219 protein-coding genes, 6 tRNA genes and 4 pseudogenes (2 of these 229 running past the window's edge) are annotated in these 221928 nt (G+C 69.9%); 132 read left to right on the forward strand and 97 right to left on the reverse strand.

The window, feature by feature from the left end:
- The 7 genes from AC0L6Y_RS00300 to AC0L6Y_RS00330 form a co-directional block, all read left to right on the forward strand.
- Window positions 1-512, forward strand: partial view of an ABC transporter permease gene (locus tag AC0L6Y_RS00300; protein WP_473553498.1) — the 3' portion only. 499 nt of this gene lie to the left of the window's left edge; 512 of the gene's 1011 nt are visible here — the last part of the coding sequence; its start codon lies off the left edge, out of view; it ends in the stop codon at window positions 510-512.
- 11 nt (window positions 513-523) lie between these two features.
- Window positions 524-1558 carry an ABC transporter permease gene (locus tag AC0L6Y_RS00305; protein WP_473553499.1) on the forward strand — a complete coding sequence of 345 codons (1035 nt, stop codon included), beginning with the start codon at window positions 524-526 and terminating at the stop codon, window positions 1556-1558.
- Window positions 1559-1563: 5 nt separating this feature from the next.
- Entirely contained in the window at window positions 1564-2127 is a 564-nt protein-coding gene (locus AC0L6Y_RS00310) for an RpiB/LacA/LacB family sugar-phosphate isomerase (RefSeq protein ID WP_473553501.1), read from the forward strand.
- A gap of 54 nt (window positions 2128-2181) precedes the next feature.
- On the forward strand, window positions 2182-3651 hold the full coding sequence (locus tag AC0L6Y_RS00315) for a rhamnulokinase (protein WP_473553504.1): 1470 nt from the start codon (window positions 2182-2184) through the stop codon (window positions 3649-3651).
- Window positions 3652-3673: 22 nt separating this feature from the next.
- Complete coding sequence (locus AC0L6Y_RS00320; RefSeq protein ID WP_473553508.1) at window positions 3674-4435, forward strand: class II aldolase/adducin family protein; 762 nt, start codon at window positions 3674-3676, stop codon at window positions 4433-4435.
- A gap of 112 nt (window positions 4436-4547) precedes the next feature.
- Window positions 4548-5276 carry a M23 family metallopeptidase gene (locus tag AC0L6Y_RS00325; protein ID WP_473553510.1) on the forward strand — a complete coding sequence of 243 codons (729 nt, stop codon included), beginning with the start codon at window positions 4548-4550 and terminating at the stop codon, window positions 5274-5276.
- 68 nt (window positions 5277-5344) lie between these two features.
- Window positions 5345-6289 carry a quinone oxidoreductase family protein gene (locus AC0L6Y_RS00330; RefSeq protein WP_473553512.1) on the forward strand — a complete coding sequence of 315 codons (945 nt, stop codon included), beginning with the start codon at window positions 5345-5347 and terminating at the stop codon, window positions 6287-6289.
- A 30-nt stretch (window positions 6290-6319) separates the two neighbouring features.
- Here the strand turns inward: AC0L6Y_RS00330 and AC0L6Y_RS00335 are convergent, their stop codons facing one another.
- The 3 genes from AC0L6Y_RS00335 to AC0L6Y_RS00345 are packed head-to-tail and all read right to left on the reverse strand — an operon-like array spanning window position 6320 to window position 10270.
- Window positions 6320-7147, reverse strand: coding sequence for a ferritin-like domain-containing protein (locus AC0L6Y_RS00335; RefSeq protein WP_473553514.1), 828 nt, complete (start codon window positions 7145-7147; stop codon window positions 6320-6322).
- Window position 7148: 1 nt separating this feature from the next.
- Window positions 7149-9434, reverse strand: a complete 2286-nt coding sequence (locus tag AC0L6Y_RS00340) for an SDR family oxidoreductase (protein ID WP_473553516.1) — start codon at window positions 9432-9434, stop codon at window positions 7149-7151.
- A complete protein-coding gene (locus tag AC0L6Y_RS00345; protein ID WP_473553518.1) occupies window positions 9431-10270 on the reverse strand; it encodes a hypothetical protein in 840 nt (279 codons plus the stop codon). The genes AC0L6Y_RS00340 and AC0L6Y_RS00345 overlap by 4 nt, the downstream gene beginning before the upstream one ends.
- A gap of 77 nt (window positions 10271-10347) precedes the next feature.
- Between AC0L6Y_RS00345 and AC0L6Y_RS00350 the strand changes: the two genes are divergently transcribed.
- The 5 genes from AC0L6Y_RS00350 to AC0L6Y_RS00370 are packed head-to-tail and all read left to right on the forward strand — an operon-like array spanning window position 10348 to window position 15394.
- Complete coding sequence (locus AC0L6Y_RS00350; protein WP_473553520.1) at window positions 10348-11127, forward strand: SDR family NAD(P)-dependent oxidoreductase; 780 nt, start codon at window positions 10348-10350, stop codon at window positions 11125-11127.
- Window positions 11128-11165: 38 nt separating this feature from the next.
- The gene (locus AC0L6Y_RS00355) at window positions 11166-11873 is read left to right on the forward strand and encodes a lysophospholipid acyltransferase family protein (RefSeq protein WP_473553522.1); all 708 of its coding nucleotides are present in this window, start codon (window positions 11166-11168) and stop codon (window positions 11871-11873) included.
- A 17-nt stretch (window positions 11874-11890) separates the two neighbouring features.
- The gene (locus AC0L6Y_RS00360; protein ID WP_473558552.1) at window positions 11891-13546 is read left to right on the forward strand and encodes an FAD-binding oxidoreductase; all 1656 of its coding nucleotides are present in this window, start codon (window positions 11891-11893) and stop codon (window positions 13544-13546) included.
- Window positions 13547-13592: 46 nt separating this feature from the next.
- Entirely contained in the window at window positions 13593-14510 is a 918-nt protein-coding gene (locus AC0L6Y_RS00365; RefSeq protein ID WP_473553524.1) for a pseudouridine-5'-phosphate glycosidase, read from the forward strand.
- Entirely contained in the window at window positions 14507-15394 is an 888-nt protein-coding gene (locus AC0L6Y_RS00370) for a carbohydrate kinase family protein (RefSeq protein ID WP_473553526.1), read from the forward strand. The genes AC0L6Y_RS00365 and AC0L6Y_RS00370 overlap by 4 nt, the downstream gene beginning before the upstream one ends.
- Here the strand turns inward: AC0L6Y_RS00370 and AC0L6Y_RS00375 are convergent.
- The 4 genes from AC0L6Y_RS00375 to AC0L6Y_RS00390 all read right to left on the reverse strand — a co-directional run bounded on the left by AC0L6Y_RS00375 (window position 15391) and on the right by AC0L6Y_RS00390 (window position 19051).
- Entirely contained in the window at window positions 15391-16764 is a 1374-nt protein-coding gene (locus AC0L6Y_RS00375) for a cryptochrome/photolyase family protein (protein WP_473553529.1), read from the reverse strand. The two genes, AC0L6Y_RS00370 and AC0L6Y_RS00375, sit on opposite strands and share 4 nt — an antisense overlap.
- Complete coding sequence (locus AC0L6Y_RS00380; RefSeq protein ID WP_473553531.1) at window positions 16761-17207, reverse strand: MarR family winged helix-turn-helix transcriptional regulator; 447 nt, start codon at window positions 17205-17207, stop codon at window positions 16761-16763. The genes AC0L6Y_RS00375 and AC0L6Y_RS00380 overlap by 4 nt, the downstream gene beginning before the upstream one ends.
- A gap of 192 nt (window positions 17208-17399) precedes the next feature.
- A complete protein-coding gene (locus tag AC0L6Y_RS00385) occupies window positions 17400-18422 on the reverse strand; it encodes a hypothetical protein (protein ID WP_473553533.1) in 1023 nt (340 codons plus the stop codon).
- Window positions 18419-19051, reverse strand: a complete 633-nt coding sequence (locus AC0L6Y_RS00390; protein WP_473553535.1) for a MerR family transcriptional regulator — start codon at window positions 19049-19051, stop codon at window positions 18419-18421. Before AC0L6Y_RS00390 ends, AC0L6Y_RS00385 begins: the two co-directional genes overlap by 4 nt.
- 51 nt (window positions 19052-19102) lie before the next feature.
- Here AC0L6Y_RS00390 and AC0L6Y_RS00395 point away from each other — a divergent pair, with 51 nt between their 5' ends.
- Entirely contained in the window at window positions 19103-19456 is a 354-nt protein-coding gene (locus AC0L6Y_RS00395) for a DUF2834 domain-containing protein (protein WP_473553537.1), read from the forward strand.
- On the opposite strand, the gene AC0L6Y_RS00400 is transcribed toward AC0L6Y_RS00395, so the two are convergent.
- The 6 genes from AC0L6Y_RS00400 to AC0L6Y_RS00425 form a co-directional block, all read right to left on the reverse strand.
- Complete coding sequence (locus AC0L6Y_RS00400) at window positions 19453-20115, reverse strand: metal-dependent transcriptional regulator (protein ID WP_473553539.1); 663 nt, start codon at window positions 20113-20115, stop codon at window positions 19453-19455. The two genes, AC0L6Y_RS00395 and AC0L6Y_RS00400, sit on opposite strands and share 4 nt — an antisense overlap.
- Window positions 20112-21008 carry a metal ABC transporter permease gene (locus AC0L6Y_RS00405; protein ID WP_473553541.1) on the reverse strand — a complete coding sequence of 299 codons (897 nt, stop codon included), beginning with the start codon at window positions 21006-21008 and terminating at the stop codon, window positions 20112-20114. The genes AC0L6Y_RS00400 and AC0L6Y_RS00405 overlap by 4 nt, the downstream gene beginning before the upstream one ends.
- Entirely contained in the window at window positions 21005-21760 is a 756-nt protein-coding gene (locus tag AC0L6Y_RS00410; protein WP_473553543.1) for a metal ABC transporter ATP-binding protein, read from the reverse strand. Before AC0L6Y_RS00410 ends, AC0L6Y_RS00405 begins: the two co-directional genes overlap by 4 nt.
- A complete protein-coding gene (locus tag AC0L6Y_RS00415; RefSeq protein ID WP_473553545.1) occupies window positions 21757-22695 on the reverse strand; it encodes a metal ABC transporter substrate-binding protein in 939 nt (312 codons plus the stop codon). The genes AC0L6Y_RS00410 and AC0L6Y_RS00415 overlap by 4 nt, the downstream gene beginning before the upstream one ends.
- Before the next feature lie 42 nt (window positions 22696-22737).
- Window positions 22738-23748, reverse strand: a complete 1011-nt coding sequence (locus tag AC0L6Y_RS00420) for a LacI family DNA-binding transcriptional regulator (protein ID WP_473553547.1) — start codon at window positions 23746-23748, stop codon at window positions 22738-22740.
- Window positions 23749-23813: 65 nt separating this feature from the next.
- Window positions 23814-25511: a glycoside hydrolase family 13 protein gene (locus AC0L6Y_RS00425; RefSeq protein ID WP_473553549.1), complete on the reverse strand. Its 1698-nt coding sequence runs from the start codon at window positions 25509-25511 to the stop codon at window positions 23814-23816.
- Window positions 25512-25751: 240 nt separating this feature from the next.
- Between AC0L6Y_RS00425 and AC0L6Y_RS00430 the strand changes: the two genes are divergently transcribed.
- The 5 genes from AC0L6Y_RS00430 to AC0L6Y_RS00450 all read left to right on the forward strand — a co-directional run bounded on the left by AC0L6Y_RS00430 (window position 25752) and on the right by AC0L6Y_RS00450 (window position 32179).
- The gene (locus tag AC0L6Y_RS00430; protein WP_473553551.1) at window positions 25752-26993 is read left to right on the forward strand and encodes a sugar ABC transporter substrate-binding protein; all 1242 of its coding nucleotides are present in this window, start codon (window positions 25752-25754) and stop codon (window positions 26991-26993) included.
- Window positions 26994-27061: 68 nt separating this feature from the next.
- A complete protein-coding gene (locus AC0L6Y_RS00435) occupies window positions 27062-28678 on the forward strand; it encodes an ABC transporter permease subunit (protein ID WP_473553553.1) in 1617 nt (538 codons plus the stop codon).
- Window positions 28678-29571, forward strand: coding sequence for a sugar ABC transporter permease (locus tag AC0L6Y_RS00440; RefSeq protein ID WP_473553555.1), 894 nt, complete (start codon window positions 28678-28680; stop codon window positions 29569-29571). The genes AC0L6Y_RS00435 and AC0L6Y_RS00440 overlap by 1 nt, the downstream gene beginning before the upstream one ends.
- Entirely contained in the window at window positions 29568-31409 is a 1842-nt protein-coding gene (locus AC0L6Y_RS00445) for a glycoside hydrolase family 13 protein (RefSeq protein ID WP_473553557.1), read from the forward strand. Before AC0L6Y_RS00440 ends, AC0L6Y_RS00445 begins: the two co-directional genes overlap by 4 nt.
- Window positions 31406-32179, forward strand: a complete 774-nt coding sequence (locus AC0L6Y_RS00450; RefSeq protein ID WP_473553559.1) for a hypothetical protein — start codon at window positions 31406-31408, stop codon at window positions 32177-32179. Before AC0L6Y_RS00445 ends, AC0L6Y_RS00450 begins: the two co-directional genes overlap by 4 nt.
- Here the strand turns inward: AC0L6Y_RS00450 and AC0L6Y_RS00455 are convergent.
- The 3 genes from AC0L6Y_RS00455 to upp form a co-directional block, all read right to left on the reverse strand.
- Complete coding sequence (locus AC0L6Y_RS00455; RefSeq protein WP_473553561.1) at window positions 32176-32760, reverse strand: hypothetical protein; 585 nt, start codon at window positions 32758-32760, stop codon at window positions 32176-32178. The genes AC0L6Y_RS00450 and AC0L6Y_RS00455 overlap by 4 nt on opposite strands.
- A gap of 9 nt (window positions 32761-32769) precedes the next feature.
- On the reverse strand, window positions 32770-33522 hold the full coding sequence (locus AC0L6Y_RS00460) for a winged helix-turn-helix domain-containing protein (protein ID WP_473553564.1): 753 nt from the start codon (window positions 33520-33522) through the stop codon (window positions 32770-32772).
- Window positions 33523-33840: 318 nt separating this feature from the next.
- On the reverse strand, window positions 33841-34473 hold the full coding sequence (upp, locus tag AC0L6Y_RS00465) for a uracil phosphoribosyltransferase (protein ID WP_473553566.1): 633 nt from the start codon (window positions 34471-34473) through the stop codon (window positions 33841-33843).
- A 109-nt stretch (window positions 34474-34582) separates the two neighbouring features.
- Between upp and AC0L6Y_RS00470 the strand changes: the two genes are divergently transcribed.
- Window positions 34583-35032 (forward strand): nucleoside deaminase, encoded by a 450-nt coding sequence (locus AC0L6Y_RS00470; RefSeq protein ID WP_473553568.1) that lies wholly within the window; start codon window positions 34583-34585, stop codon window positions 35030-35032.
- Between the two features lie 12 nt (window positions 35033-35044).
- On the opposite strand, the gene AC0L6Y_RS00475 is transcribed toward AC0L6Y_RS00470, so the two are convergent.
- Window positions 35045-35398 (reverse strand): hypothetical protein, encoded by a 354-nt coding sequence (locus AC0L6Y_RS00475; RefSeq protein WP_473553570.1) that lies wholly within the window; start codon window positions 35396-35398, stop codon window positions 35045-35047.
- 18 nt (window positions 35399-35416) lie between these two features.
- The gene (locus tag AC0L6Y_RS00480) at window positions 35417-36379 is read right to left on the reverse strand and encodes a cation diffusion facilitator family transporter (protein ID WP_473553572.1); all 963 of its coding nucleotides are present in this window, start codon (window positions 36377-36379) and stop codon (window positions 35417-35419) included.
- Window positions 36380-36500: 121 nt separating this feature from the next.
- Here AC0L6Y_RS00480 and proC point away from each other — a divergent pair, with 121 nt between their 5' ends.
- Window positions 36501-37283, forward strand: coding sequence for a pyrroline-5-carboxylate reductase (gene proC, locus AC0L6Y_RS00485; protein ID WP_473558554.1), 783 nt, complete (start codon window positions 36501-36503; stop codon window positions 37281-37283).
- A gap of 21 nt (window positions 37284-37304) precedes the next feature.
- Here the strand turns inward: proC and AC0L6Y_RS00490 are convergent, their stop codons facing one another.
- Together AC0L6Y_RS00490 and AC0L6Y_RS00495 are read right to left on the reverse strand one after the other, a co-directional pair.
- Window positions 37305-37973, reverse strand: coding sequence for a potassium channel family protein (locus tag AC0L6Y_RS00490; RefSeq protein ID WP_473553574.1), 669 nt, complete (start codon window positions 37971-37973; stop codon window positions 37305-37307).
- The gene (locus AC0L6Y_RS00495) at window positions 37966-39348 is read right to left on the reverse strand and encodes a TrkH family potassium uptake protein (protein WP_473558557.1); all 1383 of its coding nucleotides are present in this window, start codon (window positions 39346-39348) and stop codon (window positions 37966-37968) included. The genes AC0L6Y_RS00490 and AC0L6Y_RS00495 overlap by 8 nt, the downstream gene beginning before the upstream one ends.
- Before the next feature lie 116 nt (window positions 39349-39464).
- On the opposite strand from AC0L6Y_RS00495, the gene AC0L6Y_RS00500 reads away from it, so the two are divergent.
- The 3 genes from AC0L6Y_RS00500 (at window position 39465) to AC0L6Y_RS00510 (ending at window position 40485) form a co-directional block, all read left to right on the forward strand.
- On the forward strand, window positions 39465-39977 hold the full coding sequence (locus AC0L6Y_RS00500; protein WP_294179674.1) for an ArsR/SmtB family transcription factor: 513 nt from the start codon (window positions 39465-39467) through the stop codon (window positions 39975-39977).
- Between the two features lie 108 nt (window positions 39978-40085).
- A complete protein-coding gene (locus tag AC0L6Y_RS00505; protein ID WP_473553576.1) occupies window positions 40086-40280 on the forward strand; it encodes a helix-turn-helix domain-containing protein in 195 nt (64 codons plus the stop codon).
- A gap of 106 nt (window positions 40281-40386) precedes the next feature.
- On the forward strand, window positions 40387-40485 hold the full coding sequence (locus AC0L6Y_RS00510; RefSeq protein WP_003792170.1) for a 30S ribosomal protein bS22: 99 nt from the start codon (window positions 40387-40389) through the stop codon (window positions 40483-40485).
- Window positions 40486-40626: 141 nt separating this feature from the next.
- Here the strand turns inward: AC0L6Y_RS00510 and AC0L6Y_RS00515 are convergent, their stop codons facing one another.
- Window positions 40627-41403 carry an HAD family hydrolase gene (locus AC0L6Y_RS00515; protein ID WP_473553578.1) on the reverse strand — a complete coding sequence of 259 codons (777 nt, stop codon included), beginning with the start codon at window positions 41401-41403 and terminating at the stop codon, window positions 40627-40629.
- A 33-nt stretch (window positions 41404-41436) separates the two neighbouring features.
- On the opposite strand from AC0L6Y_RS00515, the gene AC0L6Y_RS00520 reads away from it, so the two are divergent.
- From AC0L6Y_RS00520 to AC0L6Y_RS00535, 4 genes are all read left to right on the forward strand, one after another.
- Window positions 41437-41691 (forward strand): glutaredoxin family protein, encoded by a 255-nt coding sequence (locus AC0L6Y_RS00520; RefSeq protein WP_473553581.1) that lies wholly within the window; start codon window positions 41437-41439, stop codon window positions 41689-41691.
- Entirely contained in the window at window positions 41688-41987 is a 300-nt protein-coding gene (locus AC0L6Y_RS00525; RefSeq protein WP_473553583.1) for a Dabb family protein, read from the forward strand. Before AC0L6Y_RS00520 ends, AC0L6Y_RS00525 begins: the two co-directional genes overlap by 4 nt.
- 81 nt (window positions 41988-42068) lie before the next feature.
- A complete protein-coding gene (locus AC0L6Y_RS00530; RefSeq protein WP_473553585.1) occupies window positions 42069-42248 on the forward strand; it encodes a YegP family protein in 180 nt (59 codons plus the stop codon).
- A gap of 152 nt (window positions 42249-42400) precedes the next feature.
- Window positions 42401-43777: a sulfatase-like hydrolase/transferase gene (locus AC0L6Y_RS00535; protein WP_473553589.1), complete on the forward strand. Its 1377-nt coding sequence runs from the start codon at window positions 42401-42403 to the stop codon at window positions 43775-43777.
- Between the two features lie 180 nt (window positions 43778-43957).
- On the opposite strand, the gene AC0L6Y_RS00540 is transcribed toward AC0L6Y_RS00535, so the two are convergent.
- From AC0L6Y_RS00540 to AC0L6Y_RS00595, 12 genes are all read right to left on the reverse strand, one after another.
- On the reverse strand, window positions 43958-44791 hold the full coding sequence (locus AC0L6Y_RS00540) for a carbohydrate ABC transporter permease (RefSeq protein WP_473553592.1): 834 nt from the start codon (window positions 44789-44791) through the stop codon (window positions 43958-43960).
- A 2-nt stretch (window positions 44792-44793) separates the two neighbouring features.
- Entirely contained in the window at window positions 44794-45708 is a 915-nt protein-coding gene (locus AC0L6Y_RS00545; protein ID WP_473553594.1) for a carbohydrate ABC transporter permease, read from the reverse strand.
- A 70-nt stretch (window positions 45709-45778) separates the two neighbouring features.
- On the reverse strand, window positions 45779-47101 hold the full coding sequence (locus AC0L6Y_RS00550) for an ABC transporter substrate-binding protein (RefSeq protein WP_473553596.1): 1323 nt from the start codon (window positions 47099-47101) through the stop codon (window positions 45779-45781).
- Window positions 47102-47549: 448 nt separating this feature from the next.
- Window positions 47550-49049: a sulfatase family protein gene (locus tag AC0L6Y_RS00555; protein ID WP_473553599.1), complete on the reverse strand. Its 1500-nt coding sequence runs from the start codon at window positions 49047-49049 to the stop codon at window positions 47550-47552.
- A 160-nt stretch (window positions 49050-49209) separates the two neighbouring features.
- A complete protein-coding gene (locus tag AC0L6Y_RS00560) occupies window positions 49210-50202 on the reverse strand; it encodes a hydroxyacid dehydrogenase (RefSeq protein ID WP_473553602.1) in 993 nt (330 codons plus the stop codon).
- Window positions 50199-50885, reverse strand: a complete 687-nt coding sequence (locus AC0L6Y_RS00565; RefSeq protein ID WP_473553605.1) for a ThuA domain-containing protein — start codon at window positions 50883-50885, stop codon at window positions 50199-50201. The genes AC0L6Y_RS00560 and AC0L6Y_RS00565 overlap by 4 nt, the downstream gene beginning before the upstream one ends.
- Entirely contained in the window at window positions 50882-51787 is a 906-nt protein-coding gene (locus AC0L6Y_RS00570; protein ID WP_473553607.1) for a carbohydrate ABC transporter permease, read from the reverse strand. Before AC0L6Y_RS00570 ends, AC0L6Y_RS00565 begins: the two co-directional genes overlap by 4 nt.
- Window positions 51777-52730, reverse strand: coding sequence for a carbohydrate ABC transporter permease (locus AC0L6Y_RS00575; RefSeq protein ID WP_473553609.1), 954 nt, complete (start codon window positions 52728-52730; stop codon window positions 51777-51779). The genes AC0L6Y_RS00570 and AC0L6Y_RS00575 overlap by 11 nt, the downstream gene beginning before the upstream one ends.
- A gap of 23 nt (window positions 52731-52753) precedes the next feature.
- Window positions 52754-54088 (reverse strand): ABC transporter substrate-binding protein, encoded by a 1335-nt coding sequence (locus tag AC0L6Y_RS00580; protein WP_473553611.1) that lies wholly within the window; start codon window positions 54086-54088, stop codon window positions 52754-52756.
- 169 nt (window positions 54089-54257) lie between these two features.
- Window positions 54258-55589, reverse strand: coding sequence for an aspartate--tRNA(Asn) ligase (aspS, locus tag AC0L6Y_RS00585; protein ID WP_473553614.1), 1332 nt, complete (start codon window positions 55587-55589; stop codon window positions 54258-54260).
- Between the two features lie 61 nt (window positions 55590-55650).
- The gene (locus AC0L6Y_RS00590; RefSeq protein WP_473553617.1) at window positions 55651-56007 is read right to left on the reverse strand and encodes an HNH endonuclease; all 357 of its coding nucleotides are present in this window, start codon (window positions 56005-56007) and stop codon (window positions 55651-55653) included.
- Between the two features lie 11 nt (window positions 56008-56018).
- Window positions 56019-56399, reverse strand: a complete 381-nt coding sequence (locus tag AC0L6Y_RS00595; RefSeq protein WP_473553621.1) for a MerR family transcriptional regulator — start codon at window positions 56397-56399, stop codon at window positions 56019-56021.
- Between the two features lie 166 nt (window positions 56400-56565).
- Between AC0L6Y_RS00595 and AC0L6Y_RS00600 the strand changes: the two genes are divergently transcribed.
- The 6 genes and pseudogenes from AC0L6Y_RS00600 to ccsB all read left to right on the forward strand — a co-directional run bounded on the left by AC0L6Y_RS00600 (window position 56566) and on the right by ccsB (window position 62697).
- A complete protein-coding gene (locus AC0L6Y_RS00600; RefSeq protein ID WP_473553625.1) occupies window positions 56566-58089 on the forward strand; it encodes a SulP family inorganic anion transporter in 1524 nt (507 codons plus the stop codon).
- Window positions 58090-58131: 42 nt separating this feature from the next.
- Entirely contained in the window at window positions 58132-58764 is a 633-nt protein-coding gene (locus tag AC0L6Y_RS00605) for a histidine phosphatase family protein (RefSeq protein WP_473553627.1), read from the forward strand.
- On the forward strand, window positions 58764-59360 hold the full coding sequence (locus AC0L6Y_RS00610; RefSeq protein WP_473553630.1) for a TlpA family protein disulfide reductase: 597 nt from the start codon (window positions 58764-58766) through the stop codon (window positions 59358-59360). Before AC0L6Y_RS00605 ends, AC0L6Y_RS00610 begins: the two co-directional genes overlap by 1 nt.
- On the forward strand, window positions 59357-60088 hold the full coding sequence (locus AC0L6Y_RS00615) for a cytochrome c biogenesis CcdA family protein (protein ID WP_473553632.1): 732 nt from the start codon (window positions 59357-59359) through the stop codon (window positions 60086-60088). The genes AC0L6Y_RS00610 and AC0L6Y_RS00615 overlap by 4 nt, the downstream gene beginning before the upstream one ends.
- Window positions 60069-61724 (forward strand): cytochrome c biogenesis protein ResB, encoded by a 1656-nt coding sequence (gene resB / locus AC0L6Y_RS00620; RefSeq protein WP_473553634.1) that lies wholly within the window; start codon window positions 60069-60071, stop codon window positions 61722-61724. Before AC0L6Y_RS00615 ends, resB begins: the two co-directional genes overlap by 20 nt.
- Window positions 61724-62697, forward strand: a pseudogene (gene ccsB, locus AC0L6Y_RS00625) (c-type cytochrome biogenesis protein CcsB). The gene resB and the pseudogene ccsB overlap by 1 nt, the downstream one beginning before the upstream one ends.
- 9 nt (window positions 62698-62706) lie before the next feature.
- Here the strand turns inward: ccsB and AC0L6Y_RS00630 are convergent.
- On the reverse strand, window positions 62707-63330 hold the full coding sequence (locus AC0L6Y_RS00630) for a hypothetical protein (protein ID WP_473553636.1): 624 nt from the start codon (window positions 63328-63330) through the stop codon (window positions 62707-62709).
- Window positions 63331-63394: 64 nt separating this feature from the next.
- Entirely contained in the window at window positions 63395-64390 is a 996-nt protein-coding gene (locus AC0L6Y_RS00635) for an o-succinylbenzoate synthase (RefSeq protein WP_473553638.1), read from the reverse strand.
- 45 nt (window positions 64391-64435) lie between these two features.
- Between AC0L6Y_RS00635 and AC0L6Y_RS00640 the strand changes: the two genes are divergently transcribed.
- From AC0L6Y_RS00640 to AC0L6Y_RS00650, 3 genes are read left to right on the forward strand one after another with little or no spacing between them, the layout of a single operon-like run.
- Window positions 64436-65596, forward strand: coding sequence for a 1,4-dihydroxy-2-naphthoyl-CoA synthase (locus tag AC0L6Y_RS00640; RefSeq protein WP_473553640.1), 1161 nt, complete (start codon window positions 64436-64438; stop codon window positions 65594-65596).
- A gap of 16 nt (window positions 65597-65612) precedes the next feature.
- Window positions 65613-66737 (forward strand): AMP-binding protein, encoded by a 1125-nt coding sequence (locus tag AC0L6Y_RS00645; protein WP_473553642.1) that lies wholly within the window; start codon window positions 65613-65615, stop codon window positions 66735-66737.
- Window positions 66738-66746: 9 nt separating this feature from the next.
- Window positions 66747-67760, forward strand: coding sequence for a 1,4-dihydroxy-2-naphthoate polyprenyltransferase (locus tag AC0L6Y_RS00650; RefSeq protein ID WP_473553644.1), 1014 nt, complete (start codon window positions 66747-66749; stop codon window positions 67758-67760).
- On the opposite strand, the gene AC0L6Y_RS00655 is transcribed toward AC0L6Y_RS00650, so the two are convergent.
- On the reverse strand, window positions 67757-68008 hold the full coding sequence (locus tag AC0L6Y_RS00655; RefSeq protein WP_473553646.1) for a DUF4229 domain-containing protein: 252 nt from the start codon (window positions 68006-68008) through the stop codon (window positions 67757-67759). The genes AC0L6Y_RS00650 and AC0L6Y_RS00655 overlap by 4 nt on opposite strands.
- Window positions 68009-68047: 39 nt before the next feature.
- Between AC0L6Y_RS00655 and AC0L6Y_RS00660 the strand changes: the two genes are divergently transcribed.
- The 4 genes from AC0L6Y_RS00660 to AC0L6Y_RS00675 are packed head-to-tail and all read left to right on the forward strand — an operon-like array spanning window position 68048 to window position 71503.
- The gene (locus AC0L6Y_RS00660) at window positions 68048-68392 is read left to right on the forward strand and encodes a PLD nuclease N-terminal domain-containing protein (RefSeq protein WP_473553649.1); all 345 of its coding nucleotides are present in this window, start codon (window positions 68048-68050) and stop codon (window positions 68390-68392) included.
- On the forward strand, window positions 68373-70040 hold the full coding sequence (gene menD / locus AC0L6Y_RS00665) for a 2-succinyl-5-enolpyruvyl-6-hydroxy-3-cyclohexene-1-carboxylic-acid synthase (protein ID WP_473553651.1): 1668 nt from the start codon (window positions 68373-68375) through the stop codon (window positions 70038-70040). Before AC0L6Y_RS00660 ends, menD begins: the two co-directional genes overlap by 20 nt.
- Window positions 70041-70049: 9 nt before the next feature.
- Window positions 70050-70874 (forward strand): PPK2 family polyphosphate kinase, encoded by an 825-nt coding sequence (locus tag AC0L6Y_RS00670; protein WP_473553653.1) that lies wholly within the window; start codon window positions 70050-70052, stop codon window positions 70872-70874.
- Entirely contained in the window at window positions 70874-71503 is a 630-nt protein-coding gene (locus AC0L6Y_RS00675; RefSeq protein ID WP_473553655.1) for a class I SAM-dependent methyltransferase, read from the forward strand. Before AC0L6Y_RS00670 ends, AC0L6Y_RS00675 begins: the two co-directional genes overlap by 1 nt.
- A gap of 4 nt (window positions 71504-71507) precedes the next feature.
- Here AC0L6Y_RS00675 and AC0L6Y_RS00680 read toward each other — a convergent pair whose 3' ends face one another.
- Both AC0L6Y_RS00680 and AC0L6Y_RS00685 read right to left on the reverse strand, forming a co-directional pair.
- Window positions 71508-72134 (reverse strand): GyrI-like domain-containing protein, encoded by a 627-nt coding sequence (locus AC0L6Y_RS00680; RefSeq protein WP_473553658.1) that lies wholly within the window; start codon window positions 72132-72134, stop codon window positions 71508-71510.
- 7 nt (window positions 72135-72141) lie between these two features.
- A complete protein-coding gene (locus AC0L6Y_RS00685) occupies window positions 72142-73374 on the reverse strand; it encodes an isochorismate synthase (protein WP_473553660.1) in 1233 nt (410 codons plus the stop codon).
- A gap of 74 nt (window positions 73375-73448) precedes the next feature.
- Between AC0L6Y_RS00685 and ubiE the strand changes: the two genes are divergently transcribed.
- The 12 genes from ubiE to AC0L6Y_RS00745 all read left to right on the forward strand — a co-directional run bounded on the left by ubiE (window position 73449) and on the right by AC0L6Y_RS00745 (window position 84576).
- Window positions 73449-74204, forward strand: coding sequence for a bifunctional demethylmenaquinone methyltransferase/2-methoxy-6-polyprenyl-1,4-benzoquinol methylase UbiE (ubiE, locus tag AC0L6Y_RS00690; protein ID WP_473558559.1), 756 nt, complete (start codon window positions 73449-73451; stop codon window positions 74202-74204).
- Window positions 74205-74230: 26 nt separating this feature from the next.
- Complete coding sequence (locus tag AC0L6Y_RS00695; RefSeq protein ID WP_473553663.1) at window positions 74231-75268, forward strand: polyprenyl synthetase family protein; 1038 nt, start codon at window positions 74231-74233, stop codon at window positions 75266-75268.
- Between the two features lie 35 nt (window positions 75269-75303).
- Window positions 75304-76680: an FAD-dependent oxidoreductase gene (locus tag AC0L6Y_RS00700; RefSeq protein WP_473553667.1), complete on the forward strand. Its 1377-nt coding sequence runs from the start codon at window positions 75304-75306 to the stop codon at window positions 76678-76680.
- Window positions 76681-76689: 9 nt separating this feature from the next.
- Entirely contained in the window at window positions 76690-77343 is a 654-nt protein-coding gene (locus AC0L6Y_RS00705) for a prepilin peptidase (RefSeq protein ID WP_473553669.1), read from the forward strand.
- Between the two features lie 155 nt (window positions 77344-77498).
- A complete protein-coding gene (locus tag AC0L6Y_RS00710) occupies window positions 77499-77678 on the forward strand; it encodes a Flp family type IVb pilin (protein ID WP_473553672.1) in 180 nt (59 codons plus the stop codon).
- A gap of 192 nt (window positions 77679-77870) precedes the next feature.
- Window positions 77871-78134 carry a hypothetical protein gene (locus tag AC0L6Y_RS00715; RefSeq protein ID WP_473558644.1) on the forward strand — a complete coding sequence of 88 codons (264 nt, stop codon included), beginning with the start codon at window positions 77871-77873 and terminating at the stop codon, window positions 78132-78134.
- Window positions 78122-79117, forward strand: coding sequence for a TadE/TadG family type IV pilus assembly protein (locus AC0L6Y_RS00720; protein WP_473553676.1), 996 nt, complete (start codon window positions 78122-78124; stop codon window positions 79115-79117). The genes AC0L6Y_RS00715 and AC0L6Y_RS00720 overlap by 13 nt, the downstream gene beginning before the upstream one ends.
- Before the next feature lie 21 nt (window positions 79118-79138).
- A complete protein-coding gene (locus AC0L6Y_RS00725; RefSeq protein ID WP_473553679.1) occupies window positions 79139-79870 on the forward strand; it encodes an RcpC/CpaB family pilus assembly protein in 732 nt (243 codons plus the stop codon).
- On the forward strand, window positions 79867-81153 hold the full coding sequence (locus AC0L6Y_RS00730) for a CpaE/TadZ family protein (RefSeq protein WP_473553682.1): 1287 nt from the start codon (window positions 79867-79869) through the stop codon (window positions 81151-81153). The genes AC0L6Y_RS00725 and AC0L6Y_RS00730 overlap by 4 nt, the downstream gene beginning before the upstream one ends.
- Entirely contained in the window at window positions 81150-82739 is a 1590-nt protein-coding gene (locus AC0L6Y_RS00735; RefSeq protein ID WP_473553683.1) for a CpaF family protein, read from the forward strand. The genes AC0L6Y_RS00730 and AC0L6Y_RS00735 overlap by 4 nt, the downstream gene beginning before the upstream one ends.
- Window positions 82736-83689 carry a type II secretion system F family protein gene (locus AC0L6Y_RS00740; protein WP_473553685.1) on the forward strand — a complete coding sequence of 318 codons (954 nt, stop codon included), beginning with the start codon at window positions 82736-82738 and terminating at the stop codon, window positions 83687-83689. Before AC0L6Y_RS00735 ends, AC0L6Y_RS00740 begins: the two co-directional genes overlap by 4 nt.
- Before the next feature lie 8 nt (window positions 83690-83697).
- Window positions 83698-84576, forward strand: coding sequence for a type II secretion system F family protein (locus AC0L6Y_RS00745; protein WP_473553687.1), 879 nt, complete (start codon window positions 83698-83700; stop codon window positions 84574-84576).
- An 8-nt stretch (window positions 84577-84584) separates the two neighbouring features.
- Here the strand turns inward: AC0L6Y_RS00745 and cls are convergent, their stop codons facing one another.
- Window positions 84585-86066, reverse strand: coding sequence for a cardiolipin synthase (gene cls / locus AC0L6Y_RS00750; RefSeq protein WP_473553690.1), 1482 nt, complete (start codon window positions 86064-86066; stop codon window positions 84585-84587).
- A 29-nt stretch (window positions 86067-86095) separates the two neighbouring features.
- On the reverse strand, window positions 86096-86584 hold the full coding sequence (locus tag AC0L6Y_RS00755) for a YajQ family cyclic di-GMP-binding protein (RefSeq protein WP_473553693.1): 489 nt from the start codon (window positions 86582-86584) through the stop codon (window positions 86096-86098).
- 22 nt (window positions 86585-86606) lie between these two features.
- On the opposite strand from AC0L6Y_RS00755, the gene AC0L6Y_RS00760 reads away from it, so the two are divergent.
- Both AC0L6Y_RS00760 and AC0L6Y_RS00765 read left to right on the forward strand, forming a co-directional pair.
- Window positions 86607-87347 (forward strand): lytic transglycosylase domain-containing protein, encoded by a 741-nt coding sequence (locus AC0L6Y_RS00760; RefSeq protein ID WP_473553696.1) that lies wholly within the window; start codon window positions 86607-86609, stop codon window positions 87345-87347.
- An 85-nt stretch (window positions 87348-87432) separates the two neighbouring features.
- Window positions 87433-87517 (forward strand) — tRNA-Tyr (locus AC0L6Y_RS00765).
- A gap of 80 nt (window positions 87518-87597) precedes the next feature.
- Here the strand turns inward: AC0L6Y_RS00765 and tatC are convergent.
- Genes tatC through AC0L6Y_RS00785 form a run of 4 tightly spaced genes read right to left on the reverse strand, consistent with a single transcriptional unit; the run spans window position 87598 to window position 89981 of the window.
- Entirely contained in the window at window positions 87598-88401 is an 804-nt protein-coding gene (gene tatC, locus AC0L6Y_RS00770; RefSeq protein WP_473553699.1) for a twin-arginine translocase subunit TatC, read from the reverse strand.
- Window positions 88398-88715: a twin-arginine translocase TatA/TatE family subunit gene (locus AC0L6Y_RS00775; protein ID WP_473553702.1), complete on the reverse strand. Its 318-nt coding sequence runs from the start codon at window positions 88713-88715 to the stop codon at window positions 88398-88400. The genes tatC and AC0L6Y_RS00775 overlap by 4 nt, the downstream gene beginning before the upstream one ends.
- A 7-nt stretch (window positions 88716-88722) precedes the next feature.
- A complete protein-coding gene (tatA, locus tag AC0L6Y_RS00780; RefSeq protein WP_473553704.1) occupies window positions 88723-88926 on the reverse strand; it encodes a twin-arginine translocase TatA/TatE family subunit in 204 nt (67 codons plus the stop codon).
- Between the two features lie 8 nt (window positions 88927-88934).
- Complete coding sequence (locus tag AC0L6Y_RS00785; protein ID WP_473553705.1) at window positions 88935-89981, reverse strand: LacI family DNA-binding transcriptional regulator; 1047 nt, start codon at window positions 89979-89981, stop codon at window positions 88935-88937.
- A gap of 190 nt (window positions 89982-90171) precedes the next feature.
- On the opposite strand from AC0L6Y_RS00785, the gene AC0L6Y_RS00790 reads away from it, so the two are divergent.
- From AC0L6Y_RS00790 to AC0L6Y_RS00825, 8 genes are all read left to right on the forward strand, one after another.
- Window positions 90172-91491, forward strand: a complete 1320-nt coding sequence (locus AC0L6Y_RS00790; protein ID WP_473553706.1) for an ABC transporter substrate-binding protein — start codon at window positions 90172-90174, stop codon at window positions 91489-91491.
- Between the two features lie 3 nt (window positions 91492-91494).
- The gene (locus AC0L6Y_RS00795) at window positions 91495-92463 is read left to right on the forward strand and encodes a carbohydrate ABC transporter permease (protein WP_473553709.1); all 969 of its coding nucleotides are present in this window, start codon (window positions 91495-91497) and stop codon (window positions 92461-92463) included.
- A gap of 17 nt (window positions 92464-92480) precedes the next feature.
- Window positions 92481-93314, forward strand: coding sequence for a carbohydrate ABC transporter permease (locus tag AC0L6Y_RS00800; protein ID WP_473553712.1), 834 nt, complete (start codon window positions 92481-92483; stop codon window positions 93312-93314).
- 14 nt (window positions 93315-93328) lie between these two features.
- Entirely contained in the window at window positions 93329-95209 is a 1881-nt protein-coding gene (locus AC0L6Y_RS00805) for a hypothetical protein (RefSeq protein ID WP_473553715.1), read from the forward strand.
- Window positions 95116-96213 (forward strand): hydroxyacid dehydrogenase, encoded by a 1098-nt coding sequence (locus AC0L6Y_RS00810; protein ID WP_473553719.1) that lies wholly within the window; start codon window positions 95116-95118, stop codon window positions 96211-96213. Before AC0L6Y_RS00805 ends, AC0L6Y_RS00810 begins: the two co-directional genes overlap by 94 nt.
- Before the next feature lie 29 nt (window positions 96214-96242).
- Entirely contained in the window at window positions 96243-96995 is a 753-nt protein-coding gene (locus tag AC0L6Y_RS00815) for a sugar phosphate isomerase/epimerase family protein (RefSeq protein WP_473553722.1), read from the forward strand.
- A 179-nt stretch (window positions 96996-97174) separates the two neighbouring features.
- Window positions 97175-97999, forward strand: coding sequence for an inositol monophosphatase family protein (locus tag AC0L6Y_RS00820; RefSeq protein WP_473553725.1), 825 nt, complete (start codon window positions 97175-97177; stop codon window positions 97997-97999).
- 167 nt (window positions 98000-98166) lie between these two features.
- A complete protein-coding gene (locus tag AC0L6Y_RS00825) occupies window positions 98167-99522 on the forward strand; it encodes a M23 family metallopeptidase (protein WP_473553727.1) in 1356 nt (451 codons plus the stop codon).
- 14 nt (window positions 99523-99536) lie between these two features.
- Here AC0L6Y_RS00825 and AC0L6Y_RS00830 read toward each other — a convergent pair whose 3' ends face one another.
- Window positions 99537-101171: a glycoside hydrolase family 13 protein gene (locus tag AC0L6Y_RS00830; RefSeq protein WP_473553730.1), complete on the reverse strand. Its 1635-nt coding sequence runs from the start codon at window positions 101169-101171 to the stop codon at window positions 99537-99539.
- Window positions 101172-101269: 98 nt separating this feature from the next.
- Between AC0L6Y_RS00830 and AC0L6Y_RS00835 the strand changes: the two genes are divergently transcribed.
- The 4 genes from AC0L6Y_RS00835 (at window position 101270) to AC0L6Y_RS00850 (ending at window position 103463) form a co-directional block, all read left to right on the forward strand.
- Window positions 101270-102196, forward strand: coding sequence for an alpha-amylase family glycosyl hydrolase (locus AC0L6Y_RS00835; protein ID WP_473553732.1), 927 nt, complete (start codon window positions 101270-101272; stop codon window positions 102194-102196).
- A gap of 25 nt (window positions 102197-102221) precedes the next feature.
- Window positions 102222-103133 (forward strand): alpha-amylase family glycosyl hydrolase, encoded by a 912-nt coding sequence (locus AC0L6Y_RS00840; protein WP_473553733.1) that lies wholly within the window; start codon window positions 102222-102224, stop codon window positions 103131-103133.
- 126 nt (window positions 103134-103259) lie between these two features.
- Window positions 103260-103331, forward strand: a tRNA-Thr gene (locus tag AC0L6Y_RS00845).
- A gap of 58 nt (window positions 103332-103389) precedes the next feature.
- Window positions 103390-103463, forward strand: a tRNA-Met gene (locus AC0L6Y_RS00850).
- Here the strand turns inward: AC0L6Y_RS00850 and AC0L6Y_RS00855 are convergent.
- Together AC0L6Y_RS00855 and AC0L6Y_RS00860 are read right to left on the reverse strand one after the other, a co-directional pair.
- Window positions 103461-104897, reverse strand: coding sequence for a sensor histidine kinase (locus AC0L6Y_RS00855; protein WP_473558566.1), 1437 nt, complete (start codon window positions 104895-104897; stop codon window positions 103461-103463). The two genes, AC0L6Y_RS00850 and AC0L6Y_RS00855, sit on opposite strands and share 3 nt — an antisense overlap.
- A 5-nt stretch (window positions 104898-104902) precedes the next feature.
- Complete coding sequence (locus AC0L6Y_RS00860) at window positions 104903-105610, reverse strand: response regulator transcription factor (protein WP_473553735.1); 708 nt, start codon at window positions 105608-105610, stop codon at window positions 104903-104905.
- An 83-nt stretch (window positions 105611-105693) separates the two neighbouring features.
- Here AC0L6Y_RS00860 and AC0L6Y_RS00865 point away from each other — a divergent pair, with 83 nt between their 5' ends.
- The 4 genes from AC0L6Y_RS00865 to AC0L6Y_RS00880 all read left to right on the forward strand — a co-directional run bounded on the left by AC0L6Y_RS00865 (window position 105694) and on the right by AC0L6Y_RS00880 (window position 109990).
- Window positions 105694-106734, forward strand: coding sequence for a YHYH protein (locus tag AC0L6Y_RS00865; protein ID WP_473553739.1), 1041 nt, complete (start codon window positions 105694-105696; stop codon window positions 106732-106734).
- Window positions 106735-106742: 8 nt separating this feature from the next.
- Window positions 106743-107792, forward strand: coding sequence for a hypothetical protein (locus tag AC0L6Y_RS00870; protein WP_473553741.1), 1050 nt, complete (start codon window positions 106743-106745; stop codon window positions 107790-107792).
- A gap of 2 nt (window positions 107793-107794) precedes the next feature.
- The gene (locus AC0L6Y_RS00875; RefSeq protein WP_473553743.1) at window positions 107795-108901 is read left to right on the forward strand and encodes a HupE/UreJ family protein; all 1107 of its coding nucleotides are present in this window, start codon (window positions 107795-107797) and stop codon (window positions 108899-108901) included.
- Between the two features lie 186 nt (window positions 108902-109087).
- Window positions 109088-109990: a methyltransferase family protein gene (locus tag AC0L6Y_RS00880; RefSeq protein ID WP_473553745.1), complete on the forward strand. Its 903-nt coding sequence runs from the start codon at window positions 109088-109090 to the stop codon at window positions 109988-109990.
- Here AC0L6Y_RS00880 and AC0L6Y_RS00885 read toward each other — a convergent pair.
- Entirely contained in the window at window positions 109987-111183 is a 1197-nt protein-coding gene (locus AC0L6Y_RS00885; protein WP_473553747.1) for a RimK family alpha-L-glutamate ligase, read from the reverse strand. The genes AC0L6Y_RS00880 and AC0L6Y_RS00885 overlap by 4 nt on opposite strands.
- Before the next feature lie 79 nt (window positions 111184-111262).
- On the opposite strand from AC0L6Y_RS00885, the gene AC0L6Y_RS00890 reads away from it, so the two are divergent.
- Window positions 111263-111691, forward strand: a complete 429-nt coding sequence (locus tag AC0L6Y_RS00890; RefSeq protein WP_473553749.1) for an ATP-dependent zinc protease family protein — start codon at window positions 111263-111265, stop codon at window positions 111689-111691.
- 14 nt (window positions 111692-111705) lie between these two features.
- Here AC0L6Y_RS00890 and AC0L6Y_RS00895 read toward each other — a convergent pair whose 3' ends face one another.
- From AC0L6Y_RS00895 to galT, 4 genes are all read right to left on the reverse strand, one after another.
- Complete coding sequence (locus AC0L6Y_RS00895) at window positions 111706-113931, reverse strand: heavy metal translocating P-type ATPase (protein ID WP_473553751.1); 2226 nt, start codon at window positions 113929-113931, stop codon at window positions 111706-111708.
- Window positions 113928-114260, reverse strand: coding sequence for a heavy-metal-associated domain-containing protein (locus tag AC0L6Y_RS00900; RefSeq protein ID WP_473553754.1), 333 nt, complete (start codon window positions 114258-114260; stop codon window positions 113928-113930). The genes AC0L6Y_RS00895 and AC0L6Y_RS00900 overlap by 4 nt, the downstream gene beginning before the upstream one ends.
- 111 nt (window positions 114261-114371) lie before the next feature.
- Window positions 114372-115544, reverse strand: a complete 1173-nt coding sequence (gene galK / locus AC0L6Y_RS00905) for a galactokinase (RefSeq protein ID WP_473553756.1) — start codon at window positions 115542-115544, stop codon at window positions 114372-114374.
- Window positions 115541-116638, reverse strand: coding sequence for a galactose-1-phosphate uridylyltransferase (gene galT / locus AC0L6Y_RS00910; protein WP_473558572.1), 1098 nt, complete (start codon window positions 116636-116638; stop codon window positions 115541-115543). The genes galK and galT overlap by 4 nt, the downstream gene beginning before the upstream one ends.
- A gap of 79 nt (window positions 116639-116717) precedes the next feature.
- On the opposite strand from galT, the gene AC0L6Y_RS00915 reads away from it, so the two are divergent.
- The 4 genes from AC0L6Y_RS00915 to AC0L6Y_RS00930 are packed head-to-tail and all read left to right on the forward strand — an operon-like array spanning window position 116718 to window position 120459.
- A complete protein-coding gene (locus tag AC0L6Y_RS00915) occupies window positions 116718-117527 on the forward strand; it encodes a DeoR/GlpR family DNA-binding transcription regulator (protein ID WP_473553758.1) in 810 nt (269 codons plus the stop codon).
- Between the two features lie 5 nt (window positions 117528-117532).
- Complete coding sequence (locus AC0L6Y_RS00920) at window positions 117533-118459, forward strand: aldose 1-epimerase family protein (RefSeq protein WP_473553760.1); 927 nt, start codon at window positions 117533-117535, stop codon at window positions 118457-118459.
- Between the two features lie 9 nt (window positions 118460-118468).
- Entirely contained in the window at window positions 118469-119407 is a 939-nt protein-coding gene (locus AC0L6Y_RS00925) for an aldose 1-epimerase family protein (RefSeq protein WP_473553762.1), read from the forward strand.
- Window positions 119404-120459 (forward strand): VIT1/CCC1 transporter family protein, encoded by a 1056-nt coding sequence (locus tag AC0L6Y_RS00930; RefSeq protein ID WP_473553763.1) that lies wholly within the window; start codon window positions 119404-119406, stop codon window positions 120457-120459. The genes AC0L6Y_RS00925 and AC0L6Y_RS00930 overlap by 4 nt, the downstream gene beginning before the upstream one ends.
- Before the next feature lie 7 nt (window positions 120460-120466).
- Here the strand turns inward: AC0L6Y_RS00930 and AC0L6Y_RS00935 are convergent, their stop codons facing one another.
- Window positions 120467-120817, reverse strand: coding sequence for an ArsR/SmtB family transcription factor (locus AC0L6Y_RS00935; protein ID WP_473553766.1), 351 nt, complete (start codon window positions 120815-120817; stop codon window positions 120467-120469).
- A gap of 87 nt (window positions 120818-120904) precedes the next feature.
- Between AC0L6Y_RS00935 and AC0L6Y_RS00940 the strand changes: the two genes are divergently transcribed.
- The 8 genes from AC0L6Y_RS00940 to AC0L6Y_RS00975 all read left to right on the forward strand — a co-directional run bounded on the left by AC0L6Y_RS00940 (window position 120905) and on the right by AC0L6Y_RS00975 (window position 131579).
- Window positions 120905-122221, forward strand: a complete 1317-nt coding sequence (locus AC0L6Y_RS00940; protein ID WP_473553770.1) for an FAD-dependent oxidoreductase — start codon at window positions 120905-120907, stop codon at window positions 122219-122221.
- A 73-nt stretch (window positions 122222-122294) separates the two neighbouring features.
- Window positions 122295-123287, forward strand: coding sequence for an NAD(P)-dependent alcohol dehydrogenase (locus tag AC0L6Y_RS00945; protein WP_473553773.1), 993 nt, complete (start codon window positions 122295-122297; stop codon window positions 123285-123287).
- Between the two features lie 444 nt (window positions 123288-123731).
- Window positions 123732-126260, forward strand: a complete 2529-nt coding sequence (locus AC0L6Y_RS00950) for a right-handed parallel beta-helix repeat-containing protein (protein WP_473553775.1) — start codon at window positions 123732-123734, stop codon at window positions 126258-126260.
- Window positions 126261-126422: 162 nt separating this feature from the next.
- Complete coding sequence (locus AC0L6Y_RS00955; RefSeq protein ID WP_473553777.1) at window positions 126423-127847, forward strand: ABC transporter substrate-binding protein; 1425 nt, start codon at window positions 126423-126425, stop codon at window positions 127845-127847.
- A gap of 68 nt (window positions 127848-127915) precedes the next feature.
- Complete coding sequence (locus AC0L6Y_RS00960) at window positions 127916-128854, forward strand: carbohydrate ABC transporter permease (protein WP_473553779.1); 939 nt, start codon at window positions 127916-127918, stop codon at window positions 128852-128854.
- 64 nt (window positions 128855-128918) lie between these two features.
- Window positions 128919-129683: a carbohydrate ABC transporter permease gene (locus AC0L6Y_RS00965; RefSeq protein ID WP_473553782.1), complete on the forward strand. Its 765-nt coding sequence runs from the start codon at window positions 128919-128921 to the stop codon at window positions 129681-129683.
- Window positions 129655-130752 (forward strand): Gfo/Idh/MocA family oxidoreductase, encoded by a 1098-nt coding sequence (locus AC0L6Y_RS00970; RefSeq protein ID WP_473553784.1) that lies wholly within the window; start codon window positions 129655-129657, stop codon window positions 130750-130752. The genes AC0L6Y_RS00965 and AC0L6Y_RS00970 overlap by 29 nt, the downstream gene beginning before the upstream one ends.
- Entirely contained in the window at window positions 130749-131579 is an 831-nt protein-coding gene (locus AC0L6Y_RS00975) for a sugar phosphate isomerase/epimerase family protein (protein ID WP_473553786.1), read from the forward strand. The genes AC0L6Y_RS00970 and AC0L6Y_RS00975 overlap by 4 nt, the downstream gene beginning before the upstream one ends.
- Here AC0L6Y_RS00975 and AC0L6Y_RS00980 read toward each other — a convergent pair.
- Entirely contained in the window at window positions 131560-132567 is a 1008-nt protein-coding gene (locus AC0L6Y_RS00980) for a LacI family DNA-binding transcriptional regulator (protein WP_473553788.1), read from the reverse strand. The two genes, AC0L6Y_RS00975 and AC0L6Y_RS00980, sit on opposite strands and share 20 nt — an antisense overlap.
- A 110-nt stretch (window positions 132568-132677) precedes the next feature.
- Between AC0L6Y_RS00980 and AC0L6Y_RS00985 the strand changes: the two genes are divergently transcribed.
- The 4 genes and pseudogenes from AC0L6Y_RS00985 to AC0L6Y_RS01000 all read left to right on the forward strand — a co-directional run bounded on the left by AC0L6Y_RS00985 (window position 132678) and on the right by AC0L6Y_RS01000 (window position 137351).
- The gene (locus AC0L6Y_RS00985; RefSeq protein WP_473553790.1) at window positions 132678-133616 is read left to right on the forward strand and encodes a dihydrodipicolinate synthase family protein; all 939 of its coding nucleotides are present in this window, start codon (window positions 132678-132680) and stop codon (window positions 133614-133616) included.
- Between the two features lies 1 nt (window position 133617).
- A pseudogene (locus AC0L6Y_RS00990) lies at window positions 133618-134133 on the forward strand (glycoside hydrolase family 78 protein); the annotation flags it as partial.
- 64 nt (window positions 134134-134197) lie between these two features.
- A complete protein-coding gene (locus AC0L6Y_RS00995; RefSeq protein ID WP_473553792.1) occupies window positions 134198-136420 on the forward strand; it encodes an alpha-L-rhamnosidase in 2223 nt (740 codons plus the stop codon).
- Window positions 136404-137351 (forward strand): alpha/beta hydrolase, encoded by a 948-nt coding sequence (locus AC0L6Y_RS01000; RefSeq protein ID WP_473553795.1) that lies wholly within the window; start codon window positions 136404-136406, stop codon window positions 137349-137351. The genes AC0L6Y_RS00995 and AC0L6Y_RS01000 overlap by 17 nt, the downstream gene beginning before the upstream one ends.
- Window positions 137352-137417: 66 nt before the next feature.
- Here the strand turns inward: AC0L6Y_RS01000 and AC0L6Y_RS01005 are convergent.
- A tRNA-Lys gene (locus tag AC0L6Y_RS01005) sits at window positions 137418-137490 on the reverse strand.
- An 80-nt stretch (window positions 137491-137570) separates the two neighbouring features.
- On the opposite strand from AC0L6Y_RS01005, the gene AC0L6Y_RS01010 reads away from it, so the two are divergent.
- Window positions 137571-138545, forward strand: a complete 975-nt coding sequence (locus AC0L6Y_RS01010) for a YHYH protein (RefSeq protein ID WP_473553797.1) — start codon at window positions 137571-137573, stop codon at window positions 138543-138545.
- Window positions 138542-139138, forward strand: a complete 597-nt coding sequence (locus AC0L6Y_RS01015) for a DUF305 domain-containing protein (RefSeq protein ID WP_473553799.1) — start codon at window positions 138542-138544, stop codon at window positions 139136-139138. The genes AC0L6Y_RS01010 and AC0L6Y_RS01015 overlap by 4 nt, the downstream gene beginning before the upstream one ends.
- A 67-nt stretch (window positions 139139-139205) precedes the next feature.
- Here the strand turns inward: AC0L6Y_RS01015 and AC0L6Y_RS01020 are convergent, their stop codons facing one another.
- Window positions 139206-139859: a fasciclin domain-containing protein gene (locus tag AC0L6Y_RS01020; RefSeq protein ID WP_473553801.1), complete on the reverse strand. Its 654-nt coding sequence runs from the start codon at window positions 139857-139859 to the stop codon at window positions 139206-139208.
- Window positions 139860-140097: 238 nt separating this feature from the next.
- Here AC0L6Y_RS01020 and AC0L6Y_RS01025 point away from each other — a divergent pair, with 238 nt between their 5' ends.
- From AC0L6Y_RS01025 to AC0L6Y_RS01040, 4 genes are all read left to right on the forward strand, one after another.
- Window positions 140098-141819, forward strand: coding sequence for a cytochrome c biogenesis protein CcdA (locus AC0L6Y_RS01025; RefSeq protein ID WP_473553803.1), 1722 nt, complete (start codon window positions 140098-140100; stop codon window positions 141817-141819).
- Window positions 141820-141848: 29 nt separating this feature from the next.
- Window positions 141849-142478, forward strand: a complete 630-nt coding sequence (locus AC0L6Y_RS01030) for a DNA-directed RNA polymerase subunit beta (protein WP_473553805.1) — start codon at window positions 141849-141851, stop codon at window positions 142476-142478.
- A gap of 176 nt (window positions 142479-142654) precedes the next feature.
- Window positions 142655-143251 carry an ECF RNA polymerase sigma factor SigK gene (sigK, locus tag AC0L6Y_RS01035; RefSeq protein WP_473553807.1) on the forward strand — a complete coding sequence of 199 codons (597 nt, stop codon included), beginning with the start codon at window positions 142655-142657 and terminating at the stop codon, window positions 143249-143251.
- Window positions 143248-144054: an anti-sigma factor gene (locus AC0L6Y_RS01040; RefSeq protein WP_473553809.1), complete on the forward strand. Its 807-nt coding sequence runs from the start codon at window positions 143248-143250 to the stop codon at window positions 144052-144054. Before sigK ends, AC0L6Y_RS01040 begins: the two co-directional genes overlap by 4 nt.
- Here AC0L6Y_RS01040 and AC0L6Y_RS01045 read toward each other — a convergent pair.
- From AC0L6Y_RS01045 to AC0L6Y_RS01100, 12 genes are all read right to left on the reverse strand, one after another.
- On the reverse strand, window positions 144051-144722 hold the full coding sequence (locus AC0L6Y_RS01045; RefSeq protein ID WP_473553811.1) for a winged helix-turn-helix transcriptional regulator: 672 nt from the start codon (window positions 144720-144722) through the stop codon (window positions 144051-144053). The two genes, AC0L6Y_RS01040 and AC0L6Y_RS01045, sit on opposite strands and share 4 nt — an antisense overlap.
- A 27-nt stretch (window positions 144723-144749) precedes the next feature.
- Window positions 144750-145574 (reverse strand): phosphate ABC transporter ATP-binding protein PstB, encoded by an 825-nt coding sequence (gene pstB / locus AC0L6Y_RS01050; protein WP_473553814.1) that lies wholly within the window; start codon window positions 145572-145574, stop codon window positions 144750-144752.
- Window positions 145575-145603: 29 nt separating this feature from the next.
- Window positions 145604-146527, reverse strand: coding sequence for a phosphate ABC transporter permease PstA (gene pstA / locus AC0L6Y_RS01055; protein WP_473553816.1), 924 nt, complete (start codon window positions 146525-146527; stop codon window positions 145604-145606).
- Window positions 146524-147486, reverse strand: coding sequence for a phosphate ABC transporter permease subunit PstC (gene pstC / locus AC0L6Y_RS01060; RefSeq protein ID WP_473553818.1), 963 nt, complete (start codon window positions 147484-147486; stop codon window positions 146524-146526). The genes pstA (AC0L6Y_RS01055) and pstC (AC0L6Y_RS01060) overlap by 4 nt, the downstream gene beginning before the upstream one ends.
- A 38-nt stretch (window positions 147487-147524) precedes the next feature.
- Window positions 147525-148478 (reverse strand): PstS family phosphate ABC transporter substrate-binding protein, encoded by a 954-nt coding sequence (locus AC0L6Y_RS01065; protein WP_473553820.1) that lies wholly within the window; start codon window positions 148476-148478, stop codon window positions 147525-147527.
- Between the two features lie 326 nt (window positions 148479-148804).
- Window positions 148805-149584: a phosphate ABC transporter ATP-binding protein PstB gene (gene pstB, locus AC0L6Y_RS01070; RefSeq protein WP_473553822.1), complete on the reverse strand. Its 780-nt coding sequence runs from the start codon at window positions 149582-149584 to the stop codon at window positions 148805-148807.
- Between the two features lie 22 nt (window positions 149585-149606).
- Window positions 149607-150689: a phosphate ABC transporter permease PstA gene (gene pstA, locus AC0L6Y_RS01075; protein WP_473553824.1), complete on the reverse strand. Its 1083-nt coding sequence runs from the start codon at window positions 150687-150689 to the stop codon at window positions 149607-149609.
- On the reverse strand, window positions 150689-151639 hold the full coding sequence (gene pstC / locus AC0L6Y_RS01080) for a phosphate ABC transporter permease subunit PstC (RefSeq protein ID WP_473553826.1): 951 nt from the start codon (window positions 151637-151639) through the stop codon (window positions 150689-150691). Before pstC (AC0L6Y_RS01080) ends, pstA (AC0L6Y_RS01075) begins: the two co-directional genes overlap by 1 nt.
- Before the next feature lie 29 nt (window positions 151640-151668).
- Window positions 151669-152745 (reverse strand): phosphate ABC transporter substrate-binding protein PstS, encoded by a 1077-nt coding sequence (locus tag AC0L6Y_RS01085; RefSeq protein ID WP_473553828.1) that lies wholly within the window; start codon window positions 152743-152745, stop codon window positions 151669-151671.
- 132 nt (window positions 152746-152877) lie between these two features.
- Entirely contained in the window at window positions 152878-153822 is a 945-nt protein-coding gene (locus AC0L6Y_RS01090; RefSeq protein ID WP_473553830.1) for an NUDIX hydrolase, read from the reverse strand.
- Entirely contained in the window at window positions 153819-155993 is a 2175-nt protein-coding gene (locus AC0L6Y_RS01095) for an RNA degradosome polyphosphate kinase (protein ID WP_473553831.1), read from the reverse strand. Before AC0L6Y_RS01095 ends, AC0L6Y_RS01090 begins: the two co-directional genes overlap by 4 nt.
- A 41-nt stretch (window positions 155994-156034) precedes the next feature.
- Window positions 156035-156718: a winged helix-turn-helix domain-containing protein gene (locus tag AC0L6Y_RS01100; RefSeq protein WP_473553833.1), complete on the reverse strand. Its 684-nt coding sequence runs from the start codon at window positions 156716-156718 to the stop codon at window positions 156035-156037.
- A 52-nt stretch (window positions 156719-156770) separates the two neighbouring features.
- Between AC0L6Y_RS01100 and AC0L6Y_RS01105 the strand changes: the two genes are divergently transcribed.
- From AC0L6Y_RS01105 to AC0L6Y_RS01120, 4 genes are all read left to right on the forward strand, one after another.
- A complete protein-coding gene (locus AC0L6Y_RS01105) occupies window positions 156771-157055 on the forward strand; it encodes a hypothetical protein (RefSeq protein WP_473553835.1) in 285 nt (94 codons plus the stop codon).
- A 115-nt stretch (window positions 157056-157170) separates the two neighbouring features.
- Window positions 157171-157782: a nitrobindin family protein gene (locus tag AC0L6Y_RS01110; protein WP_473553837.1), complete on the forward strand. Its 612-nt coding sequence runs from the start codon at window positions 157171-157173 to the stop codon at window positions 157780-157782.
- Window positions 157772-158983: a CAF17-like 4Fe-4S cluster assembly/insertion protein YgfZ gene (ygfZ, locus tag AC0L6Y_RS01115; RefSeq protein WP_473553839.1), complete on the forward strand. Its 1212-nt coding sequence runs from the start codon at window positions 157772-157774 to the stop codon at window positions 158981-158983. Before AC0L6Y_RS01110 ends, ygfZ begins: the two co-directional genes overlap by 11 nt.
- Window positions 158980-160113, forward strand: coding sequence for an FUSC family protein (locus tag AC0L6Y_RS01120; protein WP_473553841.1), 1134 nt, complete (start codon window positions 158980-158982; stop codon window positions 160111-160113). Before ygfZ ends, AC0L6Y_RS01120 begins: the two co-directional genes overlap by 4 nt.
- 1 nt (window position 160114) lies before the next feature.
- Here AC0L6Y_RS01120 and AC0L6Y_RS01125 read toward each other — a convergent pair whose 3' ends face one another.
- Window positions 160115-160900 carry a class I SAM-dependent methyltransferase gene (locus tag AC0L6Y_RS01125; protein ID WP_473553843.1) on the reverse strand — a complete coding sequence of 262 codons (786 nt, stop codon included), beginning with the start codon at window positions 160898-160900 and terminating at the stop codon, window positions 160115-160117.
- Between the two features lie 31 nt (window positions 160901-160931).
- Here AC0L6Y_RS01125 and AC0L6Y_RS01130 point away from each other — a divergent pair, with 31 nt between their 5' ends.
- On the forward strand, window positions 160932-161675 hold the full coding sequence (locus AC0L6Y_RS01130) for a phosphoglyceromutase (RefSeq protein ID WP_473553845.1): 744 nt from the start codon (window positions 160932-160934) through the stop codon (window positions 161673-161675).
- Window positions 161676-161748: 73 nt separating this feature from the next.
- Here the strand turns inward: AC0L6Y_RS01130 and phoU are convergent, their stop codons facing one another.
- The gene (gene phoU / locus AC0L6Y_RS01135; RefSeq protein ID WP_473553847.1) at window positions 161749-162402 is read right to left on the reverse strand and encodes a phosphate signaling complex protein PhoU; all 654 of its coding nucleotides are present in this window, start codon (window positions 162400-162402) and stop codon (window positions 161749-161751) included.
- Window positions 162403-162582: 180 nt separating this feature from the next.
- Here phoU and AC0L6Y_RS01140 point away from each other — a divergent pair, with 180 nt between their 5' ends.
- Complete coding sequence (locus AC0L6Y_RS01140) at window positions 162583-163773, forward strand: sensor histidine kinase (RefSeq protein WP_473553849.1); 1191 nt, start codon at window positions 162583-162585, stop codon at window positions 163771-163773.
- On the forward strand, window positions 163770-164450 hold the full coding sequence (locus AC0L6Y_RS01145) for a winged helix-turn-helix domain-containing protein (protein WP_473553851.1): 681 nt from the start codon (window positions 163770-163772) through the stop codon (window positions 164448-164450). Before AC0L6Y_RS01140 ends, AC0L6Y_RS01145 begins: the two co-directional genes overlap by 4 nt.
- A gap of 34 nt (window positions 164451-164484) precedes the next feature.
- On the opposite strand, the gene AC0L6Y_RS01150 is transcribed toward AC0L6Y_RS01145, so the two are convergent.
- The gene (locus AC0L6Y_RS01150; protein WP_473553853.1) at window positions 164485-165024 is read right to left on the reverse strand and encodes a hypothetical protein; all 540 of its coding nucleotides are present in this window, start codon (window positions 165022-165024) and stop codon (window positions 164485-164487) included.
- 131 nt (window positions 165025-165155) lie between these two features.
- On the opposite strand from AC0L6Y_RS01150, the gene AC0L6Y_RS01155 reads away from it, so the two are divergent.
- From AC0L6Y_RS01155 to rlmB, 4 genes are read left to right on the forward strand one after another with little or no spacing between them, the layout of a single operon-like run.
- Window positions 165156-165638, forward strand: a complete 483-nt coding sequence (locus AC0L6Y_RS01155; protein WP_294180050.1) for a CarD family transcriptional regulator — start codon at window positions 165156-165158, stop codon at window positions 165636-165638.
- A gap of 31 nt (window positions 165639-165669) precedes the next feature.
- Entirely contained in the window at window positions 165670-166848 is a 1179-nt protein-coding gene (gene ispD, locus AC0L6Y_RS01160) for a 2-C-methyl-D-erythritol 4-phosphate cytidylyltransferase (RefSeq protein ID WP_473553855.1), read from the forward strand.
- A 29-nt stretch (window positions 166849-166877) separates the two neighbouring features.
- Window positions 166878-168293 (forward strand): cysteine--tRNA ligase, encoded by a 1416-nt coding sequence (gene cysS, locus AC0L6Y_RS01165; RefSeq protein WP_473553857.1) that lies wholly within the window; start codon window positions 166878-166880, stop codon window positions 168291-168293.
- Window positions 168290-169282 (forward strand): 23S rRNA (guanosine(2251)-2'-O)-methyltransferase RlmB, encoded by a 993-nt coding sequence (gene rlmB / locus AC0L6Y_RS01170; protein ID WP_473553859.1) that lies wholly within the window; start codon window positions 168290-168292, stop codon window positions 169280-169282. Before cysS ends, rlmB begins: the two co-directional genes overlap by 4 nt.
- Here the strand turns inward: rlmB and AC0L6Y_RS01175 are convergent.
- The gene (locus AC0L6Y_RS01175; protein WP_473558577.1) at window positions 169279-170586 is read right to left on the reverse strand and encodes a DUF4032 domain-containing protein; all 1308 of its coding nucleotides are present in this window, start codon (window positions 170584-170586) and stop codon (window positions 169279-169281) included. The two genes, rlmB and AC0L6Y_RS01175, sit on opposite strands and share 4 nt — an antisense overlap.
- Window positions 170587-170721: 135 nt before the next feature.
- Window positions 170722-171801, reverse strand: a pseudogene (locus AC0L6Y_RS01180) (ABC transporter ATP-binding protein); the annotation flags it as partial.
- A gap of 261 nt (window positions 171802-172062) precedes the next feature.
- Between AC0L6Y_RS01180 and AC0L6Y_RS01185 the strand changes: the two are divergent.
- The gene (locus tag AC0L6Y_RS01185) at window positions 172063-172974 is read left to right on the forward strand and encodes a DsbA family protein (RefSeq protein ID WP_473553861.1); all 912 of its coding nucleotides are present in this window, start codon (window positions 172063-172065) and stop codon (window positions 172972-172974) included.
- A gap of 30 nt (window positions 172975-173004) precedes the next feature.
- Window positions 173005-173081: transfer RNA gene (locus AC0L6Y_RS01190), tRNA-Thr, on the forward strand.
- Window positions 173082-173099: 18 nt separating this feature from the next.
- On the opposite strand, the gene AC0L6Y_RS01195 is transcribed toward AC0L6Y_RS01190, so the two are convergent.
- Together AC0L6Y_RS01195 and msrB are read right to left on the reverse strand one after the other, a co-directional pair.
- Window positions 173100-173660: a nitroreductase family protein gene (locus tag AC0L6Y_RS01195; protein ID WP_473553864.1), complete on the reverse strand. Its 561-nt coding sequence runs from the start codon at window positions 173658-173660 to the stop codon at window positions 173100-173102.
- Window positions 173660-174064 (reverse strand): peptide-methionine (R)-S-oxide reductase MsrB, encoded by a 405-nt coding sequence (gene msrB, locus AC0L6Y_RS01200; RefSeq protein WP_473553866.1) that lies wholly within the window; start codon window positions 174062-174064, stop codon window positions 173660-173662. Before msrB ends, AC0L6Y_RS01195 begins: the two co-directional genes overlap by 1 nt.
- A gap of 158 nt (window positions 174065-174222) precedes the next feature.
- Between msrB and AC0L6Y_RS01205 the strand changes: the two genes are divergently transcribed.
- The 5 genes from AC0L6Y_RS01205 (at window position 174223) to groL (ending at window position 178430) form a co-directional block, all read left to right on the forward strand.
- A complete protein-coding gene (locus AC0L6Y_RS01205; RefSeq protein ID WP_473553867.1) occupies window positions 174223-174543 on the forward strand; it encodes a DUF3263 domain-containing protein in 321 nt (106 codons plus the stop codon).
- The gene (locus AC0L6Y_RS01210) at window positions 174544-175113 is read left to right on the forward strand and encodes a LytR C-terminal domain-containing protein (protein WP_473553868.1); all 570 of its coding nucleotides are present in this window, start codon (window positions 174544-174546) and stop codon (window positions 175111-175113) included.
- A 194-nt stretch (window positions 175114-175307) separates the two neighbouring features.
- Window positions 175308-175511, forward strand: coding sequence for a cold-shock protein (locus AC0L6Y_RS01215; RefSeq protein WP_294180029.1), 204 nt, complete (start codon window positions 175308-175310; stop codon window positions 175509-175511).
- An 89-nt stretch (window positions 175512-175600) separates the two neighbouring features.
- Window positions 175601-176653: a DUF3048 domain-containing protein gene (locus tag AC0L6Y_RS01220; RefSeq protein ID WP_473553870.1), complete on the forward strand. Its 1053-nt coding sequence runs from the start codon at window positions 175601-175603 to the stop codon at window positions 176651-176653.
- Window positions 176654-176801: 148 nt separating this feature from the next.
- Window positions 176802-178430, forward strand: coding sequence for a chaperonin GroEL (gene groL / locus AC0L6Y_RS01225; RefSeq protein ID WP_473553871.1), 1629 nt, complete (start codon window positions 176802-176804; stop codon window positions 178428-178430).
- Window positions 178431-178615: 185 nt separating this feature from the next.
- Here the strand turns inward: groL and AC0L6Y_RS01230 are convergent, their stop codons facing one another.
- Genes AC0L6Y_RS01230 through AC0L6Y_RS01245 form a run of 4 tightly spaced genes read right to left on the reverse strand, consistent with a single transcriptional unit; the run spans window position 178616 to window position 182321 of the window.
- On the reverse strand, window positions 178616-179491 hold the full coding sequence (locus AC0L6Y_RS01230; RefSeq protein ID WP_473553873.1) for a phosphotransferase: 876 nt from the start codon (window positions 179489-179491) through the stop codon (window positions 178616-178618).
- Window positions 179492-179530: 39 nt separating this feature from the next.
- Entirely contained in the window at window positions 179531-179821 is a 291-nt protein-coding gene (locus AC0L6Y_RS01235) for a WXG100 family type VII secretion target (RefSeq protein WP_473553875.1), read from the reverse strand.
- Window positions 179822-179830: 9 nt separating this feature from the next.
- Window positions 179831-181597 (reverse strand): sensor histidine kinase, encoded by a 1767-nt coding sequence (locus AC0L6Y_RS01240; protein WP_473553877.1) that lies wholly within the window; start codon window positions 181595-181597, stop codon window positions 179831-179833.
- A 28-nt stretch (window positions 181598-181625) separates the two neighbouring features.
- Window positions 181626-182321, reverse strand: coding sequence for a response regulator transcription factor (locus tag AC0L6Y_RS01245; RefSeq protein ID WP_473553879.1), 696 nt, complete (start codon window positions 182319-182321; stop codon window positions 181626-181628).
- Window positions 182322-182481: 160 nt separating this feature from the next.
- Between AC0L6Y_RS01245 and AC0L6Y_RS01250 the strand changes: the two genes are divergently transcribed.
- The 3 genes from AC0L6Y_RS01250 to AC0L6Y_RS01260 all read left to right on the forward strand — a co-directional run bounded on the left by AC0L6Y_RS01250 (window position 182482) and on the right by AC0L6Y_RS01260 (window position 187322).
- Entirely contained in the window at window positions 182482-185133 is a 2652-nt protein-coding gene (locus AC0L6Y_RS01250) for a beta strand repeat-containing protein (RefSeq protein WP_473553881.1), read from the forward strand.
- Window positions 185134-185265: 132 nt separating this feature from the next.
- On the forward strand, window positions 185266-185679 hold the full coding sequence (locus tag AC0L6Y_RS01255; RefSeq protein WP_473553884.1) for an ArsR/SmtB family transcription factor: 414 nt from the start codon (window positions 185266-185268) through the stop codon (window positions 185677-185679).
- Window positions 185676-187322 (forward strand): SulP family inorganic anion transporter, encoded by a 1647-nt coding sequence (locus AC0L6Y_RS01260; protein WP_473553886.1) that lies wholly within the window; start codon window positions 185676-185678, stop codon window positions 187320-187322. Before AC0L6Y_RS01255 ends, AC0L6Y_RS01260 begins: the two co-directional genes overlap by 4 nt.
- Window positions 187323-187339: 17 nt before the next feature.
- On the opposite strand, the gene AC0L6Y_RS01265 is transcribed toward AC0L6Y_RS01260, so the two are convergent.
- Genes AC0L6Y_RS01265 through AC0L6Y_RS01280 form a run of 4 tightly spaced genes read right to left on the reverse strand, consistent with a single transcriptional unit; the run spans window position 187340 to window position 192208 of the window.
- Window positions 187340-188440, reverse strand: a complete 1101-nt coding sequence (locus AC0L6Y_RS01265; protein WP_473553888.1) for a response regulator transcription factor — start codon at window positions 188438-188440, stop codon at window positions 187340-187342.
- A 43-nt stretch (window positions 188441-188483) separates the two neighbouring features.
- Window positions 188484-190139, reverse strand: coding sequence for a DNA repair helicase XPB (locus AC0L6Y_RS01270; RefSeq protein ID WP_473553890.1), 1656 nt, complete (start codon window positions 190137-190139; stop codon window positions 188484-188486).
- Between the two features lie 10 nt (window positions 190140-190149).
- The gene (locus AC0L6Y_RS01275) at window positions 190150-192012 is read right to left on the reverse strand and encodes a helicase-associated domain-containing protein (protein ID WP_473553892.1); all 1863 of its coding nucleotides are present in this window, start codon (window positions 192010-192012) and stop codon (window positions 190150-190152) included.
- Entirely contained in the window at window positions 191999-192208 is a 210-nt protein-coding gene (locus tag AC0L6Y_RS01280) for a hypothetical protein (RefSeq protein WP_473553893.1), read from the reverse strand. The genes AC0L6Y_RS01275 and AC0L6Y_RS01280 overlap by 14 nt, the downstream gene beginning before the upstream one ends.
- A gap of 116 nt (window positions 192209-192324) precedes the next feature.
- Between AC0L6Y_RS01280 and AC0L6Y_RS01285 the strand changes: the two genes are divergently transcribed.
- Both AC0L6Y_RS01285 and AC0L6Y_RS01290 read left to right on the forward strand, forming a co-directional pair.
- Window positions 192325-192705: a cold-shock protein gene (locus AC0L6Y_RS01285; RefSeq protein WP_294180010.1), complete on the forward strand. Its 381-nt coding sequence runs from the start codon at window positions 192325-192327 to the stop codon at window positions 192703-192705.
- Window positions 192698-192925: pseudogene (locus AC0L6Y_RS01290) on the forward strand (DUF3027 domain-containing protein); the annotation flags it as partial. The gene AC0L6Y_RS01285 and the pseudogene AC0L6Y_RS01290, both read left to right, overlap by 8 nt.
- Before the next feature lie 219 nt (window positions 192926-193144).
- Here the strand turns inward: AC0L6Y_RS01290 and AC0L6Y_RS01295 are convergent.
- On the reverse strand, window positions 193145-193378 hold the full coding sequence (locus AC0L6Y_RS01295) for a DUF2530 domain-containing protein (RefSeq protein ID WP_473553895.1): 234 nt from the start codon (window positions 193376-193378) through the stop codon (window positions 193145-193147).
- Between the two features lie 9 nt (window positions 193379-193387).
- A complete protein-coding gene (serC, locus tag AC0L6Y_RS01300; RefSeq protein WP_473553897.1) occupies window positions 193388-194515 on the reverse strand; it encodes a phosphoserine transaminase in 1128 nt (375 codons plus the stop codon).
- A gap of 120 nt (window positions 194516-194635) precedes the next feature.
- On the opposite strand from serC, the gene AC0L6Y_RS01305 reads away from it, so the two are divergent.
- The 5 genes from AC0L6Y_RS01305 (at window position 194636) to AC0L6Y_RS01325 (ending at window position 198507) form a co-directional block, all read left to right on the forward strand.
- On the forward strand, window positions 194636-195328 hold the full coding sequence (locus AC0L6Y_RS01305) for an iron-dependent transcriptional repressor DtxR (RefSeq protein ID WP_473553899.1): 693 nt from the start codon (window positions 194636-194638) through the stop codon (window positions 195326-195328).
- A gap of 259 nt (window positions 195329-195587) precedes the next feature.
- Window positions 195588-196196 (forward strand): C40 family peptidase, encoded by a 609-nt coding sequence (locus AC0L6Y_RS01310; protein ID WP_473553901.1) that lies wholly within the window; start codon window positions 195588-195590, stop codon window positions 196194-196196.
- 310 nt (window positions 196197-196506) lie between these two features.
- Complete coding sequence (locus AC0L6Y_RS01315; protein WP_473553903.1) at window positions 196507-197004, forward strand: HNH endonuclease; 498 nt, start codon at window positions 196507-196509, stop codon at window positions 197002-197004.
- A 95-nt stretch (window positions 197005-197099) separates the two neighbouring features.
- Window positions 197100-198044 carry a CHAP domain-containing protein gene (locus AC0L6Y_RS01320; protein WP_473553905.1) on the forward strand — a complete coding sequence of 315 codons (945 nt, stop codon included), beginning with the start codon at window positions 197100-197102 and terminating at the stop codon, window positions 198042-198044.
- A 28-nt stretch (window positions 198045-198072) separates the two neighbouring features.
- Window positions 198073-198507 (forward strand): iron chaperone, encoded by a 435-nt coding sequence (locus AC0L6Y_RS01325; protein ID WP_473553907.1) that lies wholly within the window; start codon window positions 198073-198075, stop codon window positions 198505-198507.
- Between the two features lie 121 nt (window positions 198508-198628).
- Here AC0L6Y_RS01325 and AC0L6Y_RS01330 read toward each other — a convergent pair whose 3' ends face one another.
- Genes AC0L6Y_RS01330 through AC0L6Y_RS01340 form a run of 3 tightly spaced genes read right to left on the reverse strand, consistent with a single transcriptional unit; the run spans window position 198629 to window position 201529 of the window.
- On the reverse strand, window positions 198629-199429 hold the full coding sequence (locus tag AC0L6Y_RS01330; protein WP_473553909.1) for an ABC transporter ATP-binding protein: 801 nt from the start codon (window positions 199427-199429) through the stop codon (window positions 198629-198631).
- Entirely contained in the window at window positions 199422-200414 is a 993-nt protein-coding gene (locus tag AC0L6Y_RS01335) for an ABC transporter substrate-binding protein (protein WP_473553910.1), read from the reverse strand. Before AC0L6Y_RS01335 ends, AC0L6Y_RS01330 begins: the two co-directional genes overlap by 8 nt.
- A 41-nt stretch (window positions 200415-200455) precedes the next feature.
- A complete protein-coding gene (locus tag AC0L6Y_RS01340) occupies window positions 200456-201529 on the reverse strand; it encodes a FecCD family ABC transporter permease (RefSeq protein WP_473553912.1) in 1074 nt (357 codons plus the stop codon).
- A 38-nt stretch (window positions 201530-201567) separates the two neighbouring features.
- Between AC0L6Y_RS01340 and AC0L6Y_RS01345 the strand changes: the two genes are divergently transcribed.
- The 4 genes from AC0L6Y_RS01345 to AC0L6Y_RS01360 all read left to right on the forward strand — a co-directional run bounded on the left by AC0L6Y_RS01345 (window position 201568) and on the right by AC0L6Y_RS01360 (window position 205709).
- The gene (locus AC0L6Y_RS01345; RefSeq protein ID WP_473553914.1) at window positions 201568-203316 is read left to right on the forward strand and encodes an ABC transporter ATP-binding protein/permease; all 1749 of its coding nucleotides are present in this window, start codon (window positions 201568-201570) and stop codon (window positions 203314-203316) included.
- Window positions 203313-205061, forward strand: coding sequence for an amino acid ABC transporter ATP-binding/permease protein (locus tag AC0L6Y_RS01350; RefSeq protein ID WP_473553917.1), 1749 nt, complete (start codon window positions 203313-203315; stop codon window positions 205059-205061). Before AC0L6Y_RS01345 ends, AC0L6Y_RS01350 begins: the two co-directional genes overlap by 4 nt.
- Before the next feature lie 117 nt (window positions 205062-205178).
- On the forward strand, window positions 205179-205529 hold the full coding sequence (locus AC0L6Y_RS01355; RefSeq protein WP_473553920.1) for a hypothetical protein: 351 nt from the start codon (window positions 205179-205181) through the stop codon (window positions 205527-205529).
- Between the two features lie 108 nt (window positions 205530-205637).
- A tRNA-Arg gene (locus AC0L6Y_RS01360) sits at window positions 205638-205709 on the forward strand.
- Window positions 205710-205850: 141 nt separating this feature from the next.
- Here AC0L6Y_RS01360 and AC0L6Y_RS01365 read toward each other — a convergent pair.
- The 3 genes from AC0L6Y_RS01365 to AC0L6Y_RS01375 all read right to left on the reverse strand — a co-directional run bounded on the left by AC0L6Y_RS01365 (window position 205851) and on the right by AC0L6Y_RS01375 (window position 209362).
- Window positions 205851-206417, reverse strand: a complete 567-nt coding sequence (locus AC0L6Y_RS01365; RefSeq protein ID WP_473558582.1) for an NAD(P)-dependent oxidoreductase — start codon at window positions 206415-206417, stop codon at window positions 205851-205853.
- Window positions 206418-206917: 500 nt separating this feature from the next.
- Window positions 206918-208201, reverse strand: coding sequence for a PIN-like domain-containing protein (locus AC0L6Y_RS01370; RefSeq protein ID WP_473553922.1), 1284 nt, complete (start codon window positions 208199-208201; stop codon window positions 206918-206920).
- Between the two features lie 213 nt (window positions 208202-208414).
- Complete coding sequence (locus AC0L6Y_RS01375) at window positions 208415-209362, reverse strand: alpha/beta hydrolase (RefSeq protein ID WP_473553925.1); 948 nt, start codon at window positions 209360-209362, stop codon at window positions 208415-208417.
- A 121-nt stretch (window positions 209363-209483) separates the two neighbouring features.
- Here AC0L6Y_RS01375 and AC0L6Y_RS01380 point away from each other — a divergent pair, with 121 nt between their 5' ends.
- From AC0L6Y_RS01380 to AC0L6Y_RS01400, 5 genes are read left to right on the forward strand one after another with little or no spacing between them, the layout of a single operon-like run.
- Complete coding sequence (locus AC0L6Y_RS01380) at window positions 209484-209924, forward strand: thioredoxin domain-containing protein (protein ID WP_473553927.1); 441 nt, start codon at window positions 209484-209486, stop codon at window positions 209922-209924.
- A 9-nt stretch (window positions 209925-209933) separates the two neighbouring features.
- The gene (locus AC0L6Y_RS01385) at window positions 209934-210869 is read left to right on the forward strand and encodes a cytochrome c biogenesis CcdA family protein (protein ID WP_473553929.1); all 936 of its coding nucleotides are present in this window, start codon (window positions 209934-209936) and stop codon (window positions 210867-210869) included.
- Window positions 210838-211599, forward strand: coding sequence for a DUF3179 domain-containing protein (locus AC0L6Y_RS01390; RefSeq protein ID WP_473553931.1), 762 nt, complete (start codon window positions 210838-210840; stop codon window positions 211597-211599). Before AC0L6Y_RS01385 ends, AC0L6Y_RS01390 begins: the two co-directional genes overlap by 32 nt.
- Before the next feature lie 52 nt (window positions 211600-211651).
- Window positions 211652-212551: an ABC transporter ATP-binding protein gene (locus AC0L6Y_RS01395; RefSeq protein WP_473553933.1), complete on the forward strand. Its 900-nt coding sequence runs from the start codon at window positions 211652-211654 to the stop codon at window positions 212549-212551.
- Window positions 212548-214140: an ABC transporter permease gene (locus tag AC0L6Y_RS01400; RefSeq protein ID WP_473553935.1), complete on the forward strand. Its 1593-nt coding sequence runs from the start codon at window positions 212548-212550 to the stop codon at window positions 214138-214140. Before AC0L6Y_RS01395 ends, AC0L6Y_RS01400 begins: the two co-directional genes overlap by 4 nt.
- Window positions 214141-214391: 251 nt before the next feature.
- Here the strand turns inward: AC0L6Y_RS01400 and AC0L6Y_RS01405 are convergent, their stop codons facing one another.
- From AC0L6Y_RS01405 to AC0L6Y_RS01415, 3 genes are all read right to left on the reverse strand, one after another.
- Window positions 214392-216254 (reverse strand): GmrSD restriction endonuclease domain-containing protein, encoded by a 1863-nt coding sequence (locus AC0L6Y_RS01405; protein WP_473553937.1) that lies wholly within the window; start codon window positions 216252-216254, stop codon window positions 214392-214394.
- Window positions 216208-216630 carry a DUF262 domain-containing protein gene (locus tag AC0L6Y_RS01410; RefSeq protein ID WP_473553939.1) on the reverse strand — a complete coding sequence of 141 codons (423 nt, stop codon included), beginning with the start codon at window positions 216628-216630 and terminating at the stop codon, window positions 216208-216210. The genes AC0L6Y_RS01405 and AC0L6Y_RS01410 overlap by 47 nt, the downstream gene beginning before the upstream one ends.
- 474 nt (window positions 216631-217104) lie before the next feature.
- Window positions 217105-217446 (reverse strand): DUF2200 domain-containing protein, encoded by a 342-nt coding sequence (locus AC0L6Y_RS01415; RefSeq protein ID WP_473553941.1) that lies wholly within the window; start codon window positions 217444-217446, stop codon window positions 217105-217107.
- Window positions 217447-217573: 127 nt separating this feature from the next.
- Between AC0L6Y_RS01415 and AC0L6Y_RS01420 the strand changes: the two genes are divergently transcribed.
- Together AC0L6Y_RS01420 and AC0L6Y_RS01425 are read left to right on the forward strand one after the other, a co-directional pair.
- On the forward strand, window positions 217574-218170 hold the full coding sequence (locus AC0L6Y_RS01420; RefSeq protein ID WP_473553943.1) for a DUF4956 domain-containing protein: 597 nt from the start codon (window positions 217574-217576) through the stop codon (window positions 218168-218170).
- Window positions 218171-218173: 3 nt separating this feature from the next.
- Entirely contained in the window at window positions 218174-219736 is a 1563-nt protein-coding gene (locus tag AC0L6Y_RS01425; RefSeq protein ID WP_473553945.1) for a carbohydrate-binding domain-containing protein, read from the forward strand.
- Between the two features lie 50 nt (window positions 219737-219786).
- On the opposite strand, the gene AC0L6Y_RS01430 is transcribed toward AC0L6Y_RS01425, so the two are convergent.
- The 3 genes in view from AC0L6Y_RS01430 to AC0L6Y_RS01440 are tightly spaced (each overlapping or abutting the next) and all read right to left on the reverse strand, a layout consistent with a single transcriptional unit that may run on beyond the window.
- Complete coding sequence (locus AC0L6Y_RS01430) at window positions 219787-220734, reverse strand: sugar kinase (RefSeq protein WP_473553947.1); 948 nt, start codon at window positions 220732-220734, stop codon at window positions 219787-219789.
- Entirely contained in the window at window positions 220731-221396 is a 666-nt protein-coding gene (locus AC0L6Y_RS01435; protein ID WP_473553949.1) for a bifunctional 4-hydroxy-2-oxoglutarate aldolase/2-dehydro-3-deoxy-phosphogluconate aldolase, read from the reverse strand. Before AC0L6Y_RS01435 ends, AC0L6Y_RS01430 begins: the two co-directional genes overlap by 4 nt.
- Window positions 221393-221928 carry the end of an MFS transporter gene (locus AC0L6Y_RS01440; protein ID WP_473553951.1) on the reverse strand. It continues 685 nt past the right edge of the window, so 536 of the gene's 1221 nt are visible here — the last part of the coding sequence; its start codon lies beyond the right edge, outside the window; it ends in the stop codon at window positions 221393-221395. Before AC0L6Y_RS01440 ends, AC0L6Y_RS01435 begins: the two co-directional genes overlap by 4 nt.

A 221928-nucleotide genomic window follows, 5' to 3' on the forward strand; every position in this document is an offset into this window, starting at 1 on the left:
ACCCGGACTCCGGTCTCACCTCGACGATGCCGGTCTCGTTCCTGCTGCTGGTCGGCGTGCTCGCGGTGGTGTTCTTCCTCATGAAGTTCACGACCTTCGGCCGCGCGATCTACGCGATCGGAGGCGACGAGAGCGCCGCCGAGCGCGCCGGCTTCAAGGTCAAGCGCGTCAAGTTCTGGCTCTACGTCCTCGTCGGAGTGATCGCGGCCCTCGCCGGCCTGGTCCGCACCAGCATGATGGGCCAGATGCACCCGACGAACCTGCTCGGGATCGAGCTGCTGGTGATCGCCGCCGTCGTCCTCGGAGGCACCGCCATCACCGGTGGAACCGGAACCCTGACGGGTGTCGTGCTCGGCACGCTCCTGATCGTGATCGTGCAGAACAGCATGATCCTGGTCGGCATCCCCACCTTCTGGCAGCGCTTCTCGCTCGGCGTTCTCATCATCGTCGGCACGGGAATCTCGGCCATCCAACTCAGCCGTTCGCGCAAGCGTTCGATCGTCACGGTCTAAGGAATAACGACATGTCCGTATTCAGTACCGCATCGGTCCGGATGCGCGCGCTCGCCAAGGATCCGCAGGTCACGCGCCTCGCGGTGATCCTCGCCCTGCTGCTCATCTTCTTCGCCGCCGTGCGCACGCCCAGCTTCGTCCGCCTCTCCACGTGGCAGTCGATGGCGGTCCAGTTCCCCGAGTTCGGCCTGATGGCGCTCGGCGTCATGCTCACCATGATCATCGGCGGCATCGACCTCTCGGTCGTCGCGATCGCCAACATGACGGGAATCGGCGCCGCGGTGATCATGCTGTCGATCGCCCCTCCCGGATCCGACCCGAGCCAGGCTTTCCCGGCGATCCTCGCGGCGGTGGCGTTCTCGCTCGTGGCGGGAGCCTTGGCCGGCATGTTTAACGGGTTCCTGGTCGCCAAGATCAAGATCCCGGCGATCCTCGTCACCCTGGGAACGTTCGAGCTGTTCACCGGCATCGCCGTCATCATCACGCAGGGCAAGCCCATCAGCGGCCTGCCGTCGCAGTACAGCGAGGTGTTCGCGGCCAAGGTCGGCGGCGTCGTGCCCATGCAGCTGCTGATCTTCGCGCTCGTCGTGGTCGTGATCTGGTTCCTGATGAGCCGCACGGCGCTCGGCACGAAGCTCTACATGCTGGGAACCAACCCGACCGCCGCCGAGTTCAGCGGGCTCAACACGGTCAGCCTGACCGTGCGCACCTACATGCTCTCGGGCATCTTCTCGGCCGTGGCCGGTCTCGTGATGCTCGCGAACTACAACTCGGCGAAGGCCGACTACGGCTCGACCTACACGCTGCTCGCGGTGCTCATCGTCGTGCTCGGCGGGGTGAACCCGAACGGCGGATCCGGGCGTCTGGCCGGAACGGTGCTCGCCGTGGTCGTGCTCCAGGTGCTGTCGTCGCTGCTCAACACCTTCCCCGACATCAGCAACTTCTACCGTCCGCTGATCTACGGCGGTGTGCTGCTGCTGGTGATCGCCATGAACCAGTGGTACAAGCCCGGCAATTTCGCCCGGTTCTTCACGAGAAAGGGATAGGGGTCATGAAGACCGTTCAGGACAAGCAGGTCGTCGTCGGCGCCGACTTCGCAGGCTTCCCGCTGAAGGAAGCCGTCAAGAGCCACCTCGAAGAGCGCGGCTGGACCGTCACCGACCTCACCCCGTCGATCGATGACGTGCCGATGTACCACCGGGTCGGGTTCCGCATCGGAGCTGAGATCGCCGAAGGCAACTTCGAGAAGGCGCTCGCCTTCTGCGGAAGCGGCATGGGCATCCACGTCGCCGCCAGCAAGGTGCCGCACGTGCACGCCGCGGTCGCCGAGAGCGTCCAGGCGGCGGAGCGCGCGAGCACCGCGAACAACTGCAACGTGCTGGCGATGGGCGCGTTCTACACGGCGCCGCGTCTCGGCATGGCGATGGCGGATGCGTTCCTCGAGCACTCCTTCGGCGAGGGCTACGAGAACTGGGACGACTTCGACACCTACCACCGCGTCGGCTACGAGGAGTGCGAGAGCTTCGACTACGAGCGCTACAAGGCCAACGGCTTCCAGGTCGATGACCCGTCGACGGCGCCGCTCGGCCCGGAGCCGCGCGGGCTCGCCTACTGAGTCGCGTCGGCTGACGCGGACACCCGGCGCACCGAGCGAAAGCCACAACCGATCATGACGAGTTCCTTCCCGCCTGCCTCCGAGGGGCCGCGCGCGTTCGCCGCGGTCGACCTCGGCGCCAGCAGCGGTCGCGTGGTGCTGGGCACCTATCGCGACGGCGCGCTCGACATGACCGAGGTGCACCGGTTCCGCAACGGACCGGTCGAGGGCGACGGCGGTCTCGAATGGGACGTCGCCACCCTGTTCGACGAGACGATCGCCGGCCTGCGGCGCGCGGTCGCACTGCTGGCCGAGCGCGGTGAGCGCCTGCACGGCATCGGCATCGACAGCTGGGGCGTCGACTACGGTCTCATCGATCCGGAGCGCGGGTTCACCGGCCGGGTGAAGAACTACCTGGGCGCGGATCCGGCCGAGCCGGAGCGGGCGGCGGAGCACGTCTCCCCGTCGCGCGCGTACGAGATCACCGGCGTGCTCACCCAGCACATCAACACCGCGTACCAGCTGCGCACGGATGCCCGGAACGCGGCGGCCCCGGCCGGATCGACGGTGCTGCTGACCTCCGATCTGTGGGTGTATCTGCTGACCGGCGTGCAGGAGGCCGAGTACACGATCGCGTCGACGACGCAGCTGCTCGATCCCGAGTCGCGCACCTGGTCGGAGGAGCTGCGCCGCGCCTGGGGGCTCGAGGGCTTCCGCTTCCCGGAGCTCGCCGCCACGGGAGCGCGCGCCGGGGAGACCACGGCCGAGATCACCGAGCGGATCGGCGCGGCCGAGCCCGTGCCGGTGTTCCACGTAGCCCAGCACGACACGGCGTCGGCCCTCGCCTTCGCCGCCCCCGGCTCGGGTGAGCTGCTCGTCTCCAGCGGCAGCTGGTCGCTCGTCGGCGTCACGCTCGAGACGCCGCTGCGCTCCGCCGAGGCCCGCGAGGCCGGGTTCACGAACGAGCTCGGCGTCGGCGGCTCGACCCTGCTGGTGCGCAACCTGCCGGGGATGCTCATCCTCACCGGGTGCGCGCGAGTCTGGTCGGAGCACGACGGCGCCCCCCTCGACGTCATCGACCTCGTGACGCGGGCCGCGGCCGAACAGGCTCCCGCTTCGCGCTTCGATGTCGCCGACCCGCGACTGCTGTCGACCGATGACCCGGTCGGCGTCATCACCGAGCTCTGCCGCGAGGCCGGCTCACCGGAGCCGACGACCCGCCTCGCGGTCGTCGCCTCGATCGTCGAGAGCCTCGCCGCCGCCTACGCCGACTCGGTGGCGGCGTGCGCTGCGCTCAGCGGAGGACCGATCACCTCGATCCGGATCGTCGGCGGCGGGTCGCGCAACGCGGCGCTCTGCCGTCGCACCGCCGAGCTCGCCGGACTGCCGGTGACGGCCGGACCGGCGGAGGCCTCGGCGCTCGGAAACCTCGCCGTGCAGCTGGTCGCCGACGGCGCCGTGGCCGATATCGCCGCCGCCTACGCGGCATCGGAGCGCTCGCTCGCCGAGGTCCAGCACTACGCCCCCACCCGGCTTCCCGCCTGACCGAACCAAGGAGACCCCTGTCGTGACCGCACCCGCCACGCCCGATGCCCTTCGAGCTGAGCTCGTCGACCTCTCGCACGAGCTCGGCCGTCCGGATCGCGACTGGACGATCCTGGCCGAAGGCAACTCCTCGCTGCGCAGCGGCCCCGACAGCTTCCTCGTGAAGGCGAGCGGCGCCTGGATGAGCCGCGCGGTCGCCGACGACTTCGTCGAGGTCTCGTTGCCGACGATGCTCGAGCTGATCGACTCGCCGACGGCGGGCGACGCCGAGGTGAGCTCCTACTTCTCCTCGGTCGCCGAGACGGCCCCGGGCGGCCGGCGGCCCTCCGTCGAGTCGCTCCTGCACGCGGTGTGCCTGGACCTGCCCGGGGTGACCGCGGTCGGCCACACGCACCCGACGGCGGTCAACTCGCTGCTGTGCTCGCCGCACGCCGCGAGCCTGGTCGACGGCTCGCTGTTCCCCGACCAGATCGTGGTGCTCGGCACCGATCCGCTGCTGATCCCGTACGTCGACCCGGGCCTCAAGCTCGCGCAGGTCGCCCGGCAGCTGCTGGCCGAGCGCTCCGTGCCGCGTGCGATCTACCTGCAGAACCACGGCATGTTCGCCCTCGGATCCTCGGCGGCCGAGGTGGTGCAGATCACGCAGATGGCGGTCAAGGTCGCCAAGGTGATCCTGGGCTCGCTGCCCGCGTCCGGCCCCACCTACATGGACCCCGTCGAGGTCGCGCGCATCGACACCCGCCCCGACGAGCTGCTGCGTCGGCAGGCGCTCGCCGAGAGCTAGCCTCGCGCGAGCCGCGGACGAAAGCCGCCCTCCGGGCGAATCCCCAGGATTCGCAGGTTCGGGGTGGATAATCATCCGCGGACCTCGCTCGTGGTGAGGTCTACTACTCACCATGACGAAACGTTCCGCTCCGACTCATCGCGCCCGCGTCCGCCGGGTGCTGTCGTCGACCGGAATTCTGGGTGTGCTCGGGCTCTTCACCCTGACGTTCGCCCTCCCCGGAATCGCCCCGGTCTCGGCCACGCAGTCCTTCGAGGCCATCCCCGTGGCGGATGCCGCCGAGGTGCAGAAGCTCGAGGTCTCGGAGGCGGCCGAGGTCGCCGCGATCGAGCGCAGCGACTACGACGTGACCACCTACGCGGAGCTTCTGCAGGCGCGCTACGGCAACGCCTACGGCGGCTCGGTCGGCGGCACCGGCAGCGGAGCGGTCCGCTGGCCCTTCCCCTACGCCGTCCGGATGACCGACGGCTTCGGCCCGCGGGCGGCGCCGTGCAGCGGCTGCTCGACGATGCACCGCGGCATCGACCTGCTGCCGGGGGCCGGCACGCCGATCTACGCGATCGCCGACGGCGTCGTCTCGGGCTATCAGGAGGGCTGGGGCTACGGCACCCACATGTTCATCGATCACACGATCGACGGCCAGTCGGTGACGAGCCTGTACGCGCACATGCAGACCGGATCCTCGCCGCTCTCGCCCGGTGACACGGTCGCCGTCGGCGACTTCATCGGTCTGGTCGGCGCGACGGGAGCCGTCACCGCGCCGCACCTGCATCTGGAGATCCGCGTCGACGGGGTCGCGATCAATCCCCTGCCCTGGCTGGCCGAGAAGACCGGGCGCTGAGACCGAACGCGCAAACCGGGCAGACAGGTCTGTTCGGCGCGGGCGGCCGAAACGCGAGAGAATGGGGCATGCCCCACATGCTGATCGGTCGCGACTACGGCGACCTCGACCAACTCGACGTCATCGATGCCGACCTCGCTGGCCCCGGTCCGGGCGAGGTGCTCGTGTCGGTGCGGGCCGCGGGCGTCAACCCCGCCGACCTGAAGAAGCTCGCGGGGGAGTTCGGTCGCGGCGAGACGCGGCCGATTCCGCTCGGCATGGAGATGGCCGGCGTGGTCACCGCCGCCACCCCCGGCGCGACCGGCCCGGCCGGTCCGATCCAGGTCGGGGATGAGGTGCTCGCCACCGGCGTCAACGGGGCCTTCGCGAGCGACATCGTCGTGCCCGCCTCCAAGCTGCTTCCCAAGCCCGCCTCGCTCGACTGGGAGCAGGCGGCCGGACTGCTGCTCACCGGCACCACCGCGTGGCATCTGCTCGAGGCCACGAAGGTGGCGGCGGGGGATCGCGTGCTGGTGCACGGCGCCTCGGGCGCGGTCGGCGTCGCCGTCCTGCAGCTGGCGCGGGAGCGCGGCGCCGAGGTCGTCGGCACGGCGAGCCCGCGCAACCACGCGCTGCTCGAGCGCTTCGGGGCGACACCGGTCGCCTACGGGGAGGGGCTCGCCGACCGGGTGCGCGCGATCTGGCCCGAGGGCCCCACTGTCGCACTCGATACGGTCGGCACCGACGAGGCGATCAACGTCTCGGTGGAGCTCGTCGCCGACCGGCAGCGCATCGCCACCATCAACGGCTGGGCGAAGGGCGCCGAGGCCGGCATCCTGATGCTCGGCGGCGGACCGGGCGCCGACCCGGGAACTCAGCTGCGCAACGACGCCCGCCTGCCGCTTGTCGAGCTGGCGGGCGCGGGAAAGCTCGAGGTGGTCGTGGGGGCGACGTTCCCGCTCGGCCAGGGGCGCGAGGCGCTCGAACTGATTGCGACCCGCCACGCCGACGGCAAGATCATCATCCTGCCGTAGCCGTCGTTCGGCCGCGTGCGAGCGCGGGGTCTAGGCGGCGACGGCGACCGGCGTCGACGGTCCGTCGGCGGCGATGCCGCGCGCATCCAGCGCCGTCTCGACGATCGTCAGCCCCTCCATACCGGGGAGCTTGGCGATGTGCGAGTCGACGTCGCGCACGAGCTTGCGGCCCTCGGTGCCGCGGAAGAGGTGCCCCATCACGTGGGTGACCTCCTCGTCGGTCGAGATGCCCGAGCCGACCGGGGCCCAGAACCGGCTGAGCGCGAAGCGCGTGATGACCTGCGCCTTCTTGCTCTTCGCCAGGCGATCACGGGCCTGCGAGGCGTAGAAGGCGACATGCTTGGTCTCCTGCGCCGCGATCCGCTTGAGCAGCTCCGCCAGCACCGGATGCTTCTCCAGCTTGGCCATCCGCAGGTAGGCCGAGTTGGCGCTCCACTCGTTCGCGGCACCCCACGACATGTGCACGGCGACGAAGTCGTTGCCGACGAGCCCCCCGAGCAGCGACTGCTTGATCGGGTCGAGGCGGTCCTTCCAGCCCAGCTTGATGCGAGTGGCGGCCAGCTCGTCGAAGTCGACGACGATGCCGTGCTTGGCGAGCACCGCGGCGAGAGCCTCGCCGTGCCAGAACTCCTCGCGGTTCCACATCGTCATGAACGCGCCCACCTCGGGCTCGTTGTGCGAGGGGGTGGTGAGCAGATCGCGCAGGTAGCAGACCGTGTGATATTCCACGTCGCACATGTAGCGCAGCGTGCGCAGGCTCTCCGGCGGCAGCGGGTTGTCGTCGAAGGAGTCCAGGTCGAGGTCGCCCCAGGCGACCGGCTTCGAGTTGGCGGTGTAGCGGTCGATGTCGAAGGCCATGTCAGCTCTCCTCGCTGGGTCGGTAGTCCAGGACAGCACGCTTGGGTGAACGCGCGCTGCGCTTCCAGTGCTCGATGCCCCAGCGGCGACGCTGCGCCTCGCGCGCGAGGGGGGTGTCGGGGTTGACCGCGACCGGGTGCCCGAGCAGGTCGAGCCAGACCAGGTCGGCGTGGCTGTCGCCGTAGCCGTAGGAGGCAGCCAGGTCGAGGCCGTGCTGCTTGGCGTACTGCTTGAGCCACGCGGCGCGCGCCTCGTCGACGAGCGGCGGGGCCGCCAGGTAGCCGGTGAGCACGCCGTCGCGCACGTGCATCGTGCCCGCGACGACCTCGTCGAACAGGCCCGCGAGCGGGGCGACGAGGGTGCCGATCGACCCGGTGACGAGCACCGTGCGGTGACCCGCCTCGCGGTGCTCCTTGATGCGCTCGATCGCGGCCGGGCTGGTGTGGCGCAGCAGGGTGTCGCTGTAGCCGCCCGCGACGACCCGCTCCAGGCGTGCAGCGGGCATCCCCTCGTAGCGGCGCAGGAAGGTGCGGATGAACTCGCCCCGGTCCCGGCGCTCGGCACGCAGGTAGCGCGGCAGGTTCGCCAGGATGTTGGCGACCTCACCCGGCCAGGCGGCCTTGCGCATTCCGGCGCTGCGCACCCACAGGTACTGCTGCACGATGTTGCTGTCGACGATGGTGCCCTCGAGGTCGAACACGGCGACGACGTCGCTGCGTTCGGGCAGCACCTTCTTCTTGGTCGACGGCGCGCGGCCCTCCGGCCGCGAGGCGAACGCGCGGGTCAGGGTCGTGATGGCGGGGATGTGGACCGTCTGGAGGTAGTCCTCCCAGTTGATCGCCGTGATGTCGAAGCCGGCGCTCTTCTTCGCCTTCGCCGGCAGCGCCGCGTGCAGGGCGCGGGTGTTGGCGTCATCGAAGATGATCTCCGACTGCACGTAGGCGCGGTAGAGCTGCGAGAAGTAGCGCAGGGTCTCCAGCTCGCTCTTGCGCGACTGCAGCTCGGCGAACTGTTCGCGGGTGCGCGGGCTCGGGCGACGGCGCTTCAGCCAGCGCTCGGCGCGCGCCGCCTGGCGCTCCTTCGCGTGCAGGGCGCGCTCGACGGCACGGCTGCCGGGGAAGCCCCAGTTGGGCACCTCGATCTTGCCGCCGCCGGGGGCCGGCATCGGGTTGGCGGTGAAGTACTCGCGCACGTTCTCGAACATGCGGTGGAAGGGCAGCGGATTGCTGTTGCCGGAGGCCACCTGGTAGTACTCGGGCTCGGCCTTCGGCGGGTTCGCGGCGACGGCGAGGATCGCGTTGACGACGTGGTCGACCGGGATCAGGTCGAGCACGGTGTCGGGCAGGCCCGGGAACTCGGGGAGCATGCCGCGGCCGTAGGCCATGATGAGCGGGTCGGCCACCTTGAAGCCGTCGATCCAGCCGGGGAACGGGTGCTGCGCGGCGCTCTCGATGATCGCCGGGCGCACCACCGAGAGGCGGTGGCCGGCGGCGGCCCACATCTCCTCGGCGGCGCGTTCGGCGAAGGCCTTCGTGAAGGTGTAGACGTCCGTCCAGCCGAGGCTCTCGGCGCGGGTGCGGCCGGCGTCGACGAGCTGCTCGGTGACCCACGCGATGCGGGCCTCCTCGCTCGCCGCGGCGACGGCCTGCGGCCCCTCCTTGCCGTGCTCGGCGCGCGCGGTCGCCATGAACCCGCGCAGGGCCTCCGGCTGGCGCGAGAGCAGTTCGACGCGCTCACGGGCACTGCGGGCGGCATCGAACTCGGCTCGCCAGTCGACCTCGTGCTCGAGGCGCGCCTCCGGCACGATGCCCTTGCGGATCCCGCCGACGTAGCAGGTGGAGACGTGCACGACGTGCGGGTTCGAGCCGCTGTCGAGCAGCGCCTGGTACAGGTTGATCGCCCCGCCGACGTTGGTCGCGAAGGCCTGATCGATCGGCGGGTCGAAGCTGACCGTCGAGGCCGAGTGGATGACGACATCCAGGTCCGCGGGAAGCTCCGGCACCGAGCCGAGCCCGCCCTCGATGACGCGCACGCGCTCGGCGACGATCCGGTCGGCCTCCTCGGCGCCGACCTTCTTGCGCCAGGCGGCGAACACGGGCTTCCGCATGAGGGTGCGCAGCCGGTCGGCTCCGGTGGCCGAGCCCTTGGTGCGCACGAGGATCGAGATCGTCGTCTCGGGGTGGCTGGAGAGCAGCCGCTCGACGACCGCCTGGCCGACGAAGCCGGTCGCCCCGGTGACGAAGACGTGAGCCGAGCCGAGATCGGTCTTGGCGCGCGCGGGGCTCACGGGGCGAGCCTTGCCGCGACGGTCGGGGCGACGGCGGCCAGCCCCGGCAGGTCGCCGAGCGCGGCCGAGATGGCGGCGGCCTCGCGGCGGCCGAGGTCGTCGCCGAACACGGTGCGCTCGAAGAAGGTGCGATCGCTCGCCGGTCGGGTGACCGAGCCGATCGGCCAGGCCGATTGGCGGATGACCTTCTGGGTCAGGCGGCGGGCACGGTCGGTGGCGGCGAGGCGGCGGTGGGCCTCTTCGGCGAGGAAGCGGATGTGACGGTCCTTGATCTCGAGGATGAGGCGGGAGAACGGTCCGAGCGCGTCGGCGAGCGAGGCCAGGCGACGGTAGGCGGTCTGCGCGATCCACTCGTCGACGAGCCCGGTGGTGACGTGGGCGGCGACGATCTGCGGGCCGTGGAAGTTGGCGACGATGGCGCGCACGACCGGCCCGCGGCGCTCGGCCCGCTCGGCGAAGCGGCGCCGGGGCCGCGCGGACGTCTCGGTGCTCGGCTCGGCGCCCGCGGCGTCGAGTGCCGCATCGAGCGCGTCCGCGATCCAGAACTTCTCGAAGGCCCAGGTGGTGAGGAACGCGGTGACCCGCGCGTCCTTGTGCGTCGCGGTGACGAGGAGGTTGCGCATCCGGTCGAGGGTGGTGCGCTCGAGGTCGCGGAGCACGCGCATCAGTCGGAGGGCCTCGGGCGGGAGCGCGGCGCCGTCCAGTGCGCTCAGCGCGGGATCCCCGCGGTGGCTTCCCTGGGCGGTGCGCGCGAACTCGCGGACGTCGAACGACCCCGTTCCGTCGACGTCGGACGAGAGGGCAGAGCCCTCGGGCCGGGCGGGAGGCGGAGTCATCGTGAGGAACCCTTCCTGGCGGGGGCGGAGCTGCCCGTGCAGGGTACGGCGCTCCCTAGCACCGTATCGTAAGGGGCATGACGATTGCGTTGGTCACCGGCGGAACCTCGGGCATCGGAGCGGAGTTCGCGCGCCAGCTCGCCCAGCGGGGCGACGATCTCGTGCTCGTCGCGCGCGACGTCGAGCGTCTCGAGGAGATGGCGACCGAGCTGCGTGCACTGGGTCGCGAGGTCGAGGTCCTGCCCGCCGATCTGGGCGATCGCGCCGACCTCGCGAAGGTGGTTGCCCGGCTCGAGGACGCGTCGCGGCCGATCGGCACGCTCGTCAACAACGCCGGATTCAGCGTGCACGCGAGCCTGGTCGACGGCGACCCGGCGCGGCACGACCTCGCCTTCGAGGTGATGGGGCGCGCCGTGCTCGTGCTCTCGGCGGCGGCCGCTCGCGGCATGCGCGCGCGCGGACGCGGGGCGATCGTGAACGTGTCGAGCACGGCCGGCTTCGTCACGATGGGCAGCTACTCGGCGATCAAGGCGTGGGTGACGAGCTTCACCGAGGGGCTGGCCAACGAGCTTCACGGCAGCGGCGTCACGGTCACGGCGCTCTGCCCCGGTTGGGTGCACACCGAGTTCCATGACCGCGGAGGCATCAACAAGAGCAGCATCCCGGATGCGCTGTGGCTCGACGCCACGCCCCTGGTGCGGTCGGCGCTGCGTGACGTGGTGCGCGGGCGCGTGATCTCCATACCGAGCATTCGGTACAAGGCCCTCATCTGGTTTGCCCGGCACCTTCCCAAGTCGGCTGTTCGCGCGATTTCGCGCCGGATTTCGTCGAGCCGTCGCGATACTGTGAGCGTGTGATTCCGAGCGAGATGCGCGCTCGTGAGGGAGGTTCGACGATGATCGCCACGCGCGACCGTTTCACCTCGCGCTTCCAGGCCGCTGCTCGCTTCGTCGCCCAGCGCGGCATTCTGAAGCCCGTCGCCTGGTCGGTGGTCTCGGTGAGCGTCGTCGGCACGGAGAAGCTGAAGGGGCTCGGAAAGTCGTTCGTCGTCGTCGCGAACCATTCCAGCCACCTGGATGCGCCGCTCATCATGGGCGCCCTCCCGCGGAAGCTGGCGCGCTACCTCGCCGCCGGCGCGGCGGCCGACTACTTCTTCGACGTCTGGTGGCGCCGCGGGCTCACCGCGCTGTTTTTCAACGCCTTCCCCGTCGACCGCACCGGCGCGAACTCGCGCACCGTGAGCGCGCGCACCCTGCTGGAGCGCGGGGTTCCGCTGCTCGTCTTCCCCGAGGGCACCCGCTCGCGCGACGGCCGCATCGGCAGCTTCAAGCCCGGGGCCGCCTCCCTCGCCTCCGCCACCGGCTCGCCGTGCGTGCCCGTGGCGATCGTCGGCGCGAGCGTCGCGCATCCGCGCGGTTCCAGCTGGCCCAAGCCCGGACGCCTTCCCGTCGTCGTCGCCTTCGGCGCGCCGATGACGGTCGGCGACGACGAGACCCCCGCCGCGTTCATGACACGGGTGCGTGACGAGATCGTCCGCCTGCACGATGAGCACGCCCCCCGCATCCTCCCCGCATCGTCCCGCCCTGAAGGAGAAACCGAGTGACCGACGTCGTCAAGCACATGAAGTGGTGGGGCTGGGGGCGCGAGGGCGTCGGATTCCACCATGAGGACAAGCCCAAGTTCGCTCCCTTCGTGCTGAACGCGGTCGGCCTCGACCTGCACGCCGCCACGCCCGCCGTCGAGCCGAACTTCGACGAGCTCAAGGTGCCGCGCTCGAAGGCCACCGCGGCGTTCGTGAAGGAGCTGGCCGCGATCGTCGGCGCCGAGCATGTCACTAAGGACGACATGATGCGCGTCGTGCACACCTACGGCAAGAGCCTGCGCGACCTGGTGCGCATCCGCGGCAACATGATCCTGCGCGCCCCCGACGTCGTGGTCTACCCGGCCGACGAGGCCGAGGTGCAGCGCATCGTGGATGCGGCGGTGGCGGCCGACGCCGTCATCATCCCGTTCGGCGGCGGCAGCAACATCGCCGGCAGCCTGGAGCCGTACCCGAAGGAGAAGCGCGTCATCATCTCGCTCGACCTCGGGCGACTGAACCAGGTGCTCGACGTGGACGCCGACTCGGGGCTGGCCCGCATCCAGGCGGGGGCGCAGGGTCCGGATCTGGAGGCCCAGCTCGCGGAGCGCGGCTGGACCATCGGGCACTTCCCCGACTCGTTCACCCACTCCACGCTCGGCGGCTGGGTGGCGACGCGATCGAGCGGCATGCAGTCCGACAAGTACGGCGACATCGCCGACATCGCGCGCGGCATGCGCGTCGTGCGGCCGGGCGGCGTGCTCGTGCTGCGCCCGCTGCCGTTGACCTCGAGCGGCCCGAGCGTGCGCGAGATGATCCTCGGCTCGGAGGGCCGTCTCGGCGTCATCACCGAGGTGACCGTGCAGGTGCACCGCATCCCCGAGAAGCGCGACGTCTTCGCCTACTTCTTCCCGAACTGGAACGCCGGTATCGCCGCGATGCAGGAGATCAGCGAATCGGATGCGACGCCGTCGATCACGCGCGTCTCCGACTCCAACGAGACCGGCTTCTCGCTCGCGACCAGCAAGGAGAGCACCGGCGTCAGCAAGTTCCTCTCCGGCACGGTGCTGCCGACGCTCATGAAGAGCAAGGGATGGAACCTCGACGACATCTGCCTGAGCTTCATCGGCTACGAGGGCGGCACCGCGCACGCCAAGCGCCAGAAGAAGCTCGTCGACGCGATCGTCAAGAAGCACGGCGGCATGGGCGTCGGCTCGGGGCCGGGCGTGCTCTACGACCAGAAGAAGTTCGACACCCCGTACCTGCGCGACTTCCTGCTCGACCGGGGCGCCGCCGGCGACGTCTCCGAGACGGCCGCGCCGTGGTCGCGGCTCAACGAGGTGCACGACGCCGCGTACGCCGCCGCCCACGCCGCCTACGCCGAGATCGGCGTCAAGGGCTGGATCATGTCGCACCTCTCGCACTCGTACCACTCGGGCGCCTGCCTCTACTTCACGTTCGCGTTCGTCTTCCAGGACGACCCGATCGCCGAGTACAACATCGTCAAGAACGCGATCCAGCAGTCCTTCGTCGACCACGGGGCGACGATCTCGCACCACCACGGCGTCGGCGTCGAGCATGCCCCGTGGCTGGAGCAGGACATCTCGGCGGAGGGCGTCAAGGTGATGAGCGGACTGTTCGCCGCCAACGACCCCGGATCGAACTTCAACCCGCGCAAGGTCGTCACCAGCAGCTGATCTTTGCTCGACGGGTGTCGCGAGAGCCCGGGATACGGTAGAACGAATGGCTTCCTACGAACTCTCCCCTGAAGTAGCGAGCGCGCTCGCCGATGGTCAGCCGGTCGTCGCGCTCGAGTCGACGATCATCTCGCACGGCCTGCCGCGTCCCCGCAACCACGCGGCGGCGGTGGAGTTCGAGGAGATGCTCCGGGATCGCGGGGTGACCCCCGCCACGATCGCGGTGATCGACGGCGTTCCGCGCGTCGGGCTCGACGCCGACGGCGTCCGCCGGATCGCGGAGGACGACCTCGCGAAGGCGAGCGTGCGCGACCTGCCGATCCTGGCGGCGCGCGGGGCGTCGGGCGCGACCACGGTCGCGGCGACCGCGTGGCTTGCCTCACAGGCGGGCATCCGGGTGTTCGCGACCGGCGGGCTCGGCGGCGTGCACCGCGGCGCGGCCGAGACCTTCGACGAGTCGGCCGATCTCGCCACGCTCGCCGAGGTGCCGATCTCGGTCGTCAGCGCGGGAGTGAAGAGCGTGCTCGACATCGCCGCCACGCTGGAGCGGCTCGAGACGCTGAGCGTGCCGGTGATCGGCTTCGGCACGCGCGCGTTCCCGGCGTTCTGGCTGCGCGAGTCGGGCATCGACCTGGACTGGAGCGTCGACAGCGCCGAGGAGGTCGCGCGCGTGATGCGCGCTCGCGACGAGCTCGGACAGCGCCAGGGCATCGTCGTGGCGAACCCCATTCCCGCCGAGCAGCAGTGGGATCCGGCGGAGCACGACCGGGTGCTCGCCGAGGCGTTCGCCGCCGCCGAGCTGGCGGGGGTGCGCGGCAAGGCTGTCACGCCGTTCCTGCTCGGGTTCATCGTCGACGCCTCCGAGGGACGCAGCCTGGAGGTCAACCTCGACCTGGCGCGCAACAACGTGCGCGTCGCCGCGGACATCGCACGCGCGTGGAGCGTGCTCGGCGGCTCCGCGTGAGCGGCCCGCGCTTCGTCGTCATCGGCGATGTCATCAACGACATCGTCGTGGTTCCGCGGGGGACCATCCAGGTCGACGCCGACACCACCGCCTCGGTGCGGACTCGGCCCGGCGGCTCGGCCGCCAACTCGGCGGCGTGGCTCGGCGTGCTCGGCGCCGACGTCGACTTCGTCGGCTCCGTCGGCGGCGAGTCCTTCGAGTGGCACCGGAACGCGCTCCGCGACCAGGGCGTGACGCCGCACCTGAACGTGGAGCCCGGATTCTCCACCGGCACGATCGTGATCGTCGTCGAGGGCGAGCATCGCACCATGCTCACCGAGCGCGGCGCGAACTCGGCGATCAGCTCCAGCCTGGTGACCGACGAGATCCTCGACGGCGCGGCCATGCTGCACATCAGCGGCTACAGCATCGTCGACGGCTACGGCGACGCGGGCGCGCGTGACCTGATCGACCGGGCGACCGCGCTCGGGGTGCCCGTGTCCGTCAACCCGGGGGCGGCCGGCTACATCCTCGAATTCGGCGTCGAGCGCTTCCTCGCCGCGATCGCCGGCGCGACGGTGTTCTTCCCGAACCTCGCCGAGGGCAAGCTGCTCACCGGCCGCGACGACCCCGAGGGCATCGCGAAGAAGCTGCTGACGCACTTCCCCGTCGTCGTCGTGACGCTCGGTGCGGACGGCGCGCTCATCGCCGCGCGCGGCGAGAAGCCGATCCTCGTTCCGGCGCCCGCCGTCCGGCTGGTCGATCCGACCGGAGCGGGCGATGCCTACGCGGCGGGCTTCCTGGAGACCTGGGTCGCGACGGGATCGCTCGACCTCGCGGGGCAGGCGGGCGCGCAGGCCGCCGCACGCGTGATCATGATCGTCGGCGGGCGCCCCGCGATCTAGTCGGCGTCGCCCGGCCCCGCCGTGGCGCGCATGTGCTGGTAGGCGTCGAGCGCGCGAGCGCGCGACTCCGCCAGGTCGACGATCGGCTCCGGATAGTCGGGGGTGCCGAGCTCGGGCACCCAGCGCCGCAGGTAGCGCTCGTCGGGGTCGAAGCGCGTCGCCTGGGTGACGGGGTTGAAGACGCGGAAGTACGGCGCCGCATCCGACCCGCTGCCGGCCACCCACTGCCAGTTGCCGGGGTTGCTCGCCTCGTCGGCGTCGACGAGGGTGTCCCAGAACCACGCCTCGCCGATGCGCCAGTCGATGAGCAGGTTCTTGATGAGAAAGCTCGCGACGATCATCCGGACGCGGTTGTGCATGACGCCGGTGTGCCAGAGCTCCCGCATCCCCGCGTTGACGATCGGGATGCCGGTGCGGCCGTGCTGCCATGCGGCGAGCTCGGCCGGGTCGGCGGCGCTCCACGGGAAGGCGTCGAACTCGCCTCGGTAGTTCTCGGTGGCGAGTTCGGGGTGGTGGAAGAGCAGCTGCGCGTTGAACTCGCGCCAGCCGAGCTCGCTGCCGAACTTCGCGACGTTGCGGCGCGCGGCGGGAGGCAGGTCGGCGGCGTGGATGCGGGTCCAGACCTGGGCGGGGCTGAGCTCGCCGAAGCGGAGGCGGGGGCTCAGCCTCGAGGTGGCGTCGACGGCGGGCTCGTCGCGCCGGTGGTAGTCGGCGAGCGCGCCGGTGGCGAACTCGTCGAGCCGGTCGAGCGCCGCGGCCTCGCCGGGCGTCCAGGTGGCGCGGAGCCCCGCGGCCCAGTCGGGGCGGGTGGGCAGCAGGTCCCAGTCCGCCAGCGCATCCCCGTCGACGGCGAGTCCGGCGATGCGCTCAGGCGCGGGCACCGGCATGCGGAAGTCGAGGGCGTTGGCGGCGCGCCAGAACGGCGTGAAGACGCGATACGGCTGGCCGGCCCCGGTGAGCACGCGGCCGGGCTCGACCAGCAGGGCCGCCGCGAAGCTGTGCACCTCGACGCCGTCGGCGGTGAGCCGGGAGCGCAGTCGGGCGTTGATCGCGCGTGCGGGCGTGTAGCGGCGGTTCCACACCACGGCGCTGGCGCCGATCTCGGCGACGAGGTCGGGGATCACCGTCTCGGCGGCGCCGCGCCGCAGGACGAGCGTCGCGCCGAGTTCGCCGAGCCGCTCGCCGAGCGCGGTCAGGCTGCCGTGCCACCACCAGCGCGCGGCACCGCCGAGCGGCCGGATTTCGGGGCTGACCTCGTCGTGGACCACGGCGACGACGACGGGGCCGCCGCGCTCGACCGCCGCGGTCAGGGCGGGGTTGTCGGTCACGCGCAGGTCGTCGCGCAGCCAGACGAGAACGGGGGCGGTCATTCGACGCGCGCCGTCGGGTCGGCCCCGCGCAGCTTGCGCGTCAGCCGCAGCAGCTCCTCGACCTCCGCCGCCGTGAGCACCGACATCTCGCGGGCGATCGCGGTGGCGTGCTGCGCCCCCACACGCCGGAACAGCTCGAGGCCGTGCTCGCTCAGCGTGATCACCGTGCCGCGGGCGTCGTGCGGGTCGCGCGAGCGGGTGACGAGACCCCGCGCCTCGATCCGGTCGATCAGGCGACTCACGCTCGGCTGGGTGAGCAGCAGGTGCTTGGTCAGATCGCGGATGCGGGCGGCGTGATCGGACTGCCGATAGAGGTTGAAGAGCACGTCGTACTCATTGAACGACAGGTCGTCGGGGAAGACGGCGAGCAGGCGACGCAGGATGGTGACCTGCGCGCGGTAGAGCGACTCCCAGGCATCCACGGCCCGTGTGCGGTCGGTCATGGACCTACTCTAGGCATCCGGTGAGACGGTCGATGCCGGGTGCCGCGTTAACAGATTGAGGGTCGGTCGCAGAGGCACGCGACCGACCCTCTCCCTTGCACCAAGAGTGTCCTGCAATCACATTCCGCGGTAGCTGCCACAGCAAACAACTAACGCTCTTGAAAGATATAACGGAAAGATAACGCTGTCTAGTTACCTGTTCGTTATTTTTGCTTCGGGTTTTCTGTGAGCGCGTTCGCGGCGCACGTCGGACCCGCGTCGTGCGCCCCGCCGGCCCCCGAAAAGCACGGCGGCGACCGCCAGAACGGCGGCGACCGCGAGCACGATGGCGGCGACGAGGATCGGCCCCGAGGGCGCGATGATCGACTGCCCGGCGAGCGCCTGCCAGGTGAGCAGCACGGTGGCGCCCGCGTAGCTTGCGGTCGCGACGGCCACCAGCCCGAGCCGGGTGCGCCCGTCGCGCAGCGTCGCGATCCGGGCGGAAAGCAGTTCGAGCCCGAGCAGGAAGAGCGGGATCGCCTGCATCGCGTGCATGCCGATGAAGTGCGGCACGCGCAGGTCGCCGCCCTCGGTGCTCCAGCCGAGGAAGGGCAGCCCCGGACCGCCGTCGGCGACGCCGACCGCGTGCGCGCCGGCGATCCCCTGGAAGTCGTTCAGCTGCTCGGCGTTCGGGCCCGTCATGAAGAAGGCGAGGCCCATCCCGACGATGCCCAGCGCGACGCCCGCGCGCACGGCGAGGTTACGCGCGCGGTCCGGTCCGGGGCTCGCGACGAGGCCGATCCCGACCAGCAGGGTCATGATCCAGACCACGACGATCGAGGCGGCCATGATCGACCACAGGGTCGTGTTGAGCGGGGTCGTCACGTTGAAGTGGCTGGTCGAGCCGACCGCCGCGGCGCCCACGATGATGACGATCTCGGCGAGGAGGCCGACGACGGCGAGCGTGCCCGCCGTCTCGGCCAGGCGGCGCCGACGCTGCACGAGGCCGATGAGCCAGGCGAGCGTGACCGAGAAGATCGCGATCGAGATCGCGAACTTGAGCGGCTTGAACCAGGCGTTCTGCCCGAGGATCTCGCGGGGGTCGACGATCGCCAGGACGCCGGATGCGACCGCGAGCGCCGCCATCAGCGCGGCGAGCGCGAGCAGGGGGCGATGCCAGCGCACGGGACGCGGCAGGCGGAGTCGGGGTTGCTGATGTGCGGGGGCGGCGTTCATGGGCAGGCGTCTCCGTCCGGGTCGAGTGCGGTGGAGGAGAGGTGCTGCTGGGCCATGCGGCGCAGCCCCGCCACGAGGGTGTCGCCGAGCACAGTGCCGACGACGACGGTCTCGGCGGCCCTGGCGCGGTCGCCCGCCATCGGCGTCACGCCGAGGTCGGCCGCGGCGATCGTCTCGGCCGCGTCGAGGTAGCCGGGCAGTGCGTCTGCGAGATCGTCGCGCCCCAGTTCGGAGTAGCGGTCGAGGATGCCGGCGGCAAGGTCGACTCCGGGGTTGTCCGGGTGAACGCGCCAGCCGCGGGCCGCGGCGAGTTCGAGCAGCCGGGCGCGGGACTCGGGGGAGGCGGGGCTGTCGGCCCCGGCGATGGCGCCCTGCGCGATGCCGAGAGTGTCGTAGACCGGCAGGCTGTCGTCGTCGATGGCGGTGAGCACGGTGCGGGCGTGGGCGATCGTGAGCCCGCCGGCCTCGATCAGGGCGCGCAGCAGACGCAGGCGCGCGAGGTGCTGTTCGCCGTAGTCGGTCTGGTTGTAGCCGGTGCGCTCGCCCGCGGGCAGCAGTCCTTCGCGCGTGTAGTACTTGATCGACGCCATGGTGACGCCGCTGCGCTGACTGAGCTCGGAGATCCGCATGTCGATAGCATAACTATCGACAGTGGGACTATCAACCCCTAGAGTGGCGACATGACTCGCAGCTCTCGCGCCCGACTCGGTCTCGCGCTCGTCTGGTTCGCCCTCGCCGCACTCGGCCTCGTCGGAACCTGGTACTTCAACCTCAGCTTCTTCGCAACCGGGGAGAGCGCCGACTACCTCGGCTCCTGGTTCGCCAACGACGCGAGCGCCTCGGCCGCCGTCGATCTGATCGTGGTGGCCTCAGCGGCCAGCATCTTCATGGTCGTCGACGGAATCCGACTCGGCTGGGCGCGCTGGATCTGGGTGCTCGTGGTGCTGAGCTTCGCGATCGCGATCGCCTTCACCTTCCCGCTCTACCTCGGGCTGCGGGAGCTCGCGCTGCGACGGCGCGCGTCCGGCGACTAGGCGGCGGTCACGAGGATCGCCTCGGCCGCACGCTCCCCGAGCGACAGCTCGAGCTCGCCGAGGTGCACCGTGATCGTGCCCGCGGCCGGTTCGCGACGGGCGACGCGCAGGTGCGCATCCAGGACGATGCCCGCCGTCTCGAGGTAGCGCAGCAGCTCCGGGTCGGCATCCGAGACCCGGGCGATGCGCACCGCGGCGCCCTCCTCGGCGGCGAGCAGCGGGATGCCCGCGAAGCCCGGCAGGGTGCCGTCGCGTCGTGGGATCGGGTCGCCGTGCGGGTCGCGCTCCGGGTCTCCGAGCTGCGCCGCCACGGCGTCGACGAAGCGATCCGAGACGGCGTGCTCGAGCACCTCGGCCTCGTCGTGCACCTCGTCCCAGGCGTAGCCGAGCTCCTCGACCAGGAAGGTCTCGATCACGCGATGCTTGCGCACCATGGCGACGGCGATCCGCTCGCCCTCGGCGCTCAGCGCGATCGCGCCGTAGGGGGCGTGCGTCACGAGCCCTCGGGCGGTGAGCTTGCGCACCGCCTCGGAGACCGAGGAGGCGGCGAGACCGAGCCGCGCCGCGAGCACGCTCACGGTGACCGGCTCGGTGCTCCACTCGGCGGCGTTCCAGATCGCCTTGAGGTAGTTCTCGGTCTGGGTCGAGTTCTCCGTCATCGTGCCTCCGAGGCGTCGGCGGTGGGGGGCGGGGCGAGTCGCGCGCGCCGGGCCGCGGCGAGGCGGGCCGCGAAGACCCCGTGTCGTGGGCTGGCCAGGAACACGATCGTGAACAGCGCCCCCTGCGTCAGCACGACGAGCGCGCCGGGGGAGGCGTCCCACCAGTAGCTCAGGTAGATGCCGACGACGCTCGCGGTGACCGCGAGCGCGGGGGCGATCAGCAGCATCCGTCCGAAGCGGTCGGTCAGCAGCGACGCTGTCGCCCCCGGGATGATCAGCAGCGCCACCACCAGCACGACGCCGACGACCTGCAGGGCGACGACGGCGGTGAGCGCGAGCATGCCGAGCAGCAACGCTCCGAGGAGGCGCGGCGAGAGTCCGATCGAGAAGGCGTGGGTGGGGTCGAAGGCGAACAGGGTGAGGTCACGGCGCTTGAGCAGCACGACGATCAGCACGATCGCGGCGAGCACGGCGATCTGGGCGAGCTCGGCCTGGCTCACCCCGAGCACGTTGCCGAACACGATGTGCGCCAGATCGGTCTGGCTCGGCGTGACGGAGATGAGGGCGAGACCCAGCGCGAACAGGGTGGTGAAGACGATGCCGATCGCGGCGTCCTCCTTGATGCGGCTGCGGTCGCGCACGATGCCGATCAGCCCCACCGCGAGGACGCCGAACACGACCGCGCCGAGCGCGAACGGCGCGCTCACGATGTAGGCCAGCACCACGCCCGGGAGCACGGCGTGCGAGACGGCGTCGCCCATGAGCGACCAGCCGATCAGCACGAGCCAGCAGCTCAGCAGCGCGCAGACGAGCGCGGCGATCGAGGTGGTGACGAGCGCCCGCACCATGAACTCGTAGCCGAGCGGCTCGAGGATGAAGTCGAGGGGGTTCACGCGAGGTCTCCCTCGCGCTCGGTGCCAAGCCCGAAGGCGCGCGCCAGGTTCTCGGGCTTCAGCACCTCGGCGGTCGGCGCGTGCAGCAGCACTCGGCCGAGCAGCAGGATCGCCTCATCCGCGAGATCGGGGAGTGCGTGCAGGTCGTGCGTCGCCACGATGACCGAGCGGCCGTCCTCCGCCAGTTCGCGCAGCAGCCGCACGATGAGGCGCTCGCTGCGGCGGTCGACGCCGGCGAAGGGCTCGTCGAGCAGCAGGATCTGGGCGTCCTGCGCGATCGCCCGCGCGACAAAGGTGCGCTTGCGCTGCCCGCCGGAGAGGGTGCCGATCGGGCGGTCGGCGAGGTCGCCGAGCTCGACGCGGGCCAGGGCGCTCGCGACCGCGTCCCGGTCGAGCGGGCGGGGGCGGCGGGTGAGTCCGAGGCGGCCGTAGCGGCCCATCATCACGACGTCGCCGACGGTGACCGGGAAGCGGGGATCGATGTCGTCGGACTGCGGCACCGAGGCGACCAGCCCGCGTCGGCGCGCCTGCTCGGGCGGCAGTCCGCCCAGCCGGACCGCGCCGCGGTCGGCGCGCACCGCTCCGAGAGCCACCTTGAACAGGGTCGACTTGCCGGCGCCGTTCATGCCGATCAGGCCGCACACGCGCCCCGGATCGACGCGCAGCTCGGCGACGTCGAGGGCGAGCAGGTCGCCGTAGTGCACCGCGATATCGCGGAGCTCGAGCGCCGGGGCAAGGGCGGGCTGGCTCACGCTTCCGCTCCGCTCAGCCCGGCGATGATGAGGTCGACGTCGTGGCGCAGCAGCTCCAGGTAGGTGGGCACCGGGCCGTCCGCCTCGGAGAGCGAGTCGACGTAGAGCGTGCCGCCGAAGGTCGCGCCGGTCGCCTCGACCACCTGCTGCATGGCGCGGTCCGAGACGGTCGACTCGCAGAACACCGCGGGCACGTCGTTCTCGGTGACGAAGTCGATGACGGCGGCGATCTGCTGCGGCGTCGCCTCCTGCTCGGCGTTGACCGGCCACAGATACTGCTCGGTGAGTCCGGCGTCCCGAGCCAGGTAGCTGAACGCGCCCTCGCACGTCACGAGGGCGCGGTGGTTCTCGGGCAGCCCGTCCAGTGCCGTGAGCAGCTCGTCGTGGAGGGCGCGCAGCTCGGCGGCGTAGTTCTCGGCGTTGCGCGCGAAGTCGTCGGCGTGGCTCGGGTCGAGCTCGGCGAACGCGGTCGCGATCGTCGCGACGTAGCCTTCGGCCTCGGTGGTCGACATCCAGGCGTGCGGGTTGGGGGCGCCGGTGCCGCCGATCGGGATGGGGGCGACGGTGTCGCCGAGCACGACGTGCGGCACCTCGAGCTGGTCGATGAACTGGGCGAACCAGGCCTCGAGCCCCAGGCCGTTGTCGAGGATGAGGTCGGCGCTCGCCGCGGTGCGCAGGTCACCGGGCGTCGGCTCGTAGCCGTGGATCTCGGAGCCGACCTTCGTGATCGATTCGACGCGGAGATGCTCGCCCGCGACGTTCTGCGCCAGATCGGCGAGCACGGTGAAGGTGGTGAGCACGACCGGGCGGTCATCCGCGGGGTCAGGCGTCGAGCTGTCGGCGGCGCAGCCGCTCAGGCCGAGCGCGAGGGCGATCCCGGTCGCGGCGACGACGGAGCTCGTGCGGCGTCGCCCCTGACGCCAGAATTTCGGCATACCGAAACTCTAGATGAGGTCGTGCGAAATCGCAGGCCGGCGTCAGGCCAGCCGCGCCGTCGTCGAGCGCACCATGAGCTCGAACGGCAGCGGGGTGTTGAGGGTGTCGATCGTCTTCGTGTGCGGCTGCAGCTCGTCCATGAGCACCTCGACGGCACTGCGACCCTGGAGCTCGGGGAACTGCGCGATGGTGGTGAGGCCGAAGAAATCCGCGTAGGCGTGGTTGTCGACGCCGACCACCGAGAGGTCATCCGGCACGCGCATGCCGAGATCGCGGGCCGCGAGGATCGTGCCGAAGGCCATCTCGTCCGAGGCGGCGAACACCGCCGTGGGCCGCGTGCGCGGGTCCCCGAGCAGCTGCTTCGCAGCGTGGTAGCCGCCCTCGAGGCTGAAGTTGCTCGGCGCGTAGAGCGCCGGGTCGAGGGGGATGCCGGCGGCGGTGAGCGCCTGCTCGTAGCCGACCCGTCGGTTGGTGGGGACGTGGAAGTCCATCTCGAACTCGGCGTCGCCCCCGATGTGCGCGATCGCCCGGTGGCCGAGCGAGACCAGGTGCTCGGTGGCGAGGCGCGAGATGGCGACATCGTCGACGCTGAGTGTGCGGATGCCGGGCAGCGGTCCGCCGACCCCGACGATCGGCTTCTTCAGGTCGAGCAGTCGCGTGACCTCCTCCGAGGTCAGCTCCAGGCTCACCGCGATCACCGCGTCGACGCGCTTGCGCAGCAGGAAGTGCTCGAACACGCTGCGACGCTCGGCATCGCCGCGCAGGTTGTAGAGCGTGAGGTCGTAGCCGTGGGAGAGCAGGGCGGACTGCGCCCCTTCCAGCACCGCGGTGTAGAACCAGCGGTTCAAGAACGGGACCACGATGCCGACGTTGCGGGTGCGGCCGCTCGCGAGGCTCGACGCGTTCGACGACACGACGTAGCCGAGCTCGTTCGCCGCCTCCGACACGCGCTGGCGCGTCGCGGGCGACACGGAGCCGCGCCCGCTCAGAGCGCGCGAGACGGTCGCGGCCGAGACGCCGGCGAGGCGGGCGACTTCATCGATGCCGGGCATTCGCGCTCCTCCCGGTGCTGGCTGCCGTGCGTGTTGATCCTACTGAGGCGCTGAGGTGCTCGCGGTCAGGCCTCGAGCCACACGGTGGCGTCCGGCGGCACGGCGCCGTCGACCAGCGGCGCGCTCGAGAGCAGCACGCGTCCGGCGGGCAGCGGAACCGGGTGCGCGCTGAGGTTCGCGACCACGGTCACGACGCCGACCTGGAAGGCGAGCACGTGGTCCGGCAGCGCGGGGATCCAGGTCAGCGCCTCGCGACCGAGGTCGTGGCGGCGTCGTTCGGCGAGAGCCGAGCGGTACAGCTCGAACGTGCTCCCGGCGATCCCGCGCTGCCGGTCGCGGGCGAGCGCGCTCCACTCGGCCGGCTGGGGCAGCCAGCTCTCCCCCGAGGGGCTGAATCCGAACGCGGGGGAGTCGGCCTCCCAGGGCAGCGGCACGCGGCATCCGTCACGGCCGTAGCGCTCGCCGGCGGTGCGGAACCAAGTCGGGTCCTGTCGCGCGTGGTCGGGCAGGTCGATCGCCTCCGGCAGGCCGAGCTCCTCGCCCTGGAACACGTAGGCGCTCCCCGGGAGGGCGAGCATGAGCAGGCTCGCGGCCCGCGCGCGCCGCAGCCCGAGCGCCGCGTCGGGCTGGTGCGGCGAGTTCGGGCCGAGTCCGTGGCCCTGCGGGTTCTCGCCGGTGATCGCGAGGCGGCTCGCGTGACGCACGACATCGTGATTGCTGAGCACCCAGGTGCTCGGCGCCCCGACGGCGCCGAATGCCGCGAGGGAGGCGTCGATCACGCGCCGCAGCGCCGGCGCGCTCCACGCCGTCTCGAGGTACGCGAAGTTGAACGCCTGGTGCATCTCGTCGGGGCGCACCCACTGCGACATCAGGCTGAGCGGGTCGACCCAGGCCTCCGCGGCGAGGATCCGCTCGCCCGGGTAGGAGTCGAGAAGTCGACGCCACTCGCGCCAGATCTCGTGCACGCCCTCCTGGCCCCAGTACGGCGGCAGCGGGGCGGGCTCGGCGTCGATGCCGCCCGCGCCGCCCATGCTGCCGGCGCCCTCCGGAGGCGTGTAGTCGGGCAGCCCGTCGGCCTTGATCATGCCGTGCGCGACGTCGACACGGAAGCCGTCGACGTCGCGATCGAGCCAGAACCGCAGGATGTCGAGGAAGTCGGCGCGCACCTCCGGGTTGGTCCAGTCGAGGTCGGGCTGCGAGGAGTCGAAGATGTGCAGGTACCACGAGCCGTCCGCCACGCGGGTCCAGGCCGGTCCGCCGAACACCGACTCCCAGTTGTTGGGCGGCAGTTCGCCCGCGGCGCCGCGCCCCTCGCGGAACAGGTAGCGCGCGCGCTCCGGGCTTCCCGGCGCGGAGGCGAGCGCGGCCTGGAACCAGCGGTGGTCGCTCGAGGTGTGGTTGGGGACCATGTCGACGATGACGCGGATGCCGAGCTCGTGCGCCCGCGCGATGAGCGCATCGGCGTCGGCCAGCGTTCCGAAGATCGGGTCGACGGCGCAGTAGTCGGCGACGTCGTACCCGGCGTCGCGCTGGGGGGAGGCGAAGAACGGCGAGAGCCAGACCGCGTCGATGCCGAGCTCGGCGAGCTCCGGGAGCCGCTCGGTGATGCCGCGAAGGTCGCCGATGCCGTCGCCGTTCGAGTCGGCGAAGGAGCGTGGGTAGATCTGGTAGATCACGGCGGAGCGCCACCACTCGGTGGGGTCGGTCTCGGCGGAGGTCGCCGGGGCGAGCGGCGCAGCGCTGCGCGATGGATCGGTGAGCATGCGGTTGAGAGTAGGGCGCACTTCCCCAAAAGTGCAAGCGCTTGCACCTCGACTCGCGCAAACTCGGCAGGAAAACAGGAGTTGCCACTTGGCATCCGGGAAAAATTGCACTAAGAATGGAAACGCTTGCAGATTCGCGAGCCCCAACCAAGAGAACGACCTCTTTCTCGTCGACTCGAGTGCCTGGCACCCGACGCGGCGCGTGATGGGGGTCGCTCCGCAGCAGGAAAGGTCACACCAATGAGGGTGCAATCCACTCCCCGCGCGCTTCTTGCCAGCGTCGCCGTCGCCGCCGCGAGTGCCATGGCGCTCGCCGGATGCAGCACGGGACCCGAGACGCCGCAGTACTCCGGAACGCTGACGGTGTGGGTCGATGCCGACCGCGCCGCCGTGCTCGAAGACGTTGCCGCCCAGTTCCAGGAGGAGCGCGGCGTCGAGGTCACGCTCGTCCAGAAGGACTTCGGCGACATCCGTGATGACTTCACCACTCAGGTGCCGACCGGCGAAGGCCCCGACATCATCGTCGGCGCGCACGACTGGCTCGGCAAGCTCGTGCAGAACGGCGTCGTCGCGCCGCTCGAGCTCGGCGACAAGGCGAGCGAGTTCCAGCAGGTCGCGGTCAACGCGATGAGCTACGAGGGACAGAACTACGGTCTGCCCTACTCGGTCGAGAACATCGCCCTCGTGCGCAACACCGACCTGGCCCCCACGGCGCCGACCACCTTCGACGAGCTGATCGCCATGGGCGAGGCGGCCGTCGACGCGGGTGACGCGGAGTACCCGTTCCTCGTCGGGCTCGACCCCAACGCGGCCGACCCGTACCACCTCTACCCGCTGCAGGCCTCCTTCGGAGCGACCGTCTTCGAGATCACGGCCGACGGCACCTACGACCCGACGCAGCTCGCGCTCGGCGGGGCCGGCGGCGAAGCGTTCGCGCAGAAGCTCGCCGAGTGGGGTTCGATGGGCATCCTGAACACGAACATCTCCGGCGACATCGCCAAGGAGGAGTTCAACGCGGGCAAGTCGCCGTTCTACCTGACCGGTCCGTGGAACGTCCCGGCCGCGGCCGAGGCTGGCATCGCCTACTCGATCGACCCGATCCCGTCGGCGGGCGGCGAGACGGCGACGCCGTTCGTCGGCGTGCAGGGCTTCTACATCAGCGCCAAGAGCGAGAACGCCCTGGCCGCCAACGAGTTCCTCGTGAACTACGTCGGCACCGAGGCCGTGCAGACCGCCCTCTACGAGGTCGGCGGCCGTGCCCCGGCGCTGATCAGCGCCTTCGAGGCCGCGCAGGGTGACGCGGATGTCGCCGCCTTCGGTGCCGTCGGCGCCAACGGCGTGCCGATGCCGAACGTGCCCGCGATGGACGCCGTCTGGGCCGACTGGGGAGCGACCGAGGTCGCGATCATCAACGGCCAGGGCGACCCGGTCGAGCTGTGGCAGGCGATGGTCGCCAGCATCCAGTCCAAGATCGAGGGCTGATCCTCTCGAGCGGCCCGGGGAGCGCATCCCCGGGCCGCTCATTCCCGCCCGCCTGACCTCGGAGAACCATGACCACGTCGACTCCCGGCACCACCCCGCCGCTCGCGCCCGTCGCCCCGGCGCCGGGGCGTGGGATCCACCACCACGGAACGCCCAGCGTCCGCAGCATGCTGATCAAGATCTCGCTGCTCGCGATCGTCGACTCGCTGGCGGTGTTCGCCCTCTTCACGCTGCTCCTCAAAGAGGAGTGGCTGGTCTTCGGGATCGCGTTCGCGGTCACGCTCGCGATCAACATCATCTACCTGAAGCCGGGCATGCTGCCCGCCAAGTACCTCGCCCCCGGGCTGCTCTTCCTCGCCATCTTCCAGATCTTCGTCGTCGTGTACAGCGGCTACATCGCCTTCACCAACTACGGCGACGGCCACAACAGCACCAAAGAGGACGCGATCGAGTCGATCATCGCGAACGCCCGCACCCGCGTCCCCGATTCGCCCACCTACCGGCTGACGGTGCTCGAGCAGTTCGGGACCTTCAGCTTCCTCGTCACCACTCCCGACGGCGAGGTGTTCGTCGGCGGCGAGGACAGCCCGCTCGAGGAGGCGCCCGGCGCGCGCCTCGACAGCACGGGCAAGGCGATCGAGCTCGACGGGTACACCACCCTCGACTTCGGTTCGCTCATCCAGAACCAGTCGGTGATCGCGGACCTCTCGGTGCCGCTCACCGACGACCCCAACGACGGGGCGCTGCGGACACCCGACGGCAGCTCCGCCTACCTCTACACCTCGGCCCTCGAATACGACGAGGCCGCCGACGCGATCATCGACACCCGCACGGGCGACACCTACCTGGATCGCGGCGCGGGCGCGTTCGCCAACGAGGCGGGCACAGAGCTCTCCCCGGGCTGGAAGATCAACGTCGGATTCGACAACTTCGCCCGCGCGTTCACCGAGGAATCCATCCGCGGTCCGCTGCTCGGCGTGATCGCCTGGACCTTCGCCTTCGCGCTGCTCTCGGTCGGCATGACCTTCGTGCTCGGGCTGTTCCTGGCGATCGTATTCAACGAGGCGCGGATGCGCGGTCGCAAGTTCTACCGCATCATCCTGATCCTGCCCTACGCGTTCCCCTCGTTCCTGTCGGGGCTGGTCTGGCTGGGTCTGCTCAACCAGGACTTCGGATTCGTCAACCAGGTCGTCTTCGGCGGTGCCGCGATCCCGTGGCTCACCGACCCGTGGCTCGCCAAGGCGAGCGTGCTGATCGTGAACCTCTGGCTCGGATTCCCGTACATGTTCCTGATCTGCACGGGCGCCCTGCAGTCGATCCCCGAAGAGCTGACCGAGGCCGCCCGAGTCGACGGCGCGCGCCCGTGGGCGGTGTTCCGTCTGATCAAGTTCCCGCTGCTGCTGGTCTCGGTCGCGCCGCTGCTGATCTCGTCGTTCGCGTTCAACTTCAACAACTTCAACGTCATCTATATGCTCACCGGCGGCGGGCCGCGCAACGTGGCCGCGGGCGTCAACGCCGGCGCCACCGACCTGCTGATCACCCTCGTCTACAAGGTGGCCTTCGGCAGCGGCACGGGTCGCGACTACGGTCTGGCGAGCGCGTTCGCGATCCTGATCTTCATCATCGTGGCGGTGGTCTCGATCATCGGCTTCCGTCGCACTCGCGCCCTGGAGGACCTGAACTGATGGCTACGCTTCCCGCCTCCATCCCTGTCCGCCGTCGCCGCTCGGCGCTCCGCTGGTTCGCCGACACCGGCTGGCGACACCTCGTCGGCGTCGCGGTGGTCATCTTCGCGACCTTCCCGCTGCTCTACGTGCTGTCGGCCTCGCTGAATCCCACCGGCACGCTGGTCGGGTCGAACGTGCTGTTCCGGTCGCTGGACTTCTCGAACTACATCGAGCTGTTCAACCGGCCGCAGCAGCCCTACGCCGCCTGGTTCGGGAACACGCTCGTGATCGGGCTGATCTCCGCCGCCGGAACTGTGTTCCTGGGCGCGCTCGCCGCCTACGCGTTCTCGCGGATGCGCTTCACCGGCCGCCGGATCGGGCTGCTCAGCCTGCTGCTGGTGCAGATGTTCCCGCAGCTGCTCGGCGTGGTGGCGATCTTCCTGCTGCTCTCCGGAATCGGCGACATCTTCCCCGCGCTCGGACTCGGCTCGCAGCTGGGCCTCATCATGGTCTACCTCGGCGGCGCGCTGGGCGTGAACACCTACCTCATGTACGGGTTCTTCAACACCGTGCCGGTGTCGATCGATGAGGCGGCCAAGATCAACGGGGCCAGCCACGCGCAGATCTTCTTCGGCATCATCCTGCGGCTCGTGTCGCCGATCCTGGCCGTGGTCGGCCTGCTCTCCTTCGTCGGCACGACGAACGAGTTCGTGATCGCGAGCATCGTGCTGAGCGACCCGCAGACGCAGACCCTCGCCGTGGGCCTCTACCAGTTCGTCTCCCAGGAGACGTCGAAGAACTGGACGCTGTTCTCGGCGGGCGCGGTGCTGGCGGCCATTCCGGTCATGGCACTGTTCCTGTTCCTGCAGCGCTACATCGTCAGCGGACTCACCGCGGGCTCGGTCAAGTGAGCGAGGCGGTCCGCGAACCGCATCACGACGGCTCGCCGCTCTACGTCGCGCGCGCGACGGTCGAGCTCGGCGAGCGGGTGCGGGTGCGCCTGCGGGCGCCGCGCACCGGCCCGCGGCTGCGGCGCGTTCACGTGCGCTCGAACCCCGACCACGAGCCGCGCTGGGACGAGGCGCAGCGCCTCGCGGGCGGCGAGGACGAGTGGTGGGAGGCCGAGGTCGAGGTGGCGAACCCGCGACACGGCTACCGCTGGCTGCTGGAGGACGAGGCGGGCGGCATCCGCTGGCTCAATCAGGCCGGTGTCGTCGCCGGGGAGACCCGCGACGTCAATGACTTCGCGCTCGTCGCCGGCAACGCGCCGCCGGAGTGGATGACGACCTCGGTCATGTACGAGATCTTCCCCGACCGCTTCGCCCGCTCGGCGGCCGCGGACCGGCGCCCCGCACCGGAGTGGGCGATCCCCGCAGCCTGGGGCGACCCCGTCGACCCGGAGATGCCGGGACGCTCCCAGCAGCTCTACGGCGGCGACCTCGACGGCGTCGTCGAGCACCTGGATCACCTCGCCGACCTCGGTGTCGACCTGCTCTATCTGAACCCGTTCTTCCCGGCCGCCTCCAACCACCGCTACGACGCGGCGAACTTCCGGGTCGTCGACCCGCTGCTCGGCGGCGATGAGGCGCTTGTGCGGCTCGTCGAGGCCGCCCACGCGCGGGGCATGCGGGTGATCGGCGACCTGACGACGAACCACTCCGGCGACCGCCACGAGTGGTTCCGCGCCGCCCTCGGCAGCCCGGAGGCCCCTGAGTCGGAGTTCTACTTCTTCACCGACGAGGCGAACGAGCGCTACGAGAGCTGGCTCGGCGTGCCGAGCCTGCCGAAGTTCGACTGGAGCTCGGCGGAGCTGCGGCGACGCTTCATCGACGGCCCCGACTCGGTGGTCGCGCACTGGCTGCGTGCGCCGTTCCACCTCGACGGCTGGCGAATCAACGTCGCCAACATGACCGGGCGGCTCGGCGCCGTCGACCTCAACGCGGAGGTGCGGCAGACCCTTCGCCGCACCATGAGCGAGATCAACCCGGACACCGTGCTGCTGGCCGAGTCGACCAACGACGCCACCGAGGACTTCTCCGGCGACGCCTGGCACGGCGCCATGACCTACGCCGACTTCACCCGGCCGCTCTGGGGGTGGCTCGCCGAGCCCGCCGAGCCCGACGAGGAGCTGTGGTTCTTCGGCGTGCCGGTCACGCGCATCCCCGCGGTCACCGGCGTGGAGTTCCACGCCCAGCTGCAGCGCTTCGTCGCGGGGGTGCCCTGGCGCGTGCGACTCGGCACGATGCACGCGCTCGACACCCACGACACGGCGCGGTTCCTCACCCACGCGGCGCCCGGCGCGCTGCCGGTGGCGCTCGGGCTGTCGGTGACGCTGCCGGGAATCCCGACCGTGTGGATGGGCGACGAGTTCGGGCTTCACGGTGCCGACGGCGAGGCCTCCCGCACCCCGATGCCGTGGGGGAGCGACGACCCGGCCGCGGCGGAGACGTTCGCGCTGTACCGCGAGCTGCTCGCGCTGCGCCGCGCGCACCCGGTGCTCGGCACGGGCGGTCTGCGCTGGCTGCATGTCTCCGACGATGCGCTTCTCTTCGTGCGGGAATCCGCCGACGACAGCGTGGTCGTGCTCGCCGCGCGGGCGGCCATCAACGTTCCCGCCCCGGCGTCCGCGCCGACGGCGCGGCTGTTCGGCGAGGCCGAGTGGGGCGAGCGGCTGACGGCGCCGGGGATCGGCCTGACCGTGTGGCGCGCGCCCGGAATCAACGCCCCGAGCTGGGGCGCCAGCGCGTGACCGAGCCCATCGATTTCGACCAGTGGACCCGCGCCCTCGAGGCGGCGCTGCGGGAACGGGACGACGCGGCGGGGCTCGTCCTGCTGGGATCGACCGTCGCCGCGCATCGCCGCGACGAGTGGTCGGATCACGACTTCTTCGCTCTGGCGGGCTCCGGCCGCGGCGACGAGCTCAGGACGGTCGCCGAGTGGTTGCCGTATCCCGAGCGGTGCGTCCTGATCGCCCGGGAGGGTGAGATCGGGTTCGTCGCGGTCTACGACGATGGACATGTGGCCGAGTTCGCGGCCGCCACGGCGGAGGAGCTCGCCGGAGCGCTCGTGACCGGGGACAGCGCGATCGCCTACGACGATGGCCCCGCGGCGGCGCTCGTCGCCGCGGCGCGGTCGCGGGTGGACGAGGCGCGTGTCGACCCGGTGAACGACGCGAAGCTCGTGCTCGTCAAGCTGCTGATCGGGGTGGGGCGCGCTCGCCGCGGGGAGCGCCTCGCGGCGGGAGGCTTCGTGCGGAGCTGGGCGCTCGAGTGCTTTGTGCGCGCGCTGCGCGCGCGACACCCCGTCGCGGGATCGGTGCGCGACGCGATCGATCCGCTGCGCCGGCTCGAGCGCGACTATCCCGAGCTGGCGGCGCGGCTGGACGGGATCCTCGCCGCGCCCGTCGAGGAGGCGGGACGCGCGCTGTTCGATCTGTTCCGGGAGACGCTGGAACCCGGGTGGGCCGAGTTCCCGACTGCCGCCGCCGACGCGGTCGCGGCGCGGCTGGGCTGGGACTAGCTCTCGTCCTTGTCCTCATCCTCGGGCAGCGCGGCGAGCCAGTCGCCCCACCACGCCTTCCAGCGCTCCGCCTCATCCGCGGTGGCGAGGCGCTCGTGCGTGACGGTCAGGCGGGTGCGGCCGCCGGCGACCGCATCGATCGCGAGCTGCACGACACCGGCCGGCTCCGCGCCGTGGGTCGCATCGAACCGGGGCGACTTGACGCCCGGGCGCGAGCGCGGCGTCAGCGCGAGCTCGGGGATCAGCTCGGCACGGCGTGCGTCGTCCTCGATCGCGGCGCGCAGGCCCTCGACGGTCCAGCGGAGGGTGCGTGAGCGGCTCACCGAGAAGGTCCCGTCGGCCATCTGCCCGGGGAGGCGCAGGCCGGTGATGCGCTCGAAGCCGACCGTGACCGCCTGGGCCCACCAGGCGTCCACGCCCTGCTCGTGAACCCAGCGGGCGATCGCCGGATGTCCGGCATTGCGGCCCGGACCGGCGTCGATGAGCTCGACCCATTCCGCCCAGCCGTGACCCGTGCGCTCGCGGACCGCGTCGTCCGGGTGCTCCGGCTCTGACGCCCAGGTCGAGGAGTTCGCGCCCATGTCGACAGGCTAGAACACGTCGGGCGAGGGCGTCGAGGCCCAGCGGATGGCGACGTCGGCGTGGCGATCGAAGCGGTAGCCGGCGCCGCGCACCGTGCGGACGACGTCCTCGAAGGCCCCGAGCTTGGAGCGCAGCCGACGAACATGCACGTCGATCGTGCGCTCGTTGGGGGTCTCCTCGTCGTCGGTGTCGCCCCACAGCGAGGAGATGATCTCGGCCCGGTCGATCGTGCGGCCCTCGCGCAGCACGAGGAACTGCAGGAGTTCGAACTCCTTGTAGGTGAGCGGCGCGACCTCGCCGTCGAGCAGCACGCGGCGGCGTGAGATGTCGATCACGACGCCCGCCTTCGGCTCCGGCGGCGGGGTCACCGCGGCGGCGGCCTGGCGCTGTCGCGCGAGCGCGGCCGGGTCCTGCAGGGCGAGCCGCACGACGTCGACGTCGCGTCCGCCGGCGCCCTCGGGGGCCAGCGCGACCGCGGCATAGCTCTCGGCGCCGGGGGCGAGCTGGGCGACCAGGGCCTTCAGCTGGGTGACGATCGCGGGCAGGTCGGTGCCGGCCTCCGCAGCCTTGGCCTCGTCGATGCCGACGTAGAGGGCGAAGCCGCGCGCCTCGGTCCCGTCGGGGACGGCACGGATGCGGGAGGGCGGTGCGGTCGGCTGCTCGTCGCGCGCGAGCGGTGCGGTGAGATCCGCGACCGGGCGGGGTCGCACGGGCGCGTGGGCGGGCGGCTTGCGGAGTGAGTCAAGGGTGGCGAGAGACATGTCGTCGAATCCTTCATTGGCGGGCGACGTGGGGGTCGGATCATCCACGGTGGTTCGCCTCGCGAGAGTGGAGCGGGTGTGCGGGGTGGCGGAGTCGATGCCCCGAGCGGGCAGATTCCGGGAGTCCGTGGTGCTCAAGCATGGGAGCGCATTCGGGACTCGGCGAGAGAGTGGTCTCTACGCACACATTCGACAACAGGTGACCGCGCGCGCCGACATCATGTCGGCGGTCCCACAAGCCTCGAAGGAGGTCAGGGTGTGCGTGCGGTCGGTCATGCCTGTCAGTTTCTTGTACCGGCGGGCAAAACGCAACCCGGCTCAGACGGTTCCGTACAGCCGATCGCCCGCATCGCCGAGTCCGGGCACGATGTAGCCGACCTCGTTGAGCTTCTCGTCGAGCGCGCCCAGCACCACGGTGACGTTGCGTCCCTCGGTCGCCGCGCGCACCGCTTCGACCCCCTCGGGGGCGCCCAGCAGGCAGATGGCGGTGACATCCTCGGCGCCGCGCTCGAACAGGAACTCGATCGCGGCGATCAGCGAGCCGCCGGTCGCGAGCATCGGGTCGAGCAGGAAGCACTGACGGCCCGCGAGGTCATCCGGAAGGCGCGTCGCGTAGGTGGTCGGCTGCAGGGTCTCCTCGTCGCGCACCATGCCCAGGAATCCCACCTCGACCGTCGGCACCAGCGCCGTCATGCCGTCGAGCATGCCGAGCCCGGCACGCAGGATCGGCACGACGAGCGGGCGAGGCTCGGCGATCTCGACCCCCATCGTCTCGGTCACCGGCGTCGTCACGCTGACCGGCGTCACGCGCACATCGCGCGTCGCCTCGTAGGCGAGGAGCGTGACCAGTTCGCGAGCCAGGTTGCGGAACGTCGGGCTCGGGGTGCGCTCGTCGCGAAGCACCGTGAGCTTGTGGGTGATGAGCGGGTGGTCGGCGACGTGGAGGCGCATAGGCTCAATCTATCGGAACGCGCACCCCGCCCCGGCGGCCCACCGTTTCGAATGGTGCCAATTCAGCTTGGCGCCATGCTGAACTGACAGCACCGAAACGGGAGGGTGGATGACCGACGACGAGGTCATGGAGCTCGCCCTGGCCGAGGCGCGGGCCGCGCTCGCGACCGGCGACGTTCCGGTCGGCGCCGTCGTGCTCGACGGGCAGGGCCGCGTGCTGGCGACCGGGCGCAACGAGCGCGAGCTGCACCAGGATCCGACCGCGCACGCCGAGGTCGTCGCGATCCGTCGCGCGGCGGAGGCGATCGGCGACTGGCACCTGGACGACACGACGCTCGTCGTCACGCTCGAGCCGTGCGTGCTGTGCGCGGGGGCGATCCTGGCGGCGCGCATCCCGCGCCTGATCTTCGGCGCCTGGGACGAGAAGGCGGGAGCGGTGGGAAGCCAGCACGACCTGGTACGCGATCAACGCCTCCCGCACCGGGTCGAGGTGACCACGGGTGTGAGAGGCGTCGAGGCGGCGGAGCTGCTCCGCGAGTTCTTCGAGAAACGGCGCTGAGGCCGCGCGGAGCTACTCCCAGAGCACCGCGATGATCACGTTGATCACGGCGAGTCCGCCCGCGGCGTGGAAGGCCGGCTTGATCTTGCCGCCCTTGCGCTTGTTGATGCTCGCGAGGATCGCCGCCGCGAGGATGACGAGGGCGATGATGAGCTTGACCGCGATCTTCGCGTTGTCGACCCCCATGTCGCCCATCTGGCGGATCGCGACGAGGGCGAGACCGGTCACCACCTGGGTGATCGCGCCGGTGAGCAGGATGTCGGTGCGGAATCCTGAGTTCGCGCGCATCTGCACCAGGAACACCCCGATGATCGCCGCCAGGCCGAGGAAGTGCAGAACGAGAACGAGATTGAGAACGGTTTCCATGGTGCTCCTTCGGGGGCGCTAGTCGGCGCTCTTGATGACGATGGCGTCGGTCGGCGGGTTGTAGTCGTGCGGCGAGTGGAAGACGTCGGGCTCGATGTAGATGATGCGGGCGTGCGGCACGGCGGCGCGCACGCTCTTCTCGACCGAGTTGATCGCGCTGGCGACATTCGACATCGACGTGCCCTTGGGGAACGCGAGCTTCGCGCCGACCATCAGCTCGTCCGGGCCCACGTACAGGGTCTTCATGTGGATGATCGTCTCGACCTGGGGGTGCGAGACGAGAGCCTCGCGGATCTTCGCGACGTTGGCCTGGGTCGCGCCTTCGCCGACGAGCAGGCTCTTCGTCTCGATGCCGAGGACGAGGGCGACGAGCACGAGCAGGACGCCGATCGCGATGGTGCCGATCGCATCCCAGGTCGGGTCGCCGGTGATGATCGTGAGGCCGACGCCGACGAGCGCGAAGGTCAGGCCGAGCAGTGCGGCGATGTCCTCCAGCAGCACGACGGGCAGCTCCGGCTGCTTGGCGTGGCGCACGAACGCGATCCAGCCCTGGTCGCCGCGGGCGAGGTTCGACTCGATGACCGCGGTGCGCAGGGAGAACGACTCGAGCACGATCGCGATGACGAGCACGACGATCGGCAGCCACGGCACCTCGAGCGGGTGCGGGTGCTGCAGCTTCTCGATGCCCTCGTAGAGCGAGAAGACGCCACCGACCGAGAACAGCACGATGGCGACGACGAAGGCGTACACGTAGCGCTCGCGCCCGTAGCCGAAGGGGTGCTCGGCGTCAGCCTTGCGTTTGGCCTGCCGGCCGCCGAACAGCAGCAGGCCCTGGTTGGCCGCGTCGGCGACCGAGTGCACGCCTTCGGCGAGCATCGCGCTCGAACCGGAGAAGGCGAACGCGACGAACTTGGTGATCGCGATGCCGGAGTTCGCCAGCAGAGCCGCGATGACGGCCTTTGTTCCGCCCGAGGTGCTCATCGATCAGGTCCCCTCTGCGCTCGAAACTGGGCGCGCGGTCCCAAGTTACACTCTGCGAGTGACCGCTTCCTCCTCCGAAACGACTCGTCTGCCCCGCATCGCGATCCTCGGCGCGGGGTCGATGGGAGGGGCGATCCTCGCGGGGCTGCGCCGCTCCGCGGCGGCCGACGACGGCGTGGTCGTCACGACGCGCAGCGCCGAGAGCGCCGCGCGCATGTCCGCCGACGGCATCGAGGTCCTCTCGCTCGAGACGACGCCCGACGCGAACCGTCGCGCCGTGGCCGGCGCGGGGCTCGTCCTCCTGGCCGTCAAGCCGGCGATGATCGCCGACCTGCTGCGCGAGATCGCCGACGCGCTCGAGCCGAACGCCATCGTGGTGAGCGTGGCGGCGGGCGTGACGACCGAGTCGATGGAGGCGCTCGTCGCCAATCCGGTGGTGCGCTCGATGCCGAACACCCCGTCGCTGGTGGGCCTGGGGGTCACCGGGGTCTCGGCGGGCTCCCGCGTCGACGACGCCCAGGTGTCGCTCGTGGCGGCGCTCTTCGCGACGGTCGGCGAGGTCATCGTCGTGCCGGAGGCGCAGTTGGACGCGCTCTCCGCGGTGTCCGGCTCCGGCCCCGCCTACGTGTTCCTGCTCATCGAGCGCTGGACGCAGGCCGCGATCGATCTCGGCTTCACTCCCGAGCAGGCGAAGCTGATGGTCGAGCAGACCGTGCGCGGCGCGAGCGAGCTGCTGGCGGGGGCCGACGTCGATGCCACCGAGCTGCGTCGCCGCGTGACCAGCCCGAAGGGCACCACCGAGCGCGCGGTCGCCGTGCTCGAGGAGGCCGAGCTGCGTGACCTGTTCACGCGTGCCGCCAACGCCGCCGTCGCGCGGGCGAAGGAGATCGCCGCGGGGTCCTGACCCGAGCGCGCGGTCGGCGACTCAGCCGAGGGCCGCGAAGCGGTCGAGGTCGGCGACCTTCCCGCTGGCGATGATGAGGTCGTGGTTCGAGACCACCGTGTCCGCCGTCGCGTAGGTGAACTCCTTGCCGGGGCTCTTCACGCCGACGACGGTGATGCCGTACTTCGTGCGCACGTGCGAGTCGGTGAGACTGAGTCCGCGGATCGGCTTCGGCGGGTACATCTTGACGATCGCGAAGTCGTCGTCGAACTCGATGAAGTCGATCATGCGGCCCGACACGAGGTGGGCGACGCGCACGCCGGCCTCCGCCTCCGGGTAGATCACGTGGTTGGCGCCGATGCGCGAGAGGATCTTGCCGTGCGACTGGCTGACGGCCTTCGCCCAGATCTGCGGGATCCCGAGGTCGACCAGGTTCGCCGTGATGAGCACGCTTGCCTCGACGTAGGAGCCGACCGCGACGACCGCGACCTTGAAGTCGGCGGCGCCGATCTGGCGGAGGGCGTCGATCGAGCGCGCATCCGCCTGAACGGCGTGCGTGACCCGGTCGGCCCACTTCTGCACCAGGTTCGGGTCCTCGTCGACCGCGAGCACCTCGCGGTTGAGTCGCTGAAGCTGCCCGGCGGTCGCGGCGCCGAACCGGCCGAGGCCGAGCACCAGCACCGGGGCGTCGTGGGGGATTCGCTCAACCAACGATGGGCCTCTCTTCGGCGCGCGTGAACAGCTGACGGCGTTGGCTCGCCGCGAGTGCGGCGGCCAGTGTCACGGTACCAACTCGACCGGCCCACATGGTGGCGGCGAGGACATACTTGCCCGCATCCGGCAGGGTCTCGGTGAGCCCGGTGCTGAGTCCGCAGGTGGCGAAGGCGGAGATCACGTCGAACAGCACGCGGTCGAGGGGCTCGTCGGTGATCCGCAGGATGATGATCGAGGCGGCGGCGACGATCGTGGCGCCCCAGAGGACGACGCTGACGGCGAGCCGAAGCACGTCGTTGGGGATGCGGCGGTCGAAGGCCTGCATGTCGGTGTCGCCCTTGGCCTCGGCGTAGGCGGCGAGGAACAGCACCGCGAGGGTCGTGACCTTGATGCCGCCGGCGGTGGAGGCGGAGCCGCCGCCGACGAACATGAGCATGTCCATCACGAGGTGCGCGGCGCCGTTCATCGCGCCGACGTCGACGTTGGCGAAGCCGCCGGAGCGGGTCATGAAGGAGAGGAAGGTCGCCGTCATGGGCCGCGCGGCCGCGTCCTGGCTGCCCAAGGTGGCCGGGTTCGACCATTCCAGGACGAGGATCGCGACGGAGCCGAGAACGACCAGCGCGATCGTGGTGACGAGGGTGAGCTTGGCGTGGATCGGCAGGCGCACCCGGAAGCGCACGGTGCGCAGCACGGCGAAGATGACCGGGAATCCGAGGCTGCCGAGGAAGACGCCGAAGGCGATCGTGGTCAGGAACCACGGGTCGGTCGCGAAGGGCTCGACGCCGTCGACCGTCGGCACGAAGCCCGTGTTGGTGAAGGCGGAGGCGGCGAAGTAGAAGCCCTTCCAGGTCGCCGACCACGGGTCGAGGCCGTGCACCAGGAGGCGCGGCACGAGCGACAGCATGAGGATGAGCTCGATGATGAGCGTCGACAGGGCGACCGTCGCGAGAAGACCGCCGATCTCGCCCAGGCGCACCGCCTGCGACTCGGCGACCGGGCCGGCGTGCAGGCGCGAGGCGTTGGTGTCGCTCGCCGCGATCAGTCGGGCGCGCAGGCCGAGGCGGCGCGAGACGACGAGGCCGAGGATGCTCGCGAGCGTCAGCACGCCGATGCCGCCGACCTGCAGGCCGATCAGGATCGCGACGTTGCCGAAGGTCGACCAGTGCGTCGCCATGTCGACCGTGACGAGCCCGGTGACGCAGATCGCGGAGACGGCCGTGAACAGCGCGTCGACGATCGGGGTCGCCTCGCCGTCGCGCGCGGCCCACGGCGTCGCGAGAATCGCCGTCAGAACAAGGATCAGACCGGTGAAGATGAGGATCGCGAATCGCGAGGGCGAGCGCCGGGCGAAGTCATCGAAGGCGTCCCGAATCCGCGCCGGGCGCGACCTCGAATCGGGGAACCGACCGGATCCCCGCCGCCCTCTCGCAAGATTCGCGCGCACAGGGGGCCATGGTACTCGGGACGCGAGCGATCTAGTCTTGGGTCATGGCCGACATCTTCACGTGTCTCGCTGACGGGACGCGTCGCCACCTGCTCGAACTGCTGCTTGCGCGCGCCCAGGCGGACGAATACGTGGGGGAGGTGTCCGTCGGTGAACTCGTCGAGGCGCTCGGGCTGAGCCAGCCCACCGTGTCGAAGCATCTCAAGGTGCTGCGCGATCATGGGCTGGTCGCCGTGCGCGAAGAGGGTCAGCATCGCTATTACCGGATCGACCCCGCGCCGCTGGAGGAGCTCGACGGGTGGCTCTCGCCGTTCCTCGCGCGCGACGCCGAGCGGCTGTCGCAGGAGAGCGACGCCTCGGCCCAGTCGACGGTGTTCGCCGCCTGGGCGGGAACCGGCGTCGCCGGCCGCGTCGGTCGCGCGGCCGCCGACACCGCGCACTCCGCGCGCGCGGCCCTGGACGCGGCGCAGGACCGGCTTCACGGGGCGCAGGCGCGACTCGAGCGCGTGCAGCACAAGGTGACCGAGATCCTGCCGTTCCGCGGCTCGAAGGACTGATCAGGGCCTAGACAGGGCCGTCCGGCAGCGCTAGTCTCGCGATGCACTCCTGTCACAGGAGTCACACAGATCACACGAGACACGACCGCGAGTCGGAACGGAGGCGGCATGGCCCAGGACCTGTCCAACGTGCGCTTCCTCACCGTCGCCGAAGTGGCCGAGATGATGCGCGTCTCGAACATGACCGTCTACCGGATGGTCCACGCGGGGGAGCTCCCCGCGGTGCGCTTCGGACGCAGCTACCGCATCCCCGAATCGGCGGTCTCGCACGCGATCGAGCTGCCCGAGTCGAACGTCGGCTGAGCGCTCGTTTCGCTCGATCCAGGGTCTCCGGGTAGACTCTGGAGGTTAGATTTCCGCGGTTCGGTTGAGGACCCGGTGGTCCCGACTCCGAACAAGCGAGGTGAACATGGGTTCCGTCATCAAGAAGCGCCGCAAGCGCATGGCGAAGAAGAAGCACCGCAAGCTGCTGCGCAAGACGCGCCACCAGCGCCGCAACAAGAAGTAAGTCGCTCTGCGGGTTGAGTAGCGCGAAGCGCGTCTCCCGTCCTGCGGGTTGAGTAGCGCGAAGCGCGTATCGAAACCCGGGGATTGAGTGCGCGAAGCGCGTATCGAAATCCACCAAGCGCACCAGAAACGCCCGAGCCGTCTAGGCCGGGCGTTTTTGCTGTGCCGAGCGCTTCACCCGTCGCGCCTCCCGCGCCACCCGCTTCCGTGCCGCACGGATGCTCTTGGCGGTCAGCCGCAGGATCGGCCAGCCGTGCTTGTGCGCGTGGTGGGTGAGGATCGCGTCCGGGTTCACGGCGATCCGGTTGCCGACCAGCTCCAGCAGCGGGATGTCGTTGCGGCTGTCGGAGTAGGCCCAGCAGTCGGCGACATCCGCTCCCGCCTTCGCCGCGAGGGCGCGCGCCGCCGCGGCCTTGCGCTCGGCGTGCAGCACGTGCCCGATGAGCTCCCCGGTGTAGACGCCGTCGACGGTCTTCACCTGGGTGCCGAGCGCGCCGGTGAGCCCCAGCTTGCGGGCGATCAGGTCGCCGACCTCCCACGGCGTCGCCGAGACGAGCCAGACCTCGTGGCCTTTGCGCAGGTGGTCGCGGGCGAGCTCGACCGACTCGGGGTAGAGCCGCGGCTGAATCCGGCGCTCCCAGATGCGCTCGCCGAGTCCGATGATCTGCTCTCGGGTGTGGCCGGCGGCGAGTCCGAGGGCGCGCTCGCGGGCCGAGACGAGGTGCAGGTCGTTCTCGCCGACCGCGATGAAGCGGGCCTGATGCCAGACGAAGCGCCAGATGTCGCGCCAGCGCAGGAGTCCGCTGGCCACGGCTTCGCGGCCGACCTGGAAGATGCTGGTGCCGCGCATGAGCGTGTTGTCGACATCGAAGAACGCGATGATCGGGCGATCGCTCGGGCTGAGGTCGGAGACGGACATCGGCGCAACTCTAGCCGCCGGTAGGGTGGCGACGTGAGTGCACCACGCCTGACTCTGGTCGGAAAGCCCGGCTGTCATCTGTGCGACGACGCACGGGCCGTGGTGCTGCAGGTGCTCGACGAGTTCCCCGGTGTCAGTTTCGATGAGCGATCGATTCTCGACGACGCGGAGCTCTTCGACGCGTACGTCGAAGAAATCCCGGTCGTGCTGATCGACGACCGGGTCCACACCATCTGGCGCGTCGACCCGGAGCGGTTGCGTCGTCGACTCGAGGAGGTCACCGCATGATCCGTCACATCGTCGCCTGGAAGCTCAAGGCCACCGAGCCCGCCGAGAAGGAGGAGGCCGCCCGGCGCCTCGCGGTCGGGCTGCAGGAACTCGTCCCGATCATCCCGGAGATCCAGCACCTGACCGTCGGCGCCGACGTCGGCGTCGTCGACGGCAACTGGGACGTCGCCTTCTGGGTCGACTTCGCCACGCTCGCCGACCTCGACACCTACCAGTCGCACCCCGCGCACGTGGCCTTCGCGGCGCTGCCGCGCGAGCTGACCGCCGATCGGGTCTGCGTCGATCTCGACCTCTAGGCCGCCCGCGGCGCCCTGGTCAGCGCCGTGGCTCCGTGCTTAGGTGGAGGTCTGGGTCACTCGAACGAAGGAGTTCGCACCATGAAGTTCCAGATCGTCAAGGGCAAGAGCGAGAAGCAGCCGTACTTCTGGCGCATCGTCGCCGCCAACGGGCAGACGCTCGCGGTGAGCGAGAACTACGTGCAGAAGGCGTCCGCGAAGAAGGCCGTGGAGTCGGTCATCAGCAACGCGGCCGGCGCGACGGTCGAGGACCTTGCCTAGCGAGGGCGGAGTGCCGCGGATCGGCGCGGCGCTCAAAGGTTGGATGAAACAGTGCCCAATCGGCACGCGGCGGCGCTCCGAGCGTGCACCCGCGGTGAGACATCCGATCTCTGTAGACTGAGGCGAGGTCCGCCGTCGCACTGAGGAGAGTCATGTCGCTCGCTCGCCCGAACATCATCCAGATCGTGGTCGATGACATGGGCAACGGCGATCTCTCGCACTCGAACGGCGGTGCGTCCTCGACACCGGTCCTGGACCAGCTCGCCGCCGACGGGTTCTCGCTCACGCAGCACTACTCCGGCTCGCCGGTCTGCGCGCCAGCCCGTGCGGCGCTGCTGACGGGGCGCTACCCGCACCGCACCGGCGTCATCGACACGATGGAGGCGCGGGGCCTGGACCGCTTGAAGGTCGGCGAGCAGACCATCGCGGACGGCCTCTCCGCGGCCGGCTACGCGACCGGACTCGTCGGCAAGTGGCACACCGGCGCCTTCGATCCGGCCTTCCACCCGAGAAGCCGCGGCTTCGACGAGTTCGTCGGGTTCCAGGGCGGATGGCAGGACTACTGGGACTGGCGCATCGAGAAGGCCGGGGTCCCGATGCGGGCCGATGGTCGCTACCTCACCGAGGTCTTCACCGCCGAGGCGCTCGACTTCGTGGACCGGCACGCGCACGAGCCGTTCTTCCTGCACCTGTCCTACAACGCGCCGCACTTCCCGCTGCAGGCGCCGGAGGAGCTCGTCGAGCGCTTCGAGCAGGGCGGCGCCGTGTCGCGCGGGGTCGCGACGATCTTCGCGATGCTCAAGGTCGTCGACGACGGCATCGGCTCGCTGCTGCAGCTGCTCGAGGACCGCGGGATCGCCGACAACACGCTCATCATGTTCACGAGCGACAACGGGCCCGACTTCTCCGCCGACGGCCCCAGCACCACCCTGCGCGGCAATCTCGGGCTCCGAGGGTCGAAGACGCTCGTCTACGAGGGCGGGATCCGCGTGCCGATGATCGTGCGCTGGGCCGACGGCCTCGCTGCCGCGCCGGTGGCCGACGACCTCGTCCACTTCGTGGACTGGATGCCGACCCTGCTCGAGGTCGCCGGAGCGCGGCACGCCGGTCCGGCGCTCGATGGGCGCAGCATCCTCGGCTCGCTGCGGGGCGAGCGGGCCGAGTCGAACCCCACCCGCTTCTGGCAGTGGACGCGCTACCGGCCCGTCGCCGACTCGAACGCGGCCATGCGCGACGGCGACTGGAAGCTGGTCTGGCCGGGGTGGGGCACCACCCTCGATGTGCTGCAGAGCGATCTCGACACCGACGCCGCGCTCAAGTACGCGGATGCGCCGCCGGAGAAGCTCGACGACTCGCCGACCCCGACGTTCGAGCGGCCGGACGACCTCGCGCCGCTGCTGTTCGATCTCGGTGCGGACCCCGGCGAGACGACGGACCTGGCGGCGGAGCACCCCGACCGCGTTCGGTCGATGACGGCCGCGATCGCGGACTGGTTCGACGACGTCGAGCGCACGCGTCTCACGGTCTGACCGGGCGCCCGCGCACCTGCTGCTGGCCGTGCACCGCGGCGCCCGGCGCGTCCGAGCGCGCCCGTGCGCGCCCGCGCGCCGACACGGCCGCGCAAGGACACGGCCGCGCAAGGACACGGCCGCGCAACGACAATCGGGCCGTGGAAGCTCTCGCTCCCACGGCCCGATTGAGGTCCTGCGCTAGCGGAAGACGCCGCCGAGGGCGATTCCCTTCGTGATGTGCTTGTTGAGGAACAGGTACACCACGACGATCGGGATCGACGCGAGGGCGAGCCCCGCGAAGATCGGGCCGAGCTGTGCGTAGAACATTCCGCGGAAGCCGAGCAGACCGACCGGAACGGTCTGGGAGTCCGCCGACTGCAGCAGCACGATGCCGAGCTGCGCCTCGCCCCACATGAAGACGAGTGCGAGCAGCCCCACGCCGACCATCGGGCCGAGCGACAGCGGCACGACGATCCGGTAGAAGGCGTGGAAGTGGCTCAGCCCGTCAATGGCCGCCGCCTCGGTGAGCTCGGCGGGGAAGTCGACGAAGAAGGCATGCAGCACGAGCACCGAGGTGGGCAGCGAGAGCACGCCGTAGGCGACGCCGACCGCGATCGGGTTGCTGACGATCGTCAGCGCGTCGAAGATCTGGAAGTACGGCACCACCAGCAGGATGATCGGAATGATCGATCCGGCCAGGAACACCCCCAGGAAGATCTGACGCGCGCGCGCCGACAGCAGTGTCGAGAAGTACGCCGCGGGCAGGCCCGCGCCGAGGTTCACGATGAGGCCGGCGATGGCGACGATGAGCGTGTTGAAGAAGTAGGTCGCGAGGCCTTCGCCGCCCGACGGCCCCTCCCACGCGGTCACGAAGTTGTCGAGGATGAAGTCGCCGCCGAAGCCGAGCGGGTAGGCGTAGATGTCACGCTGCGACCGGAAGGCCAGGAGCCCGATGAAGACGAACGGGATGACCGTGATGAACGTCCAGACGACGAGCGGGACCTGGGCGAGTGCGGATTTGATCTTTTTCATGATTAGCCCTGCTTCGACTTGCTGAATCGCATCGCGGCGAATCCGATCAGGATGAGGAACGCCCCCGACAGCACGGCGACCGCGGTGGCGGTGCCGTAGTCGCCGCTGACGAACGCTTCGCGGTAGACGAGCACGGGGAGAGTGGCGGTCGCCGATCCGGGACCGCCCTTCGTCATGCCCCACACGAGCGTGAAGTTGTTGAAGGCCCAGATGAGCTGGAGGATCGAGACGACCACGAGCACCGGGCGGATGAGCGGCAGCGTCATCGAGAAGAACTGGCGGATGCGCCCCGCGCCATCGATCTTCGAGGCCTCGTAGACGGAGGTCGGAACGGCCTCCATGGCGCCGAGGATCAGCAGGAAGGCGAAGCCGACGCCGACCCAGATGTCGACGATGATGATCGGCATGAGCGCCGTGGCGGCGTCGGCGAGGAGCGCCGAGCGGTCATCGAGGCCGAACAGGGCCAGGACCGCGTTGAACGTTCCGACGCCGGGCTGGAAGGCGGTGTTCCAGTACACCGCGACCGCGGCCGAGGGGGCGACGGCGGGAACGAACCAGATGACGCGGTAGAACTTGGAGCCGCGGACGCCCTGGCTGACGGCGGCCGCGAGCAGGGTCGCGATCCCGACGCGGCCGAGCGCCGAGAAGAAGGCGAAGGTGATGGTGATCCACAGGGATTCGTAGATCTGCGTTCCGGCGAGCAGGTCGGCGTAGTTGTCGAAGCCGTCGAAGGTGATCTCGCCGATGCCTCCCCAGTCGGAGAAGCTCATCCGCACCGCCTGCACGGTCGGGACCACATAGAACATCGCCATCAGCGCCAGCGCGGGCGCCAGCATGCCCCAGATGAGGAGCGTCTTGCGGCGTCGGGCGCGCGTGGCCGGCGTGATGGGTCGCCGCGAGATAGCGGAGTCGGTCATGATGCACTCAATCTCTTGGGGATGCGGGGGCCGGCGCCAGCGCGCGCGACCCCCGCATCACTGCCGTGGGTTACTCGGAGCGGATGTCGAGCAGTCGCTGCTGCTGGTTCTCAGCGATCTCCTGCGCGGTCAGCTGGCCGGCGAGCATCGAGGCGACCTCGGTGCCGATCGGCTCCTGGGCGAAGAAGCCCGGGGTGGCCGCGGTCCATCCGATGGGAGCACCGTTCGCGTTGGCGTCGGCAACCATCTCGCGCACGACCTCGGGCACGCCCGGCAGGTCGTCGATGTCGAGGGTGCTGACCGAGGGGAGCGCGAAGCCGGAGTTCGAGACCGCGTCCGCCTGCATGGCGTCGGAGACCCAGAACTCGAGGAACTTCTTGGCTTCCTCCGGGTGCGCGGCGCCGGCCGGAATCGACAGGGCCTCACCGAGGTAGGTCATGAGCTGCGAGTCGCCCTGGTCGCCCGCCGGGGCGAGGAACCATCCGTACTCGAAGCCGGCACCGTTGGTGTCGACCGCGCCCGCGGTGAAGTTGCCGCCCAGCAGCATGCCGGCGCGACCCTGGAAGAACAGCGCCTGTGCGGCGTCGTAGTCCTGACCGAGGTAGCCGTCCTGGTACACGCCTGCGTCGGCCCAGGTCTGGAGGCGCTCGATCGTGTTCACGAACGCGTCGTCGGTGTAGTCGGCCGTGACCTCGACCTCAGGGCTGTACGACGTGAGGTAGTTCTCCATCTCCTCGGGGGTCGAGTAGCTCTGGAGCAGGCCTGCGACCTGCCAGCCCCACTGGAACGGCGAGGAGCCGCCGACCGCGAGCGGGTCGTAGCCCGCGTCACGCAGCGCGTCCGACATGGCGAAGAACTCGGCGTCGCTCGCGACGCGGTGGTTGTCCGGAACGTCGATGCCGACCTCGTCGAAGATGTCCTGGTTGTAGAACACCATGTTGAAGTAGATGCCGGCGATGCCCACGAGGTACGGGGTGCCGTCGTACTGCAGGGCGGTCACCGTCTCCGGGCCATAGCGGTTGTAGAGGTCTGCGCTCTCCCACACGTCGGTCAGGTCGAGCAGCTCGCCGTTGGCGACCGTCTCGTAGTAGACGGGCGAGTTGCCCGAGACCAGCGCGATGTCCGGCGGGTTGTTGCCCGCGATGATCTGCGTGTTGGTCGACGAACGGGTGTCGTTGTCGATCGTGGAGAGCTCGACCTCGATTCCCGGGTTGGCCTCTTCGAAGGCGGGAACCAGAACGCTCATCATGGCGTCCCAGTTCGCCTGCTGCTGGACGACGATCGTGACCGTGTCGCCGTCGGACTCGCTGCCGGCGGTGCAGCCGGTGAGGGCGAGGCCGGCGGCGGTGACGCCGGCGAGCACCGCAGTGGCGCGGCGTGTGAACCGCGGCATCGTTGCTGTCGATTTCATGGGGGTGTGTCCCTTTCGTGTGATTCGGACAGGCGGTCGGCTATGACCGCCGGGGTCGCTTCTCAGCGACGAATGCGGGTCGGCGACGCGGGCCGGTGGGCGGCGTCGAGCGACGGGGTGGGGTGCGAGAAGGGGTGGCCGACGCGAGACCGGGTCGGACGTGGTTCTCGCAGGGGCATTGAACTTCCTTGTTCGGGGGTGAGCGCTGTCTTGATGATAGACATCGGATGTTTGCGCGTCAACACTGACGGTAAAGGCGTAAATTCCTCGACTAGTCCGCGTTGATTGGCCGTGAACATTGGATGTAAGCGCATTCCGCTGGCGCCGCGCGAGAACTCACACGGAACCCGACTCGGCGCCGGGGCGTCGGGGGGGGGGCGTCGGAGCGTCGGGTCGTCGCGGGGTGCGGGGCGGCGCGGGGTGCGGGGCGTCAGGCGCCCGAGGGGACGGCCTCCGCGGCGAATCCGGTGTCGGCCCCCGCGGTCGCCGCGCTGACGGCGGCGTGGGCGCGCGCGACCAGATCGGGACGCGCATCCCACAGGTTGGTCGTCTCCGCCGGGTCGGCATCGAGGTCGTAGATCTGGCCGAGGGGCTGATCCGCCGAGTACTTCTCGCCGCCCGGCGTCGAGAAGCCGCCGCCCGATTCGGTGGTGAAGACGACCTTGAAGTTCTCCAGGCGCACGGCGAACGCGGCGCGCATGCTGTGGTGCACGACGGGGAGCGTGCGCGGCGTCGGGCCGGACTCCTTCAGCCGACCGAGCAGGTCGACGGCGTCTTCGGCGGCGCCGGGCGACGGCTCCACGCCGGCGGCCGCGAGCGCCGTCGGGTAGAGGTCGGTGAGGCAGGTCAGGTCGTCGCGCACGGCGCCGGCGGGAAGCCCGTTCGGCCAGCGGATGAGCAGCGGCTCGCGGTGGCCGCCGTCCCAGATGTCGCCCTTCTGCCCGCGGAACGGACCGTTCGGGCGGTGCACCTCGGTGTCGCCGTCCTCGGGGAAGATCATCGGGGCGCCGTTGTCGCTGGTGACGATCACCATCGTGTCGTCGCGGATGCCGAGCTCCTCGAGCGTGCGGTCCAGCTCGCCCACGATCCAGTCGACGAGGCACACCGAGTCCCCGCGCAGGCCCGCATCGGACATGCCGTGGAAGCGCTCCGGCGGCACGCACGGGCGGTGCGGCGCGGCCGTGGCGAGGTAGAGGAAGAAGGGCTGGTCCTGCTCGGCCTGGGCGCGCATCCACTCGGTCGCCTCGTGCGTGAAGCGCTCGTCGACCTCGTCGTCCTTCCAGCCCTCGACCTGCAGGCCGCGCAGCTGGGACGTGGCGTAGCTCTCCTTCGGGCGATCCGGGATCCCGAGCGTCTTGTCGTCGACCAGGTAGCAGTACGGGGGCATGTTGAGCGAACCCGCGATGCCGAAGAAGGTGTCGAAGCCGAGTTCGCACGGGCCGCCCGTGAAGCCGGCCGCGTAGTCGATGTTGTCGTGGAGGTACTGCTCGGGCTTGTCGGTGAAGTCGGTGTCGGCGTCCGGCCCGAACGCCGAGACGACGGTGCCGTCGGTGCGGGTCCAGCCGAGGCCCAGGTGCCACTTGCCGATCGCGGCGGTCGCGTAGCCGGCGTCGCGCAGCTCGGAGGCGATCGTGGGACGGTCGGGCTCGATGATCGCGGGGCCGTGTCCGTGCAGCACGTGCTCCTTGAGCGGACTGCGCCAGGCGTAGCGGCCGGTGACGATCGAGTAGCGGCTCGGCGTGCAGACCGCGGAGGAGGAGTGCGCGTCGGTGAGGCGGACTCCGTCGCGCGCCAGGGCATCCATGTGGGGGGTCGGGATCGCCGAGGCCCCATAGCAGCCGAGGTCGCCCCAGCCCATGTCGTCGGCCAGGACGATGACGATGTTGGGTCGTCGCTCGGACGGCTTCGGTGACACGATCGTGTTGGGCACGCGCAGATCCTCCTTGATGGTGTGCTCTCGCGGTCTCCGAGACCAGCGCGATGCCAAAACATTGGATGTATCGACGTGCTGCTCGGGCAGATAACGCGGAACGGCGAGCGTTTTCGAGCATACCCGACGCTAATGGTTGGATGTGTGTGGGCCCGGCTCGTTACCGGTGCAGCTCCCACGGAGTCGCGAACGGCTCGCCCCGCAGCGCTCTCGCGGCCTCCGCCGCGACGTGGTCGCCGATTCGGCGCAGCTCGGTGCCCATCGATCCCGCGACGTGCGGGGTCAGCAGGACGTTCGGGCACTCCCACAGCGGCGACGCCGCCGGCAGCGGCTCCCACGGGTCGGTCACATCGAGAATGGCGTCGATGCGCCCCGAGACGAGCTCGCGCTCGAGTGCCTCGTGGTCGACGACGCCGCCGCGCGCCGTGTTGAGCAGCGTCGCGCCGGGCTTCATGCGTGCCAGTTCGGCCGCGCCGATCATGCCGGTCGTCTCGGGCGTGAGCGGGGCGTGCAGCGAGACGACGTCGCTCATCGCGAGCAGCTCGTCGAGACTCACCCGTTCGACCCCGAGCTCGGCGGCGCGCGCATCGTCCAGGTGCGGGTCGGAGACCACGAGCCGGAGGTCGAAGGGCCGAAGCAGCTCGATCACGCGCCGTCCGATGCGGGACGCGCCGACGAGGCCGACGACCTGGCCGAAGTTGCCCGCCTCGGGGAATTCCGCTTCGCGGTCGATGAAGGCGCGCGTCTCGCGGTAGCGCCGCGTCGCGGCGAAGACCTGCTTGCAGGCGAGCAGGATCATCGCGAGCGAGTACTCGGCGACGGGCACGGCGTTGACATCGCCCGCGGCGGAGGCGACGAAGCCCGGCGGCGCGGGGTTCGGTGCGACGCCGTCGGCGCCGCCGCCCGCGTGCACGATGGCGCGCAGGCGAGGCAGCGCGTCCAACGAGGCGGCGCTCACCTGCGGCGCACCCCAGCCGGTCAGCAGCACCTCGACGTCGCGCAGCGATTCCCGGGCGGCCGGGTCGTCGAGGTCGGTGACGACCGGGAGCACGAGCTCGCCCGGGACGGTCGCGAGCGCCTCGAAGCCCGGGCCGAAGAGTCGATGCGCGAGCAGCTCGGAGCCGATCAGGATGCCGTAGCGGGGCGTGGTCACGAGTCGATCCTCGCGGTGTCGTTCGAGAGCAGCCACGCGACGAGGTTGCGCAGCAGGCGGCGGTGGGTGTCGCTGTCGTAGCTTCGCACGTCGTGGCCGAGGGCGTCGTAGGCGACGCGTGCGCCGGAGGTCTCGAGCACCCAGGCCACGGGATGCTCGACCCCGGCGTGCACCTGGGTGGCGAGGACCTCGACGCCCGGGTCGACGCGCAGGAAGCTGTAGCGCTCATCCTCGACGAGGAAGTCGCCGACGCCGGCGAGGCACGGGTGGGCGCCGACGATCGTGATCTCGGCGGTGCCGAAGTCGGGGTGCATCAACGTGCCGCGAACCCAGCGACCGCCGAGCACGCCCTCCCACTCCGGCAGCTCCGGCATCAGATTGGCGGCGGCGTGGATGCCGAGGACGGCGGCGCCGCGCGCGCGGTGCGAGCGGACGGCCGCCATCAGCTCGGCGTCGCGCTCGTGCGGCACACCGCCGGTTCCGGCGTTCATGAGGATCAGGCCGACCGGACCGGCGGCGGCGAACTCGGCGACCGAGTCCACGACGGCGACCTCGCACCCGGCCTCGGCGAGAAGCGAGGCGAGGCGCTCTGAGGTCTCTCGGAACGGGTGCCAGGGGTCGGCGTATTCGCCCCCGCCCGTGAAGATGAGCGCGCGGGCGGGGCCGGCGTTCGGGAGGGTCATCCCTTGAGGCCGGAGTTGGCGAGCCCCTGCACGAAGTAGCGCTGTCCGACGATGAAGAGCAGGATCATCGGGATCGTCGCGAGCGTCGCGCCGGCCATCAGGTAGCTCCACTGCACGTTGAGCGGGTCCTGCGCGAAGATCGCCAGGCCGACCTGCAGCGGGCGGAGGTCTTGCGATCTCGTCGCGATCAGCGGCCAGATGAAGCTGTTCCACGCGGCCTCGACCTGGAACACCGTGATCGTCACGAGGGCTGGACGGATGAGCGGGAGCATGATGCGGGCGAAGATCCCGAACTCGCTCACGCCGTCGATGCGCGCGGCCTCGGCGAGCTCGTCCGGCAGCGAGGTGAAGAACTGGCGCGACAGGAAGATGTAGAGCGGCGCCATCGCGTGCGGGATGATCAGACCCCACCAGGTGTCGAGCCAGCCGCTGCCGCCCTGGCCGAAGATGTCGTTGCCGCCGAAGAGCGGGATCTGCTTGACCACGAGGAACAGGGGCACGAGCACGACCTGGAAGGGCACCATCAGCAGCAGGATGACGTAGCCGAACACGTACTTCTTGCCGAAGATCGGCAGCTTGGCGAGCGCGTAGCCCGCCGCCGTGGCGAACACGAGCGTGAGCGTCGTCTGGCCGATCACGAGGAACAGGCTGTTGCGGAAGTACTGCAGGAACGGGGCGGCGCCCATCGCCTCGACGTAGTTCTCCCAGTGCAGCTCGGTCGGGAACCACGAGAACGTGGTGACCTCGGCGGGCGACTTGAGCGAGGTCAGCACCATCCAGAGGAACGGCAGCACCATCGCGAAGGCGGCGACCGTCAGCACGATGTAGAGCAGCGCGCGACGGACGAGCGCGCCGACGTCGCGACGCCCGGTCCGGGCGGAGATCATGGCCTCACTTGTCATCAGCTTTGGTCCTTTGCAGACGGAGCCCGGCGGCGATGAAGATGCCGATCAGGATGAACATGGCCACCGATTCGGCGGCGGCGTAGCCGAAGTCGAGTCGGGAGAACGCGTTCTCGTAGATGTCGTACACGAGCACGCGCGTCGCGTTGGCGGGGCCGCCCTGGGTCGTGACGTAGACCAGGTCGAAGATCTGGAACGACGCGATGATCGAGGTGATGAACACGAAGAAGTGGGCGGGGCCGAGCGAGGGCCAGGTGACGTGCCAGAAGACCTGCCACTTGTTGGCGCCGTCCAGGCGGGCCGCCTCCACGAGCACGGGGTCGACGCCCTGGAGTGCCGCGAGGTAGATGACCATCTTGGCGCCGAGTCCCTGCCAGATGGCGATCATGGCGAGGGTCGGCAGCGCGGTGTCGGGCGAGTCGAGCCAGCGCGACGGCGGGAGGCCGAAGAGGCCGAAGATCGCGTTCGCCAGGCCGACGTTGGGGTTCAGGATCCAGAGCCAGACCGTGGCGACCGAGACGGTCGCCGTGACCACCGGGATGTAGAAGAGCACGCGGAAGATGCTGCGGCCGCGGATGTTGACGTTGAGGGCGACGGCGAGGATGAGCGCGAGGGCCATCGCGAACGGCACCACCATCACGGTGAAGATCGTGGTGTTGACGACCGAGACCTGGAAGCTCTTGTCGCCGATCAGCTCGGCGTAGTTCTCGACGCCGATGAACTTCGGCGGGGCGAAGAGCCCGTAGTCGGTGAAGCTCAGCGCGATCGCGAGGAGCAGCGGAAGTCCGAGGAAGACGGAGATGTTGATCAGGGCCGGGGCGATCATGATCAGGCCCGCTCGGCGCTGCGCCCGGATCATGCCGTTCGCGCGGCGGCGAACGGGCGGTCGCCCGGGAGCGTCCGGGGATGCGGCTGCGACCTGCTGGTCAACGCTCGACGTCATTGTGAAGCCTCCAGTGTGGGGGTTTACCCAGGAACCGTATCCGAGGCCGGGCCGGTTCGGCGCCGGCCCCGGATACGCAAGGGGTGACCTACTCCGACTCGGAAGCCAGGAAGTCGAGCACGTTCTGCGCCGAGTCCTGACCGAGCAGCGCCAGGTCGAGCTGCGTGTTGAACTCGTTGCGGAGGTCGAGCCAGTTGGCCGCACCGCCTTCGAAGACCACGTACTCGAGGTTGGCGTAGGCGAACTGGCTCGCCGGGTTGCTCAGCACGACCTCGGCGTTCTCCGAGCCGGATGCGGCCGGAACACCGAAGTTGAGCGAGGCGATGACGGCCTGCGACTCGGGCGAGGCGAGCGCCTCGATGAACGCCCACGCGGCGTCGGGCAGGTCGGTGCCCGCCCCGATCGAACGCGACCTGTCCGCCCGAGAACATGACCTCGCGCTCGTCGGCCAGGTTGAAGAACACGAGGTCGTCGCAGACCTCCTGCGTCACGGCCTCACAGTCGATGTACCCGCCGACGAAGCCCATCGCGGCCTCCCCGGTGTACAGCAGCGGTGCGCCCGAGGCCGAGACCTGGCCGTAGTTGATGACGCCGCGGTCGTTGATCATCTCGTCGATCCAGTCGAGGGCGGCGACACCCTCGGAGCCGTCGAAGCCGGGAGCGCCGTCTTCGTAGAGGTCGCGGCCGAGCGCGCCGAGCACCGAGACGTAGGTGTGACGGTAGTTGCTCGCGGGGGCCCAGAAGTCGAAGCCCACACGGGTGATGTTGCCGCTCGAGTCGCGCTCGGTGAGCTGCTCAGCCACGTCGGCGAGCTCGGTGAGCGTCGTCGGCGGCGAGTCGGGGTCGAGCCCCGCGGCTTCGAACGCCGAGCGGCTGAGCGCCGCCGGCTTCGGGCCCATGATGAGCGGGTACGCGTACACCGCGCTGTCGTAGGTGACGGCGGGAACGATCGCGGGATTGGCGTCCGCGGCCAGCGACTCGGCCGTGACGCCGTACTCGGCGAGGTCGAGGAACGCGCCCTGCGAGGCGAACGGCGGAACCCAGCCGACACCGGTGACGAGGATGTCGTAGGGCTGTCCGCCGGCGATCGAGGTCGAGATCTTCTCGTTGAGGTTGCCGAAGGTGGCGAAGTCGGGCTCGACCTCGACTCCCGGGTAGACCTCCTGGAAGGCGGCGACGACCTCATCGAACGCCGCCGTGCCCTCGTTGCTGGCCGGGAAGCTGGGAATGAGGACGCGGAGCGTGCCGGTGACGTCGGCGGGATCGGCCGCCGGCGCCGTGTCAGCGGAGCAGGCGGTGAGGGCGAGAGCGAGGGCGCCTACTGCGGCGACACCACTCAGCTTGGTGCGATTCTTCACGAAGACCTCCTTGTAACAACGTGTTGGGAATGCGTTTTCCAGAAACATATGGAAAGCGCATACCGATGTCAACCTTCGAGATGGAGCTGTGACGAAAACCGACACCGACGCACCCGATCGCAACGCGAGCGGGGCCGAGTCTCCGGCCCCGAGAACGCGCCGCCCGCCACTACGGAGTGAGGCGGTTCGGTCCGCGGAACAGGTACGTGACCTCGCGGATCGACGACTGGTGCAGCAGCAGCATGATCACGCGGCTGAGGCCCATGCCGAACCCGCCGTGCGGCGGCACGCCGTAGCGGAAGAAGTCGAGGTAGAAGTCGAGCTCCTCGGGCTCGAGGCCCTTCTCCTTCGCCTGCTCGATCAGCACGTCGACCCGGTGCTCGCGCTGGGCGCCGGTCGAGATCTCGACGCCGTTGAAGACGAGGTCGTAGCTGTTCGTGAGGCTCGCGTCGCCCTCGTGGCGCATGTGGTAGAACGGCCGGATTCCGGTCGCGTAGTCGGTCACGAAGACGAACTCGTGGCCGAGCTCCTCGCGCACGTACTCGCTCAGGCGGCGCTCGCCCTCGGGGTCGAGGTCGCCGTCGGCGCGCGGCACCGTGTAGCCGCGCTTCTCGAGGATCTGGTGCGCCTCGGCGAGCGGGATGCGCGGGAACGGCAGGCTCGGAACGGTGACGGTCACGCCGAACGCGGCCTCGATCTCGGCGCCGTGCTTCTCGGCGACCGCGGTCAGGCCGGCCACGAGCAGCTGCTCGTGCATCCGCATGACGTCCTCGTGGCTCGTGACCCAGCTCATCTCGGCGTCCACCGAGATGAACTCGGTCGCGTGGCGGCTCGTGAAGCTCGGGTCAGCGCGGAACGCGGGCGCCACTTCGAAGACCTTGCCGAAGCCGGCCGGCTGCGCCATCTGCTTGAAGAACTGCGGGCTCTGCGCGAGGTAGGCGGTGGTCTCGAAGTACTCGACCTCGAACAGCTCGGCGCGCGACTCGGAGGCGCTGGCCATGAGCTTCGGGGTGTGGATCTCGATGAAGTCGTTCTCGACCCACCAGGTGCGCAGCGCGTGCAGGAACGTCGTCTGCACGCGGAAGATCAGGTTCTGCTCCGGGCGGCGCAGGTCGAGGAAGCGCCAGTCGAGGCGCTTGTCGATCGAGGAGTCGTCGGCGATCGGCGAGTCGAGGGCGGGAGCCGCCACGTCGAGGCCCGAGAGCTTGATCTCCAGGCCGCCGAGCTTCACGCGCTCGTCGTGCTTGAGCTCGCCGGTCACCGTGAGGAAGGTGCCGCTCGAGAGCGCCGAGATCGACTCGGTGAGCTCCAGCGCGGGCTGCTGCTCGGGGCTCTCGGCCTCGCGCGTCGCCGGGTTGACGAGCTGAACCGCTCCCGATTCGTCGCGCAGGATGACGAACTGCACCTTCTTTTGATCTCGCACCGTTTCCACCCATCCGGAGACGGAGACGGGGCCGTCGGCAAGCGCGGCGAGGTTCTTGATCAGAGTGCGGTCGGTCACGGGGGTCGAGTCTACTTCGACGGCGCGGACCGCACGGTGCGCGGCCCGGAGCCGGCGGCGCTCAGGCCTCGGGCGAGTGCGGACGGAGCTCGGCGACCACCTCGGCGAAGCGCACCAGGAAGCGCGGCTCGTCCAGGCGCTTGCGCCGCATCCACGAGGTGACCTCGTCGTTGCTCTTGCTCGCGTTGCACGAGGCGCAGGCCGGCACCACGTTGTCGAGGGTGTAACGCCCGCCGCGCGAGATCGGCAGCACGCAGTCCTTCTGCAAAGCGGGGGAGAGGCTGCCGCAATACGCGCAGCCGCCCCAGGCCGCGACGATCGCCTCCCACTGCGGCGGCGTCAGGTCGTTGTCGGCGAGTGCGACGCGCCGCCGGCGACGTCGGGCCGCCCGCACGCGTCGAGAGCCGCCGGTCGCCATGACCTCAGAACCTAGCCCTCGGCACCGCGCAGCGAGCGGAGGCGCGTGAGGAAGTCGTCGGCCATCGCGACCTGCCCGAGCAGGGCGGTGCGGCGATCCTCCGCATCCGCGATGAAGCGGTTGAGCTCGGCGATGTCGTGCTGCTGGGTGGCGTCGTTGATGGCCGCGAGCACGGTCGCCATCTGCTCGAGCGAGTAGCCGAGCGGCTTCATGCGGCGGATGACGAGCAGGCGCTCGAGGTCGGATTCGGTGTACTCGCGGTATCCGGCCGTCGTGCGGCCGCTCGGCGTCAGCAGGCCGATCTCGTCGTAGTGGCGCAGCGTGCGCAGCGACAGCCCGGAGCGCTCGGCCAGCTCGCCGATGTGCATGACCGTGCCCGGTGCGCTGCTCATGCGATCCCTCCCAACCTTCACGTTACGGTAGTGTTCCTGGGGGCGCGGCTCGCCGTGCCCTCCGCCGCCACGGCGGTCCACTCTCTCGTATCGTGCGACGCGGCGCGGTATCTCCGCCCCAGTGTCTCGTGCCGAGCGCTCTCGGGGCCCGTCCCTCAGGAGTCCCATGACCACGCCTGCCCCCGCGCCCATCCGGCCGAACCGCTACAAGGCCGAGCCGAGCGTGCTGACCGCGCTGCGCACGCCGCGCATCCTCACCCGCGAGGTGCTCGCCGGTCTCGTCGTCGCGCTCGCGCTCATCCCCGAGGCCATCTCGTTCTCGATCATCGCGGGCGTCGACCCGCGGGTGGGCCTGTTCTCCTCGTTCGTGATGGCCGTCTCGATCGCCTTCCTCGGCGGACGCCCCGCGATGATCACCGCCGCCACCGCGGCCGTCGCCGTCGTCATCGCGCCGGTCATGCGCGACTACGGCTTCGACTACTTCATCGCGACCGTCATCCTGGGCGGCGTCTTCCAGGTGATCATGGGCCTGCTCGGCGTCGCCAAGCTCATGCGCTTCATTCCGCGCAGCGTCATGATCGGATTCGTCAACGCGCTCGCGATCCTGATCTTCAGCGCGCAGCTGCCGCACCTGATCGGCGTGCCGTGGCTGGTCTACCCGCTGGTCGCGGGCGGCATCCTGATCATGGTGCTGATGCCGAAGCTCACCAAGGTGGTCCCGGCGCCGCTGGTCGCGATCGCGCTGACCACCGCCGTCGTCGTGGTGATGGCGCTCAACGTGCCGACCGTGGGCGACGAGGGCGAGCTGCCGAAGAGCCTGCCCGAGCTGTTCATCCCGAACGTGCCGCTCACCTGGGAGACCTTCACGATCATCGCGCCCTACGCGCTCGCCATGGCGGTCGTCGGTCTGCTCGAATCGCTCATGACCGCGAAGCTCGTCGACGAGGTCACCGACACCCACTCGCGCAAGACCCGTGAGGCGTGGGCGCAGGGCGTCGCCAACCTCCTCTCCGGCTTCTTCGGCGGCATGGGCGGCTGCGCGATGATCGGCCAGACGATGATCAACGTCAAGGCCTCCGGGGCGCGCACCCGCATCTCGACCTTCCTCGCCGGCGTGTTCCTGCTGATCCTCGTCGTCGGACTCGGCGACCTGGTCGCCATCATCCCGATGGCGGCGCTCGTGGCCGTCATGGTGATGGTCTCGGTCGCGACCTTCGACTGGCACAGCATCCGGCCCTCCACGCTCAAGCGCATGCCGAAGAGCGAGACGGCCGTCATGGTCGCCACCGTCGTGATCGTCGTGCTGACCCACAACCTCGCGATCGGCGTCGTCGCCGGCGTCCTCGTCGCGATGGTGCTGTTCGCGCGGCGCGTGGCGCACTTCGTCACCGTGACGCGCGTGCTGCCCGACGACGAGCAGGTCCCCACCGCGTACTACACGGTCGACGGCGAGCTGTTCTTCGCCTCGAGCAACGACCTGACCACCCAGTTCGAGTACGCCGACGACCCGGAGCGGGTCGTGATCGACATGTCGAACTCGCACATCTGGGATGCCTCCACCGTGGCGGCGCTCGACGCGATCGTCACCAAGTACGAGCAGCACGACAAGCGCGTCGTGCTGGTGGGGATGAACCAGGCGACCACCGACTTCCACGGCCGACTCAGCGGAGGCGTCGGCGGCGGTCAGTGACCCCGTCCGGCCGCACTCGGCAAGCCCGCCTACAATCGAGCCGTGCCTGCTGACCTCGTTCATCTCGTCCGTCACGGAGAGGTCGAGAACCCGACCCGGATCCTCTACGGGCAGCTCGAGGGCTTCGGGCTGAGCGAGCTGGGCCATCGGATGGCGGAGGCGGCCGCCGCGTCGCTCGACGGCCACAGCATCACCGGCATCCTCTCGAGCCCGCTGCAGCGCGCGCAGGAGAGCGCCGCGCCGTGGGCCGCGCGCTTCGGCCGCGGCGTGGTGCTCGACGAGCGGCTCATCGAGCCGCGCAACCGCTTTCAGGGGATCAACGTGCGACGGGACCTGCGGCGTCGGCCGGGGCTGTGGCCGTACGCGGTCAACCCGCTGCGTCCCTCCTGGGGGGAGCCGTTCGCCTCGATCCGCGCCCGCATGATGTCGGTCATCGCCGAAGCGCACGAGGTGGCCAGCGGGGGAGAGATCGTGCTGGTCAGCCACCAGCTGCCGATCTGGATGGTCGCGCGCAGCGTCTCGGGGCGTCGGCTCGCGCACGATCCGCGCGCCCGCCGCTGCACGCTGTCGAGCATCACGACGCTCGCCAAGGAGGGCGACCGCTTCGTCGAGGTCGACTACCGCGAGCCCGCGGGACACCTGCTGGCCCAGTCGATCGACCTCGGGGCGGTCTGATGCGCGCCCCCGCCGCAGCGCTCGCGCTGCTCCTCTCCGTCGCCCTCGTCGGCTGCTCGACCGCCTCGGGCGGGCTGCTCGACGACTACAACGCGGGCGACGACGGCGGCAACTACGTCTCCGGCGACGGCACGACCACCGCCATCGTCGCCGAGAACCGCGGCGAGCCGATCGAGTTCGCGGGCGAGACCGAGCTGGGCGACACCGTCTCGAGCGAGGAGCTGCTCGGCCGGGTCGTCGTCGTCAACTTCTGGTACTCGACCTGCCCGCCGTGCCGCATCGAGGCCCCCGACCTCGAGCAGCTCCACCTGGACTACCTGGACGACGAGGTGACCTTCCTCGGCGTCAACGTGCGCGACGACGCCGCCACCACGCGCACCTTCGCGGTCGAGTTCGGCATCACCTACCCTTCGATCGTGGATGCGGCGACCAACGACGTGCAGCTCGCCTTCGCCGGCAAGATCGCGCCGAACGCGGTGCCGACGACCCTCGTGCTCGACCGTGAGGGTCGGGTCGCGGCGCGGATCTCCGGACTCGTCTCCGACCCCGGACTTCTCGCCCAGTTCATCGACGACGCGCTCGCCGAGGACCTGTGAACCCCGGCGACCTCGCCTTCGCGGGAGACCTCTGGCTTGCGCTGCCGCTCGCGCTCGCCGCGGGACTGCTGTCGTTCGTGTCGCCGTGCGTGCTGCCCTTGGTGCCGGGCTACCTCGGCTACGTGAGCGGCATCGCCAGCGGCGCCGAGCACTCGCGCGGTCGGCTCGTCGCCGGTGCCGCCCTGTTCATCGCCGGGTTCTCGGTCGTCTTCCTCTCGATCTTCGTGCTGATCGGAAGCGTGAGCACGTTCTTCCTGCGCTACCAGCAGCTGCTGCTGACGATCGGCGGCGCGGTCGTCATCCTGATGGGCGTCGTGTTCATCGGGCAGGTCACGGTGCTGCAGCGCCAGGTGAAGCTGACCTGGCAGCCGCGCACCGGGCTCCTCGGCGCGCCCCTGCTCGGCATCGTCTTCGCCGTCGGCTGGACCCCGTGCATCGGCCCGACCCTCGCGGCGATGTCGACGCTCGCCCTCACCGGCGATCTGCCCCGGGCGCTCGCGCTCGGCGTCGCCTACTGCCTGGGCCTCGGCATCCCGTTCCTCCTCGTCGCGCTCGGCTTCGGCTGGGTCGGCACGTCGATCGCCTGGGTCAAGCGTCACCTGCGCGCGATCAACATCACCGGAGGGGCGCTGCTGATCGTGCTCGGACTGCTCATGGTCACCGGCGCCTGGGGTGCCGTCATGACCGCGTTCGGGGGGGTGCTGGCCGGTGTCGTCCTCCCGATCTGATCGCGGCGTCGATCCGCTGCGGCCCGACGACCACGTCGATGCCGCACCGGTCGCCGCGTCGCCGACGCAGCCCCGTCTCGACGCGCGCGGCTACGCCCGCTTCTTCTGGCGACAGCTCACCAGCATGCGCACGGCGATCATCCTGCTGCTGCTGCTCGCGGTCGCCGCGGTGCCCGGCTCGCTCGTGCCGCAGCGCTCCTCCGACCCGAACGGCGTCATCCAGTACGAGCAGCAGTACCCGGATCTCTACCCGGTGCTCGATTCGCTGAGCCTGTTCGACACCTTCAGCTCGCCGTGGTTCTCGGCGATCTACCTGCTGCTGTTCGTCTCGCTCGTCGGCTGCATCCTGCCGCGCACCAAGCACCACTTCGACGCCCTGCGGGCCCGCCCGCCGCGCACCCCCGCGCGCCTGGAGCGCCTCGTCGGGTTCCGCCAAGTGGCGGCGCAGGTCGACCCGGAGCGCGCGGTGGAGTCGGCGCGCTCGGTGCTGCGCGGGCAGGGCTACCGCGTCGAGCGCTACGACGGAAGCGGCGTCCGCTCGATCTCGGCCGAGCGCGGGTACCTTCGCGAGACCGGCAACCTGATCTTCCACATCTCCCTCGTCGGCGTGCTGATCGCGGTCGGCATCGGCGGCGGCTTCGGCTACAGCGGCCAGCGGATCCTCGTGCAGGACACCGCGTTCACCAACAGCCTGGGCAGCTACGACTCGTTCAACCCGGGCCGGTTCTTCCGCGACGATCAGCTCGATCCGTACGCGCTGCGACTGGATGACTTCGTCGCCGAGTACTCGTTCGACCTGGACACGGTGAGCTGGCAGCCGCTCGACTTCGACGCGCAGCTGAGCGTGCGCGAGCAGGGCGGCGAGTGGGAGGCGCAAAGCCTGCGCATCAACGCGCCGCTCGATATCGCGGGAACCCAGGTGTACCTGCTCGGCAACGGCTACGCGCCGATCGTGACCGTGCGCGACCCCGCGGGAACGATCGTCTCCAGCGGCCCGGTCGCCTTCCGTCCCCAGGACAACAACCTGTTCAGCCTCGGCGTGATCAAGGTCCCCGACGGACTCGACGAGCAGATCGGGATGGTCGGGATCTTCGCGCCCGACGCGATCGAGGTCGGCGGCGTCCTGGCCTCGTTCTCGCCCGAGCCGGCCGATCCGCTCCTGCAGCTCGAGATCTACTCCGGCGACCTGGGGCTCGACGACGGGGTCTCGGTCAACGCCTACTCGCTCGACACCGACGACCTGACCCCGCTCGCCGGACGCACCGCCGAGGAGTCCGCGCTCGAGCTCGCGCTCGGCGACGAGGTCGAGCTACCGAACGGCCTCGGCACCGTCGAGTTCACCGAACTGCGCCGCTTCGTCAGCATCGACATCCACCACGACCCCTCGCAGGTCTGGGTGCTGCTGTTCTCGATCACGCTGCTCGGCGGGCTGCTGGTGAGCCTGTTCGTGCCGCGTCGCCGGGTCTGGATCAAGGTGCGCGACTCCGCCGAGGGAGCCGTGCTCGAGTACGCCGGCCTCGCCCGCGGCGAGGACGCCCGACTGGCCGACGCCGTCGCCGACCTGGCGATCCGGCACACGACCGCGCTCGGGGTGCCCGCCCCGGAGCGAGACACCGAACCTAGGATGGACGCGTGATGGACACCCTCGCCGCGTACTCGCTGATCGCGAACTACTCCGCGATCGCGCTCTACGTGCTCGCCTTCCTCGCCTTCGTCGGCGACCTCAGCGCCCGCTCGGCCGCCGTGACCGCCGGGGCCGAGGAGGCTCGGGCGCTCGCCCGCGAGTCGGCGGCCGCGACCGCCGAGGGCACGCGCACCACCCTGCTGGCGCGCCTCGCGCGCCCGACCGCCGAGGCCGCGCACGGCTCCCGCTGGCAGCGTCTCGGTCTCGCCCTCACCGTCCTCGGCTGGGTGCTGCACGTCGCCGCGCTCGTGATGCGCGGCATCGCCGCGGGGCGCGTGCCGTGGGCCAACATGTACGAGTTCGCGCTCACCGGAACCGCGCTCGCCGTGGCCGTGTTCCTCGGCGTTCAGCTCTGGCGCGATCTGCGCTTCCTGGGCGCGTACGTCACCGGCGTCGTCTCGATCCTGCTGGCGCTGGCGACCGTCAACTTCTACGTCGCCGTGTCGCCGCTGCCGCCGCCGCTGCAATCCATCTGGCTGGTCATCCACGTGTTCGTGGCGACGCTCGCCACCGGCTTCTTCGCCATCGGCGGCGGGCTCTCGATCGCGCAGCGCTGCAGGCGCGCCGCGAGTCGGGTCGTGCCGCCGGGTTGCGCTTCCTGCAGACCTTCCCGACCTCCGAAGTGCTGGAGCGCCTCGCCTCGCGCGTCATCGTCGTCGGCTTCGCCCTGTGGACCTTCACCCTCATGGCGGGGGCGATCTGGGCCGAGCGCGCCTGGGGTCGCTACTGGGGATGGGACACCAAAGAGGTGTGGACCTTCATCATCTGGGTCGTGTTCGCCGGCTACATCCACGCACGCGCGACGAAGGGCTGGCGCGGCTCGCGCAGCGCATGGCTGGCGATCGTCGGCTTCGCGGCCGTGCTCTTCAACTTCACGGTCGTCAACCTGCTGTTCAAGGGCCTGCACGCCTACAGCGGACTGTAGGCGCCGGCCTCACGACGCGGGCGTCAGCGCGACCGGAACCCGACCGTCGCCGGTCGAGAACTGGATGACGACCTCGTCGGCGGTGCACTCGTAGGGCGCCTCGTTGAACGGGTGCGAGGCGAGGATGTCGCCGAACAGGTCGCTGCCGTCCATCTCGACACCGCCGACGTCGACGGTCATCGAGACGTCGCTCTCGTTGTGCGAGGTCGCGATCACGCCGCCGGCGACCTCGTAGTCGCCGCGGATGCTGCCCGCGATCGCCCCGGCGCCGTCGATGCCCGCATCGAAGGTCAGCGTCAGCGTGAAGTCGGGCGTGTAGGTGTAGCTCGTCTCGGTGAAGCTCAGCCCGGTGTCGCCGTCGATGGTCATCGTGAGCCCGCCGCCGGACTCCGCGCCGACGGCGTCGTAGAAGACCTGCATCTGGTCCTGCGTGATGCGCCAGTCGCCGATCAGGCAGGTCGACTGGTCGATCTCGGCGTCGCCGCCCGAACCGCCGCTGCCGCCGGTCGCCTCGCCGCTGGTTGAGGCATCCGGGTCGGCGGTCGTCGCGCCGCCGGTGCACCCGGTCAGGGCGAGGGCGACGGCGGTGCCGGCGATGAGCAAAGCAGACGTGGAAAGCGGCAGGGTGATCATGAGGCCTCCTCGGTGCGGTGTCTCGACCCTAACCGGGCCCGGGGGTGCCTGATAGGGGCAGAAACTACTCAGGTTCGGTCAGCAGCCGGTGGCACCGTTCCAACCGGTCCCGCCACCACGCGACCCGGTCGGGCGCGGCCGCGTGCTCCCGCACGAGGTCGTCGTCGACATCGATGCGGCGCACCGGCACCTCGCCGTCCACCGGCACCAGCGGATCGCGGGTCACGTCGGCGGCGAGCAGCGCGGCCGTGCCGAGGCCGCAGTCGAACAGCAGTTCCGGCACCGCGGCGGCGAGCCGTGCGCCCATCGCGAGGCCGACGCTCGACTCGAGAGCGCTCGAGATCACCACGGGAAGCCCCGCATCGGCGGCGATCGCCAGGGCGGTGCGCACCCCGCCGAGCGGGGCCGCCTTGATCACCAGAAGATCCGCCGCGCCGGCGCGGGCGACGGCGAGCGGGTCCTCGGCCTTCCGCACGCTCTCATCGGCGGCGATCGGCAGCTGCCAGTCGCGCAGCCGTTCACGCAGCTCGGCGAGCTCGTCGACGCTCGCGCAGGGCTGCTCCAGATACTCGAGGTCGAACGGCGCCAGCAGGTGGGCGGCGTGCTCGGCCTCGTCGACGTTCCACGCCCCGTTCGCGTCGACGCGGATGCGCCCGACCGGACCCAGATGCTCGCGTGCGGCGCGAACACGCGCGACGTCGTCGTCGAGGGTCTGGCCGCGCTCGGCGACCTTCACCTTGACGGTGCGCACGTCGCCGAAGCGCTCGAGCACGGCCGGCACGTGCGCGGCGGCGACGGCCGGCAGCGTCGCATTGATCGGGATGCTGTCGCGATAGTGCGGGACCTCCGGCCCCCAGCCCTCGTCGCAGGTCGCCTGCAGCCAGGCGGCCGCCTCGCGGTCGTCGTACTCGACGAACGGCGAGAACTCGGCCCAGCCGCGCGGCCCGCGCACGAGCATGAGCTCGCGCCGGTCGAGGCCGCGGAAGCGGGTTCGCAGCGGCAGCGACACGACCGCCGCGTCGGAGAGCAGCGCATCCAGACTCGGCACCGTCGCATCCATTCCCCCATCCTGCCCCTGAATCGTCCGGCTCAGTAGGCTGAACCCGTGAATCCCGTCGTCTCCGAACTGTTCGATGCGAGCCGGTGGGTCGAGGTTGCCGGCTTCACGGAGCTGACGGACATCACCTACCACCACGACGTGACCGGGCGCATCGCGCGGGTCGCGTTCAACCGGCCCGAGGTGCGCAACGCGTTCCGGCCGCGCACCGTCGACGAGCTCGCGGCGGCGCTCGACGACGCCCGGCAGAACGCGCGCGTCGGGGTCGTGCTGCTCACCGGCAACGGGCCGAGCCCGAAGGACGGCGGCTGGGCGTTCAGCTCGGGCGGCGACCAGCGCATCCGCGGCCGCCACGGCTACCAGTACGAAGAAGGCTCGAGCGCCGAAGGCGGGTCGAGTGCCGCCGAAGGCGGTGTATCGAGACCGGCCGCCGAAGGCGGTGAATCAAGACCGGGTTTCGATACGCCTGCTGCGCAGGCTACTCAACCCGCTGAGGTGAGCGGGTCGAGTGCCGCCGAAGGCGGTGTATCGAGACCGGCCGGCGAAGCCGGTGTATCGAGTCCGGGTTTCGATACGTCGACTGCGTCGACTACTCAACCCGCTGGTTTCGATACGCCTGCTGCGCAGGCTACTCAACCCGCGGGTGCCATGCCCGCGGGGCGGCTGCACATCCTCGAGGTGCAGCGCCTGATCCGCTTCATGCCGAAGGTCGTCATCGCGGTCGTGCCCGGCTGGGCGGCCGGCGGCGGCCACTCGCTGCACGTCGTCTGCGATCTGACGATCGCGAGCGCCGAGCACGCCCGCTTCAAGCAGACCGACGCGGACGTCGGCAGCTTCGATGCCGGCTACGGCAGCGCCTACTTCGCCAAGCAGGTGGGGCAGAAGGTGGCGCGCGAGGTGTTCTTCCTGGCGCGCGAGTACGACGCGCAGCGCGCCTACGAGATGGGCACCGTCAACGCGGTCGTGCCGCACGCCGAGCTGGAGGCGACGGCCCTGGAGTGGGCGGAGGAGATCCTCGGCAAGAGCCCGACCGCGATCCGCATGCTCAAGTACGCGATGAATCTCACCGACGACGGGCTCGTCGGCCAGCAGCTGTTCGCTGGCGAGGCGACGAGGCTCGCCTACGGCACCGACGAGGCGGTCGAGGGTCGGGACGCGTTCCTGGAGAAGCGCGCACCCGACTGGTCGCCCTACCCGTGGCACTACTGAGCGGCTCAGGCTCGCGATGACGCGCACCCTGCGAATCGTCCGTGCCGGCCCCGGCGTGCTCGACGCGCTGCGGACCGCTCTCTCCGGCGGACCGGCGATCCTGGTCACCCCCGACGGGGCGCGACCCGAGGATGTGCCGGGCACCGTCTCGCTGCCGACCGCGCTCGTGGTCGAGAGCAGCGGGTCGACGGGGCGCCCCAAGCGCATCGCGCTCGGCGCGGACGCCGTGCTGGCGAATGCGGCGGCGAGCGAGTCGGCGCTCGGCGGGCCGGGCCAGTGGGTGCTCGCGCTGCCGACCCACTACATCGCCGGCCTCAACGTGCTGACCCGGTCGATCGCGGCGGGCACCATCCCGGTTGCCGTCGCCGAGGGCCCGTTCACGGCGGCGGCGTTCCTGGCGGCGGCGGAGCGGCTCGACGCCCCTGACCGCTTCGTCTCGCTGGTGCCGAGCCAGCTCGCGACGCTGGTCGCCGATCCGGCGGCGCGAGTCGCGCTCGCCCGCTTCGCCGCGGTTCTGGTCGGCGGGCAGGCGACCCCGGCGGCCCTGCTGGCCGAGGCGGCCGACCACGGCATCCGCGTCGTCCGCAGCTACGGCTCCAGCGAGACGAGCGGCGGATGCGTCTACGACGGCCGCCCGAACGGCACGACCGAGGTGCGCATCCACGACGGCGAGGTGCAGCTCGCCGGGCCGACGCTCGCCGAGGGCTACCTGGGCGACCCGGCGCTGACCGACGAGCGCTTCATCCACGATGAGGGCCTGCGCTGGTTCCGAACCGCCGACGCCGGTTACCTGACCGAGGAGCCGGAGCCTCGGCTCGTGGTGACGGGGCGACGCGACGACGTGATCATCTCGGGCGGGGTGAAGGTGGCGCTCGGGGCGATCGAACAGGCGGTGCGCGAGCTGCCCGGACTGTCGGATGCCGTCATCGTCGGCGCACCGGATTCCCGCTGGGGTGAGGTGCCGGTGCTCGTCTCCGCGCACGATGCCGACCTCGCGGCGGTGCGCGCCGCGGTCGCGTCGCTGCTGGGCCCCGCGGCGAGGCCGGCCCGGGTGCTGCGGCTCGCCGAGCTTCCGCTGCTGCCCGGCGGCAAGCCGGATCGGGTCGCGCTGCGGGCCCTCGCCGCCGCCGACACCGCCTAGGCTGACGTCGTGGCCAAGCAGCAACGCATCGACCCCCGCAACATCGAGCGCACCCGCGCCAAGCAGAGCGCCGCCCGCAGCGGCAACCCGGCCAAGCGCGCCCAGAGCGCCCAGGCCGCCGCTCGCGCGCGCGGCCCGGTGCGCCCGGCAACGCTCGGAACCTGGATCGCGGCCTCGCGCCCGCAGACCCTCGCGCTGGCGATCGCTCCGGTCGCCCTCGGCACCGGAGCCGCCGCACTGCTGATGGACTCGTGGACCGAGCACTGGGTGCGGGCGCTGCTCGCGCTCGCCGTGGCGGTGGGTCTGCAGATCGGCGTGAACTACGCCAACGACTACTCCGACGGCGTTCGCGGCACCGACCGCGATCGGGTCGGGCCCGCGCGCCTCGTCGGATCCGGCCGGGCGCAGCCCCGCAAGGTGCTCACCGTCGCGCTCGTGTTCTTCGCCCTCTCGGCGCTCGCCGGCCTCGTGCTGGTCTGGCGCAGCGAGCAGTGGTGGCTGCTCGCCGTCGGCGCGGTGAGCCTGCTCGCCGCCTGGTTCTACACCGGCGGCAAGTGGCCGTACGGGTATCTGCCCCTCGGCGAGCTCGCCGTGCTGATCTTCTTCGGCTTCGTTCCCGTGGCCGGCACGATGCTCGTGCAGGCCGGCACCGTCAACATCGAGGCCTGGCTCGGCGGCGCGGCGCTCGGCTGCTTCGCCGCGGCCGTGCTGCTGGTGAACAACCTGCGCGATCGGGAGCGCGACGCGCTGCACGCCAAGCGCACGCTCTCGGTGATCATCGGGGCGACCGCGTCGAAGGCGCTGTTCACCCTGCTGATCCTGGTGCCCTACGGCATCCTGGCCTTCTTCGTGCTGTTCTACGAGTTCGCCCCGTACGTGTACTTCTCGCTGCTCGCCGCCGCCCCGGCGCTGCTGATCGTGTGGACGGCCAAGACCGCGCGTGAGCTCGTGATCGTGCTGCAGCTCGTGCTGGTGACGTCGCTGACCTTCGGGATCGGGCTCGCCGCCGCGATCGGGTTCTAGTCGCCGTCTTCGACGGTTTCGTCCTCGCCGCGGGTGACGATGCCCGCTTCGCGCCGCTCGCGCGCCGCAAACAGGTCCTCCGCGACTCGGTTGCGCAGGCGCCCGAGCGCGAGGTACGAGATCGCGAGCGCCATGAGCGTGGCCGCGATGGCGGCGATCCACCACTCGATGCCGAGCACGAGCAGAACCACCAGAAGCGCCAGGAAGATTCCCACGCGCGCGAGGCTGTAGATCACCCAGGGACGCATTCCCAAAGTCTACGCGGGCGAGCCGCCTAGAATCGGGGCATGCGTTACGTCCTGATCGGTGGCCTGGCCCTGTTCGCGGTCATGGTCTTCTCCATCGTCGACATCCTGGCGATCGACCGATCCCGCGTGCGTCACCTGCCCAAGTTCGTGTGGGTTGTGCTCGTCATCTTCCTGTCGGCCATCGGCTCGGCCCTGTGGTTCACGCTCGGGCGTGAGCGCCTGAATGGCGGGCGCGGCCCGTCGAGCACGGCGGGTCCGGCGCTCGGCCCCGACGACGACCCCGAGTTCCTGCGCCGCATCGCCCACGATCAGGAACGGGAAGAGCGCATTCGCAAGCTCGAGGAGAAGCTCGCCGAGCTCGACGATGACAACCCCAAGGACTGACCCGGTCTCGCCCGCGAGCGCCTTCGCGACGGCCCTGCTGGGGGAGTTCGCGCGCGCCGGGGTGACCGACATCGTGGTGTGCCCGGGCTCGCGCTCGCAGGCGCTCGCCCTCGCCGCCGCCCGCTTCGAGCGGGCCGGACTCCTGCGCCTGCACGTGCGCATCGACGAGCGCGCCGCCGGCTTTCTCGCCCTCGGCCTGGCGCGCGAGAGCAAGCGGCCCGTCGCCGTGGTGACGACCTCGGGAACGGCGGTCGCGAATCTGCTGCCGGCGGCGCTCGAGGCGGCGCACTCCGGGATTCCGCTCGTGCTGCTGACCGCCGATCGTCCCGATGAGCTGCGCGGCGTCGGCGCCAATCAGACCACCCGTCAGCCGGGGATGTTCGACGTCGCCACCTCGCGCGGCTGGGATGTGCCGGCACCGAGCGCCGGCGATCCCGTCGAGACCGGCGCGGTCGAGCTCGTCGCGGAGGCGCTGCGCGACCTCGCCGGGCCGGTGCACCTGAACTTGGCGTTCCGCGAGCCGCTCTCGGGCGCCGCGCCGCTGCCGGACGTCGACCCGGGCACCTGGGCTCCCGCACCGGCGTCGGCTGATCCGGTCGTGCTGCGCGCGGCCCCCGGCACCGTCGTGGTGGCTGGCACGGGCGCGGGCGAGCAGGCCGAAGAGGCGGCGCGGGCCCTCGGCGCCCCGCTGCTGGCCGAGGTGACCAGCGGCGCCCGCTTCGGCCCGAACCTGGTCGCGGCGTATCGCGAGCTGCTCGACACGGCGAACTTCGGCGACCGCATCGAGCGCGTCATCGTGTTCGGGCACCCGACGCTCAGCCGCGAGATCCCCGCGCTCATCGAGCGCCCCGGGGTCGAGACGATCGTCGTGCGAAGCCCCGGGGTGGACGACTACAACCCGGGCCGCGCGGTCGCCCGCCACCTCGACGCGGTCCGCGTCGTCAACGATCCCGCCGCGGTGGAGTCGGCGCGCTCCTGGGTGGGGCGCTGGGTGCACGCCTCCCGGCAGTTCGTGGCCGTTCCCGAGCAGCGCGGCGCCGTGCTCACCGAGGATCTCGCCGAGCGCGCCCAGTTCGCCCGCGAGCAGCTCGCCCACCTGCGTGCCCCGGTCACCCGGCGGATGCTCGTCGACGCGGTCTGGAACGCGAGCTGGCCGCACGATCGCCTCGTTCTCGGGGCGTCGCGCCTGATCCGCGAGCTCGACCGGGTCGCGCCGGGCAAGAAGCTGCGCGTGCACGCCAACCGCGGGCTCGCCGGCATCGACGGCACGATCGCGACGGCCACCGGCATCGCGCTGGCGGCCGAGGCGGAGGGAGCCGAGGGCATCACCCGCCTGCTGCTCGGCGACCTGGCGCTGCAGCACGATCTCGGCTCGCTGCTGGCCGCCGCGGGGGAGGCCGAACCGCGCCTGCAGGTCATCGTCGGCAACGACGGCGGAGGCTCGATCTTCGATCTGCTCGAGGTCGCCGCCCAGGCCGAGCCCGAGCTGATCGATCGCGTGCTGTACACCCCGCACACGATGGACATCGAGGCGCTCGCGACCGCCGCCGGCTGGGAGTACCGCCGCGTCGACACCCGCGCCGACCTCGACGGCGCGCTCACGCCCGCCCCGGGTCGCACCCTGGTCGAGGTCGCGCTCGCCCGTTAGGGTCGCCGCATGAGAGAACTGCTTCGCGTCGGCGACGGATTCGACCTCGGCGCCGTGGACCCGTCATCGACCCCGGGGGTCGACTTCGACAAGTCGGAGGGGCGGGAGGCGCTGGCCGAGGGGGCCGCCGAGCTCGCGAAGCTGCAGGAGCTGATGTGGGCCAACTCGCGGCACGGCGACGAGCGGCGCGTGCTGCTGGTGCTGCAGGCGATGGACACCGCGGGCAAGGGCGGCGTCGTGCGGCACGTGGTCGGCGCGGTCGACCCGCTCGGCGTCCGGATCGCGGCGTTCAAGGCCCCGACCGAGGAGGAGAAGGCGCACGACTTCCTCTGGCGCATCCGCAAGCGGCTGCCGCAGCCGGGTGAGCTGGGGGTCTTCGACCGCTCGCACTACGAGGATGTGCTGATCCACCGGGTGCGCGGCTTCTCGAGCCCGGAGGTCGTCGAGGAGCGCTACGGCCTCATCAACGACTTCGAGCGCGAGCTGGTCGCGGGCGGCACGAGCGTCGTCAAGGTGATGCTGCACGTCTCGAACGACGAGCAGCGCGAGCGCCTCGCCGAGCGCCTGGACCGCCCCGACAAGCACTGGAAGTACTCGCCGGGCGATGTCGACGAGCGCCGCCTGTGGCCCGCCTACATGGAGGCGTACCAGCTCGCGCTCACGCGCACCTCGACGCCGGAGGCGCCCTGGTTCGTCGTGCCCGCCGATCGCAAGTGGTACGCCCGGCTGGCGGTGCAGAGTCTGCTGCTGGATGCGCTGCGCGGCCTCGACCAGCGCTGGCCGCTCGCCGACTTCGACGTCGAAGCCGAGAAGAAGCGCCTCGCCGCGAGCTGATGGCCGCAGCGCGCACCCCCTCCTGGGCGTCGTACCGCGAGTCGATCGGCGACCGCTCCTCGCTGTTCGCGGCGCTTCGGGAACGCTGGGGCGTCGAGCGGGCGCTCTACCCGGGCAGCTATCTCGATCTGTCGCCGTCGACGGCGATCCCGTCGGTGACCTACGTCGACACGGATCGCCGGGCCGCGCGGTACTTCGCCGATGCCGAGGTGGTGCAGGCGGAGCTCGCCGACGCACAGCGCACCCGAGGCGGTGCGCCCGCGGAGGTGCGGTTCCTGCACGCCGACTACACCGAGGCGCTTCCCCTCGGCGACGGCGCGTTCGAGCTGCTCATCTCGCTGTACGCGGGGCCGGTGTCGGAGCACTGCCGACGCTTCCTTCGCCCCGGCGGGCTGCTGCTGGCGAACGCCAGCCACGGCGACGCGAGCCTCGCGGCGCTGGACGCACGTTTCGAACTGGTGGCGGCCGTGCAGCATCGCGGCGACCGCTATCGACTCGACGAGAACGATCTCGGACGCCATCTCGTCCCGAAGAAGCCGGCGGCCGCCGACCCCGACCTCATCCGCCGCAGCGGGCGCGGGATCGCGTACACCCAGCCCGCCTTCGCCTACCTGTTCCGGCTGAGCTGACCCGCTATCCGCGGGCGGCCTCGACCGGCTGGCGCAGGATGGTGCGCAGCTTCTCGGGGGCGACCCTCCGGACGTCGCTGAGGTAGATCTCGTGGTGGCGCCCCGTCATCCGCAGCCCCTCGGCGGGGATGAACTCCTCGTGCATCCGCTGCAGCACGGGGCCCTCGTCGTCGAAGGATCCGAGGTGCAGGGTCTGCACGCAGAGTCCCTCCGACAGCGTCTCGAAACTCACATCGCCCAGTCGTGCGGGCGGGGTCTTCGCCCCCGCGCGCTCGATCGCCGTCTCGACCAGGGCGTCATCGATCCAGTCCGGCACCATGATCATCAGGGTCCAGTTCCACTGGGTCTTGTCGCGCGAGCTCGTGAACACGCTCATGTCCTCGGCCCACCACAGGCCTTCCAGCGGCGGCACGACGTAGTCGCGCCCGAGGTCGAGCTTGCTCGCGAACTTGAGCTTGTAGGCGACCGGATAGAGGGCTTCGAGGGCGCCGGTGTACTGCGCTGAGGCGCCCGGGGCACCGTGCCCGTCGACCATCAGGTAGCTCAGATCGGGCACCTCGAGCAGGCGGAACTCGCCGATCGGGGCCCGGAAGCAGTCCAGGCTCTTCTTCAGATCGACCTTGTTCGACATGGTCGACCTAGCCGAACGCCTCGACCACGGGCCGGAACTTGAGCCGCGTCTCGGCCAGCTCATGCTCCGGGTCGGAGCCGGCGACGATCCCCGCGCCCGCGAACGCGCGGATGTCGCCCTCCTCGCTGACCTCCGCCGAACGCAGCGCGACCGCCCACTTGCCGTCACCGGCCGCGTTGACCCAGCCGACCGGTCCGCCGTAGAGGCCGCGGTCGGAGGGCTCCAGCTCGTGGATGAGCTCGAGCGCGGCGCTGCGCGGGGTGCCCGCGACGGCGGCCGTCGGATGCAGTTCGGCCACGAGGTCGAGGCTCGTGGACCCGTCGCTCAGGGTGCCCTCGACGTCGCTGGCCAGGTGCCAGAGGTTCGGCAGCTTCAGCGCGTACGGCATCTCGCTCGCCGCGATGTGCGGGGCGTGCGGCGCCAGCGCCTGGACGACGCTGCGCACCGCGTAGCCGTGCTCGTCGAGGTCCTTCGTCGAGGTCGCCAGCCGCACGGCGGCCGCGTGGTCGGCGTCGGCATCCGCCCCTCGACCGATGCTGCCCGCCAGCACGCGCGCACTGACCGTGCCGCGCTTGACCCGCACGAGCGTCTCGGGGCTGGAGCCGAGGAACCGGTCGACCGCGAACGTCCAGGTGTCGGGGTAGCTCAGCGCGAGATGCATCAGCACCCGGCGGAGGTCGGCGGTCTGCGGGAGGTGCCCGACCATGTCGCGCGCCAGGACGACCTTGTGCAGGCTGCCCTCGGCGATCCGGGAGACCGCCTGGCGGACGGCGGCCGCGTAGGCGTCGCCGTCGAGTCGGCCCGGATGCAGCCGCAGTCGGTATTCGGGCCCGAGCGGCTCGGCCGTGACCTCGTCGTCGGCCCCGTTGATGCGGGTCACCCAGCTCACGCCGCCGCGACGGCCGAGGATGACGCGGGGAACGATCAGCACGCTCGCGCGCTCCGAGTCGTCGGCGAAGCCGAACGCGCCGAACGCGATCAGTCCGCTGCCGGAGCGCTGCACCGGGTCGTCGACCGTGGCGGCGGCGACGATGCGCCGCCAGGTCTCGGCCGCCTCACGCACGCGGTCGGGCCCGCGGAACTCGAGACGCAGCGCCTCGCCCAGACCGGCGACGCCCTCGCCGCGACGCACGAACAGCAGAGGGTGCTGGGCATCGAGGAGGGGCAGCAGTGAACCGAAGGGTTCGACCGCGCGGGTCTCGACTGTCAACGCAGGGATCTGCGACCGAAGTTCCGTCACCTCCCTAGCCTAGATCGCGCACGGCAACCATGCGGGCGGGCTTACTAGGATGGGTTCCCGTGAACAGAGCCGACATGGACAAGGCCCCGGACGACGTCGCTGGGATGTTCACCGAGGTCGCCGCCCGCTACGACGTCACCAACACGGTGCTCTCGGCGGGCAATGCGGCCCTCTGGCGGATGGCGACCGTTCGCGCGGTCGCCCCGCAGCCGCGCGAGCGCATCCTCGATGTGGCCGCCGGCACCGGCACGTCGTCGGCCGCGCTCGCCCGGCACGGTGCCACGGTCGTCGCCGTCGACTTCTCGCCGGGCATGGTCGAGGTGGGCCGCAAGAAGCACCCCAAGATCGAGTTCGTCGAGGCGAACGCCGAGCGCCTGCCGTTCGGCGACAACGAGTTCGACGCCGTCACGATCAGCTTCGGCCTGCGCAACGTCGAGCACCCGAAGGTGGCGCTCGCCGAGATGTATCGGGTGCTCAAGCCCGGCGGTCGTCTCGTGATCTGCGAGTTCTCGCGGCCGCCGCAGGTGCTCGTGCGCGCCGGCTACCACGCCTACCTCAAGCACGTGATGCCGCTGGTGGCCCGAGCCTCGAGCTCGAACCCGGAGGCCTACGACTACCTCGCCGAGTCGATCGAGGCCTGGCCGGACCAGGGAACGCTGAGCCAGTGGATCCGCGGCGTCGGATTCACGCGGGTGGCGCACCGCAATCTGACCAGCGGCGTCGTGGCGCTGCACCGCGGGCGGAAGCCGGAAGACGCGGCCATCCGGGCGACGACGGCGAAGCGCCGCGCCACGCGCCAACGGCGCTCGACGACTGAGCCCGCGGCGTGAGTCCGCACGAGACAAGCGGTGCCAACATGACTCCGAACCCCCCGCTGGCCCGGCGGAGCAACACCCTGAGCTCGTCGCTGGGACTGGGCGAGAAGCTGTTCGCCTCCAGTGAGGAGCGGCGCTTCGCGGCGGCCATCGAGGCGGGGCTCGACCGCGTCGAGGCGGGACTCGTCACCGACACCGCGTTCACCGATGACATCGCCGATGCGGCGGGCCGCTACCTCCTTCAGGCTGGCGGCAAGCGCATCCGTCCCACGCTCGCGCTGCTGACCGCGCAGCTCGGCGACGGGGTCAACGACGAGGTGATCGCGGCCGCCGAGGCGGTCGAGATCACGCACCTCGCCTCGCTGTACCACGACGATGTGATGGACGATGCGGACCTGCGGCGCGGGGTCCCCACCGCGCAGAACGTGTGGGGCAACTCGGTCGCGATCCTCACCGGCGATCTGCTGTTCGCGCGCGCCAGCCGCATCTTCGCGGGCCTCGGCGAGCGCGCCCTCCAACTGCAGGCCGAGACCTTCGAGCGGCTGTGCCTCGGCCAGCTGCACGAGACGATCGGCCCGAAGCCCGAGGACGACCCGATCGAGCACTACCTGCAGGTGCTCTCCGACAAGACCGGATCGCTCATCGCGCTCGCCGCCTACGTCGGGGTGGTCTTCTCGAGCGCCCCGAGCGAGTACCGCGAGCCGGTGCAGCGCTTCGGCGAGAGCATCGGCGTGGCCTTCCAGCTGATCGACGATGTCATCGACCTCTCGGCGTCCACCGCCGAGACCGGCAAGACGGCGGGCACCGACCTGCGGGCCGGCGTTCCGACGCTGCCGCTGCTCTACCTGCGCGAGCGGGCCAAGTCGGAGCCGGATGCGGCCGCGCTGCTCGCGCGCATCGAACAGGACGTCGACGCGGCGATTCCCGAGCTGCGCGAGCACCAGGTGACTCGCGATACGCTCACGGAGGCCCACCGTTGGGCCGCCATCGCGGTCGACGCGCTGGCCCCGCTGCCCGACGGCCCGGTGAAGAAGGCGCTCACGCGCTTCGCCGAGGCCATCGTCGAGCGCTCGCACTAGGACCTGCTCTCGCGAGCGCCCCGAAAGGAACACCCGTGAAGCTTCGCCTCGCCATCGTCGGTGCCGGACCGGCCGGAATCTACGCCGCCGACATTCTGCTCAAGCACGAGCGCAGCTTCGACGTCTCGATCGACCTGTTCGACCAGCTGCCCGCCCCCTACGGGCTGGTGCGCTACGGCGTCGCCCCCGACCACCCGCGCATCAAGGGCATCATCAACGCGCTGCGTGACGTGCTCGACCGCGGCGACATCCGCATCTTCGGCAACGTGCGCTTCGGCGAGGATCTGACCCTCGACGACCTGCAGCACCACTACCACGCGGTGATCTTCTCGACCGGCGCGGTGCGGGATGCGGAGCTGCGCATCCCCGGAATCGAGCTGCCCGGCAGCTACGGCGCCGCCGACTTCGTCAGCTGGTACGACGGCCACCCCGACTACCCGCGCGAGTGGCCGCTCGAGGCCGAGTCGATCGCGGTCGTCGGCAACGGCAACGTCGCACTCGACGTCGCGCGCATGCTCGTGAAGCACCCCGAGGATCTGCTGCCGACCGAGATCCCGGCGAACGTCTACGAGGGCCTGCAGAAGAGCCCCGTCACCGACGTGCACGTGTTCGGCCGTCGCGGCCCGATGCAGGTGAAGTTCACCCCGCTCGAGCTGCGCGAGCTCGGCGAACTGCGCGACGTCGACATGATCGTGCACGAGGAGGACTTCGACTACGACGAGGCCTCGAAGGCGGCGATCGAGAGCAACAAGCAGGTGCTCGTCATTGACCGCGTCTTCACGCAGTGGCGGGCGCGCGAGGTGGGCCAGGCGAGCCGTCGCCTGCACTTCCACTTCTACGCCAAGCCGCTCGAGGTCGTCGCCGGCGAGGACGGTCGTGTGGGCGCCTTCCGCTACGAGCGCACCGAGCCCGACGGTCACGGCGGAGTGCGCGGCACGGGCGAGATCCGCGAGGTGCCGGTGCAGGCCGCCTACCGCGCGATCGGCTACTTCGGCTCGCCGCTGGACGGCATCCCGTTCGACGCGAAGCGCGGGGTCATCCCGAACCACGAGGGCCGCGTGCTGCGCACCGACGACTCGAGCCCCGACCAGGCCAACGAGGTCATGCCCGGCGTCTACGCCACCGGCTGGATCAAGCGCGGCCCGGTCGGCCTGATCGGGCACACCAAGTCGGATGCGATGGAGACCATCTCGCACCTCGTCAAGGACCAGTCGAACTGGTGGTCGCCCGCAGAGCCCGGCGAGCAGGCCGTTCTCGACCTGCTCGAGTCGCGCGGCGTGGAGTACACCGATCTGGAGGGCTGGCACCGTCTCGACCAGCACGAGATCGCGCTCGGCGAGCCGGAGGGTCGCGCCCGGATCAAGGTCGTGCCGCGCGACGAGATGGTGCGCGTCTCGCGCGCCGACGCCTAGGCAGGCACCGTGTCCGCCGCCGAGGTCGCAGCCCTCGTGCTCGGGGCGGCGGCTCTGGGGGCGGTGTTCGGCGCGGCGCTCGGGGCGCCGCTGGCCACGCGGGTGGCACGCGACGAGCACGGGATGACGAGGTGGCGCCACCCGGCGACCGGAGGCGCGCTCGGCGCGGTCGCGTTCGCGGCGATGGCCTTCGCGACCGGGTTCGGCCCGATGCTCGCGCCCGCACTCGCCTTCGCGGCGGCCGCGACGGTGCTCACGATGACCGATGCGGCCGAGCGCCGGATCCCGAACCTCGTGCTCGGCCCGTCGCTCGCGCTCGTCGCTGTTCTTCTCGTCGCCGCGTCGCTGCTCGACGGGGTTCCGGAACGGCTCGTGGGGGCGCTTCTCGGCGCCGCCGCCTATTTCGCGCTGCTTTTTCTCATCGCGCTCGCGGCCCCCCGCGGTATGGGCATGGGCGACGTCAAACTCGCCCTCGTGACCGGCATGATGCTCGGAACCGGCGGGGCGACGACGTGGCTGATCGGGGTCGTCGCGGCCACTGTTCTCGGGGGAGTCGCCGCCGTCGTGGCGCTCGCGCTGCGTCGCGTCGAGCTCTCCGGATCGATTCCGTTCGGGCCCGCGATGCTCGCCGGCACGATGGTGGGTCTCGCGCTCGGCGCCTGACGGGCAGACCGGTCTGACTTCTTGTGAGCGCTTGAACGTGAGCGTACTTTTACGGCACCCAGGTCGCTGATCGGCTTTCACGTCTCCTGCTTCTGGGCTGAGATGGGTTTCCGGGTCAGCGACAACACACGCCTTATACCCGATAAGGACATCTCATGAACACCTTCCTTACCCGTATCAACTCCTCCGTTCGTTCGCTCGCCTCGCGCGAGGACGGCAACGCCGCCGAGTACGGACTCATCGTCGGACTCGTCTCGGTCGCCATCATCGGCGCGCTGATCGCGCTCGGCCTGGCGCTCTCGGGCACCTTCGGCGACATCACCGGCGCTCTGTGATCCGCTCGGTCCCGACGGCTTGATGGGGCCGATCTGGCAGCGTTGCCCGATCGGCCCCCTCACTCCACGACCATGCGCCGTGATTCCGAACGGGGCGCAGCAGCCGTTGAATTCGCGCTGATTCTCCCCGTTCTCCTCGTGCTTGTTCTGGGGATGTTCGAGTTCTCTCGGGCGTTCCATACCCAGATCGCCGTGACCAGCGCCGCCCGCGAGGGCGCGCGCGTGATGGCGATCCACGACGATCCGGCGAAGGCGACGAATGCCGCCATCGCCGCAGCGCCGTCGCTCAACCCGGCGATCGGTGCTGGCCAGGTCTCCATCTCGCCGGCCTCGTGCGCGGCGAGCTCCGACGGGACGGTCAACTTCTCGATCGCGTACAACCTGGAGCTCATGACGGGATTCTTCGGAGTCTCGCTTCCCATCCACGGAGTTGGGGTGATGCTATGCGGAGGCTGATCGCGCGGTGGAAGCGCGACGACACCGGTGCGAGCGCGGTTCTGCTCGGGCTGCTCATGGTGCCGCTGATCGGCGGACTGGCCATCTCGGTCGACGTGGGCATGCTCCTCTCGGAGCGCGCCCAGCTGCAGAACGGCGCCGACGCGGCCGCGCTCGCGGTGGGCGCGGATTGCGCCGACGAGAACGGCTGCAGCCAGTCGGTCGCGATCGCCAACCAGTTCGCCGACCTCAACACCGTCGACGGCACGGCGTTCGCGTTCGACCCGACCTTTCCGACCGCCACCAGCGTGACCGTGGTGGCGCGGACCGAGCAGGCCGACGGCGGCATCGGCGTCCGGCATCCGTTCGCCCAGCTCATCGGCTTCACCGAGACGACCGTGACCGCCGAGGCGACCGTCGAGTGGGGATCTCCCCGCGCGGGATACGTGCTTCCGCTCGCGCTGGCCTACTGCGAGTTCGCCGGGGTCACCAAGGAAGTCCGCACCCTGATCCAGTACGACAACAACAAGCCGTGCAAGGGCCCGACCGGCCAGCCCATCGCGGGCGGTTTCGGCTGGCTCGACCAGCTGCCGAACCGCTGCGAGGCCTACATCGATCTCGACGACCCGCTCGTCGGCAGCGATCCCGGCAATGATCCGCCCAAGAACTGCGACGACCTGTTCTCCACGATGGAGGGCACGACCGTGCTCATCCCGGTGTACGACTGCTCGATCCCGGCCGGCAAGCCGGGCGGATGCTCGAACGGCCTCAACGGGCAGAAGGGCGAGTACCGGATCTGGGCGTTCGCGGCGTTCCATGTCACCGGCTGGAAGTTCTCCGGCAACGGCAACGGCATCATGCACAACCCGGACCCGCTGGCGCCCGCCTGCACCGGCAACTGCCGCGGCATTCAGGGCTACTTCCAGGAGTGGGTCGAGGTCGGCGGCGACTGGGAGCTGGGCGGTCCCGGTCTCGGGGTCTCCATTGTCCGATTGATCAACTGACTCGAGGGGCGTAGCTGACTCATGAGAATCCGCATCATCGGCGGGATCATCGCCGTGCTTCTGGCCGCCGTCGGCGCGTTCGCCGTCATTCTGTACGTGCAGGATGCCGACCGCCGCGCGGCGGCGGGAGCCGAATTCGTCGACGTGTACGTGGTGGACGAGCTGGTGCCGAGCGGCACCGCCGGCAGCGAGCTCGCCGACTACGTGAGCCTGACGAGCCTGCCCGCGCTCGCCGTCAGCAGCGACCGAGTGCTCGTGCTCGATGACGTCTCCGAACTCGTCGCGACGGCCGACCTGCTTCCCGGCGATCAGCTGGTGCTGACCCGATTCGCGAGCCCCGAGGTGCTGGCCGCTCGCGGCGATGTGACGGTTCCCGACGGGATGCAGGAGGTCACGATCGCGTTCCCGCTCGAGCGCGTCGTCGGTGGCAGCGTCGTCGCCGGCTCGACGGTGGGTGTCGTCGTCACCTCGACCGATCAGGACGGGTCCACGACGCAGTTCGTGTTCCACAAGGTTCTCGTGACACGGACGCAGCCCGGCGACAGCATCTCCTCCGGAACGGAGGAGACCGACACCGGACCGGTCTCGACCATCATGGTCACCCTCGCGGTGACGACCCCGCAGGTGGAGAAGCTCGTCTGGGCGGCCGAATTGTGGGCCGACAACCGCGCCGGGATCTGGTTGACCCTGGAGCCGGAGTCGGCGAGCGAGACCGGATCCGCCGCTGTGACCGAGGGCAGCATCTTCCCGTGAGCCGCTACTTCCTCGTCACGCGGAGTGCGGACTTCGGCGAGCGACTTCATCAGTTGCTCGGGCCGAGGCTGACCAGCGTGGCCGGGGAGGAGCTCGTGCGGGGCGTCGGCGGCATCGCCGAGAAGGCGTCTCCGCGTCACAGCGTCGCGCTGCTCGGGCCAGCGGTGTCGTTCCAGGAGACGCGTGAACTCACCGGCGCTCTCACCGAGCGGTATCCGGGCATCGGCGTCGTCATCGTGCACGAGGGCACCGCCGAGCTCGAGGACTGGGTCGATGATCTCGGGGTTCACGCGGTGCTCGATCCGCGCTCCGATGACCAGACCATCAGGCAGCTGCTCGATCGACTGGATGAGTGGTGGGGCGTCGTGCGCGGCGAGGCCTTCCTGGACAGCGCTCCCGGCGCCGCAGCCCCGAAGGCGCTCGCGCCCGAGGGCGGGATCGAGGCGGCGCCGGAGACGAGCGCCGACTCGGAGGCCGCGGAGTCCGAACCCGCGCTGCCGGAGCCGCCCGCCGAGTCCGCGCGGCGCGCGGTGGTCGCCGTCGTCGCGCCGAAGGGCGGGCAGGGCAAGACGACGATCTCGATCAACCTGGCGACCGCGCTCGCCGAGGTCGCGCCGAACTCGGTGGTGCTCGTGGACGCCGACCTGCAGTTCGGCGACATCGCGAACAGCCTCGAGCTGCCCGCCAACCGCACCGTCACCGACATCGTCGAGCGCCTCGGCGACGAGATGGCGATCAAGACGGCGATCGTCCGGCATCCGGACGGCTTCTTCGTCATCCCCGCCCCCGTCAGCCCCGAACTCGCCGACGCGGTCACCCCGACGCAGCTGATGCGGATGATTCGGGAGCTGGCCGAGATCTTCCGCTACGTCGTGATCGACACCACCCCGGGGCTCGGCGAGAACTCGCTCGCGGTCGTCGAATCGGCCACCGACCTGGTGCTCGTCACGAGCCTGAGCGTGCCGAGTCTGCGGGCGCTGCACAGCGAGCTCGGCGTCCTGACATTGATCGAGCTGCTTCCGGCGAACCGCTACGTCGTGCTCAACCAGGTCGACCGCGTGAGCGGCCTGACCGTCGCCGACGCCGAGACGATCCTCGGGCTCCCGGTGGATGTCGCCGTGCCGCGCTCGTCCGCCGTCGTGCTCGCGAGCAACCGCGGGCGCCCCCTGCTGCGCGACAACGCCCGCGACGACGCCGCCCACGCCCTTCGTGACCTTGCCGCTCGTATCGATCCCGCCGTCGCGGTCACGCGACGCCGTCTGCACAGGAGGTTTCGCTCGTGAACCTGAACGAACGGCTGGAGGCCGCTCGGGCCCGGCACCGACTCTCCGACGACGCGGAGCTGCTCGCCCGACGCGTCGCGCCTCCGTCCCCGGCCTCGCCGCCGTCCGAACCCGCGGTCGCGGACACCCCGCTGGCCGACGCCGAGGTCCCGGAGGTCGCGGTGTCGGCGACCCCCGCCTCCGGCGTGACCGTGCCCGACGCGGCCGCCGCTCCGGAGGAAGCAGTGGAGGGTGCCCCCGCCGTCGCCGAGGCGCCGCCGGCCGGTCGGCCCGCGGCGTCGGCCGGACGGGCGCACGATCCGCTCGCCGAGCTCAAGGAGCACGCCGCGCAGGAGCTCTTCGTGCGCATCGGCGCGCGCTTGAACGACCCCTCTTTGACGGAGGACGGCCTGCATGAGCTCGCCCGGGCGGAGCTCAGCCGCATCGTCGCGGCCGAACCGGTGGCGCTCTCGGTGGCGGAGCGCAACCGCCTGCTCGACGAGATCGGCGCCGACGTGCTCGGCTACGGCCCGTTGGAGGGGCTGCTCGACGACGAGACCATCACCGAGATCATGGTCAACCGCTACGACCAGATCTACGTCGAACGCGACGGCCGCATCGTCGAGATCCCCGCGCGATTCTCCAGCGAGGCGCAGCTGCGGCGCGTCATCGAGCGCGTCGTCTCGCGCGTCGGGCGCCGCATCGATGAGTCCTCGCCGCTCGTCGACGCACGGCTCGAGGACGGCTCCCGCGTCAACGCGATCATCCCGCCGCTGGCCGTCAACGGAGCCTCGCTCACGGTGCGCAAGTTCTCGCGCGTGCCGCTGACAGCCGCCGATCTGATCGGCTTCGGCACGATGTCGGAGGGCATGCGCGATGTGCTCGACGCGGCCGTGCGGGGACGGCTCAACATCCTCGTCTCGGGCGGAACCGGCACCGGAAAGACGACGCTGCTCAACGTGCTCTCGGCGTTCATCCCCTCCGACGAGCGGATCATCACGATCGAGGACGCCGTGGAGCTTCAGCTGCAGCAGGAGCACGTGGTGCGACTGGAATCCCGACCGCCGAACATCGAAGGCCGCGGCGAGGTGACGATTCGCGACCTCGTTCGCAACTCGCTCCGGATGCGCCCCGATCGCATCGTCATCGGCGAGGTGCGCGGGGGCGAGAGCCTCGACATGCTGCAGGCGATGAACACCGGTCACGAGGGCTCGATCTCGACGATCCACGCGAACTCGCCGCGCGACGCCATCTCGCGCATGGAGACGCTCGTGCTCATGGCCGGGATGGACCTGCCGCTGCGCGCCGTGCGCGAGCAGATCGCCTCCTCGCTCGACCTCATCGTGCAGATCGCGCGCATGAAGGACGGGCACCGTCGCATCACCCACGTTACGGAGGTGCAGGGGATGGAGGGCGACGTGATCACGCTGCAGGACGCGTTCCTGTTCGACTACGACGCCGGCATCGACGACGACGGCAGGTTCCTCGGCCAGGCGGTCGCGACCGGCATCCGCCCGCGCTTCGTCGAGCACCTTCACGACTTGGGCATCCACATGGACCCGGTCCTGTTCGGCGACCTTGCGACGGCACCGCGGAGGTCACGATGACTCCCGGCGTGCTGTTCGGCGGCATCGTGCTGGTCGCGTTCGCGCTGCTCGCCGTCGTGTTCTTCGTGATCGCCCCGCCGACGCCGCGCGTGCCGATCGAGCGGCGCATCGAGCCGGGCACCCGCCACGTCCCGGCGCTGACGCGGGCGACCGACCTCACGGTGGCGGCGATCGAGGCGACGTTCCGCGGACGCCGCGGGGTGTTCTCGGCCGACGAGCTCGAGCTCGCAGGGGTCAAGACCAGCCCGTCGGCGTTCCTGCTGCGGGTGTTCATTGCGGCGGCGCTGCTGGCGCTGCTCGGCGTGCTGCTCGGCTTCGACTCGCTCTGGTCCATTCCGCTCGCGCTCGGCTTCGCGCTCCTCGCGCCGATCGGCGCGAAGGTGCTCCTGAGCGTGCTGACGGCCCGGCGCTGTGCGCGCTTCGCCGACCAGCTCGATGACACGCTCCAGCTCCTCGCCGGGAACCTCCGGGCGGGCTACGGGCTGGTGCAGAGCCTGGACGCGGTCGCCCGCGACGCCGAAGAGCCCACCGCCTCCGAGTTCGCCCGCGTCGTCAACGAGACGCGGATCGGCCGGGAGCTCGGCAACGCCCTCGAGGATTCGGCGCGTCGCATGCGCAGCGACGACTTCACCTGGGTCGCGCAGGCGATCGCGATCAACCGGGAGACCGGCGGCAACCTTGCCGAGGTGCTGCACCAGGTGGCGGCGACGATCCGGGAGCGCAGCCAGATCCGTCGGCAGGTGGTGTCGCTCAGCGCGGAGGGCCGGCTCTCGGGTCTGGTGCTGGTGGCGCTGCCGTTCTTCGTGTTCGCGGCGGTGCTGGTGATCCAGCCGGCATACTTCACGATCTTCTTCACCTCGATCGTGGGGGTGCTGGCCCTGGTTGCCGCACTCATCCTGCTCGGCGTCGGCGCGTTCTGGATGTCGGCCGTCACCCGGGTGAAGTTCTAGGAGTCGTCATGCCGATCGAAATCATCCTGGGCTCGGTCGCCCTCGCCGCAGGGGTCGTCGGGATCCTGTTCCTCGTGTTCCTGGCGGTGCCGGTGGGCGCGCCGACCGTGCACGAGCTGCCGCCCGAGCGTCCGCTCGGTCGACCGCAGGCTGCGGCGCCCGGTGACCGCGCCGCGCGGCTCGCGCGTCGGGTTCCGAGCGGCTACATCGGCTGGATCGAGCGTCAGATCGTGTACGCGGGTCGGCAGTCCGACTGGACGGCGGGCGGATTCCTGGTGATCAAGCTGATCGTCACGGCCGCCGCCGCGGTGCTCGCCGGACTGTGGATCGTCGTCGATCCGCAGCCGCTGCGGGTGGTGCCGGCCGTCATCATGTTCCTGCTGGTGCTTGTCGCCCCCGAGGTGATCCTGGGCAGCCGCGCCGACGACCGCCAGACGGCGATCCGGCTCGCGTTGCCGGACACCCTCGACCAGATGACGATCGCGGTGGAGGCGGGGCTCGGCTTCGACGCCGCGATGGCGAAGGCGGCGCACAACGGCAAGGGGCCGCTCGCCGAGGAGCTGATCCGCGTCATCCAGGACATGAGCATCGGGCAGTCCCGGCGCGATGCCTACCGGGCCCTGGAGCGGCGCACCTCGAGCGAGGACCTGCGCCGCTTCATCCGTGCGGTCGTGCAGGCCGACGCCTACGGCATCGCGATCGCGGACGTTCTGCGGGTGCAGGCGGGCGAGATGCGCGTGAAGCGGCGTCAGCGCGCCGAAGAGCAGGCGATGAAGGTGCCGGTGAAGATCGTCTTCCCGCTGGTGCTGTGCATCCTGCCGGTGCTGTTCATCGTGATCCTGACGCCTGCCGTGATCGGCATCTTCTCGGCGTTCAGCGGGCTGTAGGCGCTCGGCTACTGCAGCGCCGCGGTCAGGCGCACGACGTTGTCGACCGCCTGCTTCACGAATGGCCGCGAGAGCCACTCGTCGAGGGTGAGCTCGCGCGAGTGGGCGCGATATTCGTCCTCGATGTCGCGCAGCCGCTGCAGGAAGTCGCCGCCGCGCACCATGATCGACAGCTCCAGGTCGAGGGTGAACGAGCGCATGTCCATGTTGCTTGAGCCGATGATCGAGATCTCGTCGTCGATGGTGATGTGCTTCGCGTGCAGGATCGTCGGCGCGCGGTACATGAAGATGCGCACCCCCGCCCGCAGCAGCGCCTCGTAGTAGCTGCGCTGCGCGTGGAACACCAGGAACTGGTCGCCGATCTCGGAGACGAACAGCTCGACGTGGATGCCGCTCTGCGCCGCCGTGGTGATCGCGTACAGCATCGAGTCGTCGGGCACGAAGTAGGGGCTGGTCAGGATGATCTTCTCGCTCGCGGCGTAGACCAGCGAGTTGAACAGCCTGAGGTTGTTCTCGCCCTCGAAGCCGGGACCGCTCGGCACCACCTGGCAGTCGAGGTCGCCGTCGCCGGTGAGGCGTGCCGGGTCCACGTCGCGGCTGAGCAGCTCATCGGTCTCCGAGTACCAGTCGGTGACGAAGATCGCGTCGATCCCCGCGACGACAGGCCCCTCGAACCGGGCCATGAAGTCCTTCCAGACCAGGCCGCGGCGCGCATTCCGCTTTCGCTGGTAGCCCGGGTCGATGACGTTCGCCGAGCCGGTGAACCCGACGGTGCCGTCGACGACGACGAGCTTGCGGTGGTTGCGCAGGTCAGGGCGCTGGATGCGTCCGCGCAGCGGCTGGAACGGCAGCAGCAGGTGCCAGTCGGCGCCCATCTCGTCGAGGCGCCGCTTGGTGCGCCGGTACCCGGGGTACTGCCAGTTGCCCAGATGGTCGAGCAGCACCCGCACCGTGACGCCGCGGCGGATGGCCGCCTCCAGCGCGTCGAAGAAGGGAGCCGTCGTCTCGTCGAGGGAGAGGATGTAGAACTCGACGTGCACGCTGCGCACCGCGGAGTCGATGGCCGCGGTCATCGCGGCGAGGGCCTCGGCGTTGTCGGAGTACAGCTCGGCGCTGCTGCCGCCGACGAGGGGCATCGCCCCGAGGCTCCGGTTCAGCTCGACGACCGGCTGCAGCCACGGCGGGTCGCTCTCGTGCGGGGCGACCCGGTCGATGCCCTCGGTGGTGGCGTGCAGGTAGCCGTTGATCTCGCTCTGCTTGCGGCGCCGCTCGCGCGGCAGCTTCGCCGACCCGAGCATGAGGAACAGCAGGATGCCGATGTACGGCAGGAAGAAGATCGCCAGCAGCCAGGCGGCCGCGGTCTGCGGGCGCCGGTTGCGCGGCACGAAGATGAGCGCGAGCACGCGCACCGTGACATCGACCGCGAGGGCGAGGCCCAGAATGATCAGCGTGATGAGCGCGAATTCGGGACTTTCCGCCTCAGGCTCCATCGGTCAGCTCATCGCGTTGTGGCGCGCGCTCAGCGCATGTTGACGAACTGCAGCGCGACGTCGAGATCCTTGCCCTTGAGCAGGGCGATGACGGCCTGCAGGTCGTCGCGGCTCTTGGACTGCACGCGCAGCTCGTCGCCCTGGATCTGGCTCTTGACCGACTTCGGTCCCTCGTCGCGGATGATCTTGGAGATCTTCTTCGCGTCCTCGCTCGAGATCCCTTCCTTCATCTTCGCTTCGATGCGGTACTCCTTGCCGCTGGCGAAGGGCTCGCCCGCGTCGAGGGAGCGCAGGGAGATGCCGCGCTTGATGAGCTTCTGCTCGAAGACGTCGAGCACGGCCTTGACGCGCTCCTCCGAGTTCGCCTTCATCAGGATCTTCTCGCCGCTGAACTCGAGCGAGGCGCCGACGTTCTTGAAGTCGTAGCGCTGCGCGATCTCCTTCTGCGCCTGACTGAGGGCGTTCTGCGTCTCCATCGTGTCGACCTTGCTGACGATGTCGAATGAGGAATCTGCCATGTCCCCATGCTAGAACGAGCGGGTGCGTGAATCCGGGAGGCTGCTGGTCATCGGGCTGATCGGGGCGGTGCTCCTGAGCGGCTGCACGAGCGTCGAGGGCGTTCTCGAGGAGCCGACGCGCGAACCCGCACCGAGCTGGGTTCCGCCGGTGGAGGCGCCGCGCGCCGCGAGCGAACGCGGGCCCGGCATCGCGGGCCGGGTCGACGCCGACTGGCTCGCCGAGGTGAGCGAGGCGACCGGCATCCCCGAGCGGCAGCTCGCCGCCTACGCCGGGGTGACGCTCTGGAAGAACTCGACGATGCCCGAGTGCGTCTTCTCGTGGACGACGATCGCCGCGATCGCGGCGGTGGAGAGCGACCACGGCCGGCACGCGGGCTCGAGCGTCGACGCCGAGGGGCAGGTGTCTCCGCCGATCATCGGGATCGCGCTCGAAGGCGGCGACACTGACCTCATCCCCGACAGCGACGGGGGAGAGCTCGACGGCGACACCGAGTTCGATCGGGCCGTCGGGCCGTTTCAGCTGATCCCGCAGACCTGGCGCAACTGGCACGTGGATGCCAACGGCGACGGCGTGGAGGATCCGCAGAACATCGACGACGCGGCGATGGCGGCGGTGAACTACCTGTGCCGGGCGAGCGCCCCGCAGGACACCGAGGCCGGCTGGCGGGCCGCGATCACCGCCTACAACTCGGCCCCGAGCTACATCGACTCCGTCGCGCGGATCGCCGCCGGCTACGCCGCCGCGGCCTCCGCCGAGGGCTGAACGCGGCGCGGTCGAAGAAGGCTCCCGGACCTTGTATCCTTGACAGGCGCGTTCGGTCGGTGAATACATCGGAAGGGCGCAGCCCGGCGAGTTACCCAAGCGGCCAAAGGGATCTGACTGTAAATCAGACTGCTCTGCATTCGGGGGTTCGAATCCCTCACTCGCCACCACCACGCGGGACCGGGAATCCGGTCCCGCGTTTTTCGTTCTGGTGGCTTGGGTGAGAGCCCACCGAGCGCTGCTCTCCGATTCAGGCGCGCCGGACGCTCGCCGTTGCGGCCCCGTCGCTGAGGTGCGCATTGCGTTCTGCGCGGCGGTCGTGCAACGACGCGAGCGCAGCTGCGACGACGTAGAGGAGCACCATCGGCACGGCAAGGATGAACATCGACATGATGTCGGCAGCGGGTGTGACAAGCGCCGCGAAGATCGTGATGCTCGCGACCGCGATGCGCCACCCCCGCCAAATCGTTCGCGCCGGCAGCACGCCGAGCAGGTTCAGCATCACCACGAAGACCGGCAGGACGAACCCCACTCCGGTGGCGAGCACCAGTTTGAGCACGAAGTCGAAGTAGACGCGCGCCTCGAGCAGCGTTGCATCTTCAACCGGAGCGAACGACGCGAGCAGCTGGACCATGTGCGGAAAGATGTACCACCCGGTTGCCGCGCCCGCGAGGAACAATGGGATCGCCGTGCCCAAAAAGCCGAACGTGAATTTCTTCTCGCGACGGCTCAGCCCCGGCGCCAGGAACGCAAGCACTTGGTAGAGCCAGATCGGGCTTGCAATGACGACGCCGATCGAGATGGCGATCAGCAGCCGTAAATCGAACGCGCCGGTCACCGTCGAGTACACCACCTGCGCATTGCGCTCGTCTGCGATGGCCTGCACGGGAGCTCGAAGCGTGTCGTTGACGAGCGGCGCCACGATGAAGCCGCCGACACTGGCGACACCGATCGCCAGCGCGGCGGTCGAGAGCCGACGCCGCAATTCGCGCAGGTGACGTGCGATCGGCATCGCCCCGCGGGCCTCGCCGGTGGTTGCCGTCGGCGCGGTCATGGTGCGCGCCGCGCGGGGGTGGGGTCTTCGGACGGCGTCGTCGCTGTCGAGTGGTCGGGGTCCGACGCCGCGCGGAGTGCATCTTGCAGGATTCGCTTGGGGTCGTAGCGGCGGGGATCCAGCTGTTTCCAATCGACTTGGTCGAATTCCGGGCCGAGCTCGTCCCGCAGTCGGGTCTCCGTCGTCTTCGCGGCGGAGAGCGCGCTTCGCACGAGCGACGCAAGCTGCGACGCGAGGGCGGGCAGCCGCTCAGGACCGAGAACGAGGGCAACGAACACCGCGAGAATCAGAATCTTCTCGGGCGAGATTCCCATGTCGGACTCAGCTCACGCGAGCGTCTTCGCCGGAGCGCTCGCCCGACGGTGCGGGCTCCGCGTCGTCCGACGAGGGACGAACCTCGGTCTTGAAGATCTTCATCGACTGACCGATGCTTCGGGCGAGCGCCGGAAGACGCGGGGCGCCGAAGAGGAGAAGGATGATGGCGAGCACGATCAACAAGTGCCAGCCGCTGATGTTTCCGAGCATGATGCTTCCTAACTTTCTTTCGTGGGGTGCGCCCGCGCGACGGAGTCGCGCAGGATGACGTGCGTTCCGAGCACGACGTGGGCTTCTGCATCGCTCGACTCCAGTGCGGCGACGACTGCTCGTCTGCCGAGCTCTTCGTACGGCACGCGAACCGTCGTGAGCTTCGGGCGCAGGTCCTGTGCCAGATCGATGTCGTCGTAGCCGATCACGGACAGGTCGTCAGGCACGGCGAGCCCGGCGCGTGCGGCCGCGGCGAATACCCCGGCGGCGATCACGTCGGTGCCCGCGAACACCGCGGTGAAGTCCTGCCCGCGTTCGAGCCGCGCCATGGTGCGCTCGTAGCCGTAGTCACGGCTGAAATGCCCATGCTCGATCAACGACGGGTCGTTGTCGCCGCCGAAGTCGTCGAGGGCGCGCCGGTAGCCGGCGACGCGCGCCGCCGTTGTGGTGTGCGTCTCGTTGCCGGCGAGCAGAAGAATGCGCCGGTGCCCGAGAGCAAGGAGGTGGCTGGTCGCCGCGTAGGCGCCGCCCTCATTGTCGTATTCGACCGTGATCGCGGGGGTGCCCGAGGGGAGGCTGGGGCGTCCGCAGAGCACAAGTTGCGAACCACTGGCTCGCATCGAGCGCGCAAGTGCTGCCATACGGACCCGGTACTCGTCGTCGTCGTTCACGCCACCGATGACGATGACGGCTTCGGCCTGCTGTTCCCGCATGAGCTGCAGCATCTCGAGTTCGCGTCGCGGGTCACCGCCGGTTGTGCAGATGATCGACAGTCGCCCGAGGCGGGCGGATTCCTGTTCGACGCCGTGTGCCGCGTCGGCGAAGGCGGCGCCGCGAAGGTTGTCGAGGATGAAGGCGACCGTCTTCTTGCCGCTCCCCGACAGCGCTCGCGCATGCGTGTTCACGACGTAGTTGAGGTCCTCGACCGCGCGCAGTACCCGACGGCGAGTCTCCTCCGCAACCGGGTAGTTGTTCGCGAGCGTGCGTGACACGGTCGCCACCGAAACTCCGGCGGCCGCCGCAACGTCGCGAATCGTGCTGCTCTGCACTGACATGGACATGAATGTAACCGCTTCCTAGCCGAAAGTCACTCTTTGAGTTCGTGAATCCTTGAGATCCTCGGATACTCCGGCGAGCTATTGACACCATCGTAGATAACGTTTACTGTCCGAATGCGACCCCGGACGCGTTCGAAATGCTCCAGGGCATCGACGAAATGAATCAATCAATGGAGAGGCGATTCAGATGAGTTCATCCACCCGGCTTCCGGACGTCGTCATCAGTCGACGAGCGATGCTCGCGGGCATCGGCATGATTGCCGCCGTCCCGCTGCTCGCGAGCTGTTCCCCCGGCGGCACGTCCGCAGGGCAGAAGACGTTGCGTGCGGGGTGGTGGGGTGACGACACCCGCCACGAGGCCACGAGGACGGCGTTCGGCCTCTTCGAGAAGGCGAACCCCGATGTCACGGTGGCCTCCGAGTTCGGCGGCTACGAGGGCTACTTCGAGAAGCTGTCGACCCAGCTTGCTGGTCGCAACGCGCCGGATCTCGTCCAGATGAGTGTCGATGGCTATGCAGCCTTCGCCGACAAGGAGGCGCTGCTCGACCTCAATGAGCTGGCGAGCGACGGCGTGCTCGACTTCAGCGACTTCGACGCCGAAGTGCTCAAGCAGGGCGAGCGCGACGGCAAGCAGGTCACGCTCCCGATGGGTCTGACGGCCCCGATCGTGCTCGTCGACGCCACACGACTCCAGGAGCTCGGGATCGACTACGACAGCACCACCGGATTCGATGGGCTCGCGCGCACCGCGCAGGACATCTCCGACGCGAGCGGCGCGGGCTACTGGGGAACCGCCGACGGTGGCGGCTACCACGGCTACCTCGAGACCTGGGTTCGGCAGGACGGCGGACTGCTGTTCACCGAAGATGGGCGCCTAGGGTTCACGAAAGCACAGCTGGCCGATCACTTCGGATACTGGGAGAAGCTCCGGGCTTCGGGCGCTGCGGTGCCAGCCGGTGAGCAGGCGGTGTTCCAGGAGAATCTCGACGGCCTGCCGATCGTGCGCGGACTTGCCGCACTGGACTCCAGCTTCGTCACGATCTTCGCGGGGCTTCAGGCGCTGGTCACTAACGAGCTTTCGTTGACCTCGATGCCGTACGACGACCCGTCGAACTCCGGACAGGCGCCGACGTTCGGCGTCTCGTGGAGCATCACGTCGTCGACGTCGGACCGCGAATCGGCCGGAAAGCTGCTCGACTTCCTCATCAACGATCCGGAAGCCGTCGCCGCGCTCAACTTCACCCGCGGCGTGACGCCGTCCTCGAAGTACAACGAGATCGCCAGCAGTCAGTTCTCGGAAGAGGAGCTCGTCTCCAAGGGTGTGCGCTACATCGAATCGCTGCGCGAGTTCGCGGCATCCACCCCCGCTCCGCTGCCTCCGCGCGCCGGTGAGATCCGGTCCGGCCTGCTCCGTCGCATCAACGAGGAGATCTCGTTCTCGCGCGTGTCGATCGCGGACGGCGTGGACGCCTTCTTCGCCGAGGCAGAGACGATCCTGGGGTACTAATTCATGAAATCCGGGACCCAACTCCCGCCAAGTGGGGTGGCCGCTGTCGCAGCGGCCACCCCGGCTTTGAAGCTCGCGCCGAGACGGACTGCGGCCTCCCGCCGGGGCCGGATCGGGCTGCTGTTCCTCCTGCCGTGGTTTGTCGGCATCACGGTGCTTGTGATCGCGCCGCTCATCGCGTCCGGATACTTCTCGCTGACCGACTACGACCTTCTGACGGCACCGAACTTCATCGGCTTCGACAACTACGCCCGCATGATGGACGACGGCCGTTTCTGGCAGTCGCTGTCGGTGACCACGACGTACGTGCTCGTCTCGGTGCCGTTCACCCTGGTGGCGTCGCTTCTGATCGCGATGCTGCTCAACCGCGGCATCCGCGGTTTGAGCTTCTACCGCCTGGCGTTCTACCTTCCCTCGCTGCTCGGGGCGAGCGTTGCGATCGCCGTGGTCTGGCGCCAGATGTTCTCGGGCGACGGCCTGGTCAACAACGTGCTGGCGATCTTCGGAATCGAGGGTGCGGCGTGGGTGTCGGACCCCGACTTCTCGCTGAGCACCGTGATCCTTTTGGCGGCGTGGCAGTTCGGCAGCCCCATGGTGATCTTCCTCGCCGGTCTCAAGCAGATCCCGCAAAGCCTGTATGACGCGGCGGCCCTGGATGGGGCTCGCCGGCTGCAGATCTTCCGCAGCGTGACGCTGCCGCTGCTGTCGCCGGTGATCTTCTTCAATCTCGTGCTGGGCTTCATCAATGCATTCCAGGCATTCACGCCAGCGTTCGTCATCAGCGGCGGAACCGGTGGCCCTGCCGACTCGACACTGTTCATCACGTTGTACCTCTTCCAGCAAGGGTTCGGCTCGCTCGACATGGGCTATGCCGCCGCGATCGCGTGGGTGCTCGTGGTGATCGTCGGAGCGGTGACGTTCGTCAACTTCGCGCTGCAGCGCTTCTGGGTGTTCTACGAGGACCGACCGTGATGAGAAGAGGAACTCGCGTGAACACCACTCCGCGCAAGTACGCGATGCACGCCCTGCTTGCCGCGATGACGATCGTGACGCTGTACCCGGTGTTCTGGATGGTCGGCGGCAGTCTGAAGGAATCGGAGGAGATCTTCTCGAACCCGAGCCCGTTCACCGCATCGCCGACGCTGCAGAACTACGTCGACGGCTGGGCGGGTGCCGGCGTCCCCTTCAGCGTGTTCCTGATCAACTCGGGCATCGTGGCGGGCCTGGCGGTCGTCGGCAACGTCGTCGCATGCGCGTTGACCGCGTACGGATTCGCAAGGTTCGAGTTCCGTGGCAAGAACATCCTGTTCGCGCTCGTGCTGCTCACCGTGATGCTGCCGCGGCACGTGCGACTCATCTCCGAATACATCGGGTTCGCGAACCTCGGCCTCGTCGACACGTTCATCCCGTTGACTGTGCCTCACTTCCTCGCCATCGACGGGTTCTTCGTGTTCCTGCTCGTGCAGTTCATTCGAGGACTCCCGCGCGAATTGGAGGAGGCGGCGCGTGTCGACGGATGCTCGGAGTGGGGAGTCTTCTGGCGAGTCATCGTTCCGCTCCTGACACCCGCGCTCGTGACGACAGCGATTCTGACCTTCGTACAGGTGTACCAGGACTTCTTCTCGCAGCTGATCTACCTGAACACACCGAGCAACTACACCGTCCCCCTGGGGCTTCGGCAGTTCATCGACTCCACATCGTCGTCGGCATGGGGGCCCGTGCTCGCCATGTCGACGGTCGCCTTGATCCCGGTCGTCGTCTTGTTCCTCGTCTTCCAGCGGCGGATCATCGACGGCATCGCGACCACAGGGCTCAAGGGCTGAGAAAGGAAACACACGTGGCACGCAATTCTGTCTCCGTCGCTGACGGCGCAATCACGATCCGAGTGGAGGGACTCGTGGGCCCCCACCGCGTCCTCATTCAGGTCACCAGCGAGCGCAACGCTCGCGTGACGCGAGACTCGGACGTGTCTCCGCTCAACCCGAACCGTGACGGCGATCTGCGCGCGGCACGCTTCGGCCGGCTCTGGGGGCCGGAGGCTCCCGCCGAACAAGCACGGGAGATCTACTACCCTGTCGTCGACATCGACCTTCGTGGCGCGGAACTCCGGCCCACGGCCGTCATCCGGACCCCCGGCGCCCGGCTCTACACGGTCAATTCCTGGAGGACCGACGGGTTCCTGGACGCGGACGGCGCCGGTGCGGCACGGGTACCCGCGGAGCAATTGGAGCATTGGGAGAACTGGGTGCTCGCGGTCGGCGATCGTGATGTCGTCTGGGCGGATCAGGAGTTCTTCCTCGAGTTCGAGCCCGAGGTCGTCGACGGCTCCGTCGTGCTGTCGCTGCCGTACCTCGGCAAGTCGTGGGCCGGCAAGGTCCGCACGATCGTGCGCGAGGAGCACGAGGGGCGCACGGTACTCGATTCCGTGCACGCGCTCGGCGCTGCCGCGGACCGCGATCCGCATCCGCACGCGCTCGCCATCGAGATCGGGGAGGTCGAGTCGACAGTATCGACTGAGACCGCCGCCCTGGAGAGCGACCTCGAGCTGCTTCTCGACTTCATCGAAGCGGCGGAAAACACTTCGCCGGACTCCGATTTCTCGGGCGGGCTTTTCCTGTTCTACGACGCAGACGGTCGAACCTGGCGCACCCCCAACTGGACCTGGACCTGGGCCCCGGCGATCAAGGTTCTGCTCGAAGCGCCAGCGGCGGCGCCGAGCCTGGCGGGCTCTGCGGAGCGGTATCGCGCCCTCGCCCATCGGCTCGGCGAACTCACGCTCGGGATCTTCGTCGACGAGCCGGGTCACCCCGCACACGACACCGGCATCGCGCGCTGGGACCCGCTTCCGTCCGTGCGTCGCGGCTCCGAGAAGTTCGCATCGCTCGCCGATTCGCTGTTCCTCGGCGGATGGGGCTGGTCGTCGCTGTTCGACGAGACGGGTGACCCGCGGTACCGCGATGCGCTCGAGCGTCTTGCCGGGGCGGCACGTCGCCAGATCGACGAGTACGGGGTCGTGCAGCAGGACTGGCTCTTCGGTCGAGAGCGCTGGCTGGAGCGAATCCTCGACGAAGCGGGCTTCGGCACCGAAGGCCTCGCCGAGCTCTACCGGATCACCGGCGACCCGGCGATCCAGCAGCTCATCCGCGAGTACATGGACACGCTCACCGAACGGCTCGGGCGCCCCGACGGCCTGTGGAACCGCTTCTACTACGTCGAGGCGTCGGGGGTCACCCTGTCGGAGAACATGACGCGAGGACTCGGCTGGGCGATGGAAGGTCTTCTGGCGAGCTACCGGGCCACCCGCGAGAGCCGGTACCTGGAGCAGGCGACGGCGATGGGGGAGCGGATGCTCGAGGCGCAGCGCGCCGACGGTGCATGGGCGTTCCAGTTCGATCGCCCGGTCTCCGAGGTCGGATTCAGCGACAAGGGCACGCCTTTGTGGTCGGTTCTGCTTTACCGGCTGCACGCCGAGACCCAGGACGAGCGGCACCTTGCGGCTGCTCAGGCCGCGATGGACTGGTCGCGCCGGATGCTCCGCCGTGACAGCGACGATGAGGCGCGCGGCGGGATCATCGGCGTCGGCCCGCAGTCGGGGATCGCCTACCGCCCGTTCTTCCGTCAAGCGTGCACCTACTCCTCGGCGTTCGCCGCCCAGGCGATCATCTACGAGTTGTCGCGACGCAACGGCGAACCGATTCGACCGGTGGCGCGCACATGAGGCGGCCTCGTGCCGCAATGGCGATGGATCCCAACCTCACGGACCGGGTCTTCGACGACGCCGCGAGAAAACGCCTGGCAGGCACCGTTGACCTGGTGTCGGGCGTCGCGTTCACCGAGTTCGAGTCCGTTCGTTCGCGGGAGATGCTTGCGGAGGTCGAGGTGCTCATCACCGGTTGGGGGTGCCCGAGGATCGGCGCTGAGGTTCTGGCGAGCGCGCCGCGCCTCAACGCGATCATTCACGCCGCCGGAAGCGTGAAAGGTCACGTGGGCCCGGAATGCTGGAAACGGGGAATCCGTGTCTCGACCGCCGCGGTGGCGAACGCGAAACCCGTTGCTGAGTACACCGTCGCGATGATCGTGCTGTCGGGTAAACGTGCAATGGAGCTGGCGGCCGAGTATCGCTCGCGTCGAGGAGCGTTCGATTGGGACACCGAGTACACCGACCTCGGCAACAACGGTCGGGTCGTCGGGGTTGTCGGGGCCTCGCGGATCGGACGACAGGTCACGTTGATGCTTCGCCACTTCGACTATCAGCTGCTCGTCGCCGACCCGTACCTCAGCGCAAGCGACGCTCGCGCACTCGGTGCCGTTCACGTCTCTCTCGACGAACTGCTGTCGGCGGCGGATGTGGTGAGTATTCATGCGCCCCTGACCGACGAGACGACTGATCTGATCGACGCGCGAGGACTTGCCCGGATGCGAGATGGAGCCGTATTGGTGAACACCGCGCGAGGCGCGATCGTCAACCAGGCTGCGCTCGAGGCCGAACTCGTCTCCGGGCGACTGAGCGCGGTGATCGACACCACTGACCCGTGGATCCTGCCCGAGAGCTCGCCGCTCTACTCGCTCCCGAATGTCGTGCTGACTCCTCACATCGCGGGAGCGCTGGGCAACGAACTCTCGCGCTTGGGTGAACTGGCGGTATCGGAGACCGCGGCATACTGCCGCGGGCTGCGCTTCGAGCACGAGGTCCGTTTCGAAGACCTCGCCCGCACCGCATGATGCGCGGTTGGGGGTTTTCCACGCTCGGAATGCCCGGGCGCGCCCTGAGCGACGTCGCTGCCGTCGCCCGCCACGTCGGGGCGACGGCCGTCGAACTGCGCTGCGCCCTCGATGAGCCGATCCATGTGCACCTCGGCAGTGCGGCGGTCCGAGCCGCCCGAACGGAGCTGGCCGGCCTCGCGATCGTGACGCTGGCGACATACGCGCGCCTCGCCGATGCGGACGTCGTCACGACGATCACGCGTCACGCCGAGCTTGCCGTTGAGTTGGGCTGTTCTCAGCTGCGCGTGTTCGCCGGGGACGCGGTTGCCCCAGACGAGTTACTTGCGGAGCGCCTCGCGGCGGCCGCTGCGGAGGTCGACGGGAGCGGCGTTGCGTTGCTGCTTGAGACCCACGATCGCCACCTGACGGGCGAAAGCATCGCATCGGTCTTAGAACGCGCGTTTCCCGACGGTCATTCGAGTCACGGCGCCATCTGGGATGTGCTTCATACCGCTCGCGCCGGTGAAGACGTCGACGCATCTCTCGCGCACCTCGAGCCGTGGCTTCGGGAAGTTCAGCTGAAGGATGTGGTTTCGTTCGCGTCCTTGACTCCGGCAGTACCGGGGCGCGGTGTCGTTCCGGTCGCTCGCGCCGTCGACGCGGCTGCACAGTCGGGTTTCTCCGGCGCCTGGATTCTGGAGTACGAGAAGAAATGGCACCCCGAGGTGGACGAGTTCGTCGACGCCGCGCGCGCTACGTCGTCGATCGTCGAGCACGCCCGTCCTGTCGACCGCCCGTGATCTCGGTGATTGCATGGTTCTCGCGTCATAGCGGCGTCCCGGCGCCGTCTCCCTACTCATGGACGCATTAACGCTGGGAGCCTTTGTCTGTCTGTTGGTCGCGGGAGTCGGGGTGATCGCCTCGTCGATTGCCGCCATCGCGTTTCGGGATCGTTAACCCGGAAAAGTAGAGTGGGCCGGTGACTGCCGAACTGCTCGACCTTGCCCGTTCGATCGCGCTCGAAGCAGGTGAGCTGGCGGCGAGGCGCCGTCGCGAAGGCGTCGAGGTCGCCGACACCAAGTCGACCCCGGTCGATGTCGTCACGGCCGCCGACCGCGAGGTCGAGGCGTTCATCCGCGCTCGGATCGCCGATGCCCGCCCGCGCGACGGCTTCTTCGGCGAGGAGAGCGACGCGGGCGCGACCGAGAGCGGTCTGACCTGGATCGTCGACCCGATCGACGGCACCGTCAACTACCTCTACGGCATCCCGCACTACGCGGTGAGCATCGCGGTCGTCGAAGGCGAGCCCGACCCGCAGACCTGGACGGCGCTCGCCGGATGCGTCGTCAACCCGGCGACGGGGGAGACCTTCACCGCGCGCGCGGGCGAGGGCGCGCAGCTCGGAGGCGAGCCGATTCGCGTCGCCGATCCGGTGCCGCTCGGCCTGGCCCTCGTGGGCACCGGGTTCGCGTACTCCGCCGAGACGCGGGCACGGCAGGGCGCGCTCGTCGCCGAGCTGCTGCCGACGGTGCGCGACATCCGACGCCAGGGCACCGCCTCGCTCGACCTCTGCTTCGTCGCCGCGGGCCGACTCAACGCGTACTTCGAGCGGACGCTGAGCCCGTGGGATCACGCCGCGGGCGCGCTCATCGCCCAGGAGGCGGGGGCGCTCGTCACCGGGTGGGACGGCGCCCGAGCGGGGCACGATTTCATCCTCGCCGCGCATCCCGAACTGGCGGAGGCTCTCGTGGCGCAGCTGAGCAAGCTGGGAATCGCCGACCAACTGGAGCGAACCGCCAACTAGGCTTGGCCTTGACGTTGCCGATTCGTTACCATCGGTGAGGTCCGACCCCTACTTCGCCCCTCACCTTGGCGAGCACCGTAAGGAGCTTCGCGCTTGTTTTCGATCCGCGCACTGAGCGAGTTCGACGCGCGCCGAGACCTCAACAGCGACTCGAGGGTGGCGGAGCGGTGACGCGCGCGGACGACTCGACGCCCCGCGAGAGCCAGGACCGCGAGGTCTCGGCCTTCGAGCTGCTGGGCCTCATCTCGTCCGCCCCGCCGAGCCCCGCGGATGCCGCGCCGGCCGCCCCGCCGTCGACGCCCCCGCAGCCTTCGCTTCTGGCGGACCTCGTTCCGATGACCCCGGCCGCGGACCTGCCGGCGCCGACCACGGTTCCCGCCGCGCCGTCGCTGGAGACCCCGCCGCTCACGCGTCGCGAGGCGCGTGCGCGCGAAGCCGCGGCGGCCAGCTCGGGCCCCGCGCCCGCTTCGGTGGCCTCAGTGCCCGCGCCAGCGGCGGTGCCGGCGGTGGCGAGCTCGCTGCCCGCACCCGTGGTGCCGGCGATTCCCGCGCCGCTCGCGGCACCGGAGCCCGCACCCGCGCTTGCCGCTGCTCCGGCACCTGCTCCTGCCGCCGCTCTCGCTCCCGCGGTGGCGCACCCGGACACCTCCGCGGCGGACTCGGAGGCCGCACCGGCTCCCGAAGCCCGGCCGCGTCGCGCCGCGTCGCGCTCGGCGTCGCGCCCCGAGCCCGCCACCGCCAAGCTCGGGCGTCGTCGTCGTGCCGCCTCCGCGCCCCCCACGCGTTCACGCCGGCCGAGCGCGCCGGCGCGCGGCCACGCGCACCGCAAGAGCTGGAGTGCGCGGCTGCTCTCGTCCGCAGCGCTGCTGCTGGCCGGCGCCTTCATGGTCGGCCTGACCCTGCCGGCGAACGCCGTCTACAACGCGGATGCCGATGCCGCGGCCGGCACGACGCTCAGCGCCGAGGCGGTGCAGACGCTCTCCGTCGACGAGGCCGTGTCGACCGATGTCGCCGAGCGGTCCACCTTCGGCGTGACGTCCTGGGCCGAGATCCTGCAGCAGCGCTACGGGCAGGCCAGCTACACCTACACGGTCGGCACCGGCGACATCCAGTGGCCGTTCCCGTTCCCGGTTCCGATCTCCGACGGATTCGGCGACCGCGTGTCGCCGTGCCGTGGCTGCTCGACCTATCACCAGGGCGTCGACTTCATCCCGGGCGACGGTCAGCCGATCTATGTGATCGCCGACGGGGTCGTCACCTTGCACGACGAGGCCAACTGGAGCTACGGCAACACGGTCGAGATCGAGCACGAGATCGACGGGCACATCATCACGAGCAAGTACGCGCACATGCAGTACAACTCGAGCGCGCTTCAGGTCGGCGACGAGGTGTCGGTCGGCGACTTCATGGGGCTCGTCGGCAACACCGGCGCCTCCACCGGTCCGCACCTGCACTTCGAGATCTGGATCGACGGCGTCAAGGTCAACCCGTTCACCTGGCTGCAGGCCAAGGCCGCCTCCTAGGAGCGGACCCGCCGCTAGACGGTGGCCGCGACCCAGACCGTGGTGTCGCCCGGCAGCAGGCCGTCGACGAGGTCGCCGCTGGCCAGCAGCACCTCGCCCGAGGGGAGATCCGCCGGGGTCTCGCCGGTGTTCGCGGCGATCACGACGTCGCCGACCCGGAAGCGCAGCACCTGCTCCTCGCTCGAGGGCAGCCACTCGAGCGCGTGCTCGGCGAGCCGGTGCTCGCGGCGAAGCGCGAGCGCGGAGCGGTACAGCTCCAGCGTCGAGCCCTCGACGCCCACCTGGCGGTCGCGGGCGAGCGCGGCCCAGCTCTCCGGCTGCGGCAGCCAGCTCGCCCCGGTGTCGTTGAAGCCGTAGGCGGGCGCGTCGGCCTCCCACGGGATCGGCACCCGGCATCCGTCGCGGCCGTAGGTCTCGCCCTTCGTGCGGGCGAAGGTGGGATCCTCGCGCCGGTCGTCGGGCACGTCGATCACCTCGGGGAGCCCGAGCTCCTCGCCCTGATACAGGTAGCTGGATCCGGGCAGCGCGAGCATGAAGCTGGTGGCGGCGCGGGCGCGGCGCAGGCCGACGACCGGGTCCGGGAGCGGTGAGCTCTTCGGGCCGATGCCGACGCCCTGCGGAGGCGGCGGCGTGAGCGCCAGGCGGCTGGCGTGCCGGATCATGTCGTGGTTCGAGAGCACCCACGTGCTCGGGGCGCCGACCGCGCCGAACGCGGCGAGAGACTCGTCGACGACGCGACGCAGCTTCGCCGCCTCCCACGGGGTCTCGAGGTAGGCGAAGTTGAAGGTCTGGTGCATCTCGTCGGGGCGCACCCACAGCGCGAGCTTGCTGAGCGGCTCGACCCACGCCTCGCCGATCAGCACCCGGTCGGGGCCGTACTCGGCGAGCAGCGCGTGCCACTCGCGGTAGATCGGATGCACACCCGGCTGCGCCCAGTACGGCACGTCGGCCTCATCGCCGCCCATGCTTCCGCCGTCGGCCGGCGGGGTGTAGTCGGGAAGACCGGCGACCTTGGCCATGCCGTGCGCCACATCGACGCGGAATCCGTCGACGCCGCGGTCGAGCCAGAAGCGCAGCACGCCGCGGAAGAACTCGTGCACCTCCGGGTTCGTCCAGTCGAAGTCGGGCTGGCTCGAGTCGAAGATGTGCAGGTACCACTGGCCGGGCGCTCCGTCGGCCTCGGTGACGCGGGTCCACGCGTTGCCGCCGAACACCGACTTCCAGTTGTTCGGCGGCTCGGAGCCGTCGGCGCCGCGTCCGTCGCGGAACAGGTAGCGGGCGCGCTCGGGCGAGCCGGGCTCGGCCGCGAGGGCCTCCTGGAACCACGGGTGCTCGCTCGAGGAGTGGTTGGGCACCAGGTCGACGATGACCTTGAGGCCGAGCTCGTGGGCGCGGTCGCGCATCCGGTCGAAGTCGTCGAGGGTGCCGAAGATCGGATCGATGTCGCAGTAGTCGGCGACGTCGTAGCCGGCGTCGTTCTGCGGGCTGGTGAAGAACGGCGAGAGCCAGACGGCGTCGACGCCGAGGTCGGCGAGCTCATCGAGGCGGCCGGTGACGCCCGCCAGGTCGCCGACGCCGTCGCCGTCGGCGTCCGCGAACGATCGCGGGTACACCTGATAGATCACGGCTGTCCGCCACCACTCGCTCATGTCTTCACGCTAGCCGGAATGGGCCGGTGCTTCGAGCGGATGCCGGACGAATCCGCCCCGGCCATCTGTTCGACACAGGACTCGGGTAGCCTCCCGTCATGTCTCGCGACCTCGCTGCGGCGCCCCACCACGACGGCTCGTCGCTGTACGTCTCGACGGAGACGCCCGCCCTCGGCGACACGGTGCGCGTCCGCGTCCGTGTGCCGCACTCCTTCGAGCCGGTGGCGCGCGTGCTCACCCGCTCGAACCCCGACCGTGAGCCGCGCTTCACCGAGGCTCAGCTCGTGCACCACGACGACGCCGCGAACTGGTGGGAGGCGGAGCTGCACGTCGAGAACCCGGTGCACGGCTACCGGTTCCTGCTCGAGCTGGAGTCGGGGGCGATCCGCTGGCTGAACGCCGCCGGGCTCTCGGTGACGGAGACGCGCGACGTGGACGACTTCCGGCTGGTGACCGCCGCCCCGCCGCCCGTGTGGGCGCGCGGGGCCGTCATGTACCAGGTGTTCCCCGACCGCTTCGCGCGCTCCGCCGCGGCAGGCCCGATCGCCGAGGCCGAGCTGCCCGACTGGGCCGAGCCGGCCGAGTGGGACGACGAGGTCGACCAGGATCGTGCGCACACGGCGCAGCAGTTCTACGGCGGCGACCTCCCGGGCGTCGAAGAGCACCTGGATCACCTGAGCTCGCTCGGCGTGAACCTGCTGTACCTGACGCCCGTCTTCCCCGCCCGCAGCAACCACCGCTACGACGCGCTCTCCTTCGACCACGTCGACCCGCTGCTCGGGGGCGACGAGGCGCTCGTCTCGCTGGTCGAAGCGGCGCACGCCCGGGGCATCCGCGTCATCGGCGATCTGACGACGAACCACTCCGGCGACGCGCACGAATGGTTCCAGGCCGCCTACGGCAACCCGGAGGCGCCGGAGAGCGCGTTCTATCTGTGGCTGAACGAGGAGCAGACCTCCTACGCGAGCTGGCTGGGGGTGCCGAGCCTGCCGAAGTTCGACTGGCGCTCGCAGGAGCTGCGTTGAACGCTTCATCGACGGGGACGACTCGGTGGTCGCGCGCTACCTGAGGCCGCCGTTCGCCTTCGACGGCTGGCGCATCGACGTCGCCAACATGACCGGCCGCTTCCGCGACCTCGACCTGAACGCCGAGGTGCGCCAGACGGTGCGGCGCACGATGGAGGAGATCAACGCCGACACGATCCTGCTCGGCGAGTCCACCAACGATGCCGCCCCCGACTTCACCGGGGATGCCTGGCACGGCGCGATGACCTACGCGAACTTCACCCGGCCGCTGTGGAACTGGCTCGGGGTGCCGGGCACCCCCGCGGGCGGCGGCCTCGGCCTGGCGCTGCAGCGCACGAGCGAGTTCGGCGGCGACGACTTCGTGGCCGCCCACCTGTCGTTCGCGGCGGCGTTCCCGTGGCGGGTGCGGCTGCAGAACATGAACGCCCTCGACACCCACGACACCCCGCGGTTCCGCAACGTCGCGCGCGAGGGCGTGGTGCCGGTGGCGGTCGGGCTGTCGATGACGCTGCCGGGCATCCCGGTGGTGTGGGCGGGCGCCGAGTGGGGTCTGCGCGGCGACGACGGGGAGCACTCGCGCACCCCGCTGCCGTGGGCGCGCGCCGACGAGCCGGAGTTCGCGGAGCCGATGGCGCTGTACCGGCGGCTGATCGGGCTGCGCCGCGAGCACCCGGTGCTGGACGGCGGCGGCATCCGCTGGCTGCACGCCTCTGAGGAGGCGATCGCCTTCGTGCGCGAGTCGGCGGACGAGAGCGTGCTGGTGCTCGCCGCCCGCGGCGCGTGCTCGGTCGACCTGGGCTCCGAACTTCCGGATGCCGCCGAACTTCTCGAGGGCACCGCCACCCGGCAGTCGGGCCGCGTGTCGACCGACGGCCCGCAGTTCCTCGCCTGGCACCTCCCCGGCGTCCCCCTCCCCGCGTTCGAGCCAGTTGAGTAGCCGCGCAGCGGCGACCTTGCCGGTTGAGTAGCCGCGCAGCGGCGTATCGAAACCGCGTGCCCCCGCGGTTAAAACCCACCCCGCGCGGGTGGTAGGCTCTTGCGGTGCCGCGGGCAACCGCGACGCGCCCCGATAGCTCAGTGGTAGAGCACTTCCATGGTAAGGAAGGGGTCGTCAGTTCAATCCTGACTCGGGGCTCGGAACCAGCTGGTTGAGTCGCCGCAAAGCGGCGTATCGAAACCACAGCGTTTCTCCCGGCGGGGTAGCTCAGGTGGTTAGAGCACACGACTCATAATCGTGGGGTCGCGGGTTCGAGTCCCGCCCTCGCTACAGTTTTTCGTCCGAGTCGTTCGCGACTTCGGCCATCTGGCGCGACGTCAGCGGCAGCTCGATCGCGAACGTCGCCCCGCCTCCCGGCGTCTCGGTGACGCTGACCGTCCCCTCGTGCTCGAACACGATCTGCTCTGTGACGGTCAGACCGAGTCCGGCGCCATCCCCGTCCAGCCGCGCGCGGGCCGGGTCGGAGCGGTAGAACGGCAGAAAGATCTTGTCGCGCTCCGACTTGGGGATGCCTGGGCCGTGGTCGATGACCCGAACCGTGACCCGGTCGGCGGTGGCGGTCGCCTCGAAGGTGATCGGCGAATCCGCGGGAGTGTGCCGGCAGGCGTTGGCGCCCAGGTTGAGCACGGCCTGGTGAAGCTGCGCCCGGTCGCCGACCAGGCTGCGGTCGGGCACATCCACCCGCTCGTCGATGCGTCGGCCGGGGAACGCCGCGCGAAGGTCGTCGACGACGTTGCGGATGACGCGGGCGATCTCGACGGGTTCCCGCACGGCTTCGGGGGCGTCGCCGGTGCGCGCGGTCTGCAGGATGGAGTCGACCAGCAGGTGCAGCCGGGCGCTCTCCTCCCCGATGCGGGTCATCGCTCGATCGAGGGCGCCCTCCTCGGTGAGCATGCCACGCTGGTACAGCTCGCTGTAGCCCTGGAGCGCGGTCAGCGGGGTGCGAACCTCGTGCGCGACATCGGCGAGGAGTCGGCGCAGGTCGTCGCGCGCGCGGGTCGCGTCGGCGGCGGATTGCTCGCGCTCGGCGAGCGCCGCGCGGAGCCGCGCGACCATGCGACCGACGTCATGGGTGAGCATCGTCACCTCACGCGAGCCGCCGGGCGCCCACACCGCGGTGTCGAGCTCCCCGTCGGCGATCCGCGAGACGCCCGCGGACACGGCGGCGATCGGGGTGGCGATCCGCCGCGCGAGCACCCACACGACGACCGCCTCGATCGAGACGATGACGAGCCCGCCGAGCGCGAGCGTGCCGCGCAGCGCCGCGATGGCCGCCTCGAAGCCGGAGAGCGACAGGGCGGTGACGCGCACGAGTGTCTCGGGCAGAGCGGTGACGAGCACCCGGTAGCCGTGGACGTTGAACGTCGTGCCGCTCGGCTGGGAGGCGATCTCGGCGAGCTCGTCGAGCGAGAACGGACTCGCGGCCCCTCCGGTCGCCACGACCGCGCCGGCCTGGGTGAGCGTCAGCTGGACCGGCAGGTCGGCTGCCAGCTCCGAGGTCGGTCGCGGAGTCGGTGTCGCCGATTCCCCCGCGGGCTCCGGGTCGACGGTCTGCATCGGGCTCAGCTCGGCCCGGGCTAGCTCCTGGTCGATCTCCGCCAGGCGCAGCGCCCGCTCGCTGACGTCGACCGCGACCGCGAACGCAACGAATCCGACGATGATCGCGGCCAGCACCGGGAGGAGCAGCATCCGGCGGAGCGACATCCGCCTCACGCGGATTCCTCGCGGAGCATGTAGCCGAGGCCGCGCCGAGTCTCGATGAGCGGCGGGTGGTCGCCGCCGAGCTTCCGGCGGAGGTAGCCGATGTACAGCTCGACGACGTTCGGGTTGTGGTCGCCGTCATCGTCCCAGACCGCCCGCAGGATCCGGCTCTTGGAGAGCACCACCCCCTCGTTGACCATCAGGTAGTGCAGCAGACGGTACTCGGTCGCCGACAGCTCGATCGAGCGGCCGTCGAGGGATGCTTCCAGGCTCGCCGGGTCGAGGCTCAAGGAGCCGACCTGGAGGGTCTCGGTGATCGGCACGGGGTTCGCGCGGCGCAGGATCGCCGCCACCCGGAGGGTGAGCTCGTTGACGGTGAACGGCTTCGGCAGGTAGTCGTCGCCGCCGGTGTCGAGGCCGCGCACGCGATCGACAAGGTCGCCGCGGGCGGTCAGGAACAGCACCGGCGTCCGCACGTCCTGCTCGCGCAGTCGCCGGCAGACCTCGAACCCATCCATCCCCGGCAGCATCACGTCGAGCACGATCAGATCGACCGGATGCGTCGTGGCGTGAGTGAGTGCGTCGAGCCCGTCCGCGACCTGGACGACGTAGTAGCCCTCGAAGCGCAGCGCGGTCGCGGCGATGTCGCTGATCGCAGGGCTGTCCTCGACGACGAGGATCGTCGTCGGTGCCGCCTCCTGCGCGTCAGGGTCCACGTCGCCACGCTAGATCGTCGGGAGGGGGCGGCGCTACCGGACTCCTCAGATTCGCCACAGCGAACGGCGGAATCATGAGCCCCATGACTGAACTCCGTTCCCGGGCCGCGCGCGCCCGCCGGCTGTCGTTGACGACAGCCCTTCTCGCCGTGGTGGCTCTCACGACGGCGGCATGTACCGCCACCGAGACCACCGATGACTCCACCAGCACCGACACGGTCGCCTCGACGGGCATCGACCTGACGCTCTTCACCGACGGCGCGATCGTCGGCGAGCCCGCCACGGTCGACTGCACGCTCAGCGAAGGCGTCGAGACGACCTGTTACGAGTTCACGATCGTCGGATACCCGACCGACTACGAGGTCGGTCCGTTCTGCCCCGACACGATTACCACCAGCGCCGATGACGCCGGCATCTGGTTTGACGGCGACGGCGTCTACGACCTCGACGGCGAGTTCATCGCGAACCTCGCCGAGTTCTACGGTGACGAGGGCTGGCACATGTACGACGACGACGGCAACGTGTACGTGACCGAGACGGTCGAGGCCTTCGAGGCCGCAGCGCGGCCCGACGTCGACCCGGAGTACTACAACTACTGCATCGAAGGGCAGATCTCGTTCCTCGAGAACGGGGAGCCGATCACCTCGACGGTGCAGATCCCGACCACGCCGGTGGTGGCATCCGCCTCGGCGGCCGCGCAGGGCAATCTGGGCGTGACCCTCGACGGTGTGATCATCGCCGCCTCGGCCCCGGTCGACGCGATCCTCGGCGCGTACACGATCGCCTCGTTCGACGACTGCGGCGGCCACATCAACCCGTTTGAGGGCTACCACCTGCACGGCGCCACCGGCTGCTCTGAGGTCGGCACCGCATCCGACGGCGAGACTCCGATCTTCGGGTATGCGCTCGACGGCTTCGCGATCCACAGCCCGTACACCGATGAGGAGCTCGCCAGCGTCGACCTCGACGAATGCAACGGGCACACCACGGAGGAGCTCGGTTACCACTACCACGCGAACAGCGCCGCCGAGAACCTCGTCGTCGAGTGCTACGTCGGCCAGGTGGTCTCCTCCGGCGCCGACGGCCCGGGTGGCGGCGGCCCGCCCGCCGGGCAGAACGGCTGAGCGCGATCATGAGACTCACCCGACCCCTCCTGCTGGTCACGGTCGCGAGCGCCGCGCTCGCCCTGAGCGCGTGCGCGACCGACGCGACGACCGACACCACGACGGATTCGACGACGGAATCGACCACGACGGGCGTTGCGGCGCTCTTCGTCGAGGGTGCCCTCAGTTCCGATGCGACGATCGTTGACTGCACGCTCGAGAACGGCAGCGAGACCACCTGCTACCAGTTCGAGGTCAGCAGCCTGAGCGACGCGGTCTCGACCGACGGGCCGTACTGCCCCGAGACCACGAGCGACGAGGGCGGCATCTGGGTGTGGGACGGCGAGGAGCCCGGGCTCTACGCGCTCGACTCCGAGTTCTGGGAGTTCATGTCCTCGCTCGGCTACGAGTTCGCCGATGCGGACGGCAACATCACGATCGTCGACCCCGCCGGCAACGCGCCCTCCGATGGCGGCACCGCCAACTCGTGCCTCCAGGCGACGCCTGACGGTTCGTACCACATCGATGTGCTCATCCCGGTGACGCCCGAGAACCTCGATGAGGTCGTCGACCTGACGACCATCTCGCAGATCGGGCTCGCCTTCGACGGGGTCACCATCTTCGGCGATGCGCCGTCGGTCGGCGATACCGGCGGACTTCCCGCGCTGGACGCCTGCGGCGGGCACATCGACCCGTCCGGCTACTACCACTGGCACTACGGCGCGGAGTCGATCCAGTCGAACCTGGATGCGGCGGGCGCGGACGTGACCTGCTCGATCGAGCAGGACCTCGAGGCCGCGGTCGCGCTGTCCTACGACGGCTATGTCATCTATGGACCGGAAGAGAACGGCGCGGTTCCGACCGACCTCGACGAGTGCTCGGGCCACGTGTCCGAGACGGAGGAGTTCGGCAGCGTCTACCACTACCACCTCAGCTACGACGACTCGAATCTCCCGCTGTGCCGGGTCGGAGCGGCGGCGGTCGGCAAGCTCTCGAGTCCTGACAACAGCAGCGTGGCGCTTCCCGACGGCGGCGGCACGGGCGGGCCTCCCGCCGGCGGTCGTCCGGGCGACAACTGACCTTGAAGCGCACTCACCGTCTCGTTGCGGTCGGAGTCCTCGCGGCGCTGCTCGCGACGGGCTCCGCCGCGGCGTGGGCGCACGACGACGCCAGCAACGTCGTGTCGCTCGCCGTCGACGAGGGCCGCGTCGTCGGCACGGCGCACGTCGAGGCGGAGCAGCTCGGCCTGGTCGACACCTCCGGTGATGGCGTCATCGACGAGGACGAGCTGCAGGCGCAGGAATCCGCGATCTCGGGCAGCCTGGTCGCGGCGGTGCGCGAGCACGTCCGGATCGCCGTCAACGGCACCGACGTGGACATCATCGGGGCGGGCCTGTCGGCGGTCGCCGTGAGCGACCTGACGAGCACTCCCGAGTCCGGGTCGTCCTCCATCGGGGTGGCGTTCGCCTCCGCGGAGTTCGACGGGGAGCTCTCCCGCCTCGAACTCGAGTGGGGTCTCGCCTCGTCCGCCGACACGGTGCTGGTTGTGCGCACCGACGGCGTCGTGGTCGGCGGACTCAGCGAAGCCGGAACCGCGTCCTTCACCTTCGACGCGTGGTCAACGGCGGGGTCGTTCTTCGTGCAGGGCATCGAGCACATCCGGCTCGGGCTCGACCACCTGCTGTTCCTGGTGGTGCTGACGCTTGGGGTGGTCAGCGCGAAGACCGGTCGCGCCGCCGCCTGGCGCGTCGTCAAGCTCGTCACCGCGTTCACCGTCGGGCACGCCGTCAGCCTGTGCCTGGCCTACTTCAACCTCGTCTCGGTGCCGGCCGACATCGTCGAACCGGCCATCGCCCTGTCGATCGTCGCCGCGGCGGCGCTCGCGCTGCGGAAGGCCGGCGGCGACGTGCGCTGGTGGATCGCCGGGATCATCGGCGTCATCCACGGCCTCGGGTTCGCCTCCAGCCTCGCCGGGCTCGGGGTCGCGACCGCCGATCACGCGGTCGCGCTGATCGCCTTCAACCTCGGAATCGATGTGGCGCAGACCGTCGTGGTGCTCGCCGTGCTGGGGGCGTTCCTCGCGATCGGACGGTGGGTGCCCGCGTGGAAGGACCGCGTGCGCTACGCCGTCGCCGCCGCGATCGGCGCCGTCGGTCTCTACTGGACAATCACCCGCATCTTCTTCTGAGCGGGCCGGTTGAGTAGCCGCGAAGCGGCGTATCGAAACCAGCGGCAGTTCCCCGGCGGGTCAGCCCGAGAGGTGAACGCACACGACGCACAAGCGCGGGCTCGAGTCTCGCCCTCGTTGCCGTTCCCTGTTCGTCGAGCCAGCGCCGAGGCCCAGCGCGCGGCCGCCGACTGCTACGTTTCGCTCATGCGATGGGGGCGGCTCTACTTTGCGGCGCAAGCCGTGCTCGGCGCGGCGTGGTGGGTCGCTGTTGCGGGAGTCCCCGGCGTGCGCGAGGCAACGCTCGGCGGCCTCGACCCGCTTGCCGTTGCGGCAGCCGACATCCCATTGTTCGTCGTCGGCTCCGCGCTCGCCGCGGCCGGCATTCGCGCCGCTGCGGTGATCGCGACGGCGTGGACGCTGCTGGTGACTCTCGCGCTCGCGGCCTACGCGACGATCACCACCGAAGCCGGGTGGGGTGTGGTGGCGATGGCGGCGGCGAGTGCCGGATCCGTCGTGGCGCTGCTCGAGGTCATCCTCGGCCGGGTGCCCACCGAGTGGATCATGCGCGGGCCGTTCGCGTTTCGGGTGGCACGTCCGCGGCAAGGCCGCGCGGTTCACGTGGCCGCGACCATGCTCCAGATCGCGGTGTTCTGGGGGTTCTTCCTGGTCGCGATTCCGCTCATCGTCGCCGCGGCCGAGCGGCGGTGGAACCTGCATCTGGCGCTGCCCGAGCCGGTCGGCGTCATCGGCGTCGTCGTGCTGGCGCTGTCGAGCGCCCTCGGGATCTGGTCGGGGCTCACCATGTCCATTCGCGGCAACGGCACGCCGCTTCCGGCTGCGATGCCCAACAACTTCGTCGTCTCGGGGCCGTACCGTTTCGTCCGCAACCCGATGGCGCTCAGCGGAATCGTGCAGGGCGCCGCGGTGGGGCTGATCCTCTCGTCCTGGCTCGTCGTCGCCTACGCGGTGGTGGGTTCGCTGGTCTGGAACTACGCCGTCAGGCCTCACGAGGAGGCCGACCTGGAGGCGAAGTTCGGCGACGAGTTCCGGGCGTATCGGGACTCCGTTCGCTGCTGGATTCCCCAGCGCCCGGCGCTTCTCGGCTAGGCGTCCTCGTTCGGCATCGCCTCGGTCGGCAGCTTCCGCACCTTGGCGCGACGGCGACGGCGCTCGGGGATCATCGAGCGCATCTCCTCCAGCTTGCCGAAGCACAGCAGGCGGTCGCCGGACTCCAGCACGACGCCCTTGCGCGGGTTCGGGATCACCGAGGCCGAGCGGTGCAGCGTCAGCACCGTGATGTCGCGCTCCCACAGGCCCGAGTCGCCGAGCTTCTTGCCGACCAGGTCGGCGTTGTTGTGCACGAGCAGCTCGGCGACGCCGTAGCCCGTCGAGACGCTCAGGCGCTGACGCACGTCGATCTCGGGGAAGGCGACCTGGTTGGCGATGTAGTCGATGATGGCGCCCGCGACATCCAGCTGGGTCGCCGCCTCGATGCCCTGCAGGCCCGGCGAGGAGTTGACCTCCATCACGAGCGGACCGTCGGCGCCCTCCAGCATGTCGACGCCGGCGACCTTCAGGCCCATGATCTGGGCGGAGCGGACCGCCGCATCCTTGTACTCGCTCGACAGCTCGACCGCCTCCACCGAGCCACCGCGGTGCACGTTCGAACGGAACTCGTCGCCGCTCGCGGTGCGGCGCATCGCCGCCACAACCCGGTCGCCGACCACCAGCGCGCGGATGTCGCGCCCGCGGCTCTCACTCACGAAGCGCTGGATGAGCACGTTCTGCCGCGTCGAATGCAGCGTCTCGATGATCGCCTCGGCGACCTTCTGGTCGGGGGCGAGGATCACGCCGATGCCCTGGGTGCCCTCGAGCAGCTTGATCACGACGGGGGCGCCGCCGACGCGTTCGATGGCGGGGCGCACGTCGGCGCGGTTGCGCACGAAGGTGGTGGCGGGCATGCCGATGTTGTGGCGCGACAGGATCTGCGTGGCCCGCAGCTTGTCGCGCGCGTTCGAGATGCCGTTCGCGGTGTTCGGCGTGTAGACATCCATCTGCTCGAACTGGCGCACCACGGCGGTGCCGAAGTAGGTGATCGAGTTGCCGATGCGCGGCAGGATCGCGTCGTAGTCGCTCAGCTGCTTGCCGCGGAACTGCAGGTCCGGATCGTCGCCCGAGAGGTCGATCGCGAAGCGCAAGGTGTTGAGCACCTTCACGTCGTGGCCGCGCTGCTCGGCGGCGGCGCGGAGGCGCTGGGTGGAATAAGCCCGGGGGGCGCGCGACAGGATCGCAAGTTTCATGGAGGGGCCCTGACAAGATAGGGGGATGGGCGAGTCCTCTCATTCAAACACCCTCGCGGGGTGGCGTGAGTGGGTTCAGATGCCCGAAATCGGAATTCCGTGGATCAAGGCGAAACTCGACACCGGCGCGCAGACATCCGCGATCCACGCCTTCAACATCGAGCCCTTCGAGCGCAATGGGGACGAGTGGGTGCGGTTCCACATCCACCCCTGGCAGCGCACCAATGACGACGATGTGATCGTCGAGCTGCCGGTGAAGGATCACCGCCGCGTGCGCAGCTCCTCGGGGCATGTCGATGAGCGGCTCGTTGTCGAGATGCCGATCGTGCTCGTGGGGCAGGACGTTCACATCGAGGTGACCCTCACCAACCGCGATGAGATGGGCTTCCGGATGCTGATCGGGCGGCAGGCGCTGCGCCACGGCTTCGTGGTCGCCTCCGACCGCTCGTTCATCGGAGGCCGCGCGCCGCGTCACACTCGCCGCCGCAACCGCGGCATCGCCCTCTAGTCGCCGCGCGCGGGTCAGGCGGGGCGGAAGCGGCGGAGGCGGAGGCTGTTCGTGACCACGAATACCGACGAGAACGCCATCGCGGCGCCCGCGATGAGCGGGTTCAGCAGGCCGAGCATCGCGATCGGGATCGCCGCCACGTTGTAGGCGAAGGCCCAGAACAGGTTGCCCTTGATGGTGCCGAGCGTGCGGCGCGCCAGGCGGATCGCATCGGCGACCACCAGGAGGTCGCCGCCGACCACGGTGACGTCGCTCGCGGCGATCGCCGCATCCGTTCCGCTGCCCATCGCGATGCCGAGGTCGGCCGCGGCGAGGGCGGCCGCGTCATTGACGCCATCGCCGACCATCGCGACCGCGCGGCCATCCGCGAGGAGAGCGCGGATCACCTCGAGCTTGCCCTGCGGCGTCACCCCCGCGTGCACCTCGTCGATCCCGACGGCGGCGGCGACCGCCTGCGCGGCCCCCGCGTTGTCGCCGGTCAGCAGCACCGGGCGGAGCCCCAGCTCGCGGAACCGGGCGATCGCCTGCGCGCTGCTCGGCTTGACCGTGTCGCCGACGCTCAGCACGCCGCGCACCTCGCCATCCCAGGCGACGACGACGGCGGTGCGGCCGCTCGCCTCGGCCTCGGACGCGGCGGCGACCGCCTCGGCGGGCACATCCAGCGACCATGCCTCGGCGAGCCAGCTCGCGCGTCCGGCGACGACCGCGTGGCCGTCGATGACCGCCTCGACGCCGAACCCGGCGTGCGCGACGAACCGCTCGGGCGACGGGGCCGCGACCCCCTCGGCCTGCGCGTGCTCGAGGATCGCCCGCGCCACGGGATGCTCGGAGCCGGACTCGACCCCGGCGGCGAGGCGCAGCAGCTCGCCCGCCGCGGTGGTGCCGATCGGGGTCGCGGTGACCACGCGCATCCGACCCGTGGTCAGGGTGCCGGTCTTGTCGAGCACGATCGTGTCGATGCGGCGGGTCTGCTCGAGCACCTGCGGCCCGCGGATGAGGATGCCCAGCTGCGCACCGCGACCGGTGCCCACCATGAGCGCGGTGGGGGTCGCGAGACCGAGGGCGCAGGGGCACGCGATGATGAGCGTCGCGACGGCGGCCGTGAAGGCGAGCTCGACACTCGCGCCGGCGAGGAGCCAGCCCGCGAACGCGACGATCGCGAGGACGAAGACGACGGGCACGAAGACCGCCGAGACGCGGTCGGCGAGCCGCTGCACGGCGGCCTTGCCGGTCTGCGCCTCCTCGACGAGGCGCCCCAGTCGGGCGATTTCGGTGTCGGCGCCGACGCGCGTCACCTCGACCACCAGCCGGCCGCCGACGTTGAGCGTCGCCCCGACGACCCGGTCGCCGGGGCCGACCTCGACCGGCACGGATTCGCCGGTCAGCATGCTCGCGTCGACGGCGGAGGCGCCCTCGAGCACCAGCCCATCGCTGGCGATCTTCTCGCCGGGGCGCACGACGACGGTGTCGCCGGGCACGAGCGTATCGACGGGAACGCGCACCTCGGCGCCTTCGCGCAGCACCACCGCGTCCTTGGCGCCCAGTTCGAGGAGGGCACGAAGCGCCGCCCCCGACTGCGACTTGGCGCGCGCCTCCAGATAGCGCCCGCCGAGAATGAAGACGGTCACGGCCGCGGCGACCTCGAGGTAGATCTCTCCGGATGCCTCGCCCGGCGTGCCGAAGAGGGTCACCGTCATCTGCATGCCGGGCATCCCCGCCATGCCGAAGAACAGGGCGTAGAGCGACCAGCCGAAGGCGGCGATCACGCCGACGCTGATCAGGGTGTCCATGGTGGCGGCGCCGTGTCGGGCGTTGACGGCGGCGGCGCGGTGGAACGGCCAGGCGCCCCACACGGCGACCGGGGCCGCGAGGGTGAGAGCCAGCCATTGCCAGTTCGTGAACTGCAGCGCCGGGATCATCGACAGCAGCGCCACCGGTACGGCGAGGGATGCCGAGATGATGAGCCGCTGACGAAGCGCGCGCAGTTCGGGGTCTGCGGGTGGCGCACCATCGGCGGGGGCGGCAGCAGGGGGTGCGGGAAGCGCGGCCGTGTACCCGGCGGATTCGACGGCGGCGATCAACGTGGCGACGTCAACGCCGGGGGCGTCGACGTGCGCCTTCTCGGTGGCGTAGTTGACGCTCGCCGTGACTCCGTCGATCTTGTTGAGCTTGCGCTCGACGCGGTTCGCGCAGGAGGCGCACGTCATGCCGCCGATCTCGAGGTCGACGGCGGTGCTCATGACGCGGAGCTGAGCGAGTAGCCGGCCTCGGCGATCGCGGCGCTGATGCGCTCCGCGGCGATCGGCGCACGGCTGACGACGGTGACGCGCGAGGCGCCGCCCGCATTCAGGTCGACGTCGACGCGCTCGACCCCGTCGAGCTCGGTCAGCTCTTCGGTGACGCTCGCGACGCAGTGGCTGCAGGTCATCCCGTCGACGAGGTACGCGGACTCGATGGCGCCTTCGGGGCGCGCACCGATCGTGTGGGCCGCGCTCGCGCTGCCGCAGTGGCACTCGTGGTTGGCGTCGGTCAGCCCGAGCTGTCCGGCCGGGGTGGTCGAGCTGCACATGGTTCGCGCTCCCTCTCTCGCGTCCCGATGGATACCCACCGGGGGTATCCATGCTACGTCACGCGCCGGCCCGCCCGCAGGCCGCACCTTCTGCCGGGGGCAAGGGGCGGGTCAGGGCTCGCGGAGGGCGCCGTGGGAGGGGGTGACGGTGAAGAGCTCGGGGGCCGAGAAGCCGTGCTCGGCGAAGGCGCCGTCGAGGGCGACCTGCACGCGCGACAGCTCCTCGCGGGGCACCAGCGCGATCGCGGCACCGCCGAAGCCGCCGCCCGTCATCCGCGCGCCGAGGGCGCCGTTCGCCTGCGCCGTCTCCACCGCCAGGTCGAGCTCGGGCACCGAGATCTCGAAGTCGTCGCGCATCGAGACGTGGGAGGCATCCAGCAGCTCGCCGATCGCGCGCGGCCCCTGCTCGCGCAGTGCGAGCACCGTGTCGAGCACGCGCTGGTTCTCGGTGACGACGTGGCGCACGCGGCGGAAGGTGACGTCGTCGAGGAGGTCGCGGGCGCGCGGCAGGTCGTCGACGGTCACGTCCCGCAGCGAGGCGGCACCCAGCGCGGCAGCCCCGGCCTCGCAGGAGGCGCGGCGCTCGCCGTAGCCGCCGTTGGCGTGCGAGTGCGTCACTCCGGTGTCGATGACCAGCAGCACGAGCCCCGCCTCGGCGAAGCCGAGCTCGATGACCTCCGCTTCGAGCGATCGGCAGTCGAGGAACACCCCCGCGTCACGCTGCCCGAGCAGCGAGGCGGACTGGTCCATGATCCCGGTCGGCGCGCCGACGGCGATGTTCTCGGCGCGCTGGCCGACGCGCGCCAGCTGCTCGCGCGTGTGCCCGAGCTGCCAGACCTCGTCGAGCGCGACGGCGACGGCGCACTCGATCGCGGCCGAGGACGACAGGCCCGCCCCGACGGGCACGTTGGAATCGATCACCAGGTCGAGCCCCGGCACCGCCGCCAGGTCGGCCCCGGCTTCGCCGAGCGCCCACGCGACCCCGAGCGGATACGCGGGCCAGCCGTCGAGTCCGCCCTCGGCCACGATCGCCGCCAGCTCTGCTAGCTCGACCTCGACGCTCTCGTCGCCGAAGGTGGAGGCGACGCGCAGCACGCCATCGTCGCGCACCCCGACCGCGACGAGCGTGCGGCGGTCGATCGCGAACGGGAGCACGAATCCGTCGTTGTAGTCGGTGTGCTCGCCGATCAGGTTGACCCGCCCCGGCGCCGACCACAGGCCGAGCGGGGCGTGCCCGGTCAGCTCGGTGAACAGGTCGCGGACGTCGTCACGCAGGTCGCTCATACGCTCTCGATGGCCTTTCGGATGTTGCCCGCCGCGGCTTCGGGAGTGACGTCGCCGATCCAGGCTCCCATCGCGGCTTCCGAGCCGGCGAGGTACTTGAGCTTGTCGGCCGCACGGCGCGGCGAGGTGAGTTCGAGGTGCAAGCGTACGCTGTCGCGTCCCACGTTCACCGGGGCCTGATGCCACGCGGCGATGTACGGGGTGGGGGTGTCGTACAGCGCGTCCACCCCGCGCAGCAGTCGCAGGTAGACGGTTGCCAGCTCGTCGCGCTCGGCCTCGCTGGTCTCGGCGAAGTCGGCGACGTGGCGGTGCGGCAGCAGGTGGATCTCGATCGGCCAGCGCGCCGCGAACGGCACGAAGGCCGTCCAGTGCTCGCCAGCGAGCACGACCCGCTCGCTCGCGCGTTCGAACTCGAGGATGCGGCCGAACAGGTCGGGCCCGAGCTGCCGGATCGAGTCGAGCAGCCGCGTGGTGCGCGGGGTGACGTAGGGGTAGGCGTAGATCTGCCCGTGCGGGTGCTGCAGGGTGACGCCGATCGCCTCGCCGCGGTTCTCGAACGGGAACACCTGCTCGATGCCGGGCATCGCCGAGAGCTCGGCGGTGCGGTGCGCCCAGGCCTCGATGACGGTGCGGGCGCGACTCGGGCTGAGGCTGCCGAACGAGCCTTCGTGCTCGGGGCTGAAGCAGACGACCTCGCAGCGGCCGACGGAGGTGCGGGTGCGCCCGTAGTCGAGCGTCGCCAGGTCGGCGAGCCCCTGCGGCGCGTTCGGGTCGTCGGCGAGAGCCGGGCCGAAGGAGGGCGACTTGTTCTCGAACACGGCGACGTCGTAGACCGAGGGCACCTCGGAGGGGTTGCCGGGGCTCTGCGGTGCGAGCGGGTCGAGCTCGGCCGGCGGCAGGAAGGCCCGGTTCTGGCGGGCGGCGGCGATCGAGACCCAGTCGCCGGTGAGCGCGTCCTGACGCATGGTCGCGGTGGCGGGGCGCGGGTCGAGTTCGCGGGCGTCGAGGGCGCGCTCGGGGCCGAGGGTGGTGTCGGCGTCGTCGAAGTAGATCAGTTCGCGGCCGTCGGCGAGGGTGCTGCGGTGGTGAGTGATGGGCACCTGATTACGATATTGAAAGCGCCGCTTGCAGATGCGACAGAAATCGAAAGGCGCGCGGAGCGAAAGGGCGACCATGGATGACCGGGGTGAGCTCCCCGCAGAGGCCCGACGAGCCGCCCTCGCGGCCGTCGTCGCCGAGCGTGGGTACGTGCGGGTGTCGGAGGTGCGCGATCACTTCGGTGTGAGCGAGGTGACGGTGCGCTCCGATCTGCGCGCCCTCGACGAGGCCAGCCTCGTGCGCCGCGTGCACGGCGGGGCGATGCCGGTGCCCGGCACCGAGCGCGAAGCTCCCGTCGAGACGGCCGCCGAGCGCGACGCCGAGCTGAAGCGCGCGATTGGGCGCCGCGCCGCCGCGCTCGTGGCGAACGGGTCGAGCGTGCTGCTCGATGTCGGCTCCACGACGCTCGCCGTGGCCCGCGCCCTGGTCGCCCGCCGCGACCTGACCGACCTCACGGTGATCACCAACGGGCTGTCGATCGCGCTCGCGCTGGAGGCGGCGATCCCGCGTTTCACGGTCATCGTGACCGGGGGCACGCTGCGGCCGCTGCAGCATTCGCTGGTCGCGCCGCTGGCCGCGAACACGCTGCCCGAGCTGCATGCCGACCTCGCGATCCTCGGCGGCAACGGCATCGCCGACGACGGCGCGGTCACCAACCTGAACCTGCCGGAGGCGGAGATCAAGCGCGCGATGGTCGCCGCGGCGACCCGGCGCGTGCTGGTGGCCGATGCCTCCAAGTGGGGTCAGCGCCACCTCGGCCGCATCGCAGCCCTCGCCGACTTCGACACGCTCGTCACCGCGGGCGACCCGGCCGCCGTCGAGGCGCTGCGCGCCGTCGCGGCCGCCGCGGGCACGCGGGTCGAGGTGCCCGACGTTCTAGGCTGACGGGCGTGACTTCTCCCACCGGCGAACAGTTCATCCTCGACGACGGCCACGTGCGCGTCGAGATCGGCGCCCTCGCGGCGGTGCTGCGGGAGGTGCGCGTCGGCGGCGTCCGGATCACCGAGACCGTCCCCGCCGACAGCCTGCCCTCGCACGGCTGCGGCATCGTGCTCGCCCCGTGGCCGAACCGGGTCAAGGATGCGCGCTGGGTGCTCGACGGCGAGGTGCAGCAGCTCGACATCACCGACGTCGCGCGCGGCGGCGCGATCCACGGACTGCTCCGCAACACCGACTACCGGCTGCGTGAGCAGACGGATCGCTCGCTCACCCTCGGCGCCACGATCTATCCGCAGCACGGCTGGCCGTTCATCCTCGACACCTGGGTCACCTACGCGCTGGAGGCGGACGGCCTCACGGTGACGCACGGTGCGGAGAACCTCGGCACCGCCCGCGCGCCGTGGTCGGTCGGCGCGCACCCCTACTTCCGGGTCGGCGAGACGCCGACCGACGAGCTGACGCTGCGGGTGGCGGGCGAGACGCGCCTCGAGCTGGATGACCGCCTGAACCCGGTCGCCGAGCATCCGGTGGCGGGCACCGAGTTCGACCTGCGCGCGGCGACGTCGCTCGCGGGTGCCGATTTCAACGTCGGCTTCGGCCAGCTGGCGAACCGCGACGAGACGGCCGAGGTCGCGTGGCTGGAGGCGGCGAACGGCGCCGCGGCGATCGTCTGGGCCGATCCGGCGTTCCGCTGGCTGCAGCTGTTCACCCCGGCGGACTTCCCGGGCGACGAGGGCGCGCATCGCGCGGTCGCGCTCGAGCCGATGACGGTGCCGCCGGACGCGCTGAACTCCGGCACCGACCTGCGCTGGATCGAGCCGGGCGACCGGGTCGAGGCGACGTGGGGTGTGCGCTTCCGCGCCGCATCCGGACTCTAGGCTCGTCGCATGCACGCACCGACGGGGGAACAGATTCTGCTGGAGCACGGCGCCGTGCGCGCCGAGATCGGCAGCGTCGGCGCGGTGCTGCGCTCGCTGCGCGTCGACGGCGTGGACCTCACCGAGCCGGTTCCGGTCGATGAGGCCCCCGAGTTCTGCAACGGGGTCGTGCTGTCGCCGTGGCCGAACCGCGTGCGGGATGCGCGCTGGATGCTCGACGGCGCCGTGCAGCAGCTCGACATCACCGAGCCGGTCCGCGGCGGTGCCCTGCACGGGCTGCTGCAGTTCGCCGAGTACGAGGTGCGCGAGCGCACGACGGAGGCGGTGACCCTCGGCGCCCGCATCGCCCCGCAGCACGGCTGGCCCTTCGAGCTCGACACCTGGGTGCGCTACGAGGTCGTCGACGACGGACTGACCGTCACCCACGGGGTCGAGAACCGCGCCGCACGGCCGGCGCCGTTCGCGGTGGGAACGCATCCGTATCTGCGGATCGGCGACGTGCCGATCGCCGAGCTGCGGCTCACCGTTCCGGCGTCCCGCTTCTTCGAGGTGGACGAGCGGATGAACCCGATCGCCGAGTCGCCGGTCGATGGCACCGGCGCCGACGTGCGCACGCCCCGACCGGTTGGCGAGCTCGACCTCGACACCGCCTTCGGCGGTCTCACCCTCGCGCCGCTGCCCGGGGAGCCGGACGCGAGCGTGCGCGGGGCGAGCGCCTGGCTGGAGGCCCCCGACGGGCGTCGGCTGACGCTCTGGCAGAACGCCGACTGGGGCTACGTGCAGGTGTTCACGACGCAGATCTTCCCGAAGGCAGGGGAGCAGGTCGCCGCCGTCGCGGTGGAGCCGATGACCGCCCCGCCGGACGCCCTCAACTCGGGCCAGGGGCTCATCTGGCTCGAGCCGGGGGAGCGCTGGGAGGGCTCGTGGGGTCTGGTGTTCCGCGCATGAGCTCCCCGACGCGGCGGCAGGTCCAGCGCTGGCGGCGTCACCTCGCCGACGAGCGGGCGGAGGCGCAGGTGTACCGCGAACTCGCCGAGCGGGCCGAGGGGGCGGAGCGCGAGATCCTGCTCGGCCTGGCCAGCGCCGAGGGGCGCCACGAGGCGCACTGGCTCGCGCTGCTCGGCGACGACGTCGGCGCGCCCAAGCGCGGCAGCCTGCGCACCCGCGGTCTGGCGTGGCTCGCCCGGCACTTCGGCAGCCTGTTCGTGCTGGCCCTGGCGCAGCGTGCCGAGGCGCGTTCGCCCTACGACGACGACGCGGATGCGACGGATGCCATGGCGGCCGACGAGCGCATCCACGGCGAGGTGCTGCGCGGCCTCGCGGCCCGGGGCCGGCTGCGGCTGGCCGGCACGTTCCGTGCGGCGGTTTTCGGCGCGAACGACGGACTCGTCTCGAACCTGGCTCTGGTGCTCGGTGTGAGCGCGACCGGCGCCGCCTCCTCGGTGGTGCTGTTCACCGGCATCGCGGGGCTCCTGGCCGGAGCCCTCTCCATGGCGGCGGGGGAATACGTCTCGGTGCGCTCGCAGCGCGAGCTGCTCACCGCCTCCCGCGCCGACCCGGCCTCGCACGGCGCGGTCGCGGCGCTCGACGTCGACGCGAACGAGCTGGCGCTCGTGTATCGCGCTCGCGGCATGTCGGAGGAGCAGGCCGAGCAGCGCGCGCAGGAGGTGCTGGCGGCACGTCGCATCGACCACGACGACGACCACGACGAGCACGAGGCGGTCGGCTCCACCTGGCGGGCGGCGATCTCAAGCTTTGCGTTCTTCGCGGCGGGGGCCGTGATCCCGGTGCTGCCCTACCTCTTCGGCGCCGACGGGCTGGTGGCGGTCGTGATCGCGTCCGTTGCGGTCGGCCTCGCGCTGCTGGCGACGGGCGCGATCGTCGGGGTGCTCTCCGGGGCGTCGCCGCTGAAGCGCGCGCTGCGGCAGCTTGCCATCGGCTACGGCGCCGCCGCGGTCACCTACGCACTCGGCTGGGTGTTCGGCGCCACGATCGTCTAGCGCCGACTCAGCCGGTGGCGAGCACGAGCCCGAGCTGTTCCAGGCTGCCGGGGACGAGACGGTAGTACGCCCAGGTGCCGCGCTTGCTGCGGGTGAGGAAGCCGGCATCCATCAGGATCTTCAGGTGGTGCGAGACGGTCGGCTGGCTGAGCCCGACCGGTTCGGTGAGGTCGCACACGCAGGCCTCTTGGCCGTCGGAGGCGGCGACGATCGAGATCAGCCGCACGCGGGTCGGATCGCCGAGCGCCTTGAACCGGCGGGCGACGGCTTCGGCCTCGGCGGCGTCGAGCGGCGCGCGGGTGAGGGGCGCGCAGCAGGCCGCGCCCGCGGGCGCGTCGACGATCGGCAGGGTCTTCATGGGACGAGTCTACCCAAATATTGACAAACTTCGATGGATGCGAGCAGAATCCATATCGACACCCGTCGATGAAGTGAAAGGCCCCTCGTGACTCTGATCGACCTGACCCGCCGTCCCGTGAGCAGCGAGCGGCGCGACGCGCTCCCGGTCGCCATCATCGGCGCGGGCCCCATCGGGCTGGCCGCCGCCGCCAACCTGGTCGAGCGCGGCATCGACTTCGTCGTGTTCGAGGCGGGCGACACCGTCGCCGACAGCGTCCGCCAGTGGGGCCACACGCGGCTGTTCTCGCCGTGGAAGCACCTCGTCGACCCGGCCTCGCGCCGACTGCTGGAGGCGACCGGCTGGACGCATCCGGCCGAGAAGTCGCTGCCGACCGGCACCGAGCTCGTCGAGCAGTACCTCGCGCCCCTCGCGGCCCTGCCCGAGATCGCCGACCACGTGCGCACCGGCGTCGAGGTGGTCGCCGTCACGCGCGAGGGCATGGATCGCACCCGCACCGCGCGGCGCGAGTCCACCCCGTTCCTGGTGCGGGTTCGCGACGGCGGTGAGCTGACCGACCTGCCCGTGCGCGCCGTGATCGACGCCTCCGGCACCTACCGCTCGCCCAACAGCCTGGCCTCGAGCGGGCTGGAACCGCTCGGCCTGCCCGAGGTCGCCGACCTCGTCACGCACGCACTGCCCGACGTGCTGGGCCGCGAGCGCGCGCGCTTCGCCGGTCGCCACACCACCGTCGTGGGGGCCGGGCATTCGGCCGCCAACACGCTGCTCGCGCTCGCCCAGCTGGCGCGGGAGGAGCCGGGAACCCGGGTCACCTGGCTGATCCGCAATGCCTCCGCGGTGCGCGTCACGACCTCGCCCGACGACGAGCTGGCCGCGCGCGCCTCCCTCGGGGCCCGCGTCGACGCGGTCGTCGCATCCGGGGCGATCGAGGTGGTCGACCGCTTCGAGATCGTGCGTCTGGAGCGTCAGGCGGAGGGCGTGCGGCTCGTCGGCGCCCGCGCGGGGGAGCTCGTCGAGCACCACACCGACCTGGTGGTCAACGCGACCGGGTTCCGCCCAAACCTCGACATGCTGCGCGAGGTGCGCCTCGACCTCGACGAGATCGTGGAGGCGCCGCGCCGCCTCGCGCCCCTCATCGACCCCAACGAGCACACCTGCGGCACCGTCGAACCGCACGGCTTCGCCGAGCTGCAGCACCCGGAGGAGGGCTTCTTCCTCGCCGGGATGAAGAGCTACGGACGCGCCCCGACCTTCCTGCTGGCGACCGGCTACGAGCAGGTGCGCTCGATCAGCGCCTGGATCGCCGGCGACCTCGCCGCCGCGGCCGCGGTGCAGCTCGACCTGCCCGCGACGGGCGTCTGCTCGACCGGGGATGCGCCGAGTCAGTCCAACTGCTGCTCCTAGGCGCCGCCCGCGCGGGGCCAATCGCCGCCGGGGCATCTACCGATCCGACGGCCCAGCCCCAAGAATGGGGAGCGTGCAGCGAGTCATGAAGGCGATCACCCAGCAGCGATACGGCGGCCCCGAAGTCCTCGAGTACACCGAGGTGCCGGTGCCCACGCCGAAGCCGGATCAGGTGCTCATCCGCGTCGGGGCCGCCTCCGTCAACGCGGCCGACTGGCTGCTGACCCGCGGCGAGCCGTATCTGGTGCGACTCGTCTTCGGCCTGCGTGCGCCGAAGGCGACGACACCCGGACGGGACGTCGCGGGCGTGGTCGAGGCGGTCGGCAGCGAGGTGAGCGAGTTCGCCGTCGGCGACGAGGTCTTCGGCGAGGTGGCGGCGGGCACCTTCGCCGAGTACGTGGTGGCCCCCGCGCGCCTGCTGGCGCCCCGTCCGCAGAGCCTCAGCTTCGAGGAGGCGGCGTGCGTGCCGCTCGCCGGCATGACGGCGTTGCAAGGCCTCCGCGACGTCGCCCACGTCGCCCCCGGCGAGCGTGTCCTCATCAACGGTGCCTCCGGCGGAGTCGGCACTTTCGCGGTGCAGATCGCCGTCGCGCTCGGCGCCTCCGTGACCGGGGTCTGCAGCACCCGCAACATCGAACTGGTGCGCTCGCTCGGAGCGCACGACGTGATCGACTACACCGAGCGCGACGTCACCGACGGCGACGAGAAGTTCGACGTGATCTTCGACTCGGTCGGCAACCACCCGCTGTCGAAGCTGCGCCACACTCTCACCCCGAAGGGCATCCTGGTGCTGTCCTCCGGAAGCGGCGGACCTGTTCTCGGCCCCATCGGACGCCTGATCGCCGCCGCGTTCCAGAACACGTTCGTCAGCCAGCAGCTTCGCCCGCTCACGGCCTCTGCCAACGCGGCGGATCTGGTTGAGCTGACCGCCCTCATCGACGCCGGCAAGGTGCGGCCCAGCATCGAGCGCAGCTACCCGCTCGCCGAGACCGCCGAGGCGCTGCGCCACTTCGGCGAGCAGCACGCCCGCGGCAAGATCGGGGTCGCGATGTGCGCTGCGGACTGACCGTCATCGAGCCAGGGTCCCGAGGGGGGCGGGTATGGGCAGAATCGGCCCTCCATGGGATTGAAAGCCGCGCGCGACGTTTCGTGGTTCTAAGCACGTGAGCCAGATGTCGCGGTCGCACTAGGTTTTCGAGTGGCCAGGCACGCGACAAGGCGGCGACGTTTCGACGCCGCTGTCGGCAGTGCCAGCAGGCCATCCATGGGTGGCCACCACTGCGCGATGCTGCGCGGCTGGCGTCGAAGCTTCGCAATAACGCGCCAACCGCCTGACGCCTTGCCTCGTGCACGCCACCGTCGGATTGCTCCGGTACTCGCAGCACGCCTCGGCTGCGGCTCATCTTGACCCTGCGCTCGTACCGTTCGACCGCGGTAACTGCCAGCCGAGCAGCCGCATTGGCGATGCCGATCTTGCCGCGGGCGCGCTGCTTGCGGTCGCCTCGGCGAAATGGGAACGATTGCGTTAACGATCCTTCAACTGTTAGGAATGAGTGCGGCACTGCCGCCAATTCGGACCAATTTCAACGGTGAAGGATGTGTCCCCATGATGAAAAGACCTGTGCGCAAGTGGATGCCGGGCGCCGCCGCGGCTCTCCTCGCGACATTGATCGTGAGTGGAGTGGGAGCGAGTCCCGCCGAGGCGCTCTCGTGTTCGGTGGGCGATTTCGGAGCTGTCGCCGACGACGCGATTGACGACACGGCCGCGATCCAGTCGGCGCTCGACGCCGGCTGCGGCCCGGTTGCGCTTCCGAGCGGCACCTACCTCGTCTCCGGGACGCTCCTGGTTCCCTCTGGCGGAGGCATCGTCGGCGCCGGCACGCTCGAGCAAATCGCGGACGTCACGACGATCCTCAACGCGGACACGAGCGCGGGCAACTCCGACATCACGCTGAACGGGTTCACGATCGACAAGTCGTTCGTTGACAACTCTCTCGCCGACGGCATCCGCCTCGAACGGTCGACGAACGTCGCCGTGACCGGCGTCACGGTCACCGGGATCAGCGCGCGCTCGGGCATCGAGCTCCTGGCGTGCGACACGTTTGAGGTCTCTGACAACCACCTCTCCGGGTTCTCGGCCACGGCGACGGGCGTTCTCGGCGATGGCGACCCCGTGTCGATCGACCCCATCTACATTCGCAGCTCGAACAACGGAGTCGTCTCCGGAAACGTCATCGAGGACATGGACGCCGGGTTGTCGCTTCGCTCGCACGGCGTGTACGTGACCAATGCGACCAGTGTCCAGGTCACCGGCAACGAGATCCGGCGCGTTGGCGACGGCATCGAGCTCGCGAACGTTGACGACGTCACGGTCGACTACAACGTGATCGAGGATGCCGCGGCGTTCGGTCTCAAGGTCGGCAACGGCTCGATCAACAGCACGCTTGAGCGCAACACGATCACCCGCGCTCAGATGTCGGGCATCATCGTCTTCGGTGGGGAGTCCACCGTTTCCGGCGCCGGTCCGACCGCAGACATCACGGTCAACCGCAACACCATCACGAACATCGGCTCGGATGGAACCGAGTCCCACCCGTATCCGGACAGTGCGCGCGCCGGCGTGTACGTCACGGGCGACCGGGCCCATTGGGAGCCGGTGGCACGGACCGTGATCACCGACAACGTGATCACCGACGACCAGCCCGTCGGCACGATGCAATTCGGCATCCTGATCGACGAGTTCGCCGTCGACTCAACGGTCATCGACAACACGATCTCCGGGCACACGGTTGAGGGGTTCAGGGAAGCAACGCCGGCACCGACACCGACACCGACGCCCACGCCGACGCCGACGCCGACGGAACCTCCCGCGGCGGAGTGCACGGTCGGCGAGGTGGGCACCGCGTCGGTCCTCGACTTCGGTGCAACCGCCGACGATGCGACCGACGACACGTCGGCGATTCAGGCGGCGTTGTCGTCATCGTGTGGCGTGATCGCGCTGCCCGAAGGTGTCTTCATCGTCAACGACACACTTCGGGTGCCCAGCGAAAGTGGCTTGGTCGGCCCCGGGACGATCCGGCAGACCGCCGATGTCGTCACGATTCTCAACGCCGACACCGGGAACGGCAATTCGGAGATCCATCTCGGAGGTTTCACAATCGCGAAGGACTTCGTCAACAACTCCCTCGCCGACGGCGTGCGCCTAGAGCGAGTTGATGGCATCGTCGTTGAAGACCTCGAGATCACCGGAATCAGCGCACGGTCCGGAATCGAGCTGCTGCTTTCCACGAACTTCGTTGTGAAGGGCAACTACCTGCACGACTACTCGGCCGATCAGGCCGGAGTGCTTGCTGATGGCGACCCGATTTCAATCGACGCGATCTACATTCGGCTCTCCGACGGAGGGGTTGTCTCCCATAACCGGATCGAGAACATGGACGGTGGGCCCAACATCCAGTCGGATGGCATTTTCGTCACCGGAGACGATGTCGTGGTGGAGCGCAACGTCATCCGCAACGTGGGGGAGGCCATCGACCTCGGTGCTGCCGAGAATGTCATCGTGCGGCACAACTTCGCCGTCGACATCGCCGGTTTCGGGTTGAAAGTCGGCAATGGCTCGCGAAACAGCACCATCACGGGTAATTACGTCATGCGTGCTCAGATCGCGGGTGTCGTGGTCTTCAACGGCGCGTCGACGATTGCCGGCAACGGGCCGACCGAGAACATCACGGTGACTCGAAACGTGATCGTCAACACCGGGTCCGAAGACAAGACCACGCACCCGGTTCCCTACATCCCGCGCGCGGGCATCTCGCTCAGCGGGTATCTCTCGACGTGGGCTCCTGTCGCGAACACCGTGGTGAAGAACAACGTCATCATCGACACGTACAAGCCGCACCGGATGGAGTACGGGATCTGGGAGGACCTCAATAACGTGGGCAACGAGATCTCGGGGAACATCATCATCGGCGCCGCCAAGGAGCGCATCCGCGACGACGAGACGTCGTGGTGCACCGAGTCGACCTGCGAAGAGTACTGAATCGCGGGAAGCGCGCCGATAGCATTGACGGCGGGGGCCGGGAAATCCGCCCCCGTCGTCGATTATTCGCGTGTGACGGGATGCCCGAATGGGGTGCTCGTGGACGGGGGTGTGGGCCGGGTCTCGATCACGTGCAGTGGTGCGCAGGATCGCCGCAGTGCCGTGGCCGAGGCGCGAAGGCCTGAGGAAAAAACCGAGAAAAAACGGGCTTGTGCAATCGTTCCCGTGAACGATATGGTGTATCGAGTCCTGATTCACCAAGCAACGAAGCATGGAGACGCGAACATGAAACTTCCCACGATGAAGCGCCGGGCGACGGTCGCCGTTGCGGCCGCCGCGGCGATCGGGCTGACCGCCACCGGTTGCGCTGCCGTCGGCGACGGCGGCGGCGAGGCGAGTGCGAGCGGCACCGTCACCATTGGTATGGTGGCGGGCCTCACGCCGCAGTACGAAGAGGTGGTCGCCGCATTCAGCGAGGAGTACCCCGACATTGAAGTCGAGCTGCAGCTGATGCCCGATGAGATCCCCGACATGACTCGATTCCTGATGACCGGCAAGCTGGGTGGCCAGCTGCCGGATATCGTGGTCACGTTCGCCGACAACATCAACCAGCTCGCGGACGCAGACATCACCGAAGACCTGTCGGACCGCCTGTCCGACTCGACGCTGAAGACCGATGCGTTCCTCAGCAACTACCTGGACGCCTACCGTCCGCTCGACGCCCCGGGGGAGATCCACGGGTTGCCCGTCGGCGCCGACGCGCTCATCCTCGCCTACAACGCCGACGTGTTCGAGCAGGCGGGCGTCGACCTCCCGTCCGACGACTGGACGTGGGAGGAATTCAACGCGGCCGCGGACGCAATCTCGACAGCCGGTGCGGGGGAGTACTTTGGCACCGCCACCGGTCCGGAGAATGCTCTGATCTCTGACCCGATCGTCCGCGCCATGGGCGGCTACCTCTACGACCCGAGCGACAACTCGACCGGCATGGCCGAGCCGGCTGCGCTCGAGGCGTGGCAGGTCATGGCCGATGAGTGGCTGAGTGGCCGTTCGGCGCCGTACACCGTCAACCGCAACGAGCGACCGCGCTTCCAAGATGGGCGGATCGCCATGATCACGACCGTGCGTCCTGCTGTTCCGAGTGTCAACCAGGCTCTGGACAACTGGGATGTGGTCAGCATGCCCGCGATCGATGGAGTCCGTCCCGTGGGTGGCAGTTCGTACGCGCTCTCGCTCGCCCAGGACGCGAACAACCCCGAGGGCGCGTGGACGTTCCTTGAGTTCATGTACTCGAACGAGGGCGGAATGGCCGTCCTGCAGGCGACCGGCGGGGTTGTGCCCGCAACCGTCGAGGGTGTCGAGTCCGGCAGCTGGCAGGACCTCGACCGTCCGGCCAACCAGGCGGCATTCGGCACGGCTGCGCTCGAAGCATTGATGATCACGCAGTTCCCGCCGACCGTGCAGGCGATCTACGACGATGCCATCGCGCAGGCGTTCCAGCAGGTCATTCTCGGCGGGGTCTCCGTCGAGCAGGCCTTCACTGAGGCCGCCGACGTCGTCAACGAAGCGCTCGCCGGGATTGAGTGACGCGACTCGTGAACGCCCCAAGAACGATGGAGAAAGAGACACCGTTCGCGGGCACGAATGAGGGACGGGTGGTCGGCGTTTCGCCGGCCACCCCGCCCCGTCGTGCGAACCCCGTCGAGCACACACGGCGGGGCACGCGCGAATCCAATCTCACCGCCCTCGCATTCATCACACCGAACCTTGTGCTGTTCTCGGTGTTCGTGCTGTTCCCCGCACTGGTTGCCCTCGGACTGAGCTTCTTCGAGTGGAACCTCACCGGCGACCCGACCTGGGCGGGAATCGACAACTACGAGCGGATGTTCGCCGACGAGGCGATGTGGGCGGCGCTTGCCCGCACGGGGTACTTCCTTGTCCTGGGTGTCCTCCCGACCGTGCTGATCGGCTTCGTTCTCGCGTCGCTGATCAACGTCAACCTGCCCGCGATCGGCGCGTTGCGGGTGCTCTTCTTCATCCCGATGGTCGTCTCGGTTGCAGTATCGGCGGTGCTGTGGACTCGCGTCTACGCACACGACAGCGGCCTGCTCAACGCCGTGTTGGGATGGCTCGGCGTGCCGTCCGTCGACTGGCTGAACAACCCTGCGACGGCATTGCCGGCCGTGACGTTGATGCTGGTCTGGTTGAGCTTGCCGCTGGTCATCATCCTCTACCTCGCCGCGCTGCAGCGGGTGCCGCGCGAGATCTACGAGGCGTCGAGCCTCGATGGTGCGGGGCCGTTGAGAACCCTGTGGCAGATCACCTGGCCGAACGTGAGTGGCGCGACGGCTCTGCTGATTGTCGTCGAGTTCGTGAACTTCCTGTCGGGGACCTTCGAGGTCACCCTGATCATGACGCAGGGCGGTCCGTTGCGGAGCACCGAGAACCTCGCTCTCTACATCTACAAGATGGCTTTTGAACGATTCGACATCGGGTACGCGAGCGCTCTGACGCTCTTCCAAGCCGTGCTCATCATCGCCGTTGCGGCGGGCATCCGTGCGCTCGTCGGTGGCTTCCGACGGAGGAGTGCCTGACATGCTTCAGACCAGAGGTTCAATCGTTGCGAGGTATGTCGCCATCGCGGCCGTCGGACTCATCATGGGGTTGCCGGTGTTCTACGCGGTGTCGACCTCGCTCATGACGGCCCAAGAGGTTGTCTCCTATCCGCCCAGCCTGATCCCGACCGATATCCGCTGGGAGAACTACGCAGAGGCGCTGCGGTTCCTCTCTGGACCGGTGATCCTGAACAGCTTCATCTTCAGCATTGGCGTGATTCTGGTTCAGCTCGTGCTGGCGCTGCCTGCGGGTTTCGCGCTCGCAAAGATCCCGTTTCGGTGGGCTCTCACGGTGATCGCGGTGCTTGCGGCGCCGCTGTTGCTGCCGAGCAACGCGACGCTGATTCCGCTGTTCGTCGTGACCCGCGAGCTGGGGATCCTCAATACCTACGCGGGCATCATCGTGCCCGTCGCGGCGTCGACGACGTTCGCCACGTTGCTATTCCGCCAGTTCTTCGCGACGTTGCCCGACGGGATCATCGAAGCGGCGAGGATCGACGGGGCGAGCTGGGTTCGCGTGCTGCTCCAGATCGCGCTTCCGCTGGCCAAGCCGACGCTCGCCGCGTTCGGATCGATTACGTTCCTCAACGTGTGGAACATGTATGTCTGGCCGCAGCTCGTCGCGCCGAGCCCCGACCTGAAGGTGATTCCGGTGGCCCTCGCTCCTCTCGCACGCGGCGAATTCCAGGCCATCAGCGAGAGCGTCGGCATGGCCGCCGCGGTGCTGAGCATCATTCCCGTCCTCGTGATCTTCATCCTCACGCAGAAGTGGTACGTCAATGGCATCGTCGGCACCGGGCAGGACTGAGGCGGCCACGGCGACCGCGCCGGTCGCCGGCGGGGAGCTGATCCGCGACCGGAGCGGAGTCGGGATCATCGGGTGCGGCGGCGTGACCCGAGAGACACTCGGCGCGTTCCTCGATTCCGGGGGCCGTGTCGCGTGGGTGGTGGATCCGAGTTCCCGTGCGCGCGAGAGTGTCATCGCCCAGGTCTCGCAGCGGCAAAGCCAGACGCCGATCGGCTACGAACGTGTCGAGGATGCGCTGCGCCATGGCCCCGATGACTGCCCCGTCATGATCAATTCTCCGGGACCATTCCATGTTGAGCACGTGACGCTGTGCGCCGCAGCCCGCCGGCCGATGCTCGTCGCGAAGCCGCTCGGCCTCGACTGGGGCCAAACGGAGCGGGCCCTCGCACTTGCGGACGACGCCGGGGTGTCGATCGAAGTAGCGGAGCAATACCCGGATAACCTGCACTCGCTGCAGATTCAAGCGCTACTCGCCGAGTATGGCCCCGCGCGACGAGTGCTGTTCGATCATCGAAAGCCGACTTCGGCTCAGACAACCCTTGCGGGGCGGCGCCAAACCGGGATCGTCGAGTACGCGGTTCACCATTACGCGGTCTTCGCCGCGTGGATCGGTCTTCCGCCCAATGCGATCGCGGTCGACTCGTGGAATGCGGACGGCGGGCGAAGCGGCCTCGGCTCGATCGGCCATGGGTGGCTCCAGTTCGACTCGTGCCACGTGCTCCACGCCTTCGGTTTCGGCGGCAATCGGGCGACATATCGGGCCGAGATCGAGACCGACACTGCGATCATCACCGCGTCCGGGCAGCACTTCGGGGCCGCCGACGTCCGCGTCCGCGTCCGGCTGAATGCGGACGGCCTCGCCGAGGCCGTCCGTGCGCGCGCGTCGGGTTCGTCGGCATGGAGGCGGCTGTATGCGCGGTGGTTGGAGCGGCCCGCCAGGAGCGCTGCTCCGGCTGATCATCGCCGGATCCGGATCGTGGCCGCGATGCTCGACGCGGCCTTGCGCGCCGCCGACTCCGGCTCGGTGGTGGACCTTCGCTCCGACGCTCGCTTCGGGAGTCTGTGGTGAGTCCGCTCGTCGCACCGGCCCTGAGTGACCGTCTCGGCGCTGTCACCGACGAAATCGACAGCGATGTCGGCGTCGCGGCGGACCGGCTGCGAGGGTGGGGACTTCGGCACGCAGATGTCCGATCGGTCGGTGGCGCGCGCGTCCCCGCGCTCCCGACGGCCGCGCTCGACCAGTTGAGTGCCGCCGCGCAAGAGCTTGAGATCGGCGCGGTGAGTCCCGGGTTGTTCAAGGGCGAACTTCGGGGAGCGGCGTTTCGCGAAGAGATGGAGCACGCGCTCCCGGCGACGGTCCGCCTTGCGACCGAGCTCGTCGCGTCTCACATCGTCGTCTTCGGCGGTCACGCTCGCGAGCGCTTCGCCGACGTCGAGGCGGCGGTGGCGGAGGCGATGGCCATCGCGCGCGACGCGGGGGGTGAGCTGCTCCTCGAGAACAGTTCGTTGTGCCGTGTCGCGACCGCAAAGGATCTGCTCCGTATCTCTGACGCGACGGGTGTTCGTCTCGTCTGGGACCCCGCTAACGCGGTTGCAGCGGGGGAGCACGACCTCGTGGATGGGTCGAAGCTGCTTTCTGGTCGCATCGCGAAGGTGCATGTGCGCGACTGGGAGCCGGGCGCGGGCTGGTGCCGGCTGGGGGAGGGAGTCATGCCGTGGGAACGCCTCATCGAGGCGCTCGAGTCTGACGGCTTCGACGGCACCTACATCGTTGAGAGCCACCTCCCGGCCGACGCGGGAGCATCCGAATGGAACGTCACGCGCCTGGCGCAACTGCTGGCGACCGAGGTGCCTCGTGACGAGGCCGCCGAGCGCCTCAGTCCGGGCGGGCGGTAGAGCTTCGCGGAATCAGCGTCGGTTGCGACACGCGCGTCTTCCCCGAGGCCGGGGCGTCGAGCAGCAGCTCGACGGCGTCGGCGGCGACCCGTTCGAACGGCACACGGACGGTGGTGAGGGGAACCGGAAGCCGGCTCGAGATCGGCATGTCGTTGTAGCCGACGATGGACAGATCTTCGGGGATCCGCAGTCCGAGACGATGAGCTGCCGCGAGCACGCCGATCGCGGTGTTGTCGTTCACCGAGAAGATCGCCGTCGGGCGATCGGGGCGATCGAGCAGAGCCATGCCTCCGCGTTCGCCGTCTTCGATCTGGAAGCCCACCGACACCCGACGGTCATCGCGCACGTGCAGCCCCGAGGTCTCGAGCGCGCGAGCCCAGCCTTGCATGCGGCCTGTCGCGCTCGAAGCGAAGGGCGGCCCGCCGACGATTGCAATATCGGTGTGTCCGAGATCGATGAGGTGACGGGTGGCCACGAAACCGCCTAGTTCGTCGTCACCGACGGCAGATGCGGTGACGCCGTCGGTGCGCAGCGCGAACACGTGCGGCACGCCTCGCTCGCGCAGGCTGGCGGTCGTGTCCATGTCGGTGCGCGCGGTCGTGAGTATGAGCCCATCGACCTTCCGGCGCAGCAGAGCCTCGGAGGCGGCGATGTCTTTGAGCTCGTCATCGCCGGTCGTTGCGACGACCGCGAATCGCCCACGACGCTCGCACTCGCGGGCGACCGCTTCGAAGAACACCGCCATGACGGTGTCGGTGAGGCGAGGCACGAGGACGCCGATGGTGTCGGTGCCTTGGCGGCGCAGGCTCGACGCCAAGACGTCTCGCGTGTAGCCCAGTTCTGCTGCGATCGCGCGCACGCGGTCGGCGGCGGCACTTCGAGACGCGGGCAGCCTCTCGTCGAGGACGCGGGATGCGGTGGAGATACTCACCCCGGCGCGCGTGGCGATGTCTTTGAGCGTTGCCGGCCGTGGTCGATCAACAGCCATCGAGAGCCCCTTACTTTGACTGCCGTTCAGCGTAGCGGGCAGTTGACGAACGTCGTGGTACTCAGAATAATAGTAACGTTCTTGCAAACGTTACCGGATTGGTTGCTCAGATGTCCTCCATTGATCTCCGCGGGCTCGTTCCCGCACCTGTCACTCCCTTCACCACCGACGGGCAGGTCGACCATCTGCAGCTCCGGCGACTCACGCGCTGGCTCTCGAGCGTCGAGGGCGTCAAGGGCCTCGTCTGTCTGGGGCACGCCGGTGAGGGAACGTTCCTCACCATGAGTGAGCAGGTCGCCGTCATCGAGACCATGGTCGACGAGGTCGGAGATCGAACGCCGATCATCGCGGGCATCACCGGTGAAGGAACCGCCGTCGCGGCCGAGGAAGCCGCGCGGGCGAAAGCCGCGGGCGCCGCCGCGGGACTGGTGTACCCCTCGCACGGCTGGCTGCGTTTCGGGTTCCAGAAGGGTGCGCCGCAGGAGCGCTACCAGGAGATTTTCGATGTGTCGGGGCTGCCGCTCATCCTGTTCCAGTACCCGGACGTCACCAAGGCGACGTACGACCTTGAGACGCAGCTCGACATCGCCGCGCAGCCCGGCGTCTTCGCGACCAAGAACGGCGTGCGCAACATGCGGCGTTGGTACACCGAGATCCCCGAGTTGCGCCGCGCGCAGCCCGACCTGCAGGTGCTGACCTGCCATGACGAGTACCTGCTTCCGACGATGTTCGACGTTGATGGCGCACTCGTCGGCTACGGCTCGCTGACCCCGGAGCCGCTGGTCGAGCTCATCGCCGCGGGCAAGGCGAAGAACTACGGGGCCGCACACGCGATTCACGAACAGCTTCTTCCGGTGACGAAGGCCGTGTATCACCGCGGCTCGCACATGGAAGGAACGGTCGCCCTGAAGTTGGGGCTCGTTCACCGTGGTGTGCTCGACCAGGCGGCGGTGCGGTCGCCGTTGGTCTCGCTTTCGGCCGACGCGGTCGCCGAGATCGGGGCAGCGCTCGACGCCGCACGAATTCCGGCGGTCGAGGTCGCGTCCTAGCATGAGCTCGGCACCGACGAGCCTGCGCCTGGAACATCTCGCCGACGGCGCCTTCGTCGGGTCGGCTCGCCCAAGGCTCAGCTGGCGCTGGTCGCAGACCCCGGTGCCGCTGCTCTCCCAGGTCGAGTTGAACGTCGGAGGCGAGGTCGAGGTGCGCACGATCAAGGGCGCCCACCAACACCTCGTCGAGTGGCCCTTCGCGTCGCTCGCGTCGCGTGCCCGCGGATCGATCCGCGTGCGTGGCGGTTTCGACGGGGAATGGGGCGCATGGTCCGAGCCGATCGCCTTCGAGACGACCTTGTTGGAGCCAGATGACTGGAACGCTGTTCTGGTCGAACCTGTCGGAGTCGGTGGTCTAGGCGAACCCGCGCCGGTTTTCACCAAGACCTTCGATCCGGGCAAGTTCGCGAGCGCGCGACTGTACATCAGCGCGCACGGCATTTTCGAGGCCGAGATCAACGGCAGTCGCGTCGGAGCCGACCTCTTCGCGCCGGGGTGGACGGCGTACGCGTCGCGGCTCCGCTTCATGACGTACGACGTCACGTCGCTTCTGCGCGCCGGGGAGGAGAACTCGATCGAACGTGCTCGTCGGAAACGGCTGGTTTCGTGGGCGGCTCGGATGGTCGGGAGCGCGAGCGCACTACGGGGTGTCTCTCGGACTGATCGCGCAGCTCGAGGTCGTCGGCGTCAACGGCTCGCGCACCACGATTGCGACCGGGGACGACTGGGTCACGCGCGACAGCCAGGTCACCGCCGACGACCTCTACGACGGAGTCAACGTCGATCTGCGCTCTGGCTCCACCCGATCCGGCACGGTGCACGCCGGAACCGACGTGCGACAGGCCCTGTTTCCCTCCGCGACACCGCCGATCCGCGAACTCAAGCGGTTGGCGCCGGTGGAGGTGCGAAAGATCGGAGAAGACGCGACGCTGATCGACTTCGGTCAGAACTTCACCGGGTGGGTCTCGTTGTCTCTTGCCGGGGCTGCCGGCCAGCGCGTCGAGGTGCGGCACGCCGAGGTCCTCGTCGACGGCGCGCTCGCGACCGACGCGCTCCGCTCCGCGAAGGCCGTCGACACGTACCTCATCGACAGCCACGAACGTCGGGATCTTGAGCCCCGGCTGACGTTCCACGGATTCCGCTACGCCGAGATCCGGGGTGTCGGGCTCGAGCAGATCCTCGACATCGCCGGTGTCGTGATCGGGTCGGACCTCGAACGCACCGGGTGGTTCCGCTGCAGCGACGCGCGGCTGAACCGCCTGCACGACAACATCGTGCGAAGCGCGCGCAGCAACTTCATCGACATCCCGATCGATTGCCCGCAACGCGACGAGCGGCTGGGGTGGGCGGGCGACCTTCAGCTCTTCGCGCCAGCGGGGACCTTCCTGTTCGATATGGCCGCGATGCTCGACAGCTGGCTGGCAGATCTGCGCGCTGAGCAGCACCCCGACGGGAGCGTGCCCTCCGTCGTTCCGAACGTGCTGGAGGGCGTGCTGTCGCCGGGATCGGCGCGAACCGCTGGCTTCTCGGACGCGGCAGTGCTGCTGCCGCTGGCGGTGTATCGGGCATACGGTGACCGGCGGACCGTTGAGGAGCAGTGGTCGAGCGCGATCCGGTGGGTGCGGCGTGCGCTGTCGGCCGCGGGCGAGGACGGCATCTGGGAATCGGGGTTCCAATGGGGCGACTGGCTCGATCCGAGCGCGCCCTCCGGGGACCCCTCGCAGGGGAGCACCGCCGTCGATCTCGTAGCGACGGCCGCTCTGGTGCGCCTCGTCGACGCAGCAGCGGCGCTGGCCGAAGTTGCGGCGCCGGCCGACGTGGCCGGACTGCGATCGGAGCACACGAAGCTTGCTCGTGCGTTCGTGGAGCGCTTCGTGACGGCTGACGGGCTGGTTGTCGGCGACACGGTGAGCGCCTACGCGTTCGCCATTCGCATGGGTGTGCTTGATCCGCGGCAACAGCAGCGCGCGTCGTCTCGCATCGTCTCGCTTCTTCGAGAACGCGGATATCGAGCGTCGACGGGGTTCCTGGGAACCGCGCAGGTCTTGGACGCGCTTGATGCGGCAGGCGCCTCGGACGTGGCCATGCGGATGCTGTTGACCGATCGCATGCCGTCGTGGCTTGCGCAGGTGCGCCTGGGCGCAACGACGATCTGGGAGCGGTGGGACAGCCTCAACGACGACGGAGTCGTCAATGACCCGTTCATGACGTCGTTCAATCACTTCACTCTCGGGGCGGTGGCCGACTGGATGCATCGCCGAGTCGGCGGACTCGCCCCGGAGTCTCCCGGGTATCGCACGGTGCGCATCGCACCGATTCTGTCCTCGCCGATCGACTCCGCGTCGGTCCGACTCGACGGCGCATGCGGCGAGATCTCCGTCGAGTGGGTGCGTCGGGACGGCGTCGTCACGTTCGATGTCGTCCTCCCGCCCGGGACGGATGCCGTGGTCGACGTCCCCGGTGCTCCCGCGCGTCTCGAATCCGGGCGGCATCACTTCGAGGTCGAGGTCGAGGTCGAGGCGCCTGCGGCGACCCACCACTCGACGACACGAATGCGTGTCGGCGACGTGTTGGCCGACAGCGACCGGGGGCCGAAGCTGGTGGATCTGCTCGTGCGTCTGGGCATCGCCGACGACGAAGACGATGCGTATCGGCGGCTCGCTCCGTATTCCGACCTCGCGACCGGCGACCTTGCCGAGGAGATCGCACACCCGGCCTTCCGCGCGTCGGGGCCTTTTGTGCGCCGCGAGTTCCTTGCTGCGCTTCGGGAGGAGGCGGGACGCCCCGATGTCAGGACGTATTGATCCGGAGCTCGCCGAGCTCTATGCGGGAGCTTCGCGTCCCGACCTCACCGACATCGCAGCCATCCGTGCGGCGGAGCAGGCGCGGGCCGCGCGACCGAGACCCACACCGCTCGATGGCGTTGTCGAGCATGCCATCGAGATCGAGTTCGACCGGCAGTCGGTGCCCGCCGAGCTGTTTCGCCCCGTCGACCAGGGCGCCCCGGCGGTGCTCGTGCATATCCACGGCGGCGGCTTTCTCGCGGGCTCGGCGAACGACCCCGAGACTCGGGCATGGTGCGCGCGAACGGCACACGAGACAGGCGTGGCCGTGCTGGCGGTCGACTATCGACTCGCCCCCGAGCATCCCTACCCGGCGGGGCATGACGACGGCTATGCCGCCACGCGGTGGGCGGCTGAACACCGCGTGCAGCTCGGCGGTGCGCCCGATGCGCCGATCATTCTGCACGGTCAAAGCGCGGGCGGTGCGCTCGCGGCGGGCGTCGCGCTGCGGCTCCGCGACGAGGGACGTGACACGATCGCCGCTCTCATGCTCGACGCGCCGGTTACCGACGACCGACTCGACAGCGCCAGCATGAAGAGCTCCCGCGGCGGGCTTGTCTGGACGATCGATGACGCTCGCATCAGCTGGCAGTACTACCTCGGCCGCGACACCGGACCCGTTCCGGTCTACGCGGCCCCCGCTCGCGCCGCCAGCTACGCGGGCCTGCCGCCAACCTCGATCTTCGTCAACGGCGTCGACTCGCTCCGAGATGAGGCGCTCGTGCTTGCTCAGCGAATGGTCGCCGACGACGTCGAGGTCGACCTGCGGATGTACGCTGCGACGCTTCACGGGTCTTCCCTCGTCGGGATGGATGTCGCCGCCGGTCGCGCGATCAACAGGGACCAATTCGCCCTGATCGGATCGACTATCCGCCGCCAGGCGCCGCGGTGAGAGCAACGATCGCGGCAACATCAAACGCGCTGGACAACGAGCTGAGTGACCGGATTGGTCGATAGGTAGGCCCGGTGGGGCTCGAACCCACGACCCACGGATTAAAAGTCCGCTGCTCTGCCAACTGAGCTACAGGCCCTCGGCTCTCCAGCGTAGTGGGCACGCGAGTCATGCGTCGCGGAGGCGGCTCATAGGCACGGCATAGCAAGTGCTGGAATCGTGGCCGGCATTCCGACCGCCGCGCCGACGAAGGAGCGCCTCGCCATGTCCGTCCGACTCAAACCCGCCCTGGCCGTCGCCCTCATCGCGACCCTCGCCCTCGCCGGCTGCACCGCCGCCGACACCACCACCGAGACGACCACCGACTCCGCCGTCGTCGAGAGCGACACCACGACCACCACCACCACAACCGACTTCGCCGCCTCGAACGGCGACTGCGAGGCGATGGCCGCCACCTTCCGCGACGTGGAGAGCGCCAACCCGGACTCCCCGGATCCGGAGCTCACCGCCACCTGCGACGGCGACGTGCTCAGCGTCACCAGCAACGCGATCCCCGACTACGTCTACATCGCCACGACCCCGGAAGAGCTGCAGGCCTCCACCGTCGCGCTCAACCTCGCCGTCACCCCGACGGTCGCCGACGAGCCGGGCGAGATCCCCGCCCTCGGCACCATCGGCATCGCCGTCAACGGGGTGCCGATCTACGGTCCCACCGAGTCGACCGGCGGCGACGTGCTGTCGCTGCGGGGTGCCCTCTCCGAGTGCGGCAGCCACTCCAGCCCGGTGCAGTTCCATCTGCACCTGTTCGGCTGGGACGACGACGTCGACTGTCTCTACAGCGCCGAGGAGGCCGAATCCGGCGACTCGATCCTGGTCGGCTGGTCGGCTGACGGCTACCCGATCATGTCGGGCTACGTCTGCGCCGACGACGAGTGCACCGAGATGGTGCAGCTCGAGAGCAGCTGGCAGCTCACCGACGACTCGCTGTTCGCCTCCGACACCTGGTCGGCGCACACCTACGTCGAAGGCTCCGGCGATCTCGACCAGTGCAACGGACGCGTCGACAGCGACGGGCAGTATCGGTACTACACGACCACCACGTTCCCCTACTTCATGGGCTGCTACTACGGCGAGGTCTCCGACGACGCCATCGTCGGCACCGGCAACGGTGGTGGCCCCGGCGGCCGACCGTGAGCACCCCGCGCCCCGTCGTCGCGCGCCGGGCCTTCCTCGGCGGCACGGCCGCGGCGGCGTTGGGCGCGCTCCTGACAGCGTGCACCACCGAGCAGGCGGATGCCGCATCCCCCAACGAGATCGACATCGGCTTCTGCCAGGACATGGCCTTCCACCACGAGCAGGCGCTCGCCATGTGCCAGCGCGTGCTCGGAACCGACACCGGCTCGCAGGTGCAGACCGCCGCCGCCGACATCCTGCAGAACCAGTCCTACGAGCGCGGCATGATGCACACCTGGCTGCAGTCCTGGGGCGAGAGCACCGCGCCGCCGGCGACGGTGATGGGCTGGATGGGCATGGAGATGGCCGCGGACATGATGCCGGGCCTCGCCACCGACGAGCAGATGCGCGAGCTGGCGCTCGCCGAGGGCCTCGAGAAGGGGCGGATGTTCCTGGAGCTGATGCGCACCCACCACGTCGGCGGCGTGCACATGGCCGAGGCGGCATCCGGGGCGGCCACCGCGCCGGTGCGGCAGATCGCGGCGCAGGCCGCGCTCGTGCAGAACTACGAGATCGAGATCTTCGACGAGCTGCTGGCCACCAGCTACGCCTGACGCGCAGAAAGACGGGGCCGGATGCCACCACGACATCCGACCCCGTCTGGTGCGACGAGCCGGGGACTCAGCTCGCCGGCAACAGCACCGCGTCGATCAGGTACACGGTGGCGTTGGCTGTCATGACACCGCCGCAGATGACGTTGGCGTCATTCACGGTGAGGGTGTCGACATCGGATCCGATCTCGAGGGTCTGGCCGTTCACCGTGGTGAGGGTCATTCCCGCGATGTCGGCGGGCAGCATCTGACCGGGAACCACGTGGTAGGTCAGGATCGAGGTCAGCAGCTCGGCGTTCTCCGGCTGGGCGAGCGCGTCGACCGTCTCGGCGTCGAGAGCGGCGAAGGCGTCGTCGACCGGCGCGAAGACGGTGAACTCGTCACCGTTCAGCACGTCGACCAGGTTGACGTCCGGGTTCAGCTGGCCCGAGACGGCGGCCGTCAGCGTGGTGAGCAGCGGGTTGTTGCCCGCGGCGACCGCGACCGGGTCCTGGGACATGCCGACGACCGAGCCGGCGCCATCCGGAACGGATTCGGCGTAGGCGGTGCAGCCCGGGCCCACCAGATTGGCGAAGGCCGGGTCGCTCATGGTGTCATCCATCTCCTCTTCCATCGCCGGGTCGTCGGTGACCTCCTCGGCCGCGGTCGTACAGGCCGCGAGGCCGAACATGGCCACAGCGGCGATGCTGATGGCGGCGAGCTTGGTGCGCGAGTGGGTTCGCATGGGTTTCTCCTCAGTGCGGGAAAGCCGCGGCAAGCGGCTCTCCGTGTGGACGGTTCCTGGGTGTACTGCGTGGTTCTCTGCCGAGAACCGGGACCGGCCGGACCCGACGCTCCCGCATCAGCGGTGGCGTCTACAAGGCACTTCGGAGCGGTCGCCGAACCGGTTGGGTCGATTTCCGGATTCGCAGGAACTCCGGTTTCGACCGCTCCGATTCCGGTGACGGCTCCGAACACGGGTCATGCTCATCACACTCGGACTGATCGGACTGCTCGGCGGTCTCATCACTGGCATCTCGCCCTGCATCATCCCCGTGCTCCCGGTCATCTTCCTGTCCGGCGGTGCCCAGAGCGCCCGCGACGGCGCCGCGTCGAGGCCGGTCTCGCGCTGGCGCCCCTACCTGGTGATCGCGGGGCTGGTCACGAGCTTCAGCCTGATCACGCTCGCCGGCTCGCTGCTGCTGGCGGTGCTCGGCCTTCCGCAGGATGTGCTGCGCTGGGCGGGCATCGTCGTGCTGATCCTCATCGGGCTGGGCCTGATCGTTCCGGCCTTCCAGCACCTGCTGGAGAAGCCGTTCTCCTGGATTCCGCAGCGCAGCGTCTCCACCGACCGCTCCGGCTTCGTGCTCGGCTTCGCCCTCGGCGCCGTCTACGTTCCGTGCGCCGGGCCGGTGCTCGCGGCGATCACCGTCGCCGGCGCGACCGGCCGGATCGGCGCGGAGACGGTCGTGCTGACGGTCACCTTCGCCCTCGGGGCGGCCCTGCCGCTGCTCGTGTTCGCCCTCGCGGGGCGCCGCGTCGCCGAGCGGGTGAAGGCGTTCCGGGCTCGTCAGAACGCGATCCGCGTCACCGGGGGCGTCGTGATGATCGCGCTCGCCGTGGGACTCGTCTTCAACCTTCCCCAGACGCTTCAGCGCCTCATCCCCGACTACACGAGCGCCCTGCAGGAGCAGATCGCCGAGTCGGAGGCGATCACCGAGGCGCTCGACCTCGGCGGTCTCGAGAACGAGCAGAACAAGGATCTCGACCTCTGCACGCAGGGAGCGTCCGAGCTCGAGAGCTGCGGCACCGCGCCCGACATCCGCGGCATCGAGGCCTGGTTCAACACCCCCGGCAACCAGCCGATCGCGCTCGAGGAGCTGCGCGGCCAGGTCGTGCTGATCGACTTCTGGGCCTACTCGTGCATCAATTGCCAGCGCTCGCTGCCGCACGCGGTGGCGTGGGATGAGACCTACCGCGACCTCGGGCTGCAGGTGATCGGCATCCACTCGCCCGAGTACGCCTTCGAGAAGGAGCAGCGCAACGTCGAGGCGGGCGCCCGCGGCTACGGGATCGAGTACCCGGTGGCGCTCGACAACTCGCTGTCGACCTGGACCAACTACCGCAACCGATACTGGCCCGCGCACTACCTGATCGACGCGGAGGGCACCGTGCGCCACATCAAGTTCGGCGAGGGCGGCTACGCCACCACCGAGAAGCTGATCCGCGAGCTGCTGGTGCTGGCGAACCCCGACGTCGAGCTGCCCGCCCCGACCGAACTCGTCGACGACACCCCCGAACTCGGTTCGACGACTCCCGAGAGCTATCTCAGCCTCGGCAAGGTCGTGAACTTCGGCGGCGACGAGGCGTATGGCTCGGGCGTCAACGAGTACCGGATTCCGGACGACCTGGCGCGTGACAGCTTCGCGCTCGACGGGCGCTGGGAGATCGACTTCCAGAACGCGACGCCGATCGGCTCGCCCGGAACGGTGCAGCTGGAGTTCACCGCCACCCGCGAGGTGCGCATGGTGCTCGGCGGCTCCGGCACGGTCACGGTGCGCATCGACGGCGGTGAGCCGCGCGAGATCCGGGTGCAGGGGGTGCCGGATTCCTACCAGCTCGTCGAAGTCGACGGCCCGACGTCGGGCACGATCGAGGTGAGCGTTGAGCCCGGTGTCGAAGCCTATTCGTTCACGTTCGGGTAGCGGCGTGCGCGCCCGCGTACCCTGGAACGATGTCGTCGGAGTTCCACAAACCAGCCCTGTTCGGCGGCCGCGAGTTCGAGGCCTACGAGGGCGGCACGGATCCGGCGGCGCAATCCCGGGCCGCGCACGAGAGCGCGGCGGCGATCCTGACCCGTGCGCGGGACTCCGCCGACCCGAGCGTCGTGAAGCGCCTCGTGCACTACACCGACGAGCACGGGATCGACGCGCTCGCCGAGCTCTGGTCGCACGCCACCGCGCACAGCCTGCCGGGTGCGCTGTGGCGGCTGTACCTGGTGCGGCTGATGATCCGCAGCAACCCGGATGCGGTGAGCCTGATCTACACCCGCGGCACCGAGGTGCTGCGCACCATCGACGCGCTCGTCGCGGGGGCGCCGACCCCGGCGGGCCCGCAGGAGGTCGTCGAGCTGGCCGACCGCATCCTGCGGGGCGTGTTCGAGGGCGATTTCGCGCTCGCGCTGGAGCGTGCGGCGGCGTTCTGCCGGGTCGCGGCGGCCGGGGCGACCAGCCTCGCCGATGACTACGACGGTGCGGAGGGCGATCGAGCGGACGCGCTGACGCGTCGAGCCCTGCGACTGTCGACGATTGCCGCAGATCTGGCGGCGAGTGCGGGACTCGCCCGTGCAGACTCGCTCGACTGACCGTAGACTCTTCTGGCCGGGCCGCAGTAACCCCGGGCTCCAAATTTCGCCGCTGCGAGCGGCCTTCCGCCGAGAGGCGTTCTGCGGCCCGGTTCTTCATGCCCCGATTCGGCACCAATCCGGCGCGGGCCGGGTTCCGAATGACTTTCTACGAGAACGTCGAGGAACGGTGTGGGATGCTGAGGATTGTGTCCGATGATGTCGACCTGCGCTCCGAGAGCCACGTCGGCGCCACGCCGGAGACACTTCTCGCGAGATGCGCCGGAGGCGATCAGATCGCCTTCGCCGAGCTCTACGACCAGACCGCCTCGCGGGTCTTCGGCCTGGTCAAGCGGCTGCTGCGCGACCACGCGCAGTCGGAGGAAGTGACGCAGGAGATCTTCCTCGAGGTGTGGCAGACCGCCGCCCGGTATGAGTCGGGGCGGGGGAGCGCGGTCAGCTGGATGCTGACCATGGCGCACCGCCGAGCGGTCGACCGGGTGCGGGCCTCGCAGTCCAGCCGAGACCGTGACACGCGGGTGGGAATCCGCGATTTCGCCCCCGGCTTCGACTCGGTGGCGGAGAACGTGGAGATCAGACTGGAGAGCGAAAGGGTGGAAAGAGCGATGGGCCGTCTTACGGAACTGCAGCGCCAGGCCGTCTCGCTCGCCTACTTCCGCGGGCTCAGCCACAGTGAGGTGGCGGCCCTGCTCGAGGTGCCGATCGGCACCGTCAAGACGCGGCTGCGTGACGGCATGATCCGCTTGAGAGACGAACTGGGGGTGGCCTCGTGACGAAGAACCCGACACCGGAGCGCCCGAACGACGGGCTCGACTCGGACGAGCTGAGCGGTGCCTACGCGCTCGACGCGCTGCCCGCCGAGGAGCGCGCGGCCTTCGAGGCGCGGCTGCGCGGCTCGGACGAGCTGCGCGCCGAGGTCGACGGCCTCACCGCCACGGCGGCCGAGCTGGGCCTCGCCGTCACCCCGGAGGCGCCGAGCCCGAAGCTTCGTGCGAGCGTGCTCGCCGCGATCGCCGACCTGCCGCAGCTCCCCGCCGAGGAGCCGGCCGCGCCCGCTGCCGCTGCTGCCGCCGCCGCGCCCGTGCCGCCCGCGGCCGAGGTGCTGGCGCCGACCGAGCGCGCCCGCGCCCGCTGGTTCCGCCACCCCGCCATCGCACTGGCCGGGGCCGCGGCCGCCATCGTGCTGGCGTTCTCGGGCGGGCTCCTGGTCGCCGACGGCACCGCCGACATGCAGGCGCAGCAGATCGCCGAGATCACCGCCGCGAGCGACTTCCAGCGCGCGAGCGTGCCGCTCGACGGGGGCGGACACGCGACGCTCGTCTGGTCGGGGGAGCTCGGGCGCTCGGCGCTCATCGCCGAAGGCATGGGCGAGCTGCCCAGCGATCAGACCTACGAGCTCTGGTACCTGCGTGACGGCGACGCGATCCCCGCGGGCACCTTCACGATGGAGGGCGACCGGGTCAGCGTCGTGCTCGAGGGCGTGATGCACGCCGGTGACGCGGTCGGCGTCACGATCGAGCCGGCGGGCGGTTCGGAGACGCCGTCGATGGATCCCATCGTGGTGCTCGGCGCCTAAGGGCGAAGCTCCGCCTCGTCCGCGATCCGGTAGCCGACGCCGCGCACCGTTTCCAGCAGTCGCTGGGTGTCGGGGGCGGAGCTCTCGAGCTTGCGACGGATGCGGGCGATCATCACGCGGAGCGCGGTCGGGGAGCCCTGCGACTCCGACAGGGCGAAGCTCTCCAGCTCGTTGAGGCTCACCAGATGACCGGCGCGGGCCAGCAGGTGGCGCAGCAGCGTGAACTCGCGGGCGCTCAGCGGCACCTCGTGTCCGCGCACGGTCACCCGGTGCGCGTCGACGTCCATGACGAGCTCGCCGACCTTCAGCTGATCCGGCTGGGCCGGCGAGAGCCGGTCCAGCGCGTCCACGATGTCCTTCGCCGAGAGCGGCAGCGCGACGATGCCGGTGGCGCCGGCATCCAGCGCGCTCACCGCGGTCGCCGAGCTCTCGGCGTCGCTGGTCATCGCCGCCAGCACGGGAATCGACTGCCGCGCGACCGCGTCGACCATCGCGACCGGATCCACATCCGCGAGATCGGTCGGCACGATCACCAGGGCCGGCGCGAGCCGTCCGATCTCCAGCAGCGCCGTCGAGGCGTCGTCGGCGACGGTCAGCGACGCATCCGATTCAGACAGCAGTGCGACGAGCGCCGCGTCGGGACGACTCCCGGGCGTGGCAACCGTCACCACGCGGCGCCGCGACGGCATCGGTGGTTACCCGAACCGGCCGCTGATGTAGTCCTCGGTGCGCTGGTCGGCGGGCGACTCGAAGATCTGCGTCGTCTCGTTGTACTCGACGAGGGTGCCGGTGCGGTCACCGGTCGCCTCGTTCTGCGCCACCGTGAAGAACGCGGTGCGGTCGGCGACGCGGGCCGCCTGCTGCATGTTGTGCGTCACGATGATGATCGAGTAGTCGTCGCGGAGCTCGTGCATGAGGTCCTCGATGCGCGCGGTCGCGATGGGGTCCAGGGCCGAGCACGGCTCGTCCATCAGGATCACGTCGGGGCCGGTCGCAATGGCGCGCGCGATGCACAGGCGCTGCTGCTGCCCGCCGGAGAGGCCGTAGGCGTTGTTCTTGAGCTTGTCCTTGACCTCGTCCCAGAGGGCGGCGCGGCGGAGCGTCTGCTCGACCAGGTCGTCCATGCTCTCGACCTGCATGCCGGTGACGCGCGGGCCGTAGGCGATGTTGTCGTAGATCGACTTCGGGAACGGGTTCGGCTTCTGGAACACCATGCCGATGTGGCGGCGGACCTCGATCGGGTCGACCTTCGGGCCGTAGACGTCGATGCCGTGGTACTCGACACGCCCCTCGACGCGGGCGCTCGGCACCAGGTCGTTCATCCGGTTGAGGCAGCGCAGCACGGTCGACTTGCCGCAGCCGGACGGGCCGATCAGCGCGGTGATCTCGTTGGCGCCGAACGCGATGTTCACGTCGGTCACGGCGTGGAAGTTGCCGTAGAAGACGTTCAGGTCCTCGATCGTGAAGACGGCCCGGTGCGGCCAGGTCTCCGGCCGCTTCTTGATGTCGACGTCGGTCATGGGGTTCCTCGAGTTCTCGGTAGGGGTCGTCACAGTTCGCGGCGGTACTTGGAGCGCAGCCAGATGGCGCCGGAGTTCATCAGCAGGAGCAGCGCCACCAGGACCAGGGCTCCGGCTGCCGCGAGAACGCGGAACTCATCCTGCGGACGCACCGCCCATTGGTAGATCTGCACGGGGATCGCGCTGTACGCGCCGGAGAAGGCGCTTTCGGGAAGGAATCGGACGAACGTGGTCGCGCCGACCAACAGCAGCGGTGCCGTCTCGCCGATCGCGCGCGACATCGCCAGGATCGTTCCGGTCAGGATGCCGGGCACCGAGAGCGGCAGCACCTGGCGCCAGGTGGTCTGCCACTTCGTCGCGCCGAGGCCGAGCGAGGCATCGCGGAGCGTCGGCGGCACGGCGCGGATCGATTCGCGCGAGGAGATGATCACGGTCGGGAGCACCATCATCGCGAGCGTCAGCGATCCGGCGAAGGCCACGAAGCCGAGGTCGAGCGGCCCGCGCACGATGAAGGCGAGGCCGAGGATGCCGAACACGATCGAGGGGACCGCGGCCAGGTTCTGGATGTTGACCTCGATGATGCGGTTGTACCAGCGGTCGCGGTTGGCGTACTCCTCGAGGTAGATCGCCGCGCTGACCCCGATCGGCACGATCGTGACGAGGGTGCCGATCATGACGTACACGGTGCCGACGATGGCCGGCAGGAAGCCCGAGGTGTCGGTGTTGATCGACGACGGCATCTGCGTGAACAGGTTGAGGTCGAGCCGCGCGCTGCCGCGCACCGCGACGAAGATGAGCAGCGTCGCCAGCATGACGATGCCGAGCATGATCGAGAACAGCAGCACGGCGCGGAACAGCTCGCCGCGCACGTCGATTCCGACGCGCTCGAGTCGCGGCGCGGAGTCGCGGACGGCGGTGGTGGCGATTCGGGTGCGCCCGGACGTCTTGGTCATTCGTACACCTCTCGGAATCGACGCACCAGCGCGATCGCGATCATGTTGATGGTCAGCGTGATGACGAAGAGCAGCGCGCCGACGGCGAAGACGGTGTAGTACGCCGTCGATCCCGTCGAGATGTCGCCGGTCGCGGTGCGACCGATGAACGCGGTCATCGTCAGAATCGAGTCGTTGGGCCACAGGCTCAGGTTCGCCATGGCGCCCGCCGCCATCAGCACGACCATGGTCTCGCCGACGGCGCGGGAGAGGCCCAGGACGAAGGAGGCGATGATGCCCGAGAGCGCGCTGGGCACGACCACCTTGGTCGCGACCTGCATGCGCGTGCTTCCCAGCCCGTAGGCGGCTTCGCGGAGACTGCGGGGCACGGCCGACATGGAGTCGGCGGCGACGGAGGCGACCGTCGGGATGATCATGACGCCGAGCACGAGGCCCGCGGCGAGGACGAACTGGAAGCCGGGCTCTTCGCCGAGCTTGCCGGGGATCCAGGTCGGCCAGTTGTCCTTCAGGAGCGGCGCGACGAAGAAGAGGGCGAAGATGCCGTAGACGACGGTCGGGATGCCTTCGAGGATCTCGAGCGTGGGCTGCAGGATCTTGCGCGCCCGCGTCCCGGCGTACTCGCTCATGTAGATGGCGGATCCGAGGCCGGCGGGCAAGGCGATGACCGCCGAGTAGACCACGATCGCGGCGGTTCCGCCGACGATGTGGACGACGCCGTAGGACGGGTCCGCGAACAGCGGCGCCCACGGGTCGAAGGAGAAGAACTCCCCGAACGAGACATCCCGGAAGAAGTCGATCGTCGGGAGGATGAGCGAGATGACGATGCCGACCGTGATCAGAACGGCCAGCGAGGCAGCCAGGAACAGCCACACCACGATCGCCTTCTCACCGATGCGAGGTCGCGACGCTTCGAGCGTCAACGGGGCATCTGCGCGGCGGGTGATCGTGGACGTGGCCATTCCTGGGCTGCCTTTGCTAATCGAGTTGCGTCGGTGACTTAGCCGAGGAGCGACTGCAGCTCGGCGAGCGCGGTCGCCTCCTGCTCGTCGTTCAGCGGGATGAAGCCAGCGATCTCAGCGATCTCGGCCTGGTTGGTGATGTAGAACTCGAGGAACGCGAGGACCTCGGGCTTCTCGAGGGCAGCACCCGACGGGTAGAGGAACAGCTGACGACCCAGCGGGCTGTACGAGCCGTCCATGACGGTCTCGAGCGACGGGGCGACGCAGTCGCCGGCGTCGTTGGTGATCTCGATGGCGCGAACCTGGTCGCCCGCGTGGTCGACGAACGACAGCGGGATGAAGGCCGACGCACCGGCCGAACCGGCAACGCCGAGAACCGCAGCGTTGTCGTCCTCGCCGATGTCGTTGTAGGCCGCGTTGATCGAGCCGCCCTCACCGTTGATCTCCTCGGTGAAGTAGTCGAACGTGCCCGAGTCGGTGCCGGGGCCGTAGAGCGTGATCTCCAGGTCCGGGAAGCCCTCGCGGACGTCGGCCCAGTTGGTCACGGGCTCCTCGGCGCGCCACATCGACGACACCTCTTCGACCGTGAGGCACTGCACGAAGTCGTTCTCCGGGTTCACGACGACGGCGAGGCCGTCGTTGGCGATGCCGAGCTCGACGAACGAGATGTCGTTGGCGCCACAGGCCTCGGCCTCTTCGTCCTTGATGTTGCGCGAGGCCTCGGAGATGTCCGTCTCGCCGTTGCAGAACTTCTCGAAGCCGCCGCCGGTGCCGGAGACGCCGACCGAGACGTTGACCTCGGGGTACTCCTCGCCGAACAGCTCGGCAGCAACCTCGGTGTTGGGGGCGACGGTGGACGAACCGTCGATGACAACCGCACCGGTGAGCGCGTCGCCGGCGCCTTCGGTGTCGGTCGCGGCACAACCGGTCAGGACGAGGCCGACAAGCGCGAACGACGCGCCGACCCCAGCGATGCTGGACTTGGTCTTCACTGTGTGTTCCTTTCATGGGCGACGTGGCCGCCTGGGAATGGGTGCTGTCGGAAGAATCCGACCGTGCCAGAGAAGTCGGTTGTCATGAACGGCCGGTAAACGCGGAGTGGCGTTGAAATAGACATCGCCATGACCTTGTTAGAGGGCGTCGTCGACGTCGCTCCGGGGCGGAAACGGGTGGTCGGCGGCACAGTGAACAACTGTCGTCCCGCGAAGTGAACGGCCGGTGAACGAGGGCGGAACACCGTCCCGCGGCCTCGTCACGCCGCCACAGCGAAGCAGGGCCGGGGCGTCTGCCCCGGCCCTGCCGCACCTCGTGTCGTCGTCTATCCGAACTTGCCGGAGACGTAATCCTCGGTCGCCTGCACGCTCGGCTTCGAGAAGATCGTCGTGGTGTCGTCGTACTCGATGAGCTTGCCGGGCATCCCGGTTCCGGCGATGTTGAAGAACGCCGTCTTGTCGCTCACGCGCGAGGCCTGCTGCATGTTGTGGGTGACGATCACGATCGTGTACTCCTGCTTGAGCTCCTCGATGAGGTCCTCGATCGCGAGTGTCGAGATCGGGTCGAGCGCCGAGCACGGCTCGTCCATCAGGATCACCTCGGGCTTCACCGCGATCGCGCGCGCGATGCAGAGGCGCTGCTGCTGACCGCCGGAGAGTCCCGAACCGGGCTTGTCGAGACGGTCCTTGACCTCGTTCCAGAGGTTGGCGCCGCGCAGCGACGACTCGACGAGGGCGTCCGCGTCGCTCTTGGCGATGCGCCCGTTGTTCAGCTTGACGCCCGCGAGCACGTTGTCGCGGATCGACATCGTGGGGAACGGGTTGGGGCGCTGGAACACCATGCCGACGGAGCGGCGCACGTTCACCGGGTCGACGCTCGGGTCGTAGAGGTTGTTGCCGTCGATCAGCACCTCGCCCTCAACGTAGGCGCCCGGGATCACCTCGTGCATGCGGTTCAGGGTGCGGATGAACGTCGACTTGCCGCAGCCCGAGGGGCCGATGAACGCGGTGACCGAGCGCGGCTCGATCGTCAGCGAGACGCCCTCGACGGCGCGGAACTTGCCGTAGTAGACGTTGAGGTCACGAACTTCGATTCGCTTGGACACAGTGGAGGTTCCTTACTCTTGCTCAGCGACCGAGCTTGGGGGCGAAGACGCGGGCGATCAACCGCGCGACGAGGTTGAGGATCATCACGATGGCGACGAGCGTGAGTGCTCCCGCCCAGGCGCGCTCGATGTACGGGGCGAAGTCGGTGCCCTGGCTCACATACGAGTAGTAGACGAAGACCGGGAGGCTCTGCATGCGGCCCTCGGTGAGATCCCAGTTGAAGTTGTTGGTGAACCCGGCCGCGATCAGCAGCGGCGCCGTCTCGCCGATCACACGCGCGACGGCGAGCATGACGCCGGTCGAGATTCCGGCGATCGAGGTGGGGATCACGACCTTCAGGATCGTCAGCCACTTCGGCACGCCGAGGGCGTAGGCGGCTTCTCGCAGCTCGTTCGGCACCAGGCGCAGGATCTCCTCGCTCGAGCGCACCACCACGGGGAGCATGAGCACCGTGAGCGCCAGGGCGCCCGAGAGCCCGACGCGGGTTCCGGGCCCGAGCATCAGCTCGAACAGCGCGAACGCGAACAGGCCCGCGACGATCGACGGGATGCCGGTCATCACATCGACGAAGAAGGTGATCGCCTGGGCGAGCCGGCCGCGCCCGTACTCGACGAGGTAGATCGAGGTCAGCAGGCCGATCGGCACCGAGATCAGGGTGGCGAGCCCGGTCATGAGCAGCGTGCCCACCATCGCGTGGGCGATGCCGCCGCCCTCGCCGAGCACGTTGCGCATCGACAGCGTGAAGAAGTCCCAGTCGATGCGTCCCGAGCCCATCGTGATGACGGTGTAGACGAGCGACAGCAGCGGGATCATCGCGAGGGTGAACGCGGAGACGACCAGGATGGTGATCACCCGGTCCGCGGCGCGGCGGTGGCCTTCGACGAGGCGCGAGACGACGTAGGTCGTGACCGCGAAGATGACGACGCCGATGGCGACGGCAGCGCCCACGTTGAGCGTGGCATCCGGAGTCGACAGCGCGACCAGGGCGAAGACCGTGCCCGAGACGACCAGGCTGCCCGCGAGCAGCCAGGCGGTCGCGAAGCGCGGCAGTCGCCCGGCGGCGAACGCGTTCGCGACCGGCGGCGGTGTGAGGGCGCTCGACATCAGTTGGCTCCCGAGAACTCTTTGCGGCGGTTGACGATGTAGCGAGCGATCGAGTTGACCACCAGGGTGATCGCGAACAGGATCAGGCCGGTCGCGATCAGGACGTTGACGTTGATGCCGTACGCCTCCGGGAAGCGCAGCGCGACGTTGGCGGCGATCGTCGACGGGTTCACCGAGCCGATCAGGTTGAAGGTGATGACGCCGCTGGCCGAGAGCACCATCGCGACGGCCATCGTCTCACCGAGCGCACGGCCGAGGCCGAGCATCGCGCCCGAGATCACGCCGGGGCGGCCGAAAGGCAGCACCACCATCCGGATCACCTCCCAGCGGGTCGCGCCGAGTGCCAGCGCGGCCTCCTCGTAGAGGCGCGGCGTCTGGAGGAACACCTCGCGGGAGATCGCGGTGACGATCGGCAGCACCATGACCGCCAGGACGATCGCGGCGGTGAGGATGGTGCGTCCGGTGCCGGAGGCGGGCCCAGAGAACAGCGGGATCCAGCCCGCGTTGTCGGCGAGCCAGGCGTAGGCCGGCTGGATGAGCGGGGCCAGCACGTTGGCGCCCCAGAGGCCGTAGACGACGGACGGCACCGCGGCCAGCAGGTCGATGATGTAGCCGAGCCCCGCCGCGAGCCGGCGCGGTGCGTAGTGCGAGATAAAGAGCGCGATGCCGATCGACACCGGAAGCGCCATGGCGAGCGCGAGCGCGGCGGACCAGAGCGTGCCGAAGATCAGCGGGATGACGAAGCCGGTGAAGTCGACGCCCTCGTCGTAGATCGAGACCGACTCGGGGTCGGCGAGGACGCCCGGCACGCCCTCCAGCACCAGGAACCCGGCGACGGCGGCCAGGACCGCCAGGATCAGGCTGCCGGCGGTGAGGGTGCTGGCGGAGAACACCCGGTCTCCGGGCCGTTGCGCGGACTTGGGGCGGGATTTCGCGGCGGTGAGGGACATGATCGTCAGGGGCTCCGTGTCGTGCGGCGTTATTTGATCGCGTCGATCGCGGCTTGTGCTTCGGCGTGGAGCGCATCCGAGATCGGCGTCGAGCCGGCGTACTCGGCGGCGAAGGCCTGGCCCTCGTCGCTCACCAGGTAGGAGAAGTAGGCCTTCACGACGTCGGCGCGCTCGCCCTCGTTGTACTCGTTGCAGCCGATCAGGTAGCTGACCAGGACGATCGGATACACGTCGGGCGCGCTCGAGGTGCGGTCGATGTCGATCGCGAGGTCGGTCGCTCCGCGGCCTTCGGCGCGAGGCGACGCGTCGATGATCGCGGCGGCGGCCTCCGGCGAGTAGGGCACGTACTGGTCGCCGACCTTGACCGAGACGATGCCGAGCTCGCCCGCGCGCGAGGCATCCGCGTAGCCGATGGTGCCGACGCCGTTGGTCACCGCGTTGATCACGCCCGAAGTCTGCGGGGCGGCCTCGCCGCCGTACTCGATCGGCCAGGTCTCGATCTGGCCGACCGTCCACACCTCGGGGGCGACGGCGGCCAGGTAGTCGGTGAAGTTGGCGGTCGTTCCCGAGTCGTCCGCGCGGTGGACGGCCGTGATCGGGAGGTCCGGCAGCTCGACGCCCTCGTTCTGGGCCGCGATCGCCTCATCGCTCCAGGTGGTGATGGTGCCCGCGAAGATGCCCGCGATCGTCGCCCCGTCCATGTTGAGCGCGTCGATGCCGTCGAGGTTGAACACGACGGCGATGGGGGAGATGTAGGCGGGGATCTCGAGGATGCCGGTGCCGGGAACGCAGGAGGCGAAGTTGTCCTCCGCGATCTCCTCGACCTTGAAGGCGCGGTCGGAGCCGGCGAACTGGCTTCCGCCGCCGATGAAGGTCTCGCGACCGCCGCCCGACCCGATCGGGTCGTACTCGACGGTGGCATGCACGTTCGCGGTCTGGAACCCGACCACCCAGGCCTCCTGGGCGGCCTGCTGCGCCGAGGAGCCCGCCCCGATGATCGTGCCGCGGATCTCGCCGTCGTCGATCGTCTCGGTGGTGCACGAGGTGAGGGCGAGTGCGCCCGCCAGGGAGACGGCGGCGGCGCGTGCAGCACGCGAAAGAGTCACGGTGTTCCCTTCGGGAAATCTGGATGCGGCGCAGGATCAGCGCGCCGTACAGGCCCCTCCATACGGGAAGCGTAACGAGAATCGACCAGGAAGGTTAACGGAAGGTGAACGAGGCGCGAGCGCCCCGGCGCGTCACTCGAAGGGATTGTGCACTTCGATCGCGACGATGCCGCCATCGGGGCGGTCGGCCGCGACGTGCATCACCGCGAACTCGCCGGTGCCGAGCGCCTTGGCGCGCGGCAGCTGGTCGAGCCGTCGATCCCCGCCGTGCGAGGCGACCGCTTCGATGATCTGCGGCAGCACCGGACCGTGGCTGCACAGCACCACCGAGTGCCGGCGCTTGAGACGCTTGCGCACGACCGAGTTCACGGCCTTGGCGGAGGGCTGGAAGGCATCCTGGCTGATCTTGTCGGAGAGCTTGACGGCGAGTCCGGTCGACGCCGCGACCGGGGCGATCGTGGTGAGGCACCGCGCCGCCGTCGACGAGATCAGCTTGCTCGGGCCGAAGGCGGCGATGCCGCCGGCCGCGCGGTGGGCCTGCTCGTGGCCGCGCGGCATCAGGGGCCGGCTCGCGTCCGGGCCGCGCCAGTCGTGCGGGGCGACGGCCTTGCCGTGCCGCACCGCGATGATGGCGAAGGTGCGGGCGCTCGAGGTCGCGACGAGTCCGGCGAAGCGGTCGACCACGTCGACGTCGTGCTCGTAGCTCAGGATCTCGCGCGCCGTGTCGAGGCTGACCCAGCGCAGCTCCTCGATCTCGTCGTTCGCGCGGAACGTCGAGTTCGCGATCGCGTGGCGACCTGCCTCGGCGGCCCAGTAGTAGACCCGCTTGGGGCGTCCGTTGGGCAGCGTGTAGTCGACCGTGCCGAGCGGCACCCCGAGGGCGAGGGCGAGGCCGGTCTCCTCGTGCACCTCGCGCGCGGCCGTCTGGGGGAGGGACTCCCCGGGGTCGACCTTGCCCTTGGGCAGCGAGAGGTCGCGGTGCTGCGTGCGGTAGACGACGAGGATCTCGATGCGGCCATCCGGCAGCTCGTGCCAGACGACGGCTCCCGCGGCGAGCACGGTGTTGGCGGCGGTCATCGCAGGTTCCCCCGGCGTCGTTCCCCGATCTGGCGCATCACATCATCCTGCAGGTCGAGCAGCGGTTCGCCGGAGGCGTCGCGGTCGTGGCGCACCCACACGCCGTCCTCGCCGAGGTGCCAGGCATCCGTCTGCTCCGACATCGCCTGATCGAACAGGGTGTCGAGCTCGTCGATGTGCTCCGCCTCGGTGAGGCGGACGAGCGCCTCGACGCGGCGGTCGAGGTTGCGGTGCATCATGTCGGCGCTGCCGATGAAGACCAGCGGGTCGCCGGCGTGGTGGAAGGCGAAGATCCGGGAGTGCTCCAGGTACCGGCCGAGGATGCTGCGCACCCGGATCGTCTCCGAGAGTCCGGGGACGCCCGGACGCAGCGAGCAGATGCCGCGCACCCAGATGTCGACGGGAACGCCCGCCTGGCTGGCGCGGTACAGCGCGTCGATGATCATCTCGTCGACCATCGAGTTGACCTTGATGCGGATCCCGCTCGGCTTGCCCTCGCGGGCGTTCTTGGCCTCGGCGTTGATGTGCTTGAGCAGCCCCTTGCGCAGGTGCAGCGGGGCGACGAGCAGACGCTTGAACTTCTTCTCGATCGCGTAGCCGGAGAGCTCGTTGAACAGCCGGGTGAGGTCCTTGCCGACCTGGTTGTCGGCGGTCAGCAGCCCGAAGTCCTCATAGATCCGGCTGGTCTTCGGGTTGTAGTTGCCCGTGCCGATGTGGCTGTAGTGGCGCAGCTCGCTGCCTTCCTGGCGGATCACCAGCGCGAGCTTGCAGTGGGTCTTCAGCCCGACGAGACCGTAGACGACGTGCACGCCAGCCTTCTCCAGCTTGCGCGCCCAGGAGATGTTGGCCTGCTCGTCGAAGCGGGCCTTGATCTCGACCAGGGCGAGCACCGCCTTGCCCGACTGCGCCGCGGCGATCAGCGCCTCGACGATCGGGCTGTCACCGCTCGTGCGGTACAGCGTCTGCTTGATGGCGAGCACGTTCGGGTCGGCGGCAGCCTGCTCGAGGAACGCCTGGACGCTCGTCGCGAACGATTCGTAGGGGTGGTGCAGCAGCACGTCGCCGCGGTCGATCGAGGCGAAGATGTCGGGGGCCGCGGTCGGGTCGGCCGGCTGCAGGTGCACGCTCGTGGTCGGCACGTGCTTCGGGTACTTGAGCTCGGGGCGGTCGAGCTTCATCAGCTCGAAGAGCCCCCCGAGGTCGAGCGGCGCCGGCAGGCGGAACACCTCCTGCGCGGTGATCTGGAGCTCGCTCATCAGCAGGCCGAGCGTCACCTCGTCCATGTCGTCGGTGATCTCGAGGCGGATCGGCGGGCCGAAGCGCCGGCGCAGCAGCTCCTTCTCGAGCGCCTGGATCAGGTTCTCGCTCTCGTCCTCCTCGACCGCGACGTCCTCGTTGCGGGTGACGCGGAAGGTGTGGTGGGCGAGGATCTCCATCCCCGGGAACAGCTCGCTTAGGTGGTTGGCGATGACGTCCTCGAGGGGGAGGTAGCGCAGGCGGCCGGTGCCGTCATCCGGCAGCTTCACGAAGCGCGGGAGGTTCGTCGGCACCTTGAGGCGCGCGAACTCCTCCTTGTCGGTCTTCGGGTTGCGCACCCGCACCGAGAGGTTGAGCGAGAGGCCCGAGATGTAGGGGAACGGATGCGCGGGGTCGACAGCGAGCGGCATCAGCACCGGGAAGATCTGGCTCGAGAAGATCTCGTCGACCCGCACCCGGTCGCGCTCCTCCAGATCGGTCCAGTGCTCGATGTGGATGTCGGCGGCATCCAGCGCGGGCTTCACCAGCTCGCCGAATGCGCGCGCGTGGCGATCCTGCAGCTCGTGCGCCTTCGCGCTGATGTCGGCGAGCACGTCGCTCGGGGCGCGCCCCACGTTCGTCGGCACGGCGAGCCCGGTCGCGATGCGGCGCTTCAGGCCGGCGACGCGAACCATGAAGAACTCGTCCAGGTTGGAGGAGAAGATCGCCAGGAAGTTGGCGCGCTCCAGGATCGGCAGGCTCTCGTCCTCGGCGAGCTCCAGCACGCGCTGGTTGAACGCCAGCCAGCTCAGCTCGCGATCGAGAAAGCGGTCGTGGGGGAGGGTCCCGTCATCGACGAGCACCGGCTCTGCCTCGTAGTCGTCGAGGAGGTCGGCCGCGATCGTCGGGTCGCCGAGGGGGTTGATGTCGTCCACTTCACCATCCTGGCACCGCTCAATGAACGACAGGTTAAAGCTCAGCCCGCTGGCGTGAGTCTCTCATCATCTTCATAAACGTTGAATCGGTAGCCGACGTTGCGCACCGTGCCGATGAGCGACTCCAGATCGCCGAGCTTGGCGCGCAGTCGTCGCACGTGCACGTCGACCGTGCGGGTGCCGCCGAAGTAGTCGTAGCCCCACACCTCGCTGAGCAGCTGCTCGCGAGTGAACACCCGACTCGGGTGGGAGGCGAAGAAGCGGAGGAGCTCGAACTCCTTGTAGGTGAGGTCGAGCGGGCGACCGTGCACCTTGGCGGAGTAGCTCGCCTCGTCGATGATGACGCCCGAGGTCTGGATCTTGCTCGACGACTTGTCCTCGGTGAGGCGACCGATCGCCAGCCGGATGCGCGCATCCGCCTCGGCGGGACCGGCCGATTCCAGGATCACGTCGTCGACGCCCCAGTCGGACTGCACGGCCGTCAGCCCGCCCTCGGTGAGCACCAGCAGCACGGGAACGGTGACGCCGGTGGTGACGAGGATCTTGCACAGCGACTTGGCGCTGGCAAGATCGAGCCGCGCATCCACCAGAATCAGGTCGGCGGTCGGCGCCGTCACGAGCGACGCCGGTTCGGCGGGAATGCTGCGCGTGCGGTGGTTCAGAAGTCCGAGCGCGGGCAACACGTCGCTGTCGACCGTAGAGGTCAGAATCAACAACTGCGCCACGAACACCCTCCCGAGAGTCTGTGGACAGTGTAGTGACGCATACTATGGGCGCGTGAACTGGCTACGTGGGAGCATCGGCATCGTCTGGGGTGCGGCGCTCGTCGGCGCCGTGCTGGTGGGAGTGTTCGCGGGCTCCGCGTTCCTGGTCTGGATCCCGGTGGTGCTCGGCGCCCTGGTCGTCATGACCTCCGCGATCCAGCTCGCCATCCACCGTCGCGACGGCTTCGTGACGCGCATGATCGCGAGCCTCGGCGGCGGGCTGGTGATCCTCGTGGTGGCCTCGGTGGTGCTGATCGCGATCCACCCCGACGTGGCGCTGCTCCCCTCACTAGACTGAGACCATGCTTGCCCTCGAACTCTTCTTCATCGCGCTCCTCGGTCTCGCGACGCTGTCGATCGGCTTCGTCTCCGTCGTCGTGGTGTACAACCTCTTCCGCGGGCAGCGCTAGGGCATGTTCGAGCTCGACCCGGCGGTTCCGGCAGAGCTCGTCCCGCTCTCCTGGCTGATCGGCGTGTGGGAAGGCACCGGCGTGCTCGCCTACCGTGCCGGCGATCAGATGCACGAGGGCGAGTTCGGGCAGCGGATCGCCTTCAGCCATGACGGCGGGCGTCACCTGCAGTACAGCTGCACGGTGTGGGCGCTGGATGCGGAGGCCGAGGCCTCGGAGGCCCTGCCGTACTTCTCCGAGCTGGGCTACTGGAGCCTGGCGCGACCGGCGACCGCGGCGGACCCCGGCCCCGGCATGATCCCCGGCGTCGGCGAGTCGGAGTTCACCTCGGCCGAGCAGGTGGAGACGCTGCGGAACGCCGCCGGCTCCTTCGACATCGAGGTGTCGATCCTGCACGCGGCGGGCGTGAGCGAGCTCTACCTCGGGGCTGTCGCCGGACCGCGCATCGATCTGGCGACGGACGCCGTGGTGCGCACCGCGAGCGCCAAGGACTACTCGGCCGCCACCCGCATCTACGGTCTCGTGGACGACCACCTGCTGTGGGCCTGGGACATCGCCGCCCTCGGCCATGACCTGCGCACCCACGCCTCCGGAAGGCTCGCCCGTGTCGACTGAGCCGGTTGAGCCTGTCGAAACCGCGCCCGAGCAGCCTGAGCCGGTTGAGCCTGTCGAAACCGCGTCCGATCGGGTTGCGCAGCCTGAGCCGGTTGAGCCTGTCGATACCGCGTCGCCCTTCGCGGCCCTCCCCGGCGCCGTCGGCTCCCCGCCCGAGCACTACGGCAACCCGATCGCCGAGCAGCGCGCCCTCGCCCGCGGCGAGGCGATCGTCGACCTCTCCGATCGCGACGTGCTCTCGATCACGGGCGACGACCGGCTGAGCTGGCTCGACTCGCTCACCTCGCAGGCGCTCACCCGCCTCCCCGCGGGCGGCTCCAGCGAGACCCTGCTGCTCGACCCGAGCGGGCGCATCGAGTTCGTCGGCCGCGTGTTCGACGACGGCACCACCACCTGGCTGCTGCTCGACGCGGGCCTCGGCGAGGGCTTCCGCGCCTTCCTCGACCGGATGCGCTTCATGCTCCGCGTCGAGGTCGCCGACCGCACCGCCGAGTTCGCCACCGTCGGCGCGCTGGGCGAGGTGCCCGCCGCGCTCGCCGAGGTCGCCGCCGCCCCGCACGGGGTCCCGCTGATCTGGCAGGACGGCTGGGCCGAGGTCGCCGCCGGCGGCCACTCCTACGCGGCCGCCGAGGGGCATCCGGGTGCCGAGTGGCGCGCGGTCGAGGTGCTCGTTCCCCGCGACCGGCTGGCCGACCTGGCGGCGACCGGCACGCCCGTGGCCGGGAGCCTCGCGCTCGAGGCGCTGCGCATCGCCGCCTGGCGGCCGCGCGCGGCGACCGAGCTCGACGCCACGACGCTGCCGCACGAGCTCGACTGGCTGCGGTCGGCGGTGCATCTGGCGAAGGGCTGCTACCGCGGTCAGGAGACGGTCGCGAAGGTGCACAACCTCGGCCATCCGCCGCGCCGACTGGTGTTCCTGCACCTCGACGGCAGCGAGGGGGTGGCCGCCGCCGCGGGCGACGAGGTGCGCTCCGGCGAGAAGGTCGTCGGCCAGCTGACGAGCGTCGCCCGCCACCACGAGCTGGGCCCGATCGCCCTCGCTCTCGTCAAGCGCTCCGCGCCCGTGGACGCCGCGCTCGCGGTCGTGACCGCGGACGGCACCCCGCTGGCCGCCGCGCAGGAGATCGTCGTCCCGCCGGAGGCGGGTGCCTCCGCGAACGTGCCGCGCCTGCCGCGCCTCGGCGGCGTCCGCCGCGAGTGACCGTGGACGGCCTCGGCAGCCTGCGTGCCCTCGAGCGCCGCGTGCGTCGCCGCATCGACGCGCGGGCGGCGGTGCGCCGGGTGTGGGAGTCGCTGCCGGCGATCCTGCAGATCCTCGCCGGCATCGCCGCGTCGTACTCGATCGCGCACTGGGGGCTGGGCCATCAGCTGCCCGTCCTCGCCGTGACCGTCGTCGTCACGTCCCTCGGCTTCTCGCGCGACGCCCGGCCCCGTCGGGTGGCGGCCAGCGTGCTCGCGATCCTGCTGGGCATCGCGCTCGCGAACGCGTTCATGGTGCTGCTCGGCGCGGGCCTGTGGCAGCTGCTGGTGGCGATGCTGGTCACCTTCGTGGTGGCGCGCGCCGTATCGCCGAATCCCGCCTTCGCGCTCGCCACGGCGATCCCGGCCGCGCTCGTCGTCCTGCTGCCGCAGATCGACGGGAGCCCGTTCGGGCGCACCCTCGACGGTCTCGTCGGCGGCGTGGTCGCGCTGCTCGTGACGGCGCTGATTCCGCGCGACCCGCGCCGTCAGGCCGCACGCGACGGACGGCGCGTGTTCTCGGTCTTCGACGAGGCGCTCGGCTCGGTGCGCGACGCGCTCGCCGACGCGGATCCGGCGGCGGCCGAGCTCGCCCTCGCGCGGCTGCGGCGCACCCAGCCGCTGCTGGATGAGTGGGCCGCCTCGGCCGACACCGCCGTCTCGGTGACGCGGCTCTCGCCGTTCCTGCGCCGCCATCTCGTCATGGTGCGGCGGCAGCGGCGGCTGCAGGCCACCGCCGACCTTGCGAGCCGGCACCTGCGCCTGGTGGCCCGGCGCATCGAGTTCCTGGTGCGCGACGGGGTTCCGCGACCCGCGCTCGCCGGGCTCGTGGCCGACCTCTCGGCGGCGATGCGCCTGCTCGCGACCGCGCTCGACGCCCGCACCGTCGTCGAGCTGGAGATCGCCGAATCGGCGCGCGGGGTGCTCTCCACGCTCGCGGCCCGGCTCGACCCGGCGGTGAGCCTGCCGGGGGCCCTCGTCGTCACCGACGCCACCGTGCTGCTGCTCCTGCGCCCGCTCGTGGTCGATCTGCTCGTCGGCGCGGGCATGCCGATCGACGAGGCTCGGAAGCTTCTGCCGCCGGTCTCCTGACTCAGGCCGGCGCGACGGCGCTCCACGGCACCGTCAGCTCGCCGAGCTTCCAACGCGACCGCGCGCCGAGCACCGGCCAGCCCTCGGCCCGCAGCGATTCGGCGACGGCGATCCAGCGCTGCGTGGGTCCGTAGACGCCGAGCGGCGCGTGCGTCGCCCACAGCCGGTCGAGCGTGGTCAGCAGGTCGTGGATGCGCTCGCCCGGCACGTTGCGGTGGATGAGCGCCTTGGGCAGCCGCTCCGCCACGATTGAGGGCGCATCCAGTTCGGCCAGCCGGAGCGAGATGGTGAAGGTCACCGGTCCGGTCGCATCCAGGGTCACCCAGCTGGCGACGCGACCCACCTCGTTGCAGGTGCCTTCGACGAGCGCGCCGCCGGGTGCGAGGCGCGCCCGCATGGTCGCCCAGGCCGCCTCCACCTCCGACTCGTCGTACTGGCGCAGTACGTTGAGTGCGCGGATGACCGTCGCGCGCCGCCCGTCGAGCGGCGTCTCGAAGCCGCCGAGTCGGAAGCTCACCCCGGGCCTCGCCTCGGCGTTCGCGAGCCGCACCCGCTCCGGGTCGATCTCGATGCCCACGACCTCCACGCTCGGCTTCACGCGGGCCAGGCGCTCGTGCAGTTCGAGGGTCGTTCGCGCGGACGCTCCGTAGCCCAGGTCGACGACCAGCGGGGCGTCCGCAGCGCGGAACGCCGGCAGCTGCGCCACCCAGCGATCCACGCGCCGCAGGCGGTTGACCCCGGTCGTCCCGCGGGTGATGCGCCCCTGCGGCGAGGTGGATCTTGGCATGCGTCCATTGTTGTCTCGGTAGGCTGGCGGCATGACCACCACGCTCATCCTTCTTCGTCACGGCAATTCCGACTGGAACCAAAAGAACCTGTTCACCGGGTGGGTCGACGTCCGCCTGAGCGATCAGGGGGTGACCGAGGCGAAGCGCGCCGGCGAGCTGCTCGCCGAGTCCGGTCTCGCGCCGACGATCCTCTACACGAGCCTGCTCACGCGCGCGATCCAGACCGCGAACCTCGCGCTGGAGGAGGCCGACCGCCTCTGGATTCCGGTGAAGCGCTCCTGGCGCCTCAACGAGCGCCACTACGGCTCGCTGCAGGGCCTCGACAAGGCGGAGACGCTGGAGAAGTACGGCCAGGAGCAGTTCATGACCTGGCGTCGCAGCTTCGACACCCCGCCGCCGCCGCTCGACGACGACGCCGAGTACAGCCAGGTGCACGACGAGCGCTACGCGAACATCGACGGCGAGGTGCCGCGCACCGAGAGCCTCAAGATCGTGATCGAGCGGATGCTGCCGTACTGGGAGTCCGACATCATCCCCAGCCTCGCCGCCGGCGAGACGGTGCTGGTGACCGCGCACGGCAACTCGCTGCGCGCGCTCGTGAAGCACCTGGAGGACATCGCGGATGACGAGATCTCCGAGCTGAACATCCCGACCGGCATTCCGCTGGTCTACGAGCTCGACGACAACTACCGTCCGCTCGCGCCGGGCCGCTACCTCGACCCGGAGGCCGCCGCCGCCGGCGCCGCCGCGGTCGCCAGCCAGGGCAAGAAGTAGGGCGCACCGCCCCGAGAACGACGAAGCGCGTCATCCCCGCGGGGGTGACGCGCTTCGTCGCTGAGGTCGGTGCTCAGTCGTCCTGGGGAGCCCAGTCGCCGGTCGCCAGGTACTGCATCTTCTTGGCGATGGAGACGGCGTGGTCGGCGAAGCGCTCGTGGTAGCGCGAGGCGAGGGTCGCATCCACTGTGTCCTCGGCGCCGCCCTTCCAGGTCTCGCCGAGCACCTTGTCGAACACGCTCAGGTGCAGCGCGTCGATCTTGTCGTCCTCGTCGCGGATCTCCTCGGCGAGCTTGACGTCTTCGGTGCGCAGCAGCTCCGTGAGCTTGTGCGCGATCTCGCAGTCGAGCGCGCCCATCTCCTGGAACGTCTTGCGCAGGCCCTTCGGCACGACCTTCTCGGGGAAGCGGTAGCGGGCGAGCTGGGCGATGTGCGTCGCCATGTCGCCCATGCGCTCGAGCGACGCGCTGACGCGGAGCGCCGTGACCACGATGCGAAGGTCGCGGGCGACCGGCTGCTGTCGGGCCAGGATCTGGATCGCCAGCTCGTCGAGGGCGACGGCGGCGGCATCGATGCGGCTGTCCTGCTCGATCACGCTCTCGGCGAGTGCGACATTCGACTCCCCGAACGCGGCCGTCGCGTTCTCGATCGAGTCGGCGACGAGGGACGAGATCTCGACGAGCCGCTCCTGAACCTCTCGCAGCTCCTGCTGGAACACCTCGCGCATTTGAACCAATTCCTCTCGCGTGTTGCCGTCAGTCCGAGCAAGCTGGGTTGCCCTGAACCCCGCTACCCTCTCGGTCACAAGTGAACGAGGGGTGTCGGTGAAGTGAATAGTGCGGCCCGACGGCGTCTTCGATGAGAATCCGGTGTCGAGCCTCCTCATTTGTCCCCCTAATCTAGACCCATGCCCCAAGGCTGGCTCGTGCTCCTCGCCATGGTCTTCGGACTGCTGGTGGGGATCGGCTTCACCGCCGTCGTCGTCATCGCCCACCGTCGCGGTCAGCGCGCGGTCGCGGTGGTGTCCACGAGCGTGCCGCAAGGCGTCGATGAGGTCATCGACGCGCTCGAGTCCGTCGGGGTCGTGCTGGACGGCTCTGCCACGGTCGTGAAGGCCTCGAGCGGCGCGCTCACCTTCGGGCTGGTCTGGAATCAGGCCCTGGTGCACCGCGAGCTCCTCGAGCTCGTCGACCAGGTGCGGCGCACCGGCGAGACGATCACGCGCGAGGTGCATCTCTCCCGCGGGCCGTTCGGCGACGCGAACCTGCGCGTCCTGGTGCGGGTGGCGCGGCTGGGCACCCGCTACGTGCTGCTGCTGGCGGAGGACCGCACCGAGGCGCACCGCCTCGAGGAGGTGCGCCGCGACTTCCTCGCCAACGTCAGTCACGAGCTCAAGACGCCGATCGGCGCGGTCAGCCTGCTCGCCGAAGCGCTGGAGGCCAGCGCCGACGAACCCGCGGAGGTGCAGCGGTTCGCGAAGCGCCTGACCGTCGAGGCGGACCGGCTCTCGCGGCTGACGCAGGAGATCATCGAGCTCAGCCGACTGCAGTCGGGCAACACCCTGCAGAACGCGGAACGGGTCGAGATCGACGCCGTGATCGCGCAGGCGGTCGACCGCAACCGGGTCGGCGCGGCCGCGCACCGCATCTCCCTGGTCACCGGCGGCGATGCCGGCGCCGAGGTCTACGGCGACGAGAACATGCTCATCACCGCCGTGCACAATCTGGTCGTCAACGCGATCCAGTACTCGTCCGATGGCACCCGGGTCGGCGTCGGCGTCTCGCGTGCCGACGGCGTGGTCGAGATCGCGGTGACCGACCAGGGGCCCGGAATCCCCGACGCGGAGCGCGACCGGGTGTTCGAGCGCTTCTTCCGGCTCGACACGGCGCGCAGCCGCGACACCGGCGGCACCGGACTCGGACTGAGCATCGTCAAGCACATCGTCCAGAACCACGGCGGCGACGTGCGCGTCTGGTCGCAGCCCGGGCGCGGCTCGACCTTCACCATTCGACTTCCCGAGATGGCGGCCGCAGGGCCGACCACCGAGGGTGCCGCGAGCCGACGGCTCGCATCGCAGACCAAAGGAGCAACCCCATGACCCGAATCCTGATCGTCGAGGACGAGCAATCGCTCAGTGAGCCGTTGGCGTTCTTGCTCGGGAAGGAAGGGTACGAGGTGGAGGTGGCCGCCGACGGCCCGTCCGCCCTGACCGCGTTCGACCGTGCGCCGGCGGACCTCGTTCTTCTCGACCTGATGCTCCCCGGTCTGCCCGGCACCGAGGTGTGCCGTGAGCTGCGCACCCGATCCGCGGTGCCGATCATCATGCTGACCGCTAAGGACAGCGAGGTCGACATTGTGGTGGGGCTGGAGCTCGGGGCCGACGATTACGTCACGAAGCCGTATTCGACGCGTGAGCTGCTGGCGCGGATGCGTGCCGTGCTGCGCCGCCGCGTCGACGCCAGCGACGCCGACGAGGGCGTGCTGGAGGCGGGCTCCGTCCGGATGGACGTCGAACGGCACTCGGTCGCGGTGAACGGCGCCGAGATCTCGATGCCGCTCAAGGAGTTCGAGTTGCTCGAGCTTCTGCTTCGCAACGCCGGACGCGTGCTCACTCGCGGGCAGCTGATCGACCGCGTGTGGGGAGCCGACTACTTCGGCGACACCAAGACGCTGGACGTGCACATCAAGCGCATCCGCAGCAAGATCGAGCCCGACCCGGCGCAGCCGTCGATGCTCGTGACGGTGCGCGGACTCGGCTACCGCTTCGAGTCGTAGGCGCGAGCGCGGCTCGCTGGCCGCCGTCTCCGGGCTACGGGGCGGTGGTCTCGGTCGGCTCCGGCTCGGCCGTGGCCGTCTCGGTCGGCGTCGGCGTCGGCATGGGCGTGGGCAGGTACGGGGCGTACTGCTCGAGCGAGCCGTCGAGGACGGGCACGTCGATCTGGCTGCCGACCTCGTTGCCGTACTGGAAGTACAGCGCGATCAGGTCGCCGGCCGGGGTGCTGATGCCTTCGAGCAGCAGCTGGCCCTCGTCGCCGAAGCCGAAGTTGGTCGACGACTTGGGCTCGAGCTCGAGCGTCAGGTCGACCTTGGTGCCGTCGACGACGTACTGGACGCCGAGATCGACCGCGTCCTCGCCGTGGTTGACCGCCGTGAAGAGCAGGTTGCCGTCGAGGCCGTCCTCGGTCAGCACGAGCACGTTCTGCACGGTGACCTCGCCGACCTCGGCGCTCACGCCGTCGCTCGGGTCGTACTGGTACTGCGTCGCGATCGGGGTGACGAAACCGCATCCCGCGAGAACGGCGGCGGTGACGCCGGCCAGCACAATGGACATCGCGGCACGTGCGTTCACAAGACCCTCCGAGTCAGACAGTAGACAGCGTCCCCAAGCCTAGCGGGGGCGAGGCGCACCCCTGGCTTAGGCCATCCTAACTCGTACCCCGACTGTGCTAAAATGGGAGGTCTGCGGGAAGGAACAACTCCATGCTGTTCGAGGTCGGCGAGACGGTCGTGTACCCCCATCACGGGGCGGCAAAGATCATTGAAGTGAAGAAGCGCACCATTCGGGGTGAGGAAAAGCTGTACCTCAAGCTCAATGTCACCCAGGGTGATCTGACGATCGAGGTGCCCGCGGAGAACGTCGACCTTGTCGGCGTGCGTGACGTCATCGGCAAGGAAGGCCTCGACCGCGTGTTCGAGGTGCTTCGCGCGCCGTTCACGGAGGAGCCCACCAACTGGAGCCGCCGCTACAAGGCGAACCTCGAGAAGCTCGCCTCGGGCGACGTCATCAAGGTCTCCGAGGTCGTCCGCGACCTGTGGCGTCGCGATCAGGACCGCGGTCTGTCCGCGGGTGAGAAGCGGATGCTGGCGAAGGCTCGCCAGATTCTGATCTCCGAGCTCGCGCTGGCCGAGAAGACCGACGAAGAGAAGGCCTCCACGGTCCTCGACGAGGTCCTCGCTTCCTGAGGCAGCGCATGCTCCGACTAACATTCGGAGCATGACCTCTGGCGCGCCGTCACCGTTCGGTGTCGTGATCGTCGCCGCGGGCAGCGGCACGCGCCTCGGGCACCCGACGCCGAAAGCGTTTGTCGAACTCGGCGCGCGCACGCTGCTGGAGCGCGCCGTCGACGGCGTCACCGCGGCGGTCGAGACCTTCGAGATCGTGGTCGTCGCGCCCGCGGATCGCCTCGACGAGGCGAGCCGCATCGCGCACCGCGCGAACCCGCACGCGCGCGTCGTCAGCGGGGGCGCGACCCGGCAGGCCTCGGTCGCCGCCGGGCTGGCCGCGCTGCCCGACACCGTCGAGGTCGTGCTCGTGCACGACGCCGCGCGGGCGCTGACGCCGAGCGCGGTGATCGACCGCGTCGCCCGGACGGTGCGCGACCGTGGCATCGGCGTGGTGCCGGCGCTTCGGGTGATCGACACGCTCAAGCGCGTGGCCGCCGCCCCGCAGAGCCAGCCGCTGGACTCCGACGAGATCCTGCAGGCCGTCGACCGCGCCGAACTGGTCGCCGCGCAGACGCCGCAGGGCTTCCCCCGCGCCGCGCTCCAGTCCGCCTACGACGCCGCGACCGAGGAGCACACCGACGATGCCGCGCTGTTCGCGGCCGCCGGCGGCACGGTCGTCGTCGTCGAGGGCGACGCGCTCGGATTCAAGATCACCACGCCCGCCGATCTGGAGCGGGCCGAGCACCTGGTCGGAGGGGCGGACCGCATGCGGACCGGCATCGGAATCGACGTTCACGCCTACGACGAGAGCGCGCCGCTGTGGCTCGGCGGGCTGTACTGGCCGGACGAGCCGGGGCTCGCCGGGCACAGCGACGGCGACGCCGTCCTCCACGCCATCTGCGACGCCCTGCTCTCCGCGGCCGGGCTCGGCGACATCGGCTCGCGCTTCGGCACCGCCGACCCGCGCTTCGCCGACGCCCGCAGCGAGGTGTTCCTCACCGAGACCCTCGCGCTCGTCGGCGGGGCCGGCTACCGCATCCAGAATGTGGCCGTGCAGCTGGTCGCCCAGCGTCCGCGCCTCGCCGCACGCCGGCTCGAGATGGAGGCGCATCTGACCGACCTCGTCGGGGCGCCGGTCAGCGTTGCGGCCACCACGAGCGACGGGCTCGGCTTCACCGGGCGCGGCGAAGGGGTCCAAGCGCTCGCGACCGCCCTGATTCTGGGGTAACCCGCCCCCACCCCGGCTAAACTCGCCGAGTGACGATCCGCCTCTACGACACCCGCGCCTCCGGGCTGCGCGCTTTCGAGCCGCTCGTGCCCGGCAAGGTGGGCATCTACGTCTGCGGTCCCACGGTGCAGTCCTCGCCGCACATCGGCCACGTCCGCTCGGCGCTCGCCTACGACCTGTGGCGCCGCTGGTTCGGCATGCGCGGCTACGACGTCACCTTCGTGCGCAACGTCACCGACATCGACGACAAGATCCTGGATCACGCGAGCGGCCGCGAGGTGTGGTGGGCGCTGGCCTATCGCATCGAGCTCGAGTTCACGGCCGCGTACCGCACGCTCGGCATCCTGCCGCCCACCTACGAGCCGCGCGCCACGGCGAGCATCTCGCAGATGCAGGAGATGATCGCCGAGCTCATCCAGCGCGGCCACGCCTACGCCGCCGATGACGGCAGCGGCGACGTGTACTTCGACGTGAAGACCTGGCCCGAGTACGGCTCGCTCACGCATCAGAAGCTCGACGACATGGCCGACGCGGCGGATGCGCCCACGCGCGCCAAGCGCGACCCGCGCGACTTCGCGCTCTGGAAGGGCAGCAAGCCCGGCGAGCCGGATTCCGCCTCGTGGAGCTCGCCGTGGGGCGCCGGTCGCCCCGGCTGGCACATCGAGTGCTCGGCGATGAGCAAGCGCTACCTCGGCGGCACCTTCGACATTCACGGCGGTGGCCTCGACCTCCGCTTCCCGCACCACGAGAACGAGCTCGCGCAGTCCTCGGCGGCGGGGGAGGGCTTCGCGCGCTACTGGGTGCACAACGGCCTCGTGAACATCGAGGGCCAGAAGATGTCGAAGTCTCTCGGCAACTCCGTGTACGCCTCCCAGCTGATCGCCCTGGCGCGCCCGATCGTGGTGCGCGCCTACCTGGCCAGCGCGCACTACCGCTCGACGATCGACTACCACCCGGGGGCGCTTCGCGAGGCGGAGACCGCCTTCGCCCGCATCGAAGGATTCCTGGACCGCGTCATCCGCGCCGTCGAGGGTCGCCCCGCGGCCAGCGCGGGGGTGCCGGGTCGCGTGCCCGCCGCGTTCGCCGATGCGATGGACGACGACCTCGGCACGCCGCAGGCCTTCGCGGTGCTGCACGACACCGTGCGGGCGGGCAACATCGCGCTCGACGCGGGCGCGTTCGCGGTCGCCGAGGAGCGCCGCGAAGAGGTGGTCGCGATGCTCGACGTGCTCGGCATCAACCCGCACGCCCCCGAGTGGGCGGCGAGCGAGGACAGTGAGACGCACGCGGTGCTGGGGGCGCTCGTCGAGCGCCTGATCGCCGACCGCGCCGCCGCACGCACGAACAAGGACTTTGCCGCCGCGGATCGCATCCGCGACGAATTGACGGCCGCGGGGATCGCCCTCGACGACACGCCCGACGGAACCAGATGGAGCATCACATGAACAAGCCAGGACGAGCTGGGGCCGGGAAGCCGAAGAAGAAGGGCCCCCAGGTCGGCACCGGCGGCCACGGCCGCCGCGCCCTCGAAGGCAGGGGACCGACGCCGAAGGCCGAGGACCGCAGCTGGCACGTCGCCGGCAAGCGGAAGGCCGCGAAGGAGCGCCTCGACGCCGCCCGCGCCAAGTCGGGTCGCGGCGGCTCGGAGGCGCCCGCGCGCCGCACCGCGCGCCCGAAGAGCGACGACGGCGAGATGGTCACCGGTCGCAACTCGGTGCTCGAGTCGCTGCGCGCGAAGATCCCCGCCACGACGCTGTACATCGCCTCCCGCATCGAGATGGATGACCGGGTGAAGGAGGCGCTGTCGCTCGCCACCAAGCGCGGCCTCAACGTGCTCGAGGTCATGCGCCCCGAGCTCGACCGGCTCAGCGGCCACGACGCCGTGCACCAGGGCATCGCGCTCAAGGTGCCGCCGTACCAGTACGCGCACCCGCTCGACCTGCTCGACGCCGCGATCGAGTCCGGTCGCCCGCCGCTGCTGGTCGCGCTCGACGGCGTCACCGACCCGCGCAACCTGGGCGCCATCGTGCGCTCGGCTGCCGCGTTCGGCGCGCACGGCGTGATCGTGCCGCAGCGTCGCAGCGTCGGCATGACCGCGAGCGCCTGGAAGACCAGCGCCGGCGCGGCCGCGCGGGTTCCCGTGGCGATGGCCGCGAACCTCACGCGCGCTCTTGAGGAGCTCAAGCAGCGCGGCGTCTTCGTACTCGGCCTCGACGGCGGCGGAGACATCTCGCTGCCGGGCCTGGAACTGGCGACCTCGCCGATCGTGATCGTGGTCGGCAGTGAGGGCAAGGGGCTCTCGCGCCTGGTCACCGAGAAGTGCGACGCCGTGGTCTCGATCCCGATCGAGTCGAGCACCGAGTCGCTCAACGCCGGCATCGCCGTCAGCGTCACCCTGTACGAGGTGGCGAAGCTGCGCGCCGAGGCCCGCTAGACCTTCGCGCGCCAGTCCTCTTCGTCGTCGTCCGGCGAGATGATCGGCATCGCCGAGGTCTCGACCGGCACGTTGATGAGCCCGGTCACCGGGGCGACGACGGTCATCTCGTCGCGGCGGTGCCGCAGGATCGTCTCGATGTAGGAGGTCAGCGCCTCGGCGAGCGGGACGCTGTGGCCGGTGTTCTGCGAGAGGTACCAGCGGTGGTCGAGCAGCTGGTGGAACAGCTCGGCCGGTTCGAGCTTGCCGCGCAGATCGCGCGGCACCGCACGGATCACGGGTTCGAACACCTTGGCGAGCCACTCGTGCGCGACCTGCTCCTCGTCGAGGTTCGCGCGGTCGCCGGTGGCGCGGTACGAGTCGAGGTCGTTGAGCAGTCGGCGGGCCTGGTTCTCTCCGGCGTCCAGGCCGGTGAGGCGCAGCAGGCGGCGTGAGTGGTGCCCCGCATCCACGACCTTGGGCTGGATGCGCACCTGGGTTCCGGTGTCGTCCTTGCGGATCGACAGCTCCTCGATGTCGAAGCCGAGATCGTTGAGGCGCTGCACGCGCTCGTTGATGCGCCAGCGCTCCGCCTCGGGGAACGACTCCGATCCGGTGAGCTCGGCCCACAGCGAGCGGTACTGGGCGACGATGCCGTCGGCGATCGCGACCGGGTCGAGCTCCTCGTCGAGACGTCCGCCGGCCTGAAGATCGAGCAGCTCGCCGGCGATGTTGACGCGGGCGATCTCGAGGTCGTTCTCGCGCTGCCCGTTCGAGAGGCCGCCGTCGTAGAGCTTGCCCGTCTCGGCGTCCACCAGGTAGGCCGCGAAGGCGCCCGCGTCGCGTCGGAACAGGGTGTTCGACAGTGAGACGTCGCCCCAGAAGAAGCCGATGATGTGCAGGCGCGCGAGCAGCACCGCGAGGGCGTTGACGAGCCGGGTCGCGGTGTCGGGACGCAGGGTCTGCGAGTACAGCGCCCGGTAGGGGAGCGAGAACTTCAGGTGCCGCGTGACGAGCACCGGCTGCAGCTCGTCGCCGTTGACCGTGGCGCGATTCGTGATGACCGCCACCGGGTCGACGCAGGGGATGTCGAGACGCTGCAGGGTGCGCAGCATCTCGTACTCGCGCTTCGCGAGCTCCGCCGAGGTCTCCTTGATGGCGACGACGTAGCCGCCGAGGTGGGCGAAGCGCACCAGGTGGCGCGAGATCCCCTTCGGCAGGCTCGCGATAGTCTCGTCCGGCCACAGGTCCAGCGGCAGGTCCCACGGCAGGTCCAGCAGGGCCGAGTCGGGGACGGCGGCGGTGATCGACAGAGCCGAGGCCATGCGGTGAACCTCCCGTGCCGCCCGCGGGCGACGTGGTGTGAAGCGGAGACAGCGCGGGCCCCGCAGCTCGGATCGAGCGGCGGGGCCCGCGGCCAGGAAAGGTGTGACTAGGCGGAAGCCGACACGTTCGATCGGCTTGGTCAGGCGCTCGCCCGTCTCGCCGTCGAACGCGTGGATGTGCTCCGGCGCCGGTGCGACGATGACCGTCTCGCCGTCCTCCGGGTGGTCGCGGCCGTCGACGCGCACGACGACGTCGACACGCTGGCCGCTGACCTCCGCGTGACCGTAGAGGTAGCCGTCCGCGCCGAGCTCCTCGACGACGTCGACCTCGACCGAGAGGCCCTTGCCGTCCTTCGCGATGACGAGGTCCTCCGGGCGAACGCCGACCGTGGCGGTCTTGCCCGACAGATGCGCGATGACGTCGCGCTCGAGCTTGGCGACCGTGGTGCCGAACGCGAGGCCGCCCTCGACCACGTCGGTGGTGAAGAGGTTCATCGCGGGGCTGCCGATGAAGCCGGCGACGAAGACGTTGCTCGGCGAGGCGTACAGGTCGCGCGGGGTGCCGACCTGCTGCAGCACGCCGTCCTTGAGCACCGCGATGCGGTCACCCATGGTGAGCGCCTCGGTCTGGTCGTGCGTGACGTAGACGGTGGTGACGCCGAGACGACGCTGCAGGCTCGCGATCTGGGTGCGAGTCTGCACGCGGAGCTTGGCGTCGAGGTTCGACAGCGGCTCGTCCATGAGGAACACCTGGGGCTGACGCACGATGGCGCGGCCCATGGCGACACGCTGACGCTGACCACCGGAGAGCGCCTTCGGCTTGCGGGCCAGGTAGGGCTCCAGGTCGAGCAGCTTGGCGGCCTCGAGGACGCGCGCGGCGCGCTCCTCCTTGTTGACGCCGGCGATCTTGAGCGCGAAGCCCATGTTCTCGGCGACCGTCATGTGCGGGTAGAGCGCGTAGTTCTGGAAGACCATGGCGATGTCACGGTCCTTCGGGGGCACATCGGTGACGTCGCGGTCGCCGATCAGGATGCGGCCGTCGTTGACCTCTTCGAGGCCCGCGAGCATGCGCAGGGTGGTCGACTTGCCGCAACCCGAGGGGCCGACGAGGACGAGGAACTCGCCGTCCGCGACGTGCAGGTCGATTGCGTCGACAGCCGGCTTGGTGGAACCCGGGTAGAGACGGGTTGCCTTGTCAAAAGTGACAGATGCCATAGCGGTACTTACTCCTTCACCGGCAGGTACGTGCCGGACGATCCGTAGTGAATGGAAGTGTGAAATCCGGCTGCGATGCCGGGAGCCACCCCGCCATTATGCCCCTGTTTGCGGGTCGGCGCGACGCGAGGGCGCATCCGCGGTCGCCGCATCCGGGTCTCGTTCAGTCCCGAGCGCTACCATCGTGGCGGCATGCGGCTTTGCCCTGCGGCGAAACCCCGGTAGCTTGGCGCCGCGAACCTGAGACTTAAATGAGGACCCATGACCCACGGCGGCGAACCCAGCGCTTCGGCGCGCAGCAGTGTTCGCGACGAGGCGCGTGAGCGTGCCAAGGAGCTGCGCGAACTGCACCGCAAGAAGGACCGCCGGCGCAAGCTGATCGTGCGCGGGAGCGTTGTCGGAGGCATCCTGGCGATCCTGGTCGTCATCTCGTTCGTCCTCCTGGCGCTGAACTCGCCCGGCGGGCGCGGGCCGCTCAACATGCAAAGCGACGGAATCAAGATCGGCGAGGAGTACATCGCCGAGCGCACCGGCGCGCTCGCCGCGGGGAGCGATCCGACGCCGTCGGCCGAGAACCCGGCTGATGTCATCGACATCCAGCTCTACGTCGACTACCTGTGCGCGAAGTGCGGTCAGTTCGAGGAGAACAACGGCGACAGCATCCGCGCCTGGCTCGAGTCGGGCGCCGCGACGATCGAGATCCACCCGATCGCGGTGCTGACCACCAAGTCGGCCGGCACGCAGTACTCGCTGCGCGCCGCCAACGCGGCCGCCTGCGTCGCCGAGCTCTCGCCGGACACATTCTTCGACTTCCATGAGGCGCTGCTCACCGATCAGCCCGAGGAGGGCTCGGTCGGCCTGAGCGACGACGAGCTGGTGGCCCGGGCGACCGCGGCGGGGGTCTCGAACCTCACGGCGGTCGAGCAGTGCATCGACGACGGACGCTTCCGCTCCTGGGTGCGCGCGGCGACCGCGCGGGCGATCAGCGGGCCGCTTCCCGGCACCGAGGTCGAGGCCGTGGTGAGCACGCCGACGATCCTGGTGAACGGCGAGCAGTTCAACTACACCGCCGGCTTCGATGCCAACGAGTTCCGCCAGTTCGTGCTGCGGGCCGCCGGCGAGGAGTTCACCCAGAACGCCACCCCGACCCCGACCCCCACGCCCACCGAGTAGTCCCCGGCCCGGCTACAATCGGGCCGACCCGCCCCCTTAGCTCAGTTGGCCAGAGCATCGCTCTTGTAAAGCGAGGGTCGTCGGTTCGAATCCGACAGGGGGCTCCAGATCCTGGCCGCGGGCGCCTACAGCGTGCTGAGGTGCGCGTCGACGTCAACCGCCGCACGCCGCGAGGTCTTCGCGTGGGGCAGACGCTCGCCGACGTAGAGCCAGCCGAGCAGGCGCTCGCTCGGACCCAGGCCGTGCAGCTCGGCGACGGGGGCGCTGCGCGTCTGCGGGCCGGTCCGCCAGATCACGCCCCAGCCCTCCTCGTCGAGGAGGAGCGACAGGGTGTGGGCGACGCCGACCGCGACCGCCTCCTGCTCCCAGTCCGGAACCTTGAAGCTCGGCTTCGGGCTCGCCACGATCGCCAGCAGCAGCGGCGCCCGCAAGGGCTTCGCCGCGAGCTTCTCGGCCGCGCGGCCGTCGAGACCGGCCGCCTCGGCGAGCGCGGCCCCGAGACGGGCGCGGGACTCGCCGCGCAGGGCGATCACCCGCCAGGGGCGGAGGGCGCCGTGGTCGGCCACCGAGGCGGCGGCGGCGATCAGCGGGCGGAGCTGCTCATCGTTCGGGGCCGCGTCGCCGACGGCGGAGTGCGAGCGGCGCGCCTCGACGGCGCGTCGTGCGGCGCCGGGAGCGTCCGCCACTACTCGGTCTCGGGCTGGAATCCCAACGACAGCGAGTTCATGCAGTAGCGCTGGCCGGTCGGGGTGCCGAAGCCGTCGTCGAAGACGTGACCCAGGTGCGAGCCGCAGTTGGCGCAGCGCACCTCGGTGCGCACCATGCCGAGGGAGGTGTCCTCGATCAGCTGGACGGCATCCGGGTTGACCGAGTCGTAGAAGCTCGGCCAGCCGCAGCCGGAATCGAACTTGGTGCCGCTCTTGAACAGCTCGGCGTTGCACGCGGCACAGGTGTAGAGGCCGGCGCGCGACTCGTCCAACAGCTCGCCGGTCCAGGCGCGTTCGGTGCCCGCCTGCCGCAGCACGCGGTAGCGCTCCTCGCCCAGCTCCTCACGCCACTGCTCTTCGGTCTTCTCGACTTCGTAGGCCATCGGTTTCTCCTCGCCTTTCGCTTGGTCACTCTAATCAGCGTTTCCCGGGTTCGCTGTGTTCCCGCAACCTGGCGCAATCCTGCGCGGATGCGTCGTGCCCGCGCGCCATCCTGCCGGTGCGCGCGGCGGTGCCTACACTCGGCGCGACGGAGGTTCGGATGACGCAGGCGGCTGAGCAGTTCCCCGCGTCGGCCGACGACGCGGGGCTGAGCGATCGCGATCTCGCGCTGCTCGAGTTCGAGAGCCGCTGGCCCGAGCGCGAGGGCAGCAAAGAGGCCGCCATCCGCGCAGAGTTGGGACTCAGTCCGGCCCGCTACTATCAACTGCTGTACACGCTGATCGAGCGACCGTCGGCTCTGCGACACGACCCGCTTCTCGTCCGCCGGCTCCAGCGATTGCGTGACAGTCGGGTTCGTGCGCGTCGCTCGCGCACGTTCGGGCCCGGCCCCACGACCATGAGCCAGGACGACACCGAGTAGATGGCCAGATTCCCTCAGGACGAGTTCGACAGCATTCCCAGCGACCTCGAACGTGTCGGCGCCCACCGCGCCCCGCGGGGCAAGGGCCGCGCGTGGATCAATGTCGGCCTCGGCATCCTCGCCGCCGCCGTGCTCGTCGTCGCCGGGCTGTACGGCCTGTCGCGGCTCGACCCGAACTTCACGATCGACCTCCCTGACTTCAGCGAGGACACGACCGTCGAGGTGACGGCCTCGCCGCTCCCGGTCGCCGAGCCGGTCACTGACCCCGCGACCGTCGACACCGACCCCGAGCTCTCGCTCTCGGTGCTGAACGGCACCGAGACGACCGGGCAGCAGGACGTCGCGGCAGATCAGCTCGTCGCGAGCGGATGGCCGGATGCGGTGCGCGCTCGCGCCGCCGCCTCCGACATCGAGACGACCACGATCTACTACTGGAACGCCGACTTCGAGGGGCTCGCGCGCGGTGTCGCCGAGGCGCTCGGCGTGGGAACGGTCGTGCTGTCGGACGCGTACCAGGGCGCGCCGATCACGGTGCTGCTCGGCTCCGACTACGAGCCGTCCGCGGGCTGAGTCGCTCCCGCCGCACGCGTCGCGGCGAAGTCCTGAGGGCGTCTCGAATGTTTCGCGCGTGTTTAAGCCTGCGCTGTTTCTTCGTAAATTCACGCCGCAGACGGAAAATTCGCTTCTGACCGGCCAATCTGCGCCAGTACGATTCCCGATGTGGAGCCGTGTTCGGCCCGCGGAAACACGGCAGGAGTAACGCAATGGCGAACGGAATCGTCAAATGGTTCAACGCTGAGAAGGGCTTCGGCTTCATCACCGTTGACGGTGGAGGGGCCGACGTGTTCGTGCACTACTCCGCGATTGACATGTCGGGATACAAGGTGCTCGAAGAGGGCCAGGCTGTCACCTTCGAGGTCGGCACCGGCTCCAAGGGGCCGCAGGCCGAGTCGGTGCGACCGGCCTGAGCCGCCGGACAGCCCGCCGCAGGACGGCCCGCGGAGGCGCGCCGGGTCGCGCGACCCGGGCCCCCGCGCGTGCGCCCTACGATGAGCGCATGCCAGGAGCGCGCGCGATTCGTCGAGGGGGAGCCATCGCGGCACTCGGGGCGCTCGCGAGCGTGCTCGCCGCGTGTGCGACCGTCGAGACGGCCGCGCCGGCGCCCACTCCGACGCCGAGCTACAGCTCGAGCTACCTCACTCCCGCGCCGTACGACCTCGCGCCGCTGACCGGTGAGGTCGTCGAGGCGGGGTCGCTGGCGCATCCGTCGCTCGCCGCGAAGGTCGACAACCATGAGCTCGCCCGTCCGCAGATCGGGCTCGAGCGCACCGACATCGTCTTCGAGGAGCTCGTCGAGGGCGGGCTGACGCGCTACGTCGCGGTCTGGCACTCCGACATCCCCGACGAGATCGGCCCGGTCCGATCGATCCGGCCGATGGATCCGGACATCGTCTCGCCGTTCGGCGGCATCATCGCGTACTCGGGCGGGCAGTACCGCTTCGTCGTGCTGATGCAGCAGACGAACGTCTACAACGCCATCCATGGCGCGGCCGACACGGCCGACCTGATGTACCGCACGACGACCAAGACCTCGCCGCACAACGTGCTCGTCGCCGCGGAGACCCTCGTGGACCGCCACCTCGACATCGCTTCACCGGCGCAGCAGTTCGCCTTCGCGCCCGACGTCGCCTCCTCCAGCGCGGTCGTCGAGGGAACGCCGGCGACCGGTCTCACCGCCCGGTTCAGCGACGCCTCGTCGCCATCCTGGAAGTACGATGAGTCCTCGGAGACCTGGAAGCGCTCGCAGCTGAGCGGCGTGGACCGCGACTCGAACGGCGACCAGCTGAGCGCCACCAACGTGCTGGTGATGACGGTGCCGATCTCCTACGGCCTCGGCGTGCCGAAGACCGAGATGATCGGCGGCGGCGACGCCTGGGTGTTCGCCGGCGGCCAGTCCCTGGCGGTGCGGTGGTCGAAGGCCTCGCAGGCCGCGCCGATCATTCTGACCGACCTCAACGGGGTCGTCGTGCGCCTGGCGCCGGGCAACACCTGGATCGAGCTGATGCCCAACACGGGCGCGCTGACGATCGACGCGCCCTCCGGCTCGTGACGCGGCTTGCACTCCCCTAGGGCGAGTGCCAGAATGGCACCTGGCACTCGCGCATTGTGAGTGCTAAAGGACGCCCGAAACGGGCGCTCGCTGACTCAGTGCAGATCCACGTGAAGTGGACAACGTCCGGGAGGGACGACACCAACCCATGGCAAAGATCATTGCTTTCGACGAAGAGGCCCGCCGCGGCCTCGAGCGCGGCCTGAACATTCTCGCCGACGCCGTCAAGGTCACGCTCGGCCCGCGCGGTCGCAACGTCGTGCTGGAGAAGAAGTGGGGCGCCCCCACGATCACCAACGATGGCGTTTCGATCGCCAAGGAGATCGAACTCGACGACCCGTACGAGAAGATCGGCGCGGAGCTCGTCAAGGAGGTCGCCAAGAAGACCGACGACGTCGCCGGCGACGGCACGACCACCTCGGTCGTTCTCGCTCAGGCGCTCGTTCGTGAAGGCCTGCGCAACGTCGCGGCCGGCGCCGACCCCATCAGCCTGAAGCGCGGCATCGAGAAGGCCGTCAAGGCTGTCGAGGCCGAGCTCGTCATCAACGCCAAGGAGGTCGAGACCAAGGAAGAGATCGCGGCCACCGCGAGCATCTCCGCAGCCGACACCGAGATCGGCGACCTGATCGCCGAGGCGATCGACAAGGTCGGCAAGGAGGGCGTCGTCACCGTCGAGGAGTCGAACACGTTCGGCACGACGCTCGAGCTGACCGAGGGCATGCGCTTCGACAAGGGCTACCTGTCGCAGTACTTCGTCACCGACCCGGAGCGTCAGGAGGCGGTCTTCGAGGACGCCTACATCCTGATCGTCAACGGCAAGGTCTCGAACATCAAGGACCTGCTCCCCGTCGTCGACAAGGTGATCCAGGCTGGCAAGCAGCTCCTGATCATCGCCGAGGACGTGGACGGCGAGGCTCTCGCGACCCTCATCGTCAACAAGATCCGCGGCATCTTCAAGTCGGTCGCCGTCAAGGCCCCCGGCTTCGGTGACCGCCGCAAGGCCATGCTGCAGGACATCGCCATCCTCACCGGTGGTCAGGTCATCAGCGAGGAGGTCGGTCTCAAGCTCGAGAACACCGACCTCTCGATGCTCGGCCAGGCGCGCAAGGTCATCGTCACCAAGGACGAGACCACGATCGTCGAGGGCTCCGGCGACGCCGACCTCATCGCCGGTCGCGTGAAGCAGATCCGCCAGGAGATCGAGAACACCGACTCCGACTACGACCGCGAGAAGCTCCAGGAGCGCCTCGCGAAGCTCGCCGGTGGCGTCGCCGTCATCAAGGCGGGTGCCGCGACTGAGGTCGAGCTCAAGGAGCGCAAGCACCGCATCGAGGACGCCGTTCGCAACGCGAAGGCTGCCGTCGAAGAGGGCATCGTCGCCGGTGGTGGCGTCGCCCTGATCCAGGCGGGCAAGACCGCGTTCGAGAAGCTCGAGCTGGTCGGCGACGAGGCGACGGGTGCGAACATCGTCAAGGTCGCCATCGACGCTCCGCTCAAGCAGATCGCGCTCAACGCGGGCCTCGAGCCCGGCGTCGTCGTCGACAAGGTGCGCCACCTCCCCGTCGGTCAGGGCCTCAACGCCGCGACCGGCGAGTACGTGGACATGCTCGCGGCGGGCATCAGCGACCCGGTCAAGGTCACCCGTTCGGCTCTGCTGAACGCGGCCTCGATCGCCGGTCTGTTCCTCACCACCGAGGCGGTTGTCGCCGACAAGCCGGAGAAGAACCCGGCCCCGATGGGTGACCCGTCGGGCGGCATGGGCGGCATGGACTTCTAGTCCCGAAGGCTCGAGCGCTGGCGCAGCCAGCGGATCGAGTAGGCCGGAGGCCGTATCGAGATCTCGCCGCTCGCGGCGCGTATCGAGACCCACCAGCCACATCGAAAAGGGCGGTCCCTCCTCACGGAGGGGCCGCCCTTCTCGCATGCGCGGTCAGTCCGCCGCACGGCGCCGCCGGAGACCCCCTACCCCTCCAGCACCATCCGATCCAGCGCGTGCCGCACCCACGAGCCGGGGATCTCCGGGTCGCCGCCCGGAAGCACCTCGCACGCGACGCGCACCGCCCACTCGATCAGCAGGAACCGGCTCGCATCGACGACGACGTCGTCCAGCTCGACGCGAGGCTCCAGCCCCAGGTCGGTGAGCAGCAGGGCGCGGTCGATTCCGCGCGGCCCGCGCAGCGGCCGCTGCCAGTCGATCACGCGCCATCCCGTGGCGGTCTCGAAGCACTCGTCGCCGGTCAGGTCGCCGTGCACCACCACGGGCTCGGCATCAAACAGACGCCGCGTGCCCGCAGCTCGGCACCAGCGCTCAAGGCGGTCGAGTTCGGCGGCGCCCACGGAGGTGAACCTGCCGCGCCCGACCAGGTGGCGCAGGTCGTCGAGTCGCTCCTCGATGAGCCGGAGCCACGCCTCGGCGTCGGGCAGGTCGAGGGTCACGGGGGTCTGGGCGGGCAGCGTCGCGATCGCCTCGGCGACCGCGCGCGCCGCCGCGCGCACGGCGTCGTCGTCGAGCGGTGTCGCGGAACTGGCGCGTGCTCGCAGCGACGGATCGGAGAGCCATTCGGTGGCGACGGCCCGGGCCCGGCCGGCGGAGGGGAGCAGACGTGCCGCCGGCAGCAGGGGATGCTCGGGGATAGCCGCGTAGACCTCGGGTTCGATCGACGGCGGCAGCTGCACCTTGTACGCCCACTCGGTTCCGTTGACAAGCCGCACGCGCTCGGTCGAGGTCAGCGGCCAGTCGTGCAGCAGGTGGCGGGTCTCCACCGGCGAGCCGAGCAGCTCGCCCAGCTCCCGGTCGTCGTGAAGCGGCAGTTCCGGCCAACGCGGGTGAGGGTGCACGGGGACATTCTCACAGCGCCGACCGGCACTCGCTGGGACTCACCGCAGGAACATGCGCGCATTCTGCTCTTCGACCTGCGCGTAGTGCTGGCCCGCCTGGGCGAGCGCCGTGTTGAGCGCGGCGAGGTTCTCTTCGACCCGCTGCTGGGTGGCGCGCCACTCACCGACGACGCCGTGGAACGCCGTCGCGGCCGGGCCCGTCCACGAGGACTGGAGGTCGACGAGCTGCGCATGGAGGGCGCCGACCTCGCCTTGGATGCGGGCGATGGCCGCCCGGACGTTCGCGGTCGCCGCGACGACCGCTTCGCTGTCCACCTGGTATCGCGTCATGCGGCGAGGCTAGGAGCGCGCGGCGGGCTCTGCGCTCTCGGAGCCGTCGGCCGCTGAGTTCTCGGCCGGGGGCGCGCTGGGGACGAGCGGAAGGCTCACCCGGAAGGTGGCGCCGCCGCCCGGCGTCTCGCGCACCTCCACATGGCCCCGGTGCTTCTCGACGATGCCGGCGACGATCGCCAGGCCCAGGCCGCTGCCGCCCGTCTCGCGCGTGCGGGAGGTGTCGGCCCGCCAGAACCGCTGGAAGATCTTCTCGCGCAGCTGCGGCGGGATGCCCTCGCCGTGGTCGATGATCGCGATCTGGCCGTAGCCGCCGGCCCGGTCGACGCCGACCTCGATCTCGATCGGGCTGCCGTCGGGGCTGAACCGGGTGGCGTTGCCGAGCAGGTTGGTCACCACCTGGCGGATCTTGTTCTCCTCGGCGAGCACGATCGGGCCGGGCGCGTCGGGGGCCGGTGCGGGCGGACGCGGCTGCGCCGTCGGCGGGGGCGTCGCCTGCTCCTGCTGTCCGCGACGGCGGCGCAGGCGGGCCCAGGTCGAGCCGGCGATCGCGATCGGGCCGGTCGCGGCGGGCGGCTCCCCGTTGGCGTCTTTGCGTCCCCGGCCGCGGCCTCCGCGCCGCGACGCCTTCGTCGTCGTCTCCTCGGCGGCCGGCGCGGCGGTCTCCGGCGCCTCCGACGGCTCCGCCGACACGGCGGGTCGCACCACCACGCGGATCTGGCGCGAGGGGTTGGAGGCGGCGGCGTCGAGGGCCGCGTCGTTGGCGATCGGCAGCAGGTCGACCGAGGCGAGCTGCGGCGGCCGGTCCTCGTCGAGTCGCGCCAGTTCGAGGAGATCCTCCACGAGTCCGCCCATGCGGATCGCCTCGCGCTCGATGCGGTCCATCGCCTGGGCGACGTCCTCGGGCTTCTGGATCGCCCCCATCCGGTACAGCTCGGCGTAGCCGCGCAGCGAGACGAGGGGCGTGCGCAGCTCGTGGGAGGCGTCGCCGACGAAGCGCCGCATCTGCTCGACGGCGCGCTGCCGTTCGGCGAAGGCCCGATCGATGCGCGCGAGCATCGTGTTGAGGGAGCGGTTCAGCCGCCCGACCTCGGTGTTGGGGGTGGCGCCGCCGAGGCGCTGGGCGAAGTCGCCGTTGGCGAATCGGGCGGCGGTCGCCTCGACGTCACGCAGCGGGGCGAACGTGCTGGTGACGAGTAGCTGCGTGGTCGCCGCGCCGAAGATGACGACGGCAAGGGCGAACAGGAAGTAGATGAGCGTGTAGCGCGCGATGATCGCGTTGGTCTCGTTGAGGTTGAGTCCCATCACGAGCGTCGCCTGCTCGGCGGCGCGACCCACGCGCAGCGGGGCGGTGATTACGCGCCACTCGGTCGTCTTCGCCACGTTGGTCAGCGTCAGCCCGCCCTCGACGCCGATCACGTACTCCAGCGTGAGGCGGGAGACGTCGGGGCCGAGTTCGGCCTGCGCCGTCGACAGGTTGTCGTCGATGAGGCGGCCGGAGGCGGAGACCGCGGCGATGTAGAACGGCGTGTTCCCGGAGTCGACCTCGTCGAAGTCCTGGATCATCTGGAACGGGATGACCGCGTCGAGTTCGGAGTACTCGGTGAGCAGTTCCGCATCCACCCGCTCCAGCAGGTAGGTGCGCAGCACCGTCATCGTGCCGGCGCCCGCGACGGTGAGGCCGAAGGTCAGCAGCAGGACCGTGACGCCGGTGATCTTCGCGCGGAGCGAGACGCCGTTCCACCACTGGTCGAACGACGCGGAGACGGGAGACACGTAGGCGATCCTCCCACGCCGAGGCGGGCTACGCCTTGGAGGCCGTCTTGAGCATGTAGCCGAATCCGCGCTTGGTCTGGATCATCGGCTCGGTCGAGTACTGGTCGAGCTTGCGACGCAGGTACGAGATGTAGCTCTCGACGATGCCCGCGTCGCCGTTGAAGTCGTACTCCCAGACGTGGTCGAGGATCTGCGCCTTCGACAGCACGCGGTTCGGGTTCAGCATGAGGTAGCGCAGCAGCTCGAACTCGGTGGGGGAGAGCTCGATCGGCTCGTCGCCGACCGTCACCTCGTGGGTGTCCTGGTCCATGGTCAGCTCGCCGGCGCGGATGATGGCGTCCTGCTCGTCGTTCATGGTGCGGCGCAGGATCGCCTTGATGCGCGCGACGATCTCGTCGAGCGAGAACGGCTTGGTCACGTAGTCGTCGCCGCCGACGGTGAGGCCGGTGATCTTGTCCTCGGTATCGTCCTTCGCGGTGAGGAAGAGGATCGGCGCGGTGTAGCCGGAGGAGCGGAGGCGCTTGGTGACGCCGAAGCCGTTCATGTCCGGGAGCATCACGTCGAGGATGATCAGGTCCGGCTCCTCTTCGAGGACCGCCGAGATCGCCTGGGCGCCGTTGGCGACGGCGCGAACCGCGAAGCCGGCGAAGCGCAGGCTCGTGGTCAGCAGGTCGCGGATGTTGGGCTCGTCATCGACGATGAGAATCTTGGGTCCGTCGCTCATGGGGCCAGTATCTGCGCGTTGACTGTGCGTTGCCTGGGAGCCGGTGGCGCGATCTCCAGATCGTGGCGGCCGAGAGAAATACCCCATTCGTGCGATGGGGTCGCGCGCGTGGTGTTCGTAGCGTCGAAGGAGTTCTGCTTCCCGATCCTGGAGTATCTTCGTGCCGACTCGCTCCCCTCTCGCCGCGCCGTTGTCGCGAGCTCCGCTGTCTCGACGTCTCGCCGCACTGTCGGCGGCTCTCGTTGCCGTGACGCTGGGGCTTGTCGCGCCGCTCGTGGTCGCCGCGCCCGCGCACGCGGCGACGATCCAGCAGGAGAATTTCACCTTGAATCTGGGCGGATGGAGCTCGGGCGTCGGCGCCTGGGTCGCGAGCGGCGGCTCCGCGGTGGCGGGCGGGAGCCTGAGCGGCGACACCTTGCAGCGCACCGTCGACACCACGGGCTATGACTCGATCGTCGTCTCGTACAGCTACCAGGTGGCCAGCCACGCGGGCTCGGACTTCTTCAGCTTCGGCTACAGCGCGACCGGCGGCGCGCCCTTCACGAGTTCGGCGAGCGTGACCGCGAACACGGGCGGATGGCAGAGCGCCTCGGTGCCGCTGAGTGCGGCGGCCGCCGACAACCCTGACCTCCTGGTGCGCTTCTCGGCGCTCGCAGCCGGGGGCAGCGACATTCGCGTCGACAATGTCGTGATCACGGGTGACGCGATTCCGGTCGACACGACCGACCCGACCGCGACGCTGGTCTCACCCGCCGATGGCACCGAGATCCCGAGCTACTCCACCGACTACACCGTGACCGTCGGCGACAACGTGAGTTCGCCCGCCGACGTCACGACGTCGTACCGGTTCGGCTCGGTTGCCTCGCCCGCCACCACGATCGCCTACAGCGCCGTGCCTGACGGCGCCGGGGAGGCCCACATCGTGCTGAGCGGCGCGACGCTCGCGGTCCTGCTGAGTCTTGTCGAGGGCGACCAGTTCACGCTGACGGTGGATCTCGTCGACGAAGCGGGCAACAGCGCCAGCGTGCTGATGGGCACCTACTACTACCTGAGCGATACGCCCGCACCGGTGGCCCCGGCGATCACGTCGGGCGCCCCAGCGGCGGGTGTGGTCGGGCAGGTGTACAGCCACTCGATCACGGCGACCGGAGCTCCGGCCCCGACCTTCGCCGTCTCGAGCGGAAGCCTGCCGGCCGGGCTCTCGCTGAACACGGCCACCGGCGAGATCAGCGGCACCCCGACCGCGGCGGGCACGTCGAACTTCGATGTGACGGTCTCCAACGGCACCCTGCCGAACGACACCGCCTCCTACTCGATCTCGGTCGCCGCCGTTCCGAGTATCACCTGGACGCCGCCGCTTGAGCTGACCGTCGGGGTGGCCTTCTCGGAGACGGTGACGACCACCGGCACCGCTCCGATCACCTTCGCGGTGACCGCCGGCACGCTTCCGGCGGGCCTCGTCCTCAACGCGGGCAGCGGGCTCCTCTCGGGCACCCCGACGACGGTCGAGACCGCGGCCTTCACCCTCACCGCCACGAACTCGGCGGGGTCTGACTCGCTCGCGGTCTCGATCGAGGTCGAGCCGACTCCCGCGCCGCCCGCGATCACCTCGTTGGCGCCCGCCGACGGCACGGTCGGCGTCGCCTACAGCCACACGGTGACCGCGACCGGCGTGCCGGACCCGAGCTTCACGGTGAGCTCCGGCGCGCTGCCCGCAGGTCTGTCGCTCGGCGCCAGCACGGGCGTGATCTCGGGAACGCCGACCGCGGTGGGCTCGTCGACCTTCGAGATCACCGCCAGCAATGGTGTCGGCGCCGACGACGTCGAGTCGTACACGATCGTGGTCGCCCCGGCGCCGGTCGCCCCGGCGATCGTCTCGGCGGATCCGGCGGACGGGGTGGTCGGGTTCGCCTACAGCCACACCTTCGTCGCGACGGGCGGCGGCACGATGACCTACGCCGTGACCTCGGGCGCGCTGCCGTCGGGGCTCGCCCTGGTCGGCAACGTTCTGAGCGGCACGCCGACGGCGGCCGGATCCTCGACCTTCGAGGTGACCGCCAGCAACGGCGTCGGCTCGGATGCGGTGGAGAGCTACACGATCGATGTCGTCACGGTCCCGACGATCGGCGGCACGCCGCCGACGGCCAATGTCGACATTCTCTACTCGTACACCCCGACTCTCGGCGGATCGGGTCCGTTCACGGTCGCGCTGACCGCCGGGGCGCTGCCGACCGGTCTCACGGTCGACCCGAGCACGGGTGAGATCAGCGGCGAGCCGCTCGGCGCGCCGGGCACGTACTCGTTCACGCTCACCGTCTCGACACCGGGCGCCCCGAGTGGGACCTGGGCCACGGCGATCGAACTGGAGCACGGGGACCCGTCGACGATCGTCGCCATTCAGGCGGGCGGCCAGACCGTCGCGCCCGGCGGCACGCTGCACGTCGACGTCGGCGAATCGCTGACCTTCACGATCACGGCGGCCGACTTCTCGGGCAACCAGTTCGACATCACCTCCGACGTCGTGCTCACCAGCGACGTCGCGAGCGACGTCGTGACCGGGTCGACGATCGAGTTCCCGACCGCGTCCCCGCACGTCATCACGGCGCAGTGGACGGGCGGCCCGCTGGCCGCGGACGTCACTGTCGAGGTCGCCGCGGAGGACGCGACGGCGGCGGGCACGGAGGCGGCGGCCGAGCTGGGGGCGACGGGGGCGGATCCGGCCGGCTGGCTCGTGACGGCCACGGCGCTGCTGCTGCTCGGCGCGGCGCTGGTAACCCGCGCGCGGGCGCGCACCATCTCGGCGCGGCACTAGTCGCGCCGACGGGCAGCGCACCGAGATCTCGGCGCACGGCCCGCGACGGCGGCCGGGGGTTCGGCCGGGTACGGGGTGTACCGCGGGAGACCGCCCCCGGCCGCCGTCCTTCCTCCGCGATATGATGGCTTGATGAATTCATCAACTCGCGTCGCCGAGGGGGAGGCGCTGTGGTCCTCGCGCTCGCAGCGGCCGCTCTACGAGGTGAAGGCGGGCCTGTTCAAGGGGCTCGCGCATCCGGTGCGCGTGCGCATCCTCGAAGTGCTCGCCCACGGCGACGACGTGCCGGTCGCGCAGCTGCTGAGCGAGACCGGGCTGGAAGCCTCGCACCTCTCGCAGCACCTCGCGGTGCTGAAGCGCCACCGTCTGGTCGCCTCCGAACGGCGCGCCAGCCAGGTCTACTACCGGCTCGCCTTCGCCGAAGTCGCCGACCTGCTTGCCGTCGCGCGCGCGCTGCTCACCGAGGTGCTGGATGCCGCGCGCACCGAACTCGCCGAGGCCGACGGACTGCCGGCCCTCCCCGCCGCAGACGCGACGCGCCCATGACCGGGCCGCGCCGCTCGCCGCTCACGCTGCTGCCCTCACGCCGCGATTGCGCCCGACTCGGGCGCACCTGGCGCGGCGACGTGGTCGCGGGGATCACCGTCGGGATCGTCGCCCTTCCGCTCGCGCTCGCCTTCGGGGTGAGCTCCGGCGTCGGGGCCGCCGCGGGGCTCGTCACCGCCATCGTGGCGGGCATCGTCGCGGGCATCTTCGGCGGATCGAACGTGCAGGTGTCCGGCCCGACCGGCGCGATGGTCGTGGTGCTGGGGCCGATCGTCGTCAGCTACGGCGCGGGCGTCGTGCCGCTGCTCTCGCTGATGGCTGGCGTCATCGTCGTCGTCGTCGGCGCCGTGCGGTGGGGGCGACTGGTCACGATCATCCCGTGGCCGGTGATCGAGGGCTTCACCTTCGGCATCGCGGTGATCATCTTCCTGCAGCAGGTGCCGTCGGCGCTCGGCGTGGCGTCGGGCGCCAGTTCGAGCGCCTTCCTCACGGCGGTCGAGGCGGTGCAGAACGTGGAGGCGGAGCATCTGGCATGGGCGCTCGCCGCGGTCGCGGCGGTCGCCCTGGTGATGGTGATCGCGCCGAAGATCCACGCCGCGATTCCGGGCTCGATCATCGCGATCCTGCTCGTGACGATCGTCGCCAGCGTCGCCTCGCTGCCGCTGGAGAGCATCGGCGCGCTGCCCGAGGGCCTCCCCGCACCCGCGATCCCCACCATGACACCGGAGCTGCTCGCCGCCCTCGCGGGGCCGGCGTTCGCGATCGCCGCCCTTGCCGCGATCGAGTCGCTGCTCTCGGCGCGTGTGGCGGCCTCGCTCGCCGACACCGGCGCCTACGACGCGGATCGCGAACTCGTCGGACAGGGGCTCGCCTCGATCGCCTCCGGATTCTTCGGCGGCATGCCGGCCACCGGCGCCATCGCGCGAACGGCCGTCAACGTGCGCGCGGGCGGGCGCAGTCGACTCGCGGCGGTCACGCACGCGCTCGTGCTGCTCGCCGTGGTCTACCTCGCCGCCGGCTGGGTCTCCGAGATTCCGCTCGCCGCGCTCGCCGGAGTGCTCATGGTCACGGCGGTGCGCATGGTCTCGACCTCCACCGTGAGCGCCGTGCTCGGCTCGTCGAGGTCGAGCGCGGTCGTCTTCGTGCTCACCGCGATCGTGACCGTCGCCTTCGATCTGATCATCGCCGTCGGGATCGGGATCGCCGCCGCCGCGATCTTCGCTCTGTGGACGCTCTCGCGCTCGGGTGCCGTCACCCGTGAGCCGCTGCCCGGGGACCCGCAGCCCGGGGATGACCGCATCGCGCTGCTGCGCCTCGACGGGGCGCTGTTCTTCGCCGGGGCCGAGCAGCTGCTGGAGAAGACGGGATCGATCGACGGGGTCACCGTCGTGATCCTGCGGATGTCGCAGCTCGAGATGCTGGATGCGACCGGCGCCCGCGTGGTGTCGGAGCTGATGTCGACGCTCGAGCGTCGAGGGATCACGGTGCTCGTGAAGGGCATCCAGCCGGAGCACCTGAAGCTCGCCACCCGCGTCGGGGTGCTGCGCGCACTTCGGCACGAGAACCACCTCTTCGATGATCTCGACGCGGCCATCGCGCACGCGCGCAGCCATGTCGCGCGGGAGCCGAGCCCGACCGGGTGAGGGCAGCCGCGCGCGGCTCAGGCGCCGGTGCGGTGGACGAACAGCCGGCTCAAGAGCTCGCCGCGCGACGAGCAGCCGGTCTTGGCGAACAGCGAGCGCACGTGCGTGCGGAGGGTGTGCGGCGAGATGAACATGCGCGCCGCGGTCTCCTCGATCGAGCCGCCTGCGCGAAGCTCGGCGAATACCTCCTGCTCGCGCTGGGTCAGATCGTAGGCGACCGCGATCATCGTCATGATGTCGTCGGGGCGGGCCGGTTCGATCGTGACGACGATGTGGGCCAGGTCGCCCTGCTCCGTCACCGCGTGCGTTCCGCGCAGCGTCATCCAATGCCCCGACCCGCCCTGCACTCGCGTGAGAGCGTCATGCGCGGTGGGGATCCCGAGCGCTCGCGCCGTCGAGACCCACCCCACGGTGTAGGCCTGGCACGGCAGGGTCGTGTCGAGTCCGCCCTCCAGCGGGACCTCCCACAGGTCGGAGAGTAGCGGCCGGGCGCTCTCGGAGAGCGAGATGACCAGGCCGTCGGGGTCGAGCATGACGAAACCCGGCACCGCGCTCTCGGGCCCGAAGGTCGGGTGGTCGAGCACGATCCGCTGCAGTCCGTCGACGATCGACTCGGTGATCCCGGCGAGCCAGTCGAGGTCGGCATCGTCGAAATCGGGGGCGCCGCTCGGGCGGACGAGGTTCGCGACGCCCCAGCAGGCCTGTCCGCGCGAGAAGACGGCGCGCATCTCGGCGCCGAAGCCGAACGCCCGGTTGATGTCGCGGTCGCGAATGCTGTCGCGTCCGCTCTCGCGCATGGCCCGGTGCAGCGTCGCGGCGGGCACGCGGCGTGCGTGCAGATCGCCGAACTTGTTCAGATCGTCGTCGATGAACTCGTTGCGCATCCAGGGGTAGCGCATGTCGTCGGGCAGGCCGACCACGACCGCCTCGGCGTTGGGCAGCGCCGTCACCGGATCGGTCGTGCACAGGAACGAGCCGTCGGCGCCGAGTTCGGCGCGCGCGATGTCGCCCACGGTCTCCAGCAGTTCCCGTGTCGATGTCGCGGCGGCGCAGGCGCGACGAACGCGCTCGGCGGCGTCGGCGCGCCGCGTGCCCGGTGCGGCCGTCGTGAGGCTCATGCCGTCCACGATAACCGCCGGGCGCGCGGATCGAGAAGAATCCTCAGGCGGCGGCGAGGCCGTCGGCGTCGAGGATCGTGTAGCTGTAGCCCTGCTCGGCGAGGAACCGCTGACGGTTCTGGGCGAAGTCCTGGTCGACGGTGTCGCGCGCGACGAGCGTGTAGAAGTTGGCCGGCAGGCCGCTCTCCTTCGGGCGCAGCAGCTGGCCGAGGCGCTGGGCCTCCTCCTGGCGGGAGCCGAACGATCCGGAGACCTGGATCGCGACCGTCGCCTCCGGCAGGTCGACCGAGAAGTTGGCCACCTTCGAGACGACGAGCACCTTCGTCGTGCCGTCGCGGAACTCCTGATAGAGCCGTTCGCGCTCCGCGACGGGCGTGCTGCCGGTCAGCTGCGGCGCGTTCAGGCCCTCCGCGAGCTCGTCGATCTGGTCGAGGTACTGCCCGATCACGAGGATCCGCTCGCCCGCGTGCTTGGCGACCAGGTCGCGCACGACGCGCAGCTTCGCGGGGGCGGTGGCCGCCATCCGGTAGCGCTCGTCGTCGGCGCTCGCCGCGTACTCGAGCCGCTCGGTCGGCGGCAGGTCGATGCGCACCTCGAAGCAGGAGGCGGGGGAGATGAAGCCCTGCGCCTCGATCTCCTTCCACGGGGCGTCGAAGCGCTTGGGGCCGATGAGCGAGAACACGTCCGACTCGCGGCCGTCCTCGCGCACCAGCGTCGCGGTGAGGCCGAGTCGGCGGCGCGCCTGCAGCTCGGCGGTGAGCTTGAAGACGGGGGCGGGCAGCAGGTGCACCTCGTCGTAGACGATGAGGCCCCAGTCGAGGGCATCCAGCAGCGCCAGGTGCGCGTACTCGCCCTTCCGGCGCGCCGTGAGGATCTGGTAGGTCGCGATCGTGACCGGCTTGATCTCCTTGACCTGCCCGGAGTACTCGCCGATCTCGTCCTCGGTGAGGCTGGTGCGCTTGATCAGCTCGGCCTTCCACTGCCGGGCGCTCACGGTGTTGGTCACCAGGATCAGCGTCGTCGTGTCGGCCTCGGCCATCGCGCCCGCGCCGACAAGGGTCTTGCCCGCGCCGCACGGCAGCACCACGACCCCCGAGCCGCCGTCGAAGAAGTTCGACACCGCCTGCTGCTGGTAGGGGCGCAGCGCCCAGCCGTCCTCGACCAGGTCGATCTCGTGCGGGGTGCCGGGGGTGTAGCCGGCGTGGTCTTCGGCGGGCCAGCCGAGCTTCAGCAGCTCCTGCTTGATCTGCCCGCGGGCCCACGGCTGCAGCGTCCACTCGGTGGAGGTGCGACGGATGCCGAGCAGCGGCGCCACCTTGCCGCTGCGGGTGATCTCGTGAAGCACCGCCGGATCGGTGGTGGTGATGATGAGCTCGCCGAGCGTGCCGTCGTCGTTCTTCTCGCGGTCGATGATGAGCCGCCCGTAGCGCCCCACCGTCTCTTCGATGTCGATCGCGACCGACTGCGGAACCGGGAACTTGGCGTAGCGCTCCAGCGTTTCGAGCATCTGCGCGGCCTCGTGACCGGCGGCGCGCGCGTTCCACAGCCCCAACCGCGTGATGCGGTAGCTGTGCATGTGCTCGGGCGCCCGCTCCAGCTCGGCGAACACGGCGAGCTCGTGCCGTGCCTCCTCGGCTTGCGGGTGCGCGACTTCGAGAAGCACCGTGCGATCGCTCTGCACGATCAGGGGTCCGGTCATCCGATCGAGTTTAGTCGCCCGCCGGTTCGACCGCCGTGATGGAGGCCAGCGGCAGCGTGCGCTCCAAGTCGGACTTGCGGTCGCGGGCGCGCACGCGTCCGCCCGCCACCGCGGCCGGCTCGAGCACGAACTCCTGCTCGGTGCCGTCGGGCATCTGCACGCGCACGGCGACGGCGACCTTGTTCTTGGCGGCGAGCTCGAGCTGGCGCGAGATCCAGCCCTCGTCGCCGCTCTCGGCGACCGAGCCGGTGGAGTCGCGCAGGCGGGCGACGACGATCGCGGCGGTGTCGTCGCTGACCGGCTCGCTCTCGCCGACGACGCGCGCGCGGCGCAGCGTGACGATCCGCCCGGCGGCGTCCTCGGCGACGACCGGGTAGCGCGCGTCGTGCAGGCTCCAGTAGACGATGTCGGGGGTGAAGCGGGAGGCGAGGCGCCCGTCGTCGAGCTCGCGCAGCGCCAGCGGCGACAGGTTCGGGTCGACGAGCAGCTGGTGGGTGCGCGCGCGATCGGTGGAGCGGATCACCGACCGCACCTCGGCGACATCCGCCGGTCCGACCCGCAGGGTGCCGAAGTGGCTGGCCGTGTCGCGCACCAGGTACTCGAGCGGCTGCGGCACCCCGGTGAGCGAGATGCCGGCGAGAAACTCGAGCAGGCTGTCGTCGGTCTCGCCCGCGATGAGGGCGCGGGTGACGCTGGCCGCGGTGACGCGGTAGCTGGAGGCGAGCCCGCGGGCGTCGATGTCGGCCACGAGGCGCAGGCGCCGATCGAGTTCGGGAACCAGCGGGCCCGGCGCGACGATCGAGAGGTCGTGCTGCAGGTACACCTTGTCGACCTCGGCGGGGAAGTGGGCGGCGAGCACCGCGGCCGCGGCCTCCGCGCCGTCGCCGAGCAGCGCGGAGCCGGCCGTGCTCGGGCGCTGCGAGCCGATGATGCCGAGCTTCTCGGCCCCGGCGAGCACGATCGCGACCCGCTCGCGCACCCAGTCCCGCCCGGCCGGGTAGCGCCAGTCGAGGTAGTCGAGCAGGCCGTCGCCCCAGATCGCGTGGGCGCGCTGGTGCAGCAGCTCCCGCAGCTCCTCGGGCAGCCGGGCGCGCCACGCCGCGGCGAGGATGCGCCAGCGATCCAGGCGCGGCGACTCCAGCCAGGCGGCGGCCTCGTCCGCGACCGTCCAGGCGCGCGGGGCCGCGATGACGAGTCCGGCGCGCTCGGCCAGGTCGAGCATCACGTCGAGCTCATCGACCTCGACCGCGGCCGCCGCGGCGAGACGCCGCGCATCCGGAAGGGCGAGGCCACCGCGGCTCACGCGCCGCGCCGGCTCGTCGCGCAGGTCCTGCACGAGCTCGAAGATGATCCCGACGGTGCCGTAGGCGCGCTCGGCCGCCCCGCGGTCGATGAAGCGCGCATCCGCGTCGCTCACCGGTTCGAGGGCGGCGGGGGCGGGTGCGCTCCGCAGCTCCGTTCCGCTCGGCAGCCCGAAGGACGGCCATGCGCGCAGCTGCTCCACGACCGCATCCCACGGCACGACGCGACCGGACTCGCGGCCGAGCAGCCCCGCCGCGAAGGCGCGCGCCACGCGCTGCTCCGTCTCGGGCGCCGTGGTGTCGAGCACGGCGCGCAGCTGCTTCAGGGTCGGGGCGCCCGTGCTGCCGGCGAGCTCGCCCGCCGCGGCGAGCAGCGCGAGGGTGGGGCGGTCCAGCCGCGAGAGGGCGGACTGGATGGAGGTGCGGTCCAGCAGCGCCTCGGCGAGGTCGAAGTAGTCGCGGATGCCCTGGCGCCGGATCTGGCGCTCACGGATCAGCCGTTCGAGGGCGTCGTCGTCGAGCGCCCGCAGCGTGGCAGCGAGCGCGAGCGCCGATCCGCTACTCGGCGCCATCCTGCGCGAGACGACGTTGACGCACCACGCTCGCGATGAGGAAGGCGACGATCAGCAGGAACGCGATCGGCAGACCGATCGAGGGCAGCAGGGCGACCGCGGGCCACACGCCGGAGCTCAGATCGGCGCCGGCCGAGCGGCCGAGGAACACGCTCACGATGGCGATCACCGAGAGTCCGCCGACCGTCGCGATCATCGTTGCGAGAATACGTTCGATACGATTGAGGGGTACGCGGGTTTCGTCGGTCACCTGACCAGAATAGGGGCCGCGTCCGCACCACCACCCACGCGCGACATCGAGAGAGGCCTGCGATGCCTACCGGCAAGGTCAAGTTCTACGACGAGGAGAAGGGCTTCGGCTTCATCTCCTCCGACGACGGGCAGGAAGTCTTCCTGCACGCCTCCGCACTCCCCGCGGGAGTGACGGTCAAGGCCGGCTCGCGCCTCGAGTTCGGCATCGCCGACGGCAAGCGCGGCGCGCAGGCGCTGTCGGTTCGCGTGCTCGAAGCCGCTCCGAGTCTCTCCAAGATGTCGCGCCGCTCCGCCGACGACATGGCGATCGTGGTGGAGGATCTGGTGAAGCTCCTCGACGGGATCGGCGCGGGCCTGCGCCGGGGTCGTTACCCCGACCGCAGCCACGGCGCGAAGATCGCCGCCGTGCTACGCAAGGTCGCGGACGACCTGGATGCCTGACGCGCGGAGTTCTGCCCGCGAGGCGGCCGCGCGCGCGGCGCTCGCCGAGTTCACCGCGGCCGGAGACGTCGGAGAGCTGCTCGAGGAGCAGACGACCGACGACGGACTGTCGACCCTGAGCTTCGCGACCACGCAGCTGGGCTACCCGGGCTGGCGCTGGACGGTCGCGGTCGCCGAGCTGCCCGGCGAGGCGCCGAGCGTGCTCGAGGCCGAGCTGCTGCCGAGCGAGGGCGCCTTGCTGGCTCCCGACTGGGTTCCGTGGTCGGAGCGCCTCGAGGAGTACCGCGCGGCGCAGGCTGCCGCGGCGGAGGCGAATGCCGAGAGCGCGTCCGATGACGACGCCGACGACGCGGACGACGACGACCTCGACGATGTCGACGAACTCGACAAGCCGGGCGTCGACCTCCGCGAGCTCATCGACTTCGAGCCCGACGACGACTCAGCGGCGGCGGATGAGGGTGTAGGCCAGCAGGACCAGGCCGATGCCGAGTCCGCAGATGCCGATCCAGAGCCAGTCGCCGTTCCCGCTCGCCGTCAGCGCCGGAAGCGCGGTCAGAAGCCCCAGGGTGGCCAGAAGCCAGAGGCCTAGGCCGACGAGGATCGGCGTGCGGTCGTCGGTCTCCACGGGCGGCGGCGTCGGACGACGCTCGTCCTTGGGGATCCACAGCCGCATCGGGTGCTCCTACTTGGCCGCGACGTTGACGTTGTCGATCACCCAGTCGATCGCGCGCGTCAGGGTGCGCACATCGTCGGGGTCGATCGCGGTGAAGGTGGCGATGCGCAGCTGGTTGCGTCCGAGCTTGCGGTACGGCTCGGTGTCGACGATGCCGTTCGCGCGGAGCATCTTCGCGATGGCGGCGGCGTCGATCGCGTCGTCGAAGTCGATCGTGACGACCACCTGCGAACGGTGGTCGGGGTTCTCGACGAACGGGGTGGCGACGCTCGACGCCGCGGCCCAGTCGTAGAGCACGCCCGAGGATTCGCGCGTGCGGGCGTCCGCCCAGGCGATGCCGCCGCTGGCGTTCATCCAGTCGAGCTGCGACTCCATCATCAGCAGCGTCGACAGCGCGGGCGTGTTGAGGGTCTGGTTGAGGCGCGAGTTGTCGACCGCGTTCTTGAGGCTCAGGAACTCGGGGATCCAGCGCTCGGAGGCGGCAATCGTCTCGATCCGCTCGATCGCGGCGGGGGAGACCACGGCGAACCACAGGCCGCCGTCGCTGGCGAAGTTCTTCTGCGGGGCGAAGTAGTAGACATCCGTCTCGCTCAGGTCGACGTCGACGCCGCCCGCGGCGCTCGTCGCGTCGATGACGGTGAGCGCGCCCGCGTCGCCCGCGGCGCGACGGACCGGAGCCATCACGCCGGTCGAGGTCTCGTTGTGCGGCCAGGCGTAGACGTCGACGCCGTTGACGATCTCGAGCTCGCTGCGCGAGCCGCCCGCGGCGGTCAGCACGTGGGGTGCGTCGAGGAACGGGGCAGCCTTCGAGGCGGCCGCGAACTTGGCGCCGAACTCGCCGAAGCTGAGGTGCTCGCTGCGCTGGGTGATGAGCGAGAACACGGCGGCGTCCCAGAAGGCAGTCGAGCCGCCGTTGCCGAGCAGAACCTCGTAGCCCTCGGGCAGGCGGAACAGGTCGGCGACGCCGGTGCGGACGCGTCCGACGAGGTCCTTGACGGGGGCCTGCCGGTGCGAGGTGCCGAGGATCTCGGCGTTCGCGGCGAGGTGGGCGAGCTGTTCGGGGCGCACCTTCGAGGGGCCGCAGCCGAACCGCCCGTCGGCGGGCAGAAGTTCGGCGGGAATCGTCGTGCCAGGCATGCCCCGAGTCTATGGCCCGCGGCCGGATGCGCGACGTGCCGGTGCGCGCGAGCGCCGGAGAGCGGGGTGAGGTGAGGCTAGGCTGGCCTGCGACGCCCGCGCGAAATTCAGGAGGACGCCGTGACAGATCTTGTCGACACGACGGAGATGTATCTGCGGACCATCCTCGACCTCGAAGAAGAGGCGATCGTGCCGCTGCGGGCCCGCATCTCGGAGCGTCTCGGGCACTCCGGCCCGACCGTGTCGCAGACGATCGCGCGCATGGAGCGCGACGGTCTGGTGCGCGTCGAAGGCGATCGTCACCTCGAGCTGACCCCGACCGGTCGCACCCGCGCGCTGCACGTGATGCGCAAGCATCGTCTCGCGGAGCGCCTGCTCGCCGACGTGATCGGCCTGGACTGGGCGTACGTGCACGACGAGGCGTGCCGCTGGGAGCACGTGATGAGCGAGCAGGTCGAGCGTCGCCTGCTCGAGATCCTCGACCACCCCACGGAGTCGCCGTACGGCAACCCGATTCCGGCCCTCGACGAGCTGGGCGACACCCCGGCCGGACGCTTCCTCGAAGGGGTCACGAGCATTGTGGAGGCGGTCGCCGACACCGACGCCGCGGTCTCGGGCGTCATCCGACGGCTCGGCGAGCCGGTGCAGTTCGAGCCCGAACTGCTGGCGCAGCTGCACGCCGCGGGCATCGTTCCGGGGGCGGCGGTGACGCTCACGCGCGCCGACTCGTACATCGCGATCGAGGCTCCCGCGGTGGGCGAAGGGCTTGAGCTGCCGCGCGAGGTCGCGCTGCATATCTACATCGCCAGCTGACATGTGAGTCGGCTGGGTGTTGCTGGGAATAGCCCGGATCGGCCGTTATCGAGTCGTGATCTCAGGTGACCCGGACGTAGTGTCGCGGAGTCGCATCGCCACCTCCCCCTCGGTGATGCACCGTGAGCCAGACGCCTCAACCCCATCTCTGAGCTCGCGCACCTGATCCAGTTCAGGATGGAACCGCCCTCAGCAGCGGTCGAGGCGCCGGAGATCTCCCGTGGCTCTACCTCTTCGTCTCGCTGCCGTATCCCTGATCATGCCTGGTCTGTTCGGCACGCTCGCCCTTCCCGCCTACGCCGCCCTGCCCGCTGACCAGGAGGCGGAGGTCGACGCGGCCACCGCCGAGACCGTCGCCGCCGCCGTGCAGTCGTTCCGCGTCGACAGCGCGGTGACCGAACTCCCCGTCGAGCGCTCCGAGATCTCGGCGACCACCGAGTCCGAACTCGCCGAGATCCGTGCCGCAGAGGCCGCTGCCGCCGCCGCGGCCGCCGCCTCGGTCGGCGTCAGCAACCCGGGTGCGGCCAGCGCCGACCTGGGCGCCATCGTCTCGATTGCGATGCAGTACCAGGGCGTGCCCTACGTCTACGGCGGCGCGACGCCTGCCGGCTTCGACTGCTCCGGCTTCACGATGTACGTCTACGCGCAGGTCGGCATCTCGCTGCCGCACGGCTCGGTCTCGCAGGCCTACGGCGGCACCCGGATCGCCGCGTCGGCGGCGCAGCCCGGCGACCTCGTCGTGCTCGACGGCGGCAGCCACATCGGCATCTACCTCGGCAACGGCCAGATGATCGACGCCCCGTACGCGGGCAAGACCGTCCAGGCGCGGGCGATCTACACGACCAACCACTACTTCGTCCGATACTGAGCCGGGCGAGGTGGCGCTGACGCGCAACGCGTCGTTCGCCAGGTGTTCAGCGGCCGTCGGCTATTCTGAAGGCCTTGAACCAACGGATCTCAGGAGAGCCGATGCCGAACTCACGCAACATCCTCACCATGGATGCGCGCGCGATGCTCGGAATACGGCGGAGCATCCGCCCGGTCGTGCACTGTTCGGACCGGAACTGAAGAAGGCGCTGTCGTTCGCGACAGCGCCTTTTTTGTGCTCATCCTGATTCCCGAGGCTCGGGATGCATCGAATGCCCGCAAGCCGTGCGGGCGCCTTCGAGAGGAGAACCGTGCGCACCCTGGTGTTGAATGCCGGCTACGAGCCGCTGGCCGTCGTGTCCTTCAAGCGAGCGCTGGTGCTCGTGCTAGGCGGGAAGGCGACGATCGTCGCGCGTGACGATGATCACCCGGTGCTGAGCGCCTCCGGGGCGTGGGATCGCCCCTCGGTCATCCTGCTGACGCGGTATGTGCGCATCCCGCACCGTCGACTGGTGCCGGTGTCGCGCCGCGGCGTGCTGCGCCGCGACAATCAGCGCTGCGGCTACTGCGGCGTGAGCGCGACCACGATCGACCACATCGTCCCCCGTTCGCGCGGCGGTGCCGACTCGTGGGAGAACCTGGTGGCGTGCTGCCTCAAGTGCAACAACATCAAAGGCGACCGCACCCCGCAGGAGATGGGGTGGAGCCTGCGCGTGCAGCCGCGAGCGCCGCATGGCACCTCGTGGATGGTGCGCGGCACCGAGCGGGCGCTGCCGCAGTGGGAGGAGTTCCTCGCCCCCGCCGCGTGAGCAGCTGGCATCCGCCGAGTGCACGGACCGTTACATCAACGTGATTTTTCCAGGTTCGTCACGTAGTCTGTTCCGGCGCCACACCGGAGGAACTTTTGACGGAACCCGAGGGCTCAGACAATCTGGGCAACCTCTTCGGCGGCCTCGCCTCCTCACAGGAGACGACGGCCGCTCCTGCGGCGTACCCGACGCGCCGCTCGCTGCGCGCCGCCGAACTGACGTCGTCGGCGTCGTCCGCGGCATCTGAGCCTGCCGAGAACGCGGCCCCGACGGTTCCTCCCGCCGCCGAGAAGGCGGCGCCGGTGGTGCCGGTCATGTCGTTCCGGCGTCAGACGGCACGGCACCCGATCCGCGCCCGCGTCACCGCCGCCGGCACCATGGTCATCATCGGGGGCCTGTTCGCGGCGCTCGGACTTCCCGCCTACGCGGAGGGCGACGACACGGCCGACGTGGCGATCGCCGATGCGGAAGCGGTGCAGAGCTTCGAGGTGAGCGAGGTCGCCAGCGCGACCGCGATCGAGCGCGACAGCTATGACGCGACGAGCGCGGCGGAGCTGGTGGCGCAGTACCGCAGCTCGCTGGCCGACACGAACCTCGCGATCTACCTGCGCTCCGGCGCCGCCGAGGCGGGCGATGACTACCCGTGGCCAGCCGCGCTGCACCTCGGCCAGGGCGGCGGCCTGTCGCCGCTTCGCTACTACTACCGCGAATGCGTCGACTTCGTCGCCTGGCGCCTCAACCGCGACCAGGGCTCGTACAGCGCCCCCTTCAAGTGGGACTGGAGCTCGATGACTCCGGGTGGCGGCAGCGCCATCAGCTGGAAGTACCAGTGGGAGGCGCACGGCTGGGAGGTCAGCAGCACCCCGCAGTCCGGGTGGGTCGCCTGGTTCGGCGGCGGCAACCACGTCGCCTACGTGAAGACGGTGAACGGCGACGGCACCATCCTCGTCGAGGAGTACAACTGGGGCGGCACCCACATGTACGGCCAGCGCACCATTCCCGCGTCGAGCGTCACCGCGTTCCTCGCCCCGCCCAGCTAGCCTGGGGCTCTCACCTTGGGAGGTTGTCATGGTCGACACATCGGACGGTTTCTCCGACTTCGAGCGCGCCGCCATGAAGGAGCGCGCCGCCGAGCTGAAGGCGCAGGGCCGCGGCGGGCAGAAGAAGGCCGACAACCTGCAGGCCGTGATCGATGCGATCGCCGCCATGCCGGACGCCGACCGGGCGCTCGCCGAGCGCATCCACGTGCTGGTGCTGGAGCACGCCCCGAGCCTGCTGCCCAAGACCTGGTACGGCATGCCCGCCTACGCGACCGAGGCGGGCAAGGTGGTCTGCTTCTTCCAGGGGGCGTCGAAGTTCGAGGCGCGCTACGCGACGCTCGGCTTCAACGACGCCGCCACGCTGGATGACGGGGCGATGTGGCCGACCGTGTTCGCGATCGTCGAGTGGACGCCCGCGGTCGAGAAGCGGGTCGTCGACCTGGTCACCGCCGCCGTCGCCTAGTTGTCGTCACCCGTGAGGTTCTGAACGCGGGCACGTACGCGCGTGCGATCTCCCCTCGAGCGGTGCGAAACGTGCGATGTTGCGCGCTCAGATCGCGCTTTTGGCACCGCTCGAGGTCGTGTCAGCGGCCGACGATGATGCGGGTGCGGCCGTCGAACTCGGCGTTGCGCGCCGCCACGCGGTAGACGCGCTCCACGAGGTCGGCGTCGATCGCGGTGGCAGGTGCCCCGTCGGCGATGATGGCGCCCTGATCCACGAGCACGATGCGCGTGCAGTACGCCAGCGCGAGGTCGATGTCGTGCAGTGCGACGATGCTCGTCGACGGAGCGTCGGCCAGGTGCGCCAGCAGCTCGTGCTGGTGCCGCAGGTCGAGGTGGTTGGTCGGCTCGTCGAGCAGCAGGAGCTCGGCCTGCTGGGCGAAGGCGCGCGCGATGAGCACGCGTCGGCGCTCGCCGCCGGACATCTGCTGCAGGCTGCGGTCGAGAAGCGGACTCAGCTCCCACCGGATCGCGATGTCGTCGATCGCGTGATGGTCGGCCGGGCGGTACGGCCGCCAGTCGGGGGTGCCCGCGGCGCGACCCAGGAGCAGCACATCGCGCGCGGTGAACGGCAGCTCCGTGTGCTCGTCCTGCGCGACCGACGCGATCAGGCGTGCGCGCTCGCGAGGTCGATAGCCGCCAAGCGGTCGACCGTGCAGCGCGACGCTGCCCTCGTGGGGCGCCGAGATCCCGGCGAGCACGCGAAGCAGGCTGGTCTTGCCGGAGCCGTTCGGTCCGAGCAGCGCCACGGTCTCACCGGAGCGGATGTCGAGATCGATCGGGCCGAGCACGGTGCGGGTGCCGTGCCGCACCGTGACGCCGCGCGCCGACAGGGCGGGAGCGTGAGACGCCCCGCCCTGTCGGTTGAGCCGTGCGTCAGCCATTCGTTCCCGCGACGAGCAGCTCGAGGCCGGTGACCGCGGTCGGGCCGGCGCCCGTCACCGCGGAGGGGATGAGCGTGATGCGGTCGGCCGCCACCGCGTCGAGAGCGTCAGCTCCGGGCTCCGCGAGGAACCGAGCCTTCGCCTCCTCGGCGCTCTCGCCGGTGAACCCGTAGGCCATCACGATCCAGTACGGCTGCTGCTCGAGCAGCGCTTCCATCGACGTGTCGATGTAGGTGGCTTCCTGGTCGGCGAACACGTTCTCCAGGCCCGCTGCCGTGATCGCGGTCTGCGGGATGCCTTCGCCGCCGTAGGCGGAGATGCCGGACTCACCCGAGAAGTAGTAGATCCAGGCGGCCGTCTCGCCGGTGGCGGCGCGCTCGGCGGCGTCGGCGCGGGCGCTGAGCGCGGCGGCGGCAGCGTTGGCAGTCTCGCTCGTCTGGAAGATCTCTCCGAAGCGGCGGATGTCGTCGCTGATGGTGTCGAAGTCGACCTCCATTGCTTCGCCGGTGGCCGCGTCGTGGCCGCACTCGCCGGTGACGGTGATCAGCTGGACTCCGGCGGCCACGAGCTGGTCGGGGTCGGCGTTGAACAGGCCGTAGCCGACGACCGTGTCCGCGCCGGAGCCGAGGATCTGCTCGGTCGTCGGGTCCCAGCTGTCGACGATCAGGTCATCCGACGGCGGGTTGCTCAGGTCGTCGCTGAGCGGCGCGTCGAACTCCCCGGAGCGGGCGACGATGAGGTCGGAGCCGCCCGCCGCGTCGATCAGCTCGACAGCGGAGGTGCCGACCGTGAAGATCGCCTCGGGTGCGTCGTCGATCACGATCGGGGCGCCGCAATCCAGGACCTCGACCGGGTAGCCGGTCGCGGTGTCGCCGGTGTCGACGCTGCCGCTCGCGGTGTCGGTCGCGCATCCGGCGAGTGCGAGCGTGACCAGGCTTGCGCCGACCATCGTGCCGATTCGGGTGCGCTGTGTGGGGGTTCTCATTGTTCTCCTTGCTGTGGGTGTTCGGTTCGGGTGGTGCGTGGTCAGGATCGTTCGCGCTGCCGCTGGTGCAGCAGGAACATGAGCAGCGGTGTGCCGACGAGGGCGGTCAGCACGCCCAGCGGGATCTCGCGCGGCGCCAGAACCGTGCGCGCGAGCGCGTCGGCGGCGACGAGCACGATTCCGCCGAGCAGTGCGCTGGCGGGGATGAGGCGCCGGTGGCTGGCGCCGACGAGCCGTCGCGCGAGGTGGGGCACGACGAGGCCGACGAAGCCGATCGCCCCGCTCACGGCGACGGCGGCAGCGATGGTGAGGGCGGCGACGATCGCCACCTGGATGCGCAGCTTCGACGGGTCGACGCCGAGGCTGCGCGCGACGTCGTCGCCGAGACCGATCGCGTCGAGGCGGCGACCCCAGACGGTGAGCAGCAGCACGCTGCCGACGGTGATGATCGCGACCGCCGCGAGGTCGCTCCAGGAGGCGACGGCGAGGGAGCCGAGCGACCAGAACACGACCGAGCGCACGGCGTCGCGGTTGTCGCTGAGCACGACGACGAGGTTGGTGGCCGCGGCGAGGAAGTAGCCGACGGTCAGCCCGGCGAGCACCAGGCGAGAGCCGCTGAGGTGCCGCCGGCCGCCGAGCAGCGCCAGCACCAGGCCGAGCGCGATGAGGGCGCCGATGAAGGCCCCGCCGCTGGCGCCGAGCACCGCCGCCGAGGCGCCGAGGCCGGTGGCGATCATGACGGCGGCGCCGAAGGTGGCTCCGGACGAGACGCCGAGCAGGTACGGATCGGCGAGATCGTTGCGCACGATGGCCTGAAGCGCGCTGCCGGTGATGGCCAGGGCGGCGCCGACGACGGCGCCGAGCAGCACTCGGGGCACCCGCAGCTGCCACACCACCGTGTCGACGGTGTCGGCGCCCGGGGTGCCGAGCAGCTGGTCGACCACCACGCGCAGCACCTCGAGGGCGGGCGTCGGGTACTGCCCGAGCCCGACGGCGATGACGCCGAGGGTGGGCAGCGCGACGGCGAGCGCGAGCGTCGCCGCGGTCGCTCGCCACTGCCGAGGGGCGGCGGGGATCGTCGGTTTGACGATCAGAGTCGCCGGTCGTACAGTCACATGCAAATGATAACCATTATTATTAAGAGTCGATAACCGTGCAGCATCTCCGGCTCATGGGCCTGTGGAACGGGCACCGAGCGCTGCTGGCGGTCCTGGTCGGCATCCGCCTCGCCGTCGCCGTGACGTGGGTCGGTCAGGCGCTCGCGAGCGCACGCATCTTCGCGATCTTCCTCGACCCCGAGCTGCGCGCCGCGCTCGCCGCCGAGGTCGTCGGCCCGGCGATCGTCCTCGTGGCGGCGCTCATCGTCCGACCGTTCCTGGTCGGGGCCGGGCATCTCGTCGCGCACCGCGCCATGACCTCGGTGAAGCGCGAGCTTCGACTGCGCGTGCTGCGCGCGTTCGTGCTGCGGGCGGCACGCGATCCGCGCGGACGCAGCGGCCGAGACCACGCGATCGTCGTCGACGGCATCGAGAATCTCGACGCGTACCTGTCCGGGTTCCTGCCGCAACTGGTCGCGACGGTTATCACGACGGCGAGCGTCGGCGCGGTGATGGTCGTCATGCATCCGGTCGCCGGGGTCGCGGCGCTCCTGGTTGCGGCGACCGTTCCGGTGATCCCGCGACTCTGGGATCGCCTGCTCGCGGCGCGCGGCGGCCAGCAATGGGCGGCGTATCAGGAGCTGCAGGCCGAGTTCGTCGACTCGATGCAGGGCATGACGACGCTCGTGGCGTTCGGCGCCGAAGAGCGGCGCGAGCGCCACCTCGCGCGGGCCTCGGCGGAGCTGCTTCGGCGCACGCTCGGGCAGCTCCGGCTGTCGCTGGTCGACTCGGGGCTGGCGGCGCTCGCCCTGGTCGGGGCGCCGGCAGTCGTGCTGATCGCGCTTGCCCTCACCGGGGCGCCGTCGACCCCGCTCACGGTCTTCACGCTGGTGCTGCTGTCGATCGAAGTCGTGCGCCCCCTGCGCGAGCTGGCGGCGCTCTGGCACGCCGGCTACGTCGGCACCTTCTCGGGCGAGGCGATCCGGACGCTCCTGGAGGGCGCACCGCCGGACGGCGGCCGACCGGAGGCGACCCCGGATGCGCGGGTCGGCACCGTCGCGGTGCGCGACCTCGTGGTGCGGCACGCGGGAGCCGAGGCCCCGGCGCTGACGGTCGCCGACCTCAGCTTCGAGCCGGGCATGACCGCGATCATCGGCCCGACCGGCGCGGGCAAGTCGACCCTTGCCGCCGCGCTGGTGGGGCTGACGGTGCCGGAACGCGGCGCGGTCCTCCTCGACGGCGAGGAGTGCAGCGCCGAGCAGCTGCTGCGTCGCGTGAGTCTCGTGCCCCAGGACCCGGCGCTGTTCGGCGGCACCGTCGCCGACGAGATCGCGCGCGGTGCGTCGCCCGGCGACAGCACCGGCCTCATGGCGCGGGCCGCCGCTGACGCGGGCATCGGCGGCGACGGCGACGCCCTTCGGCTCACGACGGCGGTCGGCGAGGGCGGCAGCTTGATCTCGGGCGGCCAGCGGCAACGTGTCGCCCTCGCGCGAGCGCTCGCGCAGGGCCGCGGGGTCCTCGTGCTCGACGAGGCGACTTCGGCCCTCGACCCGGCGAGCGAGGCGGCGCTGATCGACCGGCTGCGGCGCGACCCCGACCGCATCCTCGTGGCGGTGACGCACCGGCACGACGTGGCGCGTCTGGCCGACCGCGTCATCCTCGTCGAGGACGGGCGGATCGCGACGGTCGGCACGCCGGACGAGGTGCTCGGAAGCGCGGGTCTCGGGCGCGCCGGGCTCGGGCCCGCGGCGTCGGAGGACGCGGTGCCGGAGAACGCGGCGCCGGGAAGCGCGCTGCGGGCATGAAGAGCATCCTGCGTCTGGCATCCCATCTGGGCGGGCATCGACGGCATTTCGCGGTCGTCGTCGCCTCGTCGACAGGCGTGCTGCTCGCGGGCGTCGCCGTGTCCACGATCTCGGTCGCCTCCGCCACGGCTCTCGCGACCGGGCGGCCGCTGCTCGGGCTCGGCGTCGCGCTCGGGCTGAGCGTGCTCGCCGTCGCGGTGCTGACCTGGATCGAGCAGTGGTTCGCGCACGTGCTCGCCTACGAGGTGATCGACGTGCTGCGCATCTCGTCGCACCGCGCGATTGCCCGCATCGCACCGCTCGGCCTCGCGCGCCGCAGCGCGGGGGAGACGGTGGCGCGATCGATCGGCGACATCGAGGCGTTGGAATGGTTCTACGCCCACACCGCCGCGCAGGTGATCGCCGGCACGGTCGCCTCACTCGTATTCTCCGGCGTGGCGATCGCCGTCGCCGGGCCACTCGGGTTGCTCGTCCCGGCGGCGCATCTGCTGCTCGTCGCGATCCCGCTGCTGGCGATGCGCCGCGCCGAGCGCCAGGCGGCGACGCTGCGCAGCGAGGTGTCCGAGCTCGGCACGGTCACGCTCGCGGCGCGCCAGTCGGCGCGCGAGACGGTGCTGCTGGGGGGCCTCGACGAGCTCGCGCGCGACGTGGCCGCTCGCACCGACCGCATCCAGCGCGCTCGGCGCACGATCGCGCTGCGGATGGGGGCCGAACAGGCGGTCACGGAAGCGGTCGGCGCGGGTCTTGCCGTTGCCGCGCTCGCGCTGGTCAGCGTGGGCGTCGCGGCCGGAACGACGGACCCGACTGCCTCGCCCCTGGTGATGGTGTTCGCGGTCACGTCGACCTCGGCCGCGCTGGTGATCGCGACCGCGCTGGGGCGTTTCGGCGAGGTGCGCGCGGCGGCGCGGCGCGTCGACCAGCTGCTCGACGCCCCCGGGGTGAGACCGGAAGGCGACGGCGCGGAGGGTGACGACGTGGCGGACGACCGCGCGGTGGCCCCGGAGGGGGTCGAGGCGGTTCCGGGGCTCCGCGCCCACGGGCTTCGGGTGTCGTATCCGGGCGGCGAGACGCTGGTGCTCGACGGGGTCGATGTCGGCGTCGCGCGCGGCCGCATGGTGGCGATCGCGGGGGAGAGCGGCGCGGGCAAGTCGACGCTGCTGTACGCGCTCGGGCGACTGATCCCAATGGTCGACGGCGAGATCTGGATCGACGGCGTGCGCGCCGACCGGGAGTCGTCGGCGGCCACGCGGGAGCGCGTGTCGTTCGTGAGCCAGCACGCCCACATCTTCCGATCCAGCATCCGGGACAATCTGCTGGCGCCGGAGGCGAGCGACGACGAGGTGTGGGCGGTGCTCGAGAGCGCGCGCATCGCCGCGCGGGTTCGCGAGGCGCCGGACGGCCTCGACACCGTGCTCGATGAGCGCGGCGCCGGCTGGTCGGGAGGGGAGCGCCAGCGGCTCGGGCTGGCGCGCGGGCTCCTTCGCGATGCTCGCGTGCTGCTGCTCGACGAGCCGACCGCCGGACTCGACCCGGCGACCGAGGCCGAGTTCCTGGCGACCCTCGCGGCGGTGAAGGCCGACCGGGCGATCATCGTGGTGACGCACCGCGAGCCGGTCATGCGGGCGAGCGATCAGGTGGCGCTGCTGCACGGCGGGCGCATCCGGGATGCGGCACCGCACGAGGAGCTGGCGGCGCGGAGCGAGCGCTACCGCACGCTGCTGCACCACCGCGACCGTGCGGAGTGACGCGGCGGCGGGCGGCGCCCGGCACGAGTGCCGCCTCTCGGCGCGCCGTACGTCGCCGACCTAGGCTGGGCGTGAACCCGCAGCGCACACCGCGGTGCGCGCGGGCAGGAGGCGACCATGGACGTCATCGTCAACACCGACCACAACATCACCCTCACCGAGAAGACGACCGGCGAGATCGCGTCGCAGGTCGAGACCGCGCTCGGGCACTTCACGGCGCGGCTGACGCGGGTGGAGGTGCACCTCACCGATGAGAGCGCCGGGCGCAGCACCGACAACGATATCCGCTGCCGCCTCGAGGCACGGCCCGAGGGGCTCAGTCCCGAGTTCGTGACCGACAGCGGTTCGAGTGTCGACGAGGCGGTCGGGGGAGCCGCGAAGAAGCTGCGCCACGTGCTCGACACCACGTTCGGCCGACTCGGCCACCGCAAAGGCAACACCCCGATGGGCGGGCCCGAGCCGAGCTAGCGGTCGGCGGTTCGCGGCGGGCAGTTCGCGGCTGGCGGCAGCGCTGAAGTCGCGCGCCGAGGTGTCGCGGCTAGGCTAGAACCACGCTCGGGCTGCGGCCCGGGCCCCGCCTCTGTAGCTCAATGGAAGAGCAGTTCCGTCCTAAGGAAAGGGTTGGGGGTTCGAGTCCCTCCAGGGGCACCGTAGCTTCGGTGATCGCGATCGCGAAACGGATGGCCGCCGACACCGGTTGCGGTCGCCCGCCCGGGTCGGCTTTTATCAGGCGTTGCTAAGACGATCGTCGACCACAAACGCGGCGTGTGGCGCGAGAGACATCGGCTTTCACGAATCTTTTGAGAGACGGCTGTCTGAAGCTCCGACGTAGCGTAGTGCAGGCGGAAAGGCTCGCGGCCGTGGGCCGACTTGGTGCATGAACTTCGGTTCGATCAACTGTTGATCGCGTCGAGAGCGTTGGCTAGGCGTACCGCAAGACGGTCGCGAGCTTTGGACCGTGATTCGACCGTCGTGCCGGCCAACGGCGGGGGAGAGGGCTACTCCGGGCCACGTCCGGAGAGCGTGGTCTCTGAGCAACGGTTCAACGCTGAAAACGTCCTGGGCTGCGCCCGCGGTCGTCCTATTTCGAATGACGGCTACGAGCGCCACCTCGTCGGCGAGGTCCGCGCGTGCGGCATTGACGAGGGTTGCATCGCCGCGCATTGTGGGTAGCTCTTCCGTGCCGATCAAGTGATGCGTTTCCGGCGTCAGTCGCGCGTGCAACGACACCACTTCAGAACAACGTAGGACGGCGTCGAGTGACATCGGAGAGGCACCGTGGACCTGGATCTGCTCGACGTTCGGGTCGTCGTATTCGGCATCTAGATGAAGGTCCTCCAATCTCGGCAGAACCAGTCGACCGGTCGCGCCGAGCCGGACGTGCCCGAGCGATGCGCCTGCAAGCTCGTGATCTCCCTCCCCAGGAGATGCCGGTCTGCAGTGGCCGCTTCGAAGGTTGTGGGCCCTTCCGGGAGCCCCTCAGCCTTCCGAGAATCATCGCAATCGTGAACTCGGCGGCTGCGCTGGCATGCCTCCCCGCGATGTTGAAGAGGTGGATGCTCGCGTTGAAAAGGAGTCGTTCGTCGATATTCTCCGTTCCCGCGCGGGGCGCCGACAACTGTCGAAGCGGAAAACTCGGACACGAAGGCGGAGGGGCCCGCGGGCGCCGAGGTGATCGATTTCGCGTCGTTGTATCGGGCGGATACGCGGAGGTCTTCACGCGAGCAAAACTCGAGATCGATTCGACGTGCGCGACCCATAACGGAGGTTCGCCGGTCGTGCTTAGGTCGCTAGATGCGTGGGTCTCGGCCGACGCCTGAGACGGCGCGAGTCAGTCCCGATGGGTTACGGCGTGCCTAGTCCCCACGGTGCTGTTCGTCGTCTCGCGGCGGGGCCTCGTTGTCGTTGTCGTCTTCCTCGTATTCGCCGTCAGCCTGCGCGTCGAGCGAAGTGAGGTAAGACGCATAGCGTCCGGGGTCGCTGACGTGGTCGAAGGCTCTTCGATAATAAGCATCGCGACGAGCTTCCTCCGCTGCGATCGCGCTGAGCGCGTTCGACGCTTTGGCGGCGCTGGACAGCCCGCTGATAACTTCTCTCATGCGGGCAATCGACTCTGAGTCAGCGCTCGCCGACGAGATTAACCTGTCGAGGTCTCTTCGGGCGGCTTCGCTCACTGCATTGCGGCTTAGGGCCGCCTCGCTGCGGGCCAAAGCCTCGAGTGTGCTCTTTACCGCCGCGGCCGGATACCGCACCCTAAAGTCCCTCACGGAGGACACCGAACGAGCCTCGGCTAGCGCTTCTGCGCTGATCTTCTCGCCGCGCTCGTTCGCGAACTTCAAGAATGCTCTCGGCTGGTAGAAATGCGCGCGCTCGCCGCTCGCTTCGAAGTACTCGGCGATGAGTTCAGGCCGCGGCCCAAAGGTCTTGCCGCTCGACTTCAGCCACCAATCTTCCTTCGCATCGTCGGTAACAAAGATCAACGGTTTTTTGGTGCCTTTGCTGTGCTCGAGAATCTGGCGCCAGAGTATGAGGTCGCCGTACTTCCCTTCGCCTTCTTTTGCGACTTCGTCCATATAGCCGGGTGGGATCTTCTTCGCGTAGCGATCGCTTCCTTCCTTATATAGCGCCGCCAATTGCTCGTCGGAGTACGGGTCTCCGACATTGCCGTCGTAAAGCGTCGAGATGGCTTCCAGCGTCTTGTCGTGTGCGTCTTGGCTGATGACGGCTCGGAAATGGCGTGAGCGCGCCTTCTTGAACTTCTTGCGGATTCTCTTCATATGGCGCTCAACCAGTGCGGAGAGTTCCTCCGCTTCTAGCGTGGGGTGTCGTCGCAAGCCATCAATGGAACTTCGGACGGATGCCTCGGCACTTTCCAACGACTTTTCGACTTCAGCGAACGCCTTCTCCTGCTGGTGCGCGATCATGCGCCGGTTGCGGTGAAACTCAAGCGCGACCTGATGGGGCAGCCAAAGCCGATCCTGTTCCTTTTTGAGGAGGTCGAGCCACTCATCTCGGGTTGTGGCAGAGTATCGAAAGAAGTTCAAGAGCGCGTTCGCGTCGAATACGATGACCGCCTCGTCCCAGAGGCGTTGGAACTCGTCGGGGGTCGGCGAGTAAAAGGCGCGGAACTTCTCTCTCATGGCGCTGTCCAGTGTGGAGACATGGGGCAACATTAGCGTTAGTCGTGAGCCGAACTCGTGAGTCGTAGCGCTGCGGATTCGCTGCAAGGCGGGCCGTGACGCGCTTCAGCCGACGCGACGCGAGACTCCGCGGGCGAGCGAGCAAAATCGAAGCGGTGTTGCCGTGACTGAGCTTCGAGGCCTGCGGTCACGGCCCCAAGCGTTCGATCGTGTTCAGCCGACGCCGAGCATCCCCCGCAGCGCCGCCACCTGCCGCTCCACGAAGTGCCGCGACACTCCGGCCCCAGGCTCGACCGCGTCGAAGCCGTGGTACGCGCCCGGCACCACGTGCAGCTCGCACGGCACGCCCGCCTCGGTGAGGCGGCGGGCGTAGGCGACGTCTTCGTCGTGGAAGAGGTCGAGGGTGCCGACGCCGATCCAGGCGGGCGGCAGGCCGCTCAGGTCGGTGCGGCGGGCGGGTACCGCGCGCTCCAGCGTCTCCGCGTCGAGCGGGGTGGCGGCCGGGCCCTTCGTGCCGGCGCGCAGGTACATGCCCCAGCCGAGGCGGTTGCTCGACGCGCTCCAGATGCGGCGGTCGCGCGCGGCCGGGTCGTCGCCCACGGGGGTGCGGTCGTCGAGCATCGGGTAGACCAGCACCTGGCCGATCACGGCGATCTCGCCCAGATCGCGCGCGCGGAGGGCGACCGCGGCCGCCAGGTGGCCGCCCGCGCTTTGGCCGATCACGGCGATCCGCGTCGGGTCGACGTCGGGCTGCGCGGCCAGCCACTCCAGCGCCGCGTAGCAGTCGTCGAGCGGGGTCGGGTACGGATGCTGCGGGGGCATCCGGTACTCGACGCTCGCCGCGACGACGCCGAGCTCCTCCACCAGCCGACGGCAGAGCGCGTCGCCGTCCGTCGCCGAACCGATGATGAGACCGCCGCCGTGCATGTGCAGCACCGCCGGGCGACGCATGCCGGTGGGGGCATCCGCAGGTCGCTGCACGCGCACCGTCACGCCGTCCGCCACGTCGATCAGCTCGCCGCCTTTCGGCGCGCGGCGGGCGCCCGGCGCCGCCAGAGCCCGTGAGATCGGACGGGTGAACCGGGTGACGACGGTGCGTGGCAGGAACCGCGCGCGGGTCAGCTCGGGGTGGAACGGCGAGGCGTCGCTGCCTGAGGTCATGCCTCGACCCTAGGGGTGGTTGGGCACGCCAGCCGGGGGCCGCGCCCGACGTCAGCCAGCGCGCCGAAAGCGGCTCGGCTAGCCTCGAACCAGGGGTCGACTCGATGAAGAGAGGCACCGCATGCGACTGCTCGTGATCGGCATCATCGTCGCCGTCGTGGCTGGACTCGCGGCGCTGATCGCCCTGCCGCGAGACGGCGGATTCGACGGGCCGTCGTCGAACTCAGCCGACCGGGCCAGCTTCTCGGAGCGCTACCAGCCGTACAGCGCGCAGGCGCTCGCCGAGACCGGCCCGGACGACACCGTCATCCTGTTCTTCAGCGCCAGCTGGTGCTCGACCTGCAAGGTGCTGCGCGACGACATCACCGCCCAGCAGGCGAACATCCCCGACGACGTGCGCATCCTGCTCGTCGACTATGACGAGGCCACCGCCCTCAAGCAGCAATACGGCGTGGTGCGTCAGCACACCCTCGTGCAGACCGATCGCACCGGCGAGGGCATCGCCCGCTGGGAGCTGTCGCGTTCACTCGACGAGCTGCTGGCGACCATCGTGGCGGACTGAGGTGCGACCGTGGAACTGCTGCCGCTGTCACTGCTGGCCGGGGTGCTCACGGTCCTCTCGCCCTGCGTGCTCCCGCTGCTCCCCGTCATCCTGGCCGGCTCGGCCGCCGAAACGGGGCGCCGCAGCGCGCTGGTGATCATCGCGAGCCTCGCCGTGTCGGTGATGGCGTTCACCCTCCTGATCCGCGGAACGACGGCTCTGCTCGGCGTGCCGACCGACGTCTGGCTGATCGTCTCCGGCTCGCTCCTGGTCTTCATCGGCCTCACGCTCGCCTTCCCCGCACTGTGGGAGCGGATCTCCGTCGGCACCGGGCTGCAGCGCGCCTCGGGCGAACTGGTCGACTCCTCGGCCCAGCGCACCGGCCTGGCCCGTTCGGTGCTGCTCGGGCTGTCACTCGGCCCCATCTTCACGAGCCGCAGCCCCACCTTCGGGCTCATCCTCGCCGCCGTTCTGCCGACGCGGTTCGCGGTCGGCTTCATCAACCTGGTCGCCTACACGGTGGGGCTCAGCGCGGTGATGCTGCTGATCGCCCTCGGCGGGCAGTCGGTGACGCGGCGGATGAAGTGGGCGGTCAATCCGCGCGGCGTCTTCCGGCGCACGCTCGGCGCCGTGCTCGTCGTCGTCGGGCTCCTCACCGCGACCGGCATCGTCAAAGACGTGGAGGCGTGGCTGGTCGACCGGGGCATCCTCGGCGGCGTCCTGCTCGAGCAGAGCCTCCTCGATCGGGTCGACACCGGCATCGAGGGGCGTGATCCGGAACTCATCGAACGGCAGCGCGTCGAGCGCGGCTCCCGGCTTCCTCGTCGCCCAGTTCCCGGGGATCAACTGGCAGACGGCCGACCCGGCCATCTTCAACGCGGTGTCGGGCGGGCCGCGGCGCGACGGCATCCCCGCAATCGACAACCCCGACTTCGTGCCGATCGCCGACATCTCGTGGCGGGATGACGTGCAGGCGCTCGTGCTCGACGACGGAGCGAACGGGGTGCGCGTCTACAGCTACAACGTGCTCGTGTGGCACGAGATCGTCAACGACACGGTCGGGGGAGTGCCCGTCGCGGTGACGTTCTGCCCGCTGTGCGGCAGCGCGATCGTGTTCGAGCGCACCCTGCCCGATGGCATCGACACCACTTTCGGGGTGAGCGGGGCGCTCATCGACAGCAACATGGTCATGTTCGACCGCGCCACCGAAGGGCTCTGGCAGCAGAGCACCGGCCGGGCGCTCGCCGGGGAGCACGTCGGAGCGGAACTGGCGCTGCATCCCTTCCAGCTGCTCACCCTCGGTGAGGTGCGCAGTTCCTACCCGGATGCCCTGGTGCTGAGCTCGAACACCGGCCACCAGCGCGACTACGAGAACAACCCCTACGGCGACTACGACGAGAACAGCCAGTTCTACTTCGCCCCGTCGACGTTCGATGAGCGCTACCCCGCCAAGATGATCGTCGCCGCGTTCCTCCTCGGCGAGCAGCGGGTCGCCGTGCCGTGGCTCGCCCTGCGCGAGGCGGGATCGCTGGAGGCCGAGGTGAACGGCGAGACGGTGACGCTTCGCGTGGTCGACGGCGAGTTGGACGTGCGAGATGCCGGTGGACGGTCCCTGCCCTTCTACTTCGAGATGTGGTTCAGTTGGGCTGTTCAGAATCAGCAGTCGGGGATCGTGATCGACCCCGCAGCCGACTGACGGATGCCCCTGCCGGCGCGAGCGGCGGGGCGTGACGGGAGGAGGACAGCCCGTGAATGAGACAGCCGATCCGGTCATCGTCATCGAAGACCTGCACAAGTCCTACGGCAGGTCGCCGGCGCTCACCGGGCTCGATCTCACCGTGCGGCGCGGCGAGGTGATGGGATTCCTCGGGCCGAACGGCGCGGGCAGGTCGACCACGATCCGCGTCCTGCTCGGCCTGCTGAAGGCCGACTCGGGGCGCGTCGAGCTGCTCGGCGGCGACCCGTGGCGCGACGTCGTGGAGCTGCACCGGCGCCTCGCCTACGTGCCGGGCGACGTGGCGCTCTGGCCCGCGATGACCGGCGGGCAGGCGATCGACCTGCTCGGGAAGCTCCGCGGCGGGCTCGACGAGACCCGCCGCGCCGAGCTGATCGAGCGCTTCGACCTTGACCCGAGCAAGCGCGGCCGGCAGTACTCGAAGGGCAACCGGCAGAAGGTCGCCGTCATCGCGGCTCTCGCCTCCCGGGTCGAGCTGCTCATCCTCGACGAGCCGACCAGCGGACTCGACCCGCTGATGGAGGCGGTGTTCCAGCAGGAGATCCGGCGCGAGCGCGAGAACGGCCGCAGCATCCTGCTCTCCAGCCACATCCTCAGCGAGGCGGAGGCGCTCGCCGACCGGATCAGCATCATCCGCGACGGGCGAGTCGTCGAAGTCGGCACGATCGACGCGCTGCGCGCGCACACCGCCTCGACGATCACCGCGACGCTGACGCGGCTTCCGGACAGCCTCAGTGCGCTCGACTTCGTGCACGAGCCTCGCCTCGACGGTCACGTGTTCAGCGCCCGGGTCGACCGTGACCACCTGACCCGCGCCCTCGAACTGCTCACCCCGTTCGGCTTCACCGACCTCACGGTGGCGCCGCCGTCGCTGGAGAGCCTGTTCCTCGAGAAGTACGAGGCGCGCCCGTGAGCAGCCCGGTCGCGGGTTTCCGCCCGCTGCTGGCCGCGTCGCTGAAGCGCGACGCGCGCAACTTCGCGCCGTGGATCGCCCTGATCTCGGTGCTGCCGGCATCCTCCATCGCGCTCTACATCTGGATCTTCCCCGAAGACAGCGCCCGCGAGGAGCTGTCGGTGGCGGTGGGCCTGAACCCCGCGCTGGCGCTGATCTTCGGCACCGCCGGCGACCTGCTCACCGACGAAGGATTCACGGCCTGGCGCTCGCTCGCGCTCGGCTGCTTCTTCGCGTCGCTGATGGCGATCTTCATCGTGGTGCGCAACAGCCGCGCGAGTGAGGACTCCGGTCAAGCCGAGTTGTTCGCCTCCGGGGTGATGGGGCGCGAGGCGCGGCTCGCTGCGGCGGTCGGGCTCGCCGCCATCGCATCCGTGGGTGTCGGGCTCGTCTCGTTCCTGGCCACGATCGCCTTCGGCGCCGACCCCGCCGCGATCGTCGTGCTGAGTCTCACCTACACGGCGAGCGGGTGGATGTTCGCCGGGGTCGCGGCGGTCGCCGCCGAGGTGGCGTCGGAGGCGCGCGCCGCGAACGCGATCGCCGTCACCGTGCTCGGTGCGCTGTTCATCGCGCGCGGCTTCTTCGAGGCGAGCGGGGCGCCGGGGTGGACCGACTGGGCCACGCCGATCGGCTGGATGCAGCAGACCGATCCCGCCGCCGATCGGAACTACGCGCCGTTCCTGCTCGCCCTCGCCTTCACGCTCGTGACGCTGGCGATCGCATTCGCCGTGCACGCGCGTCGCGACTTCGGCGCGGGGCTGATTCCGCCGCGGCCCGGGCCGACGCGCGGACGCCTCACCTCCAACGTGTGGGGGCTCGCGGTGCGGCTCAACCTCGGCTCGATCGTCTCCTGGTGGATCGCGTTCGTGGCGCTCGGACTTGTGTTCGGCTACCTGAGCATCTCGATCGCCGACCTGATCGAGACCGATGCGACCGTGGCGCGGCTGCTCGCGGTCGGCGCCGCCTCCGAGGAGGAGCTGATCTTCCGCTTCATGACGACGCTGCTCGCGCTCGCCGGCATCATCGCCGCCGTCAGCGGGGTGGGCGTCGTGATGCGCGGCTACGCCGACGAGGTCGCCGGCCGGGTCGACCCGATCCTCGCCGGCGCGGTGTCGCGGCCGCGCTACCAGGCGAGCACCGCCGTGGTCGCCTTTCTCACCTCGGGCATCGCGTTCCTGATCGGCGTGGTCGTCATCGGGGTGGTGTCGGCGGGTCTGACCGAGCAGCTGGAGGCGGGGGAGGTCATCCGCCAGGGCCTCGCCACGCTGCCCGCGATGTGGGTGCTCGTCGCGCTCGCGCACGCCGTGGTGGGGGCCGAGCCCTCGCGGCGCATCGCCGGATGGATGGGCACCGTGGCCGCTTTCGGGCTGACGATCCTCGGCCCGATCTTCAACCTGTGGGACTGGATCCTCGGGATCAGCCCGTTCTACCACGTGCCCATCGTCACCTCGGCGGAGGCCGACTTCACCGGCTGGTGGATCGTCGTCGGGGTGCTCGCGCTGCTCACCACGGTCGGCTTCGTCGGCTTCCGCCGCCGCGACCTCGCCTAGCCGGAGTCGCATGCCGTACGGGGATGATCTCTTGGCGATCCGGGTCGGCCCCGCGCGCGGGACTCACACGGGCTCCCTCGCACATCCGCCAGCTCAGGAACGACGACGCGGGGTGCGCGGCCGCGATCGAGTTGTTCACCACCCAGGCCCACGGCTGAATGCCCGCGCGCTCCAGATCCTGTCGCACGCACTCCGCCTCGAGCACCGGGGTCGACTTGGCCAGAGCGACCGGTACACCTTCGTCTACTTCATTACACGTGGGGTTCGAACACGTCATCGGCGGGCATGGAGTTTTGGAACTCTGCGCGGACATCCCGCAGCCTGCGGCCATCGGCGACGGCCCAGAAGTACCACCCATTCGTGGCGTGTCCTCGCAGCAGTCGGCCGGCGGCCGATGGCGACGAGAACCTCTTGCCTCCCAACTCGATCGCCCCGTCCGCAGCCACAGTTGCGACAGTGCCTTTGTGGTCGCGATGTGTCGCGACGAGCGCGTCGCCTGCCTTCAGGAAGCCGGCGTCTATGAGGTGTTTCAACTCGACTCCGTCGCCTGCCTTGGTTTGCGGGTCGAGGACCTTTCCGTGGTGGCCGGGCGGAACAGGCCAAACACGAAGCAGAGACTCGATCAATTCGGAAGTTCGGTCATTGATGAGATCTTCGTCCCACTCATGCTGCTCCGTGCGCTTGATCACGCGCCCAGTCAAGGTGATCGTGTTGTGGTCCTGCAATGCAGACCGTTTGGCAGGCCAAGGGCCGTTCGACACCTTCGAATTAAGAGAAGCGGTGAGGAGCGTCAGGTTCCCGAGTCGGTGGACGTGCGCTTGGCGGACTTCGATCTCGTCGGGAGAGCCGACTGGCCACGTGTCTTTCCAGCTGCGCGGCAGGAGGTGCTCGATCGGATAGCCCTTGCGCTCAATCTGAGGTTGAGCCGTCTCGGCGCGGTAGTGGTCTTCTGAGGCCTCCAAGAACATCCGGAGTCGGCCCCGAGGGAACCGTGTGTAGGCGGACTCCGTGGCCAATGCGCGCCGAAGTTCTTCGTCGCCTGGCCAATACGTGCTCGTCACATTGAGTCGCGCTAGGTGGCCGACCACCCGGTCTGCCAGCTCGAGCGACGGCGAGGTCAGGTTTGCGGCGATGATATCCGCCACGATGCGACCGAGGTCGCTGCTTGTGAGGCGAAGCAGCTGCCGGCGCACTACCCAGCTTTCGGCGGCCCGGATGATGCTGTCCACGGACGCCTGCGGCACGTCTCGTCCTGGTTCGTGCAGCCAGATCAAAAGTGGTTTCAGGACCTCGACGCCGCCGGCCTGCATACGGTAAACCGCCATCTCGGCCGCGTTGAGGCTCCCACCGGGTCGGTTGGCGGCTTCGGCCCAGGCTTCGTATTGTTGCGCCTGCTTTTTGATCACGGGGAGCAGTGCCGCCATCTTGGCGCCCGACTCCAGTTCGACGTAGGACTTGAACCGATTGAATGTCGACTGGGGGCTCACCTCATCACCGGTTCGCGCCACCAGCCACTGATTCAGGAACAATGAACTGCGGCTCACAAAGTTGCGACCGACGCTAACGTCCTTCATCCAGAACTTGGTTTCGAATGGCCAATCTTCACGGTACGCCTTTGCAGTGTCCCCACCCTCTGCTTCAAGACGCTGGAACACGAAGTTTCGCACCAGGTCTGCGGCGGTGAGCGGAGTTCCGCGAGCGTTGAGCGTCTCGAAAATCTCTTGCGAGTTCTCGGCCGCCTCGAGTTCGATGGACACGAGCTGAAGGCCATCGAGCAGGACACTGGTGAGTTCCTTCGCTCGGATGTCGGAGTGGTCCGAACCCTCAGCGCCGAGCCATTGCTCAACGATTGTCGAGAAGTAGGCGTGCGCGGCGACGATCTGGCTGTCTGAGTGGGTGAGATCCGCATGGTCGACAGGCGCCTCGGCAGACATCACCTCATCGAAAGCGACCCGGTCTTTGTTGAGGTGACGGACCTTAAGGCGGCTTTCGCCGTCGTCGATGTAGATGTCGTCATTGTGAGTGAGCCGTTCAAGCTGGCCGGCCAGTCGTGGCTGCCCTTTGCTCTCAAGGAGCGCGCACGTAGCGTCGGCGAGTAGCTGCAACGTCGTCAATCGCTGTTGCCCGTTCGATGACGTTCCAGGTGGTGAGCCGTTTGCTCTGGGCCTCCTGTGACTGGATCACGACTGCGCCGAGGAAGTGCGTGGCATTCAAGTGGGGCTCCGCAATCCGAAGCTCGACGATCCGGCGGATGTCGTTCCAAAGCGGTTCCCACTGCTCTGATTCCTTCCAGACATACGGCCGCTGGAACAACGGGATCACGAAGTTCTGGGGAAGGTTGAACAGTTGCAATGGTGTCCGCTTGAAAGTCTCCACGTCGTTGATCTTTCCGTATCGCATGATCGAATCGGCGACGTTCCGCTTCTGCCGCCGGCCGGTCTGCTCAACCGCTCCGCTCGCGGCACTGCGCCGCCCGTGAATAACCAGCAAATTGCACTAGTGAGCGGGGGTCGTCTCTGCGGTCAGTCCCAACGGACTCGACACTCGCCGTGCAGCGGTGGCGACAGCTTGACCTGCGATCGCCTTGACTTCGGGGTGACTGATGAAGTTGCCGAGGACTTCCCGAGCTTGGGGGACGCTGAGGGCCAGACCCGCACCGACTCCGGCGGGGCCCAAGCCGAGGGTGAGCGAAGCGGTGCTTCGGCGTCGAGCTCCGGCAGCGGATAAGGTGTTTCAGTCGTTGTGGTGTCTGTTGGCTCAGAATGGCCCGCGTCGTCTCTGCAACTGATGTTTGTCTTTGGCATCGAGTTGGCATCTCGCGGCCGATGCCAACATCTGCCACATCGCGCCACTGGCACGATTGCAGTCGTGGGCGAAGATGCTGTGCAGCGCCGGGATGCCGACCATGTTGCCGGTCTTCTCAAATAGGTCGAGCAGGCCGCCCCGGCGCATGCTGGCGGGGCGTTACGCCCGCAGCACCTTCTCCATCTTCTTGCCCTTCGCGACCTCGTCGACGAGCTTGTCGAGGTAGCGGATCTTCTGCATCAGGGGATCGTCGATCTGCTCCACCCGCACCCCGCAGATCACACCCGTGATGAGGCCGGCGTTCGGGTTGAGGTCGGCGTCGGCGAAGAACTCCGCGAACGTGGTCTCGGCGTCGAGGTGGCGGTGCAGCGCGGCCTCGTCGAAGCCGGTGAGCCAGTTGATGACCTCGTCGAGCTCGGCCTGGGTGTGGCCCTTGCGCTCCAGCTTCTGGAGATAGAGCGGGTACACCTTCGCGACGCTCATGTCGAAGATCCGATGCATGGCGACAGGCTAACCCCGTCGCCCGGATCGCGCACGGCAACGCACATCCTCTGCATGCCCCGGTCATAGAAAGCACATAGCGATCCCCGCTGTGATGGCTTCTGTCACCCACCGACAGGAGCACCCCGTGGACATCGTCACCATGATCGCGATCGACATCGCCGCGATCGCCGTACTCGTGTTCGGCCTCTACTTCCCACGCCACCGGCGCAAGGACCTGGTCGTCGCGTTCCTCACCGTGAACGTCGGCGTGCTCGGCGTCGCCCTGGTGCTGAGCAACGCGAGCATCAGCCTCGGCGTCGGCCTCGGCCTGTTCGGGGTGCTGGCCATCATCCGCCTGCGCTCGGCCGTGATCCGTCAGCACGAGATCGCCTACTACTTCGCGGCGCTCGCCCTCGGTCTGCTCGCGGGCTTGGCGACCACCATCGACCCGCTGTTCATCGGCATGATGGGCCTCATCGTGTTCGCCCTGTTCGTCGGCGACCACCCGCGACTGTTCGCCAGCTACCGCATGCAGACCATGCGACTGGACTACGCCGAGACCGACGAGGCCGCGCTCACCGCTGCGCTCGCCGCCACGCTCGGCGCCCGCATCCACCGCGTGACGGTGCAGCACGTCGACTTCTCGAAGAAGTTCACCGACATCGAGGTGCGCTACTCGCTGAACGGCGCCCCGAGCGGCGTCGACCGCCACACCCCCGTCCGCACCCACGAAGGAGCCTGAGCCATGCGCCCCAACAAGTTCACCCTGACCGCCGCCACCAGCACCCTGCTGATCTCGGGCCTGCTGCTCGCCGGCTGCACCGCCGTCGTCGCCGAGACCGAGACCGACACCGCGGTGACCTCCACCGTCTCGAGCCTGGAGGCGGGCCTCGCCGCCACCGAGGTGCTGGAGCAGAACGCCAACGCCACCACCGTGAACGACGACGAGTGGAGCATGACCGGCGCCGTCACGATCACCCTGGCCGGCAGCACCGCCAGCGCCGATGGCGATGGCGTGACGATCGACGGCAGCACCGTGACGATCACCGCCGCGGGCACCTACGTGCTGAGCGGCGAGCTCGACGGGCAGGTCGTCGTCGCGGCCGGCGAGGAGGACGTGGTCGCCCTGGTGCTCGACGGCGCCACGATCACCAGCTCCACCACCGCCGCGATCTCGGTCGAGACCGCCGACGACGTGGTCGTCTCGCTCACCGGCAGCAACACGCTGGCCTCCAGCGGCGACGACGAGGAGGCCAACGCGACGCTGCACAGCGACTCCGACCTCACGATCACCGGCGACGGCTCGCTCACTGTGACGAGCGCCGCGAACGACGGCATCACGAGCACCGACGACCTGGTCGTGCTCTCGGGCACCATCACGGTGACCGCCTTCGATGACGGGCTGCGGGGCAAGGACTCGCTCTCGATCGAAGGCGGCGACATCACCGTCGACGCCGGGGGCGACGCGCTCAAGTCCGACAACGAGGAGGAGGCCGACCGCGGCTACGTGCTCATCACGGGCGGCACCCTCGACCTCACGGCGGGCGACGACGGCATCCAGGCCCAGACCGATCTCGTCATCACCGGCGGCACCACCGTGCTCGGCGCGGCGGACGACGGACTGAAGGCGGAGGCCTACCTGGTCGTCTCCGGCGGCGACACCACCGTCACCGGCTCCTACGAGGGCGTCGAGTCGTACTACATCACCGTCGAGGGCGGCACGCTTGACGTGACCGCGAGCGACGACGGCATGAACGCCACCAGCGGCACCAGCACCACCACCGACGTCGGCGGTGTCGTGGAGGAGGACGACGGCGCGCTGATCCTGATCACCGGCGGCGAGATCACCGTCAACGCGGAAGGCGACGGTCTCGACTCGAACGGGTCGACCCTGATCACCGGCGGCGTCTCGACGATCTTCGGCGCCCAGACGGACCGCGAGGGCGCGCTGGATGCCAACGGCACCATCACCGTCGACGGCGGCACCGTCATCGCGGTCGGCATGCCCGGCATGGCCGAGACGCCCGAGGACCGCTCGGCGCAGGGCTGGTTCACGGCGACGCTCGACCAGGCCTACGGCGCCGGCCAGACCGTGCAGGTGCTCGACGGCAGCGGCACCGTCATCGTCGAGTTCGAGTCGGTGAAGACGTTCCAGTCGGTCGTGCTCTCCGACGCTGCGCTCGAGGACGGCGCCACCTACACGGTGACCGTCGACGGCCAGACCGCGGCGACCGTCACCGAAGGCGTCGCCGCCGCGGGCACCACCCAGGGCGGGGCGGTGCAGGGCGGACGCCCGAGCCGGCCGTAGTCATCCGGCCCATCGCGGCCGCAGCACCCTCGGCGCTGGCCGCCACCGATCTACCGGCTGACCGGTTCGGTGGCGGTCAGCGCCGTCAGCTCGTCGCGGCGCGGCAGGCCCTCCCAGTCGCCCGCCGCCAGGCAGGCGTAGGCTCCGGTGGCGACGGCGGTGCGCAGCCGCCCCTCCAGGTCGAGGCCGGCGAGCGTCTCGGCGAGGTACCCGGCGACGAAGGCATCCCCGGCGCCGACCGTGTCGACGACCGTCACGGGAACCGCGTCGTGGGCGGCGCTCGCGGTCGAGGTCGCCGCGATCGCGCCTTCGGCGCCGAGCTTGATGACCGCCTCACCGGCGCCGAGCGCGAGCAGACGCGCGGCGAGCACGTGCGGGTCGTCGTGCTCGCCGACGGCGATCGCCGCCTCGTCGCTGCCGGCGAACACCACGTCGCACAGCGGCACGATCTTCGAGTAGACCTTCTTGGCCTCCTTCTCCGACCACAGCCGGCTGCGGTAGTTGAGGTCGAAGGAGACGCGCACCCCCGCCTCGCGGGCCGCCGCGATCGCCGCGAACACGGTCGCCCGCAGCGACTCGGAGAGCGCGGCGCTGATGCCGGTGATGTGCAACAGCTCGGCCGAGCGGATCAGCTCCAGGTCGAGGTCGGCGGGTGCGAGCCGCGACCCGGCGTAGCGCTCGCGGTAGTACCAGACGCGGGTCTGCGTCGCGGTGCGGCGCTCCTTCACCATGAGCGCGGTCGCCGCCTCGGTGTCGCGCAGCGCGACCACCTCGAGCCCTTCGGCGCGCAGTTCGCGCTCCACCAGGTCGCCGAGCGAGTCGTCGCCGATCTTGCCGATCCAGCGCACGGGCACGCCGAGCCGGCGCAGTCCGATGGCGACGTTGCTCTCGGCGCCGCCGATGCCAAGCGCGAGGCTCGCGTTGTGCTGCAGGGGGCCGAGCTTCTCGCTCGTCATCAGCGCCATCGTCTCGCCGAGCGTCACCACCCGGGCGTTCATCGGGCGTCCTTCGCCGCGGCCACCGCGTCGCGCGCGCGCACGATGCGCTGATCGAGCTCGCTGAGCGATCCGCCCTTCAGCGCGTCGCCGAGCAGCGGGCCGCCGAGGCTCACCGCGACGGCGCCCGCGCGGATCCACGCGCCGATGTCGTCGAGCCCGACGCCGCCGGAGGGCAGGAACTCGAGCTCCGGGAACGGCCCGCGCAGGTGCCCGCCGTACTGGGCGCCCACGGTCTCGGCGGGGAAGATCTTCACCGCGGTGGCTCCCGCGTTCCAGGCTCCGAACAGCTCGGTCGGGGTGAGGCCGCCGCAGAAGATCGGGGTGCCGCTCGCGACGGCGACGCCGACGACGGCCGGATCGAAGTTGGGGGTCACCAGGTAGTGCGCGCCGGCGGCGATCGCGGCGTGCGCGAGACCCGGATCGGTGACCGTGCCGACGCCGATCTCCGCCTCCGTCCCGAAATCCGCCAGCAGGGACGGCAGCGCGTCGAGGGTGCCGGGCGTGGTGAAGGTCAGCTCGATCGAGCGGACGCCGCCGCCGACGAGGCGCTCCACGACGGGCGCGTAGTCGCTGCCGCTGCGGGCGCGCAGCACAGCGACGATGCCGCTCTCGCGCAGGACGGGGGAGATCGCGGCGCGGGCGGGCGTCGAAGGATCGGTCATGAGGGGTCCCTTTCGGTCGGGCGGGCGAGGGGGCGCGGTCCGAGCAGACGGAACGCGACGGCGACGAGGGTGCCCCAGCCGAGGAACACCCACCAGGGCGCCAGCGAGAGCGGGCCGCCCTTCTCGATCAGCGAGTACAGGGCGCCGCCGCCGGAGCTGCCGATGACCCCGCCGATCGCGTGGGCGAGGCCGAGCACCCCGAAGTAGGAGGCGACCGAGTTGTTGTGGGAGAAGTCGGCGACGACGGCGTTGGCGACCGGCTGGCTGAGCATCTGGCCGATCGTGAAGACGCCCACCCCGGTCAGCAGTCCGGCGAGCGTCGGCCAGAGGCCCATGATGGCGATCCCGGAGCCCATGCAGAAGGCGCCGACGGCGAGGATCGAGCGCGGCGCGAGGGTGCGCGAGGCGAAGCCGGTGAGCGGCAGCATCGTCGACACCATCAGCACGGCCGCCGCCGTGTAGACGACGCCGACGCCGACCGAGCCCGACAGCACCTCGGCCGCGCGGATCGGCACCACGAGGTAGAGCTGCG

The sequence above is a fragment of the Pseudolysinimonas sp. 10J20-29 genome, assembly GCF_055809595.1.

What these genes read in the sequence shown, in the direction of transcription:
- AC0L6Y_RS00305 (WP_473553499.1), top strand. Translation starts at nt 524, where the DNA reads ATGTCCGTATTCAGTACCGCATCGGTCCGGATGCGCGCGCTCGCCAAG.
- AC0L6Y_RS00310 (WP_473553501.1), top strand. Translation starts at nt 1,564, where the DNA reads ATGAAGACCGTTCAGGACAAGCAGGTCGTCGTCGGCGCCGACTTCGCA.
- AC0L6Y_RS00315 (WP_473553504.1), top strand. Translation starts at nt 2,182, where the DNA reads ATGACGAGTTCCTTCCCGCCTGCCTCCGAGGGGCCGCGCGCGTTCGCC.
- AC0L6Y_RS00325 (WP_473553510.1), top strand. Translation starts at nt 4,548, where the DNA reads ATGACGAAACGTTCCGCTCCGACTCATCGCGCCCGCGTCCGCCGGGTG.
- AC0L6Y_RS00330 (WP_473553512.1), top strand. Translation starts at nt 5,345, where the DNA reads ATGCCCCACATGCTGATCGGTCGCGACTACGGCGACCTCGACCAACTC.
- AC0L6Y_RS00335 (WP_473553514.1), bottom strand. Translation starts at nt 7,147, where the DNA reads ATGGCCTTCGACATCGACCGCTACACCGCCAACTCGAAGCCGGTCGCC.
- AC0L6Y_RS00345 (WP_473553518.1), bottom strand. Translation starts at nt 10,270, where the DNA reads ATGACTCCGCCTCCCGCCCGGCCCGAGGGCTCTGCCCTCTCGTCCGAC.
- AC0L6Y_RS00350 (WP_473553520.1), top strand. Translation starts at nt 10,348, where the DNA reads ATGACGATTGCGTTGGTCACCGGCGGAACCTCGGGCATCGGAGCGGAG.
- AC0L6Y_RS00355 (WP_473553522.1), top strand. Translation starts at nt 11,166, where the DNA reads ATGATCGCCACGCGCGACCGTTTCACCTCGCGCTTCCAGGCCGCTGCT.
- AC0L6Y_RS00360 (WP_473558552.1), top strand. Translation starts at nt 11,891, where the DNA reads ATGAAGTGGTGGGGCTGGGGGCGCGAGGGCGTCGGATTCCACCATGAG.
- AC0L6Y_RS00365 (WP_473553524.1), top strand. Translation starts at nt 13,593, where the DNA reads ATGGCTTCCTACGAACTCTCCCCTGAAGTAGCGAGCGCGCTCGCCGAT.
- AC0L6Y_RS00375 (WP_473553529.1), bottom strand. Translation starts at nt 16,764, where the DNA reads ATGACCGCCCCCGTTCTCGTCTGGCTGCGCGACGACCTGCGCGTGACC.
- AC0L6Y_RS00380 (WP_473553531.1), bottom strand. Translation starts at nt 17,207, where the DNA reads ATGACCGACCGCACACGGGCCGTGGATGCCTGGGAGTCGCTCTACCGC.
- AC0L6Y_RS00385 (WP_473553533.1), bottom strand. Translation starts at nt 18,422, where the DNA reads ATGAACGCCGCCCCCGCACATCAGCAACCCCGACTCCGCCTGCCGCGT.
- AC0L6Y_RS00390 (WP_473553535.1), bottom strand. Translation starts at nt 19,051, where the DNA reads ATGCGGATCTCCGAGCTCAGTCAGCGCAGCGGCGTCACCATGGCGTCG.
- AC0L6Y_RS00395 (WP_473553537.1), top strand. Translation starts at nt 19,103, where the DNA reads ATGACTCGCAGCTCTCGCGCCCGACTCGGTCTCGCGCTCGTCTGGTTC.
- AC0L6Y_RS00400 (WP_473553539.1), bottom strand. Translation starts at nt 20,115, where the DNA reads ATGACGGAGAACTCGACCCAGACCGAGAACTACCTCAAGGCGATCTGG.
- AC0L6Y_RS00415 (WP_473553545.1), bottom strand. Translation starts at nt 22,695, where the DNA reads ATGCCGAAATTCTGGCGTCAGGGGCGACGCCGCACGAGCTCCGTCGTC.
- AC0L6Y_RS00420 (WP_473553547.1), bottom strand. Translation starts at nt 23,748, where the DNA reads ATGCCCGGCATCGATGAAGTCGCCCGCCTCGCCGGCGTCTCGGCCGCG.
- AC0L6Y_RS00425 (WP_473553549.1), bottom strand. Translation starts at nt 25,511, where the DNA reads ATGCTCACCGATCCATCGCGCAGCGCTGCGCCGCTCGCCCCGGCGACC.
- AC0L6Y_RS00430 (WP_473553551.1), top strand. Translation starts at nt 25,752, where the DNA reads ATGAGGGTGCAATCCACTCCCCGCGCGCTTCTTGCCAGCGTCGCCGTC.
- AC0L6Y_RS00435 (WP_473553553.1), top strand. Translation starts at nt 27,062, where the DNA reads ATGACCACGTCGACTCCCGGCACCACCCCGCCGCTCGCGCCCGTCGCC.
- AC0L6Y_RS00440 (WP_473553555.1), top strand. Translation starts at nt 28,678, where the DNA reads ATGGCTACGCTTCCCGCCTCCATCCCTGTCCGCCGTCGCCGCTCGGCG.
- AC0L6Y_RS00455 (WP_473553561.1), bottom strand. Translation starts at nt 32,760, where the DNA reads ATGGGCGCGAACTCCTCGACCTGGGCGTCAGAGCCGGAGCACCCGGAC.
- AC0L6Y_RS00460 (WP_473553564.1), bottom strand. Translation starts at nt 33,522, where the DNA reads ATGTCTCTCGCCACCCTTGACTCACTCCGCAAGCCGCCCGCCCACGCG.
- upp (WP_473553566.1), bottom strand. Translation starts at nt 34,473, where the DNA reads ATGCGCCTCCACGTCGCCGACCACCCGCTCATCACCCACAAGCTCACG.
- AC0L6Y_RS00470 (WP_473553568.1), top strand. Translation starts at nt 34,583, where the DNA reads ATGACCGACGACGAGGTCATGGAGCTCGCCCTGGCCGAGGCGCGGGCC.
- AC0L6Y_RS00475 (WP_473553570.1), bottom strand. Translation starts at nt 35,398, where the DNA reads ATGGAAACCGTTCTCAATCTCGTTCTCGTTCTGCACTTCCTCGGCCTG.
- AC0L6Y_RS00480 (WP_473553572.1), bottom strand. Translation starts at nt 36,379, where the DNA reads ATGAGCACCTCGGGCGGAACAAAGGCCGTCATCGCGGCTCTGCTGGCG.
- proC (WP_473558554.1), top strand. Translation starts at nt 36,501, where the DNA reads ATGGGAGGGGCGATCCTCGCGGGGCTGCGCCGCTCCGCGGCGGCCGAC.
- AC0L6Y_RS00500 (WP_294179674.1), top strand. Translation starts at nt 39,465, where the DNA reads ATGGCCGACATCTTCACGTGTCTCGCTGACGGGACGCGTCGCCACCTG.
- AC0L6Y_RS00505 (WP_473553576.1), top strand. Translation starts at nt 40,086, where the DNA reads ATGGCCCAGGACCTGTCCAACGTGCGCTTCCTCACCGTCGCCGAAGTG.
- AC0L6Y_RS00510 (WP_003792170.1), top strand. Translation starts at nt 40,387, where the DNA reads ATGGGTTCCGTCATCAAGAAGCGCCGCAAGCGCATGGCGAAGAAGAAG.
- AC0L6Y_RS00515 (WP_473553578.1), bottom strand. Translation starts at nt 41,403, where the DNA reads ATGTCCGTCTCCGACCTCAGCCCGAGCGATCGCCCGATCATCGCGTTC.
- AC0L6Y_RS00525 (WP_473553583.1), top strand. Translation starts at nt 41,688, where the DNA reads ATGATCCGTCACATCGTCGCCTGGAAGCTCAAGGCCACCGAGCCCGCC.
- AC0L6Y_RS00530 (WP_473553585.1), top strand. Translation starts at nt 42,069, where the DNA reads ATGAAGTTCCAGATCGTCAAGGGCAAGAGCGAGAAGCAGCCGTACTTC.
- AC0L6Y_RS00535 (WP_473553589.1), top strand. Translation starts at nt 42,401, where the DNA reads ATGTCGCTCGCTCGCCCGAACATCATCCAGATCGTGGTCGATGACATG.
- AC0L6Y_RS00540 (WP_473553592.1), bottom strand. Translation starts at nt 44,791, where the DNA reads ATGAAAAAGATCAAATCCGCACTCGCCCAGGTCCCGCTCGTCGTCTGG.
- AC0L6Y_RS00545 (WP_473553594.1), bottom strand. Translation starts at nt 45,708, where the DNA reads ATGACCGACTCCGCTATCTCGCGGCGACCCATCACGCCGGCCACGCGC.
- AC0L6Y_RS00550 (WP_473553596.1), bottom strand. Translation starts at nt 47,101, where the DNA reads ATGCCGCGGTTCACACGCCGCGCCACTGCGGTGCTCGCCGGCGTCACC.
- AC0L6Y_RS00565 (WP_473553605.1), bottom strand. Translation starts at nt 50,885, where the DNA reads ATGACCCTCCCGAACGCCGGCCCCGCCCGCGCGCTCATCTTCACGGGC.
- AC0L6Y_RS00570 (WP_473553607.1), bottom strand. Translation starts at nt 51,787, where the DNA reads ATGACAAGTGAGGCCATGATCTCCGCCCGGACCGGGCGTCGCGACGTC.
- AC0L6Y_RS00575 (WP_473553609.1), bottom strand. Translation starts at nt 52,730, where the DNA reads ATGACGTCGAGCGTTGACCAGCAGGTCGCAGCCGCATCCCCGGACGCT.
- AC0L6Y_RS00590 (WP_473553617.1), bottom strand. Translation starts at nt 56,007, where the DNA reads ATGGCGACCGGCGGCTCTCGACGCGTGCGGGCGGCCCGACGTCGCCGG.
- AC0L6Y_RS00595 (WP_473553621.1), bottom strand. Translation starts at nt 56,399, where the DNA reads ATGAGCAGCGCACCGGGCACGGTCATGCACATCGGCGAGCTGGCCGAG.
- AC0L6Y_RS00600 (WP_473553625.1), top strand. Translation starts at nt 56,566, where the DNA reads ATGACCACGCCTGCCCCCGCGCCCATCCGGCCGAACCGCTACAAGGCC.
- AC0L6Y_RS00610 (WP_473553630.1), top strand. Translation starts at nt 58,764, where the DNA reads ATGCGCGCCCCCGCCGCAGCGCTCGCGCTGCTCCTCTCCGTCGCCCTC.
- AC0L6Y_RS00630 (WP_473553636.1), bottom strand. Translation starts at nt 63,330, where the DNA reads ATGATCACCCTGCCGCTTTCCACGTCTGCTTTGCTCATCGCCGGCACC.
- AC0L6Y_RS00635 (WP_473553638.1), bottom strand. Translation starts at nt 64,390, where the DNA reads ATGGATGCGACGGTGCCGAGTCTGGATGCGCTGCTCTCCGACGCGGCG.
- AC0L6Y_RS00645 (WP_473553642.1), top strand. Translation starts at nt 65,613, where the DNA reads ATGACGCGCACCCTGCGAATCGTCCGTGCCGGCCCCGGCGTGCTCGAC.
- AC0L6Y_RS00655 (WP_473553646.1), bottom strand. Translation starts at nt 68,008, where the DNA reads ATGCGTCCCTGGGTGATCTACAGCCTCGCGCGCGTGGGAATCTTCCTG.
- AC0L6Y_RS00660 (WP_473553649.1), top strand. Translation starts at nt 68,048, where the DNA reads ATGCGTTACGTCCTGATCGGTGGCCTGGCCCTGTTCGCGGTCATGGTC.
- menD (WP_473553651.1), top strand. Translation starts at nt 68,373, where the DNA reads ATGACAACCCCAAGGACTGACCCGGTCTCGCCCGCGAGCGCCTTCGCG.
- AC0L6Y_RS00670 (WP_473553653.1), top strand. Translation starts at nt 70,050, where the DNA reads ATGAGAGAACTGCTTCGCGTCGGCGACGGATTCGACCTCGGCGCCGTG.
- AC0L6Y_RS00675 (WP_473553655.1), top strand. Translation starts at nt 70,874, where the DNA reads ATGGCCGCAGCGCGCACCCCCTCCTGGGCGTCGTACCGCGAGTCGATC.
- AC0L6Y_RS00680 (WP_473553658.1), bottom strand. Translation starts at nt 72,134, where the DNA reads ATGTCGAACAAGGTCGATCTGAAGAAGAGCCTGGACTGCTTCCGGGCC.
- ubiE (WP_473558559.1), top strand. Translation starts at nt 73,449, where the DNA reads ATGGACAAGGCCCCGGACGACGTCGCTGGGATGTTCACCGAGGTCGCC.
- AC0L6Y_RS00695 (WP_473553663.1), top strand. Translation starts at nt 74,231, where the DNA reads ATGACTCCGAACCCCCCGCTGGCCCGGCGGAGCAACACCCTGAGCTCG.
- AC0L6Y_RS00710 (WP_473553672.1), top strand. Translation starts at nt 77,499, where the DNA reads ATGAACACCTTCCTTACCCGTATCAACTCCTCCGTTCGTTCGCTCGCC.
- AC0L6Y_RS00720 (WP_473553676.1), top strand. Translation starts at nt 78,122, where the DNA reads ATGCGGAGGCTGATCGCGCGGTGGAAGCGCGACGACACCGGTGCGAGC.
- AC0L6Y_RS00725 (WP_473553679.1), top strand. Translation starts at nt 79,139, where the DNA reads ATGAGAATCCGCATCATCGGCGGGATCATCGCCGTGCTTCTGGCCGCC.
- AC0L6Y_RS00740 (WP_473553685.1), top strand. Translation starts at nt 82,736, where the DNA reads ATGACTCCCGGCGTGCTGTTCGGCGGCATCGTGCTGGTCGCGTTCGCG.
- AC0L6Y_RS00745 (WP_473553687.1), top strand. Translation starts at nt 83,698, where the DNA reads ATGCCGATCGAAATCATCCTGGGCTCGGTCGCCCTCGCCGCAGGGGTC.
- cls (WP_473553690.1), bottom strand. Translation starts at nt 86,066, where the DNA reads ATGGAGCCTGAGGCGGAAAGTCCCGAATTCGCGCTCATCACGCTGATC.
- AC0L6Y_RS00755 (WP_473553693.1), bottom strand. Translation starts at nt 86,584, where the DNA reads ATGGCAGATTCCTCATTCGACATCGTCAGCAAGGTCGACACGATGGAG.
- tatC (WP_473553699.1), bottom strand. Translation starts at nt 88,401, where the DNA reads ATGACCGCGCCGACGGCAACCACCGGCGAGGCCCGCGGGGCGATGCCG.
- AC0L6Y_RS00775 (WP_473553702.1), bottom strand. Translation starts at nt 88,715, where the DNA reads ATGGGAATCTCGCCCGAGAAGATTCTGATTCTCGCGGTGTTCGTTGCC.
- tatA (WP_473553704.1), bottom strand. Translation starts at nt 88,926, where the DNA reads ATGCTCGGAAACATCAGCGGCTGGCACTTGTTGATCGTGCTCGCCATC.
- AC0L6Y_RS00785 (WP_473553705.1), bottom strand. Translation starts at nt 89,981, where the DNA reads ATGTCAGTGCAGAGCAGCACGATTCGCGACGTTGCGGCGGCCGCCGGA.
- AC0L6Y_RS00790 (WP_473553706.1), top strand. Translation starts at nt 90,172, where the DNA reads ATGAGTTCATCCACCCGGCTTCCGGACGTCGTCATCAGTCGACGAGCG.
- AC0L6Y_RS00795 (WP_473553709.1), top strand. Translation starts at nt 91,495, where the DNA reads ATGAAATCCGGGACCCAACTCCCGCCAAGTGGGGTGGCCGCTGTCGCA.
- AC0L6Y_RS00815 (WP_473553722.1), top strand. Translation starts at nt 96,243, where the DNA reads ATGCCCGGGCGCGCCCTGAGCGACGTCGCTGCCGTCGCCCGCCACGTC.
- AC0L6Y_RS00830 (WP_473553730.1), bottom strand. Translation starts at nt 101,171, where the DNA reads ATGAGCGAGTGGTGGCGGACAGCCGTGATCTATCAGGTGTACCCGCGA.
- AC0L6Y_RS00835 (WP_473553732.1), top strand. Translation starts at nt 101,270, where the DNA reads ATGTCTCGCGACCTCGCTGCGGCGCCCCACCACGACGGCTCGTCGCTG.
- AC0L6Y_RS00855 (WP_473558566.1), bottom strand. Translation starts at nt 104,897, where the DNA reads ATGTCGCTCCGCCGGATGCTGCTCCTCCCGGTGCTGGCCGCGATCATC.
- AC0L6Y_RS00865 (WP_473553739.1), top strand. Translation starts at nt 105,694, where the DNA reads ATGACTGAACTCCGTTCCCGGGCCGCGCGCGCCCGCCGGCTGTCGTTG.
- AC0L6Y_RS00870 (WP_473553741.1), top strand. Translation starts at nt 106,743, where the DNA reads ATGAGACTCACCCGACCCCTCCTGCTGGTCACGGTCGCGAGCGCCGCG.
- AC0L6Y_RS00880 (WP_473553745.1), top strand. Translation starts at nt 109,088, where the DNA reads ATGCGATGGGGGCGGCTCTACTTTGCGGCGCAAGCCGTGCTCGGCGCG.
- AC0L6Y_RS00885 (WP_473553747.1), bottom strand. Translation starts at nt 111,183, where the DNA reads ATGAAACTTGCGATCCTGTCGCGCGCCCCCCGGGCTTATTCCACCCAG.
- AC0L6Y_RS00890 (WP_473553749.1), top strand. Translation starts at nt 111,263, where the DNA reads ATGCCCGAAATCGGAATTCCGTGGATCAAGGCGAAACTCGACACCGGC.
- AC0L6Y_RS00895 (WP_473553751.1), bottom strand. Translation starts at nt 113,931, where the DNA reads ATGAGCACCGCCGTCGACCTCGAGATCGGCGGCATGACGTGCGCCTCC.
- AC0L6Y_RS00900 (WP_473553754.1), bottom strand. Translation starts at nt 114,260, where the DNA reads ATGTGCAGCTCGACCACCCCGGCCGGACAGCTCGGGCTGACCGACGCC.
- galK (WP_473553756.1), bottom strand. Translation starts at nt 115,544, where the DNA reads ATGAGCGACCTGCGTGACGACGTCCGCGACCTGTTCACCGAGCTGACC.
- AC0L6Y_RS00915 (WP_473553758.1), top strand. Translation starts at nt 116,718, where the DNA reads ATGGATGACCGGGGTGAGCTCCCCGCAGAGGCCCGACGAGCCGCCCTC.
- AC0L6Y_RS00925 (WP_473553762.1), top strand. Translation starts at nt 118,469, where the DNA reads ATGCACGCACCGACGGGGGAACAGATTCTGCTGGAGCACGGCGCCGTG.
- AC0L6Y_RS00930 (WP_473553763.1), top strand. Translation starts at nt 119,404, where the DNA reads ATGAGCTCCCCGACGCGGCGGCAGGTCCAGCGCTGGCGGCGTCACCTC.
- AC0L6Y_RS00935 (WP_473553766.1), bottom strand. Translation starts at nt 120,817, where the DNA reads ATGAAGACCCTGCCGATCGTCGACGCGCCCGCGGGCGCGGCCTGCTGC.
- AC0L6Y_RS00950 (WP_473553775.1), top strand. Translation starts at nt 123,732, where the DNA reads ATGGGAACGATTGCGTTAACGATCCTTCAACTGTTAGGAATGAGTGCG.
- AC0L6Y_RS00965 (WP_473553782.1), top strand. Translation starts at nt 128,919, where the DNA reads ATGGGGTTGCCGGTGTTCTACGCGGTGTCGACCTCGCTCATGACGGCC.
- AC0L6Y_RS00970 (WP_473553784.1), top strand. Translation starts at nt 129,655, where the DNA reads ATGGCATCGTCGGCACCGGGCAGGACTGAGGCGGCCACGGCGACCGCG.
- AC0L6Y_RS00980 (WP_473553788.1), bottom strand. Translation starts at nt 132,567, where the DNA reads ATGGCTGTTGATCGACCACGGCCGGCAACGCTCAAAGACATCGCCACG.
- AC0L6Y_RS00985 (WP_473553790.1), top strand. Translation starts at nt 132,678, where the DNA reads ATGTCCTCCATTGATCTCCGCGGGCTCGTTCCCGCACCTGTCACTCCC.
- AC0L6Y_RS01000 (WP_473553795.1), top strand. Translation starts at nt 136,404, where the DNA reads ATGTCAGGACGTATTGATCCGGAGCTCGCCGAGCTCTATGCGGGAGCT.
- AC0L6Y_RS01020 (WP_473553801.1), bottom strand. Translation starts at nt 139,859, where the DNA reads ATGCGAACCCACTCGCGCACCAAGCTCGCCGCCATCAGCATCGCCGCT.
- AC0L6Y_RS01025 (WP_473553803.1), top strand. Translation starts at nt 140,098, where the DNA reads ATGCTCATCACACTCGGACTGATCGGACTGCTCGGCGGTCTCATCACT.
- AC0L6Y_RS01030 (WP_473553805.1), top strand. Translation starts at nt 141,849, where the DNA reads ATGTCGTCGGAGTTCCACAAACCAGCCCTGTTCGGCGGCCGCGAGTTC.
- sigK (WP_473553807.1), top strand. Translation starts at nt 142,655, where the DNA reads ATGCTGAGGATTGTGTCCGATGATGTCGACCTGCGCTCCGAGAGCCAC.
- pstB (WP_473553814.1), bottom strand. Translation starts at nt 145,574, where the DNA reads ATGACCGACGTCGACATCAAGAAGCGGCCGGAGACCTGGCCGCACCGG.
- pstA (WP_473553816.1), bottom strand. Translation starts at nt 146,527, where the DNA reads ATGACCAAGACGTCCGGGCGCACCCGAATCGCCACCACCGCCGTCCGC.
- pstC (WP_473553818.1), bottom strand. Translation starts at nt 147,486, where the DNA reads ATGGCCACGTCCACGATCACCCGCCGCGCAGATGCCCCGTTGACGCTC.
- pstA (WP_473553824.1), bottom strand. Translation starts at nt 150,689, where the DNA reads ATGTCGAGCGCCCTCACACCGCCGCCGGTCGCGAACGCGTTCGCCGCC.
- pstC (WP_473553826.1), bottom strand. Translation starts at nt 151,639, where the DNA reads ATGTCCCTCACCGCCGCGAAATCCCGCCCCAAGTCCGCGCAACGGCCC.
- AC0L6Y_RS01090 (WP_473553830.1), bottom strand. Translation starts at nt 153,822, where the DNA reads ATGACCGCCGCCAACACCGTGCTCGCCGCGGGAGCCGTCGTCTGGCAC.
- AC0L6Y_RS01110 (WP_473553837.1), top strand. Translation starts at nt 157,171, where the DNA reads ATGTTCGAGCTCGACCCGGCGGTTCCGGCAGAGCTCGTCCCGCTCTCC.
- AC0L6Y_RS01125 (WP_473553843.1), bottom strand. Translation starts at nt 160,900, where the DNA reads ATGCCAAGATCCACCTCGCCGCAGGGGCGCATCACCCGCGGGACGACC.
- AC0L6Y_RS01130 (WP_473553845.1), top strand. Translation starts at nt 160,932, where the DNA reads ATGACCACCACGCTCATCCTTCTTCGTCACGGCAATTCCGACTGGAAC.
- phoU (WP_473553847.1), bottom strand. Translation starts at nt 162,402, where the DNA reads ATGCGCGAGGTGTTCCAGCAGGAGCTGCGAGAGGTTCAGGAGCGGCTC.
- AC0L6Y_RS01140 (WP_473553849.1), top strand. Translation starts at nt 162,583, where the DNA reads ATGCCCCAAGGCTGGCTCGTGCTCCTCGCCATGGTCTTCGGACTGCTG.
- AC0L6Y_RS01145 (WP_473553851.1), top strand. Translation starts at nt 163,770, where the DNA reads ATGACCCGAATCCTGATCGTCGAGGACGAGCAATCGCTCAGTGAGCCG.
- AC0L6Y_RS01155 (WP_294180050.1), top strand. Translation starts at nt 165,156, where the DNA reads ATGCTGTTCGAGGTCGGCGAGACGGTCGTGTACCCCCATCACGGGGCG.
- ispD (WP_473553855.1), top strand. Translation starts at nt 165,670, where the DNA reads ATGACCTCTGGCGCGCCGTCACCGTTCGGTGTCGTGATCGTCGCCGCG.
- rlmB (WP_473553859.1), top strand. Translation starts at nt 168,290, where the DNA reads ATGAACAAGCCAGGACGAGCTGGGGCCGGGAAGCCGAAGAAGAAGGGC.
- AC0L6Y_RS01175 (WP_473558577.1), bottom strand. Translation starts at nt 170,586, where the DNA reads ATGGCCTCGGCTCTGTCGATCACCGCCGCCGTCCCCGACTCGGCCCTG.
- AC0L6Y_RS01185 (WP_473553861.1), top strand. Translation starts at nt 172,063, where the DNA reads ATGACCCACGGCGGCGAACCCAGCGCTTCGGCGCGCAGCAGTGTTCGC.
- msrB (WP_473553866.1), bottom strand. Translation starts at nt 174,064, where the DNA reads ATGGCCTACGAAGTCGAGAAGACCGAAGAGCAGTGGCGTGAGGAGCTG.
- AC0L6Y_RS01205 (WP_473553867.1), top strand. Translation starts at nt 174,223, where the DNA reads ATGACGCAGGCGGCTGAGCAGTTCCCCGCGTCGGCCGACGACGCGGGG.
- AC0L6Y_RS01210 (WP_473553868.1), top strand. Translation starts at nt 174,544, where the DNA reads ATGGCCAGATTCCCTCAGGACGAGTTCGACAGCATTCCCAGCGACCTC.
- AC0L6Y_RS01215 (WP_294180029.1), top strand. Translation starts at nt 175,308, where the DNA reads ATGGCGAACGGAATCGTCAAATGGTTCAACGCTGAGAAGGGCTTCGGC.
- AC0L6Y_RS01220 (WP_473553870.1), top strand. Translation starts at nt 175,601, where the DNA reads ATGCCAGGAGCGCGCGCGATTCGTCGAGGGGGAGCCATCGCGGCACTC.
- groL (WP_473553871.1), top strand. Translation starts at nt 176,802, where the DNA reads ATGGCAAAGATCATTGCTTTCGACGAAGAGGCCCGCCGCGGCCTCGAG.
- AC0L6Y_RS01235 (WP_473553875.1), bottom strand. Translation starts at nt 179,821, where the DNA reads ATGACGCGATACCAGGTGGACAGCGAAGCGGTCGTCGCGGCGACCGCG.
- AC0L6Y_RS01245 (WP_473553879.1), bottom strand. Translation starts at nt 182,321, where the DNA reads ATGAGCGACGGACCCAAGATTCTCATCGTCGATGACGAGCCCAACATC.
- AC0L6Y_RS01255 (WP_473553884.1), top strand. Translation starts at nt 185,266, where the DNA reads ATGAATTCATCAACTCGCGTCGCCGAGGGGGAGGCGCTGTGGTCCTCG.
- AC0L6Y_RS01260 (WP_473553886.1), top strand. Translation starts at nt 185,676, where the DNA reads ATGACCGGGCCGCGCCGCTCGCCGCTCACGCTGCTGCCCTCACGCCGC.
- AC0L6Y_RS01265 (WP_473553888.1), bottom strand. Translation starts at nt 188,440, where the DNA reads ATGAGCCTCACGACGGCCGCACCGGGCACGCGGCGCGCCGACGCCGCC.
- AC0L6Y_RS01270 (WP_473553890.1), bottom strand. Translation starts at nt 190,139, where the DNA reads ATGACCGGACCCCTGATCGTGCAGAGCGATCGCACGGTGCTTCTCGAA.
- AC0L6Y_RS01275 (WP_473553892.1), bottom strand. Translation starts at nt 192,012, where the DNA reads ATGGCGCCGAGTAGCGGATCGGCGCTCGCGCTCGCTGCCACGCTGCGG.
- AC0L6Y_RS01280 (WP_473553893.1), bottom strand. Translation starts at nt 192,208, where the DNA reads ATGATCGCGACGGTCGGCGGACTCTCGGTGATCGCCATCGTGAGCGTG.
- AC0L6Y_RS01285 (WP_294180010.1), top strand. Translation starts at nt 192,325, where the DNA reads ATGCCTACCGGCAAGGTCAAGTTCTACGACGAGGAGAAGGGCTTCGGC.
- AC0L6Y_RS01295 (WP_473553895.1), bottom strand. Translation starts at nt 193,378, where the DNA reads ATGCGGCTGTGGATCCCCAAGGACGAGCGTCGTCCGACGCCGCCGCCC.
- serC (WP_473553897.1), bottom strand. Translation starts at nt 194,515, where the DNA reads ATGCCTGGCACGACGATTCCCGCCGAACTTCTGCCCGCCGACGGGCGG.
- AC0L6Y_RS01310 (WP_473553901.1), top strand. Translation starts at nt 195,588, where the DNA reads ATGCCTGGTCTGTTCGGCACGCTCGCCCTTCCCGCCTACGCCGCCCTG.
- AC0L6Y_RS01325 (WP_473553907.1), top strand. Translation starts at nt 198,073, where the DNA reads ATGGTCGACACATCGGACGGTTTCTCCGACTTCGAGCGCGCCGCCATG.
- AC0L6Y_RS01330 (WP_473553909.1), bottom strand. Translation starts at nt 199,429, where the DNA reads ATGGCTGACGCACGGCTCAACCGACAGGGCGGGGCGTCTCACGCTCCC.
- AC0L6Y_RS01335 (WP_473553910.1), bottom strand. Translation starts at nt 200,414, where the DNA reads ATGAGAACCCCCACACAGCGCACCCGAATCGGCACGATGGTCGGCGCA.
- AC0L6Y_RS01350 (WP_473553917.1), top strand. Translation starts at nt 203,313, where the DNA reads ATGAAGAGCATCCTGCGTCTGGCATCCCATCTGGGCGGGCATCGACGG.
- AC0L6Y_RS01355 (WP_473553920.1), top strand. Translation starts at nt 205,179, where the DNA reads ATGGACGTCATCGTCAACACCGACCACAACATCACCCTCACCGAGAAG.
- AC0L6Y_RS01370 (WP_473553922.1), bottom strand. Translation starts at nt 208,201, where the DNA reads ATGAGAGAGAAGTTCCGCGCCTTTTACTCGCCGACCCCCGACGAGTTC.
- AC0L6Y_RS01375 (WP_473553925.1), bottom strand. Translation starts at nt 209,362, where the DNA reads ATGACCTCAGGCAGCGACGCCTCGCCGTTCCACCCCGAGCTGACCCGC.
- AC0L6Y_RS01380 (WP_473553927.1), top strand. Translation starts at nt 209,484, where the DNA reads ATGCGACTGCTCGTGATCGGCATCATCGTCGCCGTCGTGGCTGGACTC.
- AC0L6Y_RS01415 (WP_473553941.1), bottom strand. Translation starts at nt 217,446, where the DNA reads ATGCATCGGATCTTCGACATGAGCGTCGCGAAGGTGTACCCGCTCTAT.
- AC0L6Y_RS01425 (WP_473553945.1), top strand. Translation starts at nt 218,174, where the DNA reads ATGCGCCCCAACAAGTTCACCCTGACCGCCGCCACCAGCACCCTGCTG.
- AC0L6Y_RS01430 (WP_473553947.1), bottom strand. Translation starts at nt 220,734, where the DNA reads ATGAACGCCCGGGTGGTGACGCTCGGCGAGACGATGGCGCTGATGACG.
- AC0L6Y_RS01435 (WP_473553949.1), bottom strand. Translation starts at nt 221,396, where the DNA reads ATGACCGATCCTTCGACGCCCGCCCGCGCCGCGATCTCCCCCGTCCTG.